Raw genomic sequence first — 230,686 nt, forward strand, 5'->3', positions numbered from 1 at the left:
TCGTAGGCGGTGACATCCAGATTCATATTCATGGAGCCGTAGTTCTGCAGCTGCCACATCCAGGTTGTTCCCGGTTTGGGGCGCCAGATATTGGCGGCGCTTTGCGATCCGGTATTGGAAGCAGAGTCGCTGTTGGTTGCTTTTGTCTCGTTATCTCGGGAGCCTGCATCGGAGTTGCAGGCGGTGAGACCCAATGCGCAGGCAAGCGTCGCCGCAGCCAGGGCGGGTTGCAATCGCTTGCGGGCGAAGGGGGGATTGGCGGAAATGTAAGGACCAAATAACTTCTGGATCATTGCTGATCTCCTGAGGTTCTAATTATTAGTTAAGTAGGAAGACTGGCCCACTTTATATGTGAGCCAATTTCATCCTAATCAGGAGAAACTTACCGGAACATTATGATTGCCTGATTTTTGCTCTGAGCAAAAACTGAACTTTTTGTCGTGTTTTTATGTGAACGTGAGCTGTTTCTGATACTGGCTGGGGCTGCGTCCGTACTGTCGCTGGAAACGTCGGCTAAAATGGCTCAGGTTGCGATATCCCAGGTCGAAACAGACCCGGGTGACGGACTCCCCCTGGCGCAGACGCTCGCCGGCGCGTTGCAATCTTAACTGCTGCTGAAACTCAGCGGGAGTACAGCCAAAGTGGCTTTTGAATTCAGTGAAAAAACGGCTGCGGCTCATGCAGGCGATTTTGCAGAGCTGATCGATATCCAAGGGCTGCGTGATATGTTTCTGGATATGGCTGAGCGCGGCGGCCAGTCCGTTAATGTCGGGCTGACGTTCGCACGCGCCCAATAAGAAGGCGCGGGTCTGCTGGCGCAGCATTCTCACCACTAACTCGCTGACGCCCAAGTCGATCAGGATATCCCGATCTGGGCCGTTTTCGCTGAACGTGGCGATCATTCTCTCAAGCAGCGCCTGAGTGGCCTGGGTGTGGGGCGTGTGGATCAGCGTTTCCGTGCGGTAGCGCCACTCTTCAAAGTCTTTATGCAGCGGCGCCACTTTGTTCATATGCGAACAGATGCTGTCCACCCGCGTGCGCGAAATCTCTACCGTCAGGCAGGAAGTCGGGCGGTCCAGTTCTGCGTCGGGAAAATCAATGCTGATAGTTTCGCCAGGGGCCATCACGAATGACTCTTGCGGCAGAAACTCCGCCGTGTAGTCGTCGCGGCCATGCAGTATCTTGCGACCGCTGATCATGCCGCAGTAAAGCAGCTCGTCCGCCGACAGGCCGACGCGTTGTGCGGGCAGGTAGGTGTCGTAGACGCTCAACTCCGAGTTGGGGCCGGCGAAGGAAACCCTGTTTTCTATCAGCTCGCGTGGTTCGCGGGCTGCAATGGCTATTGCTCTTGTCACCTCTGTCACCCGTCAATGTTTTTATTTTTGGAGTAACCAGCAGACTTCATCGCCCGTGGACTCACAGGCAACAGATATGTACTAACAGATAAGCAGAGCCGCTGTCCAGAAGTTTAAAGTGGTCTCATGGCGGCAGCACCGCCGCGCCAGACAGTCATAAAAACAAGCAGAGAGGACAACGGCATGATTTACGAACAACCCGGTCACGATAAAGCCTTGGTTAACTTCAAAGCCCGCTACCAGAACTTTATTGGCGGCGAGTGGACGGCGCCCGTACAAGGTCGCTACTTTGACAACATCTCTCCGGTGAATGGTAAGAAGTTCTGCGAAATCCCCCGTTCCAGCGCCGAGGACATCGAACTGGCTCTGGATGCGGCGCACAAAGCCAAAGACGCCTGGGGGCGAACGTCGGCGACGGAGCGCTCCAATCTGCTGCTGAAAATAGCCGATCGCATCGAACAAAATTTAGAAATCCTGGCGGTGGCGGAAACCTGGGACAACGGCAAGCCGGTGCGGGAGACCCTGGCGGCGGATATTCCACTTTCTGTAGATCACTTCCGCTACTTCGCCGGCTGTATTCGCGCTCAGGAGGGCGGACTGGCGGAAATCGACGCCAATACGTTGTCCTATCACATCCATGAGCCGCTGGGCGTTGTGGGGCAGATCATTCCCTGGAACTTCCCAATTCTGATGGCGGCCTGGAAACTGGCGCCGGCGCTGGCGGCGGGCAACTGCGTGGTGCTTAAGCCTGCGGAGCAGACGCCGGCCTCAATTTTGGTGCTGATGGAGTTGATTGGCGACCTGCTGCCGGCGGGTGTGGTGAATATCGTTAATGGCTGGGGAGCGGAAGCGGGTCAGGCGCTGGCCACCAGCAAACGCATCGCCAAGATCGCATTTACCGGCTCAACCCCGGTTGGTTCGCATATTCTGAAATGCGCGGCGGAAAATATTATTCCTTCCACTGTGGAGCTGGGTGGCAAGTCCCCCAACATCTATTTTGCGGACATCATGCGTCAGGAGGAGTCCTTCATCAGCAAATGCGTGGAAGGCATGGTGCTGGCGTTTTTCAACCAGGGAGAAGTGTGCACCTGCCCGTCCCGGGCGCTGATTCATGAGTCTATCTATGATGACTTTATCGGCAGAGTCATTGATCGCACCAAAACGATCAAGCGCGGCAATCCTCTGGATACCGACACCCAGGTGGGCGCGCAGGCTTCTCAGGAACAGTTCGATAAGATTCTGAGTTACATCGAAATCGGCCGCAAAGAAGGCGCGCAGGTATTGTTGGGCGGCGGCGTTGAAAAGCTGAGCGGCGATCTGCAGGACGGTTTATATATTCAGCCGACCCTGTTGAAAGGCGGTAATGACATGAGAGTGTTTCAGGAGGAGATCTTTGGTCCGGTAGTGGGCGTCACTACTTTCAAAACCGAGGACGAAGCTCTGAGCATCGCCAACGATACCGAGTATGGGCTGGGCGCCGGCGTATGGACGCGGGATATCAATCTGGCGTTCAGAATGGGACGACAAATCAAGGCGGGCAGGGTGTGGACCAATTGTTATCATCACTATCCGGCGCATGCGGCCTTTGGCGGCTACAAGAAATCCGGCGTCGGCCGGGAAACGCACAAGGTGGCGTTGGAGCACTACCAGCAAACCAAGAATCTGCTGGTGAGTTATGACATCAACCCGTTAGGCTTTTTCTAAAACCAGGCATGGGTTTACGCGCCCAGACGCGTGTATTCCCTTAACCCCTGGACTTTCAGACAGCTTGCGGCCGACAATTTCGATACTGACAGGACTATCGGAACGGCCGCTTTTTTCATGTTTGTTTCTTCTCGTCAATTATGTGCAGGCGCGCTGATGCTGTTGGCGAGTTTATCGCTGACCGCCTGCCTTGGTCCCCCCGACACCAGCGCTGAGCTGTTTCAGGATTACCGTGATCGTTTGGAGCGCGTGCTGGACACTGACTTTCCTGTCGCTGAACGGACGCTTCCTGTCGAGGTTTATCCCCGTAGCAAGGTACTGCTAAGAGATGTCGCCGAGCTGAAGATCAATTTGCTGGATTTTTTGGGGCTGACCGACTGTGAGTTGAATCGGCTGGTGGGCTTTCGCAACAGTTCTCTCGGCAAGATGATGCCCGCCAGTCAGAAGTGGCTATATGAGCAGCAGTTTTTGAGCTTGGGCGAGGCCTGCCTGACGACGCTTGAGTCGCAAGAGGAAGAGGCGGACCTCGCCGTAGAGCTGCGCCAGGCGTTGGCGAGTAAACGCGAGGAAATTCGCAATGTGGCCTGGAACGCGACCTGGGCGGGGCCCGAATGGCAAGCGTTAATGTCGCAGAAAGAAGGCGGGTTTGAGCTGGGCTTTCAGGCCGGTGACTGGGTGGAATTGAGTCTGGCGTTGTCTTCATTCGCAGAGTGGTCGGCCAGACCGGAGTCAGCCAGTATAAATGCGGACAGTCTGGAGGCGCTAAATCGTCGCTTACTGACGTATCCCATGGTAGGGAGGCTGCTTGTCTCAACGGAAGAAGCTTCCGCGCAAATGGGCGCGATCGTTGAAGGGCTGCGACGCCGGTTGGCTGAGCGCCCGCTCTGTGTGAGCGGGGCCCCGACGGAGCGTAGCCGCATTCTGCAAAATGTACTCGTCAATATTTACATCGTGCGTGTGCAGCCCTATCTGGCGCAACTGGAAAAAGCCCGTCGCGAATGGCTGCCGCCGTTACAGCGTTCTTATGAGCATCTGCAAGGGGATCAATCGGTAGCGCTGCGGGCTTTCGCACAGCGCTACTTGCAGGAAGGGGAGTCCAGCCTGTGGCGGGAGTTTCGTCATACCGCCGCCGCGCATGCGGCGGTATGGACGGAAATGTTGGCCCAGTGCGGAATGGCTCCCGGCAACCGGGGAGCGATGACGTCAGATGATCGCCAGACTCGATGAAGGCGTCACCCGCAACACCTCGTCTATCGTGGTCATGCCATTGGCTACTTTTTGCGCGCCGCTCAGGCGCAGCGTGCGCATGCCTTCTTTCACCGCCACCTTGCGGATACGTTCCAGGTCGCAGTGCTCGTTAATGGATTCTTTTACGCTTTCGCTGAGCAGCATGACTTCGTAAACGCCCGCTCGTCCGCGATAGCCGGTGTTGCGACACTCCAGACAGCCTACCGGAGCGCAGGCATGATCCGGTTTGGAGGCTTTCCAGGGCTGGATCAGATTCTGCCAGTCCTTATCGTCAATCGTGGTGGGTTCTTTGCAGTTAGGACATAACACACGCACCAGACGCTGCGCCATGACGCCCAATACAGTGGCTTTCACCAAGTAGCCGGGCACGCCCAGCTCAAGCAGACGCGTGATGGCGCTGGGGGCGTCATTGGTGTGCAGCGTGGAAAGCACCAAGTGTCCGGTCAGCGCCGCCTGGATCGCCATTTCCGCGGTTTCCAGGTCGCGGATCTCACCCACCATAATGATGTCGGGGTCTTGCCGCAGCAATGCTCTGACGCCGCTGGCGAAAGTAACCCCAATCCCACTCTGCACCTGCATCTGGTTGAAGGCGGGCTCCACCATTTCAATGGGGTCCTCGATCGAACACACATTGACTTCTGAGGTGGCCAGGCTTTTCAGCGTCGAATAGAGAGTGGTGGTTTTGCCCGATCCGGTAGGTCCCGTCACCAATATGATGCCGTTGGGTTGGCTGGTCATGGAGTTCCAGCGTCGGCTGTCGTCCTGGCCGAAGCCCAGGTCGGAAAAGGAGCGCAGTAATACATCCGGGTCAAATACCCGCATAACCAGCTTTTCGCCGAAGGCGGTGGGCAGCGTGGAAAGTCGCAGCTCGATTTCCAAACCGTCCGGGTTTTTGGTCTTGATGCGGCCATCCTGAGGTTTGCGCTTTTCCGCCACATTCAGGCGGCCCAGTATTTTCAGTCGGCTCACCACCGCCATGGACACCTGCATAGGCAGTTCATAAACGTTGTGCAGCACACCGTCGATACGAAATCTCACCTGACCAATTTCGCGGCGGGGCTCAATATGAATATCGCTGGCGCGTTGATCGAAGGCGTACTGCAACAGCCAATCCACAATGTTGACGATGTGCTGGTCATTGGCGTCCGGGTTGGCGACATTGCCCAGCTCCAGCAGCTGTTCGAAGTTGCCGATGGCGGCGGAGGTCTCGCCGCGCCCGCCTATTGCTTTGTCCACCGAGGTGGCGAGTCGATAGAACTCAACTGTGAAACGACGGATATCCGCAGGGTTGGCCACCACCCGTTTGATGTCTTTACGGACCACATGGCGCAGGTTGTCTTCCCAGCCAGTGACAAAGGGCTCGGCGCTGGCGATCACTACGTGATCCTTGTGGATTTCCACACCCAGGATGCGATGACGTTGCGCATAGGCGAAAGACATCAGGGAAGCTACGCCCCGGGCGTCTATTTTCAGAGGGTCAATGTGGAAATAAGGCTGCCCCGCTTCCTTCGCCAGCCAGGAAGATAATTCATCCAGGTCAAAGGCTTTACCGGAATTGTGATCAATCAGGCCTGAATTGACCACCTGTTCGATGGGGTGGAGAGCCAGTTCGCTTTTACTGCGTGGAGAACTCAGGAACTTTTCTCCTTCTTCCTGAGTGATCCGTTTCAGACGCACCAGACGCTTGATGATGTCGACGGTGGTCAGCCATTGGGGTTGTGCGGAGGCGGCGATGCTCATTGGCTTATTTTACTGTTGTCTAATCCGAAAAAGTGAGTTGCCCGCTCCAAACCGCCGACATCGCTGTCTGTGCGGCCTGGGCGCCTGATTCAGGCGGCGCGGCGCGCTTGTGCGTTCCATTTAATAAAGCACAGAATCGTACTGAACAGAATAACGCTCATTACGGCGAGCGCGCCACTGATCATTAAATTCTGCCCCGCCGCGTAATCGCCGACGGCTCTAATAAAGTATAGGCAGAGCACAAAGCATAACCAGATCAGCCCGCGTACGTGGCCCAGATACACCGCTGGGAAAAACGCCAGCAGCGGAAGACACTTGACGCTGATAATCAACAACCATGATGTCTCGGTATTTTGGGAAATACTCTGCCAAGTGCTGAACAGCACCAAAAGGGTCAGGATCAGATAACTCGCCGTCACCGAGGCGCGGGCGATTTTAACTTTTTGCGATAGGGACAACGTTAATCTCCAAGTTTCGCGGTAGGGGTCAAGTCCTGGTAATAGACAGACGGTGCGCCAGTTCCGCCACCCGGCGGCCCAAAGCCCGACACAATTGCAACTCCGTCTCATCCGGACGACGGGCTCCATCGGGACCGGACCAGTGGCCTGCGCCATAGGGCGAACCGCCACCACGCGTCTCGCTGAGGCCTGACTCGGTATAGGGCAGGCCAACCAACAGCATGCCATGGTGCAGCAGAGGCGTCAGCATGGTCTGCAGGGTGGTTTCCTGACCGCCATGAAGGCTGCTGGTGGAGGTAAACGCGGCGGCGGGCTTGTCGATGAGCGCTCCCGCCTGCCACAAAGAACCGGTCTGGTCGAGAAAGTATTTCAAAGGCGCCGCCATGTTGCCGAAGCGGGTCGGCGACCCGATTACCAGGCCGCTGCAGTTTTCCAGGTCTTCCAAGGTGCAGTAAACGTCGCCTTCTTCGGGGATTGCCGGGGCTGTCGCTTCACTGACGGCGGATACCGGGGGCACCGTGCGTACGCGCACCTCCACGCCTGATACTTGCGCCGCACCGCGGGCGACATGTTGGGCCAGTACGCGGGTGGCGCCGTTACGACTGTAGTAGAGCACCAGCAGATAAGGAGTGTCGGTCGCTGACTTCATGGTTTCCTTCTTATATATAGATGGAGAAATTACAGCAGCTCGTTGACGTTTTCCGGTGGGCGCCCCAGTACAGCGCGGTCGCCTTTGATGACAACCGGGCGCTCGATCAGTTTGGGGTGGGCGACCATGGCGTCGATCAATGCGTCTTCGCTGAGGTCGGCGTTGGCCAAATTGAGAGTTTTGTATTCTTCTTCGCCTTTGCGCAACAGGTCTCTTGCGGAAATACCGAGTTTGGATAGCGCCGCTTTCAGTTCTGCTGCGTTGGGAGGCGTTTCCAGATACTTCACAATCGCCGGCTCCGCACCGCTGTCTTCAATAATCTGCAGCGTTTGCCGGGATTTGGAGCAGCGGGGGTTGTGCCAGATAGTGAGGGTGTTTGTGCTCATTGTCTGTTTCCTGTCATTGCGTTAGGTGGGCAAGTTTAAGCATCTGAGGATCGCATTTCTAACACTTTTAATGAAGGAAAGACCAGGCTCCCATTTCGCCCCTGTTTTTCGTGTAGAATGCCGGTCAGCTTATTACTCGGAGAAATATTTTGATCGCCCGTCAAATATCCAGCCGCCTGTTTCAAGAGGTCTCAAATTACCCATCTTCCCTGCGCTGCGTTTTTTTTAAAGCGTTGGCCGCTGGCCTCATATTGATCCTGGTGACAGGATGTTCGGAAGATAAGAGCGATGCGCCATTGGAAAACGTAGTGGCGCTGGCGGACGGCGGAGAAATCAACCTCGAACACCTCGGCGGGCAGTGGATCATTTTGAATTTTTGGGCGGAGTGGTGTGGGCCCTGTAAAGTCGAAATACCGGAACTGAATGAGATAAACCGGCATCCCGGCGTCATCGTTCTGGGGGTCGACTACGATGGCCACAAGGGCGAAGCGCTGACTAAAACGATCGATAAAATGGGTATCAACTTCCCGGTTTTGCAAGGCGATCCGACCCGTCATTGGAAAGTGGAAATTCCCAAGGTGTTGCCGACCACGCTGTTGATTCACGATGGCAAGGTGCAGCGCGAGATGATCGGCGCGCAGACGAAAAGTGCGATTTTGTCGGTTATTCCGCAATAATCGGCACTGACAATAATCGCCACTGATTGGCGTCTATATTTAAGAATTTGTGACTTTATTGAGAATTATTGGTTAGCGCGGACCTGAGAGCCGCGTTGCACGAAGAATCTGGAGATAAAGGCCCGATGGGCGATTTTATTCATTTACGCATCCATACAGAGTTTTCCCTGGTTGACGGGCTGGTAAAGGTCAAGCCCCTGGTCAAAAAGCTGGCCGACATGGGCATGCCCGCGGTGGCGGTGACCGACCAGTCCAACATGTGCTGCCTTGTTAAATATTACAAAGCTGCGTCCGGCGCAGGCGTAAAGCCGATTGTCGGCGCGGATGTCTGGGTCGAAAACCTGGATGACCCTCTGGCTCCCTTTCGTCTGACGTTGTTCGCTCGCAACGAAACTGGCTATCGTAATCTGACGGAACTCATATCCCGCGGCTTTACCGAAGGTCAGTCCCATGGCCGCGCCATAATGAAAAAAGACTGGATCGCCGCACAGGCGGAAGGCCTGCTGGCGCTTTCCGGCTCCAAGTATGGCGATGTGGGGCAAGCTCTGTTGGCGGGGAAACAGGAACTGGCGCGAGAGCGCCTGGGCGTTTGGATGGAAATGTTTCCGGACGCCTACTATCTGGAGCTGCAGCGCACGGGGCGAATTAACGATGAAGAGTGCGTGCACGCCTCTGTGGAATTAGCGCTGGAGACTGGCTGCCCAGTGGTGGCCACCAACGATGTGCATTTTCTTGAACGTGACGACTTTGAGGCTCATGAAGCGCGGGTCTGTATTCACGAAGGCCGCACTCTGGATGATCCGCGCAGGGAGCGCCGCTTTAGTGAAGAGCAGTATCTGAAAACAGCGGAGGAAATGTGCGAGCTGTTCTCGGACATTCCCGAGGCGATCGCCAATACCGTGGAGATCGCCAAGCGCTGCAACGTCAGTTTGCGTTTGGGTAAATACTTCCTGCCGAATTATCCCATACCGGAAGGGATGACTATCGATGAGTTTTTCATCAAGGTTTCGGAAGAAGGGCTTGAGGAGCGACTGGCGACGCTGCTCAAACAAGATGACCCGGAGTACGGCAATAAACGCCAAAGCTATTATGATCGGCTCAAGTTTGAGCTGGATATCATTACTCAGATGGGGTTTCCCGGTTACTTCCTCATCGTTATGGACTTCATCAAGTGGGCCAAGAACAACGGCGTGCCAGTGGGGCCGGGACGGGGGTCCGGCGCCGGCTCTCTGGTGGCGTATGCGCTAAAAATCACCGATTTGGACCCTCTCGCCTACGACTTGCTGTTCGAGCGATTCCTGAACCCTGAGCGGGTGTCGATGCCGGACTTTGACGTCGACTTCTGTATGGAAGGCCGCGACCGGGTCATCGCTTATGTTGCCGAAGCCTATGGGCGTAATGCGGTGTCCCAGATCATTACCTTTGGAACCATGGCGGCGAAGGCGGTAGTGCGGGACGTGGCGCGGGTGCAGGGGCGTCCGTACTCCATGGGCGACCGTCTGTCCAAACTAATCCCCTTTGAGGTGGGGATGACTCTGGCCAAGGCCTATGAACAGGAAGAGCCGCTGCGGGAATATCTGACTACGGATGAAGACGCGGCGGAAATCTGGGAGATGGCGCGCAAGCTGGAGGGCGTGACCCGTAACGTCGGTAAGCATGCGGGGGGCGTGGTGATCGCCCCCACCAAGCTGACCGACTTTGCCCCTTTGTACTGTGACGAAACGGGGTCGGGCCTGGTCACCCAGTTCGATAAGGACGACGTAGAGCAGGCGGGTCTGGTTAAGTTCGACTTCCTGGGGTTGCGTACGCTGACCATCGTTGACTGGGCGGTGGACATTATCAATCGCCAGCATGCGGAAAAAGGCCAGCCGCCTCTGGATATCAACTTTATTCCGCTGGATGACGCGCCCACTTTCAATCTGCTCAAGCATGGTGAAACCACCGCGGTGTTCCAGCTTGAATCCCGTGGGATGAAAGAACTTATCCGGCGCCTGATGCCGGACTGTTTTGAAGACATCATCGCTCTTGTGGCCCTGTTCCGCCCGGGGCCGCTGCAATCGGGCATGGTTGACGACTTTATCAACCGTAAGCATGGGCGTGCGGAACTGGCGTACCCCCATCCGGACTATCAGCTGGAGTCTTTGAAACCCGTCTTACAGCCCACCTACGGCATTATCCTGTACCAGGAACAGGTTATGCAGATCGCCCAGGTTATGGCGGGATACACCCTCGGCGGCGCAGACTTGCTGCGCCGGGCGATGGGTAAAAAGAAACCTGAGGAAATGGCCAAGCAGAAGGCGATCTTCGTTGAAGGGAGCATCAACCAGGGTCTTGAGCAGGATCTGGCGGAAAAGATCTTCGACCTGGTGGAAAAATTTGCGGGTTACGGCTTCAACAAATCGCACTCCGCCGCCTACGCCTTGGTGTCGTACCAGACCGCATGGCTCAAGTGCCACTATCCTGCGCCATTCATGGCGGCGGTGCTTACCGCGGATATGCAGAACACCGACAAAGTGGTGACCCTGGTGGAAGAGTGCCGGCGGATGAAGCTGGAGTTGGTGTTGCCGGACGTCAATAACAGTAGCTATACCTTCACGGTCGACGATAAGCATCGCATCGTCTACGGCCTGGGCGCCGTAAAAGGGCTGGGTGAAGGCCCCGTACAAAGTATTTTGGACGCTCGTAAAGAAGGCGGGCCCTTCCGCGACCTGTTCGACTTCTGCCAGCGGGTGGATTTGCGGCGGGTCAACAAGCGCGCCTTGGAGGCGCTGGTCCGCTCCGGCGCCATGGACAAATTGGGGCCGAGCCGCGCCCGCATGATGGCGTCCATCAATGAGGCGGTGCGTCGCGCCGACCAACATTCCCGCAATGAAGACGCCGGTATGCTGGACCTGTTTGGCGAGGTCGTGCCGGAAACGGACCCGAATCCATACAGCGCAACGGAAGGCATGCAGGAATGGAGCGATAAAGAGCGTCTGAAATTAGAGAAGGAAACTCTGGGACTCTATCTGACCGGACATCCGTTCGACGAATATGAACAGGAGGTGCGTCGCTTCGTGCGTACGCCTATTTCGGAGTTGCGTCCCGGCAAGAGTCCGCAAAATGTTGCGGGCCTGGTGGTGGCGGTGCGCACGATGAAAAGCAAGCGCGGCGGATACATAGGTTTTGCTACGCTGGATGATCGAAGCGGCCGTATTGAGGTGACTTTTTTCTCCGACGCCTACGAGCAGGCCAAAGAAATGTTGCACAACGACCGCATTCTGGTGGTGGAAGGCGTTGTCGGCGAAGACGACTACTCCGGTGGGCTTTCTGTCCGGGCGAAAATGACCTCGGACATTGGTCAGGCGCGATTGAAGTTCGCCAAAGAGCTTATTCTCTTTGTACACGAAAAAGACTTTAATAACGGCTTTATTGACGAACTGGGCGGCGTTTTGGGAGAACATCGCGCCGAGGGCTGCCCGGTTTTGATCAATTATGAAACGGAAACCGCCCGCACCAGACTGCGTCTGGCGGAAGACTGGCGGGTTAATCCAAGCGATGAATTGATTCAGGGGCTGCGATATTTGTTGGGCAAGGAGCGGGTGCAACTGCGCTACAGTTGATCCCTCGCTTGTAACCGGCAAGGCATGGAATGACATGCGCGTCAGCTCAAGCTCAAGAGACATAGCCGAGCAAGAAAAAACTATGAGTAAGCATGAAAAGCAGATGAACCCTTATTATCTCGACTTCGAACAGCCGATCGCCGAGCTGGAGGAAAAGATAGAGGAGTTGCGTCTGGTTGGTAACGACAGTGAACTGAATATCACTGACGAGATCAACCGTCTGAAGTCCAAGAGCGTGTCGCTCACGGAAAATATTTTTGCGGATCTGTCCTCTTGGGATATTTCCCGCCTGTCCCGTCATCCCAAACGTCCTTATACGCTGGACTACGTGCGGATGATTTTTGAAGACTTCGATGAGTTGCATGGCGACCGTAAATACGCGGACGATCTGGCTATCGTTGGCGGCATCGCCAGGCTGGATGATGAACCCGTTATGATCATTGGTCACCAGAAAGGGCGTGAGATCAAAGAGAAAGTGAAGCGTAACTTCGGCATGCCGCGTCCAGAAGGTTACCGCAAAGCGCTGCGCCTGATGGAAATGGCTGAGCGCTTCAAAATGCCGATTCTGACCTTTATCGATACTCCAGGAGCCTATCCTGGCATCGGCGCGGAAGAGCGTGGTCAAAGTGAGGCGATCGCATTTAATCTGGCGGTCATGTCCCGCTTGAAGACACCGATTATCTCAACGGTCATTGGTGAAGGCGGCTCCGGCGGCGCTTTGGCGGTTGGCGTTTGCGATCGTTTGATCATGCTGCAATATTCCACTTACTCCGTCATCTCTCCAGAAGGCTGCGCGTCCATTTTGTGGAAGAACGCTGAATACGCCGCCAACGCTGCGGAAGCGATGGGCATTACCGCCAAGCGTCTGGCTGAGCTGGGGTTTGCTGACAAAGTATTGGATGAGCCATTGGGCGGCGCGCATCGCAACCCTGAGCTGATGGCCGGCCATATCAAAGCGGCTCTGAAAGATTCTCTGAGCCAGTTGCTGGAAATGGATGCCGAGGAGCTGGTCGCAGAGCGGTATAAGCGCCTGACGTCCTATGACCGCTTCCTCTAATACTCCTCATGACGCCGCCGATATCGAGCGGCGTCTTCTCTCGACCCTGTGCGGTCTGCCTGACTTTTCCCGATTGTTTATCGCCTATAGCGGCGGTCTGGATTCCAGCGTATTACTGCATGCTGCGCGGCGTGCGTGGCCTGCGAAGACGCAAATCGAGGCGATACATGTGCATCATGGACTCAGCCCGAATGCCGACGCATGGGCGGAGCATTGCCAAAAGGAATGCCAGAGTCTGGACGTGGCGTGTCATGCACATCACGTGAGCGTGATGGCGGTTGGCGATAGTCTGGAGGCGGCTGCCCGCGAGGCCCGTTATCGCGTATTCGAGCGTTATCTGAGTGAGCATGCGGATGCGGTGCTTTTGCAAGGTCATCATCAGAATGATCAGGCTGAAACCATTTTGTTTCGACTGCTTAAAGGGCATGGTGTGAAAGGGCTTGCCGGCATTCCCCGTCAGCGTACTTTGGGAAAGGGGATACTGAGGCGGCCTTTGCTGGATTTCACCCGCTTGGAACTGGAAGCGCTGGCGCAGCGTTGGGGATTGAGCTGGGTGGAGGACGAAAGCAACGTCGACGCCGTGTTTGACAGAAATTTCCTTCGAAACGAAATACTCCGACCGATGAGCGCGCGATGGCGCAATGCTGTGGCGATGATCGCCGAAACCGGTCGGCGAATGTCGGAAGCCTCCAGTCTGCTGGATGAGTTGGCGGAGATAGATTTACAGGGCGAGACAGTAAGTGCGGACGAGCTGGAGCTTGCTGTGCTATCAGGCTTGTCGCCTCATCGCAGGAAGAATGTGTTGCGATACTGGCTGCAAGCCGCCGGGTTAACGCCGTCAGAGAGTGATCTAGCCGAGATTCTTGCGCAGATGCTTCATGCGGAAGGCTCACGCCAACCATGCTATTCATTGGGTGAAAGCGTTTTGCGTCGGCACGATGGGAAGCTATATCTCACAGAGGCGATTGACGCCCCTCCATCGGGATACGAAGCGGCCTGGAGTTTGGAGGAGGCGCTATTGACCCCCGTTGGTAAGCTGATTGCTGAGCCCGCCCATGAGGGGGTGCGTCAACCTACGGTCGATGAAACCGTTATTGTCCGGTTTCGCCGCGGCGGTGAGCGCTTTCGTCCCAAAGGGCGCGGTGGCTCCCGTCCTTTAAAAAAATGGCTGCAGGAGCAGGATATTCCACCGTGGCGACGAGACCGCATCCCTTTGATTTATTTCAATGACGAGCTGGCCGCCGTGGGGAACTATGGCGTGGCCGAGCAATTCGCCGCATCAGCCAATGCGTGGCTTCCTTCACTTAAAAGCCCTTCTTAATGGTTATCTTACTGCGTTTGATCGAGGCCTACTTTGAGCCAGTATTGGCTTCCTTTGGGTGTGGATTCCGGTAGAAAAGGGTTATCCAGAATAAATAGCTTTCTCTCGCTAAGATTGGCTCTTTCCAGCATGCTTTGATGATGTGAAAAGAAAAGTTGATCAAAGCCGCCGTTTGCAATGGCCTTCTGCAGGCCGACTTCCACACGTTGCGCGAGTTTCTTGTTTGACTTATTCACCACAAAGTAAACAGGGAGGGGGTAGTACATGAGGATGGAATCCTCCACTTTTAGCTCAGGAAGAAACGGATGGCGTTGTTCGTACTCATCCCAAGCTTCGTTTATACCCCGGGGAAAATAGTCGAATCTTTCGGTAATCAGCATTTTAAACAACGCTTCGTAATCTGAGGTGAGTTCAAGGGGAATGTTGTTCGCCCTGAGCACATGAACGTCGGGCCAGTCGTGGCCAAAGCCGGCGGTGAGAGTTTTAAGCTCATTTAAGGTTTTAATGCTGTGAAAGCGGCCTTGGTCGGATTGGCGAATCAAAAATACGCGATATCCCAGCGCGCCTTTTAGTATAGGAATGCGGATAGGGAGGAAGTTTTCATCCAGTGAGCCGTTCTCTGGCCTCCAAATGATGTCAATATTGAATCCCTGACGCAGGAATATCTCGTTGCGGGTTTGGGAGGCCCTAATTTTTGCGCCTTCTATCTCATAAGCGCCATGAGAGCTGAGTGTCTCCTCCAAAGCCAGCTTTAGCAGCTGCTTGGGGTATTCATACCGAAGGTCCATTTCGGACTCGGGAACAGGATATCTCACTTTGATTACTTCTAATGCATCGACAAAGAGAGTGTGTGTCAGCAATAGAAGCGCCCCAGCCATTTTCATTATGAAACCGGAGATTTGTGGCGCCGCAGTGACGTCTGCCGTCGCAGATTGATCGTTTGGATTCGAACCAGCCATAGTTGAAGTATAGTCATTTGGCCGGAAACAGCCCGGATGTCTGCCCATAACGCGCTTTTTCGCTGGTTGCGGCGGTTGGAGACGCTGTTGTCAATCCGGGGAATTCATTGCATCATTCATTGAGATACCCCCCTGTTTCTGTTACTCTGGCGTCCCATCTTTGAGATGAATATCTCCCTCCTTTCCGATTAACATCTGTTACACCAACGGGTTTTGCATGACGCGCTATATATTCGTCACAGGTGGGGTTGTTTCTTCCTTGGGGAAGGGCATCGCATCCGCATCTTTGGCCGCTATCCTTGAAGCACGCGGACTTAAAGTCACCATCCTGAAACTGGATCCTTACATCAACGTGGACCCGGGCACAATGAGCCCCTTCCAGCATGGAGAAGTCTTCGTCACAGAAGACGGCGCGGAAACGGATCTCGACCTTGGTCACTATGAGCGGTTTATCCGCACCACCATGACCAAGCGTAATAACTTCACCACCGGTCGCGTATATGAAACCGTACTGCGCAAAGAGCGTCGCGGCGACTACTTGGGCGGCACTGTGCAGGTCATTCCGCACATTACTGACGAAATTAAGCGCAGGATCGTGGAAGGCGCTGGCGATGCGGATGTGGCGTTGGTCGAAATCGGCGGCACGGTGGGGGATATCGAGTCGCTACCATTCCTTGAGGCCACTCGTCAGTTGAAAGTTGAAGTAGGCTCCAGACGCGCGCTATTCATGCATTTGACGCTGGTGCCTTACATCGCCACCGCCGGCGAGGTGAAAACCAAGCCGACCCAGCACTCGGTCAAAGAAATGCGCTCAATCGGATTGCAGCCGGATATCCTGGTATGTCGTTCCGAGCACAGTATTGATCAGTCTTCCCGTCGCAAGATCGCTCTATTTACCAACGTCGAAGAACGTGCGGTTATTGCTCTGGAAGACGCCAAGTCCATTTACTCTATTCCCATGATGCTTCATGCGCAGGGGCTGGATGAGATTATCGTGGAGCGTTTCGGGCTGGAGTGCGGCCCGGCTGATCTTAGCGAGTGGCAGAGCGTCGTCGACAATGAAGCCAATCCTGAACATGAAGTCACCATCGCCATGGTTGGCAAGTACATGGAGTTGTTGGATGCCTATAAATCCTTGATTGAGGCGTTGAAGCACGCGGGTATTCGTAATAAAACGAAAGTGAATATTCGTTATATCGACTCCGAACAGGTATACCAGCAAGGCGTTGATTTGCTTAAAGGCGTTGACGCGATTTTGGTGCCAGGCGGTTTCGGCGAGCGTGGCGTGGAAGGCAAGATCCAAACAGTTCGCTATGCCCGCGAGAATAAAATCCCTTATTTGGGCATCTGCCTGGGATTACAGGTTGCGGTAATTGAATACGCTCGCCATGTGGCGGGTATGGAAGACGCGCACAGTACTGAATTTAATCCAAAGTCCGCTCACCCGGTTGTGGGCTTGATCACTGAATGGCAAGACGCCAGCGGCAAGACCGAGCAGCGCGATGAAGCGTCTGATCTCGGTGGAACTATGCGCTTGGGCGCACAAGAGTGTAAGCTGGTTGACGGTTCCACGGTGCGCGAATGTTATGGCAAGGCCATCATTGAGGAGCGCCATCGTCATCGTTATGAGGTGAACGGCAATCTTGTTCCTCGACTGGAAGAAGCAGGCCTGCAGGTAGCGGGCTGGTCTCAAGACGGCTCTTTGGTGGAAGTGGTTGAGGTAAAAGATCACCCTTGGTTTGTCGCCTGTCAGTTCCATCCTGAGTTCAAATCGACGCCCCGTGACGGGCATCCATTGTTTGAAGGATTCGTTCGCGCAGCTCTGGAGAACGCTGGCGGAAAGTAGGCGGTGCGATGCATTTTGTTCTATGAACAAAAGTTGAGGGTTATTTGAGAGGTCGCTTTTGCTAAAATAGCGGCCTTTTCATTTTATGGCCCAATGCAACCCCGGGCGTTAGATGGGGATGCTCAAAAATAAGGTTGAATACATGTCAACTAGAACTGTGAAAGTGGGCGGTATTGATATCGCAAATGATCGTCCCTTTGTTCTGTTCGGCGGTATGAATGTGCTGGAATCGCGTGATCTGGCTCTTCAAGTCGCAGAATCCTATGTGAAAGTTACCCAGAAGCTGGGTATTCCCTACGTCTTCAAAGCCTCTTTCGACAAAGCCAACCGCTCTTCTATCAACTCCTACCGTGGTCCAGGCTTGGATGAAGGTCTCAGAATCTTCGAAGAAATCAAGCGCACATTTAACGTGCCTGTCATCACTGATATTCATGAGCCGCATCAGGCGCAACCGGTAGCGGAAGTGGCCGATATTATTCAACTGCCAGCCTTTTTGTCGCGACAAACTGATCTTGTCGCCGCGATGGCGCGGACAGGGTGTCCGGTCAATATCAAGAAGGCTCAGTTTCTGGCTCCTCAAGAAATGAAGCACATTCTGAGCAAATGTGAAGAGGCTGGGAATGATCAACTGATCCTCTGTGAACGGGGCTCCTCTTTCGGTTACAACAATCTGGTGGTCGATATGCTTGGCTTTGGCATTATGAAGCAGTTCGGCTATCCAGTATTTTTTGATGTGACGCATTCGCTGCAGATGCCGGGTGGACTGTCGAGTTCCGCTGGCGGTCGCAGAGAACAGGTCGTGCAATTAGCCCGTTCAGGGATGGCTGTTGGATTGGCGGGGCTGTTCCTGGAGGCGCATCCTGATCCTGATGTTGCGAAGTGTGACGGCCCTTGTGCGTTACGCTTGTCCCAACTCGAACCGTTTTTGGCGCAAATGAAAGCGCTGGACGATATGGTCAAACAATTTCCCAATATTGATACTGCGTGAGGAAGGGTGGGTTGTCGTGACGCTTAAATAAGCGGTCGAATTAATTGCTTATGGAGCGGTCCCGGTAGCTGCAATAACCACAATAATTATTGATTCCGAAACATTACCAACTGTTACAGGAGAAATTGAGATATGGCGGAAATAGTAGATGTGCGCGCCCGAGAGGTGCTTGACTCTCGCGGTAATCCCACCGTTGAAGCGGATGTGGTGCTGAAGTCTGGCGTTGTTGGCTCCGCATGCGCGCCGTCAGGGGCTTCCACAGGTTCTCGCGAAGCTTTGGAATTGCGTGATAAAGATCCTGCGCGTTACATGGGTAAAGGCGTATTGAAGGCCGTCGATGCAGTTAATACTTCGATTCGCTCCGCTTTGATTGGCAGGGATGCGAGAGAACAGCGTGAGCTGGATCGCATCATGATTGATCTGGATGGCACTGAAAATAAAGCCAATTTGGGCGCCAATGCGATTTTGGCGGTGTCTTTGGCGGCTGCGAAGGCGGCGGCGCAAGAAAAAGGCGTGCCTCTCTACGCACATATTGCAGACATCAATGGTACGTCTGGCCAGTACTCTATGCCTGTGCCAATGATGAACATTCTCAATGGTGGAGAGCATGCAGACAATAATGTCGATATTCAGGAGTTCATGGTCCAGCCAGTGGGTGTGGCCAGCTTCCGTGAAGCGCTGCGTGTTGGCGCCGAAATTTTTCACAATCTGAAGAAAGTTTTGCACGACAAGGGGCTGAATACGGCTGTCGGAGACGAGGGTGGCTTCGCCCCTAATTTGCCATCTAATGAAGCGGCGCTGGCGGCGATTGAAGAGGCTGTCACCAAAGCAGGCTACAAGCTTGGTTCTGATGTGACCCTGGCGCTGGACTGTGCGTCTTCTGAGTTTTACAAAGATGGTCAGTACAATCTTTCTGGTGAGGGTAAAGTTTTCTCATCCGAAGAGTTTGCTGATTATTTGGGAGATTTGTCTCAACGTTATCCAATCGTCTCCATTGAAGACGGGATGGATGAGAGTGACTGGGACGGTTGGGCGGCTTTGACCAGAAAGCTGGGAGATAAGGTGCAGTTAGTAGGAGACGATTTGTTTGTTACTAACACCAAGATCCTCAAGCAAGGTATTGATAAAGGTATCGCCAACTCCATTTTGATTAAGTTCAACCAGATCGGCAGTCTGTCTGAAACGCTGGATGCTATCAAAATGGCGAAAGATGCCGGTTTTACGGCGGTAATCTCTCACCGTTCTGGCGAAACTGAAGATACAACCATTGCAGACTTGGCTGTTGCTACTAGTGCAGGACAAATCAAAACTGGCTCATTGTGTCGCTCAGACCGTGTGGCGAAGTACAACCGTTTGCTGCGAATCGAAGAAGAGCTGGCTGGCAGTGCGCCTTATCGTGGCCTTAAAGAGATTAAAGGGCAGGAGTAACCACTGTTCAAAAAAGGAGGGCGCGAGCCCTCCTTTTTGCTGTCAGGGATCTGCTAACGGGGGAGTGTGAAAACTTTTTAAATAAAAGTTAAAAAATGGAGTTGACGTGAAAGAGTAGGTGCGTATAATGCGCCCCACTTCGACGGGGAAGCCGGTCGGAAGGGAGGGAGAAGCGGATTCGAGAGAATCGGCGGCGCTAAAAAGGAGTTGACACTGAAGATTGAAAGTGTAGAATGCGCGCCTCGGTCGGAGAGAGTCTCCGAAAGAGAAAGTTCTTTAAAAAGTTAATCAAGCAATTTGTTGTGGGCGCTAACTGAGGCGGATCTGGAAAAGATTAAGTCTTAAGTTAGTGACTCGTACAATTCATGAGTGAGCAATCACTCAAGAGTACAGTAGTTTTAACTTGAGCAAGATTAAGAATCTTACTGATTCACACTCTTTAAACTGAAGAGTTTGATCATGGCTCAGATTGAACGCTGGCGGCAGGCTTAACACATGCAAGTCGAGCGGTAACAGTCCTTCGGGAGCTGACGAGCGGCGGACGGGTGAGTAAAGCATAGGAATCTGCCTGTTAGAGGGGGATAGCCCGGGGAAACTCGGATTAATACCGCATACGCCCTACGGGGGAAAGCAGGGGATCTTCGGACCTTGCGCTAACAGATGAGCCTATGTCGGATTAGCTAGTTGGTAGGGTAAGAGCCTACCAAGGCGACGATCCGTAACTGGTCTGAGAGGATGATCAGTCACACTGGAACTGAGACACGGTCCAGACTCCTACGGGAGGCAGCAGTGGGGAATATTGGACAATGGGGGCAACCCTGATCCAGCCATGCCGCGTGTGTGAAGAAGGCCTTCGGGTTGTAAAGCACTTTCAGTGGGGAGGAAAGGGCAGTTGCTAATATCAGCTGCAGTTGACGTTACCCACAGAAGAAGCACCGGCAAACTCCGTGCCAGCAGCCGCGGTAATACGGAGGGTGCGAGCGTTAATCGGAATTACTGGGCGTAAAGCGCGCGTAGGCGGTTGCTTAAGCTAGGTGTGAAATCCCCGGGCTCAACCTGGGAACTGCACTTAGAACTGGGCGACTAGAGTTTTGGAGAGGAGGGTAGAATTCCAGGTGTAGCGGTGAAATGCGTAGAGATCTGGAGGAATACCAGTGGCGAAGGCGGCCCTCTGGCCAAAAACTGACGCTGAGGTGCGAAAGCGTGGGGAGCAAACAGGATTAGATACCCTGGTAGTCCACGCCGTAAACGATGAGAACTAGCCGTTGGGGTCCTTAGAGACTTTAGTGGCGCAGCTAACGCGATAAGTTCTCCGCCTGGGGAGTACGGCCGCAAGGTTAAAACTCAAATGAATTGACGGGGGCCCGCACAAGCGGTGGAGCATGTGGTTTAATTCGAAGCAACGCGAAGAACCTTACCTGGCCTTGACATCCAGAGAACTTTCCAGAGATGGATTGGTGCCTTCGGGAACTCTGAGACAGGTGCTGCATGGCTGTCGTCAGCTCGTGTTGTGAAATGTTGGGTTAAGTCCCGTAACGAGCGCAACCCTTGTCCCTATTTGCCAGCACTTCGGGTGGGAACTTTAGGGAGACTGCCGGTGACAAACCGGAGGAAGGTGGGGACGACGTCAAGTCATCATGGCCCTTACGGCCAGGGCTACACACGTGCTACAATGGGGCGTACAGAGGGTTGCGAAGCCGCGAGGTGGAGCTAATCTCTTAAAGCGTCTCGTAGTCCGGATTGGAGTCTGCAACTCGACTCCATGAAGTCGGAATCGCTAGTAATCGCGAATCAGAATGTCGCGGTGAATACGTTCCCGGGCCTTGTACACACCGCCCGTCACACCATGGGAGTGGGTTGCACCAGAAGTAGCTAGTCTAACCTTCGGGGGGACGGTTACCACGGTGTGATTCATGACTGGGGTGAAGTCGTAACAAGGTAGCCGTAGGGGAACCTGCGGCTGGATCACCTCCTTAAACGATATCCAACTGTCTCAGTTTGGCGTCCACAACAAATTGCTTGATTGGCGAGTAGAGAGCTTACTTAAGGGTCATCAGACCCGTGACGCAATCGCGAGATTGCAAGTTCTGGGTCTGTAGCTCAGGTGGTTAGAGCGCACCCCTGATAAGGGTGAGGTCGGTGGTTCAAGTCCACCCAGACCCACCAGAATTTCCTTTTTCTTGGTGAATAACTGAGTGTGATTAGGAAGATTATGGGGCTGTAGCTCAGCTGGGAGAGCGCCTGCCTTGCACGCAGGAGGTCAGCGGTTCGATCCCGCTCAGCTCCACCATTCATAGAATGGTAGTAGTACGGTTGACGATTAAGTAAGTGAAGTCTGACGTATCAGATGATAGAAACGAATACAGCATGAAAGTTTCAGAAAGATGACTGTATTGGTTTCTGGCATTTGGTCAGAGAAGCTCTTTAACAATTTGGATAAGCAAAGTAAAAACCAACGTGGTGACAGATGAAGTTTATTTGTCACTCAACGGATAGGTTTTACTGAGTAGTTATACTCAAGCGCAATATCGGCGAATTATTGTTACGGTGAAACCAGCGCTGTGTGGCTTGAAGTGATGGCAGTAATGAAATTACTTCGGGTTATATGGTCAAGTGAATAAGCGCATACGGTGGATGCCTTGGCAACTGGAGGCGATGAAAGACGTGAAAGCCTGCGATAAGCGTCGGCGAGGTGGCAAATAACCTTTGACCCGGCGATCTCTGAATGGGGAAACCCACCTGATTTATCAGGTATCCTGCACTGAATCCATAGGTGTAGGAGGCGAACCGGGGGAACTGAAACATCTAAGTACCCCGAGGAAAAGAAATCAACCGAGATTCCCTCAGTAGCGGCGAGCGAACGGGGATCAGCCCTTAAGCTTTGTGACAGATAGGAGAACGCTCTGGAAAGTGCGGCCATAGTGGGTGACAGCCCCGTATCTGAAATCTTATCAAAGTGAAATCGAGTAGGTCGGGACACGTGTTATCTTGACTGAATATGGGGGGACCATCCTCCAAGGCTAAATACTCCCAGTTGACCGATAGTGAACCAGTACCGTGAGGGAAAGGCGAAAAGAACCCCTGTGAGGGGAGTGAAATAGAACCTGAAACCGTATGCGTACAAGCAGTGGGAGCAGATTTATTCTGTGACTGCGTACCTTTTGTATAATGGGTCAGCGACTTACGTTTAGTGGCGAGCTTAACCGAATAGGGGAGGCGTAGGGAAACCGAGTCTGAATAGGGCGAATTAGTCGCTAGGCGTAGACCCGAAACCGAGTGATCTAGCCATGGGCAGGTTGAAGGTTGAGTAACATCAACTGGAGGACCGAACCGAAATCTGTTGAAAAAGATTCGGATGACTTGTGGCTGGGGGTGAAAGGCCAATCAAACTCGGAGATAGCTGGTTCTCCCCGAAAGCTATTTAGGTAGCGCCTCGGACGAACGCCTACGGGGGTAGAGCACTGTTTGGGCTAGGGGGTCATCTCGACTTACCAACCCCATGCAAACTCCGAATACCGTAGAGTGATATCCGGGAGACACACGGCGGGTGCTAACGTCCGTCGTGAAGAGGGAAACAACCCAGACCGCCAGCTAAGGCCCCCAAGTCCATGTTAAGTGGGAAACGATGTGGGAAGGCAGAGACAGCTAGGAGGTTGGCTTAGAAGCAGCCACCCTTTAAAGAAAGCGTAATAGCTCACTAGTCGAGTCGGCCTGCGCGGAAGATGTAACGGGGCTCAAACATGGCGCCGAAGCTGCGGATTCATCCAATGGATGAGTGGTAGGGGAGCGTTCTGTAAGCTGATGAAGGTGTGTCGAGAGGCATGCTGGAGGTATCAGAAGTGCGAATGCTGACATGAGTAACGATAATGCGGGTGAAAAACCCGCACGCCGGAAGACCAAGGGTTCCTGCGCAACGCTAATCGGCGCAGGGTGAGTCGGCCCCTAAGGCGAGACCGAAAGGTGTAGTCGATGGGAAATCGGTTAAAATTCCGATACTTTGTATTGCTGCGATGGGGGGACGGAGAAGGCTAGGTCAGCCTGGGATTGGTAGTCCAGGTTTAAGCCTGTAGGCAGTGTGTTTAGGCAAATCCGGACACACAATGCTGAGGGGTAATGACGAGCTCTCTTTAAGAGAGTGAAGTGATTGATGCCCAGCTTCCAGGAAAAGCCTCTAAGCTTCAGGCAATACAAAACCGTACCCCAAACCGACACAGGTGGTCAGGTAGAGAATACCAAGGCGCTTGAGAGAACTCGGGTGAAGGAACTAGGCAAAATGGTGCCGTAACTTCGGGAGAAGGCACGCCGTCATGTACGTGAAAGCCTTGCGGCTGGAGCGGAAGGCGGTCGAAGATACCAGGCCCCTGCGACTGTTTATTAAAAACACAGCACTCTGCAAACACGAAAGTGGACGTATAGGGTGTGACGCCTGCCCGGTGCCGGAAGGTTAATTGATGGGGTTAGCGTAAGCGAAGCTCTTGATCGAAGCCCCGGTAAACGGCGGCCGTAACTATAACGGTCCTAAGGTAGCGAAATTCCTTGTCGGGTAAGTTCCGACCTGCACGAATGGCGTAACGATGGGGGCGCTGTCTCCACCCGAGACTCAGTGAAATTGAAATCGCTGTGAAGATGCAGTGTATCCGCGGCTAGACGGAAAGACCCCGTGAACCTTTACTATAGCTTCACAGTGGACTTTGAACCTGCTTGTGTAGGATAGGTGGGAGGCTTTGAAGCGAGGACGCCAGTTCTCGTGGAGCCATCCTTGAAATACCACCCTGGCATGTTTGAGGTTCTAACTCTGACTGGTAATCCTGGTCGAGGACACTGTGTGGTGGGTAGTTTGACTGGGGCGGTCTCCTCCAAAAGAGTAACGGAGGAGCACGAAGGTGCGCTAAGTACGGTCGGACATCGTACGGTTAGTGTAAAGGCAAAAGCGCGCTTAACTGCGAGACAAACACGTCGAGCAGGTACGAAAGTAGGTCTTAGTGATCCGGTGGTTCTGTATGGAAGGGCCATCGCTCAACGGATAAAAGGTACTCCGGGGATAACAGGCTGATACCGCCCAAGAGTTCACATCGACGGCGGTGTTTGGCACCTCGATGTCGGCTCATCACATCCTGGGGCTGAAGCCGGTCCCAAGGGTATGGCTGTTCGCCATTTAAAGTGGTACGCGAGCTGGGTTTAGAACGTCGTGAGACAGTTCGGTCCCTATCTGCCGTGGACGTTGGAGATTTGAGGAGAGTTGCTCCTAGTACGAGAGGACCGGAGTGAACGAACCGCTGGTGTTCGGGTTGTGATGCCAATCGCATTGCCCGGTAGCTACGTTCGGACGGGATAACCGCTGAAAGCATCTAAGCGGGAAGCCCCCTTCAAGATAAGATCTCCCTGAGGACTTGATCCTCCTAAAGGGCCCTTGTAGACCACGAGGTTGATAGGCTGGGTGTGTAAGCGCTGCGAGGCGTTGAGCTAACCAGTACTAATTGCCCGAGAGGCTTGACCATATAACACCGAAGTAATTTACCGGTATTGATTGAGTATAACTGCTTATCCAAGTTAAAGGTCTTCTGACCAAGCGCCAACTAGACAAGCTAGAACTAAGACAAAGCTTAACGGTTTTGCCTGATGATCATAGCGGACTGGAACCACCTGATCCCATTCCGAACTCAGAAGTGAAACAGTCCAGCGCCGATGGTAGTGTGGATTCCCATGCAAGAGTAGGTCGTCGTCAGGCTCTTAATACGAAGAACCCGTCCCCGTGACGGGTTTTTTTATGTCAAAAGAACACCAGCTGTGCTGAATCATCTATCCTGCTCCTGTACTATTGTTCCTCACCTCTAATCGAGTTCGATTCTTTCAACTCGGTTAACCCAAAAAAGAAATGCCATTAAATTTATGTAGTTATAAGTGTTTTTTACTGGAAATTATCAACACTTATCGACTATAAATATTAGAGTCTATAAAATAAGCGATTCCGCCACTAAAAAGAGCATTGCCATGGCGGAACTTGCTTGAAAGAGCAGGGACGCAAAATGTCATTGACGACGGAAATATAACCTCATTGTCGTTCTGCTATGCGTGTAAATTGGTTGTGGACAGTTTTGGCGCTAATTATCTGCGTCCTTCAATTCCGTCTTTGGGTGGGCGAGGGGTCATTCGCCCAGGCTTGGGTTCTTGATCGTCAGGTCGAGAGTCAGAAGGAAGAGAATAAGCAATTGGTGGAAAGGAATCGCAGGCTTGAAGCTGAAGTAATGGAATTGAAACTCGCGCAGAGCGCAATAGAAGAGAGAGCTCGCAGTCAATTAGGGATGGTGTATCCCGACGAACAATTTTATTTGCTCATCGAAAACTGAACCTTTCTTGATTTTCCTTATTCGCTTCACAGATACTAGCCCGGTTTTGACAGAAATCGAGCTTGGTTAGTGTTTGTTGACAGTATGGAAGAGCATAAGCTTTGGGTGATAGTGCCCGCCGCTGGCGTTGGTTCTCGTATGGGGGGCGAACGCCCTAAGCAGTATTTGAAATTGATTGATCGAAGCGTTCTTGAGCATACGCTGGATCGTTTACTATCAGCGCCTGGAATATCACAGATTTATTTGCCTCTTCACCCGCAAGATAAATGGTGGCCTGAGATTGCTGATAAATACACTGGAAAAGTAATATCAGTTGCTGGAGGCGAGGAACGCTCGACTTCAGTGCTTAATGCCTTAGAGAAAATAGAGTCTCACGCTGCTATTGAGGACTGGGTGCTTGTCCATGATGTTGCTCGTCCCTGTTTTCGAATCAGCGATATTTCCAATCTGATGCGTTTGCTATGGAATACCCAGCCTGGTGGGCTCTTGGGTGTACCTGTTGCAGACACAGTAAAAAGGACCAATGAAAAAGGTGAAGTGTTAGCTACTGTGTCCCGGGCCAACCTCTGGCGGGCGTATACCCCGCAGATGTTTCGGTTTGGCGCTTTGTTGTCGGCTCTGAGGCAGGGGAGCGAGAAAGGTGTACACATTACCGATGAAGCATCAGCTATTGAAGCTCAAGGCTTGAAGCCGGTAATGGTAGAGGGGCATAGCGATAATATCAAAATTACCCACCCTCAGGATTTGCCTCTGGCGGAGATATTTTTACGCCGTATTATGCAGGAAGAAGAATGAGTTTATTTCGAATCGGCCATGGCTTCGATGTCCATGCGTTTTCCGAAACTGGCGACTTAATTGTCATTGGTGGAGTGAACATTCCACATGAGCGTGGTTTGCAGGCTCATTCAGATGGCGACGTCTTACTACATGCAATATGTGACGCATTACTGGGGGCGGCAGCCTTTGGAGATATTGGCAAACATTTCCCCGATACTGACCCTTCGTTTTCTGGGGCTGATAGCCGAAACCTACTTCGCTCTGTGGTTAGCAAGCTGCACCAGAAGGGATACAAGATAGGGAATATTGATGGAACCATCGTTGCGCAAGCTCCTAAGATGGCTCCCCATATAGAAAGTATGCGGGTCAATATTGCCTCTGACTGCAATGTTTCGATTGATTGTATAAACGTAAAAGCCACTACCACAGAAAAACTGGGTTATACCGGCCGTAAGGAAGGCATTGCCTGTCATGCGGTAGCATTGCTCGAGGCGCAAAAGAACTAATATGAATTTTGATCTTAACTTCCCTGGACTTTGGACTGACTCAGCCCCTGGAATATGGCGTCAAACGCCGGAAGACTTCGGCGTAGATGAACTGTGGACGCCTCCGGATTCGGGAGGAGAGCATGTTTTATTACATATTGAAAAACGCGGGCAGAATACCGAGTGGGTATCTCGTAATCTCGCGCGTTTTTGTGGTGTGCGTGACTTTGATATCGGGCTAATGGGATTGAAGGATCGTCATGCAGTGACGAGACAATGGTTTTCTGTTTATTTGGGGATACGTCCTGAGCCAGATTGGAGTCAGTTACAGATTGAAGGCGTAGCAGTTCTCAGCGTTACTCGAACGCAAAAGAAATTACGCCGTGGCGATCACTCAGGAAATGCTTTTAAGATCTGGGTCAGGCAGGTGGAAGGTGTTCACGAGCAAATCGATGAAAAGCTTTCATACATTCAGGCGAATGGTTTTCCTAACTATTTCGGAGACCAGCGCTTTGGTCATGATGGTTATAACTTACAACGCGCGCATGCATGGTTTGTAGAAGGCCAAAAGCCAAAAAAGAAGGCCCATCTGGGAATGTATTTGTCTGCGGCGCGCTCTTATTTATTTAATGAAATTCTGGCTGAGCGCGTTCGTCGAGGTGACTGGTCAACCATGATTGATGGGGATGAAGGCGCTCCTGCCGCCAGCTCTGTCGTGTCTGAATCCACTGTTCCTACAGGCCCTATGTTGGGAGGACCGGAGTTTTTGTCTGGGACGGCCGGAGAAATTGAACAACTGAGAACGGCATCTTTATCAGAATGGCTGACAGCTATTCACAAAGACGGCGCGCGGACAGCGCGGAGGCCTTTTGTCGCCAAGCCTGTAGATATGAGTTGGCAGTGGGCCGGCGACGATATTGAGCTGACGTTTTCTCTTGGCTCCGGCTGTTTCGCCTCTGTATTGCTGGACCAAGTATTTAGATTAAACTGATTCCAGCCAAACCTGTTTACTAATAGCTATTCCCATTGTCACTCTCATTGATGCAATTGACTGTAAAAGGCTGGTGATGAGGGAATAGCGAAAAAAGGAAAAGCGGTAGTGAAATTATTATTGTCCAATGACGATGGCGTGCATGCGCCGGGTTTGTCGGCTCTGGCGGATGAGCTGAAAAATATTGCTGAAATCCGAGTGATTGCGCCAGATAGAGATCATAGCGGAGCAAGTAACTCTCTGACGTTGACTCGCCCTTTGATTCTGCAGAAAACCTCACAGGGTTTCTTCGCCGTTGATGGCACGCCGACAGACTGTGTGCATATGGGGCTGAGCGAAATGTTTGGTTATGATGCGGAGCGAGTCGTCTCTGGCATTAACTCCCACGCAAATCTGGGAGATGACGTTTTGTACTCCGGCACCGTTGCGGCGGCTATGGAAGGTCGTTTTCTGGCGCAACCGGCCATTGCGGTTTCGTTGGTGAATAGGGGACAAGAAAACTATGCGACTGCAGCGAAAGTGGTCGCCAACTTACTACTAAGACAACTAAAATCGCCCATCGCTCCACGCACGGTACTGAACGTGAATGTCCCCGACGTACCGTTGGAGGACATCCGCGGTATTCAGCTGACGCGATTAGGGCATCGTTTAAAAGGTGGCGAGCCGCATGAAATCGTAGATCCTCGCGGACGTAAACGCTATTGGATTGCAGCTGCAGGAGAGGGAGACGATGCGGGCCCGGGGACAGATTTTTACCCGGTGGAGCACAACTATGTCTCCATTACGCCTATTCATGTAGATATGACTCGCTACGACGCCTTTAACCAACTACAGGATTGGCTGGGAGAGACTGAGTGAACTTCGACTTGCAAGGCATTGGCATGACATCGCGGCGTACGCGTCTGCGTTTGATTGAGCGCTTGCGGAAAAACGGAATTCAGAACGAAGCGGTGTTGGAGGCGATGACGGAAATCCCTCGGCATATTTTTGTCGATGAGGCTCTCGCGCATCGGGCCTATGAAGATACCGCTCTGCCGATAGGGCATTCCCAAACGATCTCGCAGCCTTATATCGTGGCTCGTATGACTGAACTGCTGTGCAGTGGTTGGAAGCCGAAACGGGTATTGGAAGTGGGCGCTGGCTCTGGTTATCAAACCGCGATTCTGGCCCGGCTGTCTACACAGGTTTATACCGTTGAGCGGATTGCGCCGCTGCTGGAAAAAGCGAAACTGAGATTCAAGGCGCTAAAGTTAAATAACGTTAGCGCCAAATTATCCGATGGGCGTTGGGGTTGGCCTGAACAGGGGCCTTTCGACGCAATTATGGTGACTGCGGCTCCGGAGCAGACGCCGTCGGAGTTGCTGGAGCAACTGGCGGACGGCGGGCGTCTCGTCATTCCGGTTGGCAGTGGAAGCGAACAGATGCTGAAAGTCTACAAAAGGCAAGGCGCGGAAATAGAGGAGAGCAGTTTGGAGCAGGTTCGATTTGTGCCTTTATTAGGGGGCGTTGTTCGATAGCATGTGGAAAACTTATCTGAAAGGCGTGGCCATGGGGGCCGCGGATATTGTTCCGGGTGTTTCCGGCGGTACGATCGCATTTATTTCCGGTATCTACGAGCGGCTGATTTCAGCTCTTGGGCGTATTCGCCCAGAACTGATTAGTATTTGGCGCGCGCAAGGGTTTGCGGCGGTTTGGAAAGACATCGATGGTACTTTTCTGTCGACATTGTTTGCTGGCATTCTCACCAGTGTCTTTACGCTGTCCAGAATCATTAGCTCGCTATTGCAGAGTCACCCCAATCTGATATGGGCTTTTTTCTTCGGTTTGATTCTTGGCTCCGTCTGGTTTGTTGGCAAGGCGATTAGAGAAAAGAATGCGCTTAGCGCATTGTTAATCGGGTTGGGCGCTGCGGTGGCCTATGGGCTAACAGCTTTGAGCCCCACCAGCCTGGAGCCTACCTACCTGAATTTATTTATAAGCGGCGCGATCGCCATTTGCGCCATGATCTTGCCTGGCGTTTCAGGTAGCTTTCTGCTTTTACTTTTGGGCATCTACGGTCCGGTTCTGGCTGCGGTGAAAGGTTTTGATATTCTGCCTTTATCTATCTTCGCCTCAGGATGTCTGATTGGCTTGCTGTCCTTCACCCACCTGCTAAGCTGGTTATTAAGACGTTACCACGACTACACCCTCGCTGTTCTGACCGGCTTTATGCTGGGCGCCCTCAACAAAGTCTGGCCATGGAAGTATACGCTGGAATATCGTATTGATTCTCATGGGGCGCAGATCCCCCTTGTGCAGGCGAATGTTTTCCCCTCTCGTTACGAGGTGATTACAGGCGAACCAGCGCAAGTGCTAACGGTGGTGGCCTTGTTCGCTGTTGGCGCACTCATGGTGGTTGCGCTGGAAAAAGTGAGACTTGGTTATCAAAAATGAGAGATCACATATAGGAAATTAAATCACGTTAGTGTTACTTATTTTCCTTTGCGGTGTTACCTCTGGTATCAGGTATAACGAGCGACCCCGTCGGCATTGAATCTATAACTCTACAGAATATAGTTGTAATTTAACTACTTAGGAGGTCAATTTAGAAACTTTTGTAAATAATGAGAATAATCTAGGCTGTATTAATTCCTTTTTGTTTTAAAAAAGCTAAAAAGTGCATTGTCTAAAATCCCAAAAACGCAGGTTTTGTAACAGACTGTATACTGGTAATGGCATTTTTTATGCTTTGAGATCGGTCGCTTTGTCGATCTCGCTATTCTTGTGCGCCTGCACCTCTCCTTCTATATATAGAGACCCTGCCTTTAACCCTCCAGTGTACTGGGGAAGCCATGTTGTAGAGAAAGGCGACACTCTCTATTCAATCGCCTGGAGATATGGTCGAGATTACAAAGAGCTGGCTCGGATCAATCGGGTACCCGCTCCTTACCTGATTAAGCCAGGGCAGCGGATTTCGTTGGTTGTGCCGGAAGGCTACCAGACTGCGAGCGCGCAACCATCCAGGAAAACTCAAAAGACCACCACTAAAACCAAGAAAACTGCAACTGTTAAGCCCAAGAAAACCACTCAACCGAAAACTACTAAGGCGCCCGTTTACAAAAATACACAAACGAAAAAAGCTCCTGTAACCAGCAAAGCGGATCGAATTGTTACCGGATGGGGGTGGCCCTATCATGGCCCGATTATTGATACTTTTTCTATTGCAGGCGACATCAATAAAGGTGTTGATATCGCCGGCAAAATCGGCGACCCGGTTTTAGCAGCGGCCAGTGGCGAAGTAGTGTATGCGGGTAATGGTTTGCTGGGTTACGGCAAGCTGGTGATTCTGAGCCACGGCGATGAATACATCAGCGCTTATGCGCACAACAGCAAGATACTGGTTAAAGAGGGAGACCTCATAAAACGGGGGCAAAAAATAGCCGAGATAGGTGAGACAGGGACCAACCGACCAATGTTGCACTTCGAAATAAGAAAAAACGGCAATCCGGTTGACCCTCTCAAGTACCTACCAAAACGATAAAACTTGCGCCTGAGCAAGTGCAAAACGTCATCAATACCCCGCAAGGGGTTAACGAGAGCAGGGCATCATCATGGCAGCAGAACGTGAATCTTACGCAGAAGATTTAGCTTACGATGTTGATATCGATTTGGCCGAAATTGAGGCTGAAGAGTTTGAAGACGATGAAAGTGATGTTGTTGTCTCGATTGATCAAGGACGTACCGGTCGTTTCTCCCTAGGCGAAGGCCAATCCTACAGAAACCTCGACGCCACTCAGATTTATCTGAACGAAATCGGTTTCTCTCCCTTACTGACCCCTGAAGAAGAAGTTCATTTTGCGCGCATGGCGCGTCGCGGCGATGAAAAAGGCCGCAAACGCATGATTGAGAGCAATCTGCGTCTGGTTGTGAAAATCGCCCGTAGATATGTGAATAGAGGCCTGAGCCTGCTAGACCTCATTGAGGAAGGCAACCTGGGTCTGATTCGCGCTGTTGAAAAATTTGATCCCGAACGCGGTTTCAGGTTTTCAACCTACGCGACGTGGTGGATTCGTCAGACTATTGAGCGGGCCATCATGAATCAGACAAGGACGATCCGTTTGCCGATTCACGTTGTTAAGGAATTGAATGTGTACCTTCGCGCTTCCCGCGAACTGACCCAGAAATTGGATCATGAGCCCAGCGCTGAAGAAATCGCCGACTTGCTGGAAAAGCCGGTGAAGGATGTTAAACGTATGCTCGGTCTGAACGAGCGCATCACCTCCGTAGACTCGCCGATTGGCGGCAATGCGGAAAAATCCCTTCTTGATACCGTCGCCGATGAGGCGAGCAATGATCCTGCTGAGCTGTTGCAGGATAGCGATCTTAAAGGCTGTCTGGACCGTTGGCTTGACCAATTGTCTGACAAACAACAGGAAGTGATCGCCCGTCGATTCGGATTGCGCGGTTATCCCATGAGCACATTGGAAGAAGTAGGCCAGGAAATCGGGCTGACCCGGGAAAGAGTGCGTCAGATTCAAGTGGAAGCGCTCAAACGCATGCGCGAACTGCTGGAAAAAGAAGGTTTGACCGGAGACACGCTGTTTAAGTAACTATTGGTTACACACGTAGCAGTAAAAAGGGCGCAACAGGCGCCCTTTTTTAGTAGTCCGGTTAGACTTGATGTCAGGAACGCCTTGCCCCTATAGTTGCGAACCAGATCGCATAACCCGGTATAACTGCCCCTTTTACCCTATCTACGGCTTTCGCGGGCTGCCTATAATAGGGCGCCCTTGGCGGTTATGCTGGGCGGTTACAAACAATAAACAGCAAATAATTTAAATAACAATCAATGCAACTAGGGATGAAATATGAAACAACTTCTCTCTTCACTTGTGCTCTTGCTGGTTCTATCTCCTTTCTCGCAGGCCGCTAAGGTGGCTGGCGTCGACATTCCCGACACGCTCAGCGCAGCGGGTTCTGAATTAAAGCTCAATGGCGCCGGCGTGCGCTCGAAATGGTTCATCGACGTCTATGTCGGCGGCTTGTATCTGCCGCAGGCGAATAAAGACGCGTCTGCAATTGTAAGAGCGGATGAGCCTATGGCGATCAAGTTGCATATGGTTTCCGGTATGGTGACCAGTGAAAAGATGCAGAAGGCCACCACCGAGGGTTTTGAGAATGCGACCAATGGCAATACTGCCCCCATTAAAGCAAATATCGACAAGTTTATTGGCGTGTTCGATGAGGAAATCCAGGAGAATGATGAGTTTGATCTGGTGTACCTCCCCGGCAAAGGCGTAGAGGTGTATAAAAATGACGCGCTGACCGCCACCATTGATGGTGGCGTGGCGTTTAAAGAAGCCTTGTTCGGCATCTGGTTATCCGACAAGCCGGCTCAGGAAGATCTCAAAAAGGCGATGCTGGGCGCAAAATAGTCGCGGCAATATTTTCCCGATCACACGTCACAGCCGAAGACGGCTGGCTTTTCTGGTTAAAGGCGGGAATCCCCGCCTTTTTCATTTGTGCGCCAGGCATGGCGCGTAGTGCCTTGACGGGCGCTGTTCCGGTTCAGGTGGTGCTGGCCGGATGACTTGGGGGTGCAAGTCCCCTGTGGGCCCGGCAAGGGGAACCACTAGCCGAACGGCAAGGGTGTCCATCGTGAGGTGGAATCTGAAGGAAGCCGTAGGCAAAGCACTGGCCTGACGAACAGGAATCGCATACGAGGCGGCCACACTGGGTAAGGCGGCAAATACCGTCAAAGCCCGTACTTGCACGGAAGGTGTGGACGTAGATGCGGCGGGCATAAGTGTGAAGGTCACGCGTCTTACCCTGGGAAGTCTGGTTCTCTGCCGTTGTGCTACTCACCTCGTGAGGGGTGGGGATGGAGCGCCAGAACTCAGCCGAGGTCATAGTAGGTGCGTTACCGCGTACTGAAGGACTGAACATGGTTGACCGCCAGTAGGCGGTGAGTTCTCGTGATGTGCTTATGAAGACAGAAGCGATCCGGATGGGTCAGGGTATTCAGGGAGACGTCGGACGGTATCCGGCAGAGACTGAAGCCCGTGTTGAGGCAGACACGGGGGCTCACTCGTGGACGAACGCGGAGCCGAATACGCTGATGGAACAGGTGCTTGAGCGCCCGAACCTGATGCATGCGTATCAGCGGGTGATGTCCAACAAGGGCGCCGCCGGTGTCGATCAGATGCCGGTGGCGGCCCTGAAAGGCCACCTGCAACAGCATTGGCCAACGCTGCGAGAGCGGCTGTTGGCCGGAGACTACCATCCTCAACCAGTACGCCGGGTCAGTATCCCCAAACCGCAAGGCGGAGAACGGATACTGGGCATCCCAACGGTACAGGATCGCCTGATCCAACAAGCCCTGCACCAAGTGCTGAGCCCGATGCTGGAGCCGATCTTCTCGGACCACAGTTACGGGTTCCGCCCCGGGCGAAGCGCCCATCAGGCGGTTAGGGCGATGCAACGGCACATCAACGACGGTCACCGCTGGGTGGTCGATCTGGATCTGGAGCAGTTCTTTGACCGGGTCAACCACGATGTGCTGATGGGCCTGCTGGCCCGCCGCATCGCCGACCGACGGATGCTCACCCTGATCCGCCGATACCTGCAAGCCGGTATGCTGGACGGTGGGCTGGTCAGCCCAAGGCGGGAAGGCGCGCCGCAAGGCGGCCCCCTGTCACCTCTGCTCTCTAATGTGCTCCTGACCGAACTGGACCGGGAGCTGGAGCGCCGGGGCCACCGGTTCTGCCGCTACGCGGACGACTGCAATATCTACGTCCGAAGCGAGCGGGCCGGTCACCGGGTCATGACTAGCATTACCCATTACCTGAAAATGCACCTTCGCCTGAAAGTGAACGCGGAGAAAAGTGCTGTGGATCGACCATGGCGCCGGAGCTATCTGGGTTACAGCGTGAGCTGGCGCAAGCAGGTACGGCTGAGGATCGCGCCGAAGAGCCTGAAGCGCTACCAGGCCAAACTGCGTCAGTTGCTCAGACAATCACGAGGGCGACCGCTGCAGACCACCATTGCGCGACTGAATCCGGCACTCCGGGGCTGGGCGAACTACTATCGCCTGACGACCTCGAAGCGCCCAGTGGAAGGACTCGATGGCTGGGTGCGACGGCGGTTGCGCCTGTTGCTCTGGCGACAGTGGAAACGGACTTACACCCGAGCCCGTAATCTAATGCGACTAGGACTGTCCGAGCAGAGGGCTTGGAGTAGCGCAAGCAATGGTCGGGGACCTTGGTGGAATAGTGGCGCGTCCCATATGAACGCGGCGCTTCCCAAGAGGATGTTCGACCGCCTGTCTCTGGTAAGCTTGCTGGATACGATGAACCGGCTTCAGCGCCAATCATGAACCGCCGTGGTACGGAACCGTATGCCCGGTGGTGTGAGAGGACGGGGGAGGTAACTCCCCCTCCTACTCGATCCAACGATCCCCTTTGTTACCTCAAGTTGCCATCGCCAATGTGCGCGATTGGCGATTTCGCCCTTTTTATTCAGTTAGGGTTAAGCTGCCGCAGGGTATAAATAGACTCACATAAAGGCGGTGGCGGCGGGGGATGACGTAACTGAGAATCGCGCCCGTCGCAATTTCGAAAAAATATGAGAATGGTGTAGGAAGAAATGTTGTCAAATCGCTTCAGAAGGTTGGCGGGTGTGGCGTTGGTGGCTCTGGCTGTAACAGGATGCGCGCATCGGAACCTGATCAAGGATGGAGAGGAATATTATGCTCAAGGCCGATATGAACTGGCGGTTGAGATGTATGAAGAAGCCTTGAAGTTAAAGCCCAACGATAAGGAGACCCAGAACAGATTGCAGCAGGCGCGTAGAGACTTCACCGCGTGGTTGAACGAGGTGAGACGCTCCGCCAACACTGCCTATGACCGCAACAATCTGGGTAAGGCCATGGTGCTGTACGGCAAAGTGGCGCAGGCTACGCATGAGCAGTCCGCCTGGGATAGATATAACTCCGCCTACCAGACTCTGGCGACACAGCATCAGTTCCGAATCCAACTGGATAGCGACCGACATATATTCGGCGATGATTTGGGCTACGGCGTGGCTGGCTTACAGATTGTCAAAAAGGCCAACGGCAAACGAGATAATGAGGCGCGGGTGGGCATGTCCCGTGCTCCGGTGCGCTTTAATCTGAGTGAGTCTGTTGTTCATGAAGTGCAGCAGTATGTGAGCGGACAGGTGATGGTGAGTAATCCAGATTTTATTCGTCTGCAAGGCGACGTATCAGACCAGAGATACCAGCTTGACCGCGCCAAAGATAACTTGCGGGACGCCCGCCGGGATTTCAAGCGTGAACGACGTGAACTGGAATCCCTGGAGCGTGATCTGGCGAGAGAGGAAAAGACGCTCGGCAAGCTGAGTCCTGCAGATTCTCAGTATGACTCGCAGAAACGTGAAGTTGAGCGTTTGAAAGATAAGGTCTCCCGTCAACGAGATGACGTCCGCAGAGCCGATGATGAAGTTGATAAGAAAGGCCGCAGGCTGGATCGCGCTGACCACAAATTGGACTCATTATTGACCGACTTCTCTATTGTTCCGCCGACTGTATTGGAAGACGTTTATTCCGATTATCACTACGAGCGTTACATTTTGACCAAGACCGCCAGTTCGGCATTGGTGATGGAAGTAGATGGTCGCCGCAGCGATACCCCTGTCAGCGTGGTCTCCGAAGACGACTATTACGACGATCACTATACAATAGGCCTGACTCGTAAATCGGCGATGGTGGAGTCTGATCTGGATATGGAAAGCCGTCTGAATAGTGAGGTGCGCATAGCTGCTCAGAACAGGCTGAAAGCAATGGTGTCGGACTATAAACAGTCATTGTTGCTCAAGGCCACCCAAGTAGTAGGGAATGATGATCGCTTCGACGCGTGGGTCGCGCATGGCGTTGCGGGCTCACCTGGCGTGGATGGGTTCCTGGCGGACAAGATGCGACAGTATCTTGAGCGGGAACTGGGAAGAGGCGGTGAACTGGACATCAATGCGTTGCTGGCGCTGCATCCCGGCGCATAACTGCAGCTGCATGTGCGGAGAAGGAAAAGGCGGTTTAAACCGCCTTTTTTGCGTCCAGCGCCAGGATATAAAGGGCTTGCGTTAAGCCACGAAGCGACGCTGGCTTATATTCAGGGAATAAGGCGAATGAACTGGTCGGCGATCTGGCCCTGCATTTCAGTCAGATCTCGAATTCCCCGGTAGGTTTTATGGATCATATTCTGCTGCAATACTCTGGCTTGATGGGCGACGCCTTCAAAAGGCTGGATCTTGCCCAGCGCCAGCAGCGGCTTTTCCGCTATTGAAGTATGAATGCTTTCAAGTCGGATCAGAGACTTCTCGGTGGTGTCCTGCAGACGGTCCTTAACACTTTGGATTCTACTCATGGCTTGACTCTCCTGTTCTAGCTGAGGGCGCTATTAATCAGGCCGACAAATAACTTCCTTCTATTTGTCGGCAACGACAGGGCCTGCACAGGTCAGACCCTGTCTCCTGCGGCTAGCCGCCGCGCAGACGCGCCAACTCATGGTAGAGGCGCAGCAGGGCCGCTGGCAAGCTGTCTATTCACCCTAAACACAATGGCCGTAAGCGGCGGTAGACAGGGGAGTATCAAGCTTGCTCGCAGGCGTTTCCAGTACGAGTCGTGGCCTCTCCGACATGCTGCAACACGACTTTGGCGACGCGAGCAATCAATGGCGAAGGGAAGTCGTGGCCCATGCCGGCGATAACTTCAAGCTGCGCCCCGCGGATATTGCGGGCGCAGGCGACGCCTTCTGAAAGGGGGATGAGAGAATCCTCATCGCCATGAATAATCAGCGTCGGCGTGATGATGCGCTTTTGCAGTTCGACTAAAGAGCCTTCGGCAAGAATGGCGCTGGCTTGTCTTTGCAGCCCCTCGTGATCGACAGGGCTTCTGTCGAGCACTTTACCTACCCGTTGTAATAACTCTGATCGGGAGGATGGGTAGCTGCGACTGCCAATGCGACGTATCTGGTTGATCTTGCTTTCGATGATCTCAGCGCGGGACTTGGGACGCATCGGCTTGATCAGGGCCAACAGATTGGCCGGGTTCAAAGCAGGGAGGCGACTGAAGCCCGGGGCGGACATAATAGAGGTCAGGCTCAGCGCCCGTTCCGGGTATTTGGCGGCGGCGATCTGCGCGATCATGCCGCCCATGGAGGCGCCGAAAAAATGCGCGTTGGCGATCCGCAGTGCGTTCAGCAGGCCAATGGCGTCGTTGGCCAGGTCGCTCAATGTGTAAGCGCTTTTCACCTTCAAGCCGAACTGCTTGCGGAGAAAGTTGGTCACCGGGCGGGCGTGGCCCTCGCCATCGCTTTTGCTGGAGAGACCTATATCCCGATTGTCGAAGCGCACGACAAAGTATCCATTTGCAGCCAGACGCTCGCAGAGGGCGTCCGGCCACACCAGCATCTGGGCGCCAAGGCCCATGATCAGCAGGATGCAAGGATCTTTTCGCGAGCCAAAGGTTTCATAGGCGAGCTGGATATCGCCGACAGCAACATGTTCGACAGTCATTTTTTTACAACTTGGGCGGGGTTGAAACTAAAACACCATCAAATTGTAATCTTGATGGTGTATAAGAGCACGCTGTTCATAAAAGATTCAATTTACTGTCATCTGACTGTCATGGGAGTCTTGAACTCATGAACAGCATGCGCAGGTTCAGGCGAAGCCCTGAGTCATGGCGCCCATGAGCGGACCTTGCCCAAAATTGCGGGTATTGCGGTTTTGGTTCACCCAGGCGCGAAACATCTCCACATATTCCCCTTTGCGCCAGTCATACAGAAACTGGCAGAGAATCACCAACGCCATATTGCCGCAGTTACCGGTCAGGCCGCTGACTTGCGCTTCCATGTCCGCTGGCCGGAAGCTATAGAAGTAGGGGGTGTCGGCGGGGGAATGCGGTCCCAGGTCGGATCTGCCGACGAGCGATGCGATCAACGCATCGAAATCCTGGGCCTGATTCTGTGTGACGTTTATTTCGTAACTGATCGCCGTTGGGTCATGAATCATGGCGGAGTCGTCGTACCACAACCCTCTCACGGTGATGTTATTGTCGCGGGTACTTTGCAATAAACCGGCGAGAAGGTAGGACTCTGGATTGAACCCCACCACGTGCGTGACGACGCCTCCCCGACGAGCCACCAATGCGGTATGGCCATTCTTGAAGTAGCCGACGCAGCCTTTCGGTGACTGCCAGGAAAAGGTGGACCATAAGCGATACAGGTTGCTGGCGCCATTGCCTTCCTGCTGAACATTCAGCCGGCGAGGCGTGTGCCGCAACCAACCTTGCCAACTGGAGACGGCGACCAACCCGACGGAGTAATCTTGGTTATTTCCGTTATTAGCTTGAACTGTCATGCGAATATCCCTATTGGTTATTGTTTTTGTTAAGGAAACCGTTGCTTCCACAACAACTTCATCATGCCTGTAATCGGATTGGCCCGCTGTTTCGAATTGTATACGGGGTTATCTAGAACTCTCGCAATGTCCGCTTGATTATCCTGACTCCCTGTGTGATCTCCGCTGGCGTCAGGGTGGCGAACCCCAGTAGCAGACCGGCTGCGGGAGGCTCTCCGTGATAAAAAGGATGAATCGGATAAACGCGTACGCCTTGCGTCTGGACTTGTTCGATGAATGTAGAAACGGCGCTCAGCGGCAGGCTGGGCATCCAACAGACTAAGTGCAGACCGGCGTTGTCCCCTTCCACCAGAATCTCAACGTCGCCCTCCCGGGGCTGTAATGCTGTGGCCAAGGTCTGTTGGCGCATGGCGTAACGTTTACGCATCCTGCGCAGATGGCGCTCGAACTCCCCCGTCTGCATAAACTCCGCGAGGATATGTTGCTCTAACCAGGGGGAGTGGCGATCCGCAATTTGCTTGGCGAAAGCGAACGGCTCCAGCCAGCTTTCAGGAAGCAGCAGGTAGCCCAGTTTCAGCGCGGGGAACAAGACCTTGGAAAAGGTGCCGGCGTAGATTACCCGTTCGTGATGGTCGAGCCCTTGTAGAGATTCAATCGGTTTGCCGCAGTAGCGAAACTCACTGTCGTAATCGTCCTCAATGATCCAGGCGTCGTTCGCCTGCGCCCACTCCAGCAGCGCCAGCCGCCTGCGCAGGGACATCACGCAACCGCTGGGAAACTGATGCGAAGGGGTGACGTACACCAACTTGGGGGCCCGCGAGCCCTGTGGTAAATCCTCCACTTTTAAGCCTTCTTCATCGACAGCGATGGGAATCAAGTTGGCGCCGAGAGCGGTGAGCAACTGTTTGACTCTGGGGTAGCCCGGGTTCTCTACCGCAACCCTGTCTCCCGGATTTATCGCCAGTCGCGTAATCAGATCGAATCCCTGTTGTCCCCCGGAGGTGATGACGACTCTGTCGGGATGGCTGCGGCATGCGCGATTGAGTTGCAGATAAGCGGATATCGCCTCCCGCAGGGCTGGTAAGCCCAGCGTGTCGCCATAATGACGGCTTTGCCGATACGCCCAGTGGCGGGCGGACTTTATCCAGATATGCTGACTTTTCTCGTCAAGGTCTACATTGCCATATTGAAAATCAATCGCCGCCGATGGAGAGATGGTTTTGAGGGGGCGCTGGCGTCTCAATGCCTCTCCCCATGTGGACAGGGCTGGAGCTGGGCCGGAACGGTGCGCCCGCGGCGTCAAGGCGGCGGGAAAATCCACGCCGGGCAGCGGGGAGGCGACATAGCAACCCGATCCGCGACGACTGACGATATAGCCTTCACTCAACAGCTGGTCGTAGGCGCTGGTGACGGTGGTGCGGGACAAGCCACGCGCGTCAGCCATACTCCGGGAAGAGGGCAAACGCTCTCCCTCCGACAGCTGGCCCGCCAGAATGGACTGTTTCAACTCTTCATACAGTGTTAGATAACGAGACTTCGCATTCGGTGTTGGGCTGGCCATCCTGTTCTTCTCTAAAGTGGACCTGTTATAAATGTGTAAAGTGGACATTAATACATATCCAATTTCAAGCTAATCTGGCTGCGACAACTGCTTGATGTGATTGGAAGGAGTAAGTTCGATGACTGACGATGTATTGCCTATAACGCCCAAAACCGCCTTTTCCCGCAAACGGGATCGGGCGGGTTACGATCGCCGCGATATCTATAGCATTTTGGATGCGTCTGTTTTGTGTCATGTGGCGTTTATGTTTGACGGCGCGCCCTTTGTGTTACCAACCGCATACTGTCGTTACGGCGATAATCTGATTGTGCATGGCGCGGTAAATGGGCGCCTGTTTCAAAGTCTTGCGGATGGGCGCGAGGCGTCCGTATGCGTCACGTTACTGGATGGTCTGGTGCTCTCCCGGCGGGCGTTCCACCACTCCATGAACTACCGCAGCGTTGTCTTGTTTGGGCAGTTTGAGGCGATAGAAGACCCGGATATGAAGAATGAAGTGCTGAACGCTTTGGTGGATCACATTATTCCCGGTCGCTGTTCGGACGACATTATCCCCAATACGCGTAACGAACTAGCGGCGACGGCGGTGCTGGCCATGCCGATAGTGGAAGCGAGCGCCAAAGTCCGCAGCGGCCCACCCAGAGACAAAGAAGAGGATATGGATCAGCCGGTCTGGGCGGGCGTGGTGCCTATGCGCACGGTGTATGGAATGCCGGAGGTGGACCCGGAAACCCGTAGTGACGTCAGACTGCCGGACTACCTGCGACACCTGACTACAGGGCAGTAGAGATTAACTCGCCCACTGCGCGCCGGCTGGCAGCGGATAGTCGCTGAATTCCACGTGGAGGATACGACGCTGGTTAGGCGTCGTTCCCTTGCTGGAGGCGTGCAGCAGGTGAGGCTTCATGACCAGGATGCTTTTGATTATTGGTGTAGGACGCGAGCCTCGTCACCATCAATCCAGTACTTTCTCTTTAAATTCGCACAGGTCGGAGATGACGCAGGCGCCGCATCGGGGTTTGCGGGCGGTGCAGATATAGCGGCCGTGTAGAATCAGCCAGTGATGAGCGTCCATCAGGTATTCTTTGGGGACGTGCTTCATCAGTTTGTGCTCCACTTCCAGCACGTTTTTGCCGGGGGCGATGTTGGTGCGATTGGAGACCCGGAATATATGCGTATCCACCGCCATGGCCGGCTGACGGAAAGCGGTGTTGAGAACCACATTAGCGGTCTTACGGCCGACGCCTGGCAGCGCTTCTAGGGCTTCCCGGGTCTGCGGCACTTCTGAGTTGTGTTGGTCGATCAGGATTTTGCAGGTCTTGATGACGTTTTCCGCTTTGCTGTTGAACAGGCCGATGGTCTTGATATATTCCTTAAGGCCCTCCACACCCAACGCGTAAATGGCTTCCGGCGTATTCGCCACGGGGTAAAGCTTGCGGGTGGCTTTATTAACGCTCACATCAGTGGCCTGAGCGGACAGAACCACTGCAATCAGCAGCTCAAAGGGGGTGTTGTACTCCAACTCCGTGGTCGGGTTGGGATTTTCCGCTTTTAAGCGGGCGAATATCTCCGCTCGTTTTTGCTTATTCATCAGTCTTCTTATGGTTTGTATTCACAGTCGAATGCGCCGCCGCGTCAGGATATCTTTCCTGTCACCCGCACGCGTTTGCCGCCGGAGACAGGCTTCTCCAGTTTCGCCGCAGCGGCTTCCTTCATGCGTTTATCAATTACATTTTTTAGCGCAATCAACAGACCCATGCCGACAAAGGCGCCGGGGGGCAGCACTGCGAAAAGAAAGTCGGAGTAGTCGGCGAAAAGCTCAAGCTTCCAACTGCGCGCAGATTCGCCAAACAGCAGGTCCATTCCAGAAAACAGTGAGCCTTGTCCTATGATTTCACGCATGCCGCCCAGGACTATCAACACCAGGCTGAAACCCAGGCCCATCATGAAGCCGTCGAGCATGGAGGGGAGAATCGGATTTTTGGAGGCGAAAGCGTCTGCGCGTCCAAGGATGGCGCAGTTGGTGACAATCAATGGAATGAAAATGCCGAGAATTTCATACAGCTCATAGGCGAAGGCCTGCATCAACAGTTCCGCGCAGGTTACGAACGAGGCGATGATCATCACGAATGCGGGCAGGCGCACGGATTCGGGAACATAGTTGCGGATCATGGAGACGGCGGCGTTGGAGCCGGTCAACACCAGCGTCGTGGCCAAACCCAGGCCGATGGCGTTGACTACTGTGCCGGTCACCGCCAGCAGCGGGCACAGACCTAATAACTGCACCAGCGCCGGATTGTTCTTCCACAAACCGTCCCGAACTATTTCTTGATAGCTTTTCGCCATTATGCGGACCCCGGTTTCATTCGGTCATTCATCATCTATTTGCGCTCGTTGGCTTCGTTATTCCTGTGCGGCGGCAGTATTGACGCTGTTACCGTTGCGCAACAGCTGATCGCGATGGCCCTGAAAATAGGTTAGCGCATTGCGCACCGCCTTCACCACCGCCCTGGGCGTGATAGTGGCGCCGGTCATCTGATCGAAATCGCCGCCGTCCTTTTTTACCTTCCAGCGGTCTTCCGCGGGAGCGCTGAGCGAGCGCCCGGGAAACTGCTCCACCCAGGGAGACTTGCGCGCTTCAATTTTGTCGCCTAGCCCCGGGGTTTCCTTATGGGCGGTGATGCGGACGCCTTTAACCGTTCCATCAGGTTGTACACCGACGATGCCCTGGATTTCGCCGGTGTAACCATCCGGCGCGACAAAGGGCAGAATCACTGCGACCGGCGAGCCGTGAAGGGTGGCCAGGTAGGCTTCCGTTGTATCTTTGGCTCCGAGCAGAGGGTCTGGGTGCAACAGGATGGGCGCCGCCAACATGTCGTTATCGTGCTCGGTGCGCGGAACGACTTCATACAGCGCCTTGGCGCGGGCGTGCTTCTCCGCATCTGCGATGCGATCGGCAGTGCTGACTTGAGTGACTGCGATTAAACCGGCGGTCACCACGGCGAATATCGCGAGTCCAATACCGCCCCGAAGAATGGATGCCTGTAATGCGTTCATGGGCGTCTCCTAATCCTGTTTCACGCCGCGACGGGCTTTGCGATGTCCGTACGTGCGGGGTTGAGTGTAGTAGTCCAGAAACGGCGCAGCGAAGTTCATCAATAATACGGCGAACGCCACGGCGTCCGGATAGTTGCCCCAGGTGCGGATCAGGTAAGTCAGTATACCGACGCCGGCGCCGTAATAGAGCTTGCCAAGCTTGCTGGTGGCGGCGGAAACCGGGTCGGTGGCGATGAAAAACGCGCCCAGCATGGTGGCGCCGGCGAGTAAATGCAGTTGCAACGGCGCGTATTTATCTTCGTCCCAACCCAGCAGCAGAGAGCACAGCGCCAGGGCGGCGAGCATGCTGACCGGGATATGCCAGGTGATGATCTTGCGCCAGATGAGCAGCAGTCCTCCGGCGAGAAACGCCAGATTGACCCACTCCCACCCCAGCGCCGTGCGCGCGCCGAAGACGGGGAGGGCGAACACTGTCTCTGCTGTGCCGGCGACGATCTCATGTTTGTAAGTGTCCAGGGGAGTGGCCATGGTGTAGCCGTCCACGCCGATGTCCGCATTCCAAAAGATGCGCGCGAAGGCTTCCAGGAAGCCTGGAATTTCCGCCAGAGGCCGGGGCGTCGCCCAGTTAGTGGTCATTGCGACCGGAAACGACACCAGCAGCAGTGCGTAACCCACCATGGCGGGGTTGAACGGATTGTTGCCCAGGCCGCCGTAAATCTGTTTGGCGAAAATGATGGCGAACGCCGTCCCGACGAATGTCACCCACCATGGAGCGTAAGGCGGTAAAGCAAGACCCAGCAGCACCCCAGTGAGAACGGCGCTGTAATCCCGTAGATAAAAGGCCAGAGGTCGTTTGCGCAATGTCAGCACAAAGGCCTCCGCCGCCACGGCGGTCAATGAAGCCAGTACGACGTTGATCAGGGTTCCCCAGCCAAAGAACCAGGTCATGGTCAGCAATCCGGGCACGGTGGCCAGGATCACCCACTGCATGATGGCGGTGGTGCGCGCAGGGCCTTTCAAGTGGGGGGAGGTGATGCGAAGAAATGCCATGGGTTAAGCGCCCGCTCCGTCTGTACTGGTCTGGTTTGCAATCGCGTCGCCGCGGGCTTCGTTTAGCGCGGAACGAGCGGCTTCGACCCGGTCCTGGTTCTTTTCCACCGCTCTGGAGAGCTTCGCCACTTTCGCCTCGTCCACGGGGGATTCCTGTTGGGCTTCGTTGAGCATGTTCTGCATCATGGCGAGTTTATCCTGCGCTTTCTCCAGGGCGGAGGTCAGAGCCTCGATCTCCTCTGGCGACGCCGCTTTGACGCCGGAGCTGGCGGCTTGAGTCTGGGCTTCTTCCAGCGTTTTTTGCGCTGCGGCCAAACGGTCCTGATTCTTTTCCACCGCGCGCTGCAATTTGGCGATTTTGGCGTCGTCCGCCGGCTGTTCCGCTTTGGCGTCGTCCAGCATGCCTTGCATCATGCTCAACTTGTCGCGGGCTTTATCCACCTGAGAAGTCAGTTCTTCCAGGTTGGGCTCCCGCGGCTTATCGGTTGCTTTATCAGTCGGTGCTGACTCTGCTTCCAACTCCGCCAGCTTCGCCTTGGTTTTCTCCATGGTTTCGGTCAGTTGCGCCGCCCGCTGCGGGTCCGTTTCGCGACAGGCTTCTATCGCTTGCGTCAGAGTCTTTATCTTGTCCCGGGTGCGGGCGATCGCGCGCGCTTGTTGCTCTGGGTCCGTCGCCTGTGTCGCAGGCGCTGCGTTTGAGGCGGCAGGCGTCGCTGGCGCGGAGTTCTGAGCGTCGTGATGCGCTTTTTCCGCCACCGCCAAACGTTCCTCGTTTTTCGCGATCGCGTTGCGCAGCTTTTCCTGCATGGCCGCATTGGCCCCGTCGGCTTCCGCCAGCGTCTCGCGCACTTTTTCCAGCTTCTCCCTGGCCTTGTCCACATTGGTCTGCAGTTCGGCGATATTGACTTGGGGTTGGACGGGCGCCGGTGAGCGTTTGGCCTGGGCTCGCTTGATGGCGGCTTCTATCGCCGCTTTCTTTGGATCTACATCCGCCGGCGCGTCCTGTTGTTGGGCCGCTTTCTCCGCCTGGGCTTTTGCGGCGGCTTCCGCACGGGCCTTGCGCCTGGCTTCTTTCTCTTCTTTCTCGCGTTCAAGACGGGCTTGTCGGAATTCGAAGCGCTCCCGCGCCTTGTCGGATTTCTGCTGTTCCTGCACCGTCATCCGAATTTGATGCTTGGCGTAACGGTAGTATTGCACCAGAGGGATGCTGCTGGGACAGACGTAAGAGCAGGCTCCGCACTCAATACAGTCGAACAGGTTATAGTTTTCCGCCTTGTCGAATTCCTGGGCTTTGGAAAACCAGTAGAGCTGTTGCGGCAGCAGTTCCGCCGGGCAGGCTTCGGCGCACAGGCCGCAGCGAATACAGGCTTGAGCCGGATCGGGACGCGGAAATTCCTTTGCGGATACTGCCATAATGCAGTTGCTGGTTTTCACCAGAGGCAGATCCAGATCGGTCAATGAGAAGCCCATCATCGGTCCTCCCATGATCAGGCGGTCGGTCTTGTCTGCGTCAAATCCCGCCTGCTGCAACAGATCGGACATGGGCGCGCCCAACAGGACTTCGAAATTGCCAGGAGTGGCGACGCCGTCGCCTGTTACTGTCGTGATGCGCGAAATCAGCGGTTCGCCAAAACGGACGGCGCGATACACCGCCGCCGCAGTCCCTACGTTCTGGCACATCACGCCGATATCAGCGGGGATCTTGCCGTGGGGCACTTCCAGCCCGGTGAGGATTTTGATGAGCTGTTTCTCGCCCCCGGACGGATATTTGGTGGGAATCACCACCACTTCGATGTGGGTGCCGGAAGCGGCCTGTTGCAGCGCGGCGATGGCTTCAGGTTTGTTGTCTTCAATGCCGATCAGGCACTCTTCCGGCTCCAGAAGCTGCGCCATGATCTCCATGCCGCGGATGACTTCGTCGGCGCGTTCGCGCATCAACATGTCATCGGCGGTGATGTAAGGCTCGCATTCCGCTGCGTTCAATATCAGCGCATTGACCTTGTCGTTACGGGGCGGATGCAGTTTGATCGCAGTGGGAAAGCCTGCGCCGCCCATACCGGCGATACCGCCTTGACGAACGCGCTCCAGCAATTGTTCGGGACTGAGGGCGCGGTAGTCTTCGCAGGGCGTCAGGTGCGTCCAGGCGTCTTCCCCGTCGGTCTCGATCACAATGCAGACATCGCTGAGGCCGGAAGGATGCGGCACGGGTCGTCTTTCCACGGCTGTCACTGTGCCGGAAGAGGACGCATGAACCGCAACGCTGACCGGTCCTTCCGCCGCGGCGACGACTTCGCCCTTCAACACTTTTTGGCCGGGCGCCACCAGGGCTTTGGCGGGCTGACCAATATGCTGGCTCAGGGGGAGTATCAGCGTTTTCGGCAGCGTCGCCTTGCGGATCGGTCGGCTGGTGGATTGGCTTTTATTTTCCGGAGGGTGTACGCCGCCGTGGAAATCCCAGATTTGTCTCATGCTCAGGCCTTACTTCCTCACGCCGCCATACCATTGTTCTGATCTGTTGCGATAATCGCGCCGCTTGATACCGGCGGCTTGGGCATGTCCCAGGCCCAGTCGCGAATACCGCTGGGGGCGGGAATCATGTCGATGCAATCTACGGGACAGGGTTCCACGCACAGGTCGCACCCGGTGCATTCGCTGACGATCACTGTGTGCATTTGTTTGGCGGCGCCGAGGATGGCGTCCACTGGGCAGGCTTGAATGCATTTGGTGCAACCGATGCACTCATCTTCGCGAATGTAGGCCACCTGCTTGCCCTTGCTTTCACCGTGTTCGGAATCCAGCGGCACGGCCTCCACATCCAGTAAATCCGCCAGGGCCGTGATGGTGGCTTCCCCGCCGGGAGGGCATTTATTGATGGCGTCGCCGTTGGCGATAGCTTCCGCGTAAGGGCGGCAGCCTGGGTAACCGCACTGTCCGCATTGGGTTTGCGGCAACAGGCCGTCGATCTGGTCGACGATGGGATTGCCTTCCACTTTGAATTTGATGGAGGCGAAGCCAAGTACGGCGCCGAAGGTAAGCGCCAGCGCGGAGAGCGCCAATACAGCTATGATGACAATACTCATCTGCGGAAGGCCCCTAAATATTGACCAGGCCGGTGAAGCCAAGAAACGCCAGCGACATCAGACCGGCGGTGATCATGCCGATGGCTCCGCCCTTGAACGGTTCTGGCACATCAGCGGCGGCGATACGTTCGCGCATGGCGGAAAACAGCGTCAGCACCAGAGAGAAGCCGACAGCGGCGCCGAACCCGTACAGGATCGACTCCATGAAATCATTTTGCTTTTTGATGTTTAACAGCGCGACGCCAAGCACAGCGCAGTTAGTGGTGATTAGCGGCAGAAAAATGCCCAGGACGCGATAAAGCAGGGGGCTGGTTTTTTTGATCACCATTTCCGTGAACTGAACGACCACCGCGATCACCAGAATGAAAGTAATGGTTTTCAAGAATTCCATGCCAAGCGGCGCCAGCAGGTATTCATACGCCAGATAGCTGCACAATGAAGATAGCGTCAGCACAAAGGTGGTGGCCAGGGACATGCCCATGGCGGTTTCCAGCTTGTTGGACACGCCCATGAAGGGGCACAGGCCCAGGAATTGAACCAATACGAAATTGTTGACCAGTATGGTGCTCACCAGTATCAACAGGTATTCAGTCATCAGCGCCTCTTATTCAGGATCTTTACCGGCTTGTATCCTAATGCTAGCCGAAGCGTCGCGTTTAGCGGCTTCCTGCCGTGCGAAACGCCGCCGGCTTCCGGAAAACCATGGTCCTGGCGGATATTATCTGGTTGTGCGGCGGGGCGTTCAAGGCTGCGTCAACCGTCTCCCGCGCGGAGTTACCGCAAATTTGAGCTGACGCAGCAAAACGGCGCCTGGAAGCGCCGTTATGTCGGTTACTTAACCTGCATGCCCGGTTGCGCGCCGCTGTCCGGCTGCAACAACCAGATATCTTTACCGCCAGGGCCCGCCGCCAGCACCATGCCTTCGGACATGCCGAATTTCATCTTGCGCGGCTCCAGGTTGGCGACCATGACCGTCAAACGCCCAACCAGATCTTCCGGCGCATAGGCGGACTTGATGCCGGCGAACACCTGACGTTGTTCACTGCCGATATCCAGTTGCAGGCGTAACAGTTTGTCTGCGCCTTCCACGTGCTCCGCAGAGACGATTTTGGCGATGCGCAGGTCGATTTTGGCGAAGTCGTCGAACTTGATCGTTGGCGCGATCTCCTCTTCGGATTTAGCCTCTTTCTTGTCCTTTTTCGCTTTGCCGTTGTCCTTCGGCGCCTGCGCCATGTTGTCCTTGGAGGCATCCACCATGGCGTCCACGGCCTTGGGATCAACCCGGGAGATCATTGGCTTGAACTCATTGACGGCATGATCGGTCAGTGGCTCAAGCGGTCTGTTCCAGACGATGGGCGCGTTCAGGAATTCTGCGGAAGCCGCAGCAACGCCCGGCAGCACTGGGGCCAAATAGGTGATCAGGATGCGGAACAGGTTCACGCCGACAGAACAGACATCCAACACTTCCTGCTCTTTGCCTTCTTCCTTCGCCAGTTTCCAAGGCGCTTTTTCATCGATGTACTTGTTGGCCAGGTCGGCCAGCGCCATGATTTCTCTGACCGCTTTGCCAAATTCGCGATCTTCGTACGCCTGGGCGATAAAATCGGATTTGGACAGGAACTGCTCAATCAATTCCGGCTCGCTGATCTGAGGCGACAGTTTGCCTCCTGCTTTGGTAATGAACTTGGCGCAACGGCTGGCGATATTGACCAGCTTGCCAACCAGGTCAGCATTCACTTTCAGCGTGAAGTCCTGCAGGTTTAAGTCCAGATCGTCCACATTGGAGGTCAACTTGGCGGCGAAGTAATAACGCAGGTACTCCGGATTCAGGTGCTCCAAATAAGTCCGCGCCATGATGAAGGTGCCGCGGGACTTGGACATCTTCGCTCCGTCCACAGTCACGAAACCATGCGCGTAAACGGCGCTGGGCGTTCTGAAGTCCGCGCAACTCAGCATGGACGGCCAGAACAACGCGTGGAAGTTGATGATGTCCTTGCCGATGAAGTGATACAGCTCGGCGGTGGAGTCTTTCTTCCAATATTCGTCGAAGTCCAGATCCGCGCGTCGCGCGCACAGATTCTTGAAGCTCGCCATGTAACCGATCGGCGCGTCCAGCCAGACGTAGAAGAACTTACCGGGTTGATCTGGAATCTCGAAACCGAAGTAGGGCGCGTCGCGGGAGATGTCCCACTCCTGCAGGCCTGCGTCCAGCCACTCCGCCAACTTGTTGGCGATCTGCGGCTGCAGGGTTCCGCTACGGGTCCACTTCTGCAGGAACTCCTGAAAGTCAGGTAACTTGAAGAAGAAGTGGGTGGATTCTTTCTCTATGGGCGTCGCGCCGGAAATGGCGGAGCGTGGATTGATCAATTCGGCGGGTGTGTAAGTGCTGCTGCAGACCTCACAGTTGTCGCCGTATTGGTCTTCCGCTTTACACTTTGGGCAGGTTCCTTTGATGAAGCGGTCGGCCAGGAACAGGTTCTTTTCCGGGTCGTAAGCCTGGGTGATGGTGCGCGTGGCGATTTTACCCGCGTCCAGACAGGCCTTGTAAATATATGAGGACAGCTCCCGGTTTTCTTCCGAGTGCGTGGAATAATAATTGTCGAATTCGATCAGAAACTCAGCGAAATCGCGACGGTGGTCGGCGTTCACCTGATCGATCAGTTGCTCCGGAGTAATGCCCATCTGCTCGGCTTTAAGCATGATCGCTGTGCCGTGCGCGTCGTCGGCGCAGACATAGGTGCATTGATGGCCGCGAAGCTTCTGGAATCTTACCCAGATATCAGTCTGGATATATTCCAGCAGGTGCCCAAGGTGAATAGGGCCGTTCGCGTACGGTAAAGCGCTTGTGACGAGAATTTTTCTAGGCTCTCCGGACATAATTCTTTCCGTTATTACTCATATAAGGCTTGTCGCCAAGCCATGGACAATGGCCGTCGACGTCGATGCGTCGGCGGTGGTGACAAAACGCGGGATGGATACCGTCATCAGGATTCCCGCGAGGGGCGCATATGATACCGTTTGGAAGCCTGATTTTCATCCCGCCGGGCGCGATTAAATTGAATAAAACCATACTGATTCAGTATAGTATTGCCCCATCTTTCCTCTATATATCCCAATATCCCACCTTTTCCGGAGAACAGAATGAGCAGCATTGACAGATCTGCAGTGGAAGCCGCCATCAAGGGCTATAAGGACCCCTATCTGAAGGAAGATCTTTTCGCCATCGAGGCGATAAAGTCGCTGGATATTCAGGGGGATGTCGTCAAGTTGGAGGTGGAGCTGGGCTATCCGGCGGCAGGCGTCGCCGGCGCGCTGAAACAGATCGTTGGTTTGGCGATTGAGGACGTGGATGGCGTAGAGCGCGCAGAGGTGAACGTCAGCTGGAAAATTCTGCCGCACCAGGCGCAGCGCAATCTGCAAAGCATCAAAAGCGTGAAAAATATTATTGCAGTCGCTTCCGGCAAAGGCGGTGTGGGGAAATCCACTACTGCTGTGAACTTGGCGCTGGCGTTGCAGAAAGAGGGCGCCAAGGTGGGGGTGCTGGACGCCGATATCTACGGCCCCAGTCAGGGCATGATGTTGGGCGTGGCGGACGGCGCCCGCCCAGAGGTGCAGGATGGGCAGTTTTTCATCCCGATACGCGCCCATGGCATGCAGGTGATGTCCATGGCGTTTCTGGTGACGGAGAAAACGCCGATGGTGTGGCGCGGCCCCATGGTCAGCGGCGCGCTTCTGCAATTGCTGACGCAAAGCCTGTGGGAGGATCTGGATTATCTGGTGGTGGATATGCCCCCCGGCACTGGCGACATTCAGCTCACGCTGGCGCAAAAAGTGCCGGTGACCGGCGCCGTCATTGTGACCACGCCGCAGGACATCGCGCTGCTGGATTGCAAGAAGGGCATTGAGATGTTCCGCAAAGTGGATATTCCCGTGCTGGGCGTCGTAGAAAACATGAGCATGCATATCTGCAGCAACTGCGGTCACCATGAGCCCCTGTTTGGCGCTGGCGGCGGCGAGCGCGTCTCGGAAGAGTACGATACAGAACTGCTGGGGCAATTGCCGTTGCATATGACCATCCGAGAGCAAACGGATTCAGGATCGCCGACGGTGGCGGCGGAGCCGGATTCCGAAGTTGGACTGATTTATCGGGATATTGCGCGCAAGCTGGGGGCGATATTGTCGCAGCGAGCCAAAAATCAGGCGCAAATGTTTCCGGAAATCATTATCAAATCGGACTGATGTCCCGTTATTAATCAGGCAGACAAATAGCTTCCTTCTATTTGTCTGCAACGACAGGGCCTGCACATGTCAGACCCTGTCTCCCGCGGCTTGCCGCCGCGCAGGCGCATCCATGCGCCTGATTATTAACATGCCAATATCATTGCCATATTAATAATAGTTGCTATAGCGCGCTGTTCCGGCATGGGGCCTTTGTCTAAAACCGGCTATCCATGTATGATTGCGCGCTTATCGATCAACCTGTGCAGAATGAGTAAGAGATATGGCGATTAAGTCGGATAAGTGGATTCGTAGAATGTCCCTGGAGCATGGCATGATCGAGCCGTACGAAGGGAGCCAGGTGCGCGAGTCGGAGAATGGCAAGATCATTTCCTACGGCGTTTCCAGTTATGGCTACGATGTCCGCTGCAGTAACGAATTTAAAATTTTCACCAATGTCCATTCTGTCACCGTTGATCCCAAGGCCTTTGATTCGAAGAGTTTTGTGGATTTCGTCGGGGACGTGTGCATTATTCCTCCCAATTCTTTCGCCCTGGCGCGCACGGTTGAGTACTTTCGTATTCCCCGCAATGTGCTGACCGTCTGTTTGGGCAAATCAACCTACGCCCGTTGCGGCATTATCGTGAACGTCACTCCGCTGGAGCCGGAGTGGGAAGGGCACGTGACTTTGGAATTCTCCAACACGACCAATCTGCCCGCTAAGATCTACGCCAACGAAGGCGTGGCGCAGATGCTGTTTTTTGAGTCCGACGAAGTATGCGATGTCAGCTACAAGGACCGCGGCGGCAAGTATCAGGGGCAAGTCGGCGTTACTCTGCCGAAAGCCTGATCTGATTCCTTTGATGCAGATGACGCGACGGATGCCGTCCGTTCCGTCGTCATCTGCGGTGTTGGTGAATATCTGAATAACCGGTTCGCAATATGGCGCAAGAGGGTGTCATCAAGTTTGATTTGCGGCACACGCAGCAATCGCTGCCTGAGCATGTGGATCTCAGCGAGCTTGAAGCCTGGCGGGGCGTGCTGTTTGAGCATGAACTGATCGGTCAGGACCCGTTTCGGTATGACGGCCTTGGTTACGGCAACATCAGTATGCGCGTCAGCCCTGACGGCGCTTTTGTCGTCACCGGCAGCCAGACAGGCGGTGAACCTTACCTTGATGCGAGCCAGTATGCGCTGGTGACCGGTAGCGAAGTGAACGCGAATCGACTGACTTCCGTCGGTGAAATCAAACCCTCTTCCGAGTCTTTAACCCACGCATTGCTATACGACCTTGACCCAGACGTGCAGGCGGTGGTGCATGTGCATTCGCCGGAAATCTGGCATAACGCCGCGGCTCTTGGTCTGACGACCACGCCGGAGAGTGCGGAGTACGGCAGTATGGACCTGGTCAACGCCATTAAGTCATTGTGGCGTGACGGTAAACTGAAGACTCCTGGCGTTTTCGTCATGCTGGGACATCAGGATGGCGTGGTGGCGTTTGGCCCTTCGCTGAGGGCGGCGACCGGCATTATTCTGAATGCCCATCATCAGGCGATCTTTGGCGCTCCGGGCGCTCCCGGCGGCGATCGTCGTCTTTGATTTCCTTTATACTTGTGTCTGGGCGGCATTCCTCCCTTTATCTAACTCTGACTGATTTCTCGGTAAGGAGACCCCATTGGCGTCTTTAAAGCATTTTAAAAAACTCGAAGGTCTGCGCGGCTGGCGGCAGGTTGTATTTGTTCTTTCCTTGGCGGAACGGGCGACGCCGAACTTGAAGTTGTTTGTTGAGTCTCAGGAGCTGACGTTGTCCCGTGAAGTGAAAGGGGCTCTGGGCGCACTATGGAAAACGGTGCAGGAAAACGCCAAGCTACAAACTTTGCCCTACGTGGAAAAGCTGGAAGAGTTCCTCGATCAACTTGGCGACATTGACGCCTATGGCGCACGCCCTGCGTCTGACTGGGCGCAGTTGCTCCTGTTAGGATTGCAGTTGTGGGATGATGAGAAAAGCAAAAAGGCGCGCGAAGCTTCTGAAATCTCCTTCCGCACAGTGATGGACTTTGTTGAGTTTTCCGAAGGCGAGGGGCTTTCCGACGACGATCTGGTGGCCCTGTGGGATAAGCATCCCTTGGTGAAGGATGAATTAGCATTTCATGATGAGCTGTACGCCAAACTACAGGAGCTACGCGCGCCTACTGTCGAAGGGCTGGCGGAGATACGTAAACTCAGCCGCCAGGGGGGCGTGAGTAATATTGGTATCTCGCTGGACGGCTGAGCGCTGACGCCAGCGCTCGCATCCGTAAAAATACAATTGTCTGCATTCAGCTAAAAATTGTAGTCTCTGACGCTCCCCGTGGAGGTTCTCCGCGGGAAAAAGCCTTAAACTAAATCTGACCGGCGAAGTTTTCCGGTCGTCGGGCGCCATTAAAATAAAGAGTCGAGCGTAAGGGGAGTGTCATGTTGTTATCGGAGTTTGGAACCAAGTTTACCAGGGAAGCTGGCATCAATTCGTTAATGGAGGATTTGGGCAACGCCCTCGCCGGAGGCGACATGATCATGATGGGGGGCGGCAACCCAGGCAACATCCCGGAAGTTCAAGCCGCGTTTCAAGAGCAATTGGCGCGCATCAGCGCTGATGCAGACGAGTTCCGTAAGTTAACAGGCATCTATGATCCGCCCCAGGGAGAGAAGCAATTTATCGCCGCTTTGGCTGAATTGCTGAGCCGGGAGTACGGTTGGCCGATTAAGCCTGAAAACATCGCCCTGACCAATGGCAGCCAGTCCGCTTTTTTTATTCTCTTCAACATGTTCGCCGGACGCTATCCTGATGGCGGTCATAAGCGCATCATGCTGCCGATGACGCCAGAGTACATTGGCTATGCGGACGCCGGGCTCAGCGAAGATTTCTTTGTCTCATCCAAGCCGACCATTGAGATGCTGGATGAGCATACTTTCAAATACCACGTCGATTTTGATCATCTCAATATCGATGAGAATGTTGGCGCCATGTGCGTATCCCGTCCAACCAATCCTACGGGCAACGTACTGACCGACAATGAAATGGCGCGCTTGATCGCCATGGCGAAAGAGCATGACGTACCGCTGATTGTCGACGGAGCCTATGGTTTGCCATTCCCTGATTTAGTTTATGTCGACGCTAAACCAGTCTGGGATGAGCATCTGATTCTGTGTTTGAGCTTATCCAAGCTGGGCTTGCCGGCGGTGAGAACCGGCATCGTGATCGCCCAACCGGAAATTATCAAAGCCGTTGCGTCGGTTAATGCAATCGTTAATCTTGCTCCAGGCAGCTTTGGCGCGATGTTGACCAAAGATTTTGTCCGCAGTGGTGAAATTCTGCGGCTGAGTCGTGAAGTGGTTAAGCCATGCTATCAGGCTAAAGCCGAGAAGGCGGTGGCGACGCTGCATCGAGAGCTGGATGGGTTGCCTTTTGCGTTGCACAAAGCGGAAGGCGCCATGTTCCTGTGGTTATGGCTGCGCGACTTCCCGCTTTCCAGTCATGAGCTTTACCAGCGCTTGAAACAGAAAGGCGTGCTGGTGGTGTCTGGCCACTATTTCTTCCCGGGATTGCAGGAAGAGTGGGGGCATACTCATGAGTGTCTGCGTATTACCTACTCTCAGGATGAAGAGCTGGTGGAGAAGGGCTTGAAGATTATGGCGGAAGAGATTCGTCGCCTTTACGCTGACAAGTCCTGATTGATGAAATCCGTGCGGGGCGAGCGTTTCCGCTCCGCACAGTCCGCACAGATAGTTAAAAAAGGGCGATGGATCAGGGCTTTATGACCCGGTCTCCCACTTTGGCCTTTTCCAGATAGATTTCGTACTTCTCTCCATCCGGCTCAATCTGCACCATTTGCACTAACAGGTAATTCCAGTCCTTGGCGAACCAGAGGCGTGTTTGCCGATCGCTGTCCGGCTTGCGAACTTTTTCCACGACGATGCAGTCAATTTTCCCAAGGCGGGTGTCCAGTTTTTCTTCGCCTACGACGCTGAAGACGAATTCCTTGAGATGCCCCCCGTCTGCGACTTTATAAACCAGATCGGTCATCCCTTTCGCCAAGTCCAGGCGTAACTGCAACTGATAGCTGAGCTTGTCCAGAGTTTGTTCTGGAATAGTCATGCTCCATGGCTTGTTCTCAACATTGTTGCGAACGGACATCTTGTCCCAGTTGAAGTCCACGGTGGCTTTTTTGTCCTTGACCCAGCCGCTTCGCTCGTAGGAGTAGTTAGTGGGGCGGATATAGTCATTGACCCATTGGAAATTAACGCGTTCGTTAATATCCACGATGAATGAGGTTACATCGAAATTGTACGACCAGGAGCCATCCTTCAGCTGCTTCAACTCTCTGACGGCGGCGCCGCGAATGGGGATGCCTTTTTTATAGGAAGCTTTATATTCCGCTTTGGTGGGAATCAACTCCTGATTAGCGTAGGCCTGACTCGGCGCTGTTACTGCAGAGGCCGCTACAAAAAATAACGAACATGCAACAGGAAGCCTTAATGTATCTGCGAGCGCCCTGAGGTGTCCCCGCATATATGGTTCTCCGTTGTTTTACTGACAGATCAACATTAAGCGCTCAGTCGCCTGGGATCAAGCGTCGCCAGGCGTTATCGCATTGCTGATTTGTAATCCGGCGGGAGGAAGTTCGGCGTCATCCAGATAGGCGCGCTCGTCGCGCATGACCAGTCTGCTTTCACAGAACCAGCGCACGGCTTGCGGATATATGAGATGTTCCTGTAACTGCACGCGATCCGCCAGACGCTTGGGATCGTCGCCGGGAAGAACCGGAACGACCGTCTGGATGATGTTGGGGCCGCCATCCAGTTCTTCCGTTACAAAATGCACGGTGGCGCCATGTGCGGAGTCGCCGGCTTCCAGCGCTCTTTGATGCGTGTTGAGTCCTTGGTATTTGGGCAGCAGTGAAGGGTGTATGTTCAGCATGCGCCCTTGATAATGGCGCACGAACTCCACTGTAAGAATGCGCATGAAGCCCGCCAGCACCACCAGATCAGGAGCGTGATGGTCTATTTCCGCCATCAGCGCCTGATCAAAATCAGTGCGGGTTTCAAACTGTCGGTGGTCGACTACAGTGGTGGGAACGCCGGCTTTGGCTGCGCGCTCAAGCCCGTAGGCGTCCCCTTTGTTGCTGATGACGCTGACAACCTCTCCGTGCACAGTGTCTGCGGAGACGGCGTCCAACAGCGCCTGCAAGTTGCTGCCGGACCCCGAAATTAATACGACGATTCGCCGCGGCGCGGATTCAGTTGCAATAGTCACGCTCAGTCAACCAGACCTTTCAGTTCAACAACAGGTTCTTCTTCCGTGTGGGTTTCAATCGATCCAATACGGAAGACGGTTTCTCCCGCTGCGCTCAGTAATTCCAGGGCTTTGTCGGCGCTATCCGCAGGCACGCAAACCACCATGCCTATACCGCAGTTGAAGGTGCGGAACATTTCGTTCCAGGCCACATTGCCGTTTTTTTGCAGCCAATTGAAGAGTTCAGGCATCTCGAAGGCGTTGACGTCGACGACGGCTTTCGCATGAGCTGGCAGTACTCGCGGCAGGTTTTCCAACAGTCCGCCGCCAGTGATGTGAGACAGCGCATGGACCGGGGTCTGACGGATCAGCTCCAGTAAAGGCTTAACGTAAATGCGGGTAGGCGCCAGCAATGCTTCGCCCAGAGTGGCGTCGCCGAACGGCTGATTCAAATCCGCGCCGCTGACTTCGACGATCTTGCGCACCAGTGAGTAGCCGTTGGAGTGAACGCCGGAGGAGGCCAGACCAATCAATACATCGCCGGGTTTAACCAGACTGCCGTCAATAATCTTGGACTTTTCTACGATGCCAACGCAGAAGCCGGCCAAATCATAGTCGTCGCCCTCGTACATGCCGGGCATTTCGGCGGTTTCTCCGCCAACTAAAGAACAACCTGCTTGGCTGCATCCTTCGCCGATGCCAGTGACGACAGTGGCCGCCACATCAACGGACAGTTTTCCGGTGGCGTAGTAATCCAGGAAAAACAAAGGCTCCGCGCCTTGTACGATCAGGTCGTTAACGCACATGGCCACCAGGTCGATACCGATGGTGTCGTGTTTGTTCATTTGCATGGCCAGCCGCAGCTTGGTGCCCACGCCGTCGGTGCCGGAAACCAGAACGGGCTCCTGATAGCCTTTCGGCAGTTCGAACAGGGCGCCGAAGCCGCCGAGTCCGGCCATCACTTCCGGACGGCGAGTCGCCTGCGCGGCGCCCTTGATGCGCTGCACCAGCGCATTGCCGGCGTCGATGTCGACTCCAGCGTCACGATAACTTAAAGAAGGCTTGTCATTGGAAGCGGTCATAATAGGTGTCTGCCCTATAGCGTAGGTCCACGGAAAGGAGGCGTATTTTAACAGCCCAGTCACCCCAGCGCCAATGCAGTAAACTATAAGTCGTAGCGACTTCGTCATGACAGTGGAGCGGCTGTGTTGAAGTTAATCGGCTTTAATAGTGGAGAAAAGTTAAATGGTGTATCCTTGCCTGTCGTGCTTGGGCCCCTAAAACAACCGTCTGGCGACTCTGTGGCGGAAGGGGCGAATAGGGTGCTCCGAGGTGATTGCATCGGGTCGTCCGTAGTTTGAATATTAACATGGCAATGATATTGGCATGTTAATAAAGAGGCGCATGGATGCGCCTTCGCGGCGGTGAGCCGCGGGAGACAGGGACTGACATGTGCAGGCCCTGTCGTTGCAGACAAATAGAAGGAAGCTATTTGTCCGCCTGATTAATAATACGGGAGGATGGCTTGAAACAGGCCGCTAGATTGTTGTTCCGGGCGATCGTCCTGAAACGCCGGGTACTGTCGTTTTTGTCTTTATTTTTGTTGTGCGGTTACGCCCATGCTGTGGCGATCAGCGATATTTACGACGTGGAAGTGCCGGTTTCCGGGCAGGACCCGAAAGAGCGCGCTGAAGCCGTCGAAAAAGGCGCCGGCATGGTGATGGATCGCGTTGCGGGCAATAGCGGCTGGCGCAATGTTTTGGACGCAGCGGTGCTGGCGGAGCAGGCTCCTCGTTTGCTTGAGGAGTACAGCTACGGTTATGCGGTGGTGGATTCAGGTTCCGGCCCGCGTCGCCGGCTTGTGTTGAAAGCGCACTATTCCGCCCAGGGTTTTGAGAATCTGCTCAGTCAGTACAAAGTGCCTGTGTGGGGGCGCAATCGACCGCAGGTGCTGGTCTGGATGGCGGTGGACGGCGATCGCGGCCGGGAAATTCTGGGCGAAGGCGCCTCTCACCACTTGGTGGCTGCGGTGAAATACTCCGCGCAGCGCTGGGGCGTGCCTTTGTTATTGCCCTTGATGGACCTGCAGGATGCGTCCAGTCTGAACACCTCTGATTTATGGGGCTTTTTTGCGGAGCCGGTGGAGGCGTCCTCCACGCGTTACAGTCATGACTCAATTCTGATGGTGCGAGCCTATCCAAGAAGCGGTCGCTGGAGCGGCTTGTGGCAGTTGCGCGTCAGTGGTCAGAAAATCGCGGAAGAGAGTGTCGAAGCCGATACGATCAGCGCAATGGCGGACAAAATGATGGAATCCGTCGCGTTGTCCCTGGCCCATAAATATGCGGTTAATTTGGGGGCGGACGCCCAGGGCGATGAAGTCGCCGTGGAAGTGTCGAATGTCACGGACTTTCGTTCCTATGCGGATATTCTCAAGTATTTGCGTCAATTGGCGCCCGTCAAGAAAGTGGAGCCTGTGTATGTGGGTGAGGACATTGTGCGTTTTCAGTTGAAGCTGAACGGCTACCCAGAGCAGCTGGCTGAACATCTCGCGCTACAACCAAGATTGCGTCCCGAGCTTGGCCCTTCTACTCAGGAAGAGGTTGGACGCAGACTCTATTATTCGTGGGCGGGAGACCGCTAGGCATAGATAGGACCGTGGCTTTTCCCGTGTTGCGGTCTTTGATTCGCCAAGACTGAATCAGAGCAATATTGAAATAGAAAAACGCCCGTATGACGGGCCGTCACACGGAATGACGACGCAACAGGTTTCCGGATAACTTTAGATTTTATTTCATAACCGGAGGAAAGCAGGATTTGCGATTAGAGTGGCGACATATTCCCAATGTCATAACCGTGTTGCGCATTTTCCTGATTGGACCGATCGCGTACTGTCTGGCCCGTGAGTTATACCGGGAAGCCATGTGGTTGTTTTTTGTTGCGGGGGCTTCAGATGCTTTGGATGGTTTCCTGGCCCGCGCCTGCAAGTGGTCCAGCCGTTTTGGCGCCGTCACCGACCCGCTGGCGGATAAAGCATTGCTGGTCACCGTATTTATCGTGCTGACTTACAATCAGGTTCTACCACTTTGGTTGACTTTGCTGGTCTTTGCGCGGGATGTGATCATAGTGGCTGGCGCGTTGACCTACCATAAACTGGTTGGCGCCTATAAAATGCAGCCCTCGCTGTGGGGCAAGCTCAGTACGCTGAGCCAGATAACATTTATTCTTGCGGTGATATTGAATCTCGCGGGAGTAGTCATGCCTCCATGGGCTCTTGAGGGCGGAGTCTGGGTTGTCGCGCTGACGAGTTGCATCAGTGGCGCGCACTACGTGATTCTGTGGGGAGGCAGATTTTATCGCGCTCGCAACGGACTGGCCAAGTGACGGCGCTGTAACTGCTTAATAGGCTTTGCGTAGAAGATGCGGAAATCAGAGAACACACAAATGGCGCTGCGGTTGTCGAACGGCGAAAGCGCTACGCTGGAAAACTTTTTCGAGCCCCCCTCCGGCGTTGTGGTGCAATCCATTCAGCGTTTTTTCACTGCGTCTGAAGATACCGTCTTTTCCATCTGCGGAGCCTCCGCTCAAGGCAAAACCCATCTTCTCATGGCCGCCTGCAATGGTTTCCGCAGTGAGAAATGCTTTTATCTATCCTTGCGTGAGTACGCAGATTTTGGCGTACATGTGCTGGCTGGTTTGGAGTCTTTCGATGTGCTGTGTTTTGACGATATTGACGCCATAGCCGGGCAGCCTGAGTGGGAAGAGGCGTTGTTCCACTTGTTCAATCGTTGCCGTGAGCGCGGTTGCAAGTGGTTGATCACGTCGGCGGAGGCCCCTTCCCAGACCCCATTTCTCTTGCCGGACCTGAAAACCCGCCTGGCGTGGGGGGAGTGCGTGCGACTTCCCGAGCTGGACGAGGTGCAACGCATCAACGTTCTGGATATCAAGGCGGCGAATATTGGCTTTCGTCTTTCAGATGAGGTTAAGCAGTACATTATGCGTCGCGCCCCGCGGGATTTAAGCTCGCTTTCTTTGATTCTGGAGCGTCTGGACAAAGCTTCTCTGGTGGAAAAGCGCCCCATAACTGTGCCTTTCGTCAAGTCTGTGATGAATTGGTGATCCTTGTAGGCCTTAGGGTCTAACTTTTTGCCTGTTTGGCTGGCAAAATCCCCTCTGATCAGTAAGAATTTTCAGGATATAAAAATAAGCGGGGGGATTATGCGCAGAGTGGTCTTTAATCAAAAAGGCGGAGTGGGTAAATCCAGCATTGTCTGCAACTTGGCCGCCATCAGCGCTGCGCAGGGCTCCAAGACCTTGGTCGTGGATCTGGACCCGCAAGGCAACTCCAGCCTTTATCTGTTGAGCCGCAACGTCATGGAATTGAAGGATACGGTGGCGGACTTCTTCGAGCAGACTATGGCTTTCAATCTATTCAATAAAAAAGTGGATGATTTCATTCACGCCACCCGTTATCCCAATCTTTTCGTCATGCCCGCCAGTCCCGAGCTGGAGTTTCTGGAGCGCAAACTGGAGGCGCGGCACAAGATCTATAAGTTGCGTGATGCGCTGGTGAAGCTGGGTGATGTATTTGACCGAATTTATATTGATACCGCCCCGGCCTTGAATTTTTACACCCGATCGGCGTTAATCGCCGCCCAGCGGTGCCTGATTCCGTTTGATTGCGATGATTTCTCCCGACAGGCCTTGTACTCCATTCTTGGAGAAATTCAGGATTTGCAGGAAGATCACAACAAAGATCTGAAAGTTGAGGGGATCGTCGCCAATCAGTTTCAACCGCGCGCAAACCTGCCAACGCAGATAATTGAGTCGATGAAAGAAGAAGGGTTGCCGGTATTGCCGGTGCGCCTGAACGCCTCTGTGAAGATGAAAGAGTCTCACCAGGCGCATGAGCCGTTGATTCATTTTGCGCCCAAGCACCCCCTGACGCAGCAGTTTCAGGAATTGCACACGATGCTCCAAGGAGCGTCTGTATTGTCCGAGGCTTGATGGGCGCGAGTCAGAGTATTCATTTTTTGAGCACCTAATTGTTGTAAGAGTAGGCAGTAGTGACAGATCGAATATACGCAGAGTTGGCGGATGTCCTGTTGGGTCTTGAGTCGGAACTCCGACGTATGGGGTTATGGCGAGAAGACCAGCCTCACGAGGACGCTCTCGCCAGTGTGACGCCATTTTGCGCAGATACGCTGGAATTCCATGAGTGGCTGCAATTTATCTTCATTGAGCGCATGAAGGTGATTGTGGAATACCGGGCGCCCATGCCGCCCATGCGCAGTGGGATCGAGCCGGCGGCGGAAATGGCCTATCAGGGTAGGCTTGGTCAGGTGGCCGGGCTGTTGGCTTCACTGCGTCAGGTGGATGAAGCAATTAATAATGCGCGGGACGCATTATCGGGTGGTCAGGGTTTCAGTCAGAACTATTAATATGGCAATGAAATTGGCATGTTAATAATCAGGCGAATAGATGTGTCTGCGCGGCGGCTAGCCAAGGGAGACAGGGCCTGACATGGGCAGGCCCTGTCGTTGCAGACAAATAGCAGACAAATAGAAGGAAGCTATTTGTCTGCCTGATTAATAAGTAAGTCGTGCACGTGATTCCGGACTTGCGGGATCACCTCTTCTTCGAACCAGGGGCGTTGCTTCAGCCATAGGGTGTTGCGAGGCGAGGGGTGCGGTAGCGGGATCAGTCGAGGATACCAGTCGCGCCAGTGTTTGACGTTTTCCGACAAGCTCTTGTAGGCGTTTGGCAGATAAGCTTGTTGCGCATATAGCCCCACCAGTAGAAACACCTCCAGACGAGGCAGGCGCGCCAGGATTTTGTGGTGCCAGTGCTCGTAACACTCCTTTCGCGGCGGCAGGTCTCCACTGCGGCCTTTGCCGGGATAGCAAAACCCCATCGGCATGATGGCGATTCGGCGAGTGTCGTAAAAGGTCTCTTTGTCCAGGCCCAGCCATGCGCGCAGTCTATCGCCACTGGGGTCGTTCCAGGGAATGCCTGTGGCGTGCACGCGAGTTCCTGGCGCCTGGCCGATGATCATCAGGCGGGCGGTGGAGCCTGCTTTCACTATTGGGTTGGGCTCCAAATGCTGCTCACACAGGCGACATGCGCGAACATCCTGCAATAATCGGCTTAATTCGTTGTCGCTATCTGTTGTGTCTATCCGTCTTTGTGTCATCGTCTCGGGGGTAAATATGGTTTCGTTGTCTGCGAACCTGATCATCCATACAACGAAGACTTTTCCTGGGCAGAGTTGCGCGCACTCGCTTGTTGGGCGGCTCAGGTGGCTCCTATTAGTACGTCTACGCCCTGATCAGCGTATATTTGCTTGATCTTCATTAGATCGTCTCGCAGGGATTCCGATGGGAATATTTTGCCCAGAATTCGGCCGCGCTTCCGTTTGCTGTCCGACATCATCAGGATAATCGGCGCTCCGGCTGCTTTGGCGATATGCCAGAATCCGGTGCGTATGGGTTTACGTTCTTCCTTCATTTTGTTGCGGGTGGCTTCTGGCGCGATGGCCAGCGTAAAGGTGGCGCGCTTGGCGAACTCCTGACGCATCTGATCGACAAGATTCGTTTTGGAGCTTCTGTCTACGGGGATGCAGCCGAATTTGGAAAGGAACCAGGAGAAAGGCCACACAAACAAATCCTTTTTAACCAGTGTGTGCAGCTTGCGGCGGTAAATACAGAACAGCGCCAGAATGCGCACCCCATCCATATTTGTGGTGTGAGGAAAGCCGATCACCACTTGCTTATCTTCCCACAACTCTGGTTTTTCGTCATAAGTCCAGCCGCTGAATTTGAAAAGAAGTTTTGAAAGCAGGTACAACATTGCCGTTATTTCCGAGAAAAAATGGTGTGGATCGGAGCCACTTTTAAGGTTTCAGCCCGCTATTGTAACTCACAACCCTCTGAGCGGGTACTCAAGTCCATGGTCGCCAAACTGCGATAGATGGACCCGCTTTCTCCCTGGGTGCTCTGATAGAGTTCAACGGCCGTGACGTCAAAGTGGAGTGGGGCGGTTAAGTCGGCCCGCATATCCAGACGCTGACGTCGGGAACGTCCTCTGGCCAAGGTAAGGTGGGGACGAAAGTTGCGTTTGTCTACAGACTCCCCGGCGCTCGCTATGCGCGACCTGATGCATTCATGCAGCGACAGCAAACGATCATTGGCTGCGATCTGCGCAGTCAGATAACCTGCGCGCTGAGCGCTGGGAAAGGGCGTGATCGCCTCGAACGCGATAGAAAATGATGGGAAATGACGCAAACTTTCACGGATATCTTTCACAAGGCGCTGCGCTACCTCCGGATCGAGGTCCGCAAAAAAATGCAGAGTGATATGCAGTTGTTCCCTTGTTTGCCAACGATAGTGGCGCGATAGCTCTGGATGTAGCGCTTTCAGGCGCTCAATTTCCGTAAGCAGGCGTTCTTTTACGCTAGCGGGAGGGACCAGAGTGAAAAAGCATCTCATCGTTTGATACGGTTATTGGCGTTGTTTAAGCTGCTTCAGCAGATTCCGCTTTTGCGCTAAGGAATAACTGCTCCAATCCAGTATTTCCTGCAATGTGCGCTTGCAGCCGCAACAGACGTCGTTCTCATCCAGGCAACAGTTACGGACGCAGGGATTAGCGGGTTCGCCATTGGCGTCGCTTTGGCCTGGCACTTTGCTCGCGCCGCTCCACCAGTCTTGTGGGGGCATTGACGGGGGCCAGCGTTTAGACATAAGCGACTCGCTCTGACGGCTTGTCTCAGTTCAGCGGGAGGCCGATTTGGCCGCCTTCCGGGTTGAGTACGCCTTGCTTGAGGGCGTTAAAGAACTCCGGCAATTGATCAGAAGGCATGGGCAGGGAATACAGATGTCCCTGTACGTAGCGAACATTGTGGTTACGGAAGAAGGTTTCCTGTTCGGTTCTTTCTATGCCTTCCACGATGACGCGCATATGCATGCGGCTGGCGATGCTGAGCAGAGTCTCAAGAATAGCAGCGTCATAGTCGTCTCCCGGCACATTGCGGGTGAGGGCGCGGTCGATTTTTACCGCATCCACCGGTAGCCGGGCCAGATTGGACAGCGAAGACAGACCGGAGCCGAAGCTGTCGATGGTGATATTGACGCCAATCTCTTTCAGTCCGCCCAAGATTTCCGCCGCCTCTGCGGGATTATTCACCAACACCTGTTCGCCGATCTCCAAATTAAGAAATGCGGGGTTGACGCGTATTTCAGCGATGACTCGTTTCAGCGTTTCCACCATCTGAGGGTGGTGCAGTTGGCGTGCGGAAATGTTGATCGCCACCTGTACATGGGAGCGACTCATCGCCTGTATCGCCCGGCACTGCAGGCAGGCGTTGTAGAAGATCCACTCGCCCAGGGCGGGCAGTAGTCCGGTTTGCTCGGCCACGGAGATGAATTCATGGGGGGCCAGCACGCCACGCTTGGGGTGACGCCAGCGCAGCAAGGCCTCCAGTCCGACGATATGCTGGTTTTCCAGATCTATCTGCGGTTGATAATAGATATCGAACTGGTGCCCGGAAATGGCTGCGCGCAGCTCCTGTTCCGTATTGATCTGGTGCGTCAGCTCGTCGTTCATCTCCTTTTGATACATCTGAATATTGTTGCGGCCGGCTTTCTTGGCGCGGTACATGGCCATATCGGCGTTTTTCAGCAATACAGAATATTCCACGCCATCCCGGGGCGACACGGTGACCCCGATACTGGTGGTGATCACCAGTTGTTGTCCCGGCAGATCAACTGGCCTGGTAATGGCTTCCAGCAGATTGCGGCCTACCAGGTCGCAGTCTTCCGCTCCGTTCACCCGATTCAGAAGGATAGCGAACTCATCGCCGCCAAGCCGGGCGATAGTGTCTTCCTCCCGCACACAGGACGCCAGACGACGGCAGATTTCCTGCAGTAGCGCATCGCCGGCGTCATGGCCCAGTGTGTCGTTAATGCGTTTGAAGTGGTCTATGTCCAGGCTGATCAAGCCGACGTCATGTTGCCGTCGAGAGGCTTGCTTCAAAGCCTGGCGGCAGCGGTCTTCAAACAGGCGGCGATTCGCCGCGCCGGTCAGCACATCGTAGTGGGCGAGGAAGTGCAGCTGGTTCTGGGTTTCGCGGATGGTGGAGATGTCCTGGCCGATAATGATCGCCTGAGTCAGCTCTTCGTCCACGTCGACCACCCGGTTGATGTTCCAGAGCATGACGTGGGAACCGCCATCCGCTGCAGTCATTTCGCTCTCCAGGTTTTCCACTGGGACGCCGGTTTCCAGCACTTTGGTGATTTTCCAGGCGGTTTCATCTTGAAACGCCTTCGGCACAAAGCAAGTGATGTAATTTTTGCCGTAAATATCTTCCCGGTGGTACCCGAACAGTCGGCTGGCGGCGCCATTCCACTGCACGATGCGGAAATTCTTATCCATGACGATAATAGGGCTGCCCGCTGTTTCGATAATGGCGCGGTAGCGACGGGTTGATGTGCGAAATGAGCGCTCCGCCTGTTTGCGTATGTGCACCTCGTCCTGCAACTCCTGATTGACGGCTTCAAGTTCGCGGGTGCGTCGCTGCACCAGTTGCTCAATGGCGTCTTCCACCCGGGCGCGATCGGCGGCGAGCGCAGACAGATAGAGGCTGAATATGGTCATCACCGCCACTTCGCTGTGAAACAGATTGAAGTGGGCGAGGGAGTTATATCTGGTATCGCCGTAGCCATAAGCTAACAGGGCTGCGAGTCCGGACAGACAGACTGCGAGTACGCCGCCAAAACGGCCAAAGCGCAGGCTTGACCAGGCGTACAGTGGAAGAAGTAAAAACAGAGCCATGCCGCCATTCTTGATCAGCAGACCTCCGGCTACGATGAGCAGGGCGGTCCAGACCAGCACCTCCCAAATCCGGTCGACGGCGAGAGAGTAGAACTCTTTCCTGCGACGCCACTGGGTGTAGACCGGAACGGTCAGCAGGATAGGCATGCCGATGCTGTACAGGAGATAAAGCGTTGTCTGCAGCAGCGCTTCCCCAGGTATAGCGCCGCCTACCAACAATGCGATAGGCAGGCTTGCGGCCAGTGAGCTCAGGAAGAGGCTGGCCAGCAGATTCCATAAACGGGTTTCCGAGTGCGGCGGAGTGACGTTAGTCTGCAGAAGCAGATACAGGCGCTTCAACAAAATCGGCTGTGCGCACAGCAGGGCGCTAATGGTTGCGGTAAGGGGGAGTGCGGCGATCAGTGAATGAGGATATTCCTGACGCCATAACGCCAGCACGCCGGTGATTGTGGCGATAATGATAACCGGCAGAGAGCGCAGTCCGTAATGGAAATAGGCGATGGCGCACACAGCGGCGCTGGGCCAGATCCAGGGTAGAGATTCAACGGAGATGAATAAGCCGGCGGAAAGCGCGCTGACAGTAGCGACTACGGTAACGATAAGCAAAGTTCGCCAGTCGCCGCGTCCCGACGTTGATGGGGAGTCGTTGCTTATCAGGCCGTTGTCATCTGGCATGTTTTATGAGGAACCGGATGCTGCTGTTCCCTGTGTCCCTGAGTCAGTTTGAGCGCGAATTTGCGACCGTATAAAGAAACTATAGTGTAATCAGACTGCTTCCGACGACATCATGACTGCAACGATATGTATCTGTACGTAACTGAACGTAAAGGGATTTGTCGCGTTTCGTCGGAAGCTTGCCGGCGCTGTATCATCAGATCAGACGCATGGAAAGATCAATGGCGCGACAGTGCTTGGTGACGCCGCCGATGGAGATAAAGTCCACGCCGGTTTCTGCGATCGCCGCCAGGGTTTCGGAGGTGACGCCGCCGGACGCTTCAAGTTTGGCGCGCCCCTGATTAACGACGACAGCATGCGCCATTTGTTCAATGCTGAAGTTGTCCAGCATGACGATATCTGCGCCGGCGCTCAGGGCCTCCTGTAGTTGCTCCATCGTCTCCACCTCCACTTCCACTGGTTTGCCGGGAGCGATGCGGTGAGCCTCTTCCACTGCATTATGGATGGAGCCGCAGGCCATGATGTGATTTTCCTTAATCAGGAAAGCATCCCATAGACCAATGCGGTGGTTGCGACAGCCGCCGCAGGAGGCGGCGTATTTCTGCGCCACTCGAAGGCCCGGCAGGGTTTTGCGGGTGTCCAACACTTTGGCTTTGGTGTGGCTGACCATATTGGCGTACTGGCGCGCCTGGGTCGCCACGCCGGAAAGGGTCTGCAGGAAATTCAACGCGGTGCGTTCCGCCGTCAACAGCGATCGTGCGCGTCCGCTGACGGTGAACAGCACGTCATTGGCGTGGGCCTGATCGCCGTCTTTGAATTTCCATTCCACCTTGCAGTCCGGATCGACTTTGGCGAAAACAGCGTTAACCCACTCTACGCCGCAGACGATAGCGTCTTCACGAGTAATGACTCTTGCTTCGGCGTGCTGCTCCGCAGGAATCAGCATGGCGGTGATATCGCCGGAACCGATGTCTTCCGCAAGGGCTTTTTCTACGTCTTGTTGAATGGCGGGTTGAATGAGTTGTTCCAACATATATAAAGGCTCAAAGTGTAGTGTGTGAATTCGGCGATAAAATCAGCGTGCCGTTACGTTGGGTGAACGACAGTCTCTGCAAGGCGCTCATGCCAAGCAGAATTTCATCCTCCTCCGTCATCGAAGAAAGAATGCTGGCCTCGACGTTATGCAGTTCAAACGGGCCAATGGTCAGTGTTTTCAAATAAGTGCGAGTAGCTTCGACGGCGCCGTTGGCGGTCTGTACGTAGCCGCGGCTCAGCTTTGGCAACTGCAGGCGCTCCGCCAGTTCAGCGGGCACCGCTACGGTAGTGGCGCCGGTATCCAGAAGGAAGTCCACTTTCTCTCCGTTGATGAGTCCGGTCGTCAGGTAGTGCCCCTGATAATTGGATTGTAAGACCAATTCCTGCGCGCCACTGGCGGACTGGATTATCACGGGGGATTGATTGGGATTCTGCCTCTTCTTTTCCCAGAAGTCGAAAAACTGGGTTAGCAGGAGAATGCCGACGATCCAGGCGGCAATGAACATTCCTTTTCCGATTCCGCGGACCTGTGAGGGATTATTTTGACTCATAACTGCGGGCTTGATTTGGATACCGGATAATACTTCAAGGCAGGTCATAATAACCTATAAACGGAGTCTCACAAGAGGCAATTAATTCAAGGCTTTCAAAGCGGTATAGGTTAATGTGTGACCAGTGTCACCTGGCAACAATTTGTGACAAAAGACGGTATAGTGACGGTATATACTTGCACCGTGGACAATATTACGTCGCTTTGTGACGTATTTTGTCAAGCAATGCATGTGGTTACCTGTTGTCAGGAAGTGCTAGTTGGGAGAAAGTATGTCAACGAGTTCGAAAGTTGTCCGTCTTGACGTTTCAAGGAGTCAGCAAGAGGCTGTCAAGGGTGTGAAGTTACCGGCACTGTTAATCAAGTTACGCGACCGTTGTGGCGAGCACAACCGTAAACTCCTGGACAGGTTATTTGAGCAAGTTGACGACTCGTTTTTTGACTTGGCGGACAAGTCCGCGACCAACTCTGAGCAGGCGTTGTTCTTTGACGCCATGCGTGAAATCCGCCTGAAGAAAGAGCGCATCGCAGCGCTTTTCATGCAGTATTACAACCGCGATTTCCAGTTTCTCGAAGTGCAAAAGCCAGGGATGCTGAAAGCCAATTTTGATCCTCAAAATCTGACCCTGGTGCAGGAAGACAAGCTGGAAGAGCAGGTCGCCATCGACAACATGGTGAACCGCTTTAAAAGCGAAATCGGCCGTGACCTTGAGCACCTGACTATTCGTTTGGATTCGTTGCTGTTTGATGTCAGCGTGGAAGAGGAAAACAACCCGCTTGGCCCTCTGCGCATGGTAACCAACTTCGTTACCGCCTGCGCAGAGCTGGAATTGGGCATCCGCGCCAAGCTGGTGTTCTTCAAACTATTTGAAAAACACGTGCTGACGCAGAATAAAGCCGTGTTGGAAGCCGCCAACAAATTCCTGGCTGAGCAGGGCGTAATGCCTGACCTGAGCGCCAGCCGCAGCGTGCGTCGCACCGGCGTTAATTTACCTCACGCCAGCGGTTCTGTGATCGATCAAAACACGGGCGCTGTGGGCGACTACAATGAAGGCGGATGGGACCCGCAAATCGACCCCCTGCAATACATGCGTCAATTTTCTGACGCTCAAATGGCGGGTGCGGCGGGGGCGGCGGTAAATTTGCCTGTTGTCCAGCAAACTGCGTTATTAAATTTACTGTCTCGTCTGCAAACCACCAACAAGGCCCCGGCGACGGCGTTGTCTGATAATGGCCTGATCAACTTCATGGGTTTGATGGAGCGCGCGGTCCTCAGCAAGGAAGGGCAGCCACGGGCTTCCGTGGGCCGCTTGGACCAGGATGTGATGAATCTGGTCACCATGTTGTTTGAATTCATTTTGGATGATCGCCAATTGCCCGCGGCAATTCGCGCGGTGATTGCGCGTTTGCAGATTCCCATTCTGAAAGTGGCGTTGCTGGATCGCACCTTCTTTAATCAGGGCGGCCACTCTGCGCGCAGACTGCTGAATGAAATGGCCACAGCATCTATTGGCTGGACTGAAAAAGCGCCAGGCGAACCTGATGCGTTCCTCGCCAAGCTGGAGGAAGTCGTACAGCGTCTGGTGACGGAGTTCGACAACGACATCACCATCTTTGACGAAGTGCTGGAAGACTTCATTCGTTTCCGTGAGAGTGATAAGAAGCGCCGCCATCTGTTGGAGCAGCGCACTCGCGACGCGGAAGTCGGGCGGGCCAAATCCGACGCCGCCAAGAAAGTGGTGCAGGATGTTCTGAACGATATGCTGGCCGGCAAGAATATTCCTGCTCTGGTGATGGAAGTATTAAAGGAAGGCTGGAGCAATTATATGGTGTTGCTGCAGCTGAAAAGCGGCAGAGAGCATCCCGATTGGTTGCAGGCTCAGTCTGTGGCGGCCCGACTGATTCAAGGTTGCGACCCCGATGATACTAGCGGGGAAGCGCCGGAAGTCGCGGCGGTGGAAAAATTGATGGAAGAGCTGCGCGTTGGCCTGCAACAAACCGCTTACAAGCCGTTTGAGCTGGATAAAACCCTGCGTCAGCTGCAGAAAGTGTTGTCGGAAACTACACAACAGCGTCTGGCGAAAGAGGTGACGCTGGATGACGAAGACATGGTGGAGGTTGAAACGCTGGAGGTGGCGTCCGCGCCTGCTGTTAAGAACGAAGACGCCTATATCCAGGCCGCCATGCGAGTGCTGAAAACGCCAGAGCCGCCGGTGGCGATACGCAAAGAGCAGGAGCCGAAGCCGAAGCCTGAGGTCGCGCCTGAGCAGGTTGTGGCGGTCGCGGAAGTTGAGCCGGCCGAGCCAGTGGCGCAAGCGCCCGCCCGTATTGTCCTGATTGAAGAAGACAATGAAGAGCCGGCGGTGGAAGTAGAAGCGGATGAAGACAGTCTGAAGTTGGTTGACCGCCTGAAGATTGGCACCTGGGTGGAAATCAACGAAGGCGAAGACAAGAAGTATCGCTGCAAACTGGTGGCGATCATTCAGACGACGGGTAAATACATCTTCGTAAATCGCATGGGCGTCAAAGTGGCGGAGAAAAGCCGTATGGGACTGGCGATCGCCCTGAAGAGCGGAGGTATGGCGCTGCTGGATGACGGTCTTTTGTTTGACCGCGCGCTGGAATCCGTTATCGGCACTCTGCGCAAGGAAACCCCCAAGAAATCATGATCTGCCCGCCGATCCCATTGACGGGGTCGGTGTCGGCATACAGGTGATGAATTGTCCTCATTGTATTCCCTCTCATACCCGCTCTCCCCAGCCTAATTCTTTCGACAGGCTTGATCCACGCCTAAACTCTATCTAAAGTTCTGATTTCGCTGCGCTTCCTTAACTGGGCCAAAACCTGTGGAAAATTCTGAATTTACAATAGACGCTCAGGGATGGTTGAGTCTGGCGAAGCGAATGCCTTCGCCTAATTTCAATCAACGACCGGCAGATGCGGAAATCAGCCTGTTGGTGATTCACAACATCAGTTTGCCTCCCGCTCAGTTTCGTGGTGAGTACGTTTGTGATTTCTTCCTGAATCGTCTTGACTGCGAGGCCCATCCTTATTTCAGGCAGATCAGTCATTTACAGGTTTCTTCGCATTTGTTCATCCGTCGCGACGGCGAAGTTATTCAGTTTGTGTCGCTGCATGAAAGGGCGTGGCATGCGGGGCGTTCGTCCTGGCTCGGACGGGATAACTGCAACGACTATTCCATTGGCGTTGAGCTGGAAGGCGCGGACGATATTCCCTACGAGGCGATCCAGTATCGGCAGCTGGCGCGCATTGCGAAGGCCGTATGCAAGGCCTTTCCCCTGATAACGGCGGACAGGGTGGTTGGCCACAGCGATATCGCGCCGGACCGTAAAACTGATCCCGGACCTGCGTTTGATTGGCCTAAACTTAGAAAACTGATGTTGAACGAAGAAGGATAATCAAATGAAATTTCTGGTTTTGCTGCTGACGTACATCATGCAGAAGAGGCTGAACCTGACTCTGAGCCGGCGGCACGACCAGTGGGCGAAAAGCTTCCTGACCTTTTTCGAGTTGCGTCTGCCGGTGGTTCGCAACAGTGCGCCTTTCTATCTGCTGATTGCGCTGGCGGCGCCGGCGTTGGCGCTGTTTATCGTTCTGCGTTTGACCGAGGACGTATTCTTCGGGTTTCTGACTTTGTTTGTGCACATTGTCATGTTGTTTCTCTGTCTGGGGTGCGGGTTTCTCAAGCAGTCGATTGACATATATCTGCAGCAGTGGCGGGAAGGGCGTTTTCAGTCGGCCTTTCGGACTTTGGAAGAGGCGGAGATTCACATTGACGACGCCCAGAATATGAGCCCTGCGCAGCTCCACTACGCCGCTTGCTCCCAGTATCTGTATCAAACCTTTGTACGCTATTTCATGGTGATTTTCTGGTATATGGCGATAGGGCCTGTCGGGGCGCTGCTTGCCAGGCTGGCTCACGTCGCTGGGCGCGATCCCTCCGTCTATGTGCCGCAGCAGATGACTACCGTATACAAGGCGCTGGAATGGATTCCGTCCCGATTGCTGGCGTTGAGCTTTGCGCTGGCGGGCAACTTCGGCGGCGCCATTAAACATTCCGCCAATGACATGATCGATCCTCATGCTGATGCTTTTACCGTCTTGCGCAAGGCGGCTGGCGGCGCGGTGGAAATTTATCCGCTGGCGGCGCCCAGCGAAAGGGAGGGGCAGGATGTGGCTCTGGAAGTGAAACAAATGTGCGCGATTAGAGATTTGCTGAATCGCGCCATGATTATCTGGTTTATTCTAATCGCGTTGCTGACGGTGGCGGGACATATGGGGTAAAAGGCCCCGTGCAAGAAGCGCTTACCCCGTGTAGGGCGTAAGCGTCGGCTCAAGTTCTCTGAGCAGCTCGCCCAGGCTGGCGGCGAGAGTGCGTTGCGGCGGCCGGCCGGCTTCTTCCAGGTAGACTTCGCCGGAGTGATTATCCACCGTGACGATACGGTCGTCAGCAGTAAGCCCGATGAAAAAGGTTAGCCCCTGACGTCGCTTGCTTTTCTGAAAGGCGTGGCCCAATAGGTTTTCACGCAGGGTTTCCATGTCATCTTCATTCCATAGTTGAATCAGACTGATTTCTCCAAACGGACTTGAGCACCAAAGGCCGTCGCTCCAATAGCTGCCGTAAAACGCAGTGATGGAAGGATGAATGGCGACTTCCAGGCCTTGCTCCAACCCGTCGAAAAGAGTGAAGTCCATGTGCGGCCTGGGCGTCCAGTAGAAAACGCCGGCTTCTTCATCGACATGCTCCACGCAGGGAGAGTCCAGCATGTAGCGGGTGTCTTCATTGAGCGGAATGCAGGGACGTTGTCGCGACGAAGAGTGGTGGCGCTCGATAAACGTATTGGTCAGCTCGCTAAGGCGCGCAGTAACTTCATGTTGGCCCATATAACCTTTCTATCCACTATAACCTTTCTAAAGATGCGTTAATTTACAAAAAGCATGCGAAAGAATGCAGGAGTCGTCAGTATCCTGCAAGTTCCTCCCAATATTTAAGCTAAACTTTGCAGAAAGGAAGCACTGATAAAAATACGGATAAACCTTAGCGGCGGGCAATGGGCGTCGAAATGCGGCCATTAATAAGCCCTTCCTTTTAGAAGAGGGCGGAGAGGTGATCGAGTGAGGCGGATTCTCTGGCCTGCTATCAGGCTCATGAACCAGTTGAAACTGGTCTACAAATTTTTGCTGATCAGCATTCTGTTTTTACTTCCGATAATTGCGTTAGGTTACAGTCTGGTCAGTCAGCTCTATGACGACGTCAGGCAAATCGAACATGAAGTCGAAGGCATGGCGGTCATTAAACAGTCCGCTGAGCTGTTAAAGTTGGCGCAACAGTATCGGGACTATCGCAGCGTGGCGAAGCTGCGGCAAGCGCCTGAACTGGAGCGGCGCACGATGGAAATCCGTTCCTCTATCGATAACGTTTTGGCGAACTTGGACGCTGCGGAGTTAAACTTCGACGTCAATCATGACTTGCGCAAGCAACTGGATGAACTCACTGTCTCCTGGCGCAGCCTGATTCAGGGGGATGAAAACCAGATGTCGCTTGATCCGCAGATTACCTACTTCAGTTCCTTTGTCAGCAAAGTCGAAAGCTTTCTCAGCAGCGCAACGCAGGTTTCCGGCGTGGCGCAGGACTTGTCGCGCGAAGTACAGTTTTTAATGAAATTGTCAGACGGACAGATCATTCGCGCCAGCAATGTGATGGCGCGCGCTCGCGCCAGCGGCGTCTACGCGGCGCTGGAAGGGCAGGTGGGATTTGACGTGGGAGATGTGCTGAACAAAATTTTCGACAACTTGACCGCCCTCGGCGACAGCTTTTCCAATCAGTTGGAAGTCACGCTTAACGCCAGTCCGATAATCCGCGATAGGTTGGGAGCGGAGGCGCAAAGCATTGGTAATGTCATCATTGAGACACGAGATTATCTGGATCAAAACATCGTCACGCCCGTGGCGCCTGAAATTGAGTGGCCCGTGTTCGACAAGGCGCTGACTGCGAACATTGGTGCGCTGTTGCAATTCAACGACCATATTTACAATCTGACGGAAACCATTCTGGATCAGCGTTTACAGGAGCGCGAGACCGCCATGCTGGGGATTTTTCTGATGCAGGGCGTTCTGTTACTGATCATCGTCTACTTGTACATGGGCTTCTTTGTGTCGGTGAAATCCACCATTGAGCGTTTTTCCGTCGGCGCCAGAAAAGTATCCGACGGAGATCTGACTGCGCGTTTAGAGCTGGATAACCGGGATGAAATGGGCGATCTGACTCGCGCTTTCAATCACATGACAGAGAAAGTGCACACCCTTATGACCAACTTGGTGGCGACGGCGGGCAGCGTTGACCAGCAGGCGCGCCGGGTCAATGCGGTGGCGGTGTCGAGCAGCGAAGCCTCTGAAAAACAGATGCAGGAAACCCGGCAGATTTCTGAATCGATGCATCAGATGGTGGGCACGGTTGCAGAGGTGGCGGGCAGTGCGCAGAGTGTTGAAGACGCGGCCCATCAGGCGGACACTGAGGCGTCCAAAGGTAAGCAGGTGGTGGATGCGACATTGCAGACGATCAGTCGCTTATCAGGGGAGATTGCCGACTCAGTCGAAACCATCAACCGTGTAGCGCGGGACTCCCAGAATATTTCTCAGGTGCTGGTGGAAATCAAGGCGATTGCGGAGCAAACCAACCTGCTCGCTTTGAACGCAGCGATTGAGGCGGCTCGGGCTGGTGAGCAGGGACGCGGCTTCGCCGTGGTGGCGGACGAAGTGCGGACTTTGTCTCAGCGTACTCAGAAGTCCACGGAAGAAATCGAAACCATGATTTCGCAGTTGCAGACCGGCGTTAAGGAGGCGGTGAATGCGATGCAAAGCAGTCGCTCAGTGACGGACGCCACGGTGGCGCAATCCCAGGACGTGGCTGCGGCCCTGGATCATATCGTGGCGGCCATCGCCAGCATTGTGGATATGAGTCATCAGATTTCCCAGGCTGCGGAAGAGCAGGCCGCCGTGGCCAAGACCATTGATGAAAATGTCGGCCATATCACTGGGCTGGGGCGGGAGACCGCGGAGAACGCCAAGGAAACCTTGGCGTCAAGTCGTGAGCTGTCCGCGCTTACAGGAGCTCTTCACGATCTCCTGGGTGGGTTCAAAATATAGTGCGCTATGCTTCCCACTTGGTTTGGACCCACAATATTTCTTCGCCGCCGTTGCGTCGAGCCAGTGCCCGCGCAGCGACGAAGAGGTAGTCAGAGAGGCGGTTCAGGTAGCCTTGCAGGCAAGGGTTTAGCTGTTCTTGCTGCGCCAGGCTGACTACGGTGCGTTCCGCGCGGCGACAGATGCTGCGCGCCATATGGCAGTGACTGGCGGCGCGGTCGCCTCCCGGCAGGATGAAATTCTTCAGAGGCGGCAATTCCTCATTTATCTGATCCAGCCATTCCTCCAGCCGTGAAATGTGTTTATCGATGATAATGATGTGGCCGGGGATGGACAGCTCGCCGCCCAGGTCAAACAAGTCATTCTGAATGCTTTGTAATTGGGCGTGAAGCGGATCGTCCTGCGTCAGTTCGCAGATGACCACTCCCAGTACACTGTTAGTTTCGTCGACGGCGCCCATCGCCTCCACCCGCAGCGCATTCTTGGCGATGCGTTCGCCGTTACCCAGTCCGGTCGTGCCTTTATCCCCTGTGCGAGTGTAAATCTTGGAAAGTCTGTGGCCCATATATCCCCCTTGGATGAAATTACTGTGGTCTATGCACTCTGCCCTGAGTGATCGCTCAGAGCGTGAACGCCTGCGGTCAGCTCGCTGTTGACGGGGTGAGGCTGTCCGTGTGCGTCCGCATAATCGCAAATGAATCCGTTGATGGCGTTGATTTCCGTCTGTCTGCCGGCGCGAACGTCCTGCAGCATGGATGAGATATTATTCGCAGTGCCCTGGGCGACTGCGACGATTCGCGCTTTAACGTTGGCGGCGGGCTCGCCATATCCCGCCACGAATAGCATTGCCGACAGCTCCTCGCATAACGCGTCGATACGTTGCTGGAAATAAGCATGTTCAAGAATGTCGCCATTGCGGCAATTCAAAATGACGGTAAATGGGTTAACGCCGCAATTGACGCTTAGCTTGCGCCAAAGCTGCGCGCGAATATCCTTTGTCGTTTCGCTGCTAAACCCGGCTTCTCGTAACAGATCGACCAGGCGCTGAGCCTCTTGAAAAGGGGCGTTGGCGGAGAGGGGACCAACCCAGGTCTGGCCATGGCCAGCGTGGACAATACGCCCATCTTCCGGCCGATTCGCGCCTTCTGTGGTGGAGGCGGCGTAAACCGCCATGTCGGCGTACTCCTGTGCGATCTGCATCTGGCTGCCCATGCCGTTTTGCCACAGCAGAATACGACTTGCCGGAGTGAGGCGATGTCTGATCGAGTCCAGGGCGTTGAGAGCGGAGTAACTCTTGGTGGTGAGGAAAAGAGTGGATATCGGCTCGGCCGCGTCAGCCGTCTCCCAGTCAAACCGCCATGACTGGCGCTCCCCGGCTAGGTCCAGGGTTAGAGGAAGGCGTTTGTCATCAGTGTTGGATTGAGGGTAGGGAGGGCTGCGCAGAATCATGCGCACATCGACAAATGGGGAGAGCCGGCAGGCCAGTAGGCCTCCCAGCGATCCATTCCCCAGTATATGTATCCGGTGTCGCATACCGGTATGTCCTTGGTGAGTCAGTCGCCGCCTTTTGATCTGCGAGAGTTAAATCGACTCAATGCGGGAGACTTGCTCACGCAATTGAGTCAGCGCAGTTTCTACTTCCGCCAATTTCTCTTTCTCTTTCGCTACAACGGCTTCTGGCGCCTTGCTGACAAAGCTTTCGTTGCCCAGCTTGCCTTGCAGTCGCTGCTGTTCTTTCAGAAGCTTGTCGATTTCCTTGCCCAGGCGAGCCAGCTCGGCTTCTTTGTCGATCAAGCCCGCCATGGGCACCAGCACCTGCATGGCTCCAACCAGTTGTGTAGCGGACATGGGCGCTTCTTCGTCCGCCGCCAGCCAGCGAATGGATTCCAGCTTGGCCAGTTTCATCAGAAACGACTGATTGGCCTGCAGGCGCGCTCTGTCGCTGTCGTCGCCTTGCGCAAGAATGACGTTGATGGCTTTGGCGGGAGAGATGTCCATCTCGCCGCGAATATTACGCACGGCCAGAATGGCGCCTTTCAGCCATTCGATAGAGGCGGCCGCTTCCTGGTCTATACGGGAGGCGTCCGCTACCGGGTACGGCTGCTGCATAATGGTGGGGCCGGATTTGCCGGCGAGCTCTTTCACCTTCTGCCAGATTTCTTCAGTGATGTAAGGCATGAACGGATGCGCCATGCGCAGCGCGGTTTCCAGAACGCGGACCAGTGTGCGACGAGTGCCGCGCTTGAGTTCGGCGGAAGCGGCGTCGTCCCACAGCACCGGCTTGGACAGCTCCAGGTACCAGTCGCAGTATTCGTTCCAGATAAACTCGTAAATAGCTTGGGAGGCCTGGTCGAAGCGGAAGGCGGCGACCGCTTTCTCCACTTGCTGCTCCGTTTCCTGCAGGCGGGAGATGATCCAGCGCTCCGCCAGACCCAACTCGTAACTTTCGTTATTCTGACCGCAATCCTGACCTTCGGTATTCATCAGCACGTAGCGCGCTGCGTTCCAGATCTTGTTGCAGAAATTACGGTAGCCCTCGATACGGCCTACGTCGAATTTAATGTCGCGACCCGTCGACGCCAGGGAGCAGAAGGTAAAGCGCAGGGCGTCGGTGCCGTAAGAGGCGATGCCCTCGCCGAATTCGCTGCGAGTGGCTTTCTCGATTTTGGGGGCGTCCTGAGGGCGCATCAAACCAGTGGTGCGTTTAGTCACCAATGACTCCAGCTCAATGCCGTCAATCAGGTCGATGGGGTCAAGCACGTTGCCTTTGGACTTGGACATTTTGGCGCCTTGGGAATCCCGCACCAAACCGTGTACGTAAACGGTCTTGAAGGGAACCTGAGACTTGCCGTCCTCGTCTTTGATGAAGTGCATGGTCATCATGATCATGCGCGCCACCCAGAAGAAAATAATGTCGAAACCGGTCACCAGCACAGAAGTGGGGTGATAGGTTTGCAGCTCGCGGGTATTCTCCGGCCAGCCCAACGTGCCGAACGTCCACAGCGCGGAGGAAAACCAAGTGTCCAGAACGTCTTCGTCCTGACGCAACGCGACGCTGGCGTCGATGCTGTATTTGCTGCGCACTTCCTCTTCATTGCGGGCGACGTATACATTGCCCTGGTCGTCATACCAGGCGGGAATGCGATGGCCCCACCACAACTGACGGGAAATACACCAATCCTGCAGGTCGCGCATCCAGGCGAAATACATGTTTTCGTACTGTTTTGGCACGAACTGAATATTGCCGTCTTCAACAGCTTTGATGGCGGGCTCCGCCAGGGCCTTCACCGCCACGAACCACTGATCGGTCAGGTAAGGTTCGATCACGACGCCGGAACGGTCGCCGCGAGGCGCTTTCAGAGCATGGTCTTTGATTTCTTCCAGGTAACCCTGCGCGTCGAAGTCGGCGACGATCTTCTTGCGCGCTTCGTAGCGGTCCAAACCGGGATAGCCGGCAGGGATCGCCGCTTGCATTTCCAGATTGGCCGTGCCGTCGCTGTTCACCACTTCGCCTTCTTCGCGGATGCTGGCGTCGATGGTGAATACGTTGATCATCGGCAATTGATTGCGCTTGCCCACTTCGTAGTCGTTGAAATCGTGAGCAGGCGTGATTTTTACACAGCCGGTGCCGAATTCCATGTCCACATAACTGTCAGCGATAATCGGGATTTCGCGGTTAACTACCGGTAGAATTACGGACTTGCCGACCAGGTCGCGGTAACGATCGTCTTCAGGGTTAACGGCTACGGCGGTGTCGCCCAGCATGGTTTCAGGACGCGTCGTTGCGACAACCAGATAGTCTTTGCCGTCTGCGGTTTTTACGCCGTTGGCCAAGGGATAGCGGAAGTGCCACAGCTTGCCTTTCTCATCTTCGGAGATAACTTCAAGGTCGGAAATGGCTGTGTGCAATTTCGGGTCCCAGTTAACCAGACGCTTGCCGCGGTAAATAAGCTTGTCGTCATGCAAGCGCACGAATACTTCCTGCACCGCTTTGTAGAAGCCTTCGTCCATGGTGAAGCGTTCGCGGGACCAGTCCACGGAAGCGCCCATGCGACGCAACTGTCGTGTAATCGTGCCGCCAGATTCTGCTTTCCACTCCCAGACTTTCTTAAGAAAGGCTTCTCGGCCCAGATCATGGCGGGTCTTATCTTCTTCCGCCGCCAGTTTACGCTCGACCACCATTTGAGTGGCGATGCCAGCGTGGTCTGTTCCAACCTGCCACAAGGTGTCGCGGCCCTGCATACGATAATAGCGAGTCAGGGCGTCCATGATGGTGTCCTGGAAAGCATGCCCCATGTGCAGACTGCCGGTGACATTGGGCGGAGGGATCATGATGCTGAAGGGCTCGCCCTGCTGGCTGGGTTTGAAGAAGCCTTGTTCTTCCCAAAAGGCGTACCACTGACTTTCAATCTGGCCGGGTTGGTAGGTTTTTTCCATCATGACGTATATGTATTCGTTTCGCTCAGGTGCTTGATTCTAGGATCTAAGAATAATAGCCGAAAGAGGCCGCTAAATGGGCGTCTGCAACAGGTGAACGCACGGGTGCGGAATAGTGGGTGCTAGCGCTGATCAGACGGCCCTGGAAAAGGCCGCATTATACACACCCATGGGATCTTCTGATAGCCGCATGGGCGCATATCGGGCCGCGCCGCATCCCGCAGCGTGGCCGTTATCGGAGGGGATGCTCAGCTTATTTGGATAAGTTGAGGCTGTTCATATGACGGATGACCTCGGCGCGGACCCTTTGCTCGATCTGCGGCATGTACTCCGCCACCACTTTCTGTGTCGTGAGGTGGACGATCCGCTCCAGATCTTTGGTTTCTTTCAAAACCGAACTGGCGGCGGCGTGCGTGCTTTGTTTCTTGAAAAAGGCCTCAAACTCCTTCTGAAACTCCATGCGCTCCAGCGCCAGCTTTTCCAAGTGCTCATAGGGCAAGAATGGATTATTGCCCCGCAGACTGGTCGGTTTTACGTCAACCTGTCCGTTCGCGGGTGTCATCTCCATACTTTCACACTCCTTGCTAAGTTGCGTTTGGGGTTGATTGTTCTGAACTTCGGTAAGGCCGGGATGGGAAGAAGCCAGCTCCGAGTCATCAATCACTATTTCATCCAACAAGGGAATGAGATCACTTTCACTGTCAGCTACAGGAGAACTCATCGGTTATATTCCTCGTAAATCCCAAGTTTCAATTGTAGTTATTAATCAGGCTCCGATTAATTTAATTATTATTTAGACCTCTTTGGGTCTTTGTGGAAACGATGACTTACTCGTCGCCGAGAAATGACTCCCGTTTCCTACTCAATATTTAAGCAGATTCGATGTTATAAGTCTGCAACTCGAAGCCTAATTGTTTATACAGTTTATACACTTTTCTGGATTTCGCACGGGCGCCAGGATCGCCGGTTACGAGCTCTATCACTCTGTCCGCCTTGTCTGGCGGGGCTTCCGTGAGATTTATAACAACTTCGGTGGAAATTGTTTCCGGCAGGCGGGTGCATAAAAAAACTGGTATGTCGGAAGAGGGGGGTTCAGGTTCAATACTATGTGGAATAAAGCTTTCCGGCCGAAAGGAATATAATAAATCGTCCAAATGTTCTAGTTCTTTTGAGTCTTTGCATAGGATATATATCCGATGTCCTAATCGATATATCTTTTCGCAAAGTCTACAAAGATAAAAGTCCCTTTGTGCAATGTCGCCGGAAGAAAGCAGATGGAAGTCGGCTTTTGGCATGTAATGTATATAATTAATCGGAATAATTAAATAACCATGGTATCCGAATCGAATACCATGGTCTGTGACAGGGATCGCTTTATATGTGTCGCAATCAGCCTTTAACTTGACCCAACAGATACTCGGTCAGCAACGGCACCGGACGGCCGGAAGCGCCTTTGTCTTTACCTGATGTCCAGGCGACGCCGGCGATATCCAGGTGAGCCCAGCGGTACTTTTTGGTGAAGCGGGACAGGAAGCAGGCGGCGGTAATAGTGCCGGCGGGGCGGCCGCCAATGTTCTGCATGTCTGCGAAGTTGCTGTCCAGCTGGGTCTGGTACTCGTCCCACAGCGGCAGACGCCAGGCTCTGTCGCCTGTGCTCTCGCCGGCGGCGAGCAGTGCGTCAGCCAGCTTGTCGTCGTTGGCCAGCAGACCGGTGGCGTGATTGCCCAGCGCGATAATGCAGGCGCCGGTCAGGGTGGCGATATCCACGACAGTCTCTGGCTTGAAGCGTTCGCAGTAAGTGAGGGCGTCGCACAATACCAGACGGCCTTCGGCGTCCGTGTTGAGAATTTCCACTGTCTGGCCGGACATGGTAGTGACGATGTCGCCAGGCTTGGTGGCTTTGCCGCTGGGCATGTTTTCCGCGGCAGCGATGACGCCGACCACATTGACCGGGGCTTTCATTTCCGCCAGCGCCAGAAGCGTACCAAATACGCTGGCGGCGCCGCACATGTCGTATTTCATTTCATCCATGCCTTCGCCGGGCTTCAGGCTGATGCCGCCACTGTCGAAAGTGATGCCTTTGCCCACCAGCACATGGTTCTTTTGTTTGTCGTCGCCGCCTTTGTACTCGATGACGATCAGACGGGCCGGTTGGTCGCTGCCGGCTGAAACGGAGAGGAAAGAGCCCATGCCCAATTCTTTCATCTCTTTTTCACCCAGGGCTTCCGCCTTCAGGGATTTGTACTCTTTGGCGAGCGCTTTGGCTTGTTTGGCCAGGTAGTCGGGGGTGCAGACATTGCCGGGCAGGTTGCCCAGGTCTTTGGTCAGGCTCATGCCCTTGGCGACAGCGCTAGCTTTGGCGATAGCGGCCTCGATGGCGCTTTTGTCGCGCTTGTCGCCAGCGACTTTGACCTGGCTGACTTTGGTCGGCGTGGCCTTCTCGCTTTTCATGTTGTCGAAGGTGTAGCAAGCGGACTCCAGTGCGATCACCAGTTGTTCCGTCGCCCAGCCGGCTTTCAACGAATTCAGGGTCAAGCTGGACAGTGCGACCACTGCATTGGCGGCTCCGCTCTTGCTCAGGCTTTGCATGACGGATTTGGCTGCTTTACGGAAGCCGGCTTCGCTCAATTCTTTCTCTTTACCCAGACCGACGAATAAAAGACGTTTGACGCCGCCTTCCTGCGGATAAAACCAGCTGGTGGTCGCTAACTTGGAAGAGATGTCGCCAGAAGAGAGCAGCTTACCCAGAACGCCTTTGCACTGTTGGTCGAGTTCTGTCCAGACTGCCGACTGGGTTTTGCCTTCGACAACGCCGACCACAAGGCAGTCGCTTTTTTGTTTTATCGGGTCGGTGGAAAGAGCGGAATAATTCATAGTGGTTGCGAATCCTCTTAACCTAAATTCATTGGGCTTTGTTCTCCATGCCGGACCAGCGTCCGCTTGATGGAAGGCGCCGGAGGCTTTCCCTGGGGCGCCGAAGAAGTCTCATGCGGTGCGGAAGCGTCGCCCGCCGTTGCAAGGGGCAATCTATATGAGACCTATCCTATACGCAATCAAGTCTACGTTAAGGCTATGAAATTTGCATGTGAGTCTGGTATCTTGCGTCACTTTGACGCGCGCTCAAAAACGCTGCGCCGCTTAACCCTTCCTGACGCGCCGTTCCGCGCGCTTCGGTTGATATTGCGGAAGAACGTAAATAGGTAATTTCGTTGTTTATTATCCTTCGTTATCTGTCCAGGCAGTTACTGGTCAGCATGCTCGCTGTCGCGGGTGTGCTGCTGCTTATCTTTATGAGTGGACGGTTTATCAAGTATCTGGCCGACGCCGCCCAAGGCAAGCTGTCAGCGGATGTGTTGTTCGCCATCATGGGGTATCGCCTGCCGGGTTTCCTGGAACTGATTCTGCCGCTGGGTCTTTTTATTGGCATCCTGCTCGCATATGGCCGGATGTATCTGGAAAGCGAAATGACGGTGCTGTTCGCCTGCGGCATGAATCGTTTCCAGCTTATCAAGCTGACGATGGTTTCCGCTCTCCTGGTGATGTTGGTGGTTGGCGCGATGAGCCTTTACGTCAGCCCCTGGGGCTTGCGCCAAGTGGATGAAATTTTTTCAGATCAATCCAAAATCACGGAGTTCGAATTGCTGGCGCCGGGTCGCTTCCAAAGCCTGCGTTCAGGAGAGCGGGTGACCTACACCGAGGGACTGAGCAGCGACAAGCGGGAAATGCAGAATGTATTTATCGCGGAGCGGGACTCAGAAAGTGGCAGCATCTCAGTGCTGGCCGCCAAGCGGGGCACGCAGCTGGTCGACCCTAGCACCGGCAGCCGCTTTGTGGTTCTGCATGAAGGCGCCCGTTATCAAGGGCGGCCGGGAGAAATGGATTACCGCGTTATTGAATATGACGCTTACGGCATCAAGATCGCTGAACCTGACGCAGAAGCGGAGAAGACCCGGGATGAAGCCAAGCCCACCAGTGAGCTGTGGCGCTCTGACAATCCTAAGGACAGGGCTTTGCTGCAATGGCGTATTTCTATTCCTTTATTAGTCCCTATCGTTGCGTTGCTGGCGATTCCTCTCAGTCGGGTGAATCCCAGGCAGGGACGTTTCTTTCACTTACTTCCCGCCATGTTGATTTACATCACCTACTTAGGGCTGCTGATAGCCAGTCGCAAGAGTCTTGAGAAAGAGCGCATCAGCGAGTGGATAGGAATGTGGTGGGTGCATGGAACCTTTCTGGCGATCGCGCTGGTGTTGATGTTCGGCCCTGACTGGCGGCAGAAGAGGAGAGCGGCCCGTGCGCAGAATTGATCGTTACATTGTCGCCACTGTCGCCTCCGCCATGCTGCTGGTGCTGCTGGTGGTGTTGTCTCTGGATCTGGTGTTCGCGTTCATTGCTGAAATGGACGAATTGAAGAACGACTACCAGACCTTGCAGGCGATGAAGTACATCATTTTCACCGTGCCCAGGCGCATTTATGATTATTTGCCGCTGGCCGCTTTTATTGGCTGTCTGGTGGGGCTGGGCGTGTTGGCCAACAACAGTGAGCTGACGGTCATTCGCGCCGCCGGCGTTTCTGTGGTGCGGGTTGTGTGGTCGACGATGAAGCCTGCTTTGGCTGTGGTGGTGGTTGGCATCCTGGTGGGCGAGTTTGTCGCTCCACAAACTGAGCGTATTGCGCAGACGCAAAAAGCATTGGAGCAGGGCGCGGCGGAGAACGTGGCTTCTTCCGCCGGTATGTGGCGGCGTGAAGGCAATGTGTTTATGCACTTCAATGCGGTGGAGCCGAAAGGCGTGCTGCATGGCGTGAGTTTGTTTGAGTTCAATGACGAGCGACGCATGGTGCGCTCCACCTTCGCCAAGCGTGCGATTTATCAGGGCGACCACTGGTTATTGCAGGACATTGAACGCACCGAGATCAAAGACGACGGCAGCCATGTTCAGACATTCGATTCCCTGCGCTGGAATGTCAGCTTATCTCCCAGCATTCTGGAAGTGCTGATCATCAAGCCTGAATATTTGTCTATCAAAGGTCTCTATACCTACGCCAACTATCAGGAGGAGCAGGGGCTGGACGCTAACTCTTATCTGATGGCGTTCTGGAAGAAGGTGCTGCAGCCGGTGGCGACTTCTGTGCTGGTGCTGGTGGCGATCTCCTTCATATTTGGGCCGCTGCGCTCGGTCACCATGGGCTTCCGGGTATTCTGCGGCATTATTATCGGCCTGTTGTTCAAGTACATGCAGGACCTGCTGGGGCCGGCGAGTCTGGTATTCGGCTTCAATCCTGTGATTGCGACGCTGGCGCCGATCTGCATATGCGCGCTGCTGGGCGTTGTGTTATTGCGTCGAGTGCGCTAGCGCTCGGCCACTCTTACTTGTAATCCCTCCTCAACAGGCGCCGGATATAACCGGCGCAGTGCACTATTTCAAAATCCGTCTAAGCTAAAGAATAAAGCCTACTCCGATTACGCTTACATCATTGTTCGCAAAGCGCTTTATCGGCTCCGGCCGAGTATGGCTCAGGGGGCTTCTTCCACAGGATTTATTTTGGAGTTCTGACGCATGAGTTTAGCTATGCAGTTCCGGCATAAGATTATCATTCTGAGCGGCGGGATACTGCTGCTCTCAATTGTCGCGTTCGCGGCCAACAACTATTACTTCCTCGCTGATCAGACCAAGAAAGACCTGGAAGGCGGCATGCAGGAATTGTCAGGAGCCGTATCCGGTAGTATCGCCAGCTGGCTGAATGGGAAACTGGACCTGGTGCGCGGAGTGGCGCTGAAAGCCGCGCAAACCACCGATGTGGAGACGATCAGAGCCTACGCCCAGGTCGGGGCGGTCTCGGAAGAGGTGGCGGGCATGTACGCTGGACTGTCGAATGGGACATTTATATATAACGACGCCAATGAATCCTTTCCCTCAGATTATGACCCTCGTAAACGCCCCTGGTACACGACAGCCCAGCAAAAGGGCTCGCCCACTTTCTCTGAGCCATATCGTGACGTATTGACCAAAGAATTGCTGATCACCGCGGCGGCTCCGTTTTCAGGCTCCAGCTCTGGCGTCGCCGGGGCGGACCTTAATCTGGATGTCGTCACCAAAATGGTCAATTCCGTGGATTTCTTTGGCCTGGGGTACGCTTTTTTGGTGACGGATAAAGGAAAGGTCCTGGTGCATCCTGATGTGACGATGGTCGACAAGAATGTGGCGGACCTGTTTCCCAAAGAAACGCCCAAACTGAACGCCAGCGAACTGCAGGAAACGAAAAGCGGCGAGGAGGCCGTACTGGTCAGCTTTTTCCCCATTTCCGGCATCGCATCGGTGTCCTGGCGGCTGGGCGTTGTGATAGATAAAGAGAAGGCGTTCGCCTCATTGGCGGATTTCCGTAACTCAGCCATCGTTTATGCGATTATCGGGGTGCTGGTGGTCAGCATTTTAATGACGTTGTTGCTGAATACATTGATGCGGCCCGTGATTCGCCTTGGCGACGCCATGGAGAATATTGCGGAAGGCGAGGGGGATTTGACGCAGCGTCTGGACGTATCCGGCAAAGATGAATTCACCCGTCTGGCCACTAATTTCAACGCTTTCGTGGCCAAGGTGCAGAATCTGGTTGGCGATATCAAGAACTCCATTGAAAGCATGTCCTCCGCCGTCCGCGAGATGAAAGGCTTCGCGGCGGAAACCAGTGAAGCGGTGGCGTCCCAGCAGCAGGAAACGGAGATGGTGGCGACGGCGGTGAATGAAATGTCCGCCGCGGCGCGGGAAATCGCTCAAAACGCGCAACAGGCGGCGGAAGCCGCGCAAGAAGCGGATGACGAAAGCGCCAATGTAAAACGCATTGTGGATGACGCCATTAAATCCATCGAACAGCTGTCTACCCAAATCGGTAGCGCGTCTGAAGTCATCAATGCGCTGGAAGGGGATGTGAACTCGATTGTGTCAGTGCTTTCCGTTATTCGCGGCATCGCGGAGCAAACTAATCTGCTGGCTCTGAATGCGGCGATCGAGGCGGCGCGGGCGGGCGAAGCGGGACGCGGATTCGCTGTGGTGGCCGATGAAGTGCGGGCGCTCGCCAGCAAAACGCAGGAGAGCACGGAAGAGATTCAGGCCATGATCAGTCGCTTGCAGGACGGTTCCAATAAGGCTGTGGGCAGTATGGAGCAAAGCCGCAACAACGGGCAGGCGGCGGTGGATAAAGCGCAATCGGCGGGCTCATCGCTTAACGCAATCGTTTCCGCGATCACCACCATTAGCAGTATGAATACCCAGATTGCTGCAGCTTCCGAAGAGCAGACCGCTGTGACGGAAGACATCAGCCGCAGCATCACCTCCATCGCCGACGCCGCAGAGCAGACCGCGCGGGGGACTCAGGAAACCGCCAATACCAGTACGCAACTGGCGGAATTGGGCGAACATCTGCGCCAGCAGGTGGCGCGTTTCAAGGTGTAAATCGGGGGCGTTGTTTTCTTTCTCGAATGGACGGTAGACCCGACTGCCGTCCGTTCGCTTTTTCATCCCGGCGCATGTTGTCTAGTTGGGAACATAGCGCTGCAAAATGTCATGCATCTGGCCGCTGAGCCTCAGGTAATCCAGCGCTTTCTGAAATGACTCGATAATGCGGTCATCCACGCCCGGGTTGAAGGCGAAATATTCTGAAGATTCGGTTACCGTCATCACTTCTTCATAATCGCGGGCGTCCAGACCCAGTTGTTGCAGATACCAGTTGGCGGTCTGCGAGCCGTACGCCCAATAATCGACCTCGCCGTTGTTCAGCATTTGCCCGCAAGTGAGCGGGTGGGTGGTGGTGGTCAGGTTCCTCTCCTTGACGCCGGCGCTGATCATCAGTTGATGACCAACGTCGTCCTGGATGACGCAGATGCGTTTGTGGCCGAGTTCTTTCAGGTGAACCGGCTCGGACTCCTCGCTTTCTCCTCCGTTGCGTTTTCCCATTAATACGACTTTGGAACGGTAGATGGGGCCGACCCATTTGAACTTGTCTTCTCTTTGCGGCGTGCGCGTCATGGTGAACAGCGCGCTGCTGTGCTGGCTGGTCGCTGCTTTATAGGCTTCCGGCCAGTTCATGAAGTGTACGTCGCGACGGCTTTTGTCGGCGCCGATGGTTTCCATGATCGCATCGAAAAGGTCCAGGGCGATGCCTTTGGCCACGCCGTTTTCGCGATAATTAAAGGGGGCGTAGTCTTCGCTGTAAAAACTGAGCTGCGAGATGCCGTTGATGACGTCAATGTTGTTGAGAATGCGCGAGTAGTCGCCGTTGCGTTTGAGTCGTTTCAGGCCCTGATTGAAGATCGCGACATAACTGCGGCTGTTAGGGCCGTTCTTGGGGAACATCACTGACAAGCCGTCTTGAATCAGAGGCTTCTCGTCATAAGTAAAGAGGCGCTGATACTCTGGCAGTTCGCGCCGCAGTAGATATTCTCCGACTTTGGCGTCCAGAGGAAACAAGTCAATTTCCCGCCGCAATAGCTTAACCAGATTCTGCCGGTCATTCACGGCGGGAATAACCTGCAGATTCTGGTTGACGACAGCGTTATCGAACGCTTCGCCGTAACTGTAGCCGACGCTCACTCCAACCCGGTACGGCGCAAGGTCCTTTAACTCGTTCCAGGTGAAATCCTGATCTTTCAGGTGAAACAGCGCGCTGCTGCTGTAAATGATACGGTCGCTGAACCAGAAATTACGTCGTCGTTGCGCATTGTCGACCCAGCCGACGGCGCCGTCCCAGCCTGGTTTGCGGGCGAACTCGTAAGCCCGGGCCCAGGGCATGAAGTCATATTCGACCTCAATGCCTTCGAGCGCAAAGGCTTCGGTCACCAATTTGGGCAGCAACCCTTTGTAGGGCAGGCTTTCCGACGCGTAGGGCGGCCACTCTCCGACGGTCAGCTTGACCGCGGCGGTAGAAGTTGAAAATGTGGCGCACATCACAAGTCCGAGAAAAAAGCGCCATCTTATCGTATTCATCGGCATCCAGGGTTCCGACTTGTCCATGATTTGTTGCTTATTTAGCCCGTTAAATGGGGCGCTTATAACAGGCGTTAATGCGTCCGTCGTCAGGCCGCGAGTTTAAAAGCCTAATGGAAATTGCGTGAAAATCCGTCAACCGACGTATGTCGGCGTCCATCCGAGGCGACCCGGCGCGAGTATAGCGCTATAGAGCGGCGGAGGTGTGTATTGATTTGTTTCTGCATTTTCATATTAGACTAAAGGCTAATAAGGTCGTCATTTTTATTACGCTACTTTACCCCGCTCCTGGTTACAACTACTGTAGTCAGCACGCCGGTTTCAGGGAATGTTTGAAGCCGGTAATCACAAAACCTCTATCAACCCGATTTGCTTACAAAAAAAATTGAGGGTTCTCTGTATGCGCTATTTCTGGAAGAGCATTGCGCTGCTTTGCCTGTTAGTTAGTGGTGAATTACTCGCTGCTCCATCCGTTAAAATTGGTCTCAACTATCCCCAGACTGGACGATACCAGGAACAAGGTCTGGCCCAACGCAGGGCGGCTTTTATGGCTGTGGATGAGATAAACGCCGCCGGTGGCATTCTTGGTCGGCCGGTGGAACTGGTGATTAAGAATACCGGCTCCAAACCTGATCGCTCTGAGCGAAACGTCGAGCAATTGGTGGACGAAGATGGCGTTGTGGCCATATTCGGCGGATCATCCAGCGCGGTGGCGATCTCCGGCGGGAAGGCCGCCAAATCGAGGGATCGCATCTATTTCGGTACGCTCACCTATTCCAATGAAACCACCGGCACGGAGGGGCATACCCACATGTTCCGGGAAAGCTATAACGCCTGGATGGGGGCGAAGGTGCTGTCCAAGTACCTGAAAACCAATTACGCCGGTCAGAAATACTTCTTTATCACCGCTGACTACACCTGGGGGTGGAGCACGGAGCGGTCGATTCGTATCTTCAGCAACACGCAGGATAAAGACAGTCACCCTGGCGTGCTGACGCCATTCCCCACCGCTTTGCAGAAAGATTTCGTCGACGCCTTGAATCAGGCGCAGGCCAGTGACGCCAAGATACTGGTGCTGGTGCTGTTTGGCGACGATATGGTGCGCGCCCTGGAGTTGGCCACGTCCATGGGCATGAAGGACAAGATGAAAATCGTCGTGCCGAACCTGACATTGGGCATGGCGAAGGCGGCGGGCCCTGCGATTATGGAAGGCGTCGTCGGCGCGGCGCCCTGGACCTGGGAGGTGCCTTACATTTTCAACCATCCGAAAGGGAAGGAATTCGTAGAGAAGTTTTCTGAGCTGTATGGCTTACGGCCTTCCTCATCCGCAGCCTCCGCCTACAGCATTCTGTGGCAGTACAAGGAAGCGGTGGAGCGCGCCGGTACATTCAGAACCGCGTCGGTCATCAAAGAGTTGGAAGGGCATCGCTACACGCTGTTGAAAGACGAACAGTACTGGCGCGAGTTTGACCATCAGAACGTGCAGACGGTTTACGCCGTGCGCTGCAAACCTCGCTCGGAGGTCATGCTGGATGAATTTAACGAAGACTACTTCGAAATCATCGACAGCATGCCGGGAGACGAGGCCGCGCAGACCTATCAAGAATGGCTGGCGGAGCGTCGTTCCGCGAATAAGTCCGATCATCTCGAATAGTCCTGTCAAAAGCGGCGTTCTTGCATAGAACGCCGCCTTCTCTCTTTCTGTTTATCGATTTGCTTTTCGGCGATTATGGGCCTCTGTAGTAACCCGCTACTACCCGACGTCTGGAAAAGGAGCCTAGACTGGTAGTCTGTTGAGTGGCTTTCGACTCTGACTGGTCGAGTGCTTTGACCGGCGAGCGATGTCTGCAACCTGAAACGACAAGGAGATAGAGGTATGACTAAAAAAATACTGATCATCACTGGCGACTTTGCCGAAGACTATGAGCTGATGGTGCCTTTCCAGGCGCTGCAGGCGATGGGTTACGAAGTCGCTGCGGTGTGCCCGGACAAGAAGCAGGGCGATAGCGTCGCCACGGCGATTCATGATTTTGAAGGGCATCAAACCTACACGGAGAAGCCCGGACATAACTTCACGCTTAACGCGACTTTTGATGAGGTGCGTTCCGACCAGTTTGACGCGCTGTTGCTGCCGGGCGGACGCGCGCCTGAGTATCTGCGTCTGAAAGAGAAAGTGATCAGTCTGGTGCAGGAGTTTACGCAACAAGGCAAACCGATTGCTGCGATTTGCCATGGCGCGCAGATTCTGGCGGCGGCGAAAGTTATCGAAGGGAAAAAGATTTCCGCCTATCCCGCTTGTGCGCCGGAAGTGCAACTGGCTGGCGCGCAGTACGCCGATATTGCCGTGGACCAGTCAGTGACCGACGGACAGTTCGTCACGGCGCCGGCCTGGCCGGCTCATCCCGCCTGGTTGGCGCAGTTCGTCAAACTGCTATAAGCCCGGCGCTGTATTTCCTTTCCAGATAAGTCGCGCACACCACGCGCAACAGAGAGGCGAAGTTACCGACTTCGCCTCTTTTCTCCACGACTTCGTCATACAGCTTCGCCATGAACTGAGACGTCGACATGCCTTCAGAGTCTGCAATTTCCTCCAGCAGGGCCCAAAAGCGTTGCTCCAGGCGCACGCTGGTGACAAACCCGCGCAGACGTACAGACTTCGAATGAGCCTCATACAACTGTGGATCAGTGTTGGCGTATATCTCGCACATAGGCGTCCCCGGTATAGAAACTGGCGTTGATAACAGTCAGCAGACCCTAGCAACAGACGGCGGGTTTTGTAAATGCGGCGTAGGCCTAAAAATGCAATGTTGACAGTTCACACTTTCGGGTGTGGGCAGTATGATGCATTGGACTAGCGACGTCGTATTAAAACAATAATCAGGAAGGAGGCTGGAGAATATGGTCAGAACGGGAAAGCGTTACCGTAAGAGCCGGGCGGACGATCACTATGATGTGATTATCGTTGGATCGGGGATTGGCGGATTATGTAACGCAGCTTTGTTATCGTTAGTGGGGAAAAAGGTCTGCGTATTGGAGCAGCACTACACCGCTGGCGGTTACACCCATAGCTACGAACGCAACGGCTATGAATGGGATGTGGGGGTGCACTACATTGGCGAAGTGCATAAGCCCTGGTCGATGATTCGTCGGGTGTTCGATTTGATCAGCGACGGCAAGATTGAGTGGGCCGAGATGGACCCTTGCTATGACCGCATTTTTATCGGTGACGACAGTTATGACTTTATTGCCGGCAAAGAGCCGTTCATCAACGAAATGGCGCGGCGCTTTCCCAGCGAAGAAGACGCCATCCGTCGCTATGTCGACTTGCTGTATTCGGTCAGTCGACGCATCCCCAAATTTTTCGCCGGACAGGCGTTGCCCAAAATCGCCGCCTGGGCCTATCACAAAGCGCGTCGTTTTCTTCTGCCGGATTACTTTTTCAAGACCACTCGTGAGGTGCTGGAAAGCCTGACGCAAAATCAGCGTTTGATCTCCGTGCTGACGGCGCAGTGGGGCGACTACGGTCTGCCGCCCACAACCTCTTCTTTTATGATGCACGCGATGGTGGCGAAGCACTACATCACTGGCGGCAATTATCCTGTGGGCGGCTCCTGGCGCATTGCTGAAGAAATTATTCCAGTGATTCGCCGCAGCGGCGGGGAAGTGTTCACCTACGCGCAAGTAGTGGAAGTCCTGGTGCGCTCTAATCGCGCATACGGCGTGCGCTTGAGCAACGGCGACGAGCTGCAGGCGGACGCTGTGGTCAGCGACGCCGGCGTGATTCCCACCATCAAACACCTGTTGCCCGAATCTGTAGCGGCGAAAGGCGAGTTGTTGAAAAAGCTCGAAAGTGTGGCGTTGTCCGCTTCTCATCTGTGTTTGTACGCCGGATTCCACGGTTCACCTGAAAGTCTTGGTATGCCTAAGAGCAACTTTTGGATTTACCCTTCCGATGATCATGACGGTAACGTGGCCCGCTTTATGGAAGATCCGTCTTCGTCATTTCCCGTTACCTATGTATCTTTTCCTTCGGCGAAAGATCCCAGCTGGAATGCGCGCTATCCAGACCGCTCCACGGTGGAGATTATCGTGCCCGTCAATAATCAATGGTTTGATAAGTGGGCGGGTTCGCAGTGGAACAAGCGCGGTGAAGATTATCTGGCGCTGAAGGAACAGTTTTCTCACCGGATGCTTGATGAGCTGTATAAGCGCCTGCCGCAACTAGAGGCGGCGCTGGACTTCTATGAGCTATCCACGCCGCTTTCGACGCAGTGGTTTCAGATGAACATGGGAGGAGAAATATATGGCGTGGATCACACCGTAGAGCGTTTTCAGCAGGACTGGCTGCACCCGGTGACTCCCATCAAGAACTTCTACCTGACCGGCGCCGATGTGGTCACCGCCGGGGTGGGCGGCGCCTTGATGGGGGGCGTCATGACCAGCTTCGCTATGTTAGGCAAGGAGGGCTATAAACTGGGGCGTCTGCTAAAGCGTGGCCCGCACTCCCCGCAACCGCAGGCGCGAGTCAGGGAAGCGGGATAATCCCCTTAGGGATCGTATCCCGCCGGATTATGCGTTATGTTGTTGATCCGCAATTATAACTGCTAAGGATCAATCATATGGGGAATGGCCGGGGCGGCGCTGGAGCCGGCGTTGTTTGGATTCTCATCTTTTTGGGCGTACTGGTCTGGTCGGGATTATGGCCGAAGGACCGTTTCATCTGGTTGTTGGAAGTGGCGCCGGCGATTATCGCCGCGTTCATTCTTGCGTTCACCTATAAACGGTTTCCGCTGACGCCCCTGTTGTATTGGTTGATTCTGGTCCCCTCGGTCATTCTCATGGTGGGTGGGCACTATACCTATGCGGAAGTGCCTCTGTTCGACCGCATCGGAGAAATAATGGGGTGGGGAAGAAACAATTACGACAAGGTGGGCCATTTCGCCCAGGGCTTTATCCCGGCGATGGTGGCGCGGGAAATTCTGCTGCGTCTGCGGGTAGTGAAAGGGCGAAGCTGGATGAACTTTTTCATCGTCTGCATCGCCTTGGCGATCAGCGCCTTCTATGAACTGATCGAATGGTGGGTGGCGGTGGCCAGCGGAGACTCTTCCGTCGCCTTCCTGGGCACTCAGGGGTATGAGTGGGATACCCAGTCAGACATGTGCTACGCCATGGTTGGCGCTATTTCCGCTTTGCTTGTTCTGGGCCGGATACATGACCGGCAATTGTATCGCCTCAAGCGGGCGCCGGTGGCGGCGCCCTGAGGCTGGAAGGATCAGGCGGACGGCAGGTTTTTTAGCAGGAAGTCGCGGATATTTTCGCCCATTATCTTGCGAATCTGGCGTTCACTCAGTCCGGCTTTTTGCAACGCCTCGGTTAAGGCGTCCAGTCGGGTGACGTCGAAAGGCGTCGCCACGGCGCCGTCGAAATCAGACCCCATCGCCACGTGGTCCACGCCAATCAGATTGACTGTATATTTAATCGAACGGGCGATGGCGGCGGCGTCGCGTCCACAGACCGCTGTCGACCAGAAACCAATGCCGACGACGCCACCGTTGGCGGCGATTGCTTTTAGCTGAGCGTCGGACAGGTTGCGGTTGTTATTGCAAGTTCCTTTGACGCCGGTGTGCGACACGATAACGGGTCGTCTGGCCATGGTCAGCACGTCGGTAATGGTTTTGGGAGAGGCGTGGGCCAGGTCGATAATCATGGACTTATCCTCCATGGCTTTAACCCATTGTTTCCCCAGCGCTGTTAAGCCGCCTTTATTAACGCCGTGAGCGGAGCCGGACAACTCCGTGTCGAAAAAGTGGGTGGGGGCGATCATGCGGAAACCGGCCTCATACAGCGCGTTCAGGTTCTTCAGGTCGCCCTCCATCGCTTGCGCGCCTTCCAGCGTCAGCCAGCCGGCGAGAGCGTCCTTGTCGGTTTTATGAAGCGCGATGAAGTCCTGCAGGTCCTTGCGGTTCAGAATGAACTTGAACTTGTTATCTGGCGATGCGGCGAGGTCGCGCAGCATCTCTGCCTGGCGCTCGGCGCGGCTAAGAAGGCTCTGTAATGCGCTGGGGGACCAGGCTTGAGACAGTCCCAGCCAGAATATCATGTCGCTGTCGCCCGCGTTTTTCTGGATGTTCAAGCCGAAAGGAACTTTGGTCACCACTGAGAACGCCTGCAACGCCATGCCTCCCTCCCGCAGTCGCGGCAGGTCCATATGGCCCCGCTGATACCCCTTGGACAGATTACGGCCCCATAACAGTGAATCCGAATGCAGGTCGGCGAGGAACAGCGACTGGTGTAGATTCTTAGCTTTATCGGTCGCCGGCTTTGGCGCGGAGGCCGTCAGCTGATTACTGGCGTTATCCACCAATGGCGGGACCAGGGCGAAAAATGAGAGGACTGCGATGATCAGTGTGATTAACAGTCCTGTCAGTATTTTTTTCTTCATGGGGTATCGAAACCTTATTCATTCTATTGGCCCGATTGCTCCGGGCGGGCGCCAGTACATTAACCAATGCGGAAGGGGATGCCAACAAAACAAGGGTTGAACAAAGTGTAGACAGTCTTAAAAATACTGTATAAGATTACAGTACTGTATTTTTAAACACTTCCCGGCGTTATCGCATAAGCAGAAACGCCGGCACTGTTATACGAGGGCTTGATTATGCAGGTTTCATCCAACGGAGATATCATTCGCATTCAAATGCCGGTCAGCACATACATGATGGCGTTCTATTACAAATGCGTGGATGGCGAGTGGGTGCGCTATAAAAGAGAGAGACTGGGGACGTTGCACTAGTCTTCAGTTCTGGGCGGCGCGGGCTTTCCGCTCGCGTCGCCTGGGCGGTTCAGTACCTGAACTGCACGACCAGCTGCCTGAGCCGGGTCACCATCTGTTTCAGGTGGTCGCTGGATTGAAAGTTTTCCTCGGCGGCTGTGTGCAGGGTTTGTGACAGTTCACTGATGTTTACGATGCTGCGATCAATACTCTCCGCCGCCTCGCGCTGTTCATAGGTGGCCTGCGCTACATACTGATTGGCGTCATGCATGGAGGTGACGGCGGAAAGGGTCTGATCTATGGATTCGCTGGCCTGACTTGCTTGCGTAACCGTGCTTTCCGCACGTTTGCAGCTTTGCTCCATTCTGGTGACGGCTTTATTCACGCCGGCGCGGAGCTGTTCGATCATCTTTTGAATTTCATCGGTGGAGTTGCCGGTGCGTTGCGCGAGCGTGCGCACCTCATCGGCGACCACGGCGAATCCGCGCCCCTGATCCCCGGCGCGGGCGGCTTCAATGGCTGCGTTTAGCGCCAGCAAGTTGGTCTGTTCGGCGATGCCGCGAATGACGTCGAGTACGGCGCCAATGGACTCGCTTTCCCTGGCGAGCTGGCCGACGGAGTCAGACGTTTCGTTGATCGTCTGAGTCAGTTCATTGATGCGGGTGGTGGCGCCATCCACGGCGGTTTTGCCCGACTCACAGGCTTTGCGCGCTTCCAGTGCGATACTGGCGGCGTTGTCGGTATTTTCGTTGATGCCTTTAACGGTCGCCGTCATCTCGTTGGAGGCGGTCGCCACCAGATCGGTTTCGTGGCTGAGCTGCTCCGCAGATGCTTTCGTCTGTGCGCTGATGCGAGCGCTTTGTTCGGAGGATGAGGACAGCTCGTCAGTGGTTTGCGCAAGGTCTCCCACGATAACGGAGAACTTATCCATCATGGCGTTGAACGCCAGGGCGATAGCGCCAATTTCATCCTGACGACTGTAGTCCACCCGTTTGGTGAGATCGTTGTTGTCCTCAATCTCAGTAATCACCCGACGTAGACGGTGAATGGGCTGCGTGATGGACCTCGATAGCAGAAAACCGACAAGCAGAGAGACGGTGACAGACACAACGAGAATGAACAGCACTTCCTGCTGTAGGCTGCGGCCGCTGGCGGCGACAGAGTCGTTAGCTTCCAGCACCTGACTGGCGGCGACGGACACTTCCTGCGCTGCCTGTCCAACCCCCTCGTTGGCTGCAGCCGCCGCTTTGGCGGCTTCTTCCAGGATGATCTTAAAGGTAGAGCTCATGGCCATGCTGGCGGTGCGGGCTTCGCCGATCATCGCGCTGACGCGCTGGCGGGAGTCATTGTTGCGGGTGCGATCCACCGCCTCAGCGATGGACTTGTTGAAGTCGTCCAGATACATCAATACGACATCCGCAACATCCGCCATTTCCTCATCGGTTCCGGCGATTTTATCCAGGGTGTCGCGCAGGCTTTTCTCCGCCTTGTCGCCCTGACTGATAGAGTGCTCTTCGGCGGTGGTGGCGGAGTCCAGACGCCAATACAGATATTCGGAATACTGGGCGAACGCGGTCTGGCTTTGCGCCAGCAGTTCGTTGAGATGTTGTTGCTGGCTGACCAGCTGGTTCTGCTTGGCGACAGCCGTGTTTTGCTGCTCCACCATGCTGCGTTGCCCTTCAATGGTGCTGAGCATGTCATGCACCGCGCCCAGCAAGTACAAAAGTGCGCAGCTGAGAATGATGGCGAACACGCCGCTCATCATTAATGCGCGATGGAAAATGGTAATGCGCCTTGTCACCCGGCTGAAGATGTGAGCCATATCGTTTCCGTCTTTGAATTTAGTTCGACTGGCGGCGGGAGTTATACTTCGCGGACGAATAGGATAAGCTCCGTAACCGCTGGACGCGACCTCGCCATTCCTGCATCTCTGTGGCGGTCTTTAGATGGTTTTGTCGCAGCCGCTTAATCTATTATTACTCTTATTTATAGCAGAAATTTTCAGCTCCGCCCGGCGGCGGGCTGTCGGGTGTGAGGAATCGGTCTTGAGCTGCAAACTGGGCGTACTGTTACTGCCGGGATTTTCCATGCTGTCCTACGCCAGCCTGGTGGAGCCGTTGCGGGTTTGTAATGAGCTGTTGGATGAACGCCAGTATCGGCTGGTGCGTCTGGGTGCTGAGCCGGTAGTGGCGTCCGGGGATGGCGTGGCGGTCTCGGTGGATCGTTCTTTGGCTCATGTCGCTGGCCTGGACGCGTTGGTCGTCTGCGGCTCGGTGGGGCTTTATAAAACGCCGCTGCTGGAAAAAGAATGGCTGGCTTCTCACAACAAAGACCTGTCCTGGCTGGGAGGCGTGGCTAACGGCGCAGCTCTGTTGCTTGAAATGGGGTTGTTGCGAGGCAGGAAAGCGTCGCTGCAGATCCCTGATGCGCTATCCGCGCAAGCTCGCGAGTGCTTTCCCTCTCAAGATGTGTTTTCTGTCGACGCTAATGTCTGGACCTGTCGCGGGGGCACTGCGGCGCTGGACATGGCGCTGTTCATGGTGGGTCGTCATCACGGGGTGGAACTGGCGGAAATGGCGTCTCAGGCCATTATGCGGGAGCGTCTTGGCGGCGCCAAAACTACCGGACGCAAACGTCCTGATCCCTTGGCGAAAAGAGAAGCGCCGGCGCTCTGCGATGCGGTGCAACTGATGGAAAATAATATCGAAGAACCGTTGACCACGGACGATATCGCCAAGCATCTGGAAATCTCCAGGCGCCAGCTTGAGCGTCTGTTCAAGCGCTATCTGGACTCCGTTCCTTCCCGTTATTACCTGCAAATTCGTCTGGAAAAGGCGCGGGACATGCTGTGTTCTTCCGCGATGAGCATCACCGATATAGGGTTGAAAACCGGTTTTTCCTCCGGCGCGCATTTTTCCACTGCTTATCGCAATCTGTACGGGCTGACGCCCAGTGAGGAAAGGGCCGGTCAGCCCTGAAGGCCGCCGGCTATTAATCAGGCAGACAAATAGCTTCCTTCTATTTGTCTGCAACGACAGGGCCTGCACATGTCAGGCCCTGTCTCCCGCGGCTAACAGCCGCGCGCCTGATTGTTAACATGCCAATATCATTGCCATATTAATAATCAGGTTATTGAGCGACTGTCTTCAGCGCATTACGCGTGGGAGCTTCCGCATGGGGGATGGCGCGAAACAGCTTGCGCACCACGTAATTGACCGCCGCGGTGCGATGCCGCATCCACAGATGACAGTCCACAGGCTTGGCGCCGAGGTTCGCCTTTGGCTCCAAAGCGGTCCTGCCTAATGATACTTTGCTGCAGCCAAACTGACAGCCATGTTCAATGGAGAGTTGCAGCAGGCGGAAATACAGGGGCAGGTCGGCATTGATCTCGTAATCCATGCCCACATAGTAGGCCATGGACGTATCGCGATCCTTTACGGAGGTGACGAAGCCAACGATGCGGCCGTTCTGGGACAGCGTCGTGCAGGCGAAGCGGTCTCCCAGCGAATCCGACAGCGCCTTGAAATATCCTTTGGGCAATGTGGCCAAACGGGCGGCGGCGCGGTTCTCCACTTGCAGGTAAAGTGCGTGCAGCGCCTCATCCTGCTCATCGTTGATGTTATCCAGAGTGTTCGTCTCCACTCCGGCGTCCTGCAGCTTCTTAATAATGGAGGTAATGCGCTTACGGTATTTGCCGGTGAGGCTTTGCAGGTAGTCTTCGAAAGTCCGGGTTCCCGGCTCCAGCGTCAACACCATTTCCGGATCGGTCTGAATGGAGCGGTAGCTGTAGCGTTTCAGGATTTCAGACTGCGGCAGCATGTCGCTGTTGAAGTCCTTCAGCATAACAAAGTCGATAGAGCCGCCCAGTTTTTCTCCCCGGCGGATGCGATACAACAGCTCAGCCAGAGCGCGCCAGCCCAGTTCCGCATCGACTCCCTCGGCGAACGCTACGCCGTGAAGGCCGCAAGACACCAGATTGCCGCAGACCAGAATGCGTTCCCGATATTTCTGGCTTAGCTTGGCCTTGGTATTGTCCGGATCTTCACTTTTGATCATGCGGTCGCCAGTTACGTCGGCGATCTGGCAGCTAACGACGCCGATGGGCTCGCGGTCTTTGTAGATGAGTCCGTAGCGAGGGGAAATGTTGTCCGGCGCGTTGAGTTCCAGCGCCTGTAGATAATCCCGTTGCAGAAAAACGGATGCGGACGCGGCGATGCGGTCCCAGTCCGCCGCATTGAGAAAGTTGATGCTGTCGGCGATAGCGAACTCCAGTCCCAGAGGGGTGCTGCGTTCTTTGCGCCGGGTTTTTACATCCTTGATCTTGGCGAGCGTTTTTTTCATGGTTATTCACACCCTATATAGAAAGCCTTCCTATACTAAGCGAGACGGGGACTGTCGCGCGACAGTATTATTCTCTGGCGAATCAATACGCTAAAACCTTTTTAGATTGCCTTAACTACGTATGGCGACCTGCGCCGGGGTGCGCAAATCTGTAAATTCATGTCGCCTTTGCGAAATCCTTCTATATCTTTTGTTCCTAAACTAACTGACATTGGGCCTGACAGGCCCGTAAAAATAACTTCGCCGGAGACGCTGCGGAGCGTTGGCCGGCTTACCCGAATGGAGAAGATGAATGACCTCTAGCCAAGTCACCAGAGAAATGTTTGATCAGGTAATGGTTCCCAACTACGCGCCGGGCCCGATTATCCCTACTCACGGCATCGGCTCCCGAGTCTGGGATCAGGCTGGTAAGGAATACATCGATCTGGCGGGCGGCATTGCGGTAACCGGTCTGGGGCACGCTCATCCGGAACTGGTGGCGGCGTTGACCGAGCAGGCGCAAAAGCTGTGGCACCTGAGCAACGTACTGGCGAACGAGCCGGCTATTCTGCTGGCTAAAAAGTTGACTGAGATGACCTTCGCTGATCGCGTGTTTTTCTCCAACTCCGGCGGCGAAGCCAACGAAGCCGCGTTCAAACTGGCGCGTCGTTACAGCTGGGAAAAACACGGACCTCATAAACACGACATCGTGGCCTGTAACAACAGTTTCCACGGTCGGACGCTATTCACCGTCAGTGTGGGCGGTCAAGCCAAGTATCGCGAAGGCTTCGAGCCGGTTCCCGGCGGCATCAAGCATGCGCCTTTCAATGATATCGCCGCTCTGGAAGCCGCCATTGATGAAAACACCTGCGCCTTCGTAGTTGAGCCCGTACAAGGCGAGGGCGGTGTGACGCCAGCGGATGAAGCCTACCTGAAGCGCGCCAGAGAACTGTGCGACCAGCACAACGCGCTGCTGATCTTTGACGAAGTTCAGACAGGCGTTGGCCGCACCGGAGCCTTGTATGCATATATGAAGTACGGCGTGACGCCGGACATTCTGACCACCGCCAAGGCCATGGGCGGCGGCTTCCCTATCGGCGCCATGTTGACCACAACGGAAGTGGCGCAAAGTCTGACGGTGGGCACTCACGGCAGCACCTACGGCGGCAACCCGCTGGGCTGCGCAGTGGCGAACAAGGTCATGGATATCGTCAACACGCCGGAAGTATTGCAAGGCGTTGAGCGCAAGCATGAATTGATGGTGTCCGGGCTGCAGGCGATCAATGAGAAATATGGCGTATTCAGCGCTGTGCGCGGCATGGGCCTGTTAATCGGGGCGGCGCTTACTGACGAGTGGCAGGGCAAAGCCAAGCAGTTCATGACGGCGGCGCTGGAAGAGGGCGTACTGGCGCTGATCGCTGGACCTAACGTATTGAGACTGGCGCCTTCTCTGATCATCGGCGACGACGACATCAAAGAAGGACTGGCTCGCTTCGAAAGAGCGGTGGCCCGCGTCGCGCAAGGGCAATAAGGAAAGTTAAAGGGAACTAACTTGTACAACCTGTCAGTCTGAACTAATTGGAGGGAATGAGAATGGTGATTTTTCGCCCCAGCCGCTTCGCCGACTTGCCCGGCATCGAAAAGTTGATAAACGAAAGCGCAGCGCAGGTGTCCACCCTGCCTGCGGACCGCGATAAACTGGGCGAGAAGATCGACCAGTCCTGTCGCTCCTTCGCCGGCGATGAATCCATGGTCGGTAAGGAACGCTATCTGTTTGTGCTTGAGGATACCGAAAACAAAGAGATCCTCGGCACATCAGGCATCGACGCCTGCGCCGGCAACGGCGCGCCGTTTTATAACTACCGGCTGGATGAACTCATTCACTCCTCCCAGCAACTGGGGGTGTTCAACAAAGTTCCCATTCTTTATATGACCCATGAGCTCACTGGCTCTCCGCTGCTGTGCTCGCTGACTATTTCTCCCCGTTATCGCAAAACGGAATATTTCGATCTGCTGTCGCGCTCGCGCTTCCTGTTCATGGGGCAGCACCGCGAGCGCTTCCAGTCCCGCATTATTGTGGAGATTCAGGGCAAGCAGGGCGACAACGGCGATTCCCCGTTCTGGGATAGCCTGGGTCGCCATTTCTTTGATATGGACTTCGCGACGGCGGACTATTACTCCGGCATCAAGAGCAAAACCTTCATCGCGGAAATGATGCCGCCCCATCCCATTTATGTGAACCTGCTGACCAAGGACGCTCAGGACGCTATTGCGCACCCGCACTCGGCGGCCCGGGACAATTGTCAGTTTCTGAATCGGGAAGGTTTCCGCATGGGCCGCTACATCGATATTTTCGACGGCGGCCCGACTCTGGAGGCGGATCTGGACAATCTGACCACCGTGAAATCCACAAAAACCAAGCAGGTTAAGCTGTCGGATAACCAAACCGGACTGCAGTACCTGATGTGCAACACCCTGTTTGAAGACTTCCGGGCCACGCTGGCCAACGTCACCGATGGCATGGGCGACCTGCTGCGCCTGAAGCGCAGCACAGCTGAGGCGATTCTGGTGTCGGAAGGCGATAACGTCCAGTTCGCGCCACTGTGACCGGCGTTGGGACTAACACTTTAAGCGAAGCATGAGACAGGGCTGGAGCAAGAGGATTTCAACATGATGATTATTCGTCCCATTAGCGGCAAAGATTTGGATGCAGTGTACGAGTTGGCGAAGAGCGCAGGCATTGGCGTGACGACCTTGCCCGCCAACCGTGAGCTGTTGTCGCAGCGCATTGAAGAGTCGGAGCGTTCATTTTCAGAGCGCATCGAACAGGAACACGCCTACTACATGTTCGGGCTGGAGGACACTGAGGCCGGAACCATCGTTGGGGTTAGTGCGATCAAAGCGCGGGTAGGCCTGGATGAAGTCTGGTACAACTATCGGGTCTCCACCACGGTGAACGCCTCCAAAGAACTGGGCATTCACAAGCAGACGCCGACGTTGTATCTCACTAACGACATGACCAACTGCAGTGAAATCTGTACGTTGTTCCTGCATGAGAAATACCGCAACAGCTTCAATGGTCAGCTGTTGTCGAAATGCCGCTTCCTGTTTCTGGCGGATTTTTCTGAGCGTTTCAGCAATAAGATTTTCGCTGAGATGCGCGGTTACACCAACGAGCAGGGCCAGTCTCCGTTCTGGGAAGATCTGGGCCGTAAGTTTTTCAGCCTGGAGTTCTCTCAGGCGGATTATTTATCCGGCATCGGCAACAAGGCGTTCATCGCCGAACTGATGCCCAAATATCCCATTTATGTTCCCTTTTTCAGCCAGGAAGCCCGCGATGTGATTGGTCGGGTGCATGAGCATACCCGACCTGCGCTGGCCATGCTGGAAAGCGAAGGCTTTAATTTCAACGGACTGGTGGACATTTTTGACGCCGGTCCTTTGGTGGAGTCTTTCGTTCACGGCATCCGCAGCGTGCGCGACAGCGCCAAGCGGTTTGTCATGCCGGTGCAGAAAACCGGCGCCGGCGACATTGCCGAACCCTATATGATTTCCAACCGGTCCTTCTCCAACTTCAGGGTGGGACTGCTCGACAGCGACCAGATTAAATCCGACACGGTCTCTCTCAATCATGATCTGATGGATCATTTGCAATTAGGAGCCGGGGACACAGTGCGAGTGGTCGCGTTGAAAGCGAAGAGGAGCGATGCATGACTGTACGTGAAAGCGCATTTGTAAACGGTCGCTGGCTTGCCGGCGGCGGTGTGGAATTTGAATCCCTGGACCCGGTGACCCAGGATTGTCTGTGGAAAGGCGCGGCGGCGTCCGATGACGTCGTGGGGCAGGCGGTGCAAGCGGCCCGTCAGGCGTTCACCAGCTGGGGACGTCTGGATGTCTCCAGGCGTATCGATATCGTTAAACGCTTCGCCGAGTTGCTGGAAGAAGACAAAGAGCGTCTTGCTGACGTGATCGGCAAAGAGACCAGCAAACCGTTGTGGGAAGCGCGTACGGAAGTCGCCAGCATGGTCGCCAAAGTAGGTATCTCCATTCAGGCGTTTAATGAGCGCACCGGCGTATCCGAGCAGGACGTGGCGGCGGGACATGCGGTGCTGAAACACCGTCCTCATGGCGTGTTAGCGGTATTTGGCCCTTATAACTTCCCTGGACATTTGCCCAATGGACACATTGTGCCGGCGCTGATTGCTGGCAACACGATTGTCTTTAAGCCAAGCGAGTTGACGCCCTGGTTTGCGGAAGAAACAGTGCGCATTTGGGCGAAAGCCGGTTTGCCGGACGGGGTGTTGAATCTGGTGCAAGGCGCGCGGGAAACCGGCGTGGCTTTGGCGGCCAACGATGGCATTGACGGTCTGCTGTTTACCGGCAGCTCGCCCACCGGACATAGCCTGCATCGTCAGTTCGGCGGTCGTCCAGAGAAAATCCTGGCGTTGGAGATGGGTGGCAACAACCCGCTGATTATCGCGCCACCTTATGATTTGAAAGGCGCAGTGCATCATACCCTGTTCTCAGCCTTTGTCTCCGCAGGCCAGCGTTGCACTTGCGCGCGACGTCTGTTGGTTCCGGATACGGCGGAAGGCCAGGCGTTTTTGGATGAGCTGATCGCGGCGGCGGCTAATTTACAGGTAGGGCGCTACGATGCGGACCCGCAACCTTTTATGGGCGGTGTTATTTCCCTGCGCGCGCGGGATCAGATGCTGGCTGCGCAAAACAAGCTGGCTGCGGAGGGCGGGCGCATCCTGTTGGAAATGCGCAGCCTGGAAGAGAATGCGAGCCTGCTGAGCCCAGGCGTCATAGATGTCACGGACGTGCAGGAGCTGCCGGACGAAGAGCACTTCGGACCCATGTTGCAGGTATTGCGTTACCGCGATTTTGATCACGCCCTGGAGTTGGCCAACAAAACCGGATTCGGTCTGGCGGCGGGCTTGATCAGCGACTCTCGCGACCTCTATGACCGCTTCTGGCTGGAAGTGCGCGCAGGCATCGTCAACTGGAACAAGCCTCTTACCGGCGCCAGCAGCGCCGCGCCGTTCGGCGGCGTGGGCGCAAGCGGCAATCATCGGCCCAGCGCCTACTACGCGGCGGATTACTGCGCCTATCCGGTCGCTACTCTGGAGGCGGATCAGGCGCAGGCGCCTGCGCAGTTATCGCCAGGCATGTCCTTATAAGTTTCATGGCATGCAAAACAGCAACGAATTCAAACGAGTACAAGAGGCGGATAGATGATGAAGGCATTTGAAGTCAATTTTGACGGGCTGGTGGGGCCGACTCACAACTATAGCGGGCTCTCATACGGCAACGTGGCCTCAGAAACCAATATTCGCGACGTATCCAACCCTAAGGAAGCCGCCAAGCAAGGGCTGCGCAAAATGAAGGCGCTGCACGACATGGGCTTCAAGCAAGGCGTGTTGCTGCCGCAAGAGCGTCCGGACATTGCGACCCTGCGTCGTCTGGGCTTTACCGGCTCAGATCGGGAAGTATTGCTGCAAGCGGCGCATCAGGCGCCGGTGTTTCTGGGCGCAGTCGCGTCCGCCTCCTGCATGTGGACGGCGAATGCGGCGACCGTCTCGCCCAGCGCCGACACCACGGATGGCCGAGTACATTTCACCGCGGCCAATCTGAACGCGAAGTTCCATCGTTCGATCGAGCATCCAACGACGACCCGTATTCTGCAGGGTATTTTCAATAATGATCAGTACTTTGCTCACCACAAAGCGCTGCCGCCCACCAGCCAGTTTGGCGACGAAGGCGCGGCCAACCACACCCGTTTCTGCAAGAACTATGAAGACAAGGGCGTGGAACTGTTTGTATATGGGCGCGTGGCGTTCGATGAGAACGCGCCGCGGCCAATGAAATATCCTGCGCGGCAGACGCTGGAAGCCTGTCAGGCGGTGGCGCGTTTGCACGGGCTGGCCGACTCGTCGGTGGTGTATGCCCAGCAAAACCCGGCGGTCATTGATCAGGGCGTGTTTCACAATGACGTTATTGCGGTAGGTAACCGCAATGTGCTGTTCTACCATGAGCAGGCGTTTTTGAACACGTCGCAAATGCTGACGGAGCTGGAAGGGAAGCTGCAAGGCTGTCTGCTGAAGGCGGTCAAGGTTTCCGACAGCGAAGTGTCCGTAGCGGATGCGGTATCCAGTTATCTGTTCAACAGCCAATTGCTGAGTCTGAATGATGACGACATGATGCTGGTGGTGCCCCATGAGTGCCGCGACAATCCCAACGTCAAAGCCTATCTGGACGATCTGGTCACTCGCGGCGGTCCTATCAAGCGTGTGGAAGTATTCGATCTGAAACAGAGCATGAAAAACGGCGGCGGTCCCGCTTGTTTGCGTCTTCGTGTGGCGTTGACGGAAGCGGAGCTGGCGGCGGTGCACCCTCATGTGATGATGTCTGATGGATTGTTCGACACGCTGAACGCGTGGGTGGACAAACACTACCGCGACCGCATCTCCCAGCAGGATCTGGCCGACCCGCAGTTGCTGACCGAATGTCGCACGGCGCTCGATGAGCTGACCCAGCTGCTGCAATTAGGCTCGCTGTATCCTTTCCAATTAGCCTGATTCCTTCCTGTGAGCGACATGAGCCGCCTCCCTTTGGGGACGGCTCTTCGTTAGTTGTGTTGGAACACAACAATATGTAACGAAACTTAAACTAATTTATCTATAAGTTTCTCTAAGTGTCCGTTAATCTCTGCATAATCGGCTGATCGCCTTTTTCATTAGCATTAAAGCAGGGATACTCAGCGTGGCGGCGAAGCGTCATTCGGTTTTCAATAATGTGCGCCGATTGCTGGCGCGCGCATATAGTTTACGTACGGTGGTCGTTGTGGCCGCCTGTCTTATTGTGGTTGCGCCGCAACTGGCCCGTCATCTTCCTTCTCTGGATACCTGGTTGTACAACGCCGCCTGGAGCGTTAACAAAAATACGCCCGTCAAGCCTGCCGACGATGTTCCTTTAGCGCAAAGGCTGATGCCGGGCCTGGCGCCGACTCCCATATTCTTTTTAGATCCCTATCTGGCGTCGGCTAAACTGGACGCCGCCAGCCAGATTGAAACCAATGCTTTCCGCGTCGCGCCGGGTTTGCAGACGCCGCCCTGGTTTTTCCTGGCTGAGAAAGCGCTCATTTTGGTCTGCATGCTGCTGCTTGTGGCCGCATTGCCCAGAATGACTTGGCCGGCGGGTTTTTTTACTGTCGCTGTGTTTGTGGTTTCCCTCGCAGTTATCCAGATAGGCATGCAAGTGGCGCAGTCCAGATGGCTCCCGCTTGGAGTGACGATCCAGTTCTTAGTGGCGGGCTATCTGGTCATGGCGTTCTGGCTGAAACAGCAGAAGCAGATCGAAGCGTTGCGGGATGCGCGTCAGGACGTCAGTTTACGTCTGGGTAAAATGCAATTGAAGCAGGGCATGCTGGAAGAAACCTTGACCACGCTACGCCCCTGTCTGTCCAGAGAAGACGCCTGCGCCATTGTGTATGACGTGGCCGTACAGCAGGAGAAAAAGCGTCAGTATGACGCCGCTGCAAATACCTATTTGTCCATTGCCGCAGTCAACCCCAAATTCCGCGATGCGGCGGAGCGGGCGAAGAAGCTGGCGAAGTTTGAAACCATGCAGCAGGCGGGAGACACGGAATGGGCGGCTACGCAAACGCTGGCTACGCCGGCGGATATATCCCGCCCTGTACTGGGGCGTTATGAAATCGTGCGCGAACTGGGGCGCGGCGCCATGGGCGTGGTGTACTTGGGACGCGATCCAAAAATCTCCCGTCAGGTCGCCGTTAAGACACTGAATTACAGGCAATTCGACTCCCATCGCCTGACTGACCTCAAAGCGCGCTTCTTCCGCGAGGCGGAAGCGGCGGGCAGATTGGACCATCCCAATATCGTGACGGTCTATGATGTCGGCGAAGAAGCCGATCTCGCTTTTATCGCCATGGATTATATTCAGGGCAAGAGTCTGAACGTTTACGCCAAGCCAGGTCGGCTGTTGTCGGTCGAGGTGGTGTACATGTTGATGGCGAAGGTGGCGGACGCCCTGGAATACGCCCACCAGAAAAATATCGTGCACCGTGATATCAAACCCGCGAATATCATCTTCAACCCGGATAACCAACAGGTTAAAGTAACTGATTTCGGCATTGCGCGGATCTCCGACAAGTCGAAAACCCGCACTGGGCAGATGCTGGGCAGTCCGCTGTATATGTCGCCGGAACAATTGAAAGGCGGCAAAGTGAACGGGGTCTCGGACATATTCAGCCTGGGTGTGACATTTTATCAGTTGCTGACCGGAGAGCCGCCTTTTAACGCGGATTCCCTACCTGAACTGACTCAGCAGATTCTGAACAAAAAGCACCGTAGCGTCAGAGAATTGAGGCCGGAGCTTCCCGCAAGCGCTGTTCGAATTACCAATAAGGCGTTGCAAAAGGACCCTGCCAAGCGATATGCCAATGCAGGCGAGATGGCGGAACAACTAAGGAGATGTTGCATGAACGAGTTTGGAAAAACCGCCTTATGCTGACATATAAAGTAAGTGGACAGAGCCATGTGGGCTGTGTCCGTCGGGCGAATGAAGATTATATCGGCTGGCGCGTTTCCACTGATGGAAGGAGAGCGCTGGCGGTATTGGCGGATGGCATGGGCGGTCATGCGGGGGGCGCTGAAGCCAGCCGTATTGCCGTTGAAGCTTTTATCGAGTGCGCCATAGATCTGATGTGGCGTAACGTCGAACTATCCGAATACCTGATCCGCGAGCGGCTACTGGATGCGGCGGAAGCGGCCAACGAGGCAGTATGCGTCGAGCGCAAGCTGAATGAAGCCCTGTCCGGCATGGGAACTACTTTGGTGGCGGCGTTCTCTTATGACGGCGAGGCCTGCGTGGTCCACGCCGGGGACTCGCGCTGCTATTTGGTGTCCCAGTCTGGAGAACTGAGGCAACTGACCCGGGATGACAGCGTGGTGCAACAGATGCTCGATGACGGCTCTATTACGGAACAGGATGCGCCGCACGTGCCCTACCGTAATATGTTGACCAAAGCGCTGGGGTGCCAGGAGGACCTGCTGTTCAGTTGCATCAATGTCAGTCTCAAAGAGGGGGAGCGCCTCCTGCTATGTTCCGACGGCTTGTTCAACATGTTGCCTCATGGCGTAATCGGCGAATTGGCCAGCGGCGTGCGTCCGCAGGAGGAGCGCGTCGACAGTCTGATCGCAGCTACCTTGAATAAAGGCGCGGAAGATAACGTATCCGTACTAATGGTTGAAGTCAGTGGTATGGCCGTCGATGCCTGACGTGATACGTCGCAGATAAAGAAGTGATAAACAGGACTATGTTCAGCGGAAGGACCGCAAGAAGTGAGGTAAATGTGAGTATGCCCATGCTAGCGCAACTGATTGATGATGTGGTGGCGAATAAATTTCTACTGGAGAAGCGGGAAATCGTAATCGGCAGGCATCCCAACTGCGATATCCAGATCAACGACATCGCCGTCAGCGGTAAACATGCGTTGATTGAAGTGGAGCAAAACCAATATATGGAAGGCGTGCTGGATGTTTTTATTTCGGATAACGGCAGCACGAACGGCACTTTCGTCAACGACGAGAAGGTCAGTGGTCGCCGTCGCCTGAACAACAACGATGTGGTCAGAGTAGCCTGGAACGCTTTTACCTTTATCGATGGCGCTGAAAGCACGCTGGAGAAAACCGCTTACACGTTGGACGAATGATCTTTCCGACCGCATATGGCGGCTTTGCAGCGGCCAGTTGAATTTCCGCACCGGGACAACTACGTATCCAGGCGCTAAGCGGCGTAGCGCAAGCCTTGTAGGCTTCGCGCTATGGCCCGTTGCAAGAATCCGCTTCCCTTATCGCCATTTTTCGCCATAATTCGCCCGCATAATTCCCTAAACCTTTGTTACGCTGATACAGACCGCCTGTTATCGGGCGTTGGCGAAGTGCGGCGATATCCTTCAAAAAAACGCTTATCAAAAATCGCTACGACTAACCTCTTCTAAAGGACAGTGTATGAGAGAAGTTCTGACCCGTTGGGCATGGGGCTTACTATTGGTGTTGATGGTCGGCTGCTCCGGCGAATCCGGCAACGACGACAGCGGCAAGGCAGTACAGTCTCAGGCCATTGCAGAGAAAAAGGCCTCCATTCCGACACCACAGCCAGAGGCCAAAAAGCCGCCGGTTAAAGTGGATCGGGAAACGCTCAAGCAAGAATATGCGCAAACCCCATTCAAGATTCTACGCATTGGCGAGCAACCCTGGGATGACGGTCCCGCACTGTCCGTAACTTTCTCCGCGCCTCTGGACCAGGATACGATGCTGGGTCGTTATCTGACCGTAGCGGATGAGCAGAATCAGCCTGTCGCCGGCGACTGGATTCTTAACCCTGTCGGCACAACCGCCTTCTTTCCTTTTGTCGAACCTGAAAGGCATTACACGGTCACCGTATCGCAAGGTCTGGCGGCCATTACCGGGCGCATGTTGGAAGAGGGCGCCAGTCAGCAGATCAACACTCGCCGTTTGGACCCCAGCGTACGCTTTATCAGCCGTGGCGCTCAGTTGTCGCCGGAGCTGACTGACGGTCTGGAGATTGAAGCGCTGAATATCGACGCGGTCGACATAGATATCTGGCGCATCAGCGACGACAAAATGACCGACTTTGTCAGCGGTTACCTGGGGCGTAGCTATTACGAACTGGAGCAACTGCGCTCCTGGGGTGAGCTGGTGTACGGCGGTCGCTTCGACCTGAATATCGACGTGAACAAGCGCAAACGTCGCCTGATTGATCTTTCCTCTGTCGAACCTCTCAAACAGCCAGGCATTTTCGTCGCCATTATGAAGGGCGCCGGGCATTACCCTTATGAATACGTTACTACCTGGTTCACTGTCAGCGACATTGGTTTGCAAGTTCGCACCTATCAAAATCAGATGCTGGCGTGGGTCAATGGGTTGGCGGACGCCAAACCTCGGAGCGGCGTGAGCATTGAGTTGATCAATCAGCAAGGCAAACTGCTGAGAAACGCCAAAACCGACTCTGATGGCGTGGCGACTTTCGAAGGCGCTGAAACTTCCGCAGTGCTGGCGATTGCGCGTACGGATAAGCAATTGGCGCTGGTGCGACTGAATCAGCCTGCGATGGATTTGACCGAGTTCAAACTGCCAAGCCGCAAGCAAAACCCTCTGGAGCTGTTTCTGTACAGCCCGCGAGATCTGTATCGACCAGGAGAGACCGTACATATCAACGCCTTGCTGCGTGATCATGATGGCCGCAAGGTTACCGCCATGCCGATTCAGGCGGAGTTAACCCGTCCGGACGGTCGCGTGCACACTTCGTTCACCTGGCAAGGGGATGAGCAGAGCTTTTATACCACCACGTTCTCTTTACCGGAAAACACTCTGACAGGTGACTGGTTTTTCAAAGCCACATTAGGCAATGGCGATTACTTCCTGTATCGCCTGCAAGTAGAAGACTTTTTGCCAGAACGCATGCGTTTGGAGATCAAGCCGGATGCGGAGCATTACAGCACTACAGACACCATCAACCTGCAGTTGCAGGCGGAGTATCTGTGGGGCGCGCCAGCCTCCGGCAATCGCGCTGAAACGACATTACAGATTGCGCCGGCGCGTACTGTCTCCGAAACCTTTTCCGATTTTATCTTTGGCGAAGATAACGATGCGCTGAAAGAGACGTTGTCTCTGCCGCCCGTAGAATTGGACGAGGAAGGGCGTTACTCACTGGAACTCCCCAATCATTGGTCTGAAGCGACCATGCCAGTGCGTGTGCGCGCCAATGTCAGCGTATTTGAGTCCGGCGGCCGCCCCGTCGCCCGTCAGTGGCAACAGTCTCTATGGCCCAGCGAAAGTCTGGTCGGCGTGCGCCCGCTGTGGGATGGCGACATCGCCGATCCTGAAACCAGTGCGGCGTTTGAGCTGATTCATATTAATCAGGCGGACGAATTACTGGGCATGGAATACCTGGACGCTACCCTGATTCGAGAAGACTCCGCCTATTACTGGCGCTGGAGTGATGACGGATGGGATTACGAAACCACCGAGCGCAACCAGCCTGTCTACAATCGCGTGATGAAAATCGAGCCAGGACAACGTTTGACGGTGTCCGTGCCGGTTGAGTACGGCAACTATCGTTTGGAGTTGCGCGACAAACAGCAGAATCTGCTCAATGCCTATAAGTTTTTTGCAGGCTGGTCCTGGGACGGCGAACGTGGCGGCAAAGGCCCACGTCCGGAGCAGGTGGAGCTGCGTTGGGACAAGAACGCGTATCAGGGAGGAGACACCGCCAAACTGACGTTGCAGGCGCCATTTGACGGTCGCGCCATCGTCACCGTTGAAGCGAACGAGTTGCTATGGCGTGGCGCAGTGGATGTGAAAGACGGCAAAGCGGACATTAATGTGCCAGTGAAGGATATCTGGACGCGTCATGACATGTTTGCGACAGCGCTGGTGCTGCGCCCTGGAAAACAGTCCGCCCTGGAAATGCCACGTCGCGCCTGGGGCATGCGTCATCTGCCTCTGGATCGCGAAGCCAGAAAAATGCAGATCGAACTGAAAGCGCCGGAGCGCGTTGAGCCAGAGAGCAAGGTCGCGGTGCAGATTCAGGTGCAGCCTGGCTCCACTGCATCCAAGACCGTGGCGGTGACTCTGGCGGCGGTGGATACCGGCGTGCTTAGCCTGACTCGTTTCAAAACGCCGGACCCGTTCGCCTGGTTCTTCAGTCCGCGCAGCTACTCTGCGGAAATTCGCGATACCTATTCCAGTCTGATTGAAATGAGCAGCGCCGACCGCGCCAGACAACGCTTCGGCGGTGACGCGGATGAAATGTCCCGTGGCGGCGATGCCCCCGTCAGCGATGTGCAGATTGTTTCTCTCTATTCAGGCAAAGTGGCGCTGGATGCGGAAGGCAAGGGAACCATCGAACTGCAGCTGCCTTACTTCAATGGCGAAGTGCGCTTGATGGCGGTGGCGTTTGACGACGCCCGTAGCGGCTCTGCGGAAAAGCGCATGACCATCGCGGCGCCGATCGTCGCCGAGATCAACCTGCCGCGTTTCCTGGCGTTTGGCGATAAAACGGAAGCGCTCTGGGATCTGCAAAACCTGCTGCCGGAACAACGTAAACTGAGCGTTAAAGTCAGTGCCGACGGTCCTCTGGGCGGTGCGGAATCCGCTACGGAAGCGACCCTGACGGGCAAAGGCCGCGAATGGGTGCGTCTGCCTCTGGAGGCGATGGATGCGGAAGGCGTGGGCAATCTGTCGTTGAGCGTTACGTCGACGGATGGTCTGGAACCGGCGATCAACATTCAACGTGAATGGAAGCTGGGCCTGCGTCCGCCCTATCCGGCGCAATTGAACATACAAAGTCATGTGCTGGAATCCAGCGCGGCCATGTCGCTGACCGACCCTTTGATTGATGTGGCTTTGAGCTCGTCGCTGGAAACACAATTGTCAGTCGGCTCTGTGCCGCCGTTGGATTCCAACGAATACATGAAATACCTGATCCAATACCCCTATGGTTGCCTTGAGCAGACTTCCAGCCGGGTCTGGCCGCTGTTGCTGGCGACGGAGCAGGATCTGTTCAAGTACGATCGCAGCAGCGGCAAGCAGCTCGCCAAAGAGCGCGACCAGTGGATTGAGAAAGGTCTGGGCCGTATTTCCGGCATGCAACGCTACGATGGCAGCTTCGGTTTGTGGGGCAATGACAGTGATGAATATCACTGGCTGAGCGTATACGCCACAGATCTGCTGCTGTCTGCGAAGCAGCGCGGTTATAACGTGGATCAGGGCTTGCTCGACAACGCTCTGGGCCGCCTGCGCACGTATCTGACCACGCAAGGGCGTCTCAGCACTGAGAACAGTTACTACAGCGAAGCCCGCGATCATTATCACTTGGCCTATCGCGCCTACGCCGCACTGGTGTTGGCGTCCGTGCAGCAAGCGAAACTGGCGGACGTGCGCACTCTGTACGATAACTACAGCAAGTGGGCCAAATCGCCTCTGCCGCTGGCGCAACTGGCGTTGGCGCTGGAGAAACTGGGCGACGCCCGTCGTGCGCAGGAAGCCTGGTACAAAGCGCTGCATTGGGGAGAAATCGGCAGTTATTATGCTGGCGATTATGGCTCACCGGTGCGCGATCTCGCCTGGACGCTATTACTGTCGCTGGATAGCGCTGTCGCCAAGCAACCCTGGGACTTGATTTATCCATTGCGGGATGAGCTGCGCGACCGTCGCTGGTTGTCCACTCAGGAGCAAATGGCTCTTTACCGTTTGTCCCTTGCTCTGAACAGCAAGGCTGGGGCGACATGGAAAGCCTCTCTGGCTCTGAATGGCGACAGTGAGGTGCTGGAGCAGACTCAGCAGTGGATCAACACCTGGAGTAAGGGCTCTTGGCCAGGCGATGTGCAACTGAGCAACATGAACGATTTCCCTCTGTTCGTTACGTTCAAGGCGCAAGGGTACCCGACGCAGGCGCCCAAACCGACCTATGACGGTATCGAAATCGAGCGGGCTTTCTTCGATCTGAACGGCCAGCCCCTCAATATGAAAAAGCTGGAAAGCGGCGACTTCGTATTAGTGATGTTACAGGTGCGTTCGCAGGGCAACCGTTATCTGCCGGATGCGTTGTTGGTGGATCTGCTGCCGGCGGGGCTGGAGCTGGAAAACCAGAATCTGGCTAACGCTACGCGCTTCGATGAAGTGGTGGTGCGCAATAAAATGGTCAGAGACTGGGTAGCGGACACCAGAGTGTTGCACCAGGAGTACCGCGATGATCGTTATGTCGCCGCAGTTCCTCTGGACGCCTACAGCACCTCCGTGATCTTTTATCTGGCGCGGGCGGTGTCGCCGGGTGAGTACGTGATTCCTCCCGCGATTGTGGAGGACATGTACCGTCCGTACTATCGCGCGATCAGCGATACGCCTGGAAAAGTCACTATCAAGGAGCGCTCAGCGCAATGATGAGGGCGGCGCAGCCTGTGCGGCGGAACGGGACACGGAAGCGGAAAAGCGCTTCCCGTTTGTTGCTGGCGCTGGGCTGCGCTCTGTTGTTCTGGAGCGCTCTGTTTGTTGTCGCCGACGTGCTGTTTCCCTTGCAGATGCCGCAAGAGCAGGGACGTCGCTTCGCTCAGGTGGTGGTGGACGCCAGGGGGCAGCCGCTGAGGGCGTTTCCGGATCAAGACGGCGTGTGGCGTTATCCTGTGACGCCGGAGCAGGTGTCGCCACGTTATCTGCAAGCCTTGATGTCGTATGAAGATCGCTGGTTTTACTATCACCCGGGGGTTAATCCGCTGGCGCTGGTGCGCGCCTTCGGGCAGTGGATTTACCATCGTGAAACTATCTCCGGCGGCTCCACATTGACCATGCAGGTCGCGCGAATACTGCATCCGCATTCACGCACTCTGCCTGGAAAGTTATACCAGATGTTTCGGGCGCTGCAGCTGGAAGCGCACTTCAGCAAAGAAGAAATCCTCACGCTGTATCTCAACTACGCGCCATTCGGCGGCGCCGTGGAAGGCGTTCAGGCGGCTAGTTATACCTATCTTGGCAAACCCGCCGCGCAGTTGACTCATGCTGAGGCGGCGTTACTGGCGGTATTGCCGCAGCGTCCTTCAGCGTTGCGACCAGACCGGTATCCTCAACGCGCGCGTCTGGCCCGGGATAAGGTTATTCAGCGTATGCGTACTTTCGCGCTATGGTCACAGCAGGAAACTCGGGAGGCGATGCAGGAGCCGGTCAGCGCGTTGTTCAATCCTCATCCCATGCTGGCGCCATTATTGGCGAGACGACTCAGTCAGGCTTTTCCGGAGCAGGCGCTGATTCAAACCAATATCGACAGTGCGCAGCAGACTGCGGCGCAAGGCTTGGTGGCGGACTATATCCGTCAGTTCCCGGAGCAGACCTCTGCTGCGGTTTTGGTGGTGGATAACGCCACATTGGCGGTGCGCGCTTATGTGGGAACTGCGGAGTTTGGGTCAGAGGAAAGGGCGGGGCACGTGGATATGGTTCAGGCGGTGCGTTCTCCCGGCAGCACCTTGAAACCCTTTTTGTATGGTATGGCCGTTGACGAAGGGCTGATTCATTCCGAGTCCCTGCTGACGGACGCCCCGTTGGCCTTTGCGGGTTATCGGCCATTGAATTTCGACTCGGGATTTTCCGGGCCCGTCAGCGTTAGCGATGCGCTGCGTCGTTCTTTGAATGTGCCCGCCGTCCAGGTGCTGGATGCATTGGGCCCTGAGCTGCTCTATGCACGACTCGCCAATGCGGGAACGGCTTTGCGTCTGCCGGCGGGAGCGCGTCCCAATCTGTCTCTGGCTTTGGGAGGCTCCGGCGCTTCTTTGGAAGAGCTTGCCGGGGCATATGCGGCGTTAGGACGTCAGGGAATGGCGGGGCGGCCTCGATTACAGCCGGACGACCCCTTGTTGGAACGCCGACTGTTGTCTGCCGGCGCCGCCTGGATTATTCAAGATGCGCTACGCATGCCGCTGGAGCGTAGCAATAACCTGTATCGGCAAAGCCGGGCCTGGATGCCGAAGATCGCCTATAAGACCGGCACCAGCTTCGGATTTCGCGACGCCTGGGCGCTGGCTTCTACCGCCAGCGTTACGGTGGCTGTCTGGGTGGGCAGACCTGATGGCACAGCATTGCCGCATAATACCGGTCGTTTCTCCGCCGTTCCTCTGCTGGACCGCCTGCTTCACTTGATGCCGGTGGAGTCCTTGCAACCCTCGCCGCAACCGGCGAACGTGCGGCAGGCGCCGATATGCTGGCCGCTTGGGACGCAGCAACAACTACAGTCCGGCGACGCCTGTCAGCAAGTACACCACGCCTGGTTGCTGGATGAGGCCGCGCCGCCGACGCTGCGGGACCCGTTTCAATCTATCGGGGAGTCGTTGTCCGTCGCCGTAAATTTGGATGCATCAGGGCAATATCGTATAACGCCTCACTGTTCTGAACCGAAGGTTTCACAGCGGCAAGTGACGCTTTGGCCCCAGTCTTTGGAACCCTGGCTGCCCAAACGTCGTCAGCGGGATAACATGCTGCCTCCCATTCATCCCGCCTGCGGTGCGGAATCGGATCAGCAAATAGGCGTCCTGGTGATGGAAGGCATTCGTCCCGGCTCCACGCTGACTCCTCTTCCCGGCGAGGGCGGGCTGCCGGAAGTGAAGCTTAAAGCGGACGGCGCTCAGGGAGAAAACCACTGGTTTCTGGACGGCGTCTGGCTTGGTTCGGTGGAACCCGGTCAAGAGTGGACGCTGGCGTCGTTAAATAATGGGCCGCATGTTGTATCCGTTATGGATCAGGCGGGTAAGACGGCGCGGGTGGCGTTCCGGGTGGCTGGGGTTAAATAGGCTGTGCCTGGAATGATGGAGTCGTTGCCGGTTTTTCCTCACAGGAAATAATTTTGCATCGCAATTCAGAGGATGAAGTCTTTACCGTCGCTTTTTCTGTATGATGTGGCGGATTACTCAATTCAATTAATGTTCAGCGCAGAGCAAGCTTGAATGTCATCTCGTTCCGCGCTCCAGATATTAAGGCGGTTATGAAAACTGTATTGACTATTCGAAGCGTCGCCATGGCGCTTGCCTTAATTACCACTTTGGCGGCCGCGGAAGATGATTTGGCCTCTTGCGACAGCGACGTTATTAAATGGTTTTCCAGCAAGAACTACGAAGCCGGCGACCTGACTTTCTACGACGGCGTTTGGTATCGGTCGCGGATGCGCCATTCAGGAATGCAGCCAGGCATTGGGTTTACCTGGGAGAAATTGGATCTGCCTCCTTGTGAATCGATTCTGAAAGCAGCAGGCGATGAGTCAACCACTGAGCAGGATCAGAGTCATTCGGCGATGGGCACTGAAAACAGGCTTCCTGTAGACGCGCAAACTGTTGAGGACGTCCCCGCTCGGGCTGAAACTGATGGCGCATCGACATTGACGCCAGAGCCGGCAGTCGACCACAGCGTTGAAGTGCAAGTGGAAGATGTCGGGTCAGACGATTGGCGCGAAAAAGAAAGCCTGATCTCGCAAATTAAAAACCTGTTGAGCCCTGAGCCTGAATCCAATGGCCTTAAATGCGCCGACATCAAGCCCTGGAGTTTTGCACAGTCCTACTATGTATCCGACTTGGTGAGCTATAAAGGGCACTATTACTCGGCCATACGTAATTCCAATGGCGGCTATCCGGATAGCATGCAGACGCCGCCGTCCTGGAAACCGATTGAGCTGGACTGCGGGGACTGAGGGTAGAGAGAGTTAAGCGGTTCGGCGCTGCGCCGGCACTTGAAGTATTCACAGCAAATAAAGGAGAAGACGGATGCTGCAATCCGACATTCATGGAGTTTTGGAGTTTCTAAGGGGGGCGGAGCAGCTAAAGAACGTCATCCGCTCCGCCTGGACGTCCGCGGGGCGAAAAGAAAGCACCGCGGAACATACCTGGCGTCTCTGCCTGATGGCGATGGTGTTTGAAAAGGCCCTGCCTGAGCTGGATTTCGCCAAGCTGCTGAAAATATGCATTATTCATGACCTGGGAGAGGCCATCAGCGGCGACATCCCCGCCACTGAACAGTCTCCGGATGTCGACAAATCCATTCAGGAACGCCAGGACCTTCTACAGTTGCTGGAGCCGCTGCCGGAGCATCTGCAGCAGGATATTCTGGCGCTTTGGGATGATTATGATCAGATGCAATCCTTAGAGGCCAAAGTCGCCAAAGCGTTGGATAAAATGGAAACCATCCTGCAGCATAATCAGGGCAAAAATCCCCAGGATTTCGACTACGCCTTCAACCTGGAGTACGGCAAAAAGTACGCGAACATTGATCCGTTTATTCAGCAGTTACGGGACATTGTCGATCAGGAAACCCTGGAGAGATCGCAAAGCCCACGGAAAGGATCGCCTGAGTAATCCGCATCGCGCCCCAATGCGTTCTGGCGTTGCTCCAGCGCGCATCGGGACGTTCGCTATCTTATTCTGCGACTTCGTAATCGAACACCATGACGTCGGCGATGGTTGGAACGAATACGTCCTTGAAGGCTTCATGTTTGGGGTGTGGAAGGTAAGCGTCGCGGTCCGCCACCGTGGCGAAGGTCAAATTGAAGCAATGTTCCAGTCCTTTGGTGAGTCCCTCTGTACTGTTGTTGGGGCCATATTCGAAAGCGGCCACTTCATCAATTTCATCCGCCATTCTGGCGAAAAGTCTGACCATCTCTGCAACATCTGCGTCAGAGAGGCTGTCTTTAAACTTCACGAATACAAAATGTCTGATCATGTTCAAGTCTCCAGGGCGGCGGCCAGACGCCGCCGTCTGTTAAGTTTCTGATAACAAAGCGCCTTTGCAAATCAGATTTGACGCTCGTCAGCGTCGTCGCGATCATTTTTCTTTATTGTTCCTTTCGTTTTCGAATGTGTACGAGGGAGGAGGAGAAATGAACAGCGAGTCGCAAAAAAAATGGATCAGGTTTCTGGCCCCGGCGTTGTTGCTGGCGGCCGCCGGATTCGCCTACATGGCCTACCAGCCGGAGAGTTTACCGGACTCTATCGCCAGGGGAAATGGCCGCCTGGAGGCGCAGGAGATTGATGTCGCCACCAAGCTTCCGGGCAGGGTTGAGGCCGTTTTGGCGGAAGAAGGCGAGATGGTGAAAGCTGGCCAGGTGCTGGCGCGCATCAATGTGGACGATCTGCAGGCGGAACTGCGCCAGGCCCAGGCTACCCTGCGACAGGTGCAGGAGTCAGCCAAATATGCGGAAGCGGTGGTGGATCAGTACGAAAGTGAACTGAGCTTTGCTGAAAAAGAGTTGGCGCGCTCCAGTCAGCTAAGTCAGAAAGGCCACGTCTCCGCAGAGAAGCTGGACCTGGACAAGACATCTAAATTGCGTGCGGAAGCCGCGCTGAAAGCCGCCCGCATTAAGGTGGTGGAAGCCCAGGCGGCGATTGAGGCGGCGCAAGCGGCGATTGAGCGCCTGCACGCCAACATTGCTGAGTCCGAATTAAAAGCCCCCATCGACGCCCGGGTGCTGTATCGGTTGGCGGAACCTGGAGAAGTACTGGGCTCCGGCGGTAAAGTGCTGGCGTTGCTGGACCTGACCGATGTCTACATGACGATTTTCCTGCCGACCTATCAGGCTGGCGTATTGTCCGTCGGCGCTGACGCACGGGTGGTGGTCGACGCTCTGCCGGATCTCCGCATTCCCGCCAAAGTCTCTTATGTCGCGCCGCGCGCGCAATTCACGCCCAAGCAGGTGGAGACCCAGACAGAGCGTGAGAAGCTGATGTTCCGGGTGAAAGTGAAAATTGATCCTGACTTGCTGAAAGCGCATCAGGAGAAAGTCAAAACCGGGGTCACTGGCGTCGCTTATGTGAAGCTGGAGGACGACGTTGAGTGGCCGGAAGACCTGCAAGTGAGGCTGCAGTGAGTCCAGCGGCGCCGGTTGTCGAAATCAATGGGCTCGAACATCGATACGGCGACCTTATCGCGCTTCAAACGCTGAGCCTGAATATTCCCGCTGGCGTCATCGCCGGGATCATTGGTCCCGACGGCGTCGGTAAGTCCAGTCTGTTGAACCTGATCTCCGGGGCCGCGCGCATTCAGTGCGGCTCGGTGAGCGTATTGGGCGGCGACATCAGCGACGATAATGTGCGCGATGAACTGTCCCCCCGCATCGCCTATATGCCGCAGGGGCTGGGGAAAAACCTGTATTTTTCTCTCTCTGTATTCGAGAACGTGGACTTTTTCGGACGCTTATTCGGACTGGATAGAAGAGAGCGTCATCACCGCATCAACACCCTGCTGCGCAGCACCGGACTGAGCCGCTTTCGCGAGCGCCCGGCGGGGAAGCTGTCAGGGGGCATGAAACAAAAACTGGGGTTATGTTGCGCGCTGATTCACGACCCTGATCTGCTGATTCTGGATGAACCCACCACCGGCGTAGACCCACTTTCCCGACGTCAGTTCTGGCGATTGATAGATGCGCTGCGGGGCGCTGACGGACGCATGAGCGTGCTGGTGTCCACCGCCTACATGGATGAAGCTGAGCGCTTTGACTGGCTGGTGGCGATGGATCAAGGCCGCATTCTGGCGACGGGCGCTCCCGCTGAGCTGAAGGCGCAAACCGGAGCGAGCAACCTTGATGAAGCTTTCATCCGTCTTTTGCCTGAAGAGAGCAGGAAGGGGCATCGTGAACTGACCATCGCGCCCTGGCGCGAATTGTCGCCGGTTCCCGCAATAGAAGCGCAAGGGCTGGTCAAGCGTTTTGGCGCTTTCACCGCCGTGGATCAGGTGAGCTTCAGTATCCGTCAGGGAGAAATTTTCGGTTTTATCGGCTCCAACGGCTGCGGCAAAACCACCACCATGAAGATGCTGACTGGTTTGTCTCCGCCGACGTCCGGCGTGGTGCGCTTGTTCGGCGCGGAAATGGAGCCGAATGATCTGGCGGCGAAGAAAAACGTGGGCTATATGTCGCAGTCGTTTTCGCTCTACGCTGAGCTGACGGTGCGGCAAAACCTGATGTTGCACGCCAAGATCTTCGGGCTGGACGCTCGCCAATCGAAGATACGCACCCAAGAACTGTTGAACGACTTTGGTCTGCAGGCGTATGAAGACGAATTTGCGGAATCACTGCCGCTGGGAATTCGTCAGCGGTTGTCGTTGGCGGTGGCGGTAGTGCATAAGCCGAAAATACTGATTCTGGATGAACCAACGTCCGGCGTTGATCCGGTGGCGAGGGATCGGTTCTGGGAGCACCTCATTCAGCTCTCTCGTCAGGATGGCGTAACGATTTTTATTTCCACGCACTTTATGAACGAAGGCGAGCGTTGTGACCGGGTGTCGTTGATGCATGCGGGTAAGGTGCTGGCCTGCGACAGTCCGCAAAATATTGTGGCGCAGCGGGAGGCGGAGAGTTTCGAGGAGGCGTTCGTGAGCTGCTTGAGCGAGGCCGCCGGTGATGGACAAGAGGCGGAAACCAACGCTCCCGAAGACTCTCCTGCTGCTGAAGCAGCGGCGCCGGAGCGCTCGGGGAAATTCTTGGCGCAAGGCTTCAATGTGCGCCGGATGCTGGCGTATGCGCATCGGGAGTCGTTGGAGTTTCTACGCGACCCGATTCGTCTGACATTCGCGTTGCTGGGCTCGGTGATCCTGATGTTCGTGTTGGGATATGGCGTCAGCCTGGATGTGGAAGACCTGGCGTTCGCCGTCTATGACCAGGATCAAACGCCGGAGAGTCGTGATTATGTCCAGTATCTGGCTGGATCGCGTTATTTCATTCAACAGCCGCAGGCGGCCACTTATGACGAAGTGGATCGCCGTATGCGCAGCGGCGAGCTCAGCTTTGTGGTGGAAATTCCCTCGGGATATGGCCGTGATGTGAAGCGGGGCCGACAGACTGGCGTGGCGGTTTGGCTGGATGGCGCCATGCCTTTCCGGGGCGAGACGATCAAAGGCTATCTGTCCGCCGCCCACTATGCTTATCTTGGCGATCTCGCCATACGTTCATTGGGATCAGCGCCCGCGTTGTCTCCGGTCAATTTGGAAATGCGTTATCGCTACAACCAGGATTTCCGCAGCATCTACGCCATGGTTCCCGCAGTGATACCCATGTTGCTGATTTTCATCCCCGCTATCTTGATGGCGCTGGCGGTGGTGCGGGAGAAGGAGCTGGGCTCCATCGTCAACCTGTATGTCACGCCGGTGACGCGGTTGGAGTTTCTGCTGGGCAAACAGGCGCCATACATCCTTGTCAGCATGATCAGCTTTTTGTTGCTGGTGGCGCAGTCGGTTTTTTTCTTCGATGTGCCCATCAAAGGCAGCTTTGCGGCGCTATGTTTCGCCGCGTTGTTGTACGTCATTGCGACAACAGGCCTGGGATTGTTGGTGTCTTCATTCACCCGGACTCAGATCGCCGCATTGGCGGGGACGGCGTTGGCTACATTGGTTCCCGCCGTACAGTTTTCCGGCATGACGGACCCCGTGTCCTCCCTGGAGGGGGCGGGAGCCTGGATTGGGAGCCTGTATCCGACCACCTATTTTCTGATTATCAGTCGGGGAACCTTCACCAAGGCGCTGGAGTTTGCGGACCTGTACTACTACTTCCTGATACTTGCGGCCTTTATTCCCGTGATTACCGCATTGTCGGTGTTGACTCTGAAAAAGCAGGGGCGTTGATATGAGCAGCAAACTGGCCAACATTCGTCGCCTGGGAATAAAAGAAATCCGCAGCTTTTTACATGACCGCGCGTTGCTGATATTCGTCTTGGCGGCGTTCACTATTATCGTGTACAGCGCCGCCACAGCCGCCTCAAGGGAGCTGCACAATGCGCCTATCGCCATTGTGGATGAAGATCAGAGTCAGCTTTCACTGCGCGTCGCCAATGCCTTTTATCCCCCCCATTTTAAAGAACCGGAGCTGATTTCCTACGCGGACGTGGATGCGGGGATGGATGAGGGACGCTACACCTTCGTTGTGGTGATTCCGTCCGGGTTACAGAAAGATGTGATGGCGGGAGCATCCTCTGATATGCAGGTGAATATCGACGCCACCGCCATGACTCAGGCCTTCATTGGCGCTACCTACATTCGCAGTATCGTGACGGCGGAGGTGAACGAGTTCGTCAGTGGTCGTCGCGATGAAGCGGCGCTGCCGATAGAGCAGAATGTGCGCGTCATGTTTAATCCTAACCTGACGGGCTATTGGTTTGGCGGGGTGATGGAGATCATCTCCCAGATCACGTTGTTGTCGATTATTCTCACAGGCGCCGCGCTGATCCGTGAAAAAGAGCATGGCACTCTGGAGCACTTACTGGTGATGCCGCTGTCGCCGCTGGAAATCATGGCTGCGAAAGTGTGGTCCAATGGTTTGGTCGTTCTACTGGGCGCGGCCATGTCGCTATATGTGGTGATCCAGGGCGTGTTGGATGTGCCGATTGCCGGATCGGTTCCACTGTTTCTGCTTGGCGTAGCGCTGCATTTGTTCTCTACGACTTCCATGGGCATCTTTCTGGGAACGGTGGCGCGCTCCATGCCGCAACTGGGACTGCTGATTATTCTGGTGATACTGCCCATGCAGTTGCTGTCCGGCGGCATTACGCCGAGGGAGAGTATGCCGGATATCGTGCAATACATTATGTTGGCGGCGCCGACCACGCACTTTGTCAGTTTTGCGCAGGCGATTATATATCGCAGCGCCGGGTTCTCGGCGGTGTGGCCTCAGTTTCTCGCCATTACCGTCATTGGCTTGGCCTTGTTTCTGGCGGCGCTTGGACGATTCCGGAAAATGGTGGAAACTACCCAGTCTTAAACCACTTACGATGCAGTAAAAGGAAGTCCGATGACGCCAGCGATTAATCAGGCCAAGAAGGCCAAGATAACCTACCAAGTTCATGAATATGCGCATGATCCGCGCTCTGAGTCTTACGGCGAAGAAGCCGCACAGGCGATGGGAGCGCCCCCGGAGCGCGTATTCAAGACGTTGCTGGTGTCATTGACCGGCGGTGCGCAAAAACTCGCCGTCGGTATTGTTCCCGTCTCCGGCAAGTTGGACCTGAAAGCCGTAGCGAAAGCGCTTGGCGCCAAAAAAGCGGAGATGGCGGACCCAAAGGAAGCCGAGCGCGCCACCGGATACATTGTCGGCGGCATCAGCCCACTGGGACAGAAAAAGCGCCTTCCTACTGTTCTTGACGATACCTCTCTCAATTACGCCACCATCTTCGTCAGCGCAGGAAAACGGGGCCTGGAAATAGAACTTGCTCCTCAAGACTTGCTATCGCTCACTGGCGGCGTCTCTGCGGCGATTGGCGTTTCAGACTGACTGGAATATGAAGCAGAAATTGACGCCTTTGCGTGCAGCTTGATGACGTCGATGGGGCCGGATTAGGTTTCTGAGGAAGAGTACATGTATCGAAAGGCGATGCCAAAATGCGAAGTAAAGGGGGCTCTAGATCCAGTGCTATTTAGTCATATGGGCATAGAAGAACTTATTCCGGCTAAGTGCGCTAAGTGCGAATATTTTTTGGAAGGAGAGTGTCTAAGGGCGGAAGAACAAATCGGTGGTTACTTGCCATTGGATTATGGCGCTTGTCGAGTTAATGGAAGCTGCATACCGGTGCAGATTGAGAGCAGTCGCTTTTATATCCCGGAAAAATGTGTTGGCTGCTCTTTTTTGGCGGGAGAGACTCAATCTGGATATCAGTGCTTGCAGGATAAGGAGATCTGGAAAAAAGGAAAGCCTTTGGATTGGGGGGAATGGACGCCAGATTTGCCTAATATAGGTTACGCAGGTCTCAACATTGATGAGTCTGTGCTGGAGGCCGTGAAAAACGGAGCCGAGGTTTTCGTCATAAAGCGCCTCCGACTATTAAATAATAATTTAACCCTCAAATTTTGCAGGCAGGCTTATGCCGACCTACGTTGTATGATGGAGAAGTTTGGCTAAGAAGCTACTGTTTTTATGCTGATGCTCTTCTCGCAAAGCCTGTAGTCGCAACCACTCTTTATAGTCCATATCTTCTTCCTGCACAGGAAGGCTTTTTATATACGCTATGGCGGTGTCAGTTCCTTTATTTTTATAAATATTAGCGATTGTTTCCGCACGATGTCTACGCTGCTTGAAGTAGTGTTCAGTTGGGGAAGGACGTAAAGGAATTTTTATTCTTGGAAGCAGGGTTATAAAACTACCATACTCGCTAAACATATCAGCTGTTTCCTGACATTCTGGCGTTTGCTCCTCCAGTCTGCGAATCGCCATAGTCAAGATATAAAAATCAGAATAGTCAGAGTTTTTTTCGATAATCTGCTCTAGTTGCTGAAGCATATAGCTCTCGGGGTATGGCGTGACGAGGGCGAGCCAGGATGCCCACGCCAGGCTACGGCTGCCCCTATTTGTTATATCTTCGAAAAGTTTGGCGTCCATGGCGCAGATACAATGGTAGCAGGTGTAGAAGAACTCCAAAGGCAAGCATCTCACTTGTGGATATTCAGGTATAAACTTTTGATAGCCTCTGACTCTTACAAGCTGTTTGTTTAATAAACTCTTTATGCTTGGAAGTTGACCGCCTCGGAAATGTGATGCGCCATATGTAAAGTGATGAGAGTCAATATAGTGCTCGGAGTAGGACATGGGTTTCAGGCTTTATCAAAGTAGCAATGCATTGAGTGCAGTATTTTAAAGATCTTTCGTTAAGGGAAACAAACAAAAATATGTTCAAGTCGATGATTGCCTCCATCTCCGGGAAGCGACCGCAAGTAGTAAAACCTTTCGGCGGCAATAAAGATCAGAAAGCAGTGGCGTTTCATTAGCGTTTTCTGAGATTGACCAAGTTGAGGTGGCGCAGGGCGACATCTTGCAATTGAAGTGCGATGCGTTGGTCAGCCCCAGCAACAGTTTTGGCGAAATGAGCGGCGGTCTAGATAAAGCGATAGACGACTTTTATAACGGTCAGGCGCAAACAAAAGCCAGTGCGGCGATTCGTCAGGAGTACCTTGGTGAGCTGCCAGTCGGCGCCGGGTTGGCGCTGGATATGCGGGCGCAGCAATTTCCGGTGCTGATCCTGGCCCCGACCATGAGAGTTCCAGGCAATGTCAGCGCTACACTTAACGCCTATCTGGCCATGCGCGGATTATTACTGGCGCTTGCGCGATACAACGCGAAGACGGAAAGAAAAATAAGGAATATCGCTATACCCAGTCTATGTACTGGCGTAGGAGGCATGGACGCCGTCGAGTCCGCGACGCAAATGCGAGCGGCGTTCGACAACGTGGTCTTGAGAGGTTGGGAGAATGTCCGCCATCCGGCTATGGCCCCTTTTGCAAATCGTTGATTGATATTGAGAATGTCACGTTATATAGCTCTTGGATTTTATTGAGACTGGGTCGCATAAGTCTTCATGATAGTTGTCCGTTACTCCCTCTGTATTAGGTGATGTGGATGATTCATGCGTGCATCTTTGAAACGTAGAATGTGGCTATTTATTGTCCGCGCAAAATTCATCGCCATATTTTCTACATGGCTGGGAATGGCGTAATACTAGGGATGTTTTCAAATGTTTTCCTCTCGCTCGTATGAGTTCAAGCACTGGACTGACATTACCATTGCTGACCTGCCTTTTGTTGAATCACCTTTCTTTGCCGCCAACTATGCCGACCGTTGTTTGAGAAATGACTTTAAAGTGGGGGAAGTCGTTAACTACCTCTCTGGCTCACACTTTCGCTCATCGTTTGGCGGGTTTCCTGGAAGAGGATCACGGCACTTTAAATGGTGGAGAGACAGATTCATCAGGCAAATGGAATATGGCGAGATACTTCTGGTTTTTAAGGATGGTAAAGAGCCTTTCAGCCCGATTGCTATTAAAGATGATGAAGGGGTCGTCCCCACTAATGCAGAGCCATTATTGGCGGAGCGACTAATCACAAGAGCGAATCCCGCACCACCGCCACCTCCTGCGCTTACAGGTGAAGTCATGGAGGTGTCTCCTTTATTAGGAAACCCGGGATGGATTAGTGAACCCAAGGCAGTGAGCAACTATCTTAAAGGGCCACTACCGAAGAGTTCGGAGGAAATAGAGGATGCTGGTCGGGAGCAAATGTCTCCACCCTCGGTGTCCAATGGTGGTTTTGTTGTACCTAAGACGGATGCAGCTGCTCAGCAGTTGGTTCGAGATTATGGGGCGGCAGTCAAACAAGTAGTTCTTGATCATAAGGCAACAGTGGCTGAGCGAGGCGCTCTGGGTACGGTTGCTGAGGGAGCGAGAAAAACCATTAATTTCTTGCTCAACAAGGCTGGGCTGCCGAGCGAGTTTGATGAAAACTGGAGCCCAAGGCAAGCGCAATTTGACCAGCAATCGGTGGGAGAAATGGATGCCCAAGAGCAGGAAGCGGGCTTTGTCATGGGACGCTTGGCTAGCGATGAGCGAAGCCGGGAAATATTCAAGGAGGAGTTAGGGGAGGCTTGGGATGTTGTAAGTGAATACTCTCTCAGTGAGTGGACCCCTCTGATGATTGAGGCGGGAGCGTTAATCGGCGCAACAGCCATTACTCGGAAGTTCCCTGATATGGAGGAAGTAAGTAGCAAGAAAAGTGGCTTCAATGACAATAGTATTTGCTCGCCTGGAATCAGGAACGTCTGTAAAAGAGGCGAACCCATCAGCATGGTCACCGGCGAGGAATTGCTGGATCTGACCGATTTCACCGTCGCCGGCCCTCTGCCGATTATCTGGAAACGCACCTATAAATCCTCCAATCCTCATCAGCGCGGTCTGGGCGTGGGCTGGACCCATATGCTGTGTCAGCAGCTGGAGGAACAGGAAGGGCGCTTGGTCTTCACCACAGACGAAGGCCGCTATATTGATTTTCCTTTGGCGGAACCCGGCCAGACCGTCCGCAACGCCGCTGAACATCTGGAACTGCGCCGGATTGACGACACCCATTACGTACTGAAACAACGCGGCGAGCCCATCCGTCTGTTTGTGGGCGCCGGCGGCGTCTACCGTCTGGAAGGATTGCTGGATGGCGTCGGCAATGGCGTGCGCATTCAATACTGGCAGGACCTGGACGGCTACGAGCGACCGGTCACTCTTATTCAGACCAGTTGGGGCAAACGCCTGTACGTGCTGCATAACGCCCAGGGACTGATCTGCGAGATCCAGTCGCTGCGCGCGGACGGCGATGTGGACACCCTGGTCAGGTACGAATACGACGACGCCCAGGATCTGGCGCAGGTGCGGGACCCGGCTGGCGCTGGCGAATCCTACGCCTATCGCAACCACGTCATCACCCGCCGCACTCTGAAGACCGGCTTCAGCTTCTATTTCGAATGGAGCCGTTACGACAAAGCCGCCCGCTGTGTGCGTCAGTGGGGCGACCAGGGCGTCTATGACTACCGCTTCGAATGGGACCCGGCCAACAAGACCTCCCACGCCATCGACAGCAACGGCGGCAGAACCACTTTCCACTATGACGATCGCGGCCAGATCGTTAAAGAAATCGATCCGGAAGGCGGAATCACCCGGCGCGCGTACGACAACGCCGGTAATCTGGTGGAGCAGACCGATCCCAACGGCCACAGCACCCACTACGCCTACAATGACAACGGCCAGTTAACCGCCCTGATCGACGCCAACGGCGGCCATTACAAAATCGACTACAACGACGACGGCATGCCGGTGGCGATCACCAACGCCCTCGGCCATGTCTGGCGTCGCGAGTACAACGAACAGGGCCTGCTGGCCCGCATCACTGATCCGGAAGGCGCGCAGACCCAGTACGAATACAACGAACAGGGCCTGCCGCAAAAGATCATCGACGCCCTGGGACAGGCCCGGGAGCTGCAGTGGAACCGGGAAGGCCAACTGGTCAGCGAAACGGACAACCAGCACACCACCCGTTACGCCTACAACGCGCAGGGACAGGTCCGCGCCGCCACCGATCATCAGGGACAAACCACGGCCTATCAGTACGACCGCAACGGCAACGTCACCGAAGTCAAACGCCCGGATGGCTCCGTCCTGAAAATGCGTTACAACGCCAACGACCAGCTGACGCACTTTATCGACGCCGCCGGCCGCTGCACCGAATACGTGTATGACGGCCTGGCCCAGGTGCGCAAACGCATCGACCCGGCCGGCCAGACCTTTGAGTATCTGTACGATAAAGAACGCAACCTGATCGGCCTGATCAACGAAAAGGGCGAGCGCTATGAGCTGGCCTACGACCGCAACGAACGTCTGATTCAGGAGATCGGCTTCGACGGTCGGGTGCAGCAATATCAGTATGACCCGGCGGGCCATCTGAAGGCGCATATTGAAGGCGTACATGACGACGAACGTATTCGCGCGCAACACACCACACTGTTCAAGCGCGACCCTCTGGGTCGTCTGCGTGAAAAACATAGCCCGGACGGCGACATCAGCCGCTTCGCGTACAACGCCAACGGTCAATTGACGCAGGCCAGCAACCCTTACCGCACCCTGGAATTCGCCTATACGCCGACAGGACGACTGGCGGAGGAAATCCAGGACGGACAACGTCTGCGTCACGAATACAACCCGCTGGGCGCCCGCATCCAATCCCTGCTGCCAAACGGCGGCGTCCTCGGCTTCGGCTATGACCGCCATGGCCTGTTCACCCAGGCCAGTTTCAATGGCGACGTATTGGCCAGCATCGAACGGGACGAGGACGGACGCGAACTGCGTCGCCGCCAGGGCGCGGCGGAATCCCGCTACGACTACGACGTCATGGGACGCCTGATCCGTCATCGGGTCAGTCATCGTCAGAGCAAAGCGCGCATCATCGAGCGCAGCTACGGTTATGACGCCAGCGGCAATCTGGCGCTCATCGACGACCTGAAAAAAGGGACCACCCATTACCGTTACGACGCCCTGGATCGCCTGAAAACGGTCGAAGGCTATTGCAACGAAGAATTCGCCTTCGACCCGGCGGGCAATATTCTCGATGGCCAGAATCAGGCCAAGGGCAACCGCCTGAATTTCCATGGCGACCGCCACTTCGAGTACGACGCCGCCGGCAACCTGATACTCGAAAAACGCGGCAAAGGCGGCAGGCTGGAGACCCGTTACCAGTACAACAAGCAGAACCAGCTGATCGCCATCGAAAAAGACGGGCAAAAGACCGAATACCAATACGATGCCCTGGGACGCCGCATCGCCAAACAGGACGCCTTCGGCAAGACCGAGTTCCTGTGGAACGGCGACGTGCTGCTCTCGGAACAGCGCAACCACCTGCACAAAATCTACGTCTACGAACCCAACAGCTTCCGCCCGCTGGCGTTCATCCAGGACAAACAGGTCTACCACTACCATCTGGATCACCTGGGCACGCCGCAGGAAATGACCAACGCGGAAGGCGAAGTCGTCTGGTCCGCCCGCTACAAAGCCTACGGAAACCTGGCGCTTAAAGACGTCGAAGACGTACAGAACCCACTGCGCTTCCAGGGCCAATACTACGACGAAGAAACCGGCCTGCATTACAACCGGCACCGCTACTACGACCCCAGCGCCGCACGGTTCATCAATCAGGACCCAGTTGGATTGTTGGGGGGAGACAACAACTATCAGTATGCCCCGAACCCCACAGGATGGGGGGACCCGTTTGGGTTGACTTGTAAAGAAGGTAAAGAGCTTGATAATTATCGCATTGAAAATGGAATTGGGTTTGATAAAAATGGAGTATACAGAGGTGTAATACCATTTTCGAATGATCATGTATTTGAAATAATTGATAAAAATGATGTTTACGATTTTGATATGCCGGGCAGGACGCCAGGTCACTCTGGAGATAAACATAAAATAAACATAAAAGATCCTAAGGTGTTGGAAATATTGAATAGCCCGGATCGAATTTTTACAGGAAGGAATAAGTGGGGTAATCACGTTGATATATATTATAAAGAAGGTAGTGCCGTTTTCACTGATGCAGGAAATAAAAGAAGTATTATTTCTGTATATGGACGTATAGAAGGGAAGAAGAAAACAAGAGGTCGCTGGCGGGATGCTCAAGATGTCAAAATTGATCAATGGGTTGACCCTGAATATAAAAGGACCGTTGACGGCCAAGAGTCAGTCGTTGGCTGGAGGCATAAAGGGGATGACGGTAGCGATATTAACGAACGGTATGCGGAGATAGATCCTAATGATAGGAATGCTAGAATTAATAATAAGGACTATCCGCTATTTGAGTTAGAATGAATTTATTTTTGGGGCTGATTATGAAAAAAATGGATTTTATTTTAAATAAAATTAAAGTTAATGGTTTTTGTGAGGGTGATGAATGCCACCAATTGTTTTCTCTGCTGACTATGTCTTTGGCGCAAAAATTAGGCGTTAAAATTCTTTTTGATGTTCAGCCTATAACTAACAATTATATCGTTGGCTGCATTGGGTATACAGCCGAATCTAGTTTTGGTTGCCTTGATGTTTCACTGTTGGTGAATGTAATTGTGAACTGCTGCGGAGATAGACCATCAATCATCGCAGATGTGATGGTTTACAGTGGATCAGTGCGCCTTGATCAAACTTATGGGTTTAAGCACTTTTCTCATTTTGAATATGATTATGAGAGTTCTGGAGAGTGGATCTTCATAGGCTGGAAGGCGGATGAGTATGGAGGGTATGATAGTTTTAGGCAGCTAGATGAGTGAGGCTTGATATTGTTTTATGCAGTAGACGGTATCTTCGCTGTCAATGTTGGTAAAAGACTTGAAAATAATATTATTCTTGGGGCTGTTTTAAATATTGTGATTGATGCGATTAATAGAATTAAAGAAAGAAGATTTTGGGTCATTCCTCCGTATGCCTATGATTGGGATGAGGACGAGAAGTCTGTTGAAGATTATGTAGATTATTATAGGCGGAATATAGATTGTTGTATATGTGATGCTATGGCGTATAGGAACTCACTTTTTGAGTTTGAAAATGTTCTTTCTGAAGAGAGTTTGAGCGTTGTGTTAGATATGAGGAAAAGGTTTATTTCTACTTTTCCGTTTTGTGATGATAAGTTCGATCTATATGAAGATATCGGTAGCGATAGATGTAATTCTTTGTATTTGCAGATGAGGAATTCCTATTATGAATTCGCAGGAGATGATTCGATTTCTCATATTGATAGGTATATAGATAACTTGGTCTGCATAAAAGAATATATGCAGGATAATCCATGAATGATTTTTCATGCGAGAGTGTGTCGGATAACTTTATTTTGATGTTTTATAGTCGTTCTTGGGTTTGGTCGGCGTGATGGCTCTGTATGGAACTAATATGAGTTCAGGTCCGATGATGCCGGATATCAATAAAATGAAAAAAAATAGATTTGATTAACAAGCTAAGAAATGAGACAAAATACCCATTATCTCTAATAAATAAAGCTGTTGATATGAGCAGCGGCTACGAAGAGGCTAAACTTTTCTTTGAAAACGAAATTAATAAAAACTTAGATGTAATCAAGAGAAGCCTTTGTATAACTGAAGATGAAGCAGTTTATGCCTATGAATACTATGGCCTTTCTCTAGAAAGGTGTATTGATGAAGAGAGAAAAAAGTCTTTACCAGTCACGATTGAAACTAAAATAAGGTCGATTTCATCTCGACTGAAAAATGGTGACTTGTTGGTGGGGGAGGTGTATGGACTCTCTGAAGATTGCTATTATTGGGTTACAGCCCAAAAAAAGGGTGATGAGTATATTGTTTGCTTAATAGGATTTAGAAAGTCCGATGTTGAAAACTGCTTAGATCTGATTTATTCAGATGCAGTGGAGTTTTTGCAAAAAATATTTTTATGTGAGGATGATGCTATAAAAGGAATTGAAGAATATGTAGATATTTTCGAGTTTGATACAAGGAAGGCTTATGAAAAATTTCCCTTGTGAAGTTTGAGTTGGTACGGAGGTTTTTCATTTCATACAGACTCTAACGTATCTGGCCAAAGCAAAACCATTGCTCAGACTTGCGCGGTAACGCTATGATTCGGGCGATTTTTTAAAGCCATCTACTTGGAAGTTTCTCCATGATACATCTCACGCACGGTGAAGATATTTTGAAGGAAGGCGTCGCCAATTTGCAGAAGAGCGTTGAGACGGTGGGCGGTAAGCTTTATTTGACTAATCAGCGTCTGGTTTTTCGGGCTCATGCTCTGAACGTGCAGGGCGGTGTGACGGAGATTCCGTTGGCGCAGGTTTGCAAGTTAACCAAATGCTGGACCAAGCTGTTTGGCGTGATTCCTCTTTATCCTAATTCTCTGGCTATCAGCACCCATGACAATGCGGTCTTTCGTTTTGTGTTGTTTGGGAGGGATAGTTGGCGTGCGGCCATCGCCGAGCGAATCGGGACTCGTGCATGAAATGGGTCTTTAGAGCGCTAAGAGCTGTGTGGGTGGGTTTAATTTTGCTGGTGGTTCTGGCTCTGTTCTACCCTTCAATTTTTCCTCAAGAAGCGCTGCATCAGACGCGGATGTTGCTCCAGAGCCTGCCAGTTTCTCCTGAATATATCTTTGGTGCGGTGGTCATCTGTCTGCTTATTATTATGTGGCCGCTTGTTTCTTATTCGTTGGCGAAGAAAAGTGGATGGAAAAAATTAGCGGAGATATACAAGTCCGAGACTAATCCTACTAAGGAACGTTTTAGCGGCATAGGTAGTGGGAAGGTTGGAGACGTATCCTATTCGAATATCTTGTCTATCTGCGCGGATGAGCGATACCTCTATCTGAAAACGTTTTTGTTATTTCGCCTGGGCCATCCAACACTGGCGATTCCCTGGAGTGATATCAGCGAAATCAGGCCCACCACAAGCCTTTTGCCCGCCGGCGCGCCTCAGTTCTTGCAGGCTATCAGCCCTTCTGGTCGTTTCGCGAAGGTTGAGCTTTCCACTATGCCTGAGCAGCAGTTGATTCTGCCTTGGGATGAGCGCTTTTCCCGATTTTCGTCCAGCTTAATTGTTTCCAACTAAGAGAAAAGATACCGCCATGCCGATTACGACGAATGTGGTGATGATCCACGGATTAATGGGTTCTCTGAGTTATTTTGAACCGCAAAAACGCGTCCCTGATTTGCGCTGGCTAACGCCTGATTTGCCGGGATATGGTGCGACTCCAATGCAAGATGGTGGGGAAGGATTCTCCTTGCGTGGCCAGGCGGAGCACGTTCGCGATTTAATACTCAACCTTGATGAGGGGCCGTGCTGGGTGTTAGGGCACAGTGTGGGCGGCGCTATCGCCATGATGTTGGCGGAAGCGCATCCTGAGCTGGTGCGAGGCCTTATTAGCGTGGAAGGCAACTTCACTCTTAATGACGCATTCTGGTGCAGGAAAGTTGCTGCGATGTCCGTGTCAGAGTGGCGGGCAAGTTATTCGGAAATGCAGAGCGATCCAGAAGCCTGGTTGACTCGCGCGGAAATTGAGCCGACTGTGGAGCGGCTTGAATGGGCGCGCAGGATACTGGTCAACCAATCGACGGATACGGTCCATGCAGTGGCCAATGCCGTGGTGCGGGAGACGGCAGGGGCGGAGTATCAGGATTCGATTCGTCGCGTCGTTGATAGCGGCTTGCCGCTATATCTGCTTTCAGGCGAGCGCTCGGACGCAGGATGGGATGTGCCTGAGTATGTTCGCGCCACAGCGCTGCAGAGCGTGCGGCAGAAAAATACGGGGCATATGATGATGTTGGAGGCGCCGGATGAATTTTGCGCTATTGTCGCCGATTTCATCCGGTTTTCTTAACCCGCCTGGACGGTTTGTCGGCCGACCAGGCGAAATACCCGAGTACTCAGGATTTGGCGCGGTGTATCGCCAGACGTTCCGGGGCCTGACACACCGGCATGACTTCGATGCGGTTGATGTTCACATTGGCGGGACGGGTCGCCGCCCAGGCCACGCAATCGGCGATATGCTCCGGGGTTAACGCGTCGGCGTTTTCATAGGTAGCCTTCACTTTGTCTTCGTCGCCTTTGAAGCGCACCAGAGAGAATTCGCTGCCGCCCACCATTCCAGGTTCGATATTGGTGACCCGCAGCGCCGTACCCAGCAGGTCTGCTTTCAGGTTGCGGGAGAATTGCTCGACAAAGGCTTTGGTGGCGCCGTAGACATTGCCGCCAAAGTAAGCGTATGAACCAGCGATGGAGCCGATATTGATGATATGGCCGGCATTGCGTTCCACCATGCCCGGCAACAGCAAGTGAGTCATGAACGCCAAACCGGTGCAGTTCACCTCAATCATGCGGCTCCAGTCCTCCCAGGAGACGTTTTGCGCCGGACCCAAGCCCAGCGCCAGACCGGCGTTGTTCACCAATAACTCTATATTCGCGAACGCCGGCGGCAAGTCTTCGATCGACTTTGTTACAGCGTCCTGATCGCAGATGTCGCAGGCGATGATATGGCAGTTGGTCGACAGGCGGGCGGCCAGCGCTTCCAGCTTATCTTGACGACGCGCCAGCAGGATCAGGTCGTAACCCTCTTGCGCCAGTCGTTCTGCAATAGCTTCGCCCAAGCCGACGGATGCGCCTGTGACCAGCGCAACTTTCCTGTTGTGATTTCCCGGCTTACTCATAGCGTTCTCCTCACTCAATCGTGGTTATATACAAATACGTCTTTAAGTACTTGGCGATAAGGGAATTAAGTATTCAGATTTTTTCGGGGGATGAAAGTCCTGATCATCTCTTCGTTATAAATTAGCCGGAAGTCTAAGTCTCAGCTGTACGAAATACGACCTATTGCTGAGGTCGCGTCGAAATAACCCTGACTAGAATTGAAGCGTCGCCGTATCTTATTGTTAACATGGCAATGATATTGGCATGTTGATAGTCAGGCGCATGGATGCGCCTGCGCGGCGTCTAGCCGCGGGAGACAGGGCCTGACCTGTGCAGGCCCTGGCGTTATCCTGACCGGCGCCAAGCCCCGCGCGGCGAATATGGATCGCATGCAGCAATTGCAGGAAAACCCTTCTATCTTCGTGGAGCAGGGTAAGGCCCTGGGCAAAGTGGCCAAGGACACGGTGAAAACGCTGGTCGTGGGCAATCCCGCCAATACCAACGCGTTGATCGCCTGGGCGAACGCCCGCTACCTCCCGCATCATCAGTTTTCCGCCCTGATGCGTCTGGACCACAATCGGGCGCTGGGTTTTCTCTCCCGTAAAATAGGCATTAACCCAAGACGTATCAAACGCCTGACGATTTGGGGCAACCACGCCAGCACCTTGTTTCCAGACGCATCCCATTTGCGAATAGACGGACAGCCTATTCGTATGGCGCTGGATATGAACTGGTATCGGGACATCATGATCGATCAGGTGCAGCAACGCGGGACGGCGGTGATTTCCTGCAAGGGCAGAACCAGTTCCAGCTCCGCTGCGCAAGCGATTATCGACCATTTGCGAGACTGGCGCTTCGGCACGGAAGAGGGGGATTTCGTCAGCATGGGCGTATTGAGCCAGGGTGATCGAAAGCCTGTTGCCGATGTCGCCGGAGCAACTGTTGGCGCGCGCCCACTCTGAAGTAGCCTGAGCGCGACGGCGCTTGATGGCTGCGCCTGTCCAGAAACGAGTTTCCCGGCGGCGCTACTGGGAATCCAGAAACGAGAAGTACAAGGCGAGTATTTCGTCATAGCGACCGGATTCGTGCAGATCCTCGCAGATTTCCCAGATGCGCTCCGCCAAGTGTTGGTGGCGGGCGTAAAACGGACGCGAGAAAACCAGGAACATGTCGTCCTGCATTAAGGGAGTCGGCAGGCGCCGCACGGGGGAATTGGGATCGCTCAGATCCAGGTAGGGCTCCACCTGCATGGCGTAACTGGCCACTATCGCCACCCGACGACTGGCCAGCAGGTTGGCGAGATGTTTGGGCTCATAGCGCTCAATGACTTCCACTCCCATCCGTTGCAGCAAGTCGGCGGAGGAGTAACCCAGCCCTGCCGCGGCTTGCGCCCCCGGAGGCAGCTTGAGCGATACGCCGTCCCATTGTACTGCCGGGTCTGACGTATATATCCACAGGGTGTTGCTGTACACCAGCTTGGAATAATCCACGGAGCCGTTCAGTTTGCGAGGGTAATGACTGAACTGCTCCCGCTCCTGAACGTAAGAGGAGCCGATCACCGCGTCTGATTGGCCGCTCTGCAACTGCGCCAGACAGCGCTTCCAGGGACGACGCTCAAAGATAATGCGTATGGACGCCTGCAGCTCGATTTCATTCAGCATCTCATAGGCGACGCCTTTGTACTCCGTGGTTTCCTTCGTATCGGCCATGGTCAACCGATAAATGGGCGGATTGGCCACGTCGATGCCGCAGACACTGATTTCAACAATGCCGGTTTCAGTCCGGGCTGCTCCCGAAGCTCCAATCAGCGCAAAGGAAACGACCAGGATTTTGAACCACTGAGACGTCATTTGGGCGCGCATGGATTACTCAGAGGGTTGGGTGATATTTATTCAATCGTTATAAAAAAACTATAGCACCGAGCAGAGCGAAGCTGTAGTTGGACCAAAGGGAGCGGGAAGAACCTAAGGCAAAAGAGGGATATCCGCCCGGAAGTGAATGCTGCAATATGGTGCGACGACAGTGACCGGCGTCGCCGCTAAGGTGCGCCGCCAGTTGTCGTTGCATCAGTTATCTTGATGTTTTTCAAATAAAAATAATGACTTCTCCACGATATTTGCTTATCGCCGGACGGGGTTTTTGATGCCTTAAGCATCTTTTTAAGATAGGAGAAATTTGATGTTTCCTGAAATAAGTACAAAAAAACTACTGCCAGGACTGGCTTGCCTGATGTTAGCGACAGGCTGCTCCAATAATAATGACTCCAATGATGGCGGCTCCAACGCCAATAAGTCTGCTGACGACTATCTGGTCGATCTGGCCCATCCCACCAAGGGCATCGGCGCCAGGGTGGCTGGAACAGAGAGTGAGCGTAAAGCGGAGGCCTATCTGTTGGCCGAGCTCAAGTCTCTGGGCTATGCGCCAAGTGCGCAAGCGTTTACCTACAAGGACCGAGATAACAATGAGTTTAACTCCAGCAATGTCATCTTTGAGAAGGCCGGGAGCAACGCTGATAAGGTGTTGGTTTTAGGCGCTCATTACGACACCGCTGGCGAAGATCTGGGTTCTACCGGCGCTACGGATAATGGTACAGGCGTGTCCACACTGTTGGATGTGGCCAAACGCATTAAAGATAAAACCTTACCCTACACCTTGCGCTTTGTGTTCTTCGGCGCAGAAGAAAAAGGTCTGCATGGCTCCAACTACTATGTGAGCCAGTTATCGGTGGATGATCTGAGCAAGATCGTCGGTATGGTCAACTACGACACAGTGGCCGGCGGCGATTACCTGTATGTGCATTCCGCTGACAGCGCTACGCCTTATGAATGTAGCGGAGACAACTCCTCCTACGCGGCTGGGGATACCGTACGCAAAGGGATGCTGAACGCATCCATCGCTCTGGACGGTGACAATGATTTCTTAATACATCCAAGCGTGGACGGCGGTTATCAGGCGGGAGAAACCGGCGACTGGTCCGATCATGTCGCATTCGCCTGTCGAGGCATCCCCATTGCTTACGTTGAAGCGACTAACTTCGATATTGATGGGAAATACGGGAAAGACGGCTATTCGCAGACCGTTAACCCACAGTTCTGGACTTGTTTCGACGAAGCGACCGTTGGCGCCTGCGACAAAGACGCTGAGGTGAAGTGGGGAGAAATCTGGCATACCGGCAGCGACCGTATCGACGCTATGGAGTCCGCTTTCCCCGGGAGAGTCAGCAGTCAGATGGAGCAAGCGGTCAAGGCGACCGTGGAGTTCGTCTCTTTTGCAGACTATTACCTGCCCTAAGTCTTACTCAAAGGCGGGCGCTTGCGTCCGCCTTGCTTGCATTATGTTCAGCCCTTTGCCTCCACTTCTCAGGACGGTTTGGCCAGACGGCGGATCTGCGGCGCCAGATCTTTTTGCGGAATGACGATTTCCACCAGTGCGGGACAGTCCACCAGGGACTCCACATCCAATAGAATTTTCTGCAGCTCGTCGATGGTCTGCGCCCGGTATCCCATGGCGCCGTAGGCTTTGGCGAGGGATTGATAATCCCATTGCGGCAGAACGTCGAAAGGCGCGAAGCGACCTTCCGGCGTGAACGCCTTGATGTCCACGAAGGCCTGCTCAATGGCGTAGACGCCATTGCTCATCACGAAAATAACGGCGTTAACACGATTGCGCGCCAGTGTGGACAATGACTGGCACATCATCATAAAGCCGCCGTCGCCGGCGACCACATAGGGACGTTTGCCGCTGGCCATGGCGACGCCGATGGCGCAGCCGGTTTCATGGCCGAGGGAACCCCAGATGGCGTCTGCGATAAAGCTGTTTTGAGGCAGGCCGTTGATATTGCTGGCGACATAAAGTGAAGAGCTTTCCCCCAGAATCAGTTCTATTTCCGACAGCAAGCGCTGCTTCTGGAAAAAGTGAGTGAGTTGATCGAAAAAGATGTTGTAGGTGAGTTGGGCGCCCAGTTCCGTATTCCAGCCGGCGCACTCCCCGTCGTCCAGATGGACTTTTATCAATGGGTGTGGAAATCCGTTTTTACTTTTGATATGCGCCGACAGGCCGTCGATGTAATCGGTCATGGCGACATTGCGGAAATACTCATAGCCCACGCGGACTTGTTCGTCGTTAACGAGAATAATGTTGGAAAAGTCGCTCTGCATCAGATCCAGGTAGTCATCTGTAAAAATTACGCCAAGCGCCAGAATACAATCGACATTCTTCATGTATTCCCGTGTGCCTGGACAAGACGCCGCGCCGGCGTAGGCGCCGATGAACTGTGGGTGACTTTCATCGAGGACGGATTTCGCCTCCAGAGTGGTGGTGAAGGGCAGACCGCTGGCTTCCACCATGCGCAGAGCCTGCTCCTGTAAGCCATAACGGGCGATCTCTATACCCAGCATGATCACGCCGCGCCTGGCGTTGATGAGTCTCTGCAGCGTCTCATCCACCACCGCCCGCAACGAAGCCCTGTCGCTAACGGGAGGCTGCGGTCGCAGCGGGTGCTCCGGCTGCCGACAGGGTTCGCCCCATACATTTCGCCAGGCTTCCAGATAAATGGGGCGGCGTTTGCTGATGGCGGCGGTGAGCGCGCGGTCAATCTGTAATGGCGCTTCGGCGGCGTTACTTAAAATCTCCGCTGCGACGGTGACCTGTTCAAAGACTTTTTTATCCGCACTCAGGTTTCCCGTTGAGTGATGAAATAGCACGCCTTTGTCGCGAATGATCAATCTGTCCTGGGCGGAAGGGCTGGCGCTGATCACCACCACAGGGTTGCGCTCCACATACGATCCCGCCACAGCGTTCAACACACTGAAGGTCCCGACGCCGTATTGGACGGATACTGCGCCAATGCCTGCGAATCGGGCGTAACCGTCGGCGGCGTAGCCGGCGCCGAGTTCATTGATGTCTCCCACGGCCTCCACCCCATCAAACTTTTCCAGCGCCTCCATGAATTCAGAGACATAGTCGCCGGGAACTTGAAACACTTTGCGGAGCCCAAGTTGGCGCAGGCGGGTGAGTAGATAGTCAGCGACGGTAAATGAGTTATCCTTCAACATTGTCAATTCCTTTGTATGCAAATTGAGTGACTTCATCCAACACTTTCTTGCAGTCATCGCAGGTGAGACAGTCGCAGCTTTCAGCGCAACCGTCCGGGGAGGGGACCGGCATCAGCGAGAACTGTTGTTCCGGGGGCAGCCAGGAGGGGCGCGACATTGCGAAAAAATCCTCCAGGGTCGACTCGGCGACGGTCAGCGCCCCTTCCACCCATCCCTGATCGTAAGAATAGGCTTCGCCGACAATATAAATCTGTTGATCTTCCACCGGATGGCGCATGCGGCGCATGATCTTGTCGAGCCGATAATTGGCTTTCCATTCATGCCAGCCGCCGCCATAGGGATCGTCGTCCCAGGCGTGATACACCGCGCTGTAAGGCTCCGGCAGCTCGACTTGGTCATGAACCTGGCGCACTTGTTGTTGCGCGGCGCGCACCATGTCTTCGCTGACCTGATAGCGGGTTCTGGGCACGATCCTGTCAGCGCTTATTTCCGTTTCCAGGCAGGACGGTTTATAGCCGATAAAAGGCAGGCCATCCTCAAGGCCTTTCCAGAACGGAACCGTGCCAATGTCGTTATAGGAGGCCATCAGCAGAGAGTTCAGAAATGGCTCGCCGCCGGGTTGTTCACATTCGGTTCCCATGTAGTAAATCTGTCGCACCGGCAGGTCCGTGACGGAGCGTCCCGCCACCAGTCCCAGGCTGCGCCACCAGGGCTTTTCATAGGCGAGGAACAGCTTGAAGGCGGATTGGATCAATACGGACGGCAGGTTCTCCTGTAACCAGGAATCATTGAAAAACTCAGACTGGATCAATTCCAGAGAACGACGCGGCATGGCCAGGATGATGCGTTTGGCTCGCACTATCGTTTCGCCGGATTGGTCTGTGGTTTTTCCGTCAACCGTGCGCGTATGTTGAAAGTGCAGACTGTAGGGGTAGTCTGCGTCGCCGGTATAGCGGATCTCCGCCAGACGGTGATTCATGTACAGCCGTTTGGCTCCGAGCAGATTGCCCGGAGCCTGAACGAACTGCTCGCAGAGCGTCAGCGGCAGCGATTGGAAACCGTGCTTCAGAGTGAGAAATTGGGTTTCGTCACTGTACTCTGTCGCCGGCAGTTGCGTTACCGCATTGGCGTTGGCCACATTGGCGTCGTAACCGCCTGCGTCCTTCATGAACATATAGCCTTCGTTGCTGAGCACCCGGTAAAGCAGATCCCAGAACCCGTATTTCCAGATCTCCTTGCCGAACACCTTCACCCGCATCTGATCGCACAACGATAAGTCTGCGAATCCCGGGTACAGATAGTTCATGATTTTTACTTGCAGATCTTCAGGTCCATAGCCACGTTCGGACCAGACCATGTTGTAGGGGATCTTGTCGGGATGGCTGCTGAAGTCCCGATAGCGGAAGCGCGCACCGCGCAGGAAGAAAAGGTTGTCTTTGGAGCCGACGGGCTCCGGTGCGCCCATGGGAAAGTCTTTGGTCGGCAACTGCAGGTATTTGACCAGATTGGCCACCAGGATATGGGCGTCGGGGATGTAGCGCATTCCGCCGACTTCAGCCACGACATTGGGAAGTCCGGGAAGCGTGATGCTATAAAGACGTCCTCCGATGCGGTCGCTGTATTCAAACAGTGCGATATCCTGTTGCGCGCCGCACTCCGTCTGCAAACGCCAGGCGCTGTACACGCCAGAAACCCCACCACCGACAATCGCGACATCCAAGGTCAATGCAGCGTTATCCATCAGCCCACTCCTTGTCAGCGAAGCGTTATTTATTCCGTTAGTCAGGTATTAAAAAACATAGGCATGGTTTAAAAAATAGCCAAATTGATTTTTGTAAGAGTGGGTTCGGGTTTGTTAAAGAAGTGTTGTAACTTCCTGTGAAAAATATATATTCGCTCGACATTCCCGGCCGTAAAAAAAGTTTCGCCTTTGGGCGCGCGCCGCAGGAATTCCGCCACAGGTAGTGAGAATAAATGACGAGTTTCCTGGCCAAGTCCCTGTTGTTTTCCATTGGCGCATCGGCCTTCGCTTTCGGCGAAGAAGCCAGTATTGAGCGTCTTCCTGACATGTTGGCGAAGATCCAGTATGTCGCCAAGCTGACCGAAGCCTGTCCAGATGATTATCAGTCGGAATATCGCAATTGGCGTAAGCTCAATCGCATCGACGCTATTGAGGCGGTCGTTAATGTTTTACTAGTGGATGATGCGCAGCTTCAGGTTCGCTTAACGGACATCGCCAGGGACGCGGGGGGAAAAGCCAAACTGCACCGCGCCGATTACTGCGTCCATTTGGAGCAAGTCCTCGCCAGTCCAGACTTTATGCCGGTATTGGCATTCCCTGAGCTGACGCAGAAGCTACTTGATGAGACCCCGCAGGAAGCCTTAACAAGCGAAATGGAGCGAGTCGCCGCACAGCCGCTGGACCCGGAGCTAATCAGGCAGGATATGGCGCAAGTAGAAACGGTGATGTTCAATCGCCGCCACCTGCGCATAGCAGGAAAGTCGGCGGTGGTGGATGCGCCCGAGCTGCTGTTTAAAAACGGCGATCTCTGCATGGATGCGAGTGCATTGGTATTTCGCGGTGGCGTTGCGAGGCATAAAGCCAGGCGCCCCGCTAAGTGGACGCGCTGGCGAACCAACAATGGCGAACGCGAATGGTTGAACGGCGAGAAATGGGAAAAGTTCGTCTCCGCCAAAGAGTTCCCGCCGCTTCAAGAAGATTTCCGCATGGAAAACACACTGAGTTTTCAGGAGGAGACGGACGGCGGCGCATTTCCCATAATCAACGTTGTTCGTTACCAGTTTTCCTCCGACGGAAAGTTCACCCGCAATCTGGACTCATACCCAAGCCAGGACGTCCCTTTGAACAATGCCTCCGTCAGCTTTTACTATCCTAAACAAGAAGGCCGTTATGAAATCGACGGCTATCTGCTGACGCTGCATTTTGACGATGGCGAGACTCTCTACAAAACCATCGTTCTCGATAAGAACTCATCATCGCCGGTATGGCTGAATGGGGATGAATATGTGGAATAGTCAGGATTGACGGAGAGGGAGTATGAGTGAAATATAGCCGCCACTATGCGCTGAGTTATAAGCGTTCCTGCTTGTTTTGGAGTTCACATGAGATCCCATTGCCCCGAATGCGGCTTCCTCTTTCCATCTAAAGGGCCAGAGCTGATTGCGCCCAGCAAGACAAGGATCAGGCCCAGTTTTATGTGCCCGCACTGTCGCTCAAAGCTGGTGCAAAAGCCACGCCTTGGTTTGGTGATACTGGCATGTATAAACCTTATATGCGTGGGCATTGTTGCGACAGTGAATCTGGGGTACGCCTCTGTTAGCAAAGAATTACTGATGGCGGTGCTCGCTGTCATAATGACGGTATCCTTCGCCAAGCTCATTCTTTTTATTAAGCAGCCTGACATTTATGAAGTCATGAAACCGCGCTCTGACTCTTAGACTTCCTTGGATCGTCTTGTGCAAATATTTATCCTTCCCTTTTTGAATATTTGTGACATATTATGTCCGGAAGTGTCCTTAACAAGAGGTCTGTGGGTTAGTTATGTTGATCACTAATATCGAAACCATTCCTGGTAAAAATATCGTCAAGCATCTTGGGCTGGTGCAGGGCAGCACGGTTCGTTCTAAGCATGTGGGGCGCGACATCATGGCGGGCTTGAAGAATATCTTCGGCGGTGAGTTGCGCGGTTATACCGAGTTGCTGGAAGACGCCCGGGGCGAAGCGCTGGAGCGCATGAAAAGACAGGCGCGCGGCATGGGCGCCAATGCGGTGATCAACGTGCGCTTCGCCACCTCCTCCGTTGCGCAGGGCGCTGCTGAATTATTCGTTTATGGCACGGCGGTGGTCATGGAGTAAAGCCCATGGAAATGTTTATCAATATAGGCGCTTTTTTGCTGCTGATGGCGCTGGGCTATGGATTTGGACGTCGCGCAGAGAAAGCTCACTTTAAGTCGTTGCGCATTCGTGAAGCCAAACATCGAGCGGTGATTTTATCCATGGGGCGTCATATTCCAGAAGCGCGGGCCAATGTGGAAGCGCGTCTGGTAACCGGCAGCGTGGTGGTGTCCGTTGATTATTTCAAACGCTTTTTCGCCACGCTGCGTTTACTGATCGGCGGACGCCTGTTCAGCTATGAATCCTTACTGGAAAGAGCGCGTCGTGAGGCCATTCTGCGCATGAAAGAGCAGGCTGTTTCCCTTGGCTCCAAAGAGATATACAACGTAAAACTGGAAACCTCGACCATTTCCAGCGGCATGCAGAGCGCCCTGGGCACAGTCGAAGTTCTGGCGTACGGCACTGCTGTAGTAGATAAGTGAGACCTGTCGACGCAGCGGCGAACAATGATATGTCGCCGGTTAATTATGAAAACTCTCTAAAGAAAGTGTCCGGTGGGATTTGACCAGAACAATTCTTTGAGAAAACTAATATTAAGACTGTTTTTACTCTCTTTTCATACCGACACTTGCAGTGTATTACTTTTTATTACATGCATATGTGTAGCTCGGCTCTACGTTGGTGCTGTGTCTAGTTCACATTGGGCCAATAGCGGACATTTGAGTAATAACATGAAACCGCGATCCTCTCATTCTCGTTTGTTAAGCTTTTATTTCGAGGTCTCCCACCATTTGATTTCTGGCTGGTGATGGTCCCCTTTGTTCCTAGCTTACTTTCAGTGGAAAGAGGCCGAAACGACCGTGTTGAGGGTTCTTCGTGAATACTGTCAGTCCGAGTTGGCCTTCAAACGCCTCTGGCGGATGTTCGTTTTCGACAATAATAATCTGGCTGTCAGAATGTTCTTCGATTAAATATTTGTAGAATTTTTGCTTTAGAGCTGAGCCTTGTAGGCTGTCACCTTCGCCTTCTGGTTTGTAGTAGGCGAGTAAGGGGGAGTCAAGCACAACAAACCCAGGATGCGGGAGCGAGCGCTCCTTACAAAATTCCAGCAAACCTAAGGTTGTTGCAGCGTGCGTTATTGCTCTGAGACCTTTTCCCCTATTACCGCGAAGCTTACCGTTGATAACGAAGTCCATGGTTGTTTCGTCAAAGTGAACATGTCCGGTATCAGGAAAGTCCCAAGCTTCAAGTATTTTTTCTACCGTTTTGGAAAAATCATGTAGTACTTGAGTTGATAGCTTCGTAGCTATTTTTTTATCTCCACCTTCAGTTTTCTCTTCATCTCCAAAAAACTCTTCATGTTGTGCACGAAGCTTATCTAGTCTAGTAAACAAGGAAAGACGCGAAATAGCTTTGCTTCGAGTATCCACAAACTCGGTGTAGTTAGATTGCACATCTGACAACTCCGGTGCAATTGCGCTTTTGATTTCATTATCAACGCAGTTAAAATTTGCCTCGATTTTAACAAGGTCTTCCAATAAGCGGCCTGATTCCTCTTTTAATGCAGTTACCGTAGAGTCGAGATCACTTGCTAATCTCTTAATCTTCTCCATCTCTGCTACTGCGGCAATGACTATGGATTCTACGTCGCCCTCACACTCTTCCATACTATGCTGAGTTTCAGGTGAAGCACCGCACAGCGGGCAAGGCACACGCTCATGGTGGACGAAAAGTGAGCCGGATTCTTCAATTGCCATCAAGCGATGCAGGTCTGTAACATATTGAGCCTTTAGCAAAGCAAAGCGTTCTAACATATGGGCTATGTCATCAATTCTATCTTTGACTAGCTCGCGGTTCCTCACAATTTCCCGTCTTTGGGTTGTCATTTCATTTAGCTGTGACTGAGCTAATTTAAGCTGTTCTTTACTGAACGAAATAGACGCCTCAAGCTTTCCGAGTTGTTCTACTAGTTCTTCACGGCTATAACCGTGTTCACTAATTTCGTCCTCCAGGTCACTTATCCATTGTTCGAGGAGTTCTGCTTTAGCTTGGTCATTTGATTCGGATTGTTTGCGAGCATCCGCCAGCACTATAGCGCTATCATCTGTCCCAGTAAGCATTAGCTTCAAGGTGGACTTTTCAGCAGTTTTGGAAACATGCTGGCCAGATAAGAACGGAGAGTCCTGGCGTATTATTTCCTGTTCATTAACAATGATGAGCCTAGCGATATCGCGGAAACTTAAGGATCGACATTCTCCGTTCGCATTCTTTCGGACATATTTTCCTAGCAAATCTATACACCCAAGAAGCCATCCAGAAATGTTGTCCTCTCGGCCTGCGGCGTGTTTCATTTTTATCGAATCGCTTTCTTTAGCGTCGGTTTCAGATTCAATAATACCTTCGTATACCCGATAGTTACCGCCTTCTATGCTGCGTTCAAATGTCCAGGAACCTTTCTTTGAGGAGTCGACAGCAATACGGGCTTTGTCATATCCGCCAAGCTCTGGAATTCCACGTAAGTCTTTACCACCAAGTAAGAAATCAATAGCTTCTACAAGGAAGGACTTTCCAGTGTCGGATGCTCCGCATACAACGCTCAAGCTTTGATCGAAACTAACCAAAGCGGGGTCAACACTGGGGCCTAAGAAGCTTATGTTTCTTATTTGAATTGTCTCATTCATCTGATTAACCGCCACCTAAACCTTGTGATGGATGAAATTGGGTAGTCCATTTATCAAAAAAACCGTTTATTAATTTATGAAGCTCAGACGTGTCCATATTGCTAAAGGTTGTTGCAACCCAATTTGCTTTTTCTATCAGCAAGAGCATATACGGAGTAGCCAGTGAATCGACAAATGGTTTGGCATAGTCACTTGCTTGATAAACAATACCTTCTGCATGAGCAATTCTGGTAATAAGGCCTCGGCTCATCATTAAAGAAAGCCCTGACTCAATAATTCTACGTCTAACCAAAAGCTCGCCTTCTCTCATAGGAAGAGGTGGGTGAAGGCTCTCGGGTCCTCCTACGTCTCCGGAATGGACAACCAAGTAGTCGAAGTCAACAAGTCGCTGCAAATCCAATGCATCTGGAAAGTTCGCTGTCAGAATGACCAATGATCGAACTCCTGTCTCCAAGGCACTGTTAAATACCGTGACATATGGCTGCTGCTGATCACTCATTGTGTTTGCTCCAACTCAACCGGTTGTCATTAACTAGCTGGTGGCACATTCCTTGTTTGTCCCTCACTCGTGTAACACTTGCCAACGGGCTAGCCTCGACAGCCACATTAGCAGCTTGGCTCATTGTTGCATTTAAGCGATCCATATCGCATTTGTGCTGAGACTCGCAGACATCCACAATACCATCAAAAATATCATCCTGAAGAGCTTCGAAGACACCAGAGGGAACCGTATCTCGGGAAAAGTTACGTAGGGACTCAGCATGATAAAAGCGTTCACGTTGTCTTTGAAAGTGGGCGCGTAAGTTGTCGTCTTTGTCGAGTAAGGAAAGGTCTGGCGTTTGCTGGTATTCACCAATGAACTGCGCGTATACGCTCAGAAGTTGCTTTACGTAACGATGATCCAGAGATACTGTATCTTCCGGTGGAATTTCAGGCTCAGGACGGATACTGAGCCCTCCTCCAAACCTAACAGCGTGAAACCGTGTGGATGCGTGTTGTTCAATCATCCGAACCAGCGAAATTGAGCCGAATATAGTGAAGTCAAAACTTTGCAAATGTGCTAGAAGATCGCCCTGAAGTTTTATCTTTGCAGTCGATGTGATGTCATCCTCGCAGTACTTCTCCCAGTTTTCCTTAAGTTCTTCTTTTAGCTTCGAAGCATTGGCTAGCAGCTTGCCCAGCTTTGTGCCGATATTTTTGGGAGCGACAAAGTAGTACTTTCGTGGGGAGGGGAACTCACCGCAATATGTAAAGTAAATAATTTTCCCGAACTCAACCCAGATATCTGAAGGCGTTAATGGCTTATCGTAAAATTTACATTGGTAGTTGTCCCACCCGTTACTGAACTGGTTTGAATTAATAAAACCTACAACGTCCAGTCCTTTGTCACCTGCGCCAGCAAAGCGTTTAACGCAATAATATGAACTTTTCAGAGATGATGCCCATTCCTCGGTAAACTCCTCCCATTCGTCCGCGCCGAATAGCTGTACGCGCTGTGTTTTCGGGATGGGAACGCCTGAAATTACATGTGCGGAGCTATACAATCCTTTCTGAGGATTGGGTGAGAGCTCTTTAAAATCACCTTCGTTCATCGTTTTATTTCGAAATCAGAGAGTCAAAGATATTGATTCTGCCGCGATATTAATAGTTTATAAAGCAATTTCAGTAAGGCGTTAATTTATCAAAGCAGCGACCACCTTAAACTGGACTAGATCACCTAATGTATTGATCTTGTGGATATAAATGAGGTCATCTAGTTAGGCCGAATGTCCGTTGAAGTGGGTGATTCGTGAACGATTCAGTATGTTAATAAAGCACAAAGCAAACCATCTGTTAACGTTGGAATACCGTGAAGCGCGCTGGTTGCTGGTTTTGTTTTCCGTCTCCGCCGCACTGGTTTCCGCTCTGTTGTATAAGTCCTTCAGTTGGATTGGCGTCGCCGCTCTGGGGTTAACGGTCCTGGTATTCGCATGGTTCGCAATGATCTCCGTCAACGCAACCGTTACGTTGGACAAAGACCGCGATCTGTTCGCCTGTACGCAAAAACGACTGTGGCGGAAAGCGGAGCGGTTCGAATGCCCACTGCATGAAATTACCGACGTCATTTTGGAAAGCGAAGACGACGCCACTCGTTTAGGGTTTGTCATACAGGGCAAAACCTTGTACCCCAGCGAAATATTCTCTTCCAGCGCTTGGCGAAGCGAAGAACGGGTCTATCGGGCAGTACGCGACTTCTTATTTGGCTGATGGCGAGAATTCAGTCTAAACAAATATTTACTGGCTAAATCTACAACTCAACTTTAGCATTCGCCCTATTCTTGTTGATAAATAGGGTGTTATGCAAATGAAGTTACGTCTGGCTCTGTGTTTGATTCTGGCTGCGCCGATGCTCGTCAATGCAGGGATTAAAGATGAAAATTTTGGCTCTGCGACCGTGGCGCAGGTCACCAGTATTTATGATGGCGACACCTTTCGCGCCGACATCGCAGATTGGCCGGCGATTGTCGGGCAACGTATCGGCGTGCGCATCAAGCATATCGATACTCCTGAGTTGCGCGGTTCCTGTAAGAAAGAAAAAGCTCTGGCGCTGAAAGCGAAGCAGTTTCTGGTGGAGAAGCTGAGAAACGCCAAACAGGTGAAGCTGGAGAATATTCAGAGGGATAAATATTTCCGCGTGCTGGCGGATGTGGTGGCGGATGGCGAAAGCCTGGGGCAGTCCCTGATCAAAGAAAAGCTCGCCGTTCCCTATGAAGGAGGAACCAAAATTGACTGGTGTAAAGCTTGAGTTAGGTCAACGACTTAACTTGCAGGCGGGGGCGCTGGTAAGCTGGGAGGCGCAGATTTATCCTGCTGAACACCGTCGCTATAAGGAGATTTCACGTTGGCTAAAGTTTTATCCGTTAGCAAGAGCGCAGAACATAGGTTTTCCAAAACGCAGGCTCCCACTATCCATTTGATCGCTGGCGAAGGCGTTGATGGCGACGCTATCGCCGTATCGCTGCCGCCTGAGCCCTATCTGCCGCTTGCTCCTGTTTAATCCCAGCGGACTCTGACATGCGTATCCGTCCCGCTGCAATGGAAGACGCCCCAGCCATCGCCGTCATTCATGTGGCGGCGTGGCGGGAGGCTTATCGCGGCCTGATGTCGAGTGAATTTCTGGCGTCTCTGTCTGTGGAAAAAAGAACGCAGCAATGGACGGCGGCGTTAGCGCAAGACAGCCCGATATTGCGTTTGGTGATTGAGCATGAGGGGCATGTCGCTGGATTTTGCAGCAGCGGCCCGTTTCGCGACGAGCAACTCGCCGGGGAAGAGGGCGTCGAGCTGTACTCCATCAATATTGATCCCAACTACTGGCGACATGGCCTGGGTAAAGGACTGCTGGAGTATGTGAGTGACTACTATTTACAGAAAAAAGCCAAGGCCATATACCTGTGGGTATTGAAAGGAAACCTGCGCGCCATGGAGTTTTATAAAAACCTGGGATTCCTGCCCGATGGAAGATCGAAGGTGGACTGTGGACATGCCGGCGAGCCGCTGCATGAGTTGTTATTTGTCAGGAGATTATCGATTTGAGCAAACCTGCTGACTTCATTCAAAAATGGCGTGAACAAGGTCATCCATTCCATCCTCCCGCCACGGTCGATGCGGTTAAACATACATTCTCCCATTGTGGCCTGCATGCGACGCAGGACATCTTAGAGTTCTATCTTGCGTGTGATGGAATGAGCGATTTTGGCGCGGGACTTATCCGCTTTTGGCCTCTTGCCGAGATTGCAGCCCGCGCCCCAGACAGGAGTAAGTATGGCGTGCTTTTCGCTGACTACCTCCTGGAGAGTGAACTTTACAGATTAAAGCCTAAAGATGAATACACCACTCTGGTGTACAGAGATTATTTTGGTGGAAGTGAACCTCAGTTAGTCTCGCAAAGCCTGGGCGAATTCTTGCAAAGAGTAGACACTGAAAACCTGTAGTGCGAAGGGTAACCAGGCTATGAATAAACATTTCTCTCGCGAATCGAAAATGATGTTGTTGCTGCCGATTATTCTGTTGGCGCTTGGTTTAATTGGCGTGAAGGTTATCCCGACGTTGAAACAATATCTGGCGGAGGATGACTGCTCTCAAAACGCCGTTCACGCCGCCGCCGATCAAGGCTGTTCCTCCGCTTCTACTCCTGCCTCGAAAAACTGATCTGTCGGTCAGCTCCCTTTCTCTTTTTATCTAATGATCTAATGCTTGAAATCACCTGTTTGGGCGGTTTCGCGTCTGCTTTCTAACGCTTATAGTGGCCCACAGGAAATAAAAATATCCGCGTTTGGCGCAGACAGGGTCCGCCGAACGTTAAAACAAAAATAACAACGGAACAAAGGTTCATCGTTATGTTTTTCAAGGAAAAGCACAGGCTTGCTTTGGCCTGCGGAGTGGTTGCCGCGTTATCCTGCAGTTATTGGTTGTTGGGCGGTGAGGGCGCAGACATCTCGGAAGCTGAAGCGGCGATGACGCCTGCCGTCGACTCTCCTTCTGTCGCGGCAGCGGCTGTTGCGCCAGTCAAGAAAACCGCCTCGCCTGGGATATCGTCTCCCTCTATGGAACCCGGTGTGACGGAGAGCGAAGAAGATCAGGAAGCCAGCGAGAATCCTTTCTTTGAAAAGGAAGTCAAAGCGCGCCTGACGCAGATCGCCGATCAATATCAGGACCAGATTCAATACCCCAGTTTTTCCAATCCGATACGAGATAAAGAGGCGCTCGCCAAGTATCTCCCCAATAAAAGCATTCCCGCTGGCATGCCTTTGGACTTCAAAGATCCAGACAGCCCCCGCATCAGCCTCGAAACGACTAAGAGCCAGTACTTCATTGGCGAGGACATCGTCGCGTCGGTGAGCGTCACCGGGCTGCAGGCGGGCATCATGGTCGAGGCGGAGGGGCGCTTGGTGGAGCAGGGGAACGCGTTGGCGGTGACCGAAGGGGTTCAGCGCGGCGGCTCCGCGTTCAACCTGATCTTCTCCGGTGATGACCCCGCGCTGGCGGACGCGGGAAGCGATCTCCGCGTCATCGCCAATCTGACCATCAACGGCCGCGCCTATGAAATCGGAACCCCGGTTTCCTACACCCCGAGTGTGGCGCAGGTGACCCATGTGGGGGCGGCGGAAGTGCGCGGGGCCTATTTGTACATTCCTTTGCATGTCCGGGTGAACGCGCCCGGCTATCACGAAGTGTCGGCGATTCTATACAGCGCTGACGCTGCGGAACCTTTAGTGCATTTATCCGCGCAGGAAGACATCCAAGTGGAAAACGGCTTGGCGTACCTGCGGGCTCACATTGCGGCGCTGAAACAGAAAGGCGACGCCGGCCCCTATCGGCTGCGGGACATTTCCTTAACCCGGATGCCGGCCCCACCGACTTATCAAACCGAATACGGAAGCGTCGCCCAAAGCTCTTTTGCGGTGAACGGATTCCCTTTCTCTGATTACGACGATGTTCCCTATGTCGATGAAGACGCGCAGAAGCGGTTGGAGTTTCTGCGCCAGTTGGGAAGCGTGCAGTAAACGGGCGCGACGTTGCGGGCGTTAACCCTGCAGCGCCCCCGGTTCTCGAAAACAAAGATAAAAAAGGAGATTTAACGTGAAAACACTCAAGCTATGGCTGACAGCAATGTTGATGTTCGCCGCCTGCGGCACCGCCAAGGCGCAGTTGGCGGGCAAGAACGTCCTCTTGATTCAGGGCTTTTTACCCCAGCATATTCTGTTTAACCCTACTGACCAGGGGCGGGCGGATGGCATTGGGTATTGGGACGGCTTCGACGCCTCGCTGAAAGATCCCGCCACCACCCGCATTCTTTACTGGCCTTCGCACTACCGGTTGCAGGGCGCTGGCGGCATCGCCGCGTTGATCGCCAATCAGTTGCAGCCGATTCTTTCCTCTGGTTTCTGCGATAACGAGTGCGTTGTAATTACTCACTCTACCGGCGATCTGGTGATGCGCTATGTGCTGTCCAATAAGAATTCCCTGTTGGGTTCTTCTCTGGCGCAGCGCTTGAAAGTCACGGCGGTCATCGACATGGCGGGAGCGGGCGGCGGCACCGAACTGGCTAACTTCGGGGTGGATCTGATCAATGGCGTTAACCATGGCGCCGAGGTGTTGGAAGCGTTGCTGGAGTTTCTGGGGTATGACATTCCGCTGGGCATCAACCCAGGCGTAATGCTGGATCTGCAGACCTCTGTCGCGCGTAATACCGCAATCAATAATCTGCCCGCCATTCCCCGCTTGAGAATCGCCTCAACTGGCAGCGAGTTTTACGGCTTTGCGACGCATCCTATCATCAAAGGCAAGGACGACAGCGTGGTGCCGTTGCATAGCGCCTGCGGCGCCGCTTATGACGGCGCATTGGATTCCTGCGTGCGGGATTTGCGCGTGGATGGCCGTGTCACCAGCGTCAGCAAAGCGCCTTCCCTGAGCCAACTGTATGACTATCACTATCCCATCATCATGAGCGAGAAAATGGCGCACAACGAAATGCAGGCCAACAAACGCGGCCGGGACATGACTTTCGCATTAAGCGGCGCTGACCGCTATAACGCCGGCGCGCGCACCATCGGACTGGACGTGGAGTATCACTCCGTCTACGCCTGGTGGGACTGGTTCCGGGAATACCGTTACATCACCGATGCAGACGACAAAACCATGGGACGGGTCATTATGGATTCTTTTGAATAAAGTGCGCACTTATTAATCAGGCAGACAAATAGCTTCCTTCTATTTGTCTGCAACGACGGGGCCTGCACAGGTCAGGCCCCGTCTCCCGCGGCTCGTCGCCGCGCAGGCGCATCCATGCGCTTGATTATCAACATGTCAATATCACTGCCATGTTAATAACAAACAAAAAAGGCGGCTAGCGTAAAAGCTCAGTCGCCTTTTTTATAATATATTGAAAATTAAGGTATTTATTCAGCTTGGGTTCATGGGTTTTCGTTACAATATCCTACCTGTAAATGAAGAGATGTATTTATCAAGGGATATCATAACGTATGAAAAAAGTGATTTTATTGGCGGCGGCGATGGGATGTGGAATGCAGTCTGTAGGGGCGGAAGAGACCAAAATGCGGGCGGCTGGAAGTAAGGTTATCTATATTGAAACGACCCAGACGGATGAGTTTGACCGCCGCGAATACGAGCAGGATTCCCGTGGGCGGGGATACGATTATGAATCTCATCACCGCGCTAATCGTAAGCTGAGGAAACGAGTCAAACAGCTTGAGCTGGCGGTGAGGCAGCTACAGGATACCGTCTTCGAGCTGCAGAATGCGGCGCCTCCCGCGCCTGCGCCTAAGTATTCCTGTCTGTTAAGTACGCATAAGGGGACGTTTATCGGCTCCGGCATGTCTAAGCTGGAAGCGAAAGGCATCGTGGTCCAGCAATGCGAAGCTAATAATCCACCCTATCTGTGTGGAATTCATAACGTCACCTGCGAAAAGAACAAATAACTATTTTTTCGCCAGATGCGGTCTGGTCATTGGACCGCATCTGGCCGCCTGGGCGTGGGGATACGTGAAAGAGAGAGTTATTCAGTTTAAGTTCATGATTTGCCGTTACAATGGCTTCCCTATAACTAACGAAGCGTTTCAACTGGGGAAACCATTAAAAATGAAAAAAGCGATGTTGTTGGCGGTGGCGCTGGGAAGTGTAATGCAGAACGCAGGAGCGGAAGAATTCAGCGTGCGGATGGGCGGTGAAAAGATCATCTACATTGAAACCTCAAAACAGGATGAATTTGACCGTCGCGATTATGACCAGTACATGCGCGAGCGGGGGTATGACTATGAGTCTCACTACCGCGCCAATCGCAAACTGCGGGAGCGGGTCAGGAATCTTGAGCTGGCGGTAAGGCAGTTACAGGATACGGTCTATGATTTGCAAAACGCAGAGCCTACGCTTCCCCCTGTGTCGCAAACTCAGTATTCCTGCATCCTGAAAACCCATAAGGGCACTTTCACGGGGATTGGCCTGACCCAGTTGGAGGCCACTGGTAAGGCGGCGCAGCAATGCGAGTCCAAAATCGATGCGTTCTGGTGCGATATCGATAAAGTGAAATGCGACGCCAACTGATCTTGCATCAAGCGACGGCCTCTCACGGAAGCCGCCGCTCTTTTTCCCCTCGCTCTTTTTTTCCTATATACACGTGTTGATGGATCGGCAGTAATCTGTTTTATCACAACGCAGACTGGTGCGGTGGGAGGCTGAAAACCCGAGATAATCCATCGATCCCACGGCGTAATACTGCCACCAGAAATAATGCGCGCGTCCGGCCAGCGAGTGGCTGAGGTTGTCCTCCCGATAACAGGCCGAGACCACCGATCCTGAAGTGGGCGTCGTCGTGCCGGTTAACCTGTCGACAATACGCTTGATGAACTGCATTTGCGGTCCTTTCTGGGTGAGGTAGTCCAATGTTCCATGGCCCGTGTCCGCGTACCCCCACCAATCCCAGCATCCATCCCTGTTCATGAAGTCATTGCTGGTTTGCGGATAAACCACGATGATGCGATTGCTTTCCGCCCAGGCATTGTAGCCGGCGTGACGGGCGAAGGTGTCTTGCAACGTCGAGCGATTCTGTTTGCAGCCATGCAATGCGATATGGACGCGGCAGGCGGCCTGGGCCTCCCGGCATGCGTCGGGAACGTAGATATAGCCGGTTTCGTCCAGGTACTGCGAATAACTCAGCAGGCTCTGGTCGAAGGTCAGCAGGTTCTCCGGTATCGCCGGCGCCGCCGGCGCCAGCGGACCATAGATGTGGTTCAGCAGCAGCCCCGCGGCGTCATACTCACAGGCGCCGAGGTAGGGGGAGTCGCTCTGCGCGCAGTCCGCCCCAAAGTTTTGCGTCGGCATGGCGTGACCGGCGTCGATAAGATCGATATTGACGGAAACGTTCTGGCTGCCGCTTAAGGTCTGATACATCTCCGCCGCCCGTTGCGAGGAAGCGGCCCATACCCGACGATCACTTTTACCGTGGAAGATCCAGACGCGGTCGTCGCGCAGAAACTCTAATCTGTCGATGTCGCCTTGATCCGCCATAGCTTGCGTCAGCGCAATAAACTTCTCCGTATCCGGCAGATCGCCCTGACTCATACAGCGCCCGACGGCCTGGGTCAAACTGCCTTCCGCGCACCCGTAAGGACCGCCCGCCACCAGTCCCGCGCCCATGAAGGTTTTGGAATAGGCCACATGGGCCTGCATGGCGACGAAAGCGCCGGAGGATAAACCGGAAACGGAGATTTGGGCGGGATCGACATTGAGACGGCGTAAATCAATGTTTTCCCGCCCGGGAGATACAGCCAGTCCGGCGCCGCCGGCGGCCAGTGTGGAAGTCATAACGACCGCGCTCTTCAACGTCATGAATCTGTTCATATTCGGCCCCCTGAGTTGTTGTCGTACGTCCCTGGAGAGCGTTGTCCTTGAGCTGCGACTGTCCGCGCAACAAGACACGCCGGGTTATTCTGTTATGTATATGTCGTCGCCATGAACGCGTTTAGGGCGTATCAAACCCTGCGCCAGGATGATTAGTTTCGTGAATTCAGTAGCTTGGAAATATGCGGAGGGGATGTGGTTAATAAATGTTCAGAGGTGCTGACAGATTGCGGAAATGTCGCCAGAAAGTTGTCTGGTTAGTCGGACGCTCGTCGTTATGCGCCGCAGATTTTGCATGAATTTACAGGAGCCCCCCTAACGTCGCAGTGCGCTTGATTTAAACTGATCCAGCCTGTGTTTACGGAGAGGCGAGTGTCTGATGAAACGGTCTATGATTGCGCTTGTGATCTTCAGTGTGCTGTCGCTGTTCAGTTTCGTCAGCCGCGCGGACAGCGTTTTGCACATATTCACCTGGGAAGACTACCTGGACCCGGAGGTGGTCGCCGAATTCGAGAAAACCCACCATATCAAGCTGAAGTTCAGCTATTTCCAGAACGAGGAGAAGCGCGATCGCATCATGGCCACGCGCAACGGCCAGGGCTTCGATCTGATTCTGATGGACGGACTGACGGCGGAGGCTTACATCAAGCTGGGCTGGGTGGCGCCGTTAACCGAAACCGAAGTTCCCAATCTCAAATACAACAATGACCTGTGGCGTCGCCATCAACCGGCGTTGGCGGGCTATGTCGCCCCCTACGCCTGGGGCACGCAGGGCGTTGCGTATCGGTCTGATCTGGCGCCTCCGGTATCTCGCTTCATGCAGTTGTTTCGTCCTGTGGACGAACTGAAAGGCAAAATCGTGATGACGCCGCAAGCCACGGAGATGTTGCCGATCGCGCTGCAGACCCTGGGATACGACATGTATGACGAGTCCCCCCAGGCGCTGACCCTGGCGGCGGAGCTGATCGCCGCGCAGAAGCCTCATGTGCTGACCTATCGCTCGCTTAAGACTAACGGCGAATCGCTGTTAGTGACCGGAGAGGCGGTGGCCGCCGTGGCTTATAGCGGCGATGCGTTGATGCTGAAGCAATATAATCAGAACATTGAATATCGCTTGCCGGAAGAAGGCGGCATTGTCTGGTTCGATTACTTTATTGTCAGCCGTTACGCCTCCGACCCGGACGCCGCCTATCAATTTCTGAATTTCATCAGCGAGCCGCGCAACGCCGCCCGCAATTGTGAATTCACCTTTTCCGCCACCTATAATGAAGAAGCATTGAAGATTTTGCCGGAGGAACTGCTGGCCAACCAGACCGTGTTTCCCGCCATCAACTCCAGGATGGGAACCCATAAAGCGCCGAGTACGCTTTATAAGCGGCGCATGATGAGCATCTGGCACAACCTCGGGTTCGAACAGATTTTGCAATGAAGTTACGCGCGCGGCTGATCATTACGCTGGTTGTGGCGACATTCACCTGCTTTTTGAGCCTGGCCACCGCGCTGTACGTAGAACTGACGGCTTTCTGGGAAAGTCGCAGTCGCCACTTGCTGGACGAGTCGGCCTCTCTGGCGGCCGCCAATGTGAATGGCGCTGTGGAGCACACGTTGGCCAATATGCGTCTGCTGGCTTCCGAAGATGTATTGGACCGTTATTTGTCCATGGGAGAGGAGCGTTATACTCTCATGTACGATGTTTCCGCCAAGGCCCTGAGCCGTTACGCCACGTTGTTTCCTGAATATCTGGAAATTGTCCTGTTGTTGCCCGACGGGGTGGAGGACATCCGCATCGCTGACGATATCCGCTCTCCGGAAGCGGAGCCAGCGGGAGAAAGTCTGTTCCAGCAGGCGATGCAGGACCCCTATAACACCTATTACGACTTTATAGACCAGGAACGCTTTGACGGCCCTCATCTGACCTTTTACCGGGCCCTCTACATGATCGACCGCTCCCTGGGGGCCTACGAAAACAATAAGGTGGTGAAAGGCGTGCTCAAATTCACCGTGAACATGAACTGGTTGATGCGGCATGACCCTGGCGGCGATGCGGCGGAAGTGGAGGCCACCTTTATCGCCAGCCGGGGACGAGGCGTGATATATACGTCGGACCTGTCCAAGGCGCAGGCGCGCGCGTTGTCCAATTCCCCGGGCGCCAGTGGGGAAGGGCCGAATCAATACATAGCGCGGATGTTGGGAGAGGACTATCTGGTGGATTCGCGCCCCTTGATTGGGGATTGGCGTCTTTATAATACGATGCCGTTTTCGGAGGCGCGCAGCGAATTTCATCGTTTGCTGTTCACCGCCATTGTGGTGTTGGTGGTGGTGTTTGTACTGCTGGGCTGGTTTATTTACGTGCAGATGGATCGCATGATCGTACGGCCGGTGAAAGAGTTGGCCTCCGCCACCTATCATATCCTCCATGCGCCGGACAAAGCCAAATCGCTGCGCATGCAAGGCGGTGAGATAGGGCGTCTGCAACAGGCGTTTCTGGAGATGGAAGGGCGGATTCGTCAGTACACGCAGGAGCTGAAAACCCAGGCATACACTGACAGCCTGACCGGATTGCCCAACCGTCACGCCATGGCGCATATGCTGGCGTTGTTGATGGCGCGCAATGAAGAGCGCAAGCAGTCACTGGCGCTGTTGTTTATAGACCTGGACGGCTTCAAACAGATCAATGATGTATACGGTCATCAGGTGGGAGACAGTTTGTTGACCGCAGTGACCGGTCGCCTCTCTTCTGTATTGCGTCCCTCCGATGTGATTTATCAGATTTCTGAAGAAGACGCGCTGGACGAAACGGATGAGGAGCGCAACATTCTGTTCCGGCTTGGCGGCGACGAATTTACTATCATCGTGCCCAACATTGGCGCCCGCAAGAATGCGGCGGCGGTGGCGCAACGGGTGCTGGATCAGCTGAAGCCCCCATTCAAAGTGGAAGGGCAGGAAACCTTTATCGGGGCCAGTATCGGCATTGCGATGTGCCCGGATGACGCCGACGGCGTCAATAATCTGATCAAATATGCGGACACCGCCATGTATTCCGCCAAGGCGCACGGCAAGATGCGGTTTGAGTTTTTCTCGCCGCAATTGGAGCACAGCGAGCAGGCGCGACTGGCGTTGGATAATCTGATCAGTAAAGCCTTGGACAAGGATGAGTTCATCATCTGCTTCCAGCCAATCATCGATCTGCGCACACGGCGTCTGGCGGGATTTGAGGCGCTGGCGCGGCTGTATTCCGGGCAACACGGCTGGATCAGTCCACTGGAGTTCGTCCCGGCGGCGGAAAAGCGCGGCATGATTGATCACATCACCTTGTTGGTGGCTTCACATGCCTGTGAGTTTGTAAAAGCGCTGGAAGAGAAATATCACTTACAACCGAGCGTATCGATAAATATCACCGCGGGACAACTGGCGGTGGGTAAAGTCTTTGACAAAATCAATCAGCTGCTCGTTGAGTTTGGCATGTCCCGCAACATCTTCGAGTTTGAGGTCACGGAAAGCGCGCTGTTTGAAAATCGCAAAGGCTGCGCCGTCACTCTGGATAAGCTGCGCAACCAGGGCTTTCGGGTCTCGCTGGATAATTTCGGCGTGGGGTACTCCTCCCTCAGTCACCTGAAAAAATTCTCCTTCAACACGCTGAAGATAGACCGTTCATTTCTGCGCGACCTGCATGACGATGAAGCCGGCCAGGCCATTCTTTCCAGCATTATCGCGATGGCGAGGAAAATGGACATGGCGGTGGTGGCGGAAGGCATTGAGACGATGCAGCAACTGGAGGTCGTGGAAAGCCTGGGCATTCATCTGGCGCAGGGGTATCTGTTTTCGCCGCCGCTGCCTGCGGAAGCGGCGTTAGCGTTGTATGAACAGGACGCCGCCATCCGCTACTGACCAGACTTGCGGGGCAGTAACGGATGGCATAACTCTGACTAACCGGGTCCCTCTCGCAGACTGCGTTTCACCGAATAGTACGCACACGATTGCATGGCGTGGTTCAGGTTTCGGCGTTATAGTGTGGGCGCTTTGCTGTCGAACTGATTTATAAGGGGAAGTTTGTGAGAATTGCAGTATTTTGCGGCTCCAGCATGGGCGCCAGAGAGGAATATCAAGTAGCCGCCAAAGCGCTTGGCGAAGAGCTGGCGGGACGGAATATTGAATTGGTGTACGGCGGCGGTCATGTCGGCCTGATGGGCGTCATCGCGGACGCGGTGCTGGCGGCCGGAGGCAAGGTGACGGGTGTGATTCCCGTGGCGTTGAAAGAAAAGGAAATCCAGCATACAGGCCTGACTGAGCTGTTTGTGGTGGCGGATATGCACGAGCGCAAAGCGAAAATGGCGCAGCTGTCGGACGCTTTTATCGCCATACCCGGCGGAGCCGGAACGCTGGAAGAAATCTTCGAGGTCTGGACCTGGAGTCAGTTGGGCTATCACAGCAAACCCAGTTGCTTTTATAACGCGCTTGGTTACTACGACAAACTGCTCGACTTTATTCGGCATATGCAGGATGAGCGTTTTCTGAGTCAGGGTTATGTGGACGCGCTGCTGATCCGGGACAATCCGGCGGAACTGCTCGACGCGATTTTGACTTACCAGGCGCCTCCCGGAAAGTGGTGACGCTTTGGACGCGGACTACCCGCGTCTAAGCCTGCGGGGCCGGCTTGCCTAGCAGCGCCGGTCCCAGCGACGCCAGCAGGGCCCCGCCGACAATCAATCCGCACCCGAGCAATACCGTTAGCGTAAATTCCGCTTCGCCAAAGCCGATCAACAGTAGCGTGGAGATTAACGGCGCTGCATATGACAGAACGCCCAGCAACTGAATGTCGCCGCGTTTGACCCCGTAGTCCCAGGTAAAGAACGCAATCCCCACCGGGCCTAATCCCAGGCCAATCACACCGAGCCATTGCCCGCCGCTCAGCGGCCAGACGGTCTCTTCCAGCACGCCATGACACAGCGCCGCCAGCGCGGAGACGCCCAGGCAATATAAGCCCACTGCGTCAGAAGGGACCGCCGCCAGGGTGCGGGACAGCACCGAATACAGCGACCAGATCAGGGCGCAAAGCAGGGCTGCGCCGTAGCCGCCCAGGTAACGCAGATCGAAGCCTGCGCCGGGGCGCCACAGCAGCGCCCAGCAACCGGCCAGGGTCAGTAATCCGCCAAGCCAAAGCATCTTGCCGGCGGGCTCCTTTAGCAGAACGACGGAGAAGCAGACGATCAGCAGCGGCCAGAGATAGGCGATCAGGCTGGCTTCCACCGGCGGCGCATGATTTAACGCGATGAAGTAAAACAAGTGATAACCGAAAAGACCGCCCACCCCCAGCAACCAGGCGCGAACCGGTTGCCGCAGCAGACGCAGAAGACTGCCTCCCTGCGCCACTGTTTTGCCCAGCATCAGCAATGCGGCGATGCAAAAGGTCATCGCCAATAACTGAAAAGGAGGAATGCCGGCGCTCCAGCGCGTGAACAACGCCAATGCGCCCCATAAGACGACGGCGGTGAATCCTATGGATGTGGCGGCTTGTCGGTTCATGACGTTTCTATTTCCGTTGTATGAGGTTTTTCGTTGTCTGAGAGAGAAGGTCGGAAACGTCAGCTTAGCGTTTGGGGAGAGAGAAACTTTGTTGGCAGGGCGCTAATTTTTCTCGCGCGGGCGGAAATGCTTGGGGGATTTGCCGAAGTGACGTCTGAAACGGTCACTGAAAGCGGCCTGATTCTGAAAGCCCGCGTCGAGAGCAATCTGTTGAATACTGAGAGGGCTGTTCTCAAGCAGCTCAAGGGCCAGACGCATGCGTTTATCTCGCAGGTAATCCATGGGCGTCATGCCGAATGCGCTTTTGAACAGATCGGAAAGGTGGCGGCGGCTCAGGTTCGCCGCGGTGGCGACCTGATCAAGAGTGATCGGATCGCCCAGGTGGGCGTCCAGAAAGTGGCGGGCGGCGAGCAGACGTTTGTCCAGGTTTAACGCAGCGCCAAAGCGTTCTCGAAACAACTGCAACAGCAAGTGGAGTATGCGCTCGCGAGAGGTGTCGCCCACTTGCCCCCGGCGCAGCTCCATGGCGATGAAATGGACATAGGATCGCAATCCTGGGTCCAGCTCGATGAATGCCGGTAGACGTCCCAGCGCTGGCTCCATGGCCACCGGCAGATCCGCCACCACAAAGCGGTTATCCTCACCGCCGGCGAAAGCGTGATCCCGGCCGGCTTCGATCACCGCCGCGGTGCGCCGATCCACCATCGCGCCCTGGCCCGCCACATCCAGCTCCAGGCGACCGCTGAGCGGCAGCACCAGCTGGTGATAATCATGGCTGTGGCATTGCGTTTCCGGCGAATAACGCCGCAGGTCTAAAGCAATGGGCGTCGACATGGCGCGTTTCTCTGTGACGGCTGATAGATATATTGGGATCTGTGCGAAAGCATCAGTGTATCGCCAGGGCGCGGAAAGTTCGATGGGGAAACGGACTTTCAATCCGGCGGCGGCAAGTGTGCAGGTGCTGTACTTTTAAACGCGCCTGAGTTCCGCAATATACGGCGAAGGCTGCAAGGGAAGCCCGCGTTCATTATATTGCGGGCAGGAGATATGCAGTCTGTTTTTGGCCCGTGTCAGCGCCACGTAGAAAACCCGGCGTTCCTCTTCCCTGTTGTCGTCTCTCTCTTTATGGTCGGAAAGGGTCGCATTGATCAGGAAGACCGTATCAAATTCCGTGCCTTTTGACGCGTGGATGGTCATGAGATGAATTTTATCCGACTCGGTTTTCTCACTGTTTATCGCCAGCAATTCCTCGGCGCTTTGTTCCAGAGCGACGCCTTTCTTCAAGCCGTCCAATAACTGCTGGATCACTACTTTGGCGGGCAGGCTTTCCATACCTTCCCGGCTGAAGTAGGTGTGGCGCAGCAGGATTTCCCATAGCTGTTCTTCCACTTGCGACGGCGGGCAGTGATTCAGCTTCTTGATCAGGCGAATGTCACGAATGATGTCCGTCGCCTTTTCACCGAGGCTGCCATCGGCGTCGGAGATAAACTGCAGGTATTTGAAGATCGCTTCGTCTTTATATTTGCCGGATTTCTTGTGGCGCCACTGAATATTAATCCGGCTGTGATTGAGGATGTATTCCAGATACTTCTCCTCTAAAGGGCTTTCGCTGCTGGAGGGCGCAAGACACAGGCTCAGAAGCATCCGCGGACCGCGCCTGCGCATCAGCGGAACGCCTTCATTAACCAGATAAGGGATACGGCGGGCGATCAGGGCCTGCTCGATATGCAGACGCTGGCTGTTTTCTCTGTAGAGAACGGCGATCTCGTCGGGGGACGTTCCTGCGTCCAATAGCGTCTGAATATTCGCAGCGACCTCGTTTGATTCGGTCATGACATTAAGAGGCGACGCGAACTGCACCACGCCGTCGCCGCTTTTGTGGGCGCGCATGGCGATGTCGTCCTGCAGACGATGAGGCATGCTGTCAGCCAGCTTATTGCTGAGCTGCACCAGTTTGTTCAACGACCGGTAATTGGTGTCCAACACCCTGACGCTGGGAGATTCATACGCTTCCAGAAACGCCTGGAACACCGTTGGCTCAGACCCCCGGAACTGATAGATGGACTGCTTGGCGTCGCCGACGACCGTGATGGAGACAGCATTGGCGGCCAGCAACCGTATGGCTTCAAACTGCAGGTAATTGCAGTCCTGAAACTCATCGATGATGAAGTGCTTCAAATGGTATTGCAGCGCGTCTCTTAACTCGGCGTCTTCTTTCAACACGTGGCGGGCGATGTAAAGAATATCGTCCGCATCAATGGCGTTGAGCTTTCTTTTTTCCTCGTCCAGGTTTCTCCACAATGCAATCATGATGCGGTCAATCATGCGTTCTCGATTGGACAGCTCCATCGGCGGCGCATAGTCGATTGAGCCGAAACCGTTGGCTCTGGCGCGGGACAGACAGGCGAGAACTTCATTGAGAGAGATGCCGTTGCGGGCGACAAAGCGCTGCTGTTCCTCGCCCAGGTTGGACCAGAATGATTCGATAAAGCCTCTGGCCTCGTGCTCGCTGATCACCCTTGTCGTTTGGTTGTATCCATATCTTTGCGTGACGGGACGATCGGCGCTGGGCTTCAGGATCAAATCAAGGAACAGCTTGTGAAAGGTGCCAATATGGATGGTCTTGGCGATGGGACCAATTAACTCGCCCAATCTCGATCTCATCTCATTCGCGGCCTTGTTGGTGAAGGTCACCAGAATGATGGATTTCGGCAAGGCTTTTTCATTCAGGATAAGGTGTGCGGCCTTGTAAGTGACCACGCGGGTCTTGCCTGAGCCTGCGCCAGCCAGAACCAGAGTGGCCCCGGTGGTTGCGTTAACGGCTTTGAACTGTTCTTCATTGAGATAAGACAGTATATCTTTCAATCACATACCCTTATTTGACCCACAGGAACCTTTCCACGGTGCGGACTGCTCTGCGAAAGTTTGGACGAAACTAAACGATCCCGGGGACAAACTCAATTTCGGATTGCCTGTTCCACAGGAATTATCGGAGGATGCGTCGCTAATCCTGCGCCATGCTTTTACAATCGGGCGAGTATTTAAAATCCGTTACGGCGGCGATGGCGTCCCGAACCTTTTTGAGGCCTGTATGATCGAAAAGCTGGAAATTCATCATCTGCGGACATTGGACGCATTGTATCGCTTCGGCAATATCACGGCCGCGGCGGAATCTCTCGATCTGTCGCAGCAGGCGATCAGTCAGCAGCTGAAAAAATTGCGGGGAATTCTGAGCGATCAGTTATTTGTGCGGACCGGCCATGGCGTGGCTCCAACGCCCTACGCCAAGCAGATCGAACCGCATATCCAGCGGGTGCTGGCGCATTTGCATGCGATTCCGCTGCCGGAAGCTTTCTCGCTGGCGAAGATGGAACGGACTTTGGTGATTTCCGCGACGGATTACACCCAGAAAGTGATCGTGACGGGGCTGGTGGCGGAACTGCGAAAGGCCGCGCCCAGGGTGAAAGTCGTCGTCGCCAATATCGAGAGCGCCAGCCTGACCCGGAAAATGCGGCAAGGGGAGATTGATCTGGCGTTTACCTCTCATGGCTATGTGCCGGAAGGTCTGCTGTCAGAGCCGCTGTTTACCGAAAGGTATCTTTGCGTATCCGCTGACGCCGGGTTGGCGGGGCAGGGGGAGATTTCCCTGGATCAGCTGGTTGCGCGCGATTTTATTGTCACCTCGCCGGGAGTGGGCGGCTTCGCCGGGTCGGCGGACGCCTGGTTCGAGCAGCAGGGATTGCGTCGCAACGTGACAATTTCCGCGCCCTCGTTTCATATTGCGCAGGAATATTTAAAGGCGACGGATATGGTGGCCTTTGTGCCGTCGCGGCTGTTGCCTTGCGAAGGGTTATTCGAGATTCCCCTTAAGAAATACCCGCCTGGATACGAAGTGGTGGCGGCCTATCATCCCAGCGCCAAGGACGACCCCTTAATCATGTGGGCGCTCAAGGCAGTGCAGCAATGCGCTTCCCTTGCGTGATCTTGAAGGTCAATCCGTCGGCGCTTGTATCGGTTACAAAGGTCGCTTGATCGCGCCATTGCGCCTGAAGCTCTACTCTGACTGCACATTATTGGTCGGTTTTTAGAGGTCTTTATGAGCATTAGTAAAGTAAACCCCAGCGCGCTCTATGACGGCTCGCCTTTTGGATTGTCTCAGGCGGCGGTCGATACGGAATCGGGTTTGGTGTTTGTGTCCGGGCAGGTGGACTGGGACGCTAACTACGAACTGAAGAGCGACACCATTGAAGCGCAGACAGCCAATGCGCTGGAGAATTTGAGCATCGTGTTGAAAGAAGCGGGGTCCTCCGTCGATAACCTGTTGCAAGTGCGCATATTTGTGAGAGGGGAGCTGGCGGACCACATGGAGAAACTGGCGCCGATACTCGCCAACTACCTGGGCTCCGCGCGGCCCGCGCTGACGGGGGTGGGAGTCGCCTCCCTGGCGTCGCCGGGCACATTGGTGGAAATCGAGGCAGTGGCGAAAGTCCGCCAATAAAGAGCGGTTGTTTTCGCAACAGCGCCGACATCCGTCGGCGCATGACTGAGCCTGATCTGCAATAAGATCAGCGCACCTTAACGCCCAAGGACAGCAACACTTCGCGGATATCTTTCTCCTGATTCTCCAGGAAACGCTGCATGGCGTCGCCGCGATGGTAAAAATTGGACCATCCGTATTTGCTTCTTACCTGCTTCCATTGATCGGTCTGCGACAGCTTTTCCAGCATATCGGCGTATTGGGCGATGTCCGCGGACGACATGCCGGGGGCGGCGAAGAAACCGCGCCAGTTGGCGAAAACCAGATCGTAGCCTTGCTCTTTCATAGTAGGGATGTCAAAGCCTTCCAGGCGTTCATCGCTGGTGACGCCGAGCAGGCGCAGTTTACCGGATTTATAATCGTTGACCACTTCCCCCAGCCCGGTCACCAGGGCGACGCCGACTTCTTTGTACAGCTTCTCCAGGGCGTCGCCGCCGCCATCGCTGGGGACGTAACGCATTTGATCAATGCCGATGCCGGCGGACTTGAACAGGAGCGCGGCGGTAATGTGGTCCAGGCTTTCTTTGGATGAACCGCCGATAATCGGGTTTTTCGCGGCCTGGCTACGAATCAGCTCCGCCAGTTGCGAGACGGACTGAATCGGCGAGTCCGCTTTCACCGCCACTACCTGATACTCCGCAATCACCGTGGCGATGGGGGTGATGTCGCGGAAGTCTTTGTCTATCACCCCGGTCAGGCTGCGCAGAATCAATGGCGTGGATTGCACCATCAAGGTCTCAGAGTACTTGGGCGCGTTGCGCACCAGGTCATCCAGGGCGCGTCCGCCGCCGCCTCCAGACAGGTTGGTGAAACTGACGCCATCCACCAGTCCGATAGTTTTCATCGTGGCGCCGGTTTCACGGGCGGTGGTGTCCCAACCGCCGCCTTCGCCGCCGGGAATGAGAAAGGCCAGCTCCTTCGCGCCGGCGAAGAGGGAAAATGCGAAAAAGAACGCAAGCCAGGGCAACCGTTTCAATACGCTCATCGTATATACACCTCTACTTTATTGTTTTGCGAATCAGGCGGCTTCAAGAGAAAGGACGTGTCGTTCTGTTTCCGTGTGGTGAGTGAAAGGAAAAAAATTCGCCTGAATTTTAACTATAGACCGGACTTTTGTAGCTGTTGGGATAATAATCAAACTGACTGAAACAATATGGAGGCGGTAGTGGGCGTAAAATACGACCCCCCGCAGTTGAAAAAATGTGTCATAGATATGGAAATCCAATATGCTCGGGAACATTATCTACTAAGCTTAAAGAGATAATTTCGGTCAACCGTGATTTGGGTTGCGTTTCATCCGAAAACAACCGGTGGTAATGCCATAGATGTCGAACTCATCTTCCCTTAATGGCCGTATCCGGACGATATGCTTTCTGATTCTTTGCCTGATGACGAGAATCAGCGGGGCGACGGAGTCTGAACTTACCCCCATCGTTGTGCAGTTGAAGTGGCTGCATCAATTTCAATTCGCCGGTTTTTACGCCGCCATCGAAAAAGGTTTCTACCAGAAAGCCGGTTTTGAGGTGACCCTGCGTGAGGCGGCGCCGGACATTAATCCCATCGACGAAGTGGTGCAGGGCAGGGCGGACTTCGGGGTCGCCAACTCAGAGCTGCTGCTTTATCGCCTGCAGGGCGCGCCTGTCACCGCCGTCGCCGTGATGATTCAGCATTCGCCCCTGGTGTTGGTGAGTCTGGCGGGCTCGGAGATACTCAGTCCGCAGGATCTGATCGATAAGCGCGTCATGTTTCCCCAGGGGCCCTATGGCGCCAATACTATCGGCATCTTGCGCAAAGAAGGCGTGCTGCTCTCCCAAATCAAACAGATGCCATTATCTTTCAACATCAACGATTTGGTGGAGCACCGCGTGGACGCTATGGTGGGCTACGTGACCGACCTGCCGTATCAACTGCGTAAACGCCAGATCGCCTACAACCTGATGGACCCGCGCAGTTACGGCATCGATTTTTACGGCGACACCCTGTTCACTACCGAAAATCGGGCGATGAGCGACACCGAAGAGGTGGTGCGCTTCCGTGAAGCCACGATTGAAGGCTGGCGTTACGCAGTAGAGAACCCGGAAGAAATCATTCGCCTGCTGCAGAGTCAATATAACTCCCGCAAAGAATACGACGAGCTGGTGTATGAAGCCCGGGAAACCATTGATCTGATCGTGCCCAAGCTGGTGGAAATCGGACATATGAATCCTGGTCGCTGGCGGCATATCGCGGACACATTCATCGCATTGGACATGGCGCCCAAAGAATACAGGCTGGAGGGGTTCATATTCGACCCGGACCGCAATGACGCCAGATTAGTGCTGCGCACGGCGCTATGGATTGGCGGCCTGGTGTTGATCGCCGGGACGGTGGGGATTTTCCTGCTGGTGACCTTCAACAATCGGCTCAAAAACCGGGTAGAGTTGCATACCCATCAACTGCGGGAGGCCAATCAGGCGCTGTACGAACAGACGCAGACCCTGATGGAGAAAGAGCAGGCGCTGTACAAACTGAACCATGCGCTGGAAGCCCGGGTGGAAGAGAGAACCGAGGCGCTGGCGCAAGCCAATCAGGAACTGAAGCTGGAGATTGCGGAGAGAGAGCAGCGCGAGCTGTCCCTGCGGCTGCTTTCCAAGGCGGTGGAGAGCAGCCGCAGTGGCGTCATCATCACCAACGCCGATGGAATTATCGTCTACGTCAATAACGCTTTCCTGGCGATGACCGGCTATGACCGCATGCAGGTGTTCGACAAACACATATCCTCTCTGGAAGAGCGAGTCTGTTTCCCGCGTCTTGATCAGATCAACTTCCGTGAGTTGCCCGAGCCGATGATCCGCGATGAACTGCATTGCTACGACGCCTCGCGTAATCAGCACTGGGCGCAGATCTCCATCTTCCCCATTTATGAACAGGCGGCGCGCAACTACGGCGTATTCCGTCCCGCGCCGGAAAAAGTCAGCCATTATGTGGTGACCTGTGAAGACATCACGCTGCTGAAAAAGAGCAAGGACGAAATGGAGCAGTTGGCGTTTTACGACCACCTGACGGGCCTGGAGAGCCGCTTGTTGTTCAAACTGCGCCTGGAGAACGCCATTACTCGCGCGGTGCGCGACAAGTCCATGATCGCCCTGATGTTTATCGACATTGACCACTTCAAGGAAATCAATGACAACTACGGCCATGACGCCGGCGATGAAGTGCTGAAAACCGTGGCGGCGCGCATTAAACAGAATGTGCGCAAGAACGATACCGTGGCGCGCATCAGCGGTGATGAGTTTACGGTGATCCTGTCTGACATTCGCGGCCATGTGGACGCGCGGCGCGTGGCCCAGGGCATCCGGCGGACATTGAATCGCCCTTTCAAGTTTGCGGGCAAAGAATATATCGTCGGCGCCAGCATCGGCATCAGTATTGCGCCTGACGATGGCGTGGAGCTGGATGAGCTGTTGAAGAATGCGGATACCGCCATGTATCAGGCCAAGCGCAACGGCAGGAACGATATCCAGTTTTTCTCTCATTCCATGAATGAAGAAGCCAAGAAGAAGCAGACGCTGGAAGCGGAAATGATACAAGGGCTGTCCAAGAAGCAGTTTCGCCTGGACTATCAGCCGGTGATTGACCTGGAAACCAAGAAACTGGTCGGGCTGGAGGCGCTGCTGCGCTGGAATCATCCCAGCCAGGGCGTTATCTATCCTGACCACTTCATCCCCCTGGCGGAAGAAACCGGCCTGATTGTGGAGCTGGGGAAATGGGTGATCAACGAGGTGATTTCCGCCACGCGTGAGTTGCGTAAGATGGGCTTTTCCGATGTCGGCGTGGCGATTAACGTATCCGCGCGACAGTTACGGGATAAGGGGCTGATAGCGGATATCGGACGTATTGTCGCCGCCAACCGTAACGAGCCCTGTAATATTCAGCTGGAGCTGACGGAAGCCACCATTATTGAGGAACTGGAGCAAAGCAACCGCAGCATCAACGATTTGAACAAGCTTGGCTTTGGCATCACGGTGGATGATTTTGGCGCGGGCTACTCTTCTATGAGCAACCTCAAGCAACTACCGATTGACTGCATCAAGATCGACAAATCATTTGTTCATAATATGCTGAGGAAAGGCGACGATGCGGAAATCGTAAAAGCGATGATTTCCATGGCGCATAACCTGAAGCTGAATGTGGTGGCGGTAGGCGTGGAAGACGCCGAACAGGTGAAATTCCTGAAGGAAAACAAATGTTTTCTCGCTCAGGGGTTCTACTTCTCCAAAGCTGGCGACCTGCATGAAATCATCGGAAAATTCAGCACTCCCAATGTGGTGAAGCTCACTCCCTGAGCTGTCTTATCTTCCTTTCTCAAACAATCAGAGCGCCGGGCTACCCCAGTAATACACACTGCCGTCATCGCTGCCGGCGAACACGGCGGTCCCCTCGGCGTTGATGGACATGGGCCAGTTCATCAGTGACGTGGCGTATTTCCAATACAGCTCGCCGGTCTGTGCATTAAACAGATAGAAGTTGCCGGGCGTTTCTTCCTGCGGCGATGAGTTGCTGTCGCTGAAAATGGGTTCGCCATCGGTGGAGGTCACGTACTGCGCGTTGGCGTCCATGTTCATGCCGGGGTTGGGGCAATACTCCAGCTGATTGATCCACAGGCGTTGCGGATAATAATCGCCGGATTCGCCGGCATTCTGCAGCATATAGGCGAAACCGAAGCCGGGGCTGTCAGAGGCGGCTTTGGCCGCGCCGGAACCATCGTAATTGCCGCCGGCGCCGACATAGACCTTTCCGTTGACATTGGCGATGGCCAGGGCGTAAGTCAGCCCCAGAGACTGGTCGGAAGGCGTGTAGGACCATAATGGCGTGAGGCCGCTGACCGGGCTGTCCGGCGTGGCGAACAGATAGACGTAGCCGTTCTTGGTGGAGGCGGCGAAGTAGCCGCCGTCAGCGCTGATGACGACGCGCAGAACGCCGGTGGCGGTATGAAAGCGGCCGTATTCCACCAGGGTTCCGTTTTGATTGGCGTAGAGAATGACCAGTCCTGTGGAACTGACCTCCGCCCGTTTCGCCGGCTTGCGCCCGCGAGCGAATTCAGCGTGCTCTGAATAGCTGTCCAACTCGCCGCCCACCACCACAATTTCGCCCGTGTTGCACACGCCGCAACTGCGCAAATAGGATTCGCTGACGTTAGTTGGGGAGTCTGTATAGCTTTGTCCGTTAAGAGTCAGCAACAAGGCGTTGGAGCCTTCCACGGCGATAATGGTGGAGCCGTCGAAACTGCTTTCCACTTCATTGATGCGGCTGTCGACGCTGAACTCCTGGCGGCTGGAGACGCCGACGCCGACGTTATAGGTGCGCAGAAAGCCGTTGCCGCTGCTGTACTGCCCACCGGCGGCGGCGTAAGCGCCGTTGCCGGACACCGCGACCCAGAACACGCCCTGGGTGACGTTGTCGCCCAGCGGATCGCTCCACTGTAGTGACGGCGCGGAGCCGTCGGTGGCGTAGCTGTAAATGGCGAAGTCGCTACTTTCTCCATATTCGGAGGACGTGCCGGTGATAAGTTGCGCGCCGTTGGCGGATATGGCGGTGGTGTTGATTTGCAGTCCGGATGTAGGGGTAAGCGTCCAATTGGGCGCCAGCTGGTCTTGCAGCATACTGAGTCCTTGTTATGGGGTCATTGCCCTGCGGGGACGGGCGAAGCCTGATTAATGGTGAATCCATGCCGAAAGTTTAGCCGACCGAGAAGTTTTGGCAATGACCCCAACGACCGATTGGCGGCCATGGCCGCTTTATTCAGTGATCGTTTTTGCCGCGAACTTTCTCCAGCTCCTCAACGCTTCTCGGCCAGTCTTTTTTCAACAAACGCGATAGCGCCCGATCCGCCAGCAAACGCCCTCCCGTCTGGCAATCAGGGCAATAGTTGGTCTCATTGGTCGCATAGCGAATGCGCTGTACGGCGCCGCCGCAGACCGGGCAGGGAAGGTTGTAGCGACCATGCACCGCCATATCTTCGCGAAAGGCGGTGACTTTTTCTGGAAAGGCGTCGCCATACTGGTCGCGCAAGCGTTGTGTCCAGGTCGTCAAACAGGACCGACACGCCTGATACAGTCGCTCAATCTCTTCTGCGTTCAATTTCTGTGTTTGCGCGATAGGGGATAGTCGGGCCGCATGCAGAATTTCATCGGAATAAGCGTTGCCGACGCCGCTGAAAATATGCGGATCGGTGAGCGCTCTTTTTAAGGTGTGGTTATTGCGGGTCAATGCCTGTTGAAACGCAGGAAGGTCGGCTTCCAAAATCTCCAAACCGCCCGGATTGATCTGCGCCAATCCTCTTTCCCCTGAAACAAGATGCAGCGACGCCCGCTTCTTGGTTCCCGCTTCCGTCAAAAACAAAACGCCATTGGGGAACTGCAAACTAATCAACGCATTCTTCCCCGGCGTTTTCTTACCTGCGTCGCGCCAATGCAAACGCCCCGCAATCATCAGGTGAAACACCATCCAAACGTCATTATCAAAACCAATGGCGATACGCTTACCAATCCGCCGCAACTGCGTCACCTTCGCGCCAACCACCGCCTCCAAAGACGGCTCCGCCGTCCGCAACAGAAAATAACTATGCAACTCCACCGACTCCAACACCCGGCCAAGAACCCGCCGCTCCAACGCATCGATATACACAGTAATGTCAGGATATTCAGGCATCACGCATCCTCCTGTTTGTTAGGGGGATTATATGTGTAATCTATATAATTTGTAGAAAGACGCGTTCGACTTTCTTGGGGAGACATTCAGAGGGCCGAGCACACAATTTCTTTTTTATCCTTTTGTAAGCGAAAATATTTATCACTTACTCAACAGGTCTGGATTTAGGCTGTTTGATTTTACATAGGATGCATAACTCTATGCATGTAAATAAGTGAGGGATAGCTGGGTTTGAAATAATAATATATTCTAGCCTATGGGGAAGTGATCAATTCTCTTTGGACATTTCTTTGCGTGCTTCTTGAACCCTTTATTTTTGACCGATATTTTGCACATTGGGCAAAGAGTAGTATTGTTGATATCCTTCTGAGCAAGTTCTATTAACTTGAGTAAGTGGCTTGCAAGTTTTCCTCGCATAACCATGTCGCAATTATGAGCTTTTCCTGTTGCACTTTGTGGATCAAGAAAAACTTTAGAGCCACAAGAGCATTCTATGAATATCACAGGCGAATCACAGTTGTGGCATAGGGTATAAAACTCATTAACTTTCTTGCAGTCAGGACCGTGACTTGGGATGAAGCCCATTGATGTAGCCTCTCATAGCATATACCCTTTCTAAAGCGATGAGCTTTAGCAAGCTCGATGAAGTTAGAGCCTGAACGAGTTTCAGTAGTTTTTGAGGCTCTAATTCCGTTGTACAATATCCCCTTACACGGCCATCAAATAGCGATAGCCATCTCGCCTGACTCTCTCCAGTAACGCCGAGAAGACCCTTTAAAATAGCGGGTATCGTTAGAAGGAAGAGGTAGTTTTCCAATTGTAGCATTGAATAGTATGGTTCACCTTCGGAGAGTTTGCAGGTTTGAAAATACACGGTAATGATAGAGGCCTGCTGTCACTCTTGGCGGAGCTTATCGGTAGACCACTACAATTGCCTGGGGTTTCTATTGCGCGCTCTCTGCTCTGTACTTTTTTTGAACTAATCTATACTCAACTACTAGAGGCTTCTCGAAATCTTTGCATTAGGAGTGCAAAACTCACAATCAGTTATAACGAAAGAGGCTAATTATGGTTATTGTTTCTAGTGCGATTAGAAAGTTAATTGTAGTGCTTTCCATTCTCATTTGCACACCTACAAATGCAGAAACGATAAAAATCTCCAATGGAGAATGGGCTCCTTTCACGTCTCAAAATTACAAGCACTTTGGTCTAGCTTCACATATTGTCTCTGAAGCATTTAAAGCCTCTGGGGTTGATGTTGAATATGCTTTCTATCCCTGGGCGAGAGCATTGATAGATGCAAAAGAAGGGAAAGAGTTAGCTGCAACTATCGTTTGGACATATAGCGATGAGAGGGCGAAAGACTTTCTTTACACTGATCCGGTCTTCACACTTCAATCTGTCTTCTTTCATAAAAAGGGGAAAGTGGTTGATTGGAATAAGCTGTCAGATTTGAAAGATTATAAAATTGGCGGCGCTATTTCATATAGTTATGGTGACGAGTTTACTGAGCTAGAAAAAACTGGCGTGCTGAATGTATCTCGTATAGCAGACGATACTAACAACCTGAAAAAACTGGTCTCTGGTCGGATAGACCTCTATCCCACCGAGATGCAAGTTGGCCTTGAGTTAATAAAAAATGAACTGCCGCCGAATGAGGCAGATCAGTTAACTTACTCAAAACCCTATAGAGAGTCAGAATATTTTGTCCTTGTGTCAAAGAAGTATCCTGGAGGTAGCGAATTGGTGCAGAAATTTAACCAAGGACTGGCGAAGATAAAAGAAAGCGGGCTTTATCAGAAAATGATGGATGATAGTGTCAATGGAAACTATGGCCCGTAGTTGAACCCGCTATTGCTGCATGAACTGACTTTATGACTAAGAAACTAATACGGCTGTATCTGGCAATAATTCTTCTCTTTACTGTTAGTATAAGCCCTTCTTACTCTGTTGGGCTTGATAAAAAGATAACCTTGTTGACTGGAGATTACCCTCCATATGAAATCGAGTCCTCTAAAGATGGTCTGGTTGGTTATGATGTGGAGGTGGTTAATGCCGTTTTTCAAAGAGCGGGATATGAAGTTGATATTCGCTTTTTCCCCTGGAAACGAGCTATTAACCAAATCGAAAGTGGGCATGTTTCTGGAGGTTTTTCTATTGCCAATACGCCAGAGCGCCGCAAAATATGTGAACTGTCTGACCCTATAAGCTCGATTACTCCTGTCTTAGCCGTAAGAGCAGACCTCAAGGAGCCTAGGCCAAAGACATTGACTGAGACCCTTTCCTATAGAGGAATAGGGATAAGAGGCTACACATTTCAGCAGGAGTTAGCCAGTATTGGCGCTCCGCACACGATACTTAATACAGATGAACAAGCCTTGCTGTTTTTAACAAAATCTCGCGCCGATGTATTTTATACTGTTAAAGAAAGCTCTCAGTTTCTTGTGAAGAGTATGGGGCTGGAAAATCAAATACAGTTCGTTCGTTTGCAAGATAAGGAAGTTGATTACTTCTATGTCTGCTTTAGTAAAGCTTGGCCTAATTATGAGATATATGTTGATGTGTTCAATAAGGGATTGAAAGTACTCAAAGACGAAGGCCTATATGATCAGATACATAGGAAGTATGAGTGAAAAAATAGGACTGTTCTAGCAGTCTGACGGATCAACGGCTCCCCTTCGCTAAAACCCACGAAAGCGTTCCCGATTTGATACGTCTGACGTCGTGTTTAAACTCTTCATCCAGTGCGCGCTCATTGCTGACAAGTTAATCAATGTGAGCAGGTCCTGGTAAACTTTTGCAATAAAGCAGCAGAAATACCGATATTTTACAGAAGGGAGTTCACTTATCTTTCGCCTTTGGCTGTCGCCCTATTATAAAAACATGGAGATTTTAATCGGTGCTTCGACACGTTGTATTTATTTCACTCATTCTGTTTTCCTGTTTCACACGAGCTGAAACGGCGAGTTTCTGGGATTCCCCACAGCATGGCGCAAACAGCTTTAACCGGCTTCCTCCGACTCAGGAATACTTTGACGCTCTCTCTGCTTATGGCGCGACCTGGGTCAGGTTGGCATATGACAAATGGCCTTCAGAAGGCCGGGATTTTCTGATCGGCGATGCGGATCACTACCAATCGCTGAGCGAGGCGGATTTGGCGCAATTAAAGTCGGTGCTGGACCGGGCGCACAAGGCGAATCTGAAAGTGGTTATTGCTCCCTTGTCTTTACCCAATATGCGTTGGTCACAGAACAATAATGATGTATTTGATGACCGCCTCTGGTCGGATAAAAAGTATTGGAACGACGCGAATCGCTTCTGGAAAGATCTCGCGATAGCGTTGAAAGGGCATCCGGCTATTGCAGCCTTCAACTTGGTCAACGAACCCGCGCCGGAACGTAATAGCGATCTTAAAGAGCATGCCGATTCTGATGCAATGGCGCAGTGGTATAAGAAGAACCAGGGAAGCTCGCGAGATCTGCCTTTGTTCTATCAATCATTGGTCAAAACGATACGACAGGTTGATCAGAATGTGGCGGTGATGCTGGATGCCGGCTGGTACGCTGCGGCGGATGCTTTTTCCTATTGGCCGTCCGGGCTTGAAGATTCAAACATTCTTTATGCCTTTCATATGTATGAGCCCTATGACTTTACCAGTTCCCCCAATATCAATAGAGAAAAGCGCTATGTATATCCAGGCGATATTCCATTTGGGGAGACGCTGAAGCCATGGGGGCCGCAGCAAATATCCACCTATATTTCCCAGCCCATAAACTGGGCGAAAAAGTCGGGAATCCCAGTAAAGCGGATGGTGATGGGGGAATTTGGCTGCGCCAGGACGATTCCCGGCTGTGGAAACTATCTGAAGGATGTTCTGGAAGCCGCTGACAGCCTTAATCTGCACTGGGCTTTCTACGCGTTTCGTGAGGACAGTTGGGATCAGATGGACTACGAACTCGGAACGAAGAAGGTGCATTGGGAATACTGGGACGCCATGGAGAAAGGGGAACCCGATCCTATAAAGCGCGAATCCAGCGCACTTTTTGACATCATTCGTAAGCGTCTATAAGACTCACAAACGCCTGAAGGAATCTGTATGGTTCAGTTTTCTTCGGGCTCTTCCAAAATGTCGCCGTATTTTTCGATATGCGGTCATCGGCGCCGTTATGAAGGACCACCTTTCGCCACAAGATCTCTATAAAGTCTAACTTCGGTGAATGCCTCGGATATGCGTCTGCATGGCTTTACGTGAATAAGGCCGTGAACATCTGGGCCTCCGTACGCTGGAATCAGTGGGCTGGAGAAGGTATCTTTAGCACCTTGAAATCGAAAGGCGCGTATGCGCGATATATAAACGTTATGTGGCGGGAGTCACCTTGAACTTTCTTAGTATTTTTAAATATTCGTTGATTCTCTTTGTGGTGGAAGTGTTAGTGGGCATGGCGTCGACTATGCTTTGGGGTGCGGACAACTATAAAAGTCAGCCTTTGCTGGATTACTTTATTTGTCAGTACCTTCCGCTATTTTTGCCGAGTTTGCTGGTGCTGTCTTACTACGCTAAAGTACAAGCTCACAATACATTGCCTCATTTGGTGGCTGTAGTATCGATATGCGGTTTCCTTGGTTTTATCATGGTTTCTGCATTAATGGGAAAATGGTTTGTTTCGCCGTTGTGGTTTATAGATATTCCAATGTCAGCCCTAACAATTGGAGTTGCAATGATTATTGGTCGAAGTTTGAGGAAGGGGTGAATAGCCCCGTAGAAAATGAATGCAGAAAACTGGTGGGGCTTCGGCTCATTAAAGCTTTATATATAAAGGTGATTTTAAGTGCAGGACCAAGAAGCGATTGAGCTTTTTCGCGAAATACGAGATGAGCTGCGCGTTAATAATTCTCAAATAAAATGGCTAATCGATAAAGCTAAAGAAGTCGAGAGTAAAGAGGGAAAATATTTGCGGTTAGGCAAGAATAACGGGCGAACACCTGCCCGTTATTTAGCTTTTTAATACTCTGCAACAGGCTTTTTTGCCGCTTCTAATACTTCTTCCTTTGTAAAAGATATGACATTGCTCGTGTAATCTGGAGTCAGCATCGGATCGTACCTAAGCTGAAACTCTATACGGTCAAAATCAGTGTTTGATAATGACATTAAACCTTTGTGAAAGCTCATATAGTGAGGGTCGCCACCGTCTAATATGCCATTCGAAAATTCAATTTCGTCGTCGTCTTTTATTACAGATGCTCTGAATTGATTGAGGAAATCTTCTATGTCTATAGGTGTGTCAGAGTCAAACTTCAATGCCAGATATGTACCTGTAAATAGATACGGGTCACCTTCGGAGTACTCTTTTGTGCTTATGACTTCTACTGGGAACAGTTTGGCGTTACTTAAATGAAGCTTTTCAGTGGCGCAACCTAACAAGAAAGTGGAGAGAGAAAGCAGTAAAAGTAGTCTCATTATCTTATTCCTATTGCTTTAGGATTTAATGGTGCGTTTGCCATTTCTGCTCTTGCTTTCTTGTACATATGCATAGCATCCGCATGAGTTACATTCATTTCTATATTATGGGCTCCGTTCTCACTGCCTAATTGGCCTCCAACATTAGCTATATAGTCACTGCTGTTTGTGTCTTCTCCTGCTTGGCCAACCCAGCTAGTTAAGGCGCTCACAGCATTTCCGATTACCGGGACAGCGCCAATAGTGTTATCCATAATTGACTGTTTACAGTAGACATTGACCCACTTTCCAGCAATGACTTTGCTAAATGGAAACATCGAGACCGGGTCTAAAGTAATCAGTTCATCGACTGGAATACTTGCGTGAAATCCATTACTGCTTGTCCGCCCCAACTGTGGCCGGTCAGTCTAATGCTTTTAAAGGCTCCTGAACGCCAATTCCCTTTTATCATAGAGAGTACTAGGTCCTGATCCTCGTGACCGTAATAATAGCAGGTGATACCTGAAGAGGAGCCTTCGCGATAATCCCTTACGTCTCCCATAATTCCTGTTGCTCTAGTCACGTTTGTAATCCAATCACCTTTGTCGCCCCCTCCACCTATAAAAAACTCTACTTTAGGGAAAGCTCCTAGTGCTACTCCAGACTTTGGAATCATACATACTCCTGGAAATTGTGGTTAGTGATGATTTTAGTTAAACAAAGTGAGCAAGACTCATCGCTCGCTAGAAACTTTCTGCATTGACGAAGCTGAGCTATTAGATGAGGGGATTTCAGAACTTTGAAAATAATCATCCTTGGTTAAACTTCTTTTTGAGGTTATAAAATGAGAGCCACTGTTTACTGGCAGTGGATAGTGTACTGTTGGCTGCACAGTAATCGAATAGTCTATATGGGATAACGAAGAAATTGCTCGCTACAACAACGCCAAATAGCCCTCCTTAAACATCTTCTCTCCTAAGCACAAGCTGCCAGTTTATGGCAGTATGTGCTTCATGCTTTCATATTCCCCGCTCAAGAGCGTCAAAATTGTCACGGGCTGAACGTTTGCTTGAACTCATGCAGACTCTGCGTCGCTACCGTTATCCGGTGAGCGGTAAGCAGTTGGCGTCTGAGTTGGGCGTCAGTATTCGCACGTTATATCGCGACATTGCTTCATTGCAGGCCCAGGGGGCGCATATCGAGGGGGAGCCGGGCGTGGGGTATCTGTTGCGTCCTGGCTTTATGTTGCCGCCTTTGATGTTCTCCGATGATGAGATTGAGGCCTTGGTGTTGGGGTCCAGATGGGTCTCCCGACGTGGCGATGCGAAGTTGGGGGAAGCCGCCCGTAATGTGATTGCAAAAATTGCGGCGGTGATTCCCGCCGAGTTGCGTCAGGAGCTGGAGACGTCCACGTTGTTGATTGGCCCTGCAGCGACGCAACCTGAGGACGATAAGATACTGGAAAGGGTGCGGGCGGCGATTCGGGCCGAGCGCAAATTGTGCATTGCATACGGCGACAGCGAGGGTAATTCATCCACGCGGATCATCTGGCCATTCGCGGTTGGCTTTTTCGACACCATCAGAGTAGTGGTCGCATGGTGCGAACTGCGCGAAGGGTTCCGTCATTTTCGCACAGACCGTATCGGTGAACTCCACAGTCTGGAAGCTCGAATTCCCCGTCGTCGTCATGACTTGTTGAAGGAATGGCGTGAATTCAAAGGCGTAGAGCCGCAATAAAACACTACTGCCAGAAACTGGCAGTATGCCTGTCTAAGATGATCTCCAACGAAGCAATGCCAGCTAAGCAAGCGCTTCAGCTTCGCCCAATAACGGGATTCAGCGATAGAGCGAAATTGGAGAATTATTATGAAAGAACCTACCTATATCATTTTGTATGTCAGCGATATGCCAGTCAGTATGGCGTTTTACACGAATATATTGGGGAAAGCCCCGGTGGAATCCTCCCCAGGCTTTTCGCTGTTTGTGTTGGAGTCCGGCTGGAAGCTGGGATTGTGGACAAAGCAGGAAGTAAAGCCTGCAGCGGACATGACCGGCGGCGGCGCGGAGATTGGCCTGATGCTGGATAGCCAAGAAGCAGTCGACACAGCGTTGGACTACATGAGCGCGATGCAGGCGAAGGTGATACAGGCGCCCACGCAAATGGACTTTGGCTATACCTTTGTCGTTCTGGACCCGGACGAACACAGAATCCGAGTATTTTGTCCCAGTGAGATTGTGCGCTGAAGTTAACGCTTGAGGCGTATAACCATGTTCATGCGTCATTCAGTCCGAAAGGCGCGAATATCTTTAGATCATCAATCTGTTTTCGCACGCCAATCGCGAATGCGGGCAGCCAGGACGAGATACCAGCTTCCACGCTCTGATAGGGTGGGATGTCGTGTCCAAACTTGCGTGGATACCATTCGTGTACATGCGCCTGATTTTTAACATCGATGGGAATGCTATGGCGAGTCAGGCGGTTGAGCGTATTCTCATGCGCTTTTTCCAACGCTGATGCTTCATGCGCGAAATAGACCACGTCGAAATCTTTCACTTTGCTTAGCGACGCTTCTCCAAGCATGCTGTTCCAAAGCGCCTGGGTGAGCGCGCCGCCAGCCAGATAGTAATCAGGCAGGCCATAATTGGCGCAAGCCTCCATAGTTTCCATGATCTCAGGGACGCTCTGTAGCAGAGCTTTAAAACGCGCTTCCAGCGTAAGATCTTTTTCCATATGCTTGCGATTTGTTGTTTCTACTGTCCGATGTTGGATTGCTGTATTCGTATTTTTGTGGACGTCTATGAAACCTAAAATCCGCGTTTTCTACAACTCCGCCTGTCCGGTCTGTGATGCCGGCATTAAATCCCAGCAGAAAAAAGGCGCGATCTGCGGTGTCGAATGGGAAGACGTGCATCTGGACAATGAGAAGGTGGAAGATCTCAATGCCGATCTCGAATTTGTCAGGGAGCGGCTACACGTCATTGATTTTAATGGCGATTTGCGCGTGGGCTATGAAGCCTTTATCGCTATCTGGGAGGTTTCGTCGTCGGAGCAATGGAAAGCGAAGGTGTCTAAAGTTCCCGGTCTGCGCTGGCTGTTGAATAAAACTTATAATGTGTTCGCCTGGTGTTTGTACCAGTGGAATCGCGCCCTGAAGCACTGGTGAGTTGCGGTAACCTGAATCGATGTCTTCTATATTCGGTCATGCTCTGATTGGAGCGGCGATTGGTGATAACGCCAAATCGGAAAGTAAATCGGAGCAGTTGTTTCTGAGCCTTTTCTTTATGGGGTTGGTCGTATGCCCCGATCTGGATTATCTGCTGACATGGTGCTTCGGCGTCAACATAGCGCCCCGTTATACTCACTCCATTGGGGCAAGCGTGGTGATCGCCTGCATCGGACTGGGTTTGAAAAAGTATGTGTTCGTCAAGCGCTTAAGGAACGCAAACTCGCTTTTGATTGGCGTCGCTTCCATGGCGCATGTGTTCATGGATTACTGTGTCGGCGTGCATAAGAATCCCATATTCTGGCCGCTGGCCGACTCCGTATATGCCTTGAACCACGGCTTCCTGCCCAGCGCGGGAAAGCTCGATATTCTCAATTTTTACTTTTGGCGAAATCTGGCGATTGAAATGGGAATACTGGTTCCGGTGGCGGCTTTTATTTCCGCCCGAGGACGCAACGCACTAAAGAAAAGAGTTTATATCGCCATCCTGGCGGTTGGCGTCTTGATGCTGTGTGGCTATATCAGCATTGGGTTGTCGCGTTAGCGGCAATTGGGATGTAGTAGGGCTCTGTCTTGGCTTTCTTCGTACAGCCTAATGCTGTCAAAGTGAAACCGGACCAGCCCTTGGGCCGGTCCGATGAGACAACTTAGAGAAACATCCCGCCGGACGCTTCAATGCGTTGAGCGTTAATCCAACGATTGTCCTCTGAGAGCAGAGTGGCGATGACGCCGCCAATGTCGTCCGGTAGACCGACGCGTCCGAGTGCGGTTTGCGAGGCGATAAACTTGTTAATCTCCGAATTATCGCGCACCAATCCCTGACCGAAATCCGTTTCAATAGCGCCCGGCGCCACCACGTTCACTGCGATGCCTCGAGCCCCAAGTTCTTTCGCCATATAGCGGGTCAGTACTTCCACGCCGCCTTTCATCGCTGCGTAGGCTGAATAGCCGGGCAGAGAGAAACGGGCGAGGCCGGTGGAAATATTGACGATTCTGCCTCCATCTGCGATCAATGGCAGGAGCTTTTGCGTCAGAAAATAAACGCCCTTCAGATGAATGTTCACTAACTGATCAAACTGCTCTTCTGTCGTTTCCGCGAAAGGCGCATGGATGCCAATGCCTGCGTTATTCACCAGATAGTCGAACTGCTCGCGTCCCCAATTGGCGTTTAGCTCATTCGCCACGGACTTGGCGAAATTTATGAAGCTTTTGCTGTCAGCGACGTCCAGTTGCAATGCAACCGCCTTACCACCCAATTGACGCACCTCGCCGACAACATCTTCCGCCTCGGCGCGATTGCCGCGATAGGTCAGAATGATATCCACGCCTTTTTGCGCCAGATGCAAGACCGTGTTTTTACCCAGACCGCGGTTACCGCCAGTGACTACTGCGATTTTGCTGCTCATATGTCGTCTCCAAAGTGTAGTGTTGGAAGCTTGTTTCTCAATGTCAGGAGCAGTTTATTGGGGATTCTGGAAGGGATAAATCTAGTGATAATGGTTAGACTGTCTATAAATTTCGAACAATAGGGCAGGTGAAAAGCTATCATAGCGCTCAGTATTTTAAGGCGATCCTCTTTCTTCAGCGGCTTCCACGGTCGTTAGCTCAATGAGCAAACTGGCGATGTGAAGGGCAACTTTATTCCTTGACACTGCAATATAGTAAAAAATACGGATTACCGGATTGAAGCCGCTAAAAAAATATATATAATCACGTTTTGTTGATTAAACATTAGCAGCACTACGAGTATTACAGGATGTTGTATTATAAGCCAAAGGGGACGGCCTCTATCCGTCCGTTTATATCCTATTCCGGCTATATTCTCTCGGGCTCCTCTCTCCACCGCTTCTTATCCCGTTTATACAAGTAAAGTTACATGTTTAAATAAATTTTCCACGTCTTGCTTTTAAATTCTGAGCAAGAATGACAACAAGTTGTCGTTATGGAATTTATGCTGTCAGGCGCGCCAATGCTGGCGGCGCACGACGGCGATAGTTTTATATCTTCATGCCAGTCAACGGCTTATGTGGTCATGCTTTGATGGGGATGTGATAAAAAATATCGCTGCCGGCGTCATACTTATGCAACTTGGCGAGCATTAAATGGTTTGCGAATTTAATGTTTTTGCCTAATTAGGCAACATTAGCGGGAATCAGGAAGTATTCATTGTGGAAAGGGAAGTATATGGATCTTTGCGTAGACTTATTCTAGTCCGTCGATAACTACCACTCGTTATATTTATATAAAGCTTACAGGCTTTATGGCCTCCTATTGTCTGGCGTTTATAAATACGCCGGCGAAAATGGAAATAGTAATAACTAAAGGATACAGAAAATGAAAGAAGTCTCTCTGGTTAACTTGGTTTGTCTCCCCTTCGCTGGCGCGGGCGCATCGGTGTTTCACGAATGGAAGGATTTGTCCGACAAGCTCAATGTGATCGCTGTGCAGTTGCCAGGACGGGAGAAGCGCTTTGTGGAGCCTGCTTACACCAACGTAGCGGAAGCGGTGCAGGGAATCATGCCCGAGTTAATGGCTGAGCTGGATTTCTCCAAACCCATCGTCTTTTTCGGACATAGCCTGGGCGCCGTGCTGGCGTTTGAACTGGCGCGCGCCATGTGCGCTGAAGAAAAGGCGAATGTGCAGGGCTTGATAGTGAGCGGCTCTCCCAGCCCCTGGAACAACAGGGAAGAGCGCGCTTCCGGATTGCCGGATGATGAGTTTGTGCGCCGCGTTAATGAGTTTGCCGGCTACTCTCATCCCGCCCTGGAAGACCCCATCATGCGCGAAGTGCTGCTACCGACGCTGCGCGCGGATGTGGAGATGCATGAAAGCTATCACCCCCTGGCGGATGACTCTCTTCCGATCACTGTGCTGACTATTCGCGGCAGTGACGATGAACTGGTGACGGCTGAAGATAAAGCACTCTGGAGCAAAGCTTCTTCGGTGCAAACTCTGCACGAAGAACTTCCCGGCGGTCATATGTATTTGATGGATGATCCCACGGCGGTAATCGCGTTGATTGAAAGTGCGGTTCTTTAACTCTCGTCATTATTAGCATGGCAATGATATTGGCATGTCAATAATCAGGCGCATGGATGCGCCTGCGCGGCGGCTAGCCGCGGGAGACAGGACCTGACATGTGCAGGCCCTGTCGTGGCGGACAAATAGAAGGAAGCTATTTGTCCGCCTGATTAATAGGTGGATCGCAGTGTCGTCAAGGAGATAGCCATGAGACTAAAAGGAAAAGTAGCGCTGGTCACCGGCGCAGCCAGAGGGTTGGGGCGCGCCTGCGCCCTTGAGTTCGCCAGGCAGGGGGCGGACCTGATACTGCTGGATATTGGAAGGGATATCGCCACCGTGCCTTATCCCCTGGGATCGGAAAGCCAGCTGCAATATACCGCTCAATTATGTGAAGAGCAGGGCGTGGCGGTAATGACCGGTCTGGCGGATGTAACGCGCCAGACCGAGATTAACGCTGTCGTCGCAAAAGGGCTGGACCGCTTTGGACGCATTGATGTGCTGCTGAATAATGCAGGCATCGCCGCGCCATCAGGAAAAATCGCCCATGACATCAGTGAAGATGAATGGACGACCATGATTGATGTCGACCTGTCCGGCGCCTGGCGGATGATTCGCGCTGTCGGCGCATCCATGACGGAGCGTCGCTCCGGCAGCATCATCAACATCGCTTCTACGGCGGGGGTGGTTGGTTATCGCCACTTCTCCGGCTATGTGGCGGCCAAACATGGCGTCATCGGCCTGAGCAAAGCCGTCGCGCTGGATTACGCGCCTCTTAAAGTCCGGGTCAATGCGTTATGTCCGGGCTCCGTGCGCGACGCCTCCCATGTCGAAGGTCGCATGTTGTCTGAGATCGCACGCTCACTGCATGTGCCAGTGGCCGAGCATGAGGACACCTTTGTGCAGGCGCAGCCTATGAATGCGCTGATCGAGCCTGAGGATATCGCCCATAGCGCCGTGTGGCTGGCTTCGGACGAATCCCGTCAGGTCACCGGAAGCGTGATCACCGTCGATGGCGGCTTCTCCGCTCGTTAAACGGTAGTTGGGGTTCTTCGCCAAGGACTGTTCGGTTTTTCTCATTCGACATAAGGCGCTGCCATGAAAAGCATTTTTTTTAATGACCCGGAAATGGCCGGGAATCTGAACTCTTACCTGAGTGACGGCGATGTCGCGCCCAGCGCGTTGCATGCCGCCGCATACCGACTGACGCAATCCGTCAGTCCAGAGGCCGTTGCGATACGGCTGAAACAAAATCTTGCAATCTTGCCGGTGATGCAAAAAGCGGCCGAGGGCCGCGATTACGTCTGGCTTGAGACGCTGCGTTATCGGGCGGACAGCCTGCAGGCGGCGGACCGAGTCAGGAAGGAAATGGAAAGGCCGCTGGCCGAGACGTTTCCCTATATTCGCGTGGTGTTATTGGCCTACACAGACCGCTTTGTTGATTTGGTGATTGTCGCCAATCGCGCGGTGTTTGATAAATCAGCCATGGACGCTCTGGTATGCGCCGCCATCTCCGAGCAAGAGGCGGATTACCAGGCGCCTGCGGCGTCGTCAGGGCCTGAACCTGAGTTGAGCTCTCTGCTGTCCGCCGATTTCTCTCCGCTTCCAGACTGGCGGGGGAAGGGCGATGAGTGCGAGAAGGGCGTGATCAGGCGTCGTCTGGGCGTCTTCAGCGACCAGGATGATCAGCAGTTGGTGACGGGGTGGGTCAGCGCGTTGGCGACAGTCTGGGCTCGTTATTCCGCAACGAATGTTCCGGTCGTCGCCATTAATGACAGCCGCGCCGAGTCGGTGAGCGGTTGGTCGCTGGTCGCCGCGCCGGTGCAGGAAGACGCAACGGCGCAGACTCTAAAATTGAGTATCGAACACTCATTGCGGCAACCAATCTGGCGTTCGCAGGAGCTGGCGAATCGTCTGCAGGACTGTGAAAACGGCGGCGAGGTGTCTCTGGCGGCGCTGATATACGACGCCGCGGCGTCGCCGCACGACAAAGTGGCGGCATGCGACTATGCGCCATCCCTGGGGACGCCATATCCACTGACGCTGCTCATTGAGAGTCAGGGACAGGGGAGATATTGCATCAGTGGACTGGCTGACGGCGGCGTGTTTGCTGCCGACAGTGTCGAACAGTTTTTCCAGTGCGTACGGCGGGCTTATGAACTGTTGCGCGCGGACGGCGAATTGAATTTGTGCAGCTTCCCCTTGCTGGACGCCAAGGCGCAGCAGGAAGTGGCGGCGTTAGGCGTGGACCGTGAGCTTGGCGATATTCCAACCGAACGTCTGGAGGAGTTGTTCGCCCGTCAGGTCGCTCGCACCCCGGACGCCATCGCGCTTTCCTACGAAAACGAGCAAATGACCTACGCCCAGTTAGAGCGCAAGGCGCATCTTATGGCGCTGAATCTGGTCGTGCTCAACGTCAAGCCCGGCGATCGCGTCGGCATCTGTCTGGAGCGGTCATTCGATTTGATCGCCTCTATGCTGGCGATTCTGAAAGCAGGCGCAATTTATATCCCCATGGACCCAGCTTACCCGGAAGAGCGGTTGTCCTATACCTGTGACAATGCCGAAATTCGACTGGTGATCACCGACGCTGACGCATTCCCGGCGGCGGAGGAGCGGCGGTTGATAACGCCATCGGAGCTGGAGCGCAGTATTGACGACGCCCGAGTCGCGACGCCATCGGCGGAGCAACTCAGCGCCGAAGAAGACGCCTATGTGATTTACACCTCTGGATCGACAGGCAAGCCCAAAGGCGTGGTGGTTCCCCATAAGAACGTCGTCAGTCTGCTGGCGGCGACGCAGGAGGATTTTGGCCTCAATGCGCAGGACGCCTGGACCTTTTTCCACTCCGCCGCGTTTGATTTCTCAGTATGGGAAATATGGGGAAGCCTGTTGACGGGCGCCCATCTCGTAATTGTGCCCTATTGGGTGTCCCGTGCGCCTGACGAGTTCCTGGAACTGGTCAGAGAGAAGCAGGTTTCGGTGCTGAACCAGACCCCTTCCGCTTTCTCCCAGTTCATGGAAATGGAGCGCAACGGCGCTCCGCTGGCGCATTTGCGACTGGTTATTTTCGGCGGCGAGCCCCTCGACGCGAAAATGCTGATGAAGTGGTTCGACCGTTATCCGGAATCCCGTTGTCGTCTGGTGAACATGTTCGGCATCACCGAAACCACGGTGCATGTCACCGCCCAGACGATTACGCGTGCAGAGGCTATGGTCGGCTCCCGTTCCGTCGGTCCGGCGATTCCCGGTTGGCGTTTATATGTACTGGACGCCGCGCGCAATATTCTGCCGGTGGGCGTGGCGGGGGAAATTTACGTCGCGGGAGCGGGCGTCGCTTCACAGTACCTGAACCGCCCGGATTTAACGGAAGAACGCTTTATGCCGGACCCCTTCTGCGGCGGTCGCATGTACCGCAGCGGCGATAAGGGGCGTTTATTGCCATGCGGACGCCTGGAGCATTTAGGGCGTCTGGACAGTCAGGTGAAATTGCGTGGTTTCCGCATCGAGTTGGATGAAATCCGCAAGGTGTTGCTTGGCGTCCACGGTGTGGAAGCGGCGGCGGTGGTATTGAATCAGCCGGATAAAAACGATCCAGCCTCCGCCCGTCTGGACAGTTATCTTGTGTTGTCGGATATCGCCGTGGAGGACGTGATCGTCAAAGCGGAGAAGGTGCTGCCCGCTTATATGATGCCTTCCACCTTCACTCCGGTTGACGCTATGCCGTTGACGGCGAATGGCAAGCTGGACGTTAAAAAGCTGCCTGCACCCAATGGACAGGGCAAGGTGGCGGATAAGCCCAGGGTTGTAGTGGCGGAGCGCTCCCCCGAGCCCGTCGAAAGCAGCGTGGAAGAGATGGCGGCGGAAACAGAAGCCGACCGTCTCGTCGCGGACATGGTCAGGGTCTGGAGTGAGGTGCTGGGGCGTGAAGTGACGGCGGCCGATAACTTCTTCAGCCTTGGCGGCAACTCTTTATATGCGGTCAGAATCGCCTCCGCCATGAGAGCGGCGGGATTGCCCGCGCTTCCGATACGTGAATTATACGTGCGACAGACCATTGAAAAATTAGCGCCGGTGATGGTCGGCAAGGGAGGATAGGGATATGGATTTCACTGAGCTTGAGGCGATCCGCGCGGCGGAAACCTATTGGAGAGCCCTGTTCGGCGCCGATTGGTCGCCAACGGAACTGAAAGCGCCATCCCGCGCCGCTGAGCCGGCGGAGCGTTTGGTGGCGAGCATGCCAGTCGTTCCTGGCTTGATGGATAGAGTACGGGACGCCGCCGCAGAGGCGAACAGTACGCCGCAGCAGGTCGTATTGGCGGGATGGTTGACGGCGCTGATGCACTTAAATGATCTGGAGCGGCAGACGCTGTCAGTGCAAGTGGATGACGGCGCTATCATGCCGCTGACATTTGAACTGGACCCTGGCGCTGACTTGCCCCCGGTGATTGAGCAAGTCGCCGAAAAAATGGCGGCGGCGCTGTCCCACAAGGCGTTTCCTTACCTCAAGCTGGCGGCGGAGGAATACGGTCTTCTGCCGCCGGCGCAGGACTTGCTGACGCCCCTGCTATTTAATCTTGGCGAGGCGGAGACGCCCCGCGCGCCGATTGTGATGGAGCTGCGCGCAAAAGGCGAAGGCGCTGAACTGGTGATCCAGGGCGGAGGCGTTTTCGCTTCCTACGGCTATCTGCGACGCCTGGGCGCTGCGGTCATCAATATTCTGGAGATGGGCTTGGTGCGCGATCTGCCGTTGTCTCAATTGGAGCTATTGGCGCCGGATGAGATTACTGAACGATTGCAGCGGGGAACTGGCGCAACATCTGACTTCGCGGAATATGTCAGAGTCGAAGAAGCCTTTGCGGCCCGGGTGGCGGAAACTCCCAGGGCGCTGGCGATCATCCATGGCGAGATTTCTCTTACTTACGCTGAGTTGGATGAGGCCAGCTACCAACTCGCCCAGGCCCTGCGCGAGCTGGGCGTGCAGCCGGGTCAGGTCGTCGCCATTCATACCCCGCGCAGCATCCCCATGGCGGTTTCCGCACTGGCGGCGCTGAAAGCGGGAGCCGTCTATATGCCTTTGGACCCTGACTATCCCGTCGAGCGCATTCAATTGTTGATGGAGGACAGCCAGGCCGCTGTGCTGATTCACAGTGAAGACGCGCCGCCGACTGTCCCTGCCGATGTGAAGCATGCGTCGCTGTCGCTGGACATGCCTGGCGGACGGGTGTGCGCCTTGCAAATTCAAGCTCCGTCACAGTCCGCTCCGGCGGATGCACAGGCGGCCTACTTGATGTTTACCTCCGGCACCACAGGACGCCCCAAAGGCGTGCTGAACACGCACGCGGGCGTTCTGCGCCTAGTTCGGCGCGCCACTTATCTCGACCTGCCGCCCGGCGTGCGCGTCGCCCAGGCTGGGGCGACGGGATTTGACGCCAGTGTGTTTGAAATCTGGGCGGCCTTGCTCAACGGCGGCTGTCTGCAGATTGTCGATAGGGAAGTGCTCCTGGATAGCGTTGAACTGGCGCGCTTTTTCCGGGAACGGAAAACGGATGTGGCATTGATTACGACTTCGCTGTTCTCACAGCTGGCCAGCGACGATCCCGCCATGTTCGCGCCCCTGAGCCAGTTGCTGGTGGGCGGCGATGTGATCTCCCCGAAGCAGGTGGCGGCGGTATACGCCGCCTGTCCGGGAATCGTGATTCTGAATGCCTACGGCCCCACTGAAAACGGGGTCATATCCACGGTGCAACGTATTGATCCCGCTCGACTGGACAGTATTTCCATCGGCGTTCCCATCAGTAACTCCGTCGCGCTGGTGCTGAACCGGTTTGGTCGTCTGACGCCGCCGTTGTTTGAAGGTGAGCTGTATGTCGGCGGCGCTGGCTTGGCGTTAGGGTATTTGGGGCGGGAAGAGGACACGGCCAAAGCATTTGTGCCCCATCCTTATGTCCCGGGAAGCCGGATCTATCGCACGGGAGACCGGGCGCGCTGGAATGCCGAGGATGAGCTGGAGTTTCTCGGACGTCAGGATTTTCAGATCAAAATTCGCGGCTTTCGGGTTGAGCTGGGCGAAATCGAGAAAGCGGCGCTGTCGCATCCGACGGTGAATGAGGCGCTGGTGCTTGCGCTCAAGCCCGAGGGAGCAGCGGAATATCGGTTGCATTGCTACTTGGGAGTTACTGAGGGGTTTGATCTGGATAGTTGGCGCCAGCAGCTCATCGATCAGCTTCCGGCGCACATGGTTCCTGCGGCGGTCTGGGCCATGCCCGAACTGCCGTTGACGGTTAATGGCAAGGTGAACCGGCGCGTATTGGCTGAGATGAGGCAGGAAGAGTCCGGCGGCGCCGAAGCGGCGGATGATATCGAACGCGTCTTGCTGGAAATAGGCCGATCGCTCTTAAACCTGAACTATCTGTCTACGGATGACGACCTGATCAGGCGGGGCGCGAGCTCGTTGACCGCCGCCATAATCGCTTCTCGGACCCGTCGTGACCTGGGCGTGAGAATCTCAGTCGCTGATGTTTTACGTTGTGGAACCGTGGCTGAGTTAGCGGCGTTAGTCAGAAAGCAGCGGGGGCAGGGTTCCCCCCGGTCCGGCGTTGAAGCTACGCCTGCGCAAGCCTGTCTGGAGGCGACGCCGCAACAGGTGCGTTTGTTCATTGAACAGTCCAAGCAGGCGGACGCCTGTCATTACAATCTGCCGATTTGGGTGGAGCTGCCGACGGATATAGATCCGGATCGCCTGCAGGAGGCTTTGCGGCAATTAGTCGCTCGACACGAAATTCTCCGCACTTCGTTTGAGCGCGAAGGGGAGGTCACCCGTCAGCGGATTCATGCAGATCTGGCTGTGTCGATAGCGCAGGCTCCGGCGGCTTCGGATGTATTTAATGCGCTGACTCAATTCATCCGTCCCTTTGACTGGCAGCAGGGCCCCCTGTGGCGTGCAGCGCTCTATCGCGACACAGGGAAAACCTGCCTGCTCTTTGATATTCACCACATTTTGACCGACGGCTATTCACTGCTCCGTTTGTTTGCGGAGTGGGAGGCGCTGTATCGCGGTCACAGTCTGTCTGGGTCGCCTCTGCAATATCGTGACTATGCATGCTGGCTGGCCAGCGACGGCGGGCAGGCCCATCTGGCGGAGCAGGAGGCGTATTGGCTGAAGATGTATGCGGAGAAGCCGGCGCTACCGGATTTGCCCACGGACTTTCCAAGGTCCGGGGTGCGCAGTCTCAACGGGGCGTTTCTTGAGTTCAATCTGGGAGAAGAGAGAACGATCAGCATCCGTCGTCTCACTGAGCGCCATCAAGTCAGCGCCTACCAGTTTCTGCTGGCTTGCTATAGCGTCTTCCTGGCCCAGGTCACCGGCCATGATGACATCACCATCGGGACGCCTGTCGCCGGTCGTCTGGCCCCCGGCGTCGACGACATTCAGGGGATGTTCGTAAATACGCTCTGTCTGAGGCTGCGACCGGCTCTGGCTGCGCGCTTTGGAGACTATTTGCGTGAAGTGGCCGAGATGACGCTGGGCGCTTTCGACAACCAGGATTACCCCTTTGATCGTCTGGTGGCGAAGGTCGCCGGAGAGCGTTCTTATGGCAGGTCTCCGTTATTCGACGCCATGTTTGCGTTGCAGAACACGGGGCTGAGCAAACAAACGTTTTTGGGGGGCTCTATAGTCTGGACGCCGGCGGCCACCGGCGCGGCCATCTATGACCTCAATCTGCAAATTGAAGAGGGCGAGTCCGCCCTGCGAGCAAGCTGGCATTTCAATCGCGACCTTTTCACCACCAAGACATTGGCTTCTTTCCGTGATCGGCTGCTGGAGATTATCGATAAGGCGCTGAATGACGTGAATGGCCAGATTCGGACACTGAATCAGGATGCAGAAAGCGGCCCGGTTGCGTTACCGGAAATCGAGTTTGAATTTTAAAATTTAGAGGCAGTAGGACATGCAGTCTATCGAAACCAAAGGACAATTGAAGGTTGCGGCGGCGCAGCGGCCGGAGCACGGTAAATACTGGCGCGGCCTGTTGGCGGAGCCGGTGGAGAAAAGCCTGTTTCATCCCGATAGGGTGAAGCCGTCGGGGGCGTTGAATCAGCGTTATGTGCATAAGCTGGACGCCGACGTGAGACAGCGTCTGCATAAGTTAAGCGGCGGCAAAACCGCCACCCGTCAGGTGGTCATGCTGGCGACGCTGGCGGAATTGCTGCGTCGCTATACCGGCTCCGACACGGCCTGTATCGGGCAGCCGTTGCAACCGGAGCAGAGCAAGCTGTCCGACTATTTGGCGCTGCGCATTAGCGTGGCGGCGAACGCAAGCTTCAAGCAACTACTGGGCGCGGCCCGTGACGCCATGCTGGCCGGCTTGGAATTCTGCGACTATCCGTTGACGGTGCTGGCGGACGAATTTGGTCTGGAAGCGGAGAAGGGCGGCAATCCCTTTTTCGATGTGGCGTTGGAAGCGCTTGAGACGCTAGACGCTTCGGTATCCAGTCAATTTCAGTGCCGGGTTATGATCAGTCATTTTGTCGATGTCGACTGTGGCGAAATCACGGTTTCCTACGACGACGGCCTGTTCGACGCAGAGAGCATTCAGCGCATCACCGAGCACTATGAGAAGTTGCTGCAAGAGCTATTAAGCGCGCCTGACGCAGAGGTCGCGGCGGCGTCCATCACGACGCCTGCGGATGAGGCGTTGCTGCAGCAGGTCAATGCGACCGAGCGGGAATATCGCCGGGACGTCAGAATCGAAACGGTTTTTGCGGAACAGGCGGCGCGGACGCCGGATGCGATGGCGGTCGTCTGTGGTCAGGATCATCTGACCTATACGCAGCTAAATGACGCAGTGAACGCCCTGGCGGCGCAGCTGCGCGCGGCCGGCGTGGCGGAAGATCAGCTGGTGGCGGTGGCGGCCGAACGCTCGACGCAGATGATGGTGGCGATTTTGGCGATTTTGCGAGCCGGCGGCGCGTATTTGCCGATAGATCCGGGTTATCCCGCCAACCGGATTCAATATGTGCTGGAAAACAGCGGCGCCAATGTGATTCTGACTCACCGTCATCTTCTGCAGTTGGATACATCTGGCTATACCGTTATCGATATTGACGAGAAAGCGTTGGGTGCAGAGCATGCGGAGGCTGAAACGGTTGGCGGCGCGGAAAATCTCGCCTACGCCATTTACACCTCAGGCTCTACCGGTAAACCCAAGGGCGTTTTAATCGAGCATCACTCCGTCATCAACCGGATCGCCTGGATGCAGAACGCCTATCCGCTAACGGTGGAGGACGTCATCCTGCAGAAAACGCCGATTTCATTCGATGTGTCCGTGTGGGAATTGTTCTGGTGGTTCTTTACCGGCTCCCGTGTCTGCATGCTGGAACCCGGCGGCGAGCGCGAACCGGAGAAAATTGTGGCGGCCATTGAGGCGCATAAGGTGACGACCATGCACTTTGTGCCGTCCATGCTGAACGCCTTCCTGGACTATGTGGAGTCCACTCAGGCGGTCGCCCGTTTGCAGTCGCTGCGCAAAGTATTTACCTCTGGCGAAGCGTTGACCCTGCATCAGGCGGAGCGTTTCAAAAAGCTGCTGCACGTCGCTAATGGAACCCGTCTGATCAACCTGTATGGGCCGACTGAGGCGACGGTGGATGTCACCCATCTTGACTGCACCGCCAAACCCGAACTGGACAAGGTCACGATCGGAAGTCCTATCGACAACACGCAGATTCATATCGTGGACAAGCAGTTGCGCCGTCTGCCTATTGGCGTTCCCGGAGAGCTTTGCATCGCCGGCGTCGGATTGGCGAGGGGATACCATGCGCTGCCGGAAGTGACGGCGGATCGCTTTGTCGCAAATCCTGAAAACGCCTCTGAACGCTGGTATAGAACCGGCGACCTGGCGCGCTGGCTCGGCAACGGCGAAATCGAGTATCTGGGACGTCTGGATCACCAGGTCAAAGTGCGCGGTTTTCGTATTGAGTTGCAGGAAATTGATGCGGTATTGCGGTCCCATTCAGCGGTGCGCGACGCCGTCACCCTGGTGCATCGCGCCGCCGGTCTGGACAAGCTGGTCGCCTATGTGACCGCCAACGGCGAGCCGGAGCCTGAGACCCTGCGTCAGCATGTGGCGGGGCAGGTTCCGGCGTACATGGTTCCGGATATGGTCATCGTGCTGGAGCAAATGCCGCTGTCGCCGAACGGCAAGCTGGATCGCAAAGCGCTGCCGTCTCCGGACAGCTATTTGCAAACTGCTGAATATACCGCGCCCCGTAACCGCACCGAGGAAATTCTGGCGGACATCTGGCGTGAGGTCTTACAGTTGCCCCGGGTTGGCGTGCACGATAACTTTTTTGCGATTGGCGGCAACTCCATTCACTTTGTCACCGTTCTCGCCAAAGCCAGAAAATTCGATCTGGAGTTCACTTTCCAGCAACTGTTCGCCAATCCCACAATCGCGACCTTGGCGCAGGCGATGGAAGAGGAAAAAGGCGAGCTTCAGCAGCACCGCTTTGAGGCGTTTGAGCTGCTGGGCGAGCAGGACCGTCAGCGTCTGCCGCAAGGCGTTGATGACGCTTATCCGCTGTCCATGTTGCAGGCGGGATTGATATTCCAGAACGAACTGACTTTCGGTACGGCGCAATATCACGACATTATCAGCTACATCATCGAGAGCCCGATCAATCTGGAGGTGTTCAAGCGCGCGGCGGATATTCTGGTCAAGCGCAATCCGATCTTCCGCACCAGTTATCACCTGGATGGCTTCGACGAGTACATCCAGATGGTGCATACGGACGTGGAGGCGCCGTTGTACTGTCACGACCTGCGGGGAATGAGCGAAGCAGAGCAGGAGCAGTGGCATCAGAACTGGCTGGCGGAAGAGAAAGCGTACCGTTTCGAATGGAATCAGCCCGGCCTGGTGCGCCTGCATGTGCATGTCCTGCGCGACAACATGTTCCGTTATGTGCTCAGTCAGCACAACTCCGCCCTCGACGGCTGGAGCATCACCCTGGTGCATACGCAATTATTCCGCATCTACAACAGGCTGCTGCAGGGCGGAACTTTTGACGAGCCGCAGGTGGACAATCACATCCGCAACTACATCGGTCTGGAAGCCCAGTCGTTGCAGTCCGCCAGTGATCGCGCATTCTGGGAGAACATGCTGGACGGCGCGACTTATACCCGCCTTCCTAAACTGGATGTCGCGCAGCCCGTGTCGGAATTGTCCGTGCTGTTCCACGAGGTGGACATCAGCAAGCAGCTGTCTGACCGAATCATTGCGCTGGCGGATCAATTAGCCGTTCCGGTCAAAACCCTGTTGATGGCGGCGCACCTTAAATTCCTGAGCGTGGTGTCCGGCGATGCGGACGTCATGACCGGCTACGAACACAGCGGCCGCCCGGAAGCGGAAGACGCCACCAAGGCGATCGGGCTTTTCCTCAACACCGTGCCGTTCCGGGTGGATGTCGACGCGGAATCCTGGGCCGGGCTGATCAAGCGCGTGTATCAGGCGGAAGCGGCGTTATTGCCGCACCGTCGCTATCCCATGGCGCGTATGAAGCAGGATATCGGCACGCAGGAGCCGCTGTTCGACACCGCTTTCAACTACACCCATTTCTATCTGTTGAAAGAGCTCCAGGAAATGCCGGAGTTCAACCTGCTGGACGTGCGTGCGAACTCGGAGACGGAGTTCGCGATTCGGGCTGAGTTCTGCCGTCACTTCTTCACTGACGATGTGAAGCTCAGTCTGCACTATCACGAGCACGCGTTCACGGCGGAGCAGGTGGAGAACTTCGCGCAGTACTACCTTACGATCTTCGAAAGTATGACCCGGAACCCGGACGCAGACCTCAGAAAACTGCCCATTCTGACGCAACAGGAACTGGCCGCTATCGCAGAGCAGGGCGCTAAAGTTCCGGTGAATCTGGCGCAGCGTTCAGAACTGAAAAGTACGGATACCGGCGTTTATCTCCTGGGAGAATCCGGGCGTTTTATCCCTGTGGGCGCCATCGGAGACCTGTACTTTGTCAACGCTGAGGCGGACAGACTGGAGACTGATGTTAACCCGGTCCTGAACGGCCTGGGATTACGACCCACTGAACTGAAGGGGCGCTATGTGCAGGATGGCGGCGTTGAGGTTGTTAACGGGATATCTGCGCTGAAGTTCCGCAAGCCTGCGTTGCAGCCGGGCAAAACCATCGAGACTGCGACGGAACAACAGGCGCCCCTGGACACGGTAGAGGCGCGCATCGCAGCGGCCTGGGCGCAGGCGCTCAAGATTCCCCAGGAGAATATTGGACGCAACGATAACTTCTTTGACCTGGGCGGCAACTCTCTGGCGGCGATGAAAGTCACCATTCTGCTGGAAGGGCTGATTTCCCTGGTGGATCTGATGCGCAACTCCACTCTGGCGCCGCTGGCGGATGTGGCCAGAAAGAAAATGCCCGCCGACGAGGCTGACATGCTGGTGGCGCTGACTCCTGATCGGAGCTCGACGCCGGTCACGCTGGTGTGTTTCCCCTATGCGGGCGGCAACGCCATTAACTTCAAGCCATTCGCCGAACGTCTTGCGGAGATGAACGCCGAGATGCAGGTTTTCGCGGTGGAGCCTCCAGGGCATAACCTGAGCGATACCGGCGAAGCGCTGTTGTCCGTCGAGGAGCTGGCGAAGAAGGTGGTAGCGGAAATCAGCGCCAACATCAGCGGCGACGTCTTCATCTGGGGACATTGCGTCGGCAGCGCCGCCGCCCTGGCCACCGCCGCTCTGCTGCAGGAAAGCGGCCGCGTCGCAGGCGTATTTATCGGCGGTAAGCTACTGCCGGACGCGGAGCGCTCCCGAAGCCTTGCGGATGAACTGGAGGCCATGCCGCTGCAGGACGTGGGTGAGTGGCTGGTGACACAGACGGGCTACGGCGATCTGAATGCATTGTCCGAGCCGCAACTGGCGCAGCTGGTGAAAGCCTTCCGTCACGACGCCTGCGGCGCCAACCGTTACCTTGCTGATCTAACAGAAAACGGGACGCCTATGTCATTGCCTCTGACCATGGTGGCGGCGCAAGACGACCCCCTGACGCCACAGTATCGGGAGCAATACCTGGGATGGAGCAAGGTGTGCGAGTCAGTCGCGTTGGTGGAACTGACTGAGGGCGGCCATTACTTCTGCCGGACCAAACCGGCGGAAACCGCCGCAGCGGTCAGCGAGCTGATGCGACTGTCCAAATGACGTTGAGGCCCTGCGCCTGACGGCGTGGGGCCTTTGTTGAGACTTGCGTATTAATAACAACTTATGAATCAAGGATCAGACATGAAACTGGCCATATTGCCATTGCCGTTTAATCTGGACGTAGCGCAGTCCATTCTCAGCCAAGCGGGAAACTGCGCGCACGAGTTTGTGTTTATCGACATGCAGGAGCGGATTGATCGCATTCCCGCTTCCTGGTGGCCGCAAAACGCCAAAGCTGTGGCGTGCTCTCCCTCTGATGTGGACGGCGTGATCAAGCTGGTGGAGGCGGAAGCCTGTACACAGGTTATCTCCACCGCTGAAGCCGGACTGACCATCGCCGCCAAGGTGCGCAAGCACTTCGGCTTTGCAGGGCATAGCGAAGACGTGGAGCTGTTCAGCATTGATAAAAGCCTGATGCGCGACACCCTGGTGGAAAAGGGGCTGTCCTCGGTTCAGTCGTTCAGAACAACGGTTGCTGAACTAGCGGAAGCATTGCTCTCCGTCGACTTTCCGGTGGTCGTTAAACCTGTGCGCCTGGGAGGAAGCATTTGTGTGCAACTGTTGTCTTCCTATCCGGAAGTGGAAGGTTATCTGGAGCGCGTTCGCAACCATCCCTATGGCGGCGATAAAACCGAGCTTACCGTGGAAAGCTATATCGGCGGTAAAGAGTTCAGCGTGGAAGGGCAGGTCTTTGATGGCCAGGTTTACTATTACGGTTTGACGGAAAAGCGTACGACGGATGCCCCGTATTTTGTCGAAACCGGCCACACTTTCTACACTCGCCATCCCCACCTGGAAACGTTCGCTGATTATTTCCAGCAGGTGTTTGAGGAGCTGAGCATGCGCAACTGTCCCTTCCATGTTGAGTTCAAAGTGGACGGCGACAAAATAGAAATCATAGAGCTGCACTCTCGCTTCGGCGGTGACTTTATTACCGATCTGATCTATTTCAGCACGGGGGCGGAAGTGTTTGCGGATCAGTTTAATTTCCTCGCGGATAAAACCGTTCCGGCTCCGATCAAGACCCAGGATCGTCTGGTCAGCATAGAATTTGTGATGGCGCAGGAAGGTGAGCTGCAGGCCTTCGCATTTCCGACTCAATTCGAAAGCTGCGTGAACGTGCTTAAGCAAAAGCAAGACGCCCGTATCGGCGACAAGATCAAGTCCAGTACGGGATTCTACGATCGCATCGGCTGGATGATCTTTGAGTCCGACAGTCCGCAAAGCCGGGACGAGCACCTGAAGCTGTTCACCCCTGTCGTGACCGTAGGTTGAAGCGGCGGCGTTATGTCCAGTCTTGAAAAAATTTGCAGTAATGGAGTCCTTTAGTATGGAAAGTGTGGCCGCAAAACCGGATGACAGCTCCGGACAGCCATTAAACTCGGAATTAAGACAAAAGCACTTCCTGGACGGCGTGAAAGCCATGTCCCCGTTTATTCTCTCCGCCATCCCGATGGCGATGATCGCCGGGGCGCTGGGGGTCACCAGTGGACTGACCGGTTTGCAGACGTTGCTGCTGGCGATGCTGGCGAACTCGGGAACCATTCAGTTTGTCGTCTACATGATGCTGCAGGAGTCTGCGAGCTGGACCGTGGTTCTGCTGACGGTGCTTACGTTGAGTCTGCGCATGATGATTTACAGCATCGTGCTGCGGGACAAAGTCAATGATATCTCCCCCGGGTGGAAACTGGTGATGGGGTTTGGCCTGATCGATGCGCTGTTCTTTATCTTCGTGGAAAAATTCAAAGACAAAGACGCGCCGGTGACGGCTCGCCAGTGGTTTTATTTGGGCGGATCGTTTTCCATTTATGCTGCCTGGACCGCCGCCACGGTGGTCGGCATTCTGGTCGGCGCCGCGCTGCTTGAGTGGGCGGGCTCCGGCGTTGACTTCCCCATGACCGCTCTGTTTGTCGCCATGCTGGCCTCCTGCCTGGTGGATAGAAAAGCCTACTGTATCGTCTCGGTCGCAGGCCTGACGGCGATGCTGGCGCATCATGCGCCATACGGATTGGGAACCATTCTGGGGACGGTTGCAGGCGTCGCCGCCGGCGTGTTGTACGGTCGATGGGTTCCGGAGAAAAACGCGGAAGTGGTTGTGGAAGAGGTTAAGGAAAGCTGAGATGGATACCTATATTCTGATTGCATTGATCGCAGTATGCGCGTTTTTGCCCCGTTATCTGCCCTGGGTGGCCTGGGCAGGGAAACCGCTGCCCCCCAAAGTGGAGAACATTCTGCGCATGACGCCGGCGGCGGTGATCGCGGCGCTTGTGGCGCCGGCGGTAGTCTTCGTGGAGAAAGAGGTGTCGATGAGTCTGCTGACGCACCCCTATTTTTTAGCGTCAGTGGCCACATTTGCGCTCATGTTGTTTACTAAACGGCTTATACTGTCCAGCTCGTTGGGCGTGGCCGTTTTTGTGCTTCTGAAAATGTTATAACCAGCCCATTCAGTTCCGGCGCCAGGCGGCGCCGCGCCGGGGCTGCCCAATGACTGACAGGCGCGTGCAATTTATCAAGGAATTTATGATGCAAGGCGATTTCAAAATAGCCGCGGCTCAGTTTGGCCCGGTGCGAGGAGATGTTGAGGAAAATACGCGGAGGCATCTGCAATTGATTGCAGCGGCGGTTGCGGAAGGCGCCAATGTGGTCATTTTTCCTGAGCTTTCTCTAACGGGATATGAGCCGGATCTGGCGAGGGAGTTGGCGTTTACTGACGCAGACTCGCGTTGGGCGCCTTTTCAGGCGGTGGCGCGGGAGCAGGGCGTAACGCTAATGGTCGGCGCCCCGGTCAGAATGGAAGAAGGCGAACCGCAAGTGGGACTGTTTGTCATCAGCCCGGAAACGCCGGTGTTTCACTACAGCAAAATGCATTTACATCCAGGAGAGGATCAGCACTTTGCGCCGGGAGCGGGCGAAAAGGTGTTTGAGCTTCAAGGCGTTGCATTGGGTCTGGCCATTTGTGCGGATACCGGCGTCGCCACCCATGCGCGCAACACGGCCGCCGCCGGCGCCGCCGCTTATTTGAGCTCGGTGTTGATTACCGCTGGCGGCTATGACGAAGACACCGCCAAGTTGCAGGATTACGCACAGACCCACGGCATGTGCGTGATCATGGCCAACTTCAGCGGCCCCTCCGGCGGCTGGGAGCCAATCGGCAAAAGCGCGGTATGGAGCCCAGGCGGCGACCTGTTGGCCCAGGGACCGCAAACCGGCGATGCGCTGGTTATCGGCGTTAAAACCGAGGCGGGCTGGTCTGGCTTGGTTAAGAGTATTTGACGGCTATAGAAGATTGCGTCCGTTAGTCGGTGGCTTACGGTATTGAAGTCACCGATAACCTGCTTGATAAACTTGTCAATTCCAAAGCAATTGCCACTACTACTTCAAAATATCCGCAGGCGTGGTGTTCAAGGAAAGTCAGTTGGGGGAGGTCCAAGGCTGCGCGCCCGAAAACAACGCGGACAGGCGCATCGCCAGGGTGTCTGATCTCGATATTCCGCCCTGGGAACTTATCCCCTAGGGCTACCGTTTTCTTCAATCGGCGCCTGATTATTTTCGTTATCAAAAAGCGTCTACAATCGGCTGTTTTGCCGCGTAAATTAACGCAGTTCACCCAGTCGGGGCAAAAATTGCGACTTGCGTCCGCCGGTTTCATCTTCTAAATATAAAGTATGGGGACTGTAACAATTCCCCAGTGCATTTCTCGCTGTAATCAGTGCTCAGGTCGTCCCTGGATGTACGTGGGACAGGACCTTATAAGAAATAAATAGAAAAGGAGACTGCTATGGCGGACACTCAGAGAACGCAGAATGTCGTTAAGCTGATGAAGGAGTATATCGAGCAACTGGAGCAAAGTGGTGAACTGGAGCGCTTGCTGGAACAGTCCCGGGCGCCTGGCGATAACGATCTGGAGTTGGCCGAACACTACAGTCGTGATCGGCGTTTTACTCTCCGTCGCATCCGAGCGCGGGGGGCATGATTACTTCATCCACCGGAAACCTGCGGGTTATGGTTCCCGCGGGTTTCCCCGCTATCTGACGCAGCTCGGCTATGTCTTCCGGAATCGCCCTGCCGTTTTTTGACGAGATTCATCAGTTGGCGCTGGATATCGTCAACGCCTCGGCGGAAGGCGACACCAAGGCGCTATGGCGCAGCTATCAAGAGCTGCGGGCCTTGTGTGAAAATAACGAATTCACCCCGAGAAATCACCCCTTTCAGTGGGAGGCTCTGGCGGACTTCACCTGCGACAACCAGCAGGCGTTGAAGATCTACCGCAAGGCGCTGCAATTCGCCACTGAACAAAATCTTGTCGACTATGCGGCTTCTATCACTTTCGCCATGGGGAGCCGGCTCTATGACGATGGCGAGCTGGACGCCGCCCGCGAGCTGCTACTGCAGGCCAACGAGTTGGCCAAATCCACCAATGATCTGGAATTGAGACGGGAAATCAGCGTGTTGCTGCTGGCCTGTTGTGAATAATCCTCCCCTAAGCCGAGATCTGAAACAGGCGCCGCGACCTGAAATAAGCGCTTCAATAGGGCTTCTTGCGTACGCCCAGGCGAAACAGCAGGGGAGAAATCCCCCAGTTAACGAGTACAAACCCTGCAAAGATCACGGCAATCTGTATCAGCGACAGTCCAAGGGCGTCCTGATACGCGGCCAGGGGCAATACGGTTTCCAGAAATTGATCCAGAAACGGCGCGCGACTGCTGGGCGTCAGATTGAAGCGGCGTTTGCAGAAACTGGTGATGAGGTCGCCCAGCATGGCCAGCAGGGCGATGGCGCAGCCGGTCAGTATGGAAAAGCCCAGCAAGGGCGCGGCCAAGGCGCTGATAAGAACGGCGGCGATGAGGCCGCGCCAGGTTTTCCCAGGGCCGAGCAGGGGACGGCCATCCTTGAAACGGGCGCCGGAATCAATGGGAAGGCCGCCTCGATCGCCCATTAGAAAGCGGGCGAACACCGGGGCTCCATTAGCAATCAGTAAGAGCAGTAATACTCTCAGTTCAAGCATAGGGGCTGCAGTGGCGATGCCTGTTTGTCGACAGTCCCTAAGAGCTTAGTCGTGAATCGCAGGCTTGTCAGACCGACGCAGCTCTCAGTCGGCGAGCAGGTGCGCCGTTTGTATGCTGTACAGGTGCTGGTAGAGCCCCTCCAGCGACATGAGCTGACGATGATCGCCTTCCTCCACCAGCTTGCCGTGATGCAATACGATGATCTTGTCGGCGTGGCGGATGGTGGAAAGACGGTGTGCGATGACAATCAGCGTCACCTCTCCGTGCAGCCGGTTAACCGCTTGCTGCACCCGCGCTTCGCTTTCGCTGTCCACCGTGGCGGTGGCTTCGTCGAGAATCAATACTTTGGGCTTGCGCAGTAACGCCCGCGCCAGCGCCACCAAGTGACGTTCGCCGTTGGACAATCTGCCGCCGCGCTCCCCCAGAGGCGTGGCCAGCCCTTGCGGCAGACGCTGCAGCATGCTTTTGAGACCGGCTTTGGCCAGGGCTTCCGTCATTTCCTGCTCGCTATAGTCGCGATCCAGACGCAGGTTGTCCGCCAGCGTGCCCTGAAACAGAAACGGCTCCTGTTCCACCAGACACACATCCTGACGCAGACTGGTCGCGGAGAGGGTGTTGAGGGGGTGGTTGTCGATCAGAATGTCGCCTTTTGTGACCGGGTAAAACCGAATCAGCAATTGCATCAGCGTACTTTTGCCGCTGCCGGTGCGTCCGACCACGCCGAGCATACCGCCGGCGGGAATATCCAGAGACACATCCTGCAATACCTGGGTTTCTCCGTTATAGCTGAAACTGACATTGCGCAGGGTGATGCGGCCGTCGGTGATCTGGTTGACGCCATCGAAACGCTCAGGCTCTGTATCCAGCAGCTCGAACACCCGCTGTCCCGCCACCAGGGATTGCTGCATGATGTTGAGGCGCTGGGTCAGTTCGATCAGCGGTTCGACGAAGCGGCCCAGATAGCTGATGAAGGCGTACAGTACGCCAATCTCCACCACGTCTTCCAGAGACTGCCTGCCGAAGAAGTACACGATGGACGCCAGGGTCGCCATGGAAAACATGTCGATCAGGGCGCGCAGCATGAGACCGTCCAGCTTCACATTCTTCACCCGCCAGCGAAAGTGCTCCTGCACTGTGCCGCGAAAGCGTTCGTTGAAACGCTTTTGCTGATTCAGCAATTGAATGATCGGCATGCCGTTAAGCGATTCGTGCAACTGCGCGTTGATGTCGCTGAGCAATGCGCGCACCCGCTGGAACATGGGCGTACTAAGGCGCTGATACATCACCATGGCGCCGACCACCAAAGGCATCAACGCCAGACATACCAGCATGAGGCGGAAGTCGAGCACCGCCATCATGATGAAAATGCCGGTGACCAGCACCACGTTGGTGATGAAGTTGGCGATCACATTCAGGAACAGCTCTTTTACGGCCTCGGTGTCGTTGCTCAGGCGCGACACCAGCGCGCCAGTGGCGCTTTTGTCGAAATAGGACACTGGACGCGACAGCACGCTTTGAAACACGTCTTTGCGCAGCTTCTCCACTACTTGCAGGGCGATGCGGCTGAAAATCAGCGGCGCGCCGTAATGCGCGAGAGACCCTATCAGCAACGACGCTACATATATGACGAACAGTTGCACCGAGCCGGCGTCCATATAGCGGCCGTGCGACAGGTAGTCGTCGATAAAATGCTTGATCAGGTAAGGCCCCAGGACATCCATTGCTGTCGCCAGCAACAGAATGGCGCAGCCGCCCATCCATAATTTCTTCCAGCTCGCGCTGGCGGCTAACAACCGTTTAAACACCCGCCACTGCATGAACCTATCCAACCCCGTACTTTGTTTATTTGATACTTATTATTAATCCGGCAGACAAATAGCTTCCTTCTATTTGTCTGCAAATCGAGTTTCAGCCGCCTCGCTTTGCTCCACGGTTACTCTTGTTTTACGACCTGATCTTGCGGCTGAACCCGGTCCAGATCCTGCTCGATTTGCTGCAGTTCATAAATCTGACTGTACCAGCCGGCCTGCGCCACCAGTTCGCTGTGATTGCCCTGTTCCCGGATTTGTCCCTGATCCAGCACCAGAATCTTGTCGGCGTGTCGCAGGGCGGACAGGCGGTGCGAGACAATGATGGTGGTGGTGTCGCGACGCGCGCCCTTCAGGTGTTGCAGGATGCGGTTTTCCGTACCGGTGTCCACGGCGGAGAGGGCGTCGTCGAGGATCAACACCGGCGCTTCGATGAGTAGCGCCCGCGCCAGCGCCAGACGCTGTTTCTGACCGCCGGACAGGGTGACGCCGCGTTCGCCGACGACGGTGTCATAACCGTTTTGGAACAACTCGATATCTTCATGCAGGGCGGCGAGCCCCGCCGCTTTTTCTATTTCCTCGCGGCTCGCCTCTGGACGACCCAGGGAGAGGTTCTCCTCCACCGTGGTGGAAAACAGGAACGGCTCTTGGGGGACGTAGGCGACATGCGCGCGAAACGCCGCCTGCTGATAACGCTCCACTGATTCGCCGCCCCAGGCCACTGAGCCTGACGGCAGGGCGTACTGACGCAGGATGAGCTTGATCAGCGTGGTTTTGCCTGAGCCGGTTGGCCCGGTTATTCCCAGTGTTTTTCCCGCCGCCAGATGGAATTGAATCTCCCGCAGCGCCGCCTGTACGGAAAGGGCGCTCTGTTCGGCGTCGCCTGCAACGGGTTCCTGATCTGGATATTGGAACTCATCGATGGCCACCTGCAGAGACGTATCCGGCAGGGATGTCAGCTCGCCGGTATCGGGAATCTGCGGCGCCTCCGCCAGCAAGCGCTTGATGCGATCATAAGCGGCGGAGCCGCGCTCGGCGATGTTCAGCATCCAGCCGAAGGCGAACATGGGCCAGATCAGGTAGCCCAGATACATGGTGAAGCTGGTGAGCTGGCCCAAAGTCAGCGTCTGTTGGTGAATCAGCCAGCCGCCATAGGTGACGGCGGACAGGAACGAGGCCCCTATGGTCAGCACAATGGTCGGTTCGTACTTGGCGTCGGTAGCGGCCACTTTCATATAGGCCTGCGTGGCGGTTTCCGCGGCGTTGGCGAATTGTCTCGCCATGGCGTCTTCCTGACCGTAGGCTTTGATGGTGCGAATGCCGGAAATGGACTCCTGACTCAGTTCCGTCAACGCGCCAAAGGAGGCCTGTGCGTCCGAGAAGCCGGTATGCAGGCTGCGGCCGAACTGATACATGAAGATCGCCATGATCGGCCAGGGCAGCAACGCCACCAGGGTAAGATCCCAGCTCAGGGTGATCATCATCACCGCCAGCACGATAACGCCGGTCAGCAAGCCGTCGAAAGTGGCCAGAATGCCTTCGCCTGCGGTCATCTGCAGGGCTTCGACATCGTTGGTGGCGTGGGCCATGAGGTCGCCGGTAGTGTGTTTGCGGAAGTACTGCGGCGACATGGTGGTCCAGTGTCGGTATAGATCCTGCCGGGTTTCCGCCGCCAGTTTATGGGAGGCGCCGAACAGGAAGATCCGCCACAGCACGCGGAAGATATAGATCAACACCGCCAGCCCCAGCAGTTCGCCTACTGTCATCATCAGGTAATCCGCATCCAGCGTCTGCTGCGCGATGCGATCCACAAACTCGCCGATCAGGTGAGGCGGCAGCATCAGCAATAGCGCCACCAGCGTTAGCATCACCACCGCCGCCAGATAGGGCGGCCAGTTGCGGAGGAAAAACCCCCGCAATTCCCAGAATATTTTCATTGGCGTTAACTGAAGTTAAATGGCTCAGGCGTACTGAGCAGGTAGAGAATGAACAACACCAGCAGAGCCACGCTCAGGCTGATCCAGAGCCAGGGCGTTTTGCGCTTTGGCGGCGCGGGCATGATTTGCTTTTCCAGATAGACGGCGAGCATGTCCATGTTGCGCTGGTTGGCTTTCCAGTAAATATCAAAGACGTCGCCAATCAGCGGCGCCGCGCCGCCGAGCACTTCCACGCCGATATTGGCGAGCATGCGCAGCAGCAGTCGTTTGGGCGCTTTGATGCGCCAGGCCTGCCACAACAGATACAGAGACAGGCAGCCGCCGACAATATCCCCCGCCAGCGGCACGAGGCCGATCAGGGAGTCCCAGCCGACGCGCACGCCTACAACCGGAATGCGGAACTGGGAGTCCAGGCGATAGGCAAGCTTCCGCAACCGGGTCAGCGTTGCGCGCTGCTCGGCGGAAATAGGCGCGTGAGGCGTTGATTCAGACATAGGAAGATGCAAATCCATCGTAATAATCGCGATCCTGCTGCGTCCATCGGTGGGCCGCAAAGATAGCCATTGTGAGGAGATACGTCGTCGCTGGCAACCGTGTTTTTCGTTTCTCGGTGGTTTGCTTTTGGCGTTGGCGACGGCACAATACGGCGGGGTGTGCGCCGCACACCGATGCGGCCTGTCAGGCGGGCGCAGAATCTAAAATCATCGCCAGTCCGCATGAGCGATTTGGCGGGGGCGGCGATAAAGCGAAACAGCAAAAAGTAAAAATAATAGGAGACCGGTATGGCGTCCGAGCAGCGCTGCAGTTGGTGTGGGAACGATCCTCAATATGTAAGCTACCACGACCAGGTTTGGGGACGGCCGGTGAAGGACTCTCAGGAGCTGTTCGCCAAGTTATGCCTGGACGGCCAGCAGGCGGGGCTGTCCTGGATCACTATCCTGCGCAAGCAGAAAAATTATGAAGAAGCCTTCGCTGATTTCGACCCGGAAGCCATCGTGCGCTTCACTGAGGAAGACGTTGAGCGCTTGCTGCAAAATCCCGGCATCGTACGCAATCGCCTGAAAGTGCAGTCCATTATCAAGAATGCCCGCGGCTATCTGGCGCTACGGGACCAGGGAATCGAGTTTTCTCACTTTCTCTGGGATTTCGTCGGCGGCAAGCCCATCGTCAATCATCTGCAATCCATGCAGCAGGCGCCCACCAGTACGGAAGTCTCCGACGCCATGTCCAAGGCGTTGAAAAAGGCTGGGTTCACCTTTGTTGGAACCACTATTGTGTACGCCTTCATGCAGGCGGTGGGGATGGTGAACGACCATATGACGTTTTGCCCTCAGCATCGCGAATGCGCGGAGCTGGCGGAGAAATTCCATCTTTGAGGCTGATTGCGTCGCTGAGCCTTTAATCCAATCGTTGTCCGGAGCTTGTTATGCTGAGTTTTCTGCCAGCCCCCCTTGTCGGTTGTCTGGCCTCCCTGTCCCTGGCGATCAATACGATATTCTGGTGTACGCTGCTGTACATCCCGGCCATTCTGAAGCTGATCATTCCGATCCCCGCGTGGCGTAGGGCCTGCACCCGCCTGATCATCCTGATTTCCGAGGCCTGGATCGCCTGCAACAGCGCCTGGATGAAACTGACTCAACGCACCCAATGGAAAGTGGAAGGGTTGGAGGAGCTGCAGCGGGAGGGCTGGTATCTGGTGGTCTGCAATCATCAGAGCTGGGTGGATATTTTCGCCATGCAGCACGTGCTTAACCGGCGCATTCCTTTTCTCAAGTTTTTCCTGAAAAAAGAACTGATTTGGGTGCCGGTAATAGGCCTGGCCTGGTGGGGGCTGGATTTTCCTTTTATGAGTCGGCACACCCCGGAGCAGATCGCCAAGCATCCCGAGCTGAAAGGCAAGGACATGGAAACTACGCGCAAAGCCTGTGAAAAATTCCGCACGACGCCAGTCAGCGTGATGAACTTTGTGGAGGGCACCCGCTTCACCAAACGTAAACACGAGCGTCAGCAGTCTCCCTACCAGAATTTGTTGAAGCCAAAACTGGGCGGCGTAGCCTTTGTTCTCAGCGCAATGGGGGAATACATTCCCACCATGGTGGACATCACCATTCACTACCCTGGCGGCGCGCCACGACTGCGGGACTTTATGTGCGGACGCGTGCCGGCGGTGGAAATGTACATTCGCCGCGTCACCATTCCTGAGGCGTTGAAGAGCCGCAATGTCGACGATGAGGCTTTCAAGCAGGAATTCAAAGAGTGGATGACGGCATTGTGGCGGGAAAAAGACGCTAAACTGACCGCTCTCAAGCAGCCAGAACAAGTTTGAGTACGTCAATGTCGCAGTCCAGCCACTTAAAGGCGGATGTATTGCTGCTGTCGGTCACCCTGTTGGCCGCAGCGGGTTGGATCTTCTCCAAGGAGGCGCTGGCGGGGTTGCCCCCTCTGTTGTTCATTGGCATTCGTTTTTTCAGCGCCGGCTTGATATTGGCGATCGTGGGGCGGCGGGCGTTAATGTCGCTGTCCGCCAGGCAGTTGCGGATCGCGTTATCCACTGGCGTGCTGTTCGCCGCCGCCATGTGCTTGTGGATCTCCGGACTGTTCTACGGCGATCATGTCGGTGAGGGCGCGTTCATCACCAGTCTGGCCATGGTGCTGGCGCCTTTGGTGTCCCGCGTAATCTTCGGAGAAAAGCTGGCGCTCGCTACGTGGCTGGCGTTGCCGGTGGCCACATGCGGGCTGGCCTTGCTGTCACTGCGCAATGGCTTGCATCTGGAATTGGGGCAATTGTTCTTCCTGGCTTCCGCAGTGCTGTTCTCCCTTAACTTCACCCTGAATACTCACATGACCGCAAAGGTGCCGGTTATTGCTCTGACCACCGTACAGCTGCTTACTGTTGGCGTCGCCGCGTCAGGTCTGTCTCTGGCGTTGGAGGAATGGCCGCAGCAGGTCAGCGCGAGCATTTGGGGATGGGTGGCCGCCAGCGCGGTGATCGCCACCAGTCTGCGTTTCTTTCTGCAGACGTTCGCGCAGAGTCTGACGCCCGTCAGCCATGCGGCGGTGATCATGACCATGGAGCCGGTGTTCACCACCCTGATGGCTCTGGTATGGTTGGGAGAAACCATGTCCGGCATGCAGATGCTGGGGTGTTTTTTGATATTCTCTGCGCTATTGATCAACCGCTGGCGCGCGGTGCGGGTTGCGTTTAAAGGATTGATGCGCGAAAACTATTAATCAGGCAGTCAAATAGCTTCCTTCTATTTGTCTGCAACGACAGGGCCTGCACATGTCAGGCCCTGTCTCCCGCGGCTTGCCGCCGCGCAGGCGCATCCATGCGCTTGGTTATTAACATGCCAATATCATTGCCATATTAATAAGGAGATACTGCGAGTGATTGAATTGACCCGGGAAGAAAAACAGCAACTGGTCGCGAAAGTAAAAGACTACTTCGCCAGCGAGCTGGATCAGGAGATCGGCGGTTTTCAGGCGGAGTTCCTCATCGATTTTTTTGTGCGGGAAATTGGTCCGCGCGTCTACAACAAAGCCCTGGACGAAGCGGAAAATATCATTCGCATGCAGGTGGAGAACATCAGCGACGCGCTGTATGAACTGCAACAGTCGCCTGCGGACTGAGTCGTCCGCAGGGCCGTTTTTAGTAGACGCTATTGCGGCGGGCGCGTTGACCGATGACCGCCAGCGCCGCCACCCGGTAAGCTTCCGCCAGGGTGGGAAAGTTAAAGATACTCTCCACGAAGATATCCACATCGGATTTGGACAGCAGCGCCATCTGCCCGATGTGTATGAGTTCAGTGGCTTCCTCGCCGACAATTTGCACGCCTAATAATCGACGTCCCTCGGCGTCGCACACCAGCTTCAGCATGCCGTCCTGATTGCCGGATATATGGCCGCGGGCGATTTCCGAAAACGGCGCCCGTCCTACGATGATCTGGCCATGGGCTTTGCGCGCTTCCTGTTCGGTCATGCCTACGGATGACAGCTCCGGCACCCCGTAGATGCCTACAGGTATCATCTCTGGCATGCTGCCCACTTCCAGCCCGATAACGTTGCAGGCGGCGCGGCGCCCCTGCTCCATGGAGGCGGAAGCCAGCGACGGCGGCCCGATGACATCGCCGGCGGCGAAGATATTAGGCACTCGCGTGCGCAATTGGCCGTCTACGGGAATCACGCCCCGTTCGTCCAGCGCCAGACCGGCGTTGTCGATATCGAGATCCTTGACGTTGGCCTCTCTGCCGGCGGCGCACAGCAGTTTCTGGGTAATGATGGTGCGGCCGTCCTCTAGCTCGGTGATGACGTCGTTGACGCCGTCGAAGCACACTTTTTTCACCACACTGTTCCCCATCCACACGCCGCCCATGTCCTGGAAGGCGTTGACGAAGTTGTCAGTGAGGTCCTTGTCGAGAAAGCCCAGCGGGCGAGGATAGCGGTCAATCATGATCACGCGCACGCCCAGAGCTTGAAAAATAGAGGCGTACTCACTGGCGATAACGCCGCCGCCGAGGACAGCGAGACTTTTGGGCAGATACAGCATGGACAGCACTGAATCGCTGTCGAAAATGTTCTCATGATCGATCGGCACTTGTTCGGGCTTGCGGGGGAACGAACCGGTGGCGATGACGACATAGTCCGTATTCAGCACCTGCTTTTTCCCCCTGACGGAGGTCACCTCCACCTCGTTCGGGCTGAGAAACCGGGCCCGGCCGTGGATGCGCTTGATGGCGTTGCGGTCGATCTGTCGGCGCATGTATTCGTCATGGGATTTCATAACGTCATCCAGGCGGTCGATCAGCGTCGCCATTTCCAGGTCTTCACTGAGTTTGAATTGGAACAGGGTGGCGTTTTTGCGCATGTTATTCACACGCAGCGCATTCTCGCGCAGTGTCTTGCTGGGGATGGTGCCTCGATGCACGCAGGCGCCGCCGAGCAGCGCGTCGCGCTCGATCAGAGCGACCTGTTTGCCGGCCTTGGCGGCTTGCACGGCGGCTTTCTGGCCGGCGGGACCGCTGCCGATAACAACGATGTCGAAGTCGCTCATGCGCGCATGGCCTCCAGTCCCTGATTCACTGTGTCGGACTGCTCATACAACTCCGCCACTTCATCAGGATACAGGTTGAGGTCCGCCATGGCTGGCAGAGCCAGCAACGCGTCTTTGTCCGGTTCACCAAACAGGAAATGGGAAGCGAACTGTTTGCCGGCGCGAATCAACTTCGCCTGATCCTTGCCATTGCCTGCTTCCAGATAGTTATCCTGATGAGTCACCGCATCAATAATCAGTTCCGGCATGCGCCAGTGCTCCAGGGCCAGACGGGCGGCGTCCAGATGCAATTCCTCTACGATGTCCAGCAACAGGTCCAGCTCAGGTTGCAGCCCTTCCGCTCCCGCCACGTCCAGGGTTTCCTGCAGCATGATGGGTTTGCCTACCGAATGCAGCAGCCCGCACAGGAATGCGGCCTCCACATTCATGCGCGCGCGCCGGGCGATTTCCTTACACCAGAGCGCAGTCGCCAGCGCATGACGCCACATGGAGCCGATACGATCTTCATAGCCGGGAGCTTTGAACATGCGGGCGTTGATGGACGCAGCCAGGGCGATATCGCGGATAGACACCATGCCGAGGCGGGCGATGGCCTGCTGCAGAGATACAATCGAAGCGTTGGGGGAGTAGGCGACGGAATTGGCGATACGCATGACCCGCGCCGCCAGCGCCTGATCTCCCTGAATCACCTTGACCAGCTCTGACGCGCCGGAGTCAGGGTTCGTGGTGATGGCGATAACTTTCTGCGCCACTTCCGGCAGCATCGGGATATCCAGATTGCCGGCCTGAATGCGTGAATCCAGCTCCCGGGTCAAGGGATCAGCGGAGGAATGGGTATCTGGCATGGGGGACTAACTCCATGTTTTATTTATTATTCAGTGTAGACTATGCGCGGACGATTGCGCTTGGAAATGAACTTGCCCCGGGGGCCGGATGGATTATTTGCTTGCTGTGTCCGATTATGTATGCTTCTGTTTTTAATTATAAAGGTGATGGATGCCTGTGCTTCGTTTCATAATGATCCTCCTTATTTTTATTATGGCTGGATGTTCAACGGACAACGGCGACGGAAGCAGATTTGAAGCGCTGATGACCGCTTCCAAGCAAGAGAGGGAAAAGGCCAGCCAGGACCTGCAAAAAATATCCAAGTCCTTTTCCGACGGCAAAGCTTCCAGAGAAAATATCAGTGAACAGGTGCTGACCCAGTTGGAAGTCAAGGTGCGTAATGGCGAAGACGCCTCTGCGGAACGCCAGCAGATCCAGGAGTTGGCGGAACAGATCAAGCGCGACTCCGACGCGGTGCTGTCAGCGGTGGACAACCTGTTCAATGAGTCCGTGAAAGCTCTGGCGCTGGCCTCCGCCGCCTATGATTTATGCGGCATAGAAGGCGAACGCGCTAACCTGGTCGCCATCGTCAGGAAAATGGATAATCACCCGGACCGCAAGTATAACGCTGAAGACGCGTACTGGAAGTTCAAGTGGGAGTTTCAGAACGAGCTGAAGGAAGGGAACGTGGAAACCGAGTGTGAGTACTTCCTCAGCCAGAAAGAAGAGCTGGAAGCCAGTTTTGAACTGGCCTTCCAGGCGATGAATTATTCAAAAAACCTGCATCCGCAGGAAGCGGGCTCAGTCTCGCCCTAACGCCGCGACGACAGGGTCAGGTCCAGCGTGTAGCTCTGGCCTGGCTCCAGCTCAATATAGTCATTTAGCAGTTTCCCGGTTTCCACGCACAGCATGTGTTTGTAGCTGTCCGGCGAGAACTGGGATAAGCGTTTACTCTTTTCTATCCAGGGGTTCCAAACCACGGCGGAACGGCTTTCGGAGGACTCCAGAACGATGAAGCGCTCCCACTTTTTATCATGGATGCGCAGTATCGCCGGCGTATCGTAGTAAATGCGATCCACCTCTTCCGCAATGTGCAGAGGGCCGTCCTGTTTATGCAGGCTCCATCCGCGCAGTGAGTCAATATAGGGCAGGTCGTCCAGGTCCAGCACGCTGACCTGTTGAATATCCGACACGGCGAAATAGGTATGCAGGGCGCAGCTCAAGTGCTTGGGCTGATCTGACAAGTTGAACGATTCCAGCTCCATTTTCATCACCGCGCCCAGTCGATAGGTGACTACCGCTTTCAGGCCCAAGGGCTCGGCGTTTAGCTCAAAAGCAATGGCGGTGCTGGTTTCCTCTTCAGTAATGCTCAACAAACGCCATAGCGCATTGCGCGCCACACCGTGAGCGGGAGCTTCCTGTATTGGGAAGCTGTTGCGCACGGGGTCCGCATTGCGTTCCAGGAAAGCAAACCAGGGCCAGCAAATGGGGACGCCCTGACGTACGGCTTCCCCTTTTTGATAAGCCACATCTGGATTGCGCCATAAAACGGGATGTTCGCCGCGGGGAGCGTAGCTGATGAGTTGGCCGCCCTGCAGGGTCAGGCTGGCGGAGCACTCGGGGCGCTCAATTTCAATCAGATCAAGCTCGCCGACGTGTTTGATCGTCACCGAGTCGTACATCCCCGCATCATAGTTTTGGCTCATATCAATCACCACTTCTAATGGGAAGCGGAGCGCTTAATACCGGGCGCGCCGCCTGCTGAGTCGTCTTTTTATAATCGTCAGTTTAATCTGCTTTGTCATCAAAGAGATAGAGGCTTCCGATCGGCAAGCCGAGGCGCATTACTTGAATAACTGCGCCATCGGTCTGAAGCGCTCGCCGGCGGCTTCTTTTTGCAGTTCAAACAGGACCATTTCCACGCTGGATGGCGTCGCGCCCAACGCCTGCATGCGTTGCAGGCCCAACTCCCGGTTGGCGGGGTCGCGGGAGGATATGGCGTCGTTAATCAAGGTGACGTCATAACCGGCTTCAATCAAATGATAAGCGGACTGATACACGCATACATGGCTTTCAATGCCGGTCAGCAACACCCGTTTTCTGCCGCTCTTTTGCAGCGCCTCCACAAAGCGGGGTTCGCCGTAACAACTGAATGCGTGTTTGGGAATAGGGCGCAGATCCGGCAGCAACTCGGATATTTCTGGAATAGTGGGGCCAAGTTTTTCCGGCAATTGCTCCATCCATAGTATGGGAATATCGAACAATAGCGCGCCTTTGACCATGCGTTGCAACTGAGAGAACAGTCTTTCTTTCTCGTGCATGAGCTGAGCGAGCTTGCCCTGGATATCCACCAGAACCAGTACGCAGTCTTTCGCTTCAAGCCATTGGTAGGCGGCGGTCATGATAGCTTTCTCCTTTCTTGGAAATCGGTGCGGACGCAGTACGGACGTAGTGCGGGTGCAATGCGAACGCAGTGCTGAATGCCGAGATAAAATCTCACGGCGTCATGGTAGGAGTATATCCCTTGCTCGCGTTGGGGGCATCCGGGTTTAGCCCCCCTGGGAGCCGCTTCGGCTTAGGCGCAGGATAAGAGCGAAGTGCTTGGGGTAGAGGAGATGAAGCCAGATTTTGTCACTACGCAATCGACGCCATTCGTCCCCTGATTCGAATTATCGGGAGTTCAGTCTGGACTTGTCGCTCTGTGAAAACATGGTGGTTTTCTATAGGTTGCTGGTATGGCAATGTCAAAATCCAGCAGACCTTAAAGGTTCTCGGGTTAATTGCATTGAGATATAACGTTAAATCTAATCCCGTCAGGATCAATATTCCCCCAGTTAGGGTTCCAAAGGTAGGGTTTTCCTTTTAAGCAAACTTTAGATGTAGGTGTCAGATTGTTGGCTAATATATTCTCTATATTCAATACGGAAGAGATCGGGATGATGGTTTTTCCAATTAACTCCTCGTCTGAAGAGGAAATTACCTCCATGTGGTAACATTTTTCACAAGCCAGCTGTAGGTAAGATGCTTCTATGCTTACCTCTTCTCCCTGTAATGAAAAAGCTAATTTGTATGTAATAATGGGCAGTGCTATTAATGTAATAATGACTAGCTTTTTCATAGTGTTTTCTGAATACTTTCATGGGTGATTACGCCTGAGATCTGCGTAGTATGAATCAGATTTCCATTTGAGTACACTGATCTTGGATTCCGCCGAAAAATATATATCGTAATCCCATTACATTAACCTTGAATGTTGGTTGGTGGTTTAATGATAATTTTGCATGTGGATTATATTTGTGAGTATGAATATGTAGTAAAAGTTATTTGCTAGTTAGTGGCGATCCCTGAATGCCAATCTTCACAGGGGGTGATCTCTGTATCTATAGAGTGTTGTTGATAGGCAATATAGGGACATGGTAGCCAAATATTAGTCAGCTCTGAATTGGCCCTATGGAATAGGTCAAGGCGGGTGTCAAAAATCTACTTGATTATCCTGAGACGTCGCGGGAAGAAATAGCAATAATATAAAGGTGGACTCTCCCTCTCAGGGATTCAGTCTCTTGTGTGTCATAATACGCGCGCCCTATAGAGGTAATAATATTTGCGCGTTCACCCAAAAATACAGTGACGTTTAATAACCCATGCGCTTTACTCCTTTTCATTCTGTGCTTTTGTTAAGCCTCTATTTTGCGGAAGGGTTTCCCGCGGGTTTGATGGTGCATGTGATTCCGCCGGTGCTGCGGGAGCATGGCGTGCCGTTGGAGTATATCGGCTTGATCAAAATGCTGGCGTTCCCATGGGTTCTAAAGTTTTTATGGGCGCCTTGGGTGGATCGCTATAACTTGTTCGACCTGGGTTTGCATCGTGGTTGGATTATTCTCGCCATTGGCATGGTCAGCGGGTTGTTGCTGTGGTTGGGGACGATGAATCCCGGGCAGCTCAGTAGCTGGTCTATTCTGCTGTTTATGCTGGTTCTGGTGAGCATGAACTTTGGCGCGGCTACTCAGGATATTGCGACGGATGGGTTAGCGGTGAAGCTGTTGCCGCCGCCAATGAGAGGGTGGGGGAACGCTTTGCAGGTCGGCGGTTACAAGGTGGGTATGATCGTCAGCGCCAGCTTACTGTTGATGGCCATTGATGGAATAGGATGGAGCCTGAGCCTGTATAGTATGGCGGCAATTCTGGCGTGCTGTCTGATTCCGATATTTCTGTTTGATGAGTGTCCCTTGGGCGACTCGTCGGCGACTGCTGAAAATATTCAGAATGTGAAAGACAAGTCGCCAGTGAGTCTGGCGCTGATCCTAAACACTTACCTGTCCTTCCTGCGCCAGCCCGGTATGATCTATTGGGTCGCTGTGCTACTGCTGTTCAAAATGCCGGACAGTCTGGCCTCTGGCATGATCAAGCCGATGCTGGTGGATAAAGGATTGTCTCTGGCGGACGTGGGTGTGGTGACGCTGATGTCCTCGTTAGTCGGCGTGGCGGCGGTTTTCTCCGGCGGTGGTTTTTATGATCGCTTCGGCCCCAGAGTCTGCCTGGTGTCGCTTTCTTTGTTGCAGGCCCTGGCGTTGGCGATGTATTCCATTGTCAGCGGCGGCGCAACGGAGATGACGGTTGTACTGGCGGTCGCTATTTTTGAGCAAATTGTCGACAGTATGGCCAACGTCGCCTTGTTCGCCATGATGATGCACTACTGCCGCAAAGAACACGAAGGCGCGGACTTTACGCTGCAGGCCTGTATCCAGGTGATCGTTTCCGGCGCGGCGGGCGTATTCAGCGGCTTCGTCGCCAAGATGCTGGGCTATGACGGACTGTTTATCGCCGCTGGAGTGATCAGTCTGCTGGTGGCGTCTCAGGTCCTGCATTACTTCCGTATGGACCCGGACGCGGTCAGAGAATGGCGCAGGTTGAAAGAGGCTCCAGCTGAGTGATGGGCGTTGGCGGCTATCGCATCAGGCTCTTCACTACCGGCGCCACCCAGCTCTTAGGAACCAGACGCGGCGACTCCACCATCATCTTGTTGAGCATCCCGTGTACTACGACGGGTTTGCCTTTCATGGTCGCTTCATAAGCCTGCTCCGCTACTTTCTCGGCAGGCATGCGGCGAATGTACTCCATTGCTTTGAGCACGCCGGTTCCCGCCTTGTCGAAAAACTCAGTTTCGGTGGGGCCGGGGCAGGATGCGGTGACGGTGACGCCCAGAGACTTGAGTTCGGCGTGAATCGCCCGCGATAGGGATAACACATAAGCTTTGGTGGCGTGGTATACCGCGAAATTGGGCCCTGGCATAAAACCGGCGATGGAGGCGATATTCAGTATGCGGCCGCCGCCTTGCTCCACCATGTCGCGGCCAAACAGTTTGCAGAGTGAGGTAAGTACGGTCACATTCAGGTAGATAGTTTCTTCCTCGAGTTGGTGGTCGCGCTCAATAAAGGAGCCGAAATAACCGCGTCCGGCGTTGTTCACCAGGCAGTCTATTCGCAGATTGCGGAAGCGCACTTCGTCGTATAACGCTCGCGCGGCGTTGTCCGTGGTCAGGTCGAAGCCGATGCACTGGCTGTCTGTTCCATAGCTCTCCTTGAGCTCTACGGCCAGGCGCTCCAGGTTGTCGCTACGGCGGGCGACCAACGCCAGGCTCCAGCCATGTCGTGCGAATACCCGCGCCAGCGCCAGGCCGATACCGGAAGAGGCGCCCGTGATCAATACCGTTTTCGCGCTCATAGTCCCAACCCCTGTCATCTGTTATGTCTGTTTGTGAGATTCCGGCATTACCTTGCTGGAAGCATGAGCCTTGACACGGACATTGAATGGATTAACTCGTTCGTAAGGCGTCGACTAGCAGTCTATCAATACAAATGACTGATGGTCATTTGTATTTTGGCCAACTCCATCAAACTTTATCTATTCGCCCTGTGGATAAGTGCTAGACTGCTTTTTTGCCTCGAATGATATTGATAAGCTTGGAGCTTGTCGGACTTCATATACAACCTATGGACAGCATCAGGCTCTGGCGCCCACATGAGTGAATCGGACCAAAAGAAGTTCATCGAAATCAATTTTCCGGTTTTAAAGCAGCGAACTGACCGGGTGTTGCGGGGAGCTGGCCAGTTTGCGGTCAGTACGGTAAAACTGCCAAAGTCCTTTCTCCCTCTCGGCCAGTTGATCCTCAGCGACGATCCTGTCGGCAGAGAACAATTGGCCTGCGAACTGGATCTGCTATTCGAAGCTCTCTACCAGCATCCCATCTCCGAACAATCCAAGGCACTGACAGGCTATCTGCGCAAGTACAAGCTGATCCCCAACGAAGAAACGACGGAAGGCCTGATTCAGTTTCTGGTCAAACAGACGGTGTCGCGCAGCCCGGTGGAGATTCCCGAGGCCATCGTCAATGAGTTCTGGCAGTTTTTTCATGAATTGATCAGCGCGCCGGAGCTGAAAGGGCTGGTGGAGCTGAACCTGGACATTATCCGCTCCGTCCTGCGCGCCTACGAGCCATTGCTGGTGGATATCATTAATCGCATCAAGCATCTGCGTCAGGTGAATAATCATGCTATTGGCGAGATGGCGCAAAAGGCGAGGGTGCTGCGCAGCGATCTGGCGATTTTGCGACGGCAGATTCGCGCCATCCGTTATATCAAACCCTTCTTACAAACTGATCCTCGCGACTTTGCCGGACAGGCGCAAATCGTGGCGAAAATGGTGCGTGAATTCGGCCCGCTCTTCATCAAGATGGCGCAAGTGGCCGCCGCCAATGCGGAGTTCCTGCCGGAGGAAATCGCCACTGAGCTGAAAGTGTTTCAGGAAGACGTGCAGCCGATGACGGTGGAGGAAGTGAATCAGGCGTTTCTGGAGTGCCACGGCAAGCTTCCCGGCGAGATCTACTTCGGCTTCGATGTCGCCAAACCATTACGTTCCGGCTCTATCGGCTCAGTCTATGCCGCGAAGAAACCTGTACGCAGAGACGGGGTTGAGATGTTGGTTCCGGTCGTAGTGAAGGTGTCCAGACATAACCTGGAACGAGAGTTTCAGATGGGGGCGCTGGCCCTGGAGCTGATGTTGATCTCCAGTCAGTACTGGGCGCCTCACACCAAGCTGCTGCCGTTTTTGGAGGCGATGTCCCGTCAGGTTAAAGAGTTCACGCGGGGGTTCGAGCAAGAGTTGAACTTCGAGGACGAAGCGGCCATACAAAAACGGTTTTATCGTCGCTCCCAGGACAGCGATAGTTGGTCCGTGCCACAAATATACTCCGCCACCGGGCGCATTATTGAAATGGAATACCTTGAGACGGCGCTGTCAGTGGATCGTCTGCTAAGGGAAGTGGCGGGACAGGAAAAGGAAGACCTGCGCCGGAAAGTCGCGGAACGCTTTCTATTCACCATTCTACAGCACGTCCTGGTGTATCAAGAGTTTCACGGCGATTTACACCCGGGCAATATCATGGTGACGCCCGAGGGAAGCTTGTTTCTGATCGATTGGGGCAACGTGGTGGATATGCGCGGCAAGTGGCCGCTGGTGTGGGACTATGTCTATGGAGCGCTGACGGCCGACGTAGATCGCCTGACGCATGCGCTAGTACAAATGAGCACGCATCCGGAAGACAATCTCCGCCGCAGGGAGTTTATACGCGCCGCCTTGGCGGACACCTTGAAGAAGAAAGGCGTCACGCCACTGGGCGTTCATGCCTTGTCGCAATTGTACAAAGAGGGCGTGGCAGGCGTTCAGCGTCGACTACAGACAGTGATGCACCTGTTATCCAATACCTATCAGCTTGGGATCATCGTGCAGAGCGATTACCTGCATCTGAGCCGCTCCATCACCGCCATGGCGGGCGCCTATCTGAGCATGTATGAGCAGGCCCCACGCTCTCAGCTGTTGATGGATCTGGGGTTGGGCGTGACGCTGTTTCCTTATCGTCTGGTTCGTGATCGCGCACAAAGCCGATTAAAGAGCTTGCGAGGACTGATCCGTGGCGCCTGAGTGTCCCATATGACCTCTCAAACAGCGCCGATGGCGGGCGCCTAAGTGTGTCTCGCCTCACAATTTTGTTAACAGGCGCCTGCCTTTTTCCCCATCTTTCCTAGACCACTTAGGTTGTTTATCTGCCTGTCAACCTTAGCTTGTCATGCTAACCGGCTTGTATATAAAGCCTTTTAATTACACAGATATAACTAAATTTACACAATGTAACATGCCATTTTTTTCTGATAGAATGCATTTTATGTGTACAGGTCAAAAGCAGACTTGTACTATCTAAATATGGTTAAAAATTGAACAGTTAGGGTGTGGCTTTTTCTGGTTGGGTCCATGTCTTGAGCGCTGGGTGAAACCGGCTTGAAGCTTAAGAGCCTATCGCTTTTCAGCAGGTGGCTGCTGAGTAGTAACAAAAAGCCGCTGGTAGTATGAAAGCCGAATCAGGCTGTTGTGTAGTAAGAGAGCTTAGAATGGAACTTCCACATTTTGATGAATTGCTTGAAATGGCCAAACAAAGGCCTGAAGCATTGGAAGCGCTAAGAGAAGAGATGGTGGAGTACATCATTACCTCCGCCCGGACTGACTGCCAGCGCAAGCTGCGCGGACTTCAGTTCAAGGTCGATATGACCCGCGCCAGAGCCAAGACTCCCTTGGCGGCATGCATCAAGATCAGTCAGTTAATGCATGAATCCCTGGCGGAGCTGCGTTACTGTTTGAACGAGCGTTATGACTTCGCCTTGGCTGAGGCGGAAGCCGCCCCGGTTTCCAATGCCGAAGTTATCTCCCTCGAAGACTATCGTAGTCGAGCCTGATCCCAGGCGCTTCTCTCTCCCGCAATGGATTGCCTTCTCGGCGTTTAACTGATCGCAACGCCGTAATAATGCGTTTTAACCGGTTTCGGCGGTCTCCACTCGTGCATTGAAAACACCTGGGGTAAACTGCCGCTCCACCTGTTGACCGACGTGGAGTAAAACGGTGAATGCGCCCCCTTTTCAAATAGTCTCTGACTACGATGACCTGCTGGTCGTTGATAAAGCGCCAGGAATATCTTTCCATGACGAAGAAGGCCAGCCCGGTTTGTGCTCCTGCGTGGCGGATACGCTAGGCATTCGCGTCTATCCTGTTCACCGTCTTGATAAAGTCACTTCCGGTCTGTTGTTGCTGCCAAAGACGCCCGCGTTGGCGCGAGAACTGACTGAGCAGTTCAGCTTACGCCAAGTTGAGAAATATTATCTGGCGCTGTCCGCGCATAAGCCGCAAAAAAAACAGGGTAAAATTATCGGCGATATGGAGAAGGCGCGCGCTGGCGCATGGAAGTTAACAGCCGGGCGCGAAAACCCCGCCGTCACTCAGTTCTTTAGCCACTCTCTGCAGCCAGGCGTCAGGGCGTTCATGGTGCGGCCTTTGACAGGAAAAACCCATCAAATCCGCGTCGCGCTGAAGAGTGTCTCCGCCCCCATCGCCGGAGATAGTTTATATGGAGGGAGGGCGAACAAAGAGTTTGACCGCACCTATCTGCATGCTTATGGCGTTCGTTTCAATTACCGCGGGAATCGTACGGCGATACTCTGTCCGCCGCAGAATGGGGCGTTATTCGTATCCGAGGCGATGAGCGCCTTGCTGGAAGAGAACTGGGGCGCTCCCTGGGATTTACCCTGGCCGGGACGTTGAGCGTCGGCCATATTAAAGAGCCAGCACTTTCTGCTCGCCGCAGCGGGCGCATCGATATACGGTCACCAATTTGCCTGATTTCACATCGAACTGCTTTTCCTTACTGACCTCCCATTTATGAAAGCCATTGCGGCACAGGGTTTTGCCTTTGGCTTTTTTCTTCAAGGATGGTCTTTTGAATGGAATGACATCACCCACGGCGCTTCTCGCATTTGTTAGTCATGAAAATGTGAGCATAGCTCCGAAACGGTTGAAATATCCATAATCGCCCCCACTTTCTGGGCTCAAGAGCCGGATAATGCGCCGGCCTGCAATGATTTTATTTCACTTGTTTCCGATATGGACTTACGCCAGGAGTTTGTCGACCGATGACGACTGCAACAGAAAAGCAAACCTTAGGCTTTCAGGCTGAAGTGAAGCAACTGCTTCACCTGATGATTCACTCGCTCTACAGCAACAAGGAAATATTCCTTCGCGAACTGGTCTCCAACGCGTCGGACGCCTTGGATAAATTACGTTTTCAAGCACTGAGCAAAGAAGATCTATACGAGGGCGACAACGACCTCAAAGTTCGCCTGGAGTTTGACGATAAAGCGCAGACCATCACTTTATCGGACAACGGTATCGGCATGAGCCGTGATGAAGTGGTGACGAACCTGGGCACTATCGCCAAATCCGGGACGGCTGAGTTCCTTTCCACTCTGACCGGCGATCAAAAGCAGGACTCGCGCCTGATCGGCCAGTTCGGCGTCGGCTTCTACAGCGCTTTTATCGTCGCTGACAAAGTGGAGGTTTATACCCGTCGCGCAGGCTTGAAACCAGACGAAGCCGTGCATTGGGAGTCTAGCGGAGAAGGCGACTTTTCCATCGAGACTGTAACAAAAGAAGAGCGCGGCACGCGTATCGTTCTGCACCTAAAGGATGAGGAAAAAGAGTTCGCCAATGGCTGGCGTTTGCGCAGTCTGGTGAAAAAGTACTCCGATCACATTTCCTTCCCTGTTGAAATGATTAAAGAAAACATGGATGTCGGGGAAGAGGAGGAAGGTAAGGAAAAGGCGGAGCCGGCTCCCGAGTTTGAATCCGTGAATGAAGCGACGGCGCTCTGGACCTTGCCGCGCAATGAGATTAAAGACGAAGACTACAAAGAGTTCTATAAGCACATTGCTCACGACTTCAGTGATCCATTGCTATGGGCTCATAACCGCGTTGAAGGCAAGCTGGACTACACCAGTCTGCTGTATGTCCCGGCCAAAGCGCCTTATGACCTGTGGAATCGGGAAGCGCCACGGGGCCTGAAACTATACATCCAGCGCGTTTTCATCATGGATGACGCGGAGCAGTTCCTGCCTTTGTATCTGCGTTTCGTAAAAGGCGTCGTGGATTCCAACGACCTGTCCCTGAACGTATCGCGGGAAATTCTGCAGAACGACAAGGCGGTGGAAAGCATGCGCTCGGCGCTGACCAAGCGCGTGCTGGACATGCTGTCCAAACTGGCTGCTGACGATGCGGAAAAATATCAGTCCTTCTGGGATGAGTTTGGCCGTGTATTGAAAGAAGGCCCGGCGGAAGACTTCATCAACCGCGAGAAAATCGCCAAGCTGATGCGCTTCTCCAGCACGCATCAGGACGATGACAAACAGACTCAGTCTCTGGAAGACTATGTCAGCCGCATGAAGCAAGGGCAGGATAAAATCTACTACATCACTGCCGAGTCCTACAGCGCTGGCGTGAAGAGCCCGCATCTGGAGATCTTCCGCAAGAAGGGCATTGAAGTGCTCGTGATGCATGACCGCATTGACGAGTGGTTGATGAGCCATCTCAACGAATTTGACGGCAAGCACTTCCAGGATATCGCCAAAGGTGAACTGGATCTGGGCGAGGTTGAAGACAAGGAAGAGAAGGAGAAGCAGGAAGAGGTTTCAAAAGAAGCTGAGCCTTTGCTTAACCGCTTGAAGGAAGTGCTGAAGGATCACGTGGAAGAAGTACGTGTGACTCACCGCCTGACTGACTCACCCGCCTGTCTGGTGGTAGGCGCCTACGATATGGGCGTGCAGATGCGGCGCATCATGGAAGCTGCAGGTCAGGCGTTGCCTGAGAGCAAGCCGACCTTTGAGATCAACCCTGACCATCCCCTGGTGAAAAAGCTGGGTGAAGAGCAGGGCGCGCGTTTTGAAGATCTGACCTGGGTGCTGTTTGATCAGGCGCGACTGGCTGGTGGCGAGAATCTGAAAGACCCCGCTGGCTATGTAAGCCGGTTGAATAAGCTGCTGCTTGAGCTTTCTAACGCGGGCTAAGCCGCGTATAGCTGTCAACTTTATTCAGGACGGGTCAGTCAGTAATAAAAAGGCCGCTTTAATCAGCGGCCTTTTTGTGGAGGAAAGATGGGCTACCGGCGTCTAACGGAAAACAATTAGCGTCTGGCTGCGCGGCGCACGGCGGAAGTCGAGAAGTCGCTATCTCTCAATCCGGGCGCAAAGTCGCGTGGCCTTTCTTCGTTATCCAAACCGTCGACGAAATAACGTCCTGACTTCAGGTCGTAAATAACCTCCAGTGTGGTCCAGGGGGCTTTCACCTCGTAGTAATTCACCACGTGGGCTTCCGATACGCGCCACAGTTCACCTTTATCGTCATAATCCTCCGCAACCAGCAGTTGCCAGGAGTCTTCATCAAAGTACATGCGGCGTTTGTGATAAATATGGCCCAGCCCCTCACGCAATACGCCCTCCACCACCCATACCCTGTGCGCTTCATAGCGAGCGTGCTCCTGGTTGATGTGGCCGGGACGCACGATGTCGTTCATGCGCAGATTGCTGGAGTGCAATGGGTAAGCGTTGTAAGGCACATAGATGATCTTCTTGGCGATCAGAGTCCACTCATACTGGTCCGGCGCTCCGTTATACATGTCAATCTGATCTGTGGTGCGTACTCCTTCGCTATTGGGAGCTTCACCGTCGTAGGCGAGGTTGGGAGAGCGTCGCACGCGACGTTCACCGGCCTGATAGCCCCAGGACTGTCTCGGAGACCGAATCTGATCCAGCGTCTCGTGCACCAGGTTCATGGTGCCCGCGAGCTTGGCGGGAGCCACTACCTCGGTTTTGAGGTAGAAGATTTTGTTGTCGATATCTTCCGGTCGATTGTGCTGCTGAGCATAGACAAAGAAATACTCATAGTCGGTCGTCACCGGCGTGTAGGAGCCGTCTGGGAGCGTGGCGGCGAACGAAGAACGGAAGGCGGCCTCTTCGCCTCGGTAACGCAGGATATGGTTCCAGATGATCTCCACCCCCTGATTGGGGATCGGAAACGGACTGGTGATCAGAGAGCCCTTAACGCCCGTTCCGCGAGGCATCAGTTCCGCCTTGGCGGCGTTTTGTTTCAGGGCGGCGTAGACGTGGTCAGGATAAGACGCGCTGCGACGGCTGGGATACACTTTCAGAATGTAATCACTTGGATACTTCTGCAGAAGAGCCTTGTGCCCTTCGGTGAGCTTATCTGAATAGTCTTGAGCATTACCGGCGTTAATAATGAAACGTGGAACGTCCGCATCGAAAGGATCGGCATGCCACTTATCTGGATTATAGTTCGCAGGCGGTTGTTTAATGCCTCCATCCCAGGGCGGCACTTCACCTCCTTCGCTACCGGCCCTCTCAGCGCCAAGAGGCGTGAGATCCCGATCCAGACGCGCCGTCTGATCCGGCGGCGCCTTAGCTGGAGCGCTCTGCGCGATTAGTGAAAATACGAGTAATACCAGTGCGTTATTTATATTTTTTTTTGCGTTACGGCTATAAGCCATGTCTTTCTCACTCTCTTTCTGGAAGTAACAGACAGTTCCCTTACTTTCTCTCCCTGGACAAAATTATAGCAGTCTAAAATATTATTCTAGTTTTCTCACTAGCGCCTTTGTTAGCGTTTATGGCGGGTTGCTGCTGAACGTTAACTTGTGTAAGGGGCGAGCTCCGGCATCGGGTGCTAAGCTATGAGAAAGACTCTGCTGATAGTTTGTCGCCATTTTTCGCGGAAACCTGAGTTGGATGAGACAGCAATGGTAGGGAATTTAGGCGCCTGAGCGAATCGGAATTGCGCCTCAGGAATTACTTCGGAGGGGAAATTTTTATTAAAGAACTTATGGTTAAAAACCTATACACTAATAAAAAGCGATTGTTGATGAGCTTAAGGTATGTCTGGAAAGTGGCTGACTTACGTAAATGAAAATCTGTTTTTCGCCAAGCTGCAATTGCAGTGGAAAGATACCTCTTCAACCGTGGCGGAAAGAGAATGCGCAGGGCGTGCGGCTTTGCGTTTTCTTCAACAGGCATATGTCGGTTTCTTGAACGAACTTGCCGAACAACGTCGCATCAAAGTTAAGATCGAGTCGCTCGCTGACTTGGAAGGACAGTTGGAAGTCGAATCGCCAGAAGTTATCAGCATGAAACTGGCGGCGGCCCAACCAGATTCCTGGTTGGCTCAATTATTGAAGCAATATGGGGAAATATCTCGTCCCCGAAAAAATGAAACGCCGCAGGATGAAAATATTATCGCCGCCACGTCAACCGTATCTGCAATGGAGGCGGCGGCAATACTGGAGTTCATGCAGGCGTTTATCAACGAGGTGAGAGAGCACAGTTTTGAGTGGTAGAGGTAAGCTTGAATGAAAGAAACCCTCTCAGGCCTCGACTGATAACAGCTTAGGAAAATGAATGAGGCGCCTGTGGCTAGTTTGCTGACATGTTCGTTCCCAGGTATTGGAACGATGGAAAACATTTCAGTGAGAACTTACGAGTAGGAGATTTGGAAATGGCATCAAGCTTCTTTGAAATTGTTCAACTGCCGAATGGAGACTTCGCTTTGCAACCCATGGGGGGCGGGAGCGAACATTTGGTGAAAATCAGCTTTGGTCAGGAAGCTAAGGCATATCTGGCGGAAAATGATGCGGCTGTCGCACACGCTATGATTAATGCGGCCATTAAGCTGGTAGGAGATATGCGGGAGGAGGCGATTCGTCAGTCAGAGGCGGAAGAAAAACCGAAAACCGTACATTAATGTCACCGACTGCCCATTAGAGGCAGTCGGCGCTTTGTCGGTTCACTGTTAGCGGCGAATAACGCCGACGCCCAGTCCTTCGATGTCCAAAGGCTGTTGCGACAGGTTCACTTCAATGGGTTCAAACTCTTCGTTTTCCGGCAATAAAAGCACTTTGTTTTTCTGACGCTGGAAACGTTTCACCGTCACTTCATCGCCAATGCGCGCAACCACAATTTGACCATTGTGGATATCGGTCGTGCGATGCACCGCCAGTAAATCGCCGTCGAGAATTCCCACGTCCTTCATGCTCATGCCTTTGACACGCAGAAAGTAATCGGCGGAAGGGGTAAAGAAGGACGGGGGCAGCTCACAATATTCTTCAATATTTTCCTGCGCCAGAATGGGATAACCCGCTGCTACCTGACCAACAATCGGAATGCCCTGATTTTGCGTTTCCGACGCCGGCAACCTGATGCCGCGCGAGGCGCCGGGAACCATCTCAATAGCGCCTTTCTTCGCCAGCGCTTTCAGGTGCTCTTCCGCAGCATTAGCGGAGCGAAACCCCAGGCGATTGGAAATTTCCGCCCGGGTAGGTGGATAACCCGTCTCCTCAATATGCTCGCGAATCAGTTGTAAAACCTGTTCCTGGCGCTTGGTTAGCTTAATCACTCCACCCTCCGGCGACCCCAAAAGGTCTGATAAAAATCTGTGTACACTATATGTTTATCCATGTCTGTTTATGTATACAGTAATGGTGTGGGCAAGTAAAGAAAAAATGTCTAAGTAACTGAGGATTAAGATGAAAACTGATATGGCGCGTCGCGGATCAAGCAAAGCTGATGAATATTGATCGACAACAAATGACTATCTTTGTTAATCGAGAAAATATGAATAGCTGACTACACTTTCTGGGAGCAACTTATGGCGTCACGCATTTTGATTATTCAGGGGCATCCTGACCCACAGGGTGGCCGCTTTTGTCATGCTTTGGCTGAAGCATACGCCGAAGGGGCGGAGGCGGCGGGACATGAGGTGCGTAAGTTGGCTGTATCGACAATGAGTTTTCCCTGGTTGCGTTCAAAGCGGGAATTTGAAGAACAGTCTCCGCCGGAGGTGATTATCGCTGCGCAGAAAGAAATCCAGTGGGCTGAATGTCTGTTTATTATTTATCCGCTATGGATGGGGGGCATGCCCGCCGTATTAAAGGCGTTCCTGGAGCAGACATTACGACCAGGCTTTGCGGTAAGTGGGGGAGGTAAGTGGCCCAGGCGGCTACTGAAAGGACGCAGGGCGCGCATAGTCGTGACCATGGGG

General features: G+C 54.2%; 199 protein-coding genes, 2 tRNA genes and 3 rRNA genes (2 of these 204 running past the window's edge). 129 read left to right on the top strand and 75 right to left on the bottom strand.

All coding sequences use genetic code 11. The annotated features are described in order from the left end of the window. Positions 1 to 293, bottom strand: the 5' end (the start) of a protein-coding gene (locus HCH_RS34690; protein ID WP_011395760.1) for an endo alpha-1,4 polygalactosaminidase. 1,723 nt of this gene lie to the left of the window's left edge; only the first 293 of its 2,016 coding nucleotides appear in the window; its start codon is at positions 291 to 293; its stop codon lies off the left edge, out of view. 153 nt (positions 294 to 446) lie between these two features. Further along, positions 447 to 1,355, bottom strand: a complete 909-nt coding sequence (locus tag HCH_RS08380) for a helix-turn-helix domain-containing protein (protein WP_011395761.1) — start codon at positions 1,353 to 1,355, stop codon at positions 447 to 449. A gap of 183 nt (positions 1,356 to 1,538) precedes the next feature. Here HCH_RS08380 and HCH_RS08385 point away from each other — a divergent pair, with 183 nt between their 5' ends. Further along, positions 1,539 to 3,059 (top strand): acetaldehyde dehydrogenase ExaC, encoded by a 1,521-nt coding sequence (locus HCH_RS08385; RefSeq protein ID WP_041599357.1) that lies wholly within the window; start codon positions 1,539 to 1,541, stop codon positions 3,057 to 3,059. 156 nt (positions 3,060 to 3,215) lie between these two features. Continuing rightward, positions 3,216 to 4,286, top strand: coding sequence for a DUF3080 domain-containing protein (locus HCH_RS08390; RefSeq protein ID WP_041598511.1), 1,071 nt, complete (start codon positions 3,216 to 3,218; stop codon positions 4,284 to 4,286). Here HCH_RS08390 and HCH_RS08395 read toward each other — a convergent pair. The 4 genes from HCH_RS08395 to arsC all read right to left on the bottom strand — a co-directional run bounded on the left by HCH_RS08395 (position 4,263) and on the right by arsC (position 7,540). Further along, positions 4,263 to 6,047, bottom strand: coding sequence for a GspE/PulE family protein (locus HCH_RS08395; RefSeq protein ID WP_011395764.1), 1,785 nt, complete (start codon positions 6,045 to 6,047; stop codon positions 4,263 to 4,265). The two genes, HCH_RS08390 and HCH_RS08395, sit on opposite strands and share 24 nt — an antisense overlap. A gap of 89 nt (positions 6,048 to 6,136) precedes the next feature. After that, positions 6,137 to 6,505 (bottom strand): DUF2069 domain-containing protein, encoded by a 369-nt coding sequence (locus HCH_RS08400; RefSeq protein ID WP_011395765.1) that lies wholly within the window; start codon positions 6,503 to 6,505, stop codon positions 6,137 to 6,139. A 28-nt stretch (positions 6,506 to 6,533) separates the two neighbouring features. Beyond that, positions 6,534 to 7,154 (bottom strand): NAD(P)H:quinone oxidoreductase, encoded by a 621-nt coding sequence (gene wrbA, locus HCH_RS08405; RefSeq protein WP_011395766.1) that lies wholly within the window; start codon positions 7,152 to 7,154, stop codon positions 6,534 to 6,536. Between the two features lie 29 nt (positions 7,155 to 7,183). Continuing rightward, entirely contained in the window at positions 7,184 to 7,540 is a 357-nt protein-coding gene (gene arsC, locus HCH_RS08410; protein WP_011395767.1) for an arsenate reductase (glutaredoxin), read from the bottom strand. A 149-nt stretch (positions 7,541 to 7,689) separates the two neighbouring features. Here arsC and HCH_RS08415 point away from each other — a divergent pair, with 149 nt between their 5' ends. From HCH_RS08415 to tilS, 4 genes are all read left to right on the top strand, one after another. Next, entirely contained in the window at positions 7,690 to 8,217 is a 528-nt protein-coding gene (locus HCH_RS08415) for a TlpA family protein disulfide reductase (RefSeq protein WP_011395769.1), read from the top strand. Between the two features lie 125 nt (positions 8,218 to 8,342). Continuing rightward, positions 8,343 to 11,819, top strand: a complete 3,477-nt coding sequence (gene dnaE / locus HCH_RS08420; RefSeq protein ID WP_011395770.1) for a DNA polymerase III subunit alpha — start codon at positions 8,343 to 8,345, stop codon at positions 11,817 to 11,819. Positions 11,820 to 11,922: 103 nt separating this feature from the next. Further along, a complete protein-coding gene (accA, locus tag HCH_RS08425; RefSeq protein WP_011395771.1) occupies positions 11,923 to 12,876 on the top strand; it encodes an acetyl-CoA carboxylase carboxyl transferase subunit alpha in 954 nt (317 codons plus the stop codon). Next, the gene (tilS, locus tag HCH_RS08430; RefSeq protein WP_011395772.1) at positions 12,860 to 14,197 is read left to right on the top strand and encodes a tRNA lysidine(34) synthetase TilS; all 1,338 of its coding nucleotides are present in this window, start codon (positions 12,860 to 12,862) and stop codon (positions 14,195 to 14,197) included. Before accA ends, tilS begins: the two co-directional genes overlap by 17 nt. A gap of 8 nt (positions 14,198 to 14,205) precedes the next feature. On the opposite strand, the gene HCH_RS08435 is transcribed toward tilS, so the two are convergent. After that, on the bottom strand, positions 14,206 to 15,204 hold the full coding sequence (locus HCH_RS08435) for a hypothetical protein (protein ID WP_011395773.1): 999 nt from the start codon (positions 15,202 to 15,204) through the stop codon (positions 14,206 to 14,208). 169 nt (positions 15,205 to 15,373) lie between these two features. Between HCH_RS08435 and HCH_RS08440 the strand changes: the two genes are divergently transcribed. The 20 genes from HCH_RS08440 (at position 15,374) to HCH_RS08535 (ending at position 37,051) form a co-directional block, all read left to right on the top strand. Then, on the top strand, positions 15,374 to 17,002 hold the full coding sequence (locus tag HCH_RS08440; protein WP_011395774.1) for a CTP synthase: 1,629 nt from the start codon (positions 15,374 to 15,376) through the stop codon (positions 17,000 to 17,002). A 142-nt stretch (positions 17,003 to 17,144) separates the two neighbouring features. After that, positions 17,145 to 17,990 carry a 3-deoxy-8-phosphooctulonate synthase gene (gene kdsA, locus HCH_RS08445; protein WP_011395775.1) on the top strand — a complete coding sequence of 282 codons (846 nt, stop codon included), beginning with the start codon at positions 17,145 to 17,147 and terminating at the stop codon, positions 17,988 to 17,990. Positions 17,991 to 18,122: 132 nt separating this feature from the next. Continuing rightward, positions 18,123 to 19,418 (top strand): phosphopyruvate hydratase, encoded by a 1,296-nt coding sequence (gene eno / locus HCH_RS08450; RefSeq protein WP_011395776.1) that lies wholly within the window; start codon positions 18,123 to 18,125, stop codon positions 19,416 to 19,418. A 441-nt stretch (positions 19,419 to 19,859) separates the two neighbouring features. After that, positions 19,860 to 21,394 (top strand): 16S ribosomal RNA (locus tag HCH_RS08455). A gap of 113 nt (positions 21,395 to 21,507) precedes the next feature. After that, positions 21,508 to 21,584, top strand: a tRNA-Ile gene (locus HCH_RS08460). A 48-nt stretch (positions 21,585 to 21,632) separates the two neighbouring features. Further along, positions 21,633 to 21,708 (top strand) — tRNA-Ala (locus tag HCH_RS08465). Positions 21,709 to 22,025: 317 nt separating this feature from the next. After that, a 23S ribosomal RNA gene (locus HCH_RS08470) occupies positions 22,026 to 24,916 on the top strand. A gap of 117 nt (positions 24,917 to 25,033) precedes the next feature. Then, positions 25,034 to 25,146: ribosomal RNA gene (gene rrf, locus HCH_RS08475) — 5S ribosomal RNA — on the top strand. Together the 16S, 23S and 5S rRNA genes with 2 tRNA genes alongside form the textbook arrangement of a ribosomal RNA operon. Positions 25,147 to 25,486: 340 nt before the next feature. Beyond that, complete coding sequence (locus tag HCH_RS08480; RefSeq protein WP_011395777.1) at positions 25,487 to 25,765, top strand: septum formation initiator family protein; 279 nt, start codon at positions 25,487 to 25,489, stop codon at positions 25,763 to 25,765. 84 nt (positions 25,766 to 25,849) lie between these two features. Continuing rightward, positions 25,850 to 26,560 (top strand): 2-C-methyl-D-erythritol 4-phosphate cytidylyltransferase, encoded by a 711-nt coding sequence (ispD, locus tag HCH_RS08485; protein ID WP_041598512.1) that lies wholly within the window; start codon positions 25,850 to 25,852, stop codon positions 26,558 to 26,560. Next, the gene (gene ispF / locus HCH_RS08490) at positions 26,557 to 27,048 is read left to right on the top strand and encodes a 2-C-methyl-D-erythritol 2,4-cyclodiphosphate synthase (RefSeq protein ID WP_011395779.1); all 492 of its coding nucleotides are present in this window, start codon (positions 26,557 to 26,559) and stop codon (positions 27,046 to 27,048) included. The genes ispD and ispF overlap by 4 nt, the downstream gene beginning before the upstream one ends. Position 27,049: 1 nt before the next feature. After that, positions 27,050 to 28,018 (top strand): tRNA pseudouridine(13) synthase TruD, encoded by a 969-nt coding sequence (gene truD / locus HCH_RS08495; protein ID WP_011395780.1) that lies wholly within the window; start codon positions 27,050 to 27,052, stop codon positions 28,016 to 28,018. Positions 28,019 to 28,126: 108 nt separating this feature from the next. Then, the gene (gene surE, locus HCH_RS08500; protein ID WP_011395781.1) at positions 28,127 to 28,876 is read left to right on the top strand and encodes a 5'/3'-nucleotidase SurE; all 750 of its coding nucleotides are present in this window, start codon (positions 28,127 to 28,129) and stop codon (positions 28,874 to 28,876) included. Next, positions 28,873 to 29,535: a protein-L-isoaspartate(D-aspartate) O-methyltransferase gene (locus HCH_RS08505; RefSeq protein ID WP_041598513.1), complete on the top strand. Its 663-nt coding sequence runs from the start codon at positions 28,873 to 28,875 to the stop codon at positions 29,533 to 29,535. Before surE ends, HCH_RS08505 begins: the two co-directional genes overlap by 4 nt. Position 29,536: 1 nt before the next feature. Beyond that, the gene (locus HCH_RS08510; protein WP_011395783.1) at positions 29,537 to 30,451 is read left to right on the top strand and encodes a DUF368 domain-containing protein; all 915 of its coding nucleotides are present in this window, start codon (positions 29,537 to 29,539) and stop codon (positions 30,449 to 30,451) included. Positions 30,452 to 30,833: 382 nt separating this feature from the next. After that, positions 30,834 to 31,538, top strand: a complete 705-nt coding sequence (locus HCH_RS08515; protein WP_238384980.1) for a peptidoglycan DD-metalloendopeptidase family protein — start codon at positions 30,834 to 30,836, stop codon at positions 31,536 to 31,538. A 70-nt stretch (positions 31,539 to 31,608) separates the two neighbouring features. Continuing rightward, a complete protein-coding gene (gene rpoS, locus HCH_RS08520; protein ID WP_011395785.1) occupies positions 31,609 to 32,607 on the top strand; it encodes an RNA polymerase sigma factor RpoS in 999 nt (332 codons plus the stop codon). A 258-nt stretch (positions 32,608 to 32,865) separates the two neighbouring features. Further along, positions 32,866 to 33,432: a chalcone isomerase family protein gene (locus tag HCH_RS08525; RefSeq protein WP_011395786.1), complete on the top strand. Its 567-nt coding sequence runs from the start codon at positions 32,866 to 32,868 to the stop codon at positions 33,430 to 33,432. 551 nt (positions 33,433 to 33,983) lie between these two features. Continuing rightward, positions 33,984 to 35,372 carry a group II intron reverse transcriptase/maturase gene (gene ltrA, locus HCH_RS08530; RefSeq protein ID WP_011395787.1) on the top strand — a complete coding sequence of 463 codons (1,389 nt, stop codon included), beginning with the start codon at positions 33,984 to 33,986 and terminating at the stop codon, positions 35,370 to 35,372. Between the two features lie 269 nt (positions 35,373 to 35,641). Continuing rightward, positions 35,642 to 37,051, top strand: a complete 1,410-nt coding sequence (locus HCH_RS08535) for a tetratricopeptide repeat protein (RefSeq protein ID WP_011395788.1) — start codon at positions 35,642 to 35,644, stop codon at positions 37,049 to 37,051. 110 nt (positions 37,052 to 37,161) lie between these two features. On the opposite strand, the gene HCH_RS08540 is transcribed toward HCH_RS08535, so the two are convergent. The 4 genes from HCH_RS08540 to HCH_RS08555 form a co-directional block, all read right to left on the bottom strand. After that, on the bottom strand, positions 37,162 to 37,416 hold the full coding sequence (locus tag HCH_RS08540) for a hypothetical protein (protein WP_011395789.1): 255 nt from the start codon (positions 37,414 to 37,416) through the stop codon (positions 37,162 to 37,164). A 223-nt stretch (positions 37,417 to 37,639) separates the two neighbouring features. Beyond that, positions 37,640 to 38,566: an alpha/beta fold hydrolase gene (locus HCH_RS08545; protein ID WP_011395790.1), complete on the bottom strand. Its 927-nt coding sequence runs from the start codon at positions 38,564 to 38,566 to the stop codon at positions 37,640 to 37,642. Between the two features lie 147 nt (positions 38,567 to 38,713). After that, positions 38,714 to 39,412 (bottom strand): hypothetical protein, encoded by a 699-nt coding sequence (locus HCH_RS08550; RefSeq protein ID WP_011395791.1) that lies wholly within the window; start codon positions 39,410 to 39,412, stop codon positions 38,714 to 38,716. A gap of 112 nt (positions 39,413 to 39,524) precedes the next feature. Then, positions 39,525 to 40,973 (bottom strand): PLP-dependent aminotransferase family protein, encoded by a 1,449-nt coding sequence (locus tag HCH_RS08555; RefSeq protein ID WP_041598514.1) that lies wholly within the window; start codon positions 40,971 to 40,973, stop codon positions 39,525 to 39,527. 118 nt (positions 40,974 to 41,091) lie between these two features. Here HCH_RS08555 and HCH_RS08560 point away from each other — a divergent pair, with 118 nt between their 5' ends. Next, complete coding sequence (locus HCH_RS08560; RefSeq protein WP_011395793.1) at positions 41,092 to 41,757, top strand: pyridoxamine 5'-phosphate oxidase family protein; 666 nt, start codon at positions 41,092 to 41,094, stop codon at positions 41,755 to 41,757. 168 nt (positions 41,758 to 41,925) lie between these two features. Here HCH_RS08560 and nth read toward each other — a convergent pair whose 3' ends face one another. From nth to metG, 8 genes are all read right to left on the bottom strand, one after another. Further along, positions 41,926 to 42,561: an endonuclease III gene (gene nth, locus HCH_RS08565; protein ID WP_011395795.1), complete on the bottom strand. Its 636-nt coding sequence runs from the start codon at positions 42,559 to 42,561 to the stop codon at positions 41,926 to 41,928. Positions 42,562 to 42,605: 44 nt separating this feature from the next. Further along, positions 42,606 to 43,316 carry an electron transport complex subunit E gene (locus tag HCH_RS08570; RefSeq protein ID WP_011395796.1) on the bottom strand — a complete coding sequence of 237 codons (711 nt, stop codon included), beginning with the start codon at positions 43,314 to 43,316 and terminating at the stop codon, positions 42,606 to 42,608. A 57-nt stretch (positions 43,317 to 43,373) separates the two neighbouring features. Further along, entirely contained in the window at positions 43,374 to 44,027 is a 654-nt protein-coding gene (gene rsxG, locus HCH_RS08575) for an electron transport complex subunit RsxG (protein WP_011395797.1), read from the bottom strand. 9 nt (positions 44,028 to 44,036) lie between these two features. Continuing rightward, positions 44,037 to 45,077, bottom strand: a complete 1,041-nt coding sequence (gene rsxD / locus HCH_RS08580) for an electron transport complex subunit RsxD (protein WP_011395798.1) — start codon at positions 45,075 to 45,077, stop codon at positions 44,037 to 44,039. 3 nt (positions 45,078 to 45,080) lie between these two features. After that, positions 45,081 to 47,546 (bottom strand): electron transport complex subunit RsxC, encoded by a 2,466-nt coding sequence (gene rsxC, locus HCH_RS08585; RefSeq protein ID WP_011395799.1) that lies wholly within the window; start codon positions 47,544 to 47,546, stop codon positions 45,081 to 45,083. Between the two features lie 17 nt (positions 47,547 to 47,563). Next, positions 47,564 to 48,157: an electron transport complex subunit RsxB gene (gene rsxB / locus HCH_RS08590; protein WP_011395800.1), complete on the bottom strand. Its 594-nt coding sequence runs from the start codon at positions 48,155 to 48,157 to the stop codon at positions 47,564 to 47,566. Positions 48,158 to 48,170: 13 nt separating this feature from the next. Next, a complete protein-coding gene (gene rsxA / locus HCH_RS08595) occupies positions 48,171 to 48,752 on the bottom strand; it encodes an electron transport complex subunit RsxA (RefSeq protein WP_011395801.1) in 582 nt (193 codons plus the stop codon). Positions 48,753 to 48,988: 236 nt separating this feature from the next. Further along, the gene (gene metG / locus HCH_RS08600; RefSeq protein WP_011395803.1) at positions 48,989 to 51,034 is read right to left on the bottom strand and encodes a methionine--tRNA ligase; all 2,046 of its coding nucleotides are present in this window, start codon (positions 51,032 to 51,034) and stop codon (positions 48,989 to 48,991) included. A gap of 264 nt (positions 51,035 to 51,298) precedes the next feature. Here metG and apbC point away from each other — a divergent pair, with 264 nt between their 5' ends. The 5 genes from apbC (at position 51,299) to HCH_RS08625 (ending at position 56,086) form a co-directional block, all read left to right on the top strand. After that, positions 51,299 to 52,396 (top strand): iron-sulfur cluster carrier protein ApbC, encoded by a 1,098-nt coding sequence (apbC, locus tag HCH_RS08605; RefSeq protein ID WP_011395805.1) that lies wholly within the window; start codon positions 51,299 to 51,301, stop codon positions 52,394 to 52,396. Between the two features lie 262 nt (positions 52,397 to 52,658). Beyond that, positions 52,659 to 53,225: a dCTP deaminase gene (gene dcd, locus HCH_RS08610; RefSeq protein WP_011395806.1), complete on the top strand. Its 567-nt coding sequence runs from the start codon at positions 52,659 to 52,661 to the stop codon at positions 53,223 to 53,225. Positions 53,226 to 53,317: 92 nt separating this feature from the next. Beyond that, on the top strand, positions 53,318 to 53,974 hold the full coding sequence (locus HCH_RS08615; protein WP_011395807.1) for a class II aldolase/adducin family protein: 657 nt from the start codon (positions 53,318 to 53,320) through the stop codon (positions 53,972 to 53,974). Between the two features lie 76 nt (positions 53,975 to 54,050). Then, positions 54,051 to 54,647: a YjaG family protein gene (locus HCH_RS08620; protein WP_011395808.1), complete on the top strand. Its 597-nt coding sequence runs from the start codon at positions 54,051 to 54,053 to the stop codon at positions 54,645 to 54,647. Positions 54,648 to 54,829: 182 nt separating this feature from the next. Next, a complete protein-coding gene (locus HCH_RS08625; protein WP_011395809.1) occupies positions 54,830 to 56,086 on the top strand; it encodes a valine--pyruvate transaminase in 1,257 nt (418 codons plus the stop codon). A gap of 73 nt (positions 56,087 to 56,159) precedes the next feature. Here the strand turns inward: HCH_RS08625 and HCH_RS08630 are convergent, their stop codons facing one another. The 3 genes from HCH_RS08630 to purM are packed head-to-tail and all read right to left on the bottom strand — an operon-like array spanning position 56,160 to position 58,729. Then, positions 56,160 to 56,924, bottom strand: a complete 765-nt coding sequence (locus tag HCH_RS08630) for a DUF3108 domain-containing protein (protein WP_011395810.1) — start codon at positions 56,922 to 56,924, stop codon at positions 56,160 to 56,162. A gap of 57 nt (positions 56,925 to 56,981) precedes the next feature. Next, positions 56,982 to 57,668, bottom strand: coding sequence for a phosphoribosylglycinamide formyltransferase (purN, locus tag HCH_RS08635; RefSeq protein ID WP_011395811.1), 687 nt, complete (start codon positions 57,666 to 57,668; stop codon positions 56,982 to 56,984). Between the two features lie 2 nt (positions 57,669 to 57,670). After that, entirely contained in the window at positions 57,671 to 58,729 is a 1,059-nt protein-coding gene (purM, locus tag HCH_RS08640; protein WP_011395812.1) for a phosphoribosylformylglycinamidine cyclo-ligase, read from the bottom strand. Between the two features lie 443 nt (positions 58,730 to 59,172). Here purM and HCH_RS08645 point away from each other — a divergent pair, with 443 nt between their 5' ends. The 5 genes from HCH_RS08645 (at position 59,173) to HCH_RS08665 (ending at position 63,085) form a co-directional block, all read left to right on the top strand. After that, positions 59,173 to 60,288, top strand: coding sequence for a DUF2066 domain-containing protein (locus HCH_RS08645; RefSeq protein ID WP_011395813.1), 1,116 nt, complete (start codon positions 59,173 to 59,175; stop codon positions 60,286 to 60,288). 173 nt (positions 60,289 to 60,461) lie between these two features. Continuing rightward, entirely contained in the window at positions 60,462 to 61,028 is a 567-nt protein-coding gene (locus tag HCH_RS08650) for a CDP-alcohol phosphatidyltransferase family protein (protein WP_011395814.1), read from the top strand. Between the two features lie 60 nt (positions 61,029 to 61,088). After that, complete coding sequence (gene hda, locus HCH_RS08655; protein ID WP_238384981.1) at positions 61,089 to 61,763, top strand: DnaA regulatory inactivator Hda; 675 nt, start codon at positions 61,089 to 61,091, stop codon at positions 61,761 to 61,763. Positions 61,764 to 61,862: 99 nt separating this feature from the next. Then, positions 61,863 to 62,651 carry a ParA family protein gene (locus HCH_RS08660; RefSeq protein ID WP_011395816.1) on the top strand — a complete coding sequence of 263 codons (789 nt, stop codon included), beginning with the start codon at positions 61,863 to 61,865 and terminating at the stop codon, positions 62,649 to 62,651. 59 nt (positions 62,652 to 62,710) lie between these two features. Beyond that, the gene (locus HCH_RS08665; protein ID WP_011395817.1) at positions 62,711 to 63,085 is read left to right on the top strand and encodes a YqcC family protein; all 375 of its coding nucleotides are present in this window, start codon (positions 62,711 to 62,713) and stop codon (positions 63,083 to 63,085) included. Between the two features lie 131 nt (positions 63,086 to 63,216). Here the strand turns inward: HCH_RS08665 and HCH_RS08670 are convergent, their stop codons facing one another. From HCH_RS08670 to HCH_RS08700, 7 genes are all read right to left on the bottom strand, one after another. Continuing rightward, positions 63,217 to 63,882 (bottom strand): uracil-DNA glycosylase family protein, encoded by a 666-nt coding sequence (locus HCH_RS08670; protein WP_011395818.1) that lies wholly within the window; start codon positions 63,880 to 63,882, stop codon positions 63,217 to 63,219. Positions 63,883 to 63,938: 56 nt separating this feature from the next. Next, the gene (locus HCH_RS08675; RefSeq protein ID WP_011395819.1) at positions 63,939 to 64,493 is read right to left on the bottom strand and encodes a lysophospholipid acyltransferase family protein; all 555 of its coding nucleotides are present in this window, start codon (positions 64,491 to 64,493) and stop codon (positions 63,939 to 63,941) included. Positions 64,494 to 64,552: 59 nt separating this feature from the next. Beyond that, positions 64,553 to 65,131, bottom strand: coding sequence for an RNA 2',3'-cyclic phosphodiesterase (thpR, locus tag HCH_RS08680; RefSeq protein ID WP_011395820.1), 579 nt, complete (start codon positions 65,129 to 65,131; stop codon positions 64,553 to 64,555). A gap of 12 nt (positions 65,132 to 65,143) precedes the next feature. Further along, positions 65,144 to 65,383, bottom strand: a complete 240-nt coding sequence (locus HCH_RS08685) for a DUF1289 domain-containing protein (protein ID WP_011395821.1) — start codon at positions 65,381 to 65,383, stop codon at positions 65,144 to 65,146. Between the two features lie 25 nt (positions 65,384 to 65,408). Continuing rightward, positions 65,409 to 68,147 carry a bifunctional diguanylate cyclase/phosphodiesterase gene (locus tag HCH_RS08690; RefSeq protein WP_011395822.1) on the bottom strand — a complete coding sequence of 913 codons (2,739 nt, stop codon included), beginning with the start codon at positions 68,145 to 68,147 and terminating at the stop codon, positions 65,409 to 65,411. Positions 68,148 to 68,343: 196 nt separating this feature from the next. Then, on the bottom strand, positions 68,344 to 69,180 hold the full coding sequence (gene nadC / locus HCH_RS08695; RefSeq protein ID WP_011395823.1) for a carboxylating nicotinate-nucleotide diphosphorylase: 837 nt from the start codon (positions 69,178 to 69,180) through the stop codon (positions 68,344 to 68,346). Between the two features lie 10 nt (positions 69,181 to 69,190). Then, positions 69,191 to 69,688 (bottom strand): retropepsin-like aspartic protease family protein, encoded by a 498-nt coding sequence (locus tag HCH_RS08700; RefSeq protein WP_238384982.1) that lies wholly within the window; start codon positions 69,686 to 69,688, stop codon positions 69,191 to 69,193. Between the two features lie 382 nt (positions 69,689 to 70,070). On the opposite strand from HCH_RS08700, the gene HCH_RS08705 reads away from it, so the two are divergent. From HCH_RS08705 to ampE, 3 genes are all read left to right on the top strand, one after another. Continuing rightward, a complete protein-coding gene (locus HCH_RS08705; protein WP_049780880.1) occupies positions 70,071 to 72,401 on the top strand; it encodes a DUF1631 domain-containing protein in 2,331 nt (776 codons plus the stop codon). Between the two features lie 177 nt (positions 72,402 to 72,578). Continuing rightward, positions 72,579 to 73,151, top strand: a complete 573-nt coding sequence (ampD, locus tag HCH_RS08710; protein ID WP_011395826.1) for a 1,6-anhydro-N-acetylmuramyl-L-alanine amidase AmpD — start codon at positions 72,579 to 72,581, stop codon at positions 73,149 to 73,151. Between the two features lie 4 nt (positions 73,152 to 73,155). Next, positions 73,156 to 74,037 carry a regulatory signaling modulator protein AmpE gene (gene ampE, locus HCH_RS08715; RefSeq protein ID WP_011395827.1) on the top strand — a complete coding sequence of 294 codons (882 nt, stop codon included), beginning with the start codon at positions 73,156 to 73,158 and terminating at the stop codon, positions 74,035 to 74,037. Positions 74,038 to 74,058: 21 nt separating this feature from the next. Here the strand turns inward: ampE and syd are convergent, their stop codons facing one another. Next, complete coding sequence (syd, locus tag HCH_RS32200; RefSeq protein WP_011395828.1) at positions 74,059 to 74,637, bottom strand: SecY-interacting protein; 579 nt, start codon at positions 74,635 to 74,637, stop codon at positions 74,059 to 74,061. Between the two features lie 264 nt (positions 74,638 to 74,901). On the opposite strand from syd, the gene HCH_RS08725 reads away from it, so the two are divergent. Next, entirely contained in the window at positions 74,902 to 76,899 is a 1,998-nt protein-coding gene (locus HCH_RS08725; protein WP_049780886.1) for a methyl-accepting chemotaxis protein, read from the top strand. Between the two features lie 4 nt (positions 76,900 to 76,903). On the opposite strand, the gene HCH_RS08730 is transcribed toward HCH_RS08725, so the two are convergent. From HCH_RS08730 to HCH_RS08755, 6 genes are all read right to left on the bottom strand, one after another. Then, a complete protein-coding gene (locus HCH_RS08730; protein ID WP_011395830.1) occupies positions 76,904 to 77,461 on the bottom strand; it encodes a cob(I)yrinic acid a,c-diamide adenosyltransferase in 558 nt (185 codons plus the stop codon). A 29-nt stretch (positions 77,462 to 77,490) separates the two neighbouring features. Further along, positions 77,491 to 78,429 carry a putative 2-dehydropantoate 2-reductase gene (locus HCH_RS08735; RefSeq protein WP_011395831.1) on the bottom strand — a complete coding sequence of 313 codons (939 nt, stop codon included), beginning with the start codon at positions 78,427 to 78,429 and terminating at the stop codon, positions 77,491 to 77,493. 48 nt (positions 78,430 to 78,477) lie between these two features. Next, on the bottom strand, positions 78,478 to 81,333 hold the full coding sequence (locus HCH_RS08740; protein ID WP_041599371.1) for a valine--tRNA ligase: 2,856 nt from the start codon (positions 81,331 to 81,333) through the stop codon (positions 78,478 to 78,480). Positions 81,334 to 81,586: 253 nt separating this feature from the next. Then, positions 81,587 to 82,054: a hypothetical protein gene (locus tag HCH_RS08745; RefSeq protein WP_011395833.1), complete on the bottom strand. Its 468-nt coding sequence runs from the start codon at positions 82,052 to 82,054 to the stop codon at positions 81,587 to 81,589. 148 nt (positions 82,055 to 82,202) lie between these two features. Next, positions 82,203 to 82,628 (bottom strand): DNA polymerase III subunit chi, encoded by a 426-nt coding sequence (locus HCH_RS08750; protein ID WP_011395834.1) that lies wholly within the window; start codon positions 82,626 to 82,628, stop codon positions 82,203 to 82,205. A 94-nt stretch (positions 82,629 to 82,722) separates the two neighbouring features. Further along, positions 82,723 to 84,207 carry a leucyl aminopeptidase gene (locus tag HCH_RS08755; protein ID WP_011395835.1) on the bottom strand — a complete coding sequence of 495 codons (1,485 nt, stop codon included), beginning with the start codon at positions 84,205 to 84,207 and terminating at the stop codon, positions 82,723 to 82,725. A gap of 335 nt (positions 84,208 to 84,542) precedes the next feature. Between HCH_RS08755 and lptF the strand changes: the two genes are divergently transcribed. The 3 genes from lptF (at position 84,543) to HCH_RS08770 (ending at position 88,782) form a co-directional block, all read left to right on the top strand. Continuing rightward, a complete protein-coding gene (lptF, locus tag HCH_RS08760; protein WP_011395837.1) occupies positions 84,543 to 85,640 on the top strand; it encodes an LPS export ABC transporter permease LptF in 1,098 nt (365 codons plus the stop codon). After that, a complete protein-coding gene (lptG, locus tag HCH_RS08765) occupies positions 85,627 to 86,688 on the top strand; it encodes an LPS export ABC transporter permease LptG (protein WP_011395838.1) in 1,062 nt (353 codons plus the stop codon). Before lptF ends, lptG begins: the two co-directional genes overlap by 14 nt. A 204-nt stretch (positions 86,689 to 86,892) precedes the next feature. Next, a complete protein-coding gene (locus tag HCH_RS08770; protein WP_011395839.1) occupies positions 86,893 to 88,782 on the top strand; it encodes a methyl-accepting chemotaxis protein in 1,890 nt (629 codons plus the stop codon). Positions 88,783 to 88,863: 81 nt separating this feature from the next. Here the strand turns inward: HCH_RS08770 and HCH_RS08775 are convergent, their stop codons facing one another. Next, a complete protein-coding gene (locus HCH_RS08775) occupies positions 88,864 to 90,339 on the bottom strand; it encodes a substrate-binding periplasmic protein (RefSeq protein ID WP_011395840.1) in 1,476 nt (491 codons plus the stop codon). A 373-nt stretch (positions 90,340 to 90,712) separates the two neighbouring features. On the opposite strand from HCH_RS08775, the gene HCH_RS08780 reads away from it, so the two are divergent. Continuing rightward, positions 90,713 to 91,966 carry an ABC transporter substrate-binding protein gene (locus HCH_RS08780; protein WP_011395841.1) on the top strand — a complete coding sequence of 418 codons (1,254 nt, stop codon included), beginning with the start codon at positions 90,713 to 90,715 and terminating at the stop codon, positions 91,964 to 91,966. A gap of 222 nt (positions 91,967 to 92,188) precedes the next feature. Next, a complete protein-coding gene (locus HCH_RS08785; RefSeq protein WP_011395842.1) occupies positions 92,189 to 92,749 on the top strand; it encodes a DJ-1/PfpI family protein in 561 nt (186 codons plus the stop codon). On the opposite strand, the gene HCH_RS08790 is transcribed toward HCH_RS08785, so the two are convergent. Further along, positions 92,736 to 93,020, bottom strand: coding sequence for a ribbon-helix-helix domain-containing protein (locus tag HCH_RS08790; protein ID WP_011395843.1), 285 nt, complete (start codon positions 93,018 to 93,020; stop codon positions 92,736 to 92,738). The genes HCH_RS08785 and HCH_RS08790 overlap by 14 nt on opposite strands. Positions 93,021 to 93,210: 190 nt before the next feature. On the opposite strand from HCH_RS08790, the gene HCH_RS08795 reads away from it, so the two are divergent. After that, positions 93,211 to 94,854: a phytoene desaturase family protein gene (locus HCH_RS08795; protein WP_011395844.1), complete on the top strand. Its 1,644-nt coding sequence runs from the start codon at positions 93,211 to 93,213 to the stop codon at positions 94,852 to 94,854. 77 nt (positions 94,855 to 94,931) lie between these two features. After that, entirely contained in the window at positions 94,932 to 95,573 is a 642-nt protein-coding gene (locus tag HCH_RS08800; protein ID WP_011395845.1) for a DUF2238 domain-containing protein, read from the top strand. Positions 95,574 to 95,584: 11 nt separating this feature from the next. On the opposite strand, the gene HCH_RS08805 is transcribed toward HCH_RS08800, so the two are convergent. Next, positions 95,585 to 96,754, bottom strand: coding sequence for a dipeptidase (locus HCH_RS08805; protein ID WP_011395846.1), 1,170 nt, complete (start codon positions 96,752 to 96,754; stop codon positions 95,585 to 95,587). Positions 96,755 to 96,970: 216 nt separating this feature from the next. Here HCH_RS08805 and HCH_RS34980 point away from each other — a divergent pair, with 216 nt between their 5' ends. Continuing rightward, a complete protein-coding gene (locus tag HCH_RS34980; RefSeq protein WP_011395847.1) occupies positions 96,971 to 97,105 on the top strand; it encodes a hypothetical protein in 135 nt (44 codons plus the stop codon). Between the two features lie 49 nt (positions 97,106 to 97,154). Here HCH_RS34980 and HCH_RS08810 read toward each other — a convergent pair whose 3' ends face one another. Then, the gene (locus HCH_RS08810) at positions 97,155 to 98,906 is read right to left on the bottom strand and encodes a methyl-accepting chemotaxis protein (RefSeq protein WP_011395848.1); all 1,752 of its coding nucleotides are present in this window, start codon (positions 98,904 to 98,906) and stop codon (positions 97,155 to 97,157) included. Between the two features lie 223 nt (positions 98,907 to 99,129). On the opposite strand from HCH_RS08810, the gene HCH_RS08815 reads away from it, so the two are divergent. Further along, positions 99,130 to 100,062, top strand: a complete 933-nt coding sequence (locus HCH_RS08815) for a GlxA family transcriptional regulator (RefSeq protein WP_238384983.1) — start codon at positions 99,130 to 99,132, stop codon at positions 100,060 to 100,062. Between the two features lie 151 nt (positions 100,063 to 100,213). On the opposite strand, the gene HCH_RS08820 is transcribed toward HCH_RS08815, so the two are convergent. Beyond that, entirely contained in the window at positions 100,214 to 101,425 is a 1,212-nt protein-coding gene (locus HCH_RS08820; protein WP_011395850.1) for a GNAT family N-acetyltransferase, read from the bottom strand. A 292-nt stretch (positions 101,426 to 101,717) separates the two neighbouring features. Here HCH_RS08820 and HCH_RS08825 point away from each other — a divergent pair, with 292 nt between their 5' ends. The 12 genes from HCH_RS08825 to HCH_RS08880 all read left to right on the top strand — a co-directional run bounded on the left by HCH_RS08825 (position 101,718) and on the right by HCH_RS08880 (position 120,335). After that, complete coding sequence (locus HCH_RS08825; RefSeq protein WP_011395851.1) at positions 101,718 to 102,935, top strand: aspartate aminotransferase family protein; 1,218 nt, start codon at positions 101,718 to 101,720, stop codon at positions 102,933 to 102,935. A gap of 62 nt (positions 102,936 to 102,997) precedes the next feature. Then, complete coding sequence (gene aruF, locus HCH_RS08830; RefSeq protein ID WP_011395852.1) at positions 102,998 to 104,011, top strand: arginine/ornithine succinyltransferase subunit alpha; 1,014 nt, start codon at positions 102,998 to 103,000, stop codon at positions 104,009 to 104,011. Positions 104,012 to 104,074: 63 nt separating this feature from the next. After that, positions 104,075 to 105,118 (top strand): arginine N-succinyltransferase, encoded by a 1,044-nt coding sequence (astA, locus tag HCH_RS08835; protein WP_011395853.1) that lies wholly within the window; start codon positions 104,075 to 104,077, stop codon positions 105,116 to 105,118. Beyond that, the gene (astD, locus tag HCH_RS08840) at positions 105,115 to 106,587 is read left to right on the top strand and encodes a succinylglutamate-semialdehyde dehydrogenase (protein ID WP_011395854.1); all 1,473 of its coding nucleotides are present in this window, start codon (positions 105,115 to 105,117) and stop codon (positions 106,585 to 106,587) included. The genes astA and astD overlap by 4 nt, the downstream gene beginning before the upstream one ends. Positions 106,588 to 106,644: 57 nt before the next feature. Then, on the top strand, positions 106,645 to 107,985 hold the full coding sequence (gene astB / locus HCH_RS08845; protein WP_041599375.1) for an N-succinylarginine dihydrolase: 1,341 nt from the start codon (positions 106,645 to 106,647) through the stop codon (positions 107,983 to 107,985). A gap of 184 nt (positions 107,986 to 108,169) precedes the next feature. After that, positions 108,170 to 109,939 (top strand): serine/threonine-protein kinase, encoded by a 1,770-nt coding sequence (locus HCH_RS08850; RefSeq protein WP_011395856.1) that lies wholly within the window; start codon positions 108,170 to 108,172, stop codon positions 109,937 to 109,939. Then, positions 109,933 to 110,706, top strand: coding sequence for a PP2C family protein-serine/threonine phosphatase (locus HCH_RS08855; protein ID WP_011395857.1), 774 nt, complete (start codon positions 109,933 to 109,935; stop codon positions 110,704 to 110,706). The genes HCH_RS08850 and HCH_RS08855 overlap by 7 nt, the downstream gene beginning before the upstream one ends. Before the next feature lie 80 nt (positions 110,707 to 110,786). Then, entirely contained in the window at positions 110,787 to 111,140 is a 354-nt protein-coding gene (locus HCH_RS08860) for an FHA domain-containing protein (RefSeq protein ID WP_011395858.1), read from the top strand. A gap of 298 nt (positions 111,141 to 111,438) precedes the next feature. Beyond that, complete coding sequence (locus tag HCH_RS08865) at positions 111,439 to 116,394, top strand: alpha-2-macroglobulin family protein (protein WP_011395859.1); 4,956 nt, start codon at positions 111,439 to 111,441, stop codon at positions 116,392 to 116,394. Continuing rightward, entirely contained in the window at positions 116,391 to 118,784 is a 2,394-nt protein-coding gene (pbpC, locus tag HCH_RS08870) for a penicillin-binding protein 1C (RefSeq protein WP_011395860.1), read from the top strand. The genes HCH_RS08865 and pbpC overlap by 4 nt, the downstream gene beginning before the upstream one ends. Positions 118,785 to 118,975: 191 nt before the next feature. Continuing rightward, positions 118,976 to 119,674, top strand: coding sequence for a hypothetical protein (locus HCH_RS32205; RefSeq protein WP_011395861.1), 699 nt, complete (start codon positions 118,976 to 118,978; stop codon positions 119,672 to 119,674). Positions 119,675 to 119,747: 73 nt separating this feature from the next. Further along, on the top strand, positions 119,748 to 120,335 hold the full coding sequence (locus tag HCH_RS08880) for an HD domain-containing protein (RefSeq protein ID WP_011395862.1): 588 nt from the start codon (positions 119,748 to 119,750) through the stop codon (positions 120,333 to 120,335). Between the two features lie 61 nt (positions 120,336 to 120,396). On the opposite strand, the gene HCH_RS08885 is transcribed toward HCH_RS08880, so the two are convergent. Beyond that, positions 120,397 to 120,699, bottom strand: coding sequence for a Dabb family protein (locus HCH_RS08885; protein WP_011395863.1), 303 nt, complete (start codon positions 120,697 to 120,699; stop codon positions 120,397 to 120,399). Between the two features lie 157 nt (positions 120,700 to 120,856). Between HCH_RS08885 and HCH_RS08890 the strand changes: the two genes are divergently transcribed. The 5 genes from HCH_RS08890 to HCH_RS08910 all read left to right on the top strand — a co-directional run bounded on the left by HCH_RS08890 (position 120,857) and on the right by HCH_RS08910 (position 126,856). Beyond that, complete coding sequence (locus HCH_RS08890) at positions 120,857 to 121,843, top strand: HlyD family secretion protein (protein WP_011395865.1); 987 nt, start codon at positions 120,857 to 120,859, stop codon at positions 121,841 to 121,843. Next, positions 121,840 to 124,590, top strand: coding sequence for a ribosome-associated ATPase/putative transporter RbbA (gene rbbA, locus HCH_RS08895; RefSeq protein ID WP_011395866.1), 2,751 nt, complete (start codon positions 121,840 to 121,842; stop codon positions 124,588 to 124,590). The genes HCH_RS08890 and rbbA overlap by 4 nt, the downstream gene beginning before the upstream one ends. 1 nt (position 124,591) lies before the next feature. After that, positions 124,592 to 125,722 carry an ABC transporter permease gene (locus tag HCH_RS08900; RefSeq protein WP_011395867.1) on the top strand — a complete coding sequence of 377 codons (1,131 nt, stop codon included), beginning with the start codon at positions 124,592 to 124,594 and terminating at the stop codon, positions 125,720 to 125,722. 30 nt (positions 125,723 to 125,752) lie between these two features. Beyond that, positions 125,753 to 126,232, top strand: coding sequence for a Cys-tRNA(Pro) deacylase (ybaK, locus tag HCH_RS08905; protein WP_011395868.1), 480 nt, complete (start codon positions 125,753 to 125,755; stop codon positions 126,230 to 126,232). A gap of 84 nt (positions 126,233 to 126,316) precedes the next feature. After that, on the top strand, positions 126,317 to 126,856 hold the full coding sequence (locus HCH_RS08910) for a hypothetical protein (RefSeq protein WP_041598522.1): 540 nt from the start codon (positions 126,317 to 126,319) through the stop codon (positions 126,854 to 126,856). On the opposite strand, the gene HCH_RS08915 is transcribed toward HCH_RS08910, so the two are convergent. After that, positions 126,827 to 127,234, bottom strand: a complete 408-nt coding sequence (locus HCH_RS08915) for a hypothetical protein (protein WP_148212523.1) — start codon at positions 127,232 to 127,234, stop codon at positions 126,827 to 126,829. The two genes, HCH_RS08910 and HCH_RS08915, sit on opposite strands and share 30 nt — an antisense overlap. A 529-nt stretch (positions 127,235 to 127,763) precedes the next feature. On the opposite strand from HCH_RS08915, the gene HCH_RS08920 reads away from it, so the two are divergent. The 8 genes from HCH_RS08920 to HCH_RS08955 all read left to right on the top strand — a co-directional run bounded on the left by HCH_RS08920 (position 127,764) and on the right by HCH_RS08955 (position 136,640). Next, a complete protein-coding gene (locus tag HCH_RS08920) occupies positions 127,764 to 128,240 on the top strand; it encodes a macro domain-containing protein (RefSeq protein ID WP_011395872.1) in 477 nt (158 codons plus the stop codon). An 885-nt stretch (positions 128,241 to 129,125) separates the two neighbouring features. After that, the gene (locus HCH_RS08925; protein ID WP_049780889.1) at positions 129,126 to 133,121 is read left to right on the top strand and encodes an RHS repeat-associated core domain-containing protein; all 3,996 of its coding nucleotides are present in this window, start codon (positions 129,126 to 129,128) and stop codon (positions 133,119 to 133,121) included. Further along, entirely contained in the window at positions 133,118 to 133,573 is a 456-nt protein-coding gene (locus tag HCH_RS08930) for a hypothetical protein (protein WP_041598524.1), read from the top strand. Before HCH_RS08925 ends, HCH_RS08930 begins: the two co-directional genes overlap by 4 nt. A 3-nt stretch (positions 133,574 to 133,576) precedes the next feature. After that, positions 133,577 to 134,092 carry a hypothetical protein gene (locus tag HCH_RS08935; RefSeq protein ID WP_011395875.1) on the top strand — a complete coding sequence of 172 codons (516 nt, stop codon included), beginning with the start codon at positions 133,577 to 133,579 and terminating at the stop codon, positions 134,090 to 134,092. Positions 134,093 to 134,241: 149 nt separating this feature from the next. Next, a complete protein-coding gene (locus HCH_RS08940) occupies positions 134,242 to 134,796 on the top strand; it encodes a hypothetical protein (protein ID WP_011395878.1) in 555 nt (184 codons plus the stop codon). 137 nt (positions 134,797 to 134,933) lie between these two features. Next, on the top strand, positions 134,934 to 135,266 hold the full coding sequence (locus tag HCH_RS08945; protein ID WP_011395879.1) for a GRAM domain-containing protein: 333 nt from the start codon (positions 134,934 to 134,936) through the stop codon (positions 135,264 to 135,266). After that, a complete protein-coding gene (locus HCH_RS08950; RefSeq protein ID WP_148212525.1) occupies positions 135,263 to 135,871 on the top strand; it encodes a hypothetical protein in 609 nt (202 codons plus the stop codon). The genes HCH_RS08945 and HCH_RS08950 overlap by 4 nt, the downstream gene beginning before the upstream one ends. A gap of 16 nt (positions 135,872 to 135,887) precedes the next feature. Next, on the top strand, positions 135,888 to 136,640 hold the full coding sequence (locus tag HCH_RS08955) for an alpha/beta fold hydrolase (protein WP_041598527.1): 753 nt from the start codon (positions 135,888 to 135,890) through the stop codon (positions 136,638 to 136,640). 46 nt (positions 136,641 to 136,686) lie between these two features. On the opposite strand, the gene HCH_RS08960 is transcribed toward HCH_RS08955, so the two are convergent. Continuing rightward, positions 136,687 to 137,466, bottom strand: a complete 780-nt coding sequence (locus HCH_RS08960; protein WP_011395881.1) for an SDR family NAD(P)-dependent oxidoreductase — start codon at positions 137,464 to 137,466, stop codon at positions 136,687 to 136,689. 330 nt (positions 137,467 to 137,796) lie between these two features. Between HCH_RS08960 and HCH_RS08965 the strand changes: the two genes are divergently transcribed. Beyond that, entirely contained in the window at positions 137,797 to 138,408 is a 612-nt protein-coding gene (locus HCH_RS08965) for a lactate/malate family dehydrogenase (protein ID WP_274377846.1), read from the top strand. A gap of 63 nt (positions 138,409 to 138,471) precedes the next feature. Here the strand turns inward: HCH_RS08965 and HCH_RS08970 are convergent, their stop codons facing one another. After that, a complete protein-coding gene (locus tag HCH_RS08970; RefSeq protein WP_011395883.1) occupies positions 138,472 to 139,308 on the bottom strand; it encodes a substrate-binding periplasmic protein in 837 nt (278 codons plus the stop codon). A 316-nt stretch (positions 139,309 to 139,624) separates the two neighbouring features. Between HCH_RS08970 and HCH_RS08975 the strand changes: the two genes are divergently transcribed. Next, positions 139,625 to 140,737: a M28 family metallopeptidase gene (locus HCH_RS08975; RefSeq protein ID WP_011395884.1), complete on the top strand. Its 1,113-nt coding sequence runs from the start codon at positions 139,625 to 139,627 to the stop codon at positions 140,735 to 140,737. A 68-nt stretch (positions 140,738 to 140,805) separates the two neighbouring features. Here the strand turns inward: HCH_RS08975 and HCH_RS08980 are convergent, their stop codons facing one another. Then, positions 140,806 to 142,500: an alpha-keto acid decarboxylase family protein gene (locus tag HCH_RS08980; RefSeq protein ID WP_011395885.1), complete on the bottom strand. Its 1,695-nt coding sequence runs from the start codon at positions 142,498 to 142,500 to the stop codon at positions 140,806 to 140,808. After that, positions 142,487 to 144,241: a flavin monoamine oxidase family protein gene (locus HCH_RS08985; RefSeq protein ID WP_011395886.1), complete on the bottom strand. Its 1,755-nt coding sequence runs from the start codon at positions 144,239 to 144,241 to the stop codon at positions 142,487 to 142,489. Before HCH_RS08985 ends, HCH_RS08980 begins: the two co-directional genes overlap by 14 nt. 233 nt (positions 144,242 to 144,474) lie before the next feature. Between HCH_RS08985 and HCH_RS08990 the strand changes: the two genes are divergently transcribed. From HCH_RS08990 to HCH_RS09000, 3 genes are all read left to right on the top strand, one after another. Further along, complete coding sequence (locus tag HCH_RS08990; RefSeq protein ID WP_011395888.1) at positions 144,475 to 145,536, top strand: hypothetical protein; 1,062 nt, start codon at positions 144,475 to 144,477, stop codon at positions 145,534 to 145,536. 526 nt (positions 145,537 to 146,062) lie between these two features. Next, complete coding sequence (locus tag HCH_RS08995; protein WP_011395889.1) at positions 146,063 to 146,377, top strand: YbjQ family protein; 315 nt, start codon at positions 146,063 to 146,065, stop codon at positions 146,375 to 146,377. Between the two features lie 5 nt (positions 146,378 to 146,382). Further along, positions 146,383 to 146,838: a YbjQ family protein gene (locus HCH_RS09000; protein WP_011395890.1), complete on the top strand. Its 456-nt coding sequence runs from the start codon at positions 146,383 to 146,385 to the stop codon at positions 146,836 to 146,838. Between the two features lie 342 nt (positions 146,839 to 147,180). Here the strand turns inward: HCH_RS09000 and HCH_RS09005 are convergent, their stop codons facing one another. Genes HCH_RS09005 through HCH_RS09015 form a run of 3 tightly spaced genes read right to left on the bottom strand, consistent with a single transcriptional unit; the run spans position 147,181 to position 150,629 of the window. Continuing rightward, the gene (locus tag HCH_RS09005; RefSeq protein ID WP_011395891.1) at positions 147,181 to 149,037 is read right to left on the bottom strand and encodes a hypothetical protein; all 1,857 of its coding nucleotides are present in this window, start codon (positions 149,035 to 149,037) and stop codon (positions 147,181 to 147,183) included. A gap of 4 nt (positions 149,038 to 149,041) precedes the next feature. Then, positions 149,042 to 149,536 carry an ABC-three component system middle component 2 gene (locus HCH_RS09010; RefSeq protein WP_011395892.1) on the bottom strand — a complete coding sequence of 165 codons (495 nt, stop codon included), beginning with the start codon at positions 149,534 to 149,536 and terminating at the stop codon, positions 149,042 to 149,044. Further along, on the bottom strand, positions 149,529 to 150,629 hold the full coding sequence (locus tag HCH_RS09015) for an ABC-three component system protein (RefSeq protein ID WP_011395893.1): 1,101 nt from the start codon (positions 150,627 to 150,629) through the stop codon (positions 149,529 to 149,531). Before HCH_RS09015 ends, HCH_RS09010 begins: the two co-directional genes overlap by 8 nt. Positions 150,630 to 150,840: 211 nt before the next feature. Here HCH_RS09015 and HCH_RS09020 point away from each other — a divergent pair, with 211 nt between their 5' ends. The 10 genes from HCH_RS09020 to HCH_RS09060 all read left to right on the top strand — a co-directional run bounded on the left by HCH_RS09020 (position 150,841) and on the right by HCH_RS09060 (position 157,137). Continuing rightward, positions 150,841 to 151,284 carry a hypothetical protein gene (locus HCH_RS09020; RefSeq protein ID WP_011395894.1) on the top strand — a complete coding sequence of 148 codons (444 nt, stop codon included), beginning with the start codon at positions 150,841 to 150,843 and terminating at the stop codon, positions 151,282 to 151,284. A 97-nt stretch (positions 151,285 to 151,381) separates the two neighbouring features. Next, positions 151,382 to 151,822 carry a thermonuclease family protein gene (locus tag HCH_RS09025; protein WP_148212526.1) on the top strand — a complete coding sequence of 147 codons (441 nt, stop codon included), beginning with the start codon at positions 151,382 to 151,384 and terminating at the stop codon, positions 151,820 to 151,822. Positions 151,823 to 151,918: 96 nt separating this feature from the next. Further along, on the top strand, positions 151,919 to 152,074 hold the full coding sequence (locus HCH_RS34160; RefSeq protein ID WP_011395896.1) for a hypothetical protein: 156 nt from the start codon (positions 151,919 to 151,921) through the stop codon (positions 152,072 to 152,074). A 17-nt stretch (positions 152,075 to 152,091) separates the two neighbouring features. Next, on the top strand, positions 152,092 to 152,610 hold the full coding sequence (locus HCH_RS09030) for a GNAT family N-acetyltransferase (protein WP_011395898.1): 519 nt from the start codon (positions 152,092 to 152,094) through the stop codon (positions 152,608 to 152,610). Next, positions 152,607 to 153,008: a hypothetical protein gene (locus tag HCH_RS09035; protein ID WP_011395899.1), complete on the top strand. Its 402-nt coding sequence runs from the start codon at positions 152,607 to 152,609 to the stop codon at positions 153,006 to 153,008. Before HCH_RS09030 ends, HCH_RS09035 begins: the two co-directional genes overlap by 4 nt. 19 nt (positions 153,009 to 153,027) lie before the next feature. After that, positions 153,028 to 153,225, top strand: a complete 198-nt coding sequence (locus tag HCH_RS09040; RefSeq protein WP_011395900.1) for a hypothetical protein — start codon at positions 153,028 to 153,030, stop codon at positions 153,223 to 153,225. Between the two features lie 188 nt (positions 153,226 to 153,413). After that, the gene (locus tag HCH_RS09045) at positions 153,414 to 154,580 is read left to right on the top strand and encodes a hypothetical protein (protein ID WP_011395901.1); all 1,167 of its coding nucleotides are present in this window, start codon (positions 153,414 to 153,416) and stop codon (positions 154,578 to 154,580) included. 76 nt (positions 154,581 to 154,656) lie between these two features. Next, positions 154,657 to 155,748 carry a hypothetical protein gene (locus tag HCH_RS09050; RefSeq protein WP_011395902.1) on the top strand — a complete coding sequence of 364 codons (1,092 nt, stop codon included), beginning with the start codon at positions 154,657 to 154,659 and terminating at the stop codon, positions 155,746 to 155,748. Positions 155,749 to 156,059: 311 nt separating this feature from the next. Beyond that, positions 156,060 to 156,515, top strand: coding sequence for a hypothetical protein (locus HCH_RS09055; protein WP_011395903.1), 456 nt, complete (start codon positions 156,060 to 156,062; stop codon positions 156,513 to 156,515). A 160-nt stretch (positions 156,516 to 156,675) separates the two neighbouring features. Next, complete coding sequence (locus HCH_RS09060; RefSeq protein ID WP_148212527.1) at positions 156,676 to 157,137, top strand: hypothetical protein; 462 nt, start codon at positions 156,676 to 156,678, stop codon at positions 157,135 to 157,137. Positions 157,138 to 157,200: 63 nt separating this feature from the next. Here HCH_RS09060 and HCH_RS09065 read toward each other — a convergent pair whose 3' ends face one another. After that, on the bottom strand, positions 157,201 to 158,433 hold the full coding sequence (locus HCH_RS09065; RefSeq protein ID WP_011395905.1) for an extracellular catalytic domain type 2 short-chain-length polyhydroxyalkanoate depolymerase: 1,233 nt from the start codon (positions 158,431 to 158,433) through the stop codon (positions 157,201 to 157,203). Positions 158,434 to 158,812: 379 nt separating this feature from the next. Here HCH_RS09065 and HCH_RS09070 point away from each other — a divergent pair, with 379 nt between their 5' ends. From HCH_RS09070 to HCH_RS09080, 3 genes are all read left to right on the top strand, one after another. Continuing rightward, complete coding sequence (locus HCH_RS09070; protein WP_011395906.1) at positions 158,813 to 159,862, top strand: polyamine ABC transporter substrate-binding protein; 1,050 nt, start codon at positions 158,813 to 158,815, stop codon at positions 159,860 to 159,862. Further along, a complete protein-coding gene (locus HCH_RS32210) occupies positions 159,859 to 162,321 on the top strand; it encodes a putative bifunctional diguanylate cyclase/phosphodiesterase (protein ID WP_011395907.1) in 2,463 nt (820 codons plus the stop codon). The genes HCH_RS09070 and HCH_RS32210 overlap by 4 nt, the downstream gene beginning before the upstream one ends. 164 nt (positions 162,322 to 162,485) lie before the next feature. Continuing rightward, positions 162,486 to 163,043, top strand: coding sequence for a TIGR00730 family Rossman fold protein (locus HCH_RS09080; protein WP_011395908.1), 558 nt, complete (start codon positions 162,486 to 162,488; stop codon positions 163,041 to 163,043). A 25-nt stretch (positions 163,044 to 163,068) separates the two neighbouring features. On the opposite strand, the gene HCH_RS09085 is transcribed toward HCH_RS09080, so the two are convergent. From HCH_RS09085 to HCH_RS09095, 3 genes are all read right to left on the bottom strand, one after another. Further along, on the bottom strand, positions 163,069 to 163,956 hold the full coding sequence (locus HCH_RS09085; RefSeq protein ID WP_011395909.1) for an aromatic amino acid exporter YddG: 888 nt from the start codon (positions 163,954 to 163,956) through the stop codon (positions 163,069 to 163,071). A 102-nt stretch (positions 163,957 to 164,058) separates the two neighbouring features. Continuing rightward, complete coding sequence (locus HCH_RS09090) at positions 164,059 to 164,790, bottom strand: helix-turn-helix transcriptional regulator (protein ID WP_011395910.1); 732 nt, start codon at positions 164,788 to 164,790, stop codon at positions 164,059 to 164,061. Between the two features lie 135 nt (positions 164,791 to 164,925). Continuing rightward, a complete protein-coding gene (locus tag HCH_RS09095; protein WP_011395911.1) occupies positions 164,926 to 166,821 on the bottom strand; it encodes an ATP-dependent helicase in 1,896 nt (631 codons plus the stop codon). Positions 166,822 to 167,047: 226 nt separating this feature from the next. On the opposite strand from HCH_RS09095, the gene HCH_RS09100 reads away from it, so the two are divergent. Beyond that, positions 167,048 to 167,938, top strand: a complete 891-nt coding sequence (locus HCH_RS09100) for a LysR family transcriptional regulator (RefSeq protein WP_011395912.1) — start codon at positions 167,048 to 167,050, stop codon at positions 167,936 to 167,938. Positions 167,939 to 168,052: 114 nt separating this feature from the next. Continuing rightward, positions 168,053 to 168,454, top strand: coding sequence for a RidA family protein (locus HCH_RS09105; RefSeq protein WP_011395914.1), 402 nt, complete (start codon positions 168,053 to 168,055; stop codon positions 168,452 to 168,454). Positions 168,455 to 168,521: 67 nt separating this feature from the next. On the opposite strand, the gene HCH_RS09110 is transcribed toward HCH_RS09105, so the two are convergent. Continuing rightward, positions 168,522 to 169,478: a Bug family tripartite tricarboxylate transporter substrate binding protein gene (locus HCH_RS09110; protein ID WP_011395915.1), complete on the bottom strand. Its 957-nt coding sequence runs from the start codon at positions 169,476 to 169,478 to the stop codon at positions 168,522 to 168,524. Positions 169,479 to 169,881: 403 nt separating this feature from the next. Between HCH_RS09110 and HCH_RS32215 the strand changes: the two genes are divergently transcribed. Beyond that, positions 169,882 to 172,818, top strand: a complete 2,937-nt coding sequence (locus HCH_RS32215) for an EAL domain-containing protein (RefSeq protein WP_158304941.1) — start codon at positions 169,882 to 169,884, stop codon at positions 172,816 to 172,818. Positions 172,819 to 172,845: 27 nt separating this feature from the next. Here HCH_RS32215 and HCH_RS09120 read toward each other — a convergent pair whose 3' ends face one another. Both HCH_RS09120 and HCH_RS09125 read right to left on the bottom strand, forming a co-directional pair. Next, on the bottom strand, positions 172,846 to 174,135 hold the full coding sequence (locus HCH_RS09120) for a hypothetical protein (RefSeq protein ID WP_011395917.1): 1,290 nt from the start codon (positions 174,133 to 174,135) through the stop codon (positions 172,846 to 172,848). Between the two features lie 139 nt (positions 174,136 to 174,274). Beyond that, on the bottom strand, positions 174,275 to 175,183 hold the full coding sequence (locus HCH_RS09125) for an Fpg/Nei family DNA glycosylase (RefSeq protein WP_011395918.1): 909 nt from the start codon (positions 175,181 to 175,183) through the stop codon (positions 174,275 to 174,277). A gap of 1,068 nt (positions 175,184 to 176,251) precedes the next feature. Here HCH_RS09125 and HCH_RS09130 point away from each other — a divergent pair. The 5 genes from HCH_RS09130 (at position 176,252) to HCH_RS34165 (ending at position 180,189) form a co-directional block, all read left to right on the top strand. Continuing rightward, positions 176,252 to 177,025: a substrate-binding periplasmic protein gene (locus HCH_RS09130; RefSeq protein ID WP_011395919.1), complete on the top strand. Its 774-nt coding sequence runs from the start codon at positions 176,252 to 176,254 to the stop codon at positions 177,023 to 177,025. 32 nt (positions 177,026 to 177,057) lie between these two features. Further along, positions 177,058 to 177,816: a substrate-binding periplasmic protein gene (locus HCH_RS09135; protein ID WP_011395920.1), complete on the top strand. Its 759-nt coding sequence runs from the start codon at positions 177,058 to 177,060 to the stop codon at positions 177,814 to 177,816. Between the two features lie 299 nt (positions 177,817 to 178,115). After that, positions 178,116 to 179,252 carry a glycoside hydrolase family 5 protein gene (locus HCH_RS09140; RefSeq protein ID WP_202945344.1) on the top strand — a complete coding sequence of 379 codons (1,137 nt, stop codon included), beginning with the start codon at positions 178,116 to 178,118 and terminating at the stop codon, positions 179,250 to 179,252. A gap of 307 nt (positions 179,253 to 179,559) precedes the next feature. After that, complete coding sequence (locus HCH_RS09145; protein WP_148212528.1) at positions 179,560 to 179,934, top strand: hypothetical protein; 375 nt, start codon at positions 179,560 to 179,562, stop codon at positions 179,932 to 179,934. Between the two features lie 78 nt (positions 179,935 to 180,012). Then, positions 180,013 to 180,189: a hypothetical protein gene (locus HCH_RS34165; protein WP_011395923.1), complete on the top strand. Its 177-nt coding sequence runs from the start codon at positions 180,013 to 180,015 to the stop codon at positions 180,187 to 180,189. On the opposite strand, the gene HCH_RS09150 is transcribed toward HCH_RS34165, so the two are convergent. The 3 genes from HCH_RS09150 to HCH_RS09160 form a co-directional block, all read right to left on the bottom strand. Beyond that, a complete protein-coding gene (locus tag HCH_RS09150) occupies positions 180,186 to 180,641 on the bottom strand; it encodes a hypothetical protein (RefSeq protein WP_011395924.1) in 456 nt (151 codons plus the stop codon). The genes HCH_RS34165 and HCH_RS09150 overlap by 4 nt on opposite strands. After that, positions 180,641 to 180,895, bottom strand: coding sequence for a hypothetical protein (locus HCH_RS09155; RefSeq protein WP_041598532.1), 255 nt, complete (start codon positions 180,893 to 180,895; stop codon positions 180,641 to 180,643). Before HCH_RS09155 ends, HCH_RS09150 begins: the two co-directional genes overlap by 1 nt. A gap of 83 nt (positions 180,896 to 180,978) precedes the next feature. After that, complete coding sequence (locus HCH_RS09160; protein WP_041598533.1) at positions 180,979 to 181,296, bottom strand: hypothetical protein; 318 nt, start codon at positions 181,294 to 181,296, stop codon at positions 180,979 to 180,981. A 371-nt stretch (positions 181,297 to 181,667) separates the two neighbouring features. On the opposite strand from HCH_RS09160, the gene HCH_RS09165 reads away from it, so the two are divergent. Beyond that, complete coding sequence (locus HCH_RS09165; RefSeq protein WP_041598534.1) at positions 181,668 to 182,357, top strand: helix-turn-helix transcriptional regulator; 690 nt, start codon at positions 181,668 to 181,670, stop codon at positions 182,355 to 182,357. A 129-nt stretch (positions 182,358 to 182,486) separates the two neighbouring features. Next, positions 182,487 to 182,864 carry a VOC family protein gene (locus HCH_RS09170; RefSeq protein ID WP_011395926.1) on the top strand — a complete coding sequence of 126 codons (378 nt, stop codon included), beginning with the start codon at positions 182,487 to 182,489 and terminating at the stop codon, positions 182,862 to 182,864. A 28-nt stretch (positions 182,865 to 182,892) separates the two neighbouring features. Here the strand turns inward: HCH_RS09170 and HCH_RS09175 are convergent, their stop codons facing one another. After that, on the bottom strand, positions 182,893 to 183,351 hold the full coding sequence (locus HCH_RS09175; RefSeq protein WP_011395927.1) for a nucleotidyltransferase family protein: 459 nt from the start codon (positions 183,349 to 183,351) through the stop codon (positions 182,893 to 182,895). A gap of 67 nt (positions 183,352 to 183,418) precedes the next feature. Here HCH_RS09175 and HCH_RS09180 point away from each other — a divergent pair, with 67 nt between their 5' ends. Together HCH_RS09180 and HCH_RS09185 are read left to right on the top strand one after the other, a co-directional pair. Further along, complete coding sequence (locus HCH_RS09180) at positions 183,419 to 183,784, top strand: thiol-disulfide oxidoreductase DCC family protein (protein ID WP_041598535.1); 366 nt, start codon at positions 183,419 to 183,421, stop codon at positions 183,782 to 183,784. Between the two features lie 19 nt (positions 183,785 to 183,803). Beyond that, positions 183,804 to 184,388 carry a metal-dependent hydrolase gene (locus HCH_RS09185; protein ID WP_011395929.1) on the top strand — a complete coding sequence of 195 codons (585 nt, stop codon included), beginning with the start codon at positions 183,804 to 183,806 and terminating at the stop codon, positions 184,386 to 184,388. A 103-nt stretch (positions 184,389 to 184,491) separates the two neighbouring features. Here HCH_RS09185 and HCH_RS09190 read toward each other — a convergent pair whose 3' ends face one another. Then, the gene (locus HCH_RS09190) at positions 184,492 to 185,250 is read right to left on the bottom strand and encodes an SDR family NAD(P)-dependent oxidoreductase (RefSeq protein WP_011395930.1); all 759 of its coding nucleotides are present in this window, start codon (positions 185,248 to 185,250) and stop codon (positions 184,492 to 184,494) included. A 928-nt stretch (positions 185,251 to 186,178) separates the two neighbouring features. On the opposite strand from HCH_RS09190, the gene HCH_RS09195 reads away from it, so the two are divergent. The 11 genes from HCH_RS09195 to HCH_RS09245 all read left to right on the top strand — a co-directional run bounded on the left by HCH_RS09195 (position 186,179) and on the right by HCH_RS09245 (position 204,558). Continuing rightward, positions 186,179 to 186,883 (top strand): thioesterase II family protein, encoded by a 705-nt coding sequence (locus HCH_RS09195; protein ID WP_011395932.1) that lies wholly within the window; start codon positions 186,179 to 186,181, stop codon positions 186,881 to 186,883. Positions 186,884 to 187,072: 189 nt separating this feature from the next. Beyond that, positions 187,073 to 187,897, top strand: coding sequence for an SDR family oxidoreductase (locus HCH_RS09200; protein ID WP_011395933.1), 825 nt, complete (start codon positions 187,073 to 187,075; stop codon positions 187,895 to 187,897). Positions 187,898 to 187,960: 63 nt separating this feature from the next. Then, on the top strand, positions 187,961 to 190,960 hold the full coding sequence (locus HCH_RS09205; RefSeq protein WP_011395934.1) for a non-ribosomal peptide synthetase: 3,000 nt from the start codon (positions 187,961 to 187,963) through the stop codon (positions 190,958 to 190,960). A 4-nt stretch (positions 190,961 to 190,964) separates the two neighbouring features. Next, positions 190,965 to 194,795 carry a non-ribosomal peptide synthetase gene (locus HCH_RS09210; RefSeq protein WP_011395935.1) on the top strand — a complete coding sequence of 1,277 codons (3,831 nt, stop codon included), beginning with the start codon at positions 190,965 to 190,967 and terminating at the stop codon, positions 194,793 to 194,795. Positions 194,796 to 194,814: 19 nt separating this feature from the next. Continuing rightward, the gene (locus HCH_RS32220) at positions 194,815 to 200,085 is read left to right on the top strand and encodes a non-ribosomal peptide synthetase (RefSeq protein ID WP_011395936.1); all 5,271 of its coding nucleotides are present in this window, start codon (positions 194,815 to 194,817) and stop codon (positions 200,083 to 200,085) included. Between the two features lie 81 nt (positions 200,086 to 200,166). Further along, positions 200,167 to 201,360, top strand: a complete 1,194-nt coding sequence (locus HCH_RS09220) for an ATP-grasp domain-containing protein (protein WP_011395937.1) — start codon at positions 200,167 to 200,169, stop codon at positions 201,358 to 201,360. Positions 201,361 to 201,415: 55 nt separating this feature from the next. Then, on the top strand, positions 201,416 to 202,204 hold the full coding sequence (locus HCH_RS09225) for an AzlC family ABC transporter permease (protein WP_011395938.1): 789 nt from the start codon (positions 201,416 to 201,418) through the stop codon (positions 202,202 to 202,204). A gap of 1 nt (position 202,205) precedes the next feature. Further along, complete coding sequence (locus HCH_RS09230) at positions 202,206 to 202,520, top strand: AzlD domain-containing protein (protein WP_011395939.1); 315 nt, start codon at positions 202,206 to 202,208, stop codon at positions 202,518 to 202,520. A gap of 49 nt (positions 202,521 to 202,569) precedes the next feature. Further along, on the top strand, positions 202,570 to 203,358 hold the full coding sequence (locus HCH_RS09235; protein ID WP_011395941.1) for a carbon-nitrogen hydrolase family protein: 789 nt from the start codon (positions 202,570 to 202,572) through the stop codon (positions 203,356 to 203,358). Between the two features lie 505 nt (positions 203,359 to 203,863). Further along, entirely contained in the window at positions 203,864 to 204,058 is a 195-nt protein-coding gene (locus HCH_RS09240) for a hypothetical protein (protein WP_011395943.1), read from the top strand. 71 nt (positions 204,059 to 204,129) lie between these two features. Further along, complete coding sequence (locus HCH_RS09245; protein ID WP_011395944.1) at positions 204,130 to 204,558, top strand: hypothetical protein; 429 nt, start codon at positions 204,130 to 204,132, stop codon at positions 204,556 to 204,558. 52 nt (positions 204,559 to 204,610) lie between these two features. On the opposite strand, the gene HCH_RS09250 is transcribed toward HCH_RS09245, so the two are convergent. The 4 genes from HCH_RS09250 to HCH_RS09265 all read right to left on the bottom strand — a co-directional run bounded on the left by HCH_RS09250 (position 204,611) and on the right by HCH_RS09265 (position 209,330). Beyond that, the gene (locus HCH_RS09250) at positions 204,611 to 205,090 is read right to left on the bottom strand and encodes a CDP-archaeol synthase (RefSeq protein WP_011395945.1); all 480 of its coding nucleotides are present in this window, start codon (positions 205,088 to 205,090) and stop codon (positions 204,611 to 204,613) included. 84 nt (positions 205,091 to 205,174) lie between these two features. Then, a complete protein-coding gene (locus tag HCH_RS09255) occupies positions 205,175 to 206,908 on the bottom strand; it encodes an ABC transporter ATP-binding protein (RefSeq protein WP_011395946.1) in 1,734 nt (577 codons plus the stop codon). 116 nt (positions 206,909 to 207,024) lie between these two features. Next, on the bottom strand, positions 207,025 to 208,836 hold the full coding sequence (locus HCH_RS09260) for an ABC transporter transmembrane domain-containing protein (protein ID WP_011395947.1): 1,812 nt from the start codon (positions 208,834 to 208,836) through the stop codon (positions 207,025 to 207,027). 5 nt (positions 208,837 to 208,841) lie between these two features. Continuing rightward, a complete protein-coding gene (locus tag HCH_RS09265; RefSeq protein ID WP_041599393.1) occupies positions 208,842 to 209,330 on the bottom strand; it encodes a DUF4112 domain-containing protein in 489 nt (162 codons plus the stop codon). Positions 209,331 to 209,618: 288 nt separating this feature from the next. Here HCH_RS09265 and HCH_RS09270 point away from each other — a divergent pair, with 288 nt between their 5' ends. The 4 genes from HCH_RS09270 to HCH_RS09285 all read left to right on the top strand — a co-directional run bounded on the left by HCH_RS09270 (position 209,619) and on the right by HCH_RS09285 (position 212,466). Beyond that, the gene (locus HCH_RS09270; protein WP_011395949.1) at positions 209,619 to 210,212 is read left to right on the top strand and encodes a DNA-3-methyladenine glycosylase I; all 594 of its coding nucleotides are present in this window, start codon (positions 209,619 to 209,621) and stop codon (positions 210,210 to 210,212) included. Between the two features lie 50 nt (positions 210,213 to 210,262). Continuing rightward, positions 210,263 to 211,162: an acyltransferase gene (locus HCH_RS09275; RefSeq protein WP_011395950.1), complete on the top strand. Its 900-nt coding sequence runs from the start codon at positions 210,263 to 210,265 to the stop codon at positions 211,160 to 211,162. A gap of 8 nt (positions 211,163 to 211,170) precedes the next feature. Next, entirely contained in the window at positions 211,171 to 212,067 is an 897-nt protein-coding gene (locus HCH_RS09280) for a DMT family transporter (protein ID WP_011395951.1), read from the top strand. Positions 212,068 to 212,223: 156 nt separating this feature from the next. Continuing rightward, on the top strand, positions 212,224 to 212,466 hold the full coding sequence (locus tag HCH_RS09285) for a DUF2164 domain-containing protein (protein ID WP_011395952.1): 243 nt from the start codon (positions 212,224 to 212,226) through the stop codon (positions 212,464 to 212,466). 19 nt (positions 212,467 to 212,485) lie between these two features. Here the strand turns inward: HCH_RS09285 and sthA are convergent, their stop codons facing one another. After that, a complete protein-coding gene (gene sthA / locus HCH_RS09290) occupies positions 212,486 to 213,886 on the bottom strand; it encodes a Si-specific NAD(P)(+) transhydrogenase (protein ID WP_011395953.1) in 1,401 nt (466 codons plus the stop codon). Then, positions 213,883 to 214,731, bottom strand: coding sequence for an HDOD domain-containing protein (locus HCH_RS09295; protein WP_011395954.1), 849 nt, complete (start codon positions 214,729 to 214,731; stop codon positions 213,883 to 213,885). Before HCH_RS09295 ends, sthA begins: the two co-directional genes overlap by 4 nt. A 244-nt stretch (positions 214,732 to 214,975) precedes the next feature. Here HCH_RS09295 and HCH_RS09300 point away from each other — a divergent pair, with 244 nt between their 5' ends. Next, entirely contained in the window at positions 214,976 to 215,527 is a 552-nt protein-coding gene (locus tag HCH_RS09300; RefSeq protein ID WP_148212529.1) for a hypothetical protein, read from the top strand. On the opposite strand, the gene HCH_RS09305 is transcribed toward HCH_RS09300, so the two are convergent. From HCH_RS09305 to HCH_RS09315, 3 genes are all read right to left on the bottom strand, one after another. Then, positions 215,524 to 216,417 carry a D-hexose-6-phosphate mutarotase gene (locus HCH_RS09305; protein WP_011395956.1) on the bottom strand — a complete coding sequence of 298 codons (894 nt, stop codon included), beginning with the start codon at positions 216,415 to 216,417 and terminating at the stop codon, positions 215,524 to 215,526. The genes HCH_RS09300 and HCH_RS09305 overlap by 4 nt on opposite strands. A 138-nt stretch (positions 216,418 to 216,555) precedes the next feature. Beyond that, positions 216,556 to 217,113, bottom strand: a complete 558-nt coding sequence (locus HCH_RS09310; protein WP_011395957.1) for a hydrolase — start codon at positions 217,111 to 217,113, stop codon at positions 216,556 to 216,558. A 374-nt stretch (positions 217,114 to 217,487) separates the two neighbouring features. Continuing rightward, positions 217,488 to 217,829 (bottom strand): hypothetical protein, encoded by a 342-nt coding sequence (locus HCH_RS09315; RefSeq protein WP_011395958.1) that lies wholly within the window; start codon positions 217,827 to 217,829, stop codon positions 217,488 to 217,490. A 523-nt stretch (positions 217,830 to 218,352) separates the two neighbouring features. On the opposite strand from HCH_RS09315, the gene HCH_RS09320 reads away from it, so the two are divergent. Continuing rightward, positions 218,353 to 219,642, top strand: coding sequence for an MFS transporter (locus tag HCH_RS09320; RefSeq protein ID WP_011395959.1), 1,290 nt, complete (start codon positions 218,353 to 218,355; stop codon positions 219,640 to 219,642). A gap of 13 nt (positions 219,643 to 219,655) precedes the next feature. Here HCH_RS09320 and HCH_RS09325 read toward each other — a convergent pair whose 3' ends face one another. After that, positions 219,656 to 220,432 carry an SDR family NAD(P)-dependent oxidoreductase gene (locus HCH_RS09325; RefSeq protein WP_011395960.1) on the bottom strand — a complete coding sequence of 259 codons (777 nt, stop codon included), beginning with the start codon at positions 220,430 to 220,432 and terminating at the stop codon, positions 219,656 to 219,658. Between the two features lie 297 nt (positions 220,433 to 220,729). Here HCH_RS09325 and HCH_RS09330 point away from each other — a divergent pair, with 297 nt between their 5' ends. From HCH_RS09330 to HCH_RS09340, 3 genes are all read left to right on the top strand, one after another. Beyond that, positions 220,730 to 222,688: an AarF/UbiB family protein gene (locus tag HCH_RS09330; protein ID WP_011395961.1), complete on the top strand. Its 1,959-nt coding sequence runs from the start codon at positions 220,730 to 220,732 to the stop codon at positions 222,686 to 222,688. Between the two features lie 464 nt (positions 222,689 to 223,152). Further along, positions 223,153 to 223,494 (top strand): DUF3135 domain-containing protein, encoded by a 342-nt coding sequence (locus HCH_RS09335; protein ID WP_041598539.1) that lies wholly within the window; start codon positions 223,153 to 223,155, stop codon positions 223,492 to 223,494. 163 nt (positions 223,495 to 223,657) lie between these two features. Next, positions 223,658 to 224,353 (top strand): TIGR01621 family pseudouridine synthase, encoded by a 696-nt coding sequence (locus HCH_RS09340; protein WP_011395963.1) that lies wholly within the window; start codon positions 223,658 to 223,660, stop codon positions 224,351 to 224,353. 12 nt (positions 224,354 to 224,365) lie between these two features. On the opposite strand, the gene HCH_RS09345 is transcribed toward HCH_RS09340, so the two are convergent. Further along, positions 224,366 to 224,518 (bottom strand): hypothetical protein, encoded by a 153-nt coding sequence (locus HCH_RS09345; RefSeq protein ID WP_337998588.1) that lies wholly within the window; start codon positions 224,516 to 224,518, stop codon positions 224,366 to 224,368. Between the two features lie 203 nt (positions 224,519 to 224,721). Between HCH_RS09345 and htpG the strand changes: the two genes are divergently transcribed. Next, on the top strand, positions 224,722 to 226,647 hold the full coding sequence (htpG, locus tag HCH_RS09350; RefSeq protein ID WP_011395965.1) for a molecular chaperone HtpG: 1,926 nt from the start codon (positions 224,722 to 224,724) through the stop codon (positions 226,645 to 226,647). A gap of 116 nt (positions 226,648 to 226,763) precedes the next feature. On the opposite strand, the gene HCH_RS09355 is transcribed toward htpG, so the two are convergent. Then, positions 226,764 to 228,143 carry a DUF1329 domain-containing protein gene (locus tag HCH_RS09355; protein ID WP_011395966.1) on the bottom strand — a complete coding sequence of 460 codons (1,380 nt, stop codon included), beginning with the start codon at positions 228,141 to 228,143 and terminating at the stop codon, positions 226,764 to 226,766. A gap of 384 nt (positions 228,144 to 228,527) precedes the next feature. Here HCH_RS09355 and HCH_RS09360 point away from each other — a divergent pair, with 384 nt between their 5' ends. After that, positions 228,528 to 228,986, top strand: a complete 459-nt coding sequence (locus HCH_RS09360) for a DUF6586 family protein (RefSeq protein WP_011395968.1) — start codon at positions 228,528 to 228,530, stop codon at positions 228,984 to 228,986. A 158-nt stretch (positions 228,987 to 229,144) separates the two neighbouring features. Continuing rightward, the gene (locus HCH_RS09365) at positions 229,145 to 229,390 is read left to right on the top strand and encodes a hypothetical protein (RefSeq protein WP_011395969.1); all 246 of its coding nucleotides are present in this window, start codon (positions 229,145 to 229,147) and stop codon (positions 229,388 to 229,390) included. Between the two features lie 48 nt (positions 229,391 to 229,438). Here the strand turns inward: HCH_RS09365 and lexA are convergent, their stop codons facing one another. Continuing rightward, a complete protein-coding gene (lexA, locus tag HCH_RS09370; protein WP_011395970.1) occupies positions 229,439 to 230,041 on the bottom strand; it encodes a transcriptional repressor LexA in 603 nt (200 codons plus the stop codon). A gap of 252 nt (positions 230,042 to 230,293) precedes the next feature. Between lexA and HCH_RS09375 the strand changes: the two genes are divergently transcribed. Further along, on the top strand, positions 230,294 to 230,686 hold the 5' portion of the coding sequence (locus HCH_RS09375; RefSeq protein ID WP_011395971.1) for an NAD(P)H-dependent oxidoreductase. 189 nt of this gene lie beyond the right edge of the window; 393 of the gene's 582 nt are visible here — the first part of the coding sequence; it begins with the start codon at positions 230,294 to 230,296; its stop codon lies beyond the right edge, outside the window.

The organism is Hahella chejuensis KCTC 2396 (genome assembly GCF_000012985.1).
Lineage (GTDB): Bacteria > Pseudomonadota > Gammaproteobacteria > Pseudomonadales > Oleiphilaceae > Hahella > Hahella chejuensis.

Excerpts from the sequence above, each read along its gene's own strand:
- HCH_RS08930 (WP_041598524.1), top strand. The coding sequence starts at position 133,118 with ATGAATTTATTTTTGGGGCTGATTATGAAAAAAATGGATTTTATTTTA.
- thpR (WP_011395820.1), bottom strand. The coding sequence starts at position 65,131 with ATGAGATGCTTTTTCACTCTGGTCCCTCCCGCTAGCGTAAAAGAACGC.
- ispF (WP_011395779.1), top strand. The coding sequence starts at position 26,557 with ATGAGTTTATTTCGAATCGGCCATGGCTTCGATGTCCATGCGTTTTCC.
- HCH_RS08780 (WP_011395841.1), top strand. The coding sequence starts at position 90,713 with ATGCGCTATTTCTGGAAGAGCATTGCGCTGCTTTGCCTGTTAGTTAGT.
- HCH_RS08690 (WP_011395822.1), bottom strand. The coding sequence starts at position 68,147 with ATGCCAGATGACAACGGCCTGATAAGCAACGACTCCCCATCAACGTCG.
- HCH_RS09275 (WP_011395950.1), top strand. The coding sequence starts at position 210,263 with ATGCTGAGTTTTCTGCCAGCCCCCCTTGTCGGTTGTCTGGCCTCCCTG.
- HCH_RS34980 (WP_011395847.1), top strand. The coding sequence starts at position 96,971 with ATGCAGGTTTCATCCAACGGAGATATCATTCGCATTCAAATGCCGGTC.
- HCH_RS08975 (WP_011395884.1), top strand. The coding sequence starts at position 139,625 with ATGTTTCCTGAAATAAGTACAAAAAAACTACTGCCAGGACTGGCTTGC.
- HCH_RS08540 (WP_011395789.1), bottom strand. The coding sequence starts at position 37,416 with ATGAGTAGAATCCAAAGTGTTAAGGACCGTCTGCAGGACACCACCGAG.
- HCH_RS09305 (WP_011395956.1), bottom strand. The coding sequence starts at position 216,417 with ATGAGCCAAAACTATGATGCGGGGATGTACGACTCGGTGACGATCAAA.
- HCH_RS08750 (WP_011395834.1), bottom strand. The coding sequence starts at position 82,628 with ATGCCAAAAGCCGACTTCCATCTGCTTTCTTCCGGCGACATTGCACAA.
- HCH_RS08560 (WP_011395793.1), top strand. The coding sequence starts at position 41,092 with ATGACTGACGATGTATTGCCTATAACGCCCAAAACCGCCTTTTCCCGC.
- tilS (WP_011395772.1), top strand. The coding sequence starts at position 12,860 with ATGACCGCTTCCTCTAATACTCCTCATGACGCCGCCGATATCGAGCGG.
- HCH_RS09260 (WP_011395947.1), bottom strand. The coding sequence starts at position 208,836 with ATGAAAATATTCTGGGAATTGCGGGGGTTTTTCCTCCGCAACTGGCCG.
- rsxC (WP_011395799.1), bottom strand. The coding sequence starts at position 47,546 with ATGAGACAAATCTGGGATTTCCACGGCGGCGTACACCCTCCGGAAAAT.
- HCH_RS08945 (WP_011395879.1), top strand. The coding sequence starts at position 134,934 with ATGATACATCTCACGCACGGTGAAGATATTTTGAAGGAAGGCGTCGCC.
- HCH_RS08890 (WP_011395865.1), top strand. The coding sequence starts at position 120,857 with ATGAACAGCGAGTCGCAAAAAAAATGGATCAGGTTTCTGGCCCCGGCG.
- pbpC (WP_011395860.1), top strand. The coding sequence starts at position 116,391 with ATGATGAGGGCGGCGCAGCCTGTGCGGCGGAACGGGACACGGAAGCGG.
- HCH_RS09190 (WP_011395930.1), bottom strand. The coding sequence starts at position 185,250 with ATGAGCAGCAAAATCGCAGTAGTCACTGGCGGTAACCGCGGTCTGGGT.
- HCH_RS09135 (WP_011395920.1), top strand. The coding sequence starts at position 177,058 with ATGACTAAGAAACTAATACGGCTGTATCTGGCAATAATTCTTCTCTTT.
- HCH_RS09125 (WP_011395918.1), bottom strand. The coding sequence starts at position 175,183 with ATGCCTGAATATCCTGACATTACTGTGTATATCGATGCGTTGGAGCGG.
- HCH_RS08555 (WP_041598514.1), bottom strand. The coding sequence starts at position 40,973 with ATGGCCAGCCCAACACCGAATGCGAAGTCTCGTTATCTAACACTGTAT.
- hda (WP_238384981.1), top strand. The coding sequence starts at position 61,089 with ATGGCGCTGCGGTTGTCGAACGGCGAAAGCGCTACGCTGGAAAACTTT.
- HCH_RS09040 (WP_011395900.1), top strand. The coding sequence starts at position 153,028 with ATGAATAAACATTTCTCTCGCGAATCGAAAATGATGTTGTTGCTGCCG.
- HCH_RS08755 (WP_011395835.1), bottom strand. The coding sequence starts at position 84,207 with ATGAATTATTCCGCTCTTTCCACCGACCCGATAAAACAAAAAAGCGAC.
- metG (WP_011395803.1), bottom strand. The coding sequence starts at position 51,034 with ATGTCCGGAGAGCCTAGAAAAATTCTCGTCACAAGCGCTTTACCGTAC.
- HCH_RS08825 (WP_011395851.1), top strand. The coding sequence starts at position 101,718 with ATGACCTCTAGCCAAGTCACCAGAGAAATGTTTGATCAGGTAATGGTT.
- HCH_RS08535 (WP_011395788.1), top strand. The coding sequence starts at position 35,642 with ATGTTGTCAAATCGCTTCAGAAGGTTGGCGGGTGTGGCGTTGGTGGCT.
- HCH_RS09315 (WP_011395958.1), bottom strand. The coding sequence starts at position 217,829 with ATGAAAAAGCTAGTCATTATTACATTAATAGCACTGCCCATTATTACA.
- HCH_RS08700 (WP_238384982.1), bottom strand. The coding sequence starts at position 69,688 with ATGTTCATTGCCGCCTGGATCGTCGGCATTCTCCTGCTAACCCAGTTT.
- HCH_RS09365 (WP_011395969.1), top strand. The coding sequence starts at position 229,145 with ATGGCATCAAGCTTCTTTGAAATTGTTCAACTGCCGAATGGAGACTTC.
- HCH_RS09235 (WP_011395941.1), top strand. The coding sequence starts at position 202,570 with ATGACTGACAGGCGCGTGCAATTTATCAAGGAATTTATGATGCAAGGC.
- HCH_RS09025 (WP_148212526.1), top strand. The coding sequence starts at position 151,382 with ATGAAGTTACGTCTGGCTCTGTGTTTGATTCTGGCTGCGCCGATGCTC.
- HCH_RS32205 (WP_011395861.1), top strand. The coding sequence starts at position 118,976 with ATGAAAACTGTATTGACTATTCGAAGCGTCGCCATGGCGCTTGCCTTA.
- HCH_RS08860 (WP_011395858.1), top strand. The coding sequence starts at position 110,787 with ATGCCCATGCTAGCGCAACTGATTGATGATGTGGTGGCGAATAAATTT.
- HCH_RS09160 (WP_041598533.1), bottom strand. The coding sequence starts at position 181,296 with ATGATTCCAAAGTCTGGAGTAGCACTAGGAGCTTTCCCTAAAGTAGAG.
- rsxB (WP_011395800.1), bottom strand. The coding sequence starts at position 48,157 with ATGAGTATTGTCATCATAGCTGTATTGGCGCTCTCCGCGCTGGCGCTT.
- HCH_RS08880 (WP_011395862.1), top strand. The coding sequence starts at position 119,748 with ATGCTGCAATCCGACATTCATGGAGTTTTGGAGTTTCTAAGGGGGGCG.
- HCH_RS08800 (WP_011395845.1), top strand. The coding sequence starts at position 94,932 with ATGGGGAATGGCCGGGGCGGCGCTGGAGCCGGCGTTGTTTGGATTCTC.
- rsxG (WP_011395797.1), bottom strand. The coding sequence starts at position 44,027 with ATGAACGCATTACAGGCATCCATTCTTCGGGGCGGTATTGGACTCGCG.
- HCH_RS08525 (WP_011395786.1), top strand. The coding sequence starts at position 32,866 with ATGAAACAACTTCTCTCTTCACTTGTGCTCTTGCTGGTTCTATCTCCT.
- HCH_RS08480 (WP_011395777.1), top strand. The coding sequence starts at position 25,487 with ATGCGTGTAAATTGGTTGTGGACAGTTTTGGCGCTAATTATCTGCGTC.
- HCH_RS09065 (WP_011395905.1), bottom strand. The coding sequence starts at position 158,433 with ATGAACAGATTCATGACGTTGAAGAGCGCGGTCGTTATGACTTCCACA.
- HCH_RS09150 (WP_011395924.1), bottom strand. The coding sequence starts at position 180,641 with ATGAGACTACTTTTACTGCTTTCTCTCTCCACTTTCTTGTTAGGTTGC.
- HCH_RS09175 (WP_011395927.1), bottom strand. The coding sequence starts at position 183,351 with ATGGAAAAAGATCTTACGCTGGAAGCGCGTTTTAAAGCTCTGCTACAG.
- HCH_RS08440 (WP_011395774.1), top strand. The coding sequence starts at position 15,374 with ATGACGCGCTATATATTCGTCACAGGTGGGGTTGTTTCTTCCTTGGGG.
- HCH_RS08950 (WP_148212525.1), top strand. The coding sequence starts at position 135,263 with ATGAAATGGGTCTTTAGAGCGCTAAGAGCTGTGTGGGTGGGTTTAATT.
- HCH_RS09360 (WP_011395968.1), top strand. The coding sequence starts at position 228,528 with ATGTCTGGAAAGTGGCTGACTTACGTAAATGAAAATCTGTTTTTCGCC.
- HCH_RS09005 (WP_011395891.1), bottom strand. The coding sequence starts at position 149,037 with ATGAATGAGACAATTCAAATAAGAAACATAAGCTTCTTAGGCCCCAGT.
- syd (WP_011395828.1), bottom strand. The coding sequence starts at position 74,637 with ATGGGCCAACATGAAGTTACTGCGCGCCTTAGCGAGCTGACCAATACG.
- HCH_RS09240 (WP_011395943.1), top strand. The coding sequence starts at position 203,864 with ATGGCGGACACTCAGAGAACGCAGAATGTCGTTAAGCTGATGAAGGAG.
- accA (WP_011395771.1), top strand. The coding sequence starts at position 11,923 with ATGAACCCTTATTATCTCGACTTCGAACAGCCGATCGCCGAGCTGGAG.
- HCH_RS09195 (WP_011395932.1), top strand. The coding sequence starts at position 186,179 with ATGAAAGAAGTCTCTCTGGTTAACTTGGTTTGTCTCCCCTTCGCTGGC.
- HCH_RS09060 (WP_148212527.1), top strand. The coding sequence starts at position 156,676 with ATGAAAAAAGCGATGTTGTTGGCGGTGGCGCTGGGAAGTGTAATGCAG.
- HCH_RS09300 (WP_148212529.1), top strand. The coding sequence starts at position 214,976 with ATGACCGCTTCCAAGCAAGAGAGGGAAAAGGCCAGCCAGGACCTGCAA.
- apbC (WP_011395805.1), top strand. The coding sequence starts at position 51,299 with ATGAGCAGCATTGACAGATCTGCAGTGGAAGCCGCCATCAAGGGCTAT.
- HCH_RS08570 (WP_011395796.1), bottom strand. The coding sequence starts at position 43,316 with ATGGCGAAAAGCTATCAAGAAATAGTTCGGGACGGTTTGTGGAAGAAC.
- HCH_RS08885 (WP_011395863.1), bottom strand. The coding sequence starts at position 120,699 with ATGATCAGACATTTTGTATTCGTGAAGTTTAAAGACAGCCTCTCTGAC.
- HCH_RS08435 (WP_011395773.1), bottom strand. The coding sequence starts at position 15,204 with ATGGGCAGACATCCGGGCTGTTTCCGGCCAAATGACTATACTTCAACT.
- HCH_RS08675 (WP_011395819.1), bottom strand. The coding sequence starts at position 64,493 with ATGTTGTACCTGCTTTCAAAACTTCTTTTCAAATTCAGCGGCTGGACT.
- HCH_RS09270 (WP_011395949.1), top strand. The coding sequence starts at position 209,619 with ATGGCGTCCGAGCAGCGCTGCAGTTGGTGTGGGAACGATCCTCAATAT.
- purM (WP_011395812.1), bottom strand. The coding sequence starts at position 58,729 with ATGACCGCTTCCAATGACAAGCCTTCTTTAAGTTATCGTGACGCTGGA.
- HCH_RS08910 (WP_041598522.1), top strand. The coding sequence starts at position 126,317 with ATGTATCGAAAGGCGATGCCAAAATGCGAAGTAAAGGGGGCTCTAGAT.
- aruF (WP_011395852.1), top strand. The coding sequence starts at position 102,998 with ATGGTGATTTTTCGCCCCAGCCGCTTCGCCGACTTGCCCGGCATCGAA.
- htpG (WP_011395965.1), top strand. The coding sequence starts at position 224,722 with ATGACGACTGCAACAGAAAAGCAAACCTTAGGCTTTCAGGCTGAAGTG.
- eno (WP_011395776.1), top strand. The coding sequence starts at position 18,123 with ATGGCGGAAATAGTAGATGTGCGCGCCCGAGAGGTGCTTGACTCTCGC.
- HCH_RS08980 (WP_011395885.1), bottom strand. The coding sequence starts at position 142,500 with ATGTTGAAGGATAACTCATTTACCGTCGCTGACTATCTACTCACCCGC.
- HCH_RS08395 (WP_011395764.1), bottom strand. The coding sequence starts at position 6,047 with ATGAGCATCGCCGCCTCCGCACAACCCCAATGGCTGACCACCGTCGAC.
- HCH_RS09155 (WP_041598532.1), bottom strand. The coding sequence starts at position 180,895 with ATGGATAACACTATTGGCGCTGTCCCGGTAATCGGAAATGCTGTGAGC.
- HCH_RS08995 (WP_011395889.1), top strand. The coding sequence starts at position 146,063 with ATGTTGATCACTAATATCGAAACCATTCCTGGTAAAAATATCGTCAAG.
- kdsA (WP_011395775.1), top strand. The coding sequence starts at position 17,145 with ATGTCAACTAGAACTGTGAAAGTGGGCGGTATTGATATCGCAAATGAT.
- HCH_RS08770 (WP_011395839.1), top strand. The coding sequence starts at position 86,893 with ATGAGTTTAGCTATGCAGTTCCGGCATAAGATTATCATTCTGAGCGGC.
- arsC (WP_011395767.1), bottom strand. The coding sequence starts at position 7,540 with ATGAGCACAAACACCCTCACTATCTGGCACAACCCCCGCTGCTCCAAA.
- HCH_RS09185 (WP_011395929.1), top strand. The coding sequence starts at position 183,804 with ATGTCTTCTATATTCGGTCATGCTCTGATTGGAGCGGCGATTGGTGAT.
- HCH_RS09020 (WP_011395894.1), top strand. The coding sequence starts at position 150,841 with ATGTTAATAAAGCACAAAGCAAACCATCTGTTAACGTTGGAATACCGT.
- HCH_RS09085 (WP_011395909.1), bottom strand. The coding sequence starts at position 163,956 with ATGAACCGACAAGCCGCCACATCCATAGGATTCACCGCCGTCGTCTTA.
- HCH_RS09090 (WP_011395910.1), bottom strand. The coding sequence starts at position 164,790 with ATGTCGACGCCCATTGCTTTAGACCTGCGGCGTTATTCGCCGGAAACG.
- HCH_RS09180 (WP_041598535.1), top strand. The coding sequence starts at position 183,419 with ATGAAACCTAAAATCCGCGTTTTCTACAACTCCGCCTGTCCGGTCTGT.
- HCH_RS09120 (WP_011395917.1), bottom strand. The coding sequence starts at position 174,135 with ATGCTGCAAGACCAGCTGGCGCCCAATTGGACGCTTACCCCTACATCC.
- HCH_RS09030 (WP_011395898.1), top strand. The coding sequence starts at position 152,092 with ATGCGTATCCGTCCCGCTGCAATGGAAGACGCCCCAGCCATCGCCGTC.
- HCH_RS09110 (WP_011395915.1), bottom strand. The coding sequence starts at position 169,478 with ATGAGCGTATTGAAACGGTTGCCCTGGCTTGCGTTCTTTTTCGCATTT.
- HCH_RS32215 (WP_158304941.1), top strand. The coding sequence starts at position 169,882 with ATGACGAGAATCAGCGGGGCGACGGAGTCTGAACTTACCCCCATCGTT.
- HCH_RS09255 (WP_011395946.1), bottom strand. The coding sequence starts at position 206,908 with ATGCAGTGGCGGGTGTTTAAACGGTTGTTAGCCGCCAGCGCGAGCTGG.
- HCH_RS09230 (WP_011395939.1), top strand. The coding sequence starts at position 202,206 with ATGGATACCTATATTCTGATTGCATTGATCGCAGTATGCGCGTTTTTG.
- HCH_RS09015 (WP_011395893.1), bottom strand. The coding sequence starts at position 150,629 with ATGAACGAAGGTGATTTTAAAGAGCTCTCACCCAATCCTCAGAAAGGA.
- HCH_RS09280 (WP_011395951.1), top strand. The coding sequence starts at position 211,171 with ATGTCGCAGTCCAGCCACTTAAAGGCGGATGTATTGCTGCTGTCGGTC.
- HCH_RS08740 (WP_041599371.1), bottom strand. The coding sequence starts at position 81,333 with ATGGAAAAAACCTACCAACCCGGCCAGATTGAAAGTCAGTGGTACGCC.
- ybaK (WP_011395868.1), top strand. The coding sequence starts at position 125,753 with ATGACGCCAGCGATTAATCAGGCCAAGAAGGCCAAGATAACCTACCAA.
- ampE (WP_011395827.1), top strand. The coding sequence starts at position 73,156 with ATGAAATTTCTGGTTTTGCTGCTGACGTACATCATGCAGAAGAGGCTG.
- HCH_RS08805 (WP_011395846.1), bottom strand. The coding sequence starts at position 96,754 with ATGAAGAAAAAAATACTGACAGGACTGTTAATCACACTGATCATCGCA.
- HCH_RS09045 (WP_011395901.1), top strand. The coding sequence starts at position 153,414 with ATGTTTTTCAAGGAAAAGCACAGGCTTGCTTTGGCCTGCGGAGTGGTT.
- HCH_RS08670 (WP_011395818.1), bottom strand. The coding sequence starts at position 63,882 with ATGATCAGGTTCGCAGACAACGAAACCATATTTACCCCCGAGACGATG.
- HCH_RS08730 (WP_011395830.1), bottom strand. The coding sequence starts at position 77,461 with ATGGGCCACAGACTTTCCAAGATTTACACTCGCACAGGGGATAAAGGC.
- nadC (WP_011395823.1), bottom strand. The coding sequence starts at position 69,180 with ATGTTGGAACAACTCATTCAACCCGCCATTCAACAAGACGTAGAAAAA.
- HCH_RS09330 (WP_011395961.1), top strand. The coding sequence starts at position 220,730 with ATGAGTGAATCGGACCAAAAGAAGTTCATCGAAATCAATTTTCCGGTT.
- HCH_RS08795 (WP_011395844.1), top strand. The coding sequence starts at position 93,211 with ATGGTCAGAACGGGAAAGCGTTACCGTAAGAGCCGGGCGGACGATCAC.
- HCH_RS09250 (WP_011395945.1), bottom strand. The coding sequence starts at position 205,090 with ATGCTTGAACTGAGAGTATTACTGCTCTTACTGATTGCTAATGGAGCC.
- wrbA (WP_011395766.1), bottom strand. The coding sequence starts at position 7,154 with ATGAAGTCAGCGACCGACACTCCTTATCTGCTGGTGCTCTACTACAGT.
- truD (WP_011395780.1), top strand. The coding sequence starts at position 27,050 with ATGAATTTTGATCTTAACTTCCCTGGACTTTGGACTGACTCAGCCCCT.
- HCH_RS08990 (WP_011395888.1), top strand. The coding sequence starts at position 144,475 with ATGACGAGTTTCCTGGCCAAGTCCCTGTTGTTTTCCATTGGCGCATCG.
- HCH_RS09225 (WP_011395938.1), top strand. The coding sequence starts at position 201,416 with ATGGAAAGTGTGGCCGCAAAACCGGATGACAGCTCCGGACAGCCATTA.
- HCH_RS08985 (WP_011395886.1), bottom strand. The coding sequence starts at position 144,241 with ATGGATAACGCTGCATTGACCTTGGATGTCGCGATTGTCGGTGGTGGG.
- HCH_RS09070 (WP_011395906.1), top strand. The coding sequence starts at position 158,813 with ATGAAACGGTCTATGATTGCGCTTGTGATCTTCAGTGTGCTGTCGCTG.
- rsxA (WP_011395801.1), bottom strand. The coding sequence starts at position 48,752 with ATGACTGAATACCTGTTGATACTGGTGAGCACCATACTGGTCAACAAT.
- HCH_RS08745 (WP_011395833.1), bottom strand. The coding sequence starts at position 82,054 with ATGAGTTCTCCTGTAGCTGACAGTGAAAGTGATCTCATTCCCTTGTTG.
- HCH_RS32220 (WP_011395936.1), top strand. The coding sequence starts at position 194,815 with ATGCAGTCTATCGAAACCAAAGGACAATTGAAGGTTGCGGCGGCGCAG.
- HCH_RS09335 (WP_041598539.1), top strand. The coding sequence starts at position 223,153 with ATGGAACTTCCACATTTTGATGAATTGCTTGAAATGGCCAAACAAAGG.
- HCH_RS08820 (WP_011395850.1), bottom strand. The coding sequence starts at position 101,425 with ATGAAAAAAACGCTCGCCAAGATCAAGGATGTAAAAACCCGGCGCAAA.
- HCH_RS08855 (WP_011395857.1), top strand. The coding sequence starts at position 109,933 with ATGCTGACATATAAAGTAAGTGGACAGAGCCATGTGGGCTGTGTCCGT.
- HCH_RS08630 (WP_011395810.1), bottom strand. The coding sequence starts at position 56,924 with ATGCGGGGACACCTCAGGGCGCTCGCAGATACATTAAGGCTTCCTGTT.
- HCH_RS08735 (WP_011395831.1), bottom strand. The coding sequence starts at position 78,429 with ATGCGACACCGGATACATATACTGGGGAATGGATCGCTGGGAGGCCTA.
- HCH_RS08660 (WP_011395816.1), top strand. The coding sequence starts at position 61,863 with ATGCGCAGAGTGGTCTTTAATCAAAAAGGCGGAGTGGGTAAATCCAGC.
- ltrA (WP_011395787.1), top strand. The coding sequence starts at position 33,984 with ATGAAGACAGAAGCGATCCGGATGGGTCAGGGTATTCAGGGAGACGTC.
- HCH_RS08785 (WP_011395842.1), top strand. The coding sequence starts at position 92,189 with ATGACTAAAAAAATACTGATCATCACTGGCGACTTTGCCGAAGACTAT.
- HCH_RS09000 (WP_011395890.1), top strand. The coding sequence starts at position 146,383 with ATGGAAATGTTTATCAATATAGGCGCTTTTTTGCTGCTGATGGCGCTG.
- HCH_RS08615 (WP_011395807.1), top strand. The coding sequence starts at position 53,318 with ATGGCGCAAGAGGGTGTCATCAAGTTTGATTTGCGGCACACGCAGCAA.
- HCH_RS09310 (WP_011395957.1), bottom strand. The coding sequence starts at position 217,113 with ATGACCGCCGCCTACCAATGGCTTGAAGCGAAAGACTGCGTACTGGTT.
- HCH_RS09170 (WP_011395926.1), top strand. The coding sequence starts at position 182,487 with ATGAAAGAACCTACCTATATCATTTTGTATGTCAGCGATATGCCAGTC.
- HCH_RS08960 (WP_011395881.1), bottom strand. The coding sequence starts at position 137,466 with ATGAGTAAGCCGGGAAATCACAACAGGAAAGTTGCGCTGGTCACAGGC.
- HCH_RS09200 (WP_011395933.1), top strand. The coding sequence starts at position 187,073 with ATGAGACTAAAAGGAAAAGTAGCGCTGGTCACCGGCGCAGCCAGAGGG.
- HCH_RS08550 (WP_011395791.1), bottom strand. The coding sequence starts at position 39,412 with ATGACAGTTCAAGCTAATAACGGAAATAACCAAGATTACTCCGTCGGG.
- astA (WP_011395853.1), top strand. The coding sequence starts at position 104,075 with ATGATGATTATTCGTCCCATTAGCGGCAAAGATTTGGATGCAGTGTAC.
- HCH_RS09205 (WP_011395934.1), top strand. The coding sequence starts at position 187,961 with ATGAAAAGCATTTTTTTTAATGACCCGGAAATGGCCGGGAATCTGAAC.
- HCH_RS08915 (WP_148212523.1), bottom strand. The coding sequence starts at position 127,234 with ATGCTTCAGCAACTAGAGCAGATTATCGAAAAAAACTCTGACTATTCT.
- HCH_RS08865 (WP_011395859.1), top strand. The coding sequence starts at position 111,439 with ATGAGAGAAGTTCTGACCCGTTGGGCATGGGGCTTACTATTGGTGTTG.
- HCH_RS09055 (WP_011395903.1), top strand. The coding sequence starts at position 156,060 with ATGAAAAAAGTGATTTTATTGGCGGCGGCGATGGGATGTGGAATGCAG.
- HCH_RS09320 (WP_011395959.1), top strand. The coding sequence starts at position 218,353 with ATGCGCTTTACTCCTTTTCATTCTGTGCTTTTGTTAAGCCTCTATTTT.
- HCH_RS08725 (WP_049780886.1), top strand. The coding sequence starts at position 74,902 with ATGAACCAGTTGAAACTGGTCTACAAATTTTTGCTGATCAGCATTCTG.
- HCH_RS09130 (WP_011395919.1), top strand. The coding sequence starts at position 176,252 with ATGGTTATTGTTTCTAGTGCGATTAGAAAGTTAATTGTAGTGCTTTCC.
- HCH_RS08685 (WP_011395821.1), bottom strand. The coding sequence starts at position 65,383 with ATGTCTAAACGCTGGCCCCCGTCAATGCCCCCACAAGACTGGTGGAGC.
- HCH_RS09105 (WP_011395914.1), top strand. The coding sequence starts at position 168,053 with ATGAGCATTAGTAAAGTAAACCCCAGCGCGCTCTATGACGGCTCGCCT.
- HCH_RS08625 (WP_011395809.1), top strand. The coding sequence starts at position 54,830 with ATGTTGTTATCGGAGTTTGGAACCAAGTTTACCAGGGAAGCTGGCATC.
- HCH_RS08390 (WP_041598511.1), top strand. The coding sequence starts at position 3,216 with ATGCTGTTGGCGAGTTTATCGCTGACCGCCTGCCTTGGTCCCCCCGAC.
- HCH_RS08545 (WP_011395790.1), bottom strand. The coding sequence starts at position 38,566 with ATGACTGTCGAACATGTTGCTGTCGGCGATATCCAGCTCGCCTATGAA.
- dnaE (WP_011395770.1), top strand. The coding sequence starts at position 8,343 with ATGGGCGATTTTATTCATTTACGCATCCATACAGAGTTTTCCCTGGTT.
- HCH_RS09010 (WP_011395892.1), bottom strand. The coding sequence starts at position 149,536 with ATGAGTGATCAGCAGCAGCCATATGTCACGGTATTTAACAGTGCCTTG.
- HCH_RS08775 (WP_011395840.1), bottom strand. The coding sequence starts at position 90,339 with ATGGACAAGTCGGAACCCTGGATGCCGATGAATACGATAAGATGGCGC.
- HCH_RS08385 (WP_041599357.1), top strand. The coding sequence starts at position 1,539 with ATGATTTACGAACAACCCGGTCACGATAAAGCCTTGGTTAACTTCAAA.
- rpoS (WP_011395785.1), top strand. The coding sequence starts at position 31,609 with ATGGCAGCAGAACGTGAATCTTACGCAGAAGATTTAGCTTACGATGTT.
- HCH_RS09100 (WP_011395912.1), top strand. The coding sequence starts at position 167,048 with ATGATCGAAAAGCTGGAAATTCATCATCTGCGGACATTGGACGCATTG.
- HCH_RS08900 (WP_011395867.1), top strand. The coding sequence starts at position 124,592 with ATGAGCAGCAAACTGGCCAACATTCGTCGCCTGGGAATAAAAGAAATC.
- HCH_RS08790 (WP_011395843.1), bottom strand. The coding sequence starts at position 93,020 with ATGTGCGAGATATACGCCAACACTGATCCACAGTTGTATGAGGCTCAT.
- HCH_RS08810 (WP_011395848.1), bottom strand. The coding sequence starts at position 98,906 with ATGGCTCACATCTTCAGCCGGGTGACAAGGCGCATTACCATTTTCCAT.
- astD (WP_011395854.1), top strand. The coding sequence starts at position 105,115 with ATGACTGTACGTGAAAGCGCATTTGTAAACGGTCGCTGGCTTGCCGGC.
- HCH_RS09245 (WP_011395944.1), top strand. The coding sequence starts at position 204,130 with ATGTCTTCCGGAATCGCCCTGCCGTTTTTTGACGAGATTCATCAGTTG.
- sthA (WP_011395953.1), bottom strand. The coding sequence starts at position 213,886 with ATGAGCGACTTCGACATCGTTGTTATCGGCAGCGGTCCCGCCGGCCAG.
- ispD (WP_041598512.1), top strand. The coding sequence starts at position 25,850 with ATGGAAGAGCATAAGCTTTGGGTGATAGTGCCCGCCGCTGGCGTTGGT.
- HCH_RS08970 (WP_011395883.1), bottom strand. The coding sequence starts at position 139,308 with ATGCGCGCCCAAATGACGTCTCAGTGGTTCAAAATCCTGGTCGTTTCC.
- HCH_RS09355 (WP_011395966.1), bottom strand. The coding sequence starts at position 228,143 with ATGGCTTATAGCCGTAACGCAAAAAAAAATATAAATAACGCACTGGTA.
- dcd (WP_011395806.1), top strand. The coding sequence starts at position 52,659 with ATGGCGATTAAGTCGGATAAGTGGATTCGTAGAATGTCCCTGGAGCAT.
- astB (WP_041599375.1), top strand. The coding sequence starts at position 106,645 with ATGAAGGCATTTGAAGTCAATTTTGACGGGCTGGTGGGGCCGACTCAC.
- HCH_RS09265 (WP_041599393.1), bottom strand. The coding sequence starts at position 209,330 with ATGTCTGAATCAACGCCTCACGCGCCTATTTCCGCCGAGCAGCGCGCA.
- HCH_RS08955 (WP_041598527.1), top strand. The coding sequence starts at position 135,888 with ATGCCGATTACGACGAATGTGGTGATGATCCACGGATTAATGGGTTCT.
- HCH_RS08510 (WP_011395783.1), top strand. The coding sequence starts at position 29,537 with ATGTGGAAAACTTATCTGAAAGGCGTGGCCATGGGGGCCGCGGATATT.
- HCH_RS09210 (WP_011395935.1), top strand. The coding sequence starts at position 190,965 with ATGGATTTCACTGAGCTTGAGGCGATCCGCGCGGCGGAAACCTATTGG.
- HCH_RS09295 (WP_011395954.1), bottom strand. The coding sequence starts at position 214,731 with ATGCCAGATACCCATTCCTCCGCTGATCCCTTGACCCGGGAGCTGGAT.
- nth (WP_011395795.1), bottom strand. The coding sequence starts at position 42,561 with ATGAATAAGCAAAAACGAGCGGAGATATTCGCCCGCTTAAAAGCGGAA.
- HCH_RS32210 (WP_011395907.1), top strand. The coding sequence starts at position 159,859 with ATGAAGTTACGCGCGCGGCTGATCATTACGCTGGTTGTGGCGACATTC.
- HCH_RS09220 (WP_011395937.1), top strand. The coding sequence starts at position 200,167 with ATGAAACTGGCCATATTGCCATTGCCGTTTAATCTGGACGTAGCGCAG.
- rsxD (WP_011395798.1), bottom strand. The coding sequence starts at position 45,077 with ATGGCATTTCTTCGCATCACCTCCCCCCACTTGAAAGGCCCTGCGCGC.
- HCH_RS09325 (WP_011395960.1), bottom strand. The coding sequence starts at position 220,432 with ATGAGCGCGAAAACGGTATTGATCACGGGCGCCTCTTCCGGTATCGGC.